A 200,340-nucleotide genomic window follows, 5' to 3' on the forward strand; every position below is an offset into this window, starting at 1 on the left:
TCGGTGGGATGCCTGCTTCGGTGGGATGCCTGCTTCGGTGGGATGCCTGCTTCGGTGGGATGCCTGCTTCGGTGGGATGCCTGCTTCGGTGGGATGCCTGCTTCGGTGGGATGCCTGCTTCGGTGGGATGCCTGCTTCGGTGGGGTTGCAGCGTCGGTACGCTGCCTCGCAGGCTGGCCGCCCGGCACTGGATTCAGGCGCGGCGGCCGGGAGGGGACCTTCGTTACTCGCCGTCTATCGCTGGCGGTTTATGCGCATAAACGTGGCGCCAGGATAGCGCGTTGGGTCGACGCACGTAGGGCAAATGGCACACCTCGATGCTGCATACCCAGCGAGGGTGTACCACTCACAACCTACGATCAGAAGCACCGGCCCTCCCGGCACGATCGCGCGCCATGCTTTCCGCGGAGAGTTTATGCGCACAAACTCTCCGGCTCTCAGCCGAGGCTACCCCATCGAACGCTAGGGCAGTGCATGCGACACGCGCGGTAGCTCGCGACTCACACCGACGTCACCGCACGCAATGCCACCGAGTCGCTCACCGACTTCTCAGGCATCTGCTACACCATCCGATCAAGTCATCTGCCATCGTCGCTTCGTTTATGCGCATAAACCGATAGCCCAAATGGCCAATGCGTAGTTGTTGAACGACAATTTCATTGAAATCCAAATATCGTCCTGTAGAATTCCAACGACCAAAATAGGAGTGAAAATTGGCCGCGGAAATCATTGCAGTCACTCAACAAAAAGGTGGCGTCGGCAAAAGCACGATTGCCATGCACCTCGGTGCCGCGTTCCATGAAAAAGGGAAGCGCGTCCTCGTCATCGACGCCGACCGTCAAAACACGCTGGTTCACTGGTCGAGCGCATCCGGCGACAGCGACACCGGCATTCCGTTTCCGGTCGTCAACCTGGCCGAAGCCGATGGCCAGATCCATCGCGAGATCAAGAAGTTCATCAACGACTACGACATCATCGTCGTGGACTGCCCGCCGTCGATCACCGAGAAGGTATCGGGCGTGGTCCTGCTCGCCGCATCGATTGCCGTGATCCCGACGTCGTCGTCGCCGGCCGATTACTGGTCGAGCGTCGGGCTGGTCAAACTGATCCAGCAAGCGCAGGTCATGAACGAAGACCTCCGCGCCGTCTTCCTGCTGAACAAGACCGAAGAGAAGCGCATGCTGACCCGCGAGCTCAAGCGTGCGCTCGAAGAGCTCGGCTTCCCGTTGCTGAAAACGCAGATCCCGACCCGGGAGGCGTACAAGCAGGCGATGGCGCTCGGTCAGACCGTACTGCAGATGAACGATCGCGGCGGCAAGCTGGCCGCCGCCGAAATTCGCGCATGCGCCGACGAAATCGTCGCCATGCTGCCCTGACTTTATGCGCACAAAGGAGTCACATGAAACCCTCCCAATTTGCCAAAGGATTCCAAGCGCGCCCGGATATCACGACGAGCGAGAAGCGCACGGCGCTTGATCGACTCAATGCGATCGACGGCATCGTCAAGTCCGAGACCCCCACTCCGGTGCCGACCAAATCCGCGAAGAAAGACATCGCGCCGTCGCCTGCTACCGAACTCACGCTCGACCCGTCGATCGATGAATCGGCGCAATATCGCGCGTGGCGTCTCGAGAACCGCTATGCGCCGGGGCAGGTGATCGAGCTGCCGCTGAAGGCGATCAAGCATAGCCCGTTCAATCCGCGGCACTTCTATCTGAAGTCGTCGATTGCCGAACTCGCCGTCAACCTCGCCAAGCAAGGGCAGCAGCAGGCGATCCACGTGATTCCGGACTACGAGAACCCGGGCACGTATTTCGTCAGCGACGGCGGCCGCCGCGTGCGGGCACTGAAGGAAGCGAACAAGGAATCGGTCAAGGCGATCGTGATCGACGTGCCGATCGGCATCCAGAGCTACAAGCTCGGCTACGATCTCAACGTCCAGCGCGATTCACAAACGGTGTTCGACAACGCCGTCGTGTGGCGCCGCTTCCTCGACGACAAGCATTTCCAGAGCCAGAAGGAGCTCTCCGAGCACCTCGGCCTCGACGAATCGACGGTGGCCGTCGCGCTGTCGATCGGCAAGCTGCCGGAAGCGATCATGCAGGAAATGGTCGCGCGCCCCGATCGCTTCGGTTCGAACATGGCGTATCAGGTCGGCCGCTATCACAATGCGCGCGGCACCGAGGCGACGCTGCGGCTGATCAACAAGATCGTGTCCGACGATCTCAGCACGCGCCAGGTGTCGGACATCGTCAAGGGCCGCGTCGCGGCGCAGGAAACGCCGAAGACCGCGGGCCGTCAGCGCTATGCGCAGCGTCTCGAGATCAAGCTCGGCGGCAAGTCGGTCGGCGACCTGAAGTCGTATGGTGAAGATCGCATCGAATTGCGCCTGCGCGGTCTCCCGAAGGACAAGCGCGACGCGATCCTCGAGCAGCTCGAGCGGATGCTGTTGTCGGAGTGATGGAAACGGCCGGCAGGGCCTGGTAAGGACGCCGGGCCCGCCAATCGAGGGCGGGGCCGGCGGCGGCCCATCAGCGGGCCTGAGCGGGCCTCAGGCGGCCCGCGACTGATTCAGCGTGAACGACAGCAGGTCGCCGTCCGTCGGCTCGCCCCAGGTCCTCTGGGCCAGCCAGTCGAAAAAGGCCGTCTCGGCCAGCTTGGAATCGAGGCCGCGCTTGCGCCAGTCATCGCGCAGATGCGTGCCCATCGTCGGCAGCGCCTCCGATTCGAACGACTCGCGCGCCACTTCGCGCTCCGCATCGCCCTGCTCTTCGTACAGCACCTTCGCTTCCTTGCGGCGGAACGCCGCGAACTCGCTCAGCAGGCGTGCCTTCAGATCGTCCGGCTGGGCCGCTGCAATCTTCGGGGACGGCGTGCCGGCAGGCAGCGCGTCGACCGACTCGACCGGCGGCGCATACCCCTTCTTCAGCGCATCCTTGAACAACGCCGGCGCGCTGCGCACCGGCGGCAGCGTCGTGCTGCGCATCCGCTGCTCGGTCATCTGCAGCGCCGCACGAATGCGGTTCTCCTCGCTATCCGCGTAGAGCGTCTGCGCTTCCTTCAACGGGATCCCGAGCTTCACCATCCGGTCGACCAGAGTGCTGTCGAACACGTTCGGGTGTTCGTCGAGCGCGAGCATCGGCTGCTTGCGTTCGGTCACGCGGAACTGGATCTCCGCGACCCGGCGCCCTTCACGATGCTCGATCAGCTCGACGAAGATGTTGGTGACCGCGTTGACTTCCGCGATCGCGGGACGCAGATAGTCACGCTTGAAGTACTTGTACTCGCGCTTCGCCTCGTCGCCGGCTTCCGTGTCGGGCGTGCCCGACAGGATCGGCCGCCACCATTCCCACGGCTCGCGCATCGTCAGGTGGCTTGGGTTCGTCAGGTAGCGCACGCAGATTTCGTACAGCGCGAGACCGGCGCTGCTGCGCAGCTGGCTCTGGAACTGCAGGCTCAGGCGCGCGTACTGGACAGGATCGAGCAGCTTCTTCTTGATCTTCGGCGCGAACGAGAATTCGACCCACACGCGGCGGGTCGCCGGATCCTCGAGAATTTCCGCGTCGGCAATCAGCGTCGAGATCCCCCACTTTCGGCCCGGCTTCTGGCTCGACGTCCCCGTGCTCCATTCGACCTGCACCGACACCATGCGGCGCAGGTGTTCCTTCACCAGCGCGGTGTCGTTCGAATCGAAAGCGGAGTTGGCGACGATGTCCGACAGCAGCGCGCGATACGTATCGCCCGAATCGTCGGCCTGCTGCGCCACGGCCAGCAGGACATTGAACAGCTTGCGAGTGAGGAGCGTGATCTTGCCGCTCTTCGGCTGAATTGCGATCGCCTCGACGGCCTTCCGCAATTCGGCTGAACTGGCACTCACCACATCCACATCGGTTTTCTTGGCGCGCTTCGTCGTGGCCATACGTCGGGTCGGAGGAGAAGTTTTCCGGAAGGATAGCGCCTGCGGTGAAGTGCGTCCAGAACGACATGCTCACCATAGCGGGTGAAGTGCGCGTGCAAAACGGCACTCACCCCAGACGCTCCCGAAAACCCTCACCGCTCCGGATTTGCAGCGTTCCGGACTCGTCCAGACGTGCTGCGGGATGCGCCGATTCACAGAATTTCGCCTGTGCACGACACGTGCGGAATGAGCTCCCGTATCGGCTCACCTTTCGATTTGTCGTAATTTTACGACTGCGCTGCCGTGCGTTCGGCACAGGGTTGCGATCCCACGTCGATGCGCCTCCCGATCACCCTCCATCGGCCTGTATGCATGTACAGGCGTGACTTGCCGGGAAATCGGAATCGGATCCGACATCTCGAAAGACGCCTGCGAAACCGGCCCGCGCGACCCGATCAGGCGTGCTTTGCCGGCCCGGGCGCGCATTGTACAGCGCACAAACCGTATCGGGTCCCGAAAATACTCACCTCGAGCACAGTGACTTCATTCGTCCGGATCTCGGCGAATGCCCGACACGCGGGGGATTCCCTACCAAGGCCTCCCGAAAACGCTCACCTTACCTAAAAATCGCTGTGCCGCCCCAGGCAGGGAAACGACTCCCGAAAAACCTCACCGTAACCGCCTCGGTATCAAAAATCCCAATGCCTTCCGATACTTATGCACAGAAGGCATTTGGCTGTGCGCCGCCGACATCCCCCGAAAAACCTCACCTTTCGATGGAAATCCTTCATACGACAACCTCATGTCGGGCCCCGAAAAATCTCACCTGTGCCAAAAAGTGGCACAGCAAAAACGAGATTTCTTCCAGTCCTGGCGGGCTTTTCGACGAATTCAGCCGTTCACAGGTCCCGAAAAGCCTCACCTTTGACCATTTTTCGGGCAAATTCCATTCCCGAAAAGTCTCACCTGTAGCCGGCATCACAGCCTGTAATCGGGGCCCCGAAAAATCTCACCTCAAGGGGATACGGGCAGGAAAACCCGGATTTCCCTCCCGAAAAACCTCACCTTTACGGCTTCACAGGCCCCTACGGGCGCTTTTGCTGTGCAAAATGGCGTTCGTTTCCCGGAAATCCTCACACCAAACGCCCGTGGAGTCCCGTGAAACCTCACCTTTCAGAAAAACTGCCTAAAAGATGGGCAGAATCGGGGCACGAAGAAGGTCCCGCAAATTCTCACCTATGTCTGCACAGGCAGAAAACTGTGCAGTGAGGCACAGCGCGGGTTCTGTGGCTGTGAGGCCCCGAAAAACCTCACCTTTGGTAAATCTCGTGTTTCACTGTGATCCCGAATCCGCTCACGACCTTTCCCGCAACGGCTCACGCAGCTCCCTGAACCCCATCACGTCAGCTCCCGCAGAAGATCACCTTGGCTCCCGTAAAACTTCACCTTGTCGGCCGGAAAGCCTTGCAGCATAAGGCTGTGCCGTGGCGTTAACGTTTTTAACTAAGGGTTCAAGGGTGTTTACTTCTAATACTCTCAAGACATCGGCTGACGAGTTTTCCACAGACACCCCAACCCCTGACCACCGACTGGCAATCGGATGCGCTGTCATGTGAAACAAATGCCAAAATTCGAGGTCTGCAGGAAAATGCTTACGAGACAAGGACTTGGCTATCTTTCTTCGCTTTGTTTCACGGAATCCTGGACCACAGTCGACCGGATTGGCTCACAGACCAGATTTCTGTGCAAAGCGATGTAAATTCACAACGGCAAGCCGAAATAAGTATCGATAGATACGTATTTCGTTATGATTGCCACATTTCAATGTCTGTGAGCACAGCGATGACCCTGGACGAAATACGCCAAGCCATTCGGGACGAACTGGAATCGCTGCGGGCGAACGGTGCACGACGGCAGGAACTGTCGCTGCACGCCTGCAAGCGGTTGTTCTTCGATCTCGGCATCCGGCCGTCGGCTGCCAATGTCCGCGATCTCACCCAGACCGGGAGCGCCAGCGATATCCCGAAAGACATCGACCATTTCTGGGAGCGCATCCGTTCCGCCTCCAAAATCAGGCTCGACGGTGCCGCAATTCCCAAAGCCGTCGAGGAAAAGGCAGGTGCGTTGCTCGGCGCACTCTATGAAGAAGCGTTGAAAGCCGCACGGGACAGTCTCGATGCAGATCGCGAGCAGGTTCGCGCCGGCATTGCCGACGCCGAACAGCGGTTGCGCGACGCAACCGTCCGCCAGGAGACGCTCGAAGGCGCGCTCGCACGTAGCGAAGCGAAAAACGAGCAGTTGCAGGCTCGCGTGACCGAACTCGAGGTCCAGCTCGCGTCGCAAACGACGCATGGTTCGGCCAGTGAAGCGACGTTGCTCACCACAGTCGCCCGACTCGAGAAGGAACTGGCGGCCGCCGCCGGCCGCGTCGAAGCCGAGCAGACGCAAAATGCGGCGCTGCGCGATCGCATCGATGCGCTGCAGGCCGAACTGCAGCAGCGCACCGAGCACTACGCGCAGCAAATCAAGGACGCAGTGGCCGAAGCCGAACGCCGCGTGAAGCCGATGCTGGTCGAGCTGGATTCGTTGCGCAGCATGGCGTCGACCTACCAGAGCGGTTTGCGCGACGTTCAACGCAAGGAATTCGATTTCCTGCAGCAACTGAGTTCGGCCAAGGCACGTGCCGACCGGCTCGAAGAACAGTTGCGCAGCCAGAGTGATGAACTGGAACGTGCGACGCGCGATGTGAGTTCGTTGCGCGCGAGCCGCGGCATGAGTCCGGAAATCGCCGCGCTGATCCGTCGCCTGGCCGATGCCGGGCAACTGGATGCGGAGGCGTTTGCCGCGATCGGCACCTCGCTGGATCAGGAGATTCCGGTGCCGGCTCATTGTCCGCGTTGCGGCGGTGAGCCGGAGCTGTCACACGGCGAAGAAGGTTTCGAAGTGGCCTGCCCCGAGTGCGAGCATGCTTCGGGCGCATGGCCGTCCCGATTCGAAGCGGCCGCGCGATTCGCGCATACGTGACGCCCGCATTGGCCGCGCGGCACAGGTGAGACGATCCGGGGAGCTTGAGGTGAGGTTTTTCGGGAGCTGTGAAACGGTGAGGCTACGCCACACAAGGCTGCTCACGGATCGCTTCGCGTGAGCAGCCCATTCGTGATCAGTGAGTTTCGTCGCTGTCGGACACGTCACCGTTGCTGTCGGCGAGACCGTCACGCCAGTTCTTCCATGCACGATGCAGGCGGTTCGACGAGATCGGCCGCATGAAGCCCAGCCATTTGCCGACCCGTTCGGGCGGCACGTCGTGTTCGAACAGTTCAGCCGCATAGGTATTGCGCAGCGTTTGCGGGCTCGCGCGCGCGGTGCGCGACGACGTGAGGCCGGCGGATTCGACGATCGCGTCGATCGCGCGCAGCATCGTCGCCTTGTGCATCGGCCGCCCGGCATGGGATGCCGGGAACACGAGCTCGCCCGGAATCTCCTGGCGCTTGCGCTCGGTGAGCCACGCTTCCAGCAGCGCGATCGCGAACGATGCCAGGTGGGTTTCGCGTGCGAAATCCGGATGCGTCGACTCGATCCGCAGTGACGTTCCACTCGTATTGATGCAACTAATCGTAAGTGCACGCGCTTCGCCGGTTTTGATGCCGGCACCGAGAAAGGCGGCAACGAGTGCGCGGTCGCGCCGCTCTTTCCAGTATGCGGAACCGGACACGCCGATCGGCGAGAACAGGTACGCGAGCAACGTCGCGCGCTCGGCCGGCGTGAGGAAACCGGTCGGTTCGTTGTCGCGCGCCTTGCGCCAGTTCGCTTCGCCATCCTGAGCAATGAACCGGGCCGGGTTGGTCGACGCGTATTCGGTGCGCCGGATGTGGTCGAGCACGCGCTCGATCAGCCGCAAATAGCGCATTCGCTGGGTTTTCCGGATCGGCAGTTCGCCGACGAAATTCGCGATGGTTGCCGTATCGACCGTTGCCAGATTCTTCTGGTGCGCGCGCATCCACGTGAGAAACGCGCCCCATTGCGCCCGATAGACATCGGCTGACGAACGGCGATAGTCCTGCATCGCGAGCCACGCATCGAATGCGGCTTCTGGCGAGACGATCCAGTCGGATGCGCCGCGGTCGAACAGATCTGTTTCTTCCGGGCGTGCGGGGGTGTCGGGAGAGGCGGGAAGAGACATGTGATTTATTCCGTTAGTTGCGTGTATGGTAGCCCTTTCCGCAACGTCTCGGGCAGCAAGAGGCAGGACAAGGCCGCCATACACGGCGGCCCGGGCTGGAACTCAGTCGCCCCATGCCTTGGCCGGGCGATGAACGCGCGCGGGCGGCATCGTGTCGTTCGACGCGGTTGACGCTGCTTCATAGGCGAGAACCGCGAACGAAAAGACGGCGGGCAGCGCATTCGAGCGCCCGAAGTCGATCGGATCGTCCGTTTCGGGAAACGTCATGTCCAACTGTCGCTCGAACAATTGACGCATGCCGGCCTCATGCCGGCTGGCAAAGCCGAGATCGGCAAGCGCCTCGGCCTCGATGGCGTGCAGCAGCCGCCACGTCAGCGGGACGCGCTGGTGGATGTAGCGCCCGGCGATATGCCGGACGATCAGCTCGAGGTCGTGCGCGGCAGCCTTGAAGCTGAGCGCGGCCAAATCTTGTTCTTCTGTCATTGCAGGCTCCTGTCGACCGGGCTGGCGCCTCGGTGCGCCGGCTCCGGCCCATGCATGGCGGAATGTCCGTATACTGTACAAACATACAGTACTTTCCGCAACTGGCCTGCAACAGGTCCTTTGGCCGTTTGGCCAGCTATGCGCGCCGTCAGCGATGGATCACGATCAGCAATGCCCGCGCTTCGGTCTTGCCGGGGTTGCGGATTGCGTGCGGCTCGTCGGCCGGGTAGCGCGCGGTGTCGCCCACCTTCAGGCGCCGGCTGGCCGCCGCGGCTTCGATTTCCATCGCGCCCTGCAGCACGGTGAGGTGCTCGCGCGTGCCGGGTTCGTGGGCGTTCGATACCAGTGCACCGCCGCCCGGCAGCGTCAGCTCGTACCACTCGAACTTGCCGGCGAGGTCGATCGGGCCCCACACACGCAACTGGTAGCGGCCGTCGTGGCCGGCGAGTGTCGGGATGTCGTGCGGGCCGTCTACGCGGATCGTCTCGGGCGCCTTCGGCTGCGAGAACAGCTCGTCGAGCGTGATGCCGAGCGCGTTCGTCAGCCGCCACGCCACGGCGATCGTCGGGTTGGCCTTGTCGCGTTCGATCTCGGAGAGCATCGATTTCGATACGCCGGCCGCGCGCGACAGGTCGTCGAGCGTCAGCTTGCGTTCGTTGCGCAGCCGCTGGATCTGCTCGCCGACACGCGGCGGCGTTGCGGCCGGCGGTTGCGGGGCGGCGCTGGCGGGCGTGCGCCGCGAACCGGAGGAACTTGCCATTTGGATTCCGTTCGCTTAGAGTTGTTCGATATTTCGAATTCTAGTTCGGAATATCGGATAAATGCGGTCAACCGAACGACCGACTATAACAGTAGCAGGCCATTGCGCCGCCGCCACGAGCGGCGCGTTGCGGAATGCGAAACCCTGTCAGGAGCTTTGCGATGCGTGATGCCTTTCTCGCCCAGGTGCGCGGGACGCTGGACCAGATCCGCGCGGACGGTTTTTACAAGACCGAGCGCGAGATCGCGAGTCCGCAGGCGGCGGACGTGCGGCTCGCCGGTGGTGCCGGCGTGCTCAATTTCTGCGCGAACAACTATCTGGGTCTGGCGAACGATTCGCGCCTGATCGACGCGGCGAAGGCCGGCCTCGACCAGGACGGCTTCGGCATGGCATCGGTACGCTTCATCTGCGGCACGCAAACCGTGCACAAGCAACTGGAAAGCGCGCTGGCCGCGTTTCTCGGCACCGAGGACAGCATCCTCTATTCGAGCTGCTTCGACGCGAACGGCGGGCTGTTCGAGACGCTGCTCGACGAGAACGACGCGGTGATCAGCGACGAGCTGAACCACGCGAGCATCATCGACGGCGTTCGCCTCTGCAAGGCGAAGCGTTTCCGCTACAAGAACAACGACCTGGCCGACCTCGAGGCGAAGCTCAAGGAAGCCGACGCGGCGGGCGCGCGCCACAAGCTGATCGCGACCGACGGCGTGTTCTCGATGGACGGCATCATCGCCGATCTCAAAGGCATCTGCGATCTCGCCGATCGTTACGGCGCGATCGTGATGGTCGACGATTCACACGCGGTCGGCTTCATCGGCACGCATGGCCGCGGCACGCCCGAGCACTGCGGCGTGGAAGGCCGCGTCGACATCATCACGGGCACCCTCGGCAAGGCGCTCGGCGGTGCATCGGGCGGCTATGTCGCCGCGCGTCGCGAGGTCATCGAACTCCTGCGCCAGCGCTCGCGCCCGTACCTGTTCTCGAACACGCTCACGCCGAGCATCGCCGCGGCATCGCTGAAGGTGCTGGAGCTGCTCGGCAGCGACGAAGGCGCAAAGCTGCGCGAGCGCGTGCGCGAAAACGGCGCGCGGTTCCGCCAGCAGATGACCGAAGCCGGCTTCACGCTCGTGCCCGGCGCGCATCCGATCATCCCGGTGATGCTCGGCGACGCGCAGCTCGCGACGAACATGGCCGACAAGCTGCTCGACGAAGGGGTCTACGTGATCGGCTTCTCGTTCCCCGTCGTGCCGCGCGGCCGCGCGCGCATCCGCACGCAGATGAGCGCCGCGCATACGCCCGAGCAGATCGACCGGACGGTCGCCGCGTTTGTGCGCGTCGGCAAGTCGCTCGGCATCATCTGACGGAGGCGCGATCATGAAAGCACTGGCAAAGCTCGAGCGCGGCCCCGGCCTCACGCTCACGCGCGTGAAGCGCCCCGAAGTCGGCCACAACGACGTGCTGATCAAGATCCGCCGCACGGCGATCTGCGGCACCGACATCCATATCTGGAAGTGGGACGACTGGGCGCAGAAGACGATTCCCGTGCCGATGCACGTCGGTCACGAATATGTCGGCGAGATCGTCGAGATGGGGCAAGAAGTGCGCGGCTTCGCGATCGGCGATCGCGTGTCCGGCGAAGGCCACATCACGTGCGGTTTCTGCCGCAACTGTCGCGCGGGGCGCCGGCATCTGTGCCGCAACACCGTCGGCGTCGGCGTGAACCGCGAAGGCGCGTTCGCCGAGTATCTGGCGATTCCCGCGTTCAACGCATTCAAGATTCCGCCGGAGATTTCCGACGATCTCGCATCGATCTTCGATCCGTTCGGCAACGCGACGCACACGGCGCTGTCGTTCAACCTTGTCGGCGAAGACGTGCTGATCACCGGCGCGGGCCCGATCGGCATCATGGCCGTCGCGATCGCGAAGCACGTCGGCGCGCGCAACGTCGTCATCACCGACATCAACGACTACCGGCTCGAACTCGCGCGCAAGATGGGCGCGACGCGTGCGGTCAACGTCGCGCGCGAGTCGCTGCGCGACGTGATGTCCGACCTGCACATGACCGAAGGCTTCGACGTCGGCCTCGAAATGTCGGGCGTACCGAGCGCCTTCACGAGCATGCTCGAGGCGATGAACCACGGCGGCAAGGTCGCGCTGCTCGGCATTCCGCCGGCGCAGACGGCGATCGACTGGAACCAGGTGATCTTCAAGGGGCTCGAGATCAAGGGCATCTACGGTCGCGAGATGTTCGAGACCTGGTACAAGATGGTCGCGATGCTGCAGAGCGGCCTCGACCTGTCGCCGATCATCACGCACCGCTTTGCGGCTGACGATTACGAGAAAGGCTTCGCCGCGATGTTGTCGGGTGAAAGCGGGAAGGTGATTCTCGACTGGACGGCCTGAGTGCCGAGAAGGGGCGGTGCGGCGTGTTTGCCGCCTGCCCCGTTTCTGTTTTACGTCTGCGTGTGCGAGTCGAAACACGCGAAGCCGCGCTCAAGGTGAGATTATTCGGGAGCTGTGTTTGCGCGCCGAATCGCGACACCGTCGCACATCGGTGACCTGCAATCGCACGTTTACTTCACCTATCGGCAGTCGTCCCGCTGCGCGCCATCACGCCGTTCGGCACTTGCTTCCCCTCTTCCTGGCACTTCCCTTCTGGCTTGCCGAGGGATCGTTCGCTACGCACGCCATGCGATGCCATGCCGAACCGCACCATCAACCGTGAGCCTTCACGTGTCGTTGCGACTCACTGATGCGCAAAGCGATCGACATCGATGGATATCGACCGGTGCGCAGGCCGCTACTTGATCCGCTCACCCTTCGCCCCTCGCGGGTCGAGCTGAAGACTCAACATGACGAGCCAGCGCTTCGGGCATTGCGGCGCGATGTCGGCCGGATCGCCGTGCGCGCCGGGAACGGTGACGAACCCGTGTTGCGCCGCGTATTGATAGGCGCGCAACGCGTCCGCCTGCAGCCAGAAACTGACGAGCGCGCACGTGACGAAGCGGAACAGCAGCACCGTCGCGGCATCCGGCGCGAAGCCGGCCATCACCAGCAGGCTTTCGAACGCGAACGCCAGCACTTGCGCGACCGCGATCGTGAGAATCGTCAGCTTCAACACACCGCGCAGCCGCCGCGCCGCGCGCACCCGTGCCTGCCGGACGTCGAGCCCGGTGTGATCGTCGCCGCCGTCGCGCTTCGGCATATCGTGTTTCATGACGCTGCCCCGACGTGCCGCGTGACGTCGAACTGCGCCGTATCGCCGGCAACGATGCGACCGCTCCCGACGCTGACGGATTTGCACAGGATCGTGCTGTCGTAGTTGTGTCCCGGAAAGCGCATCACGTCGACCGGTTGAAACCCTTCGCGTCGATAGAAATCGATGAGCCGGACGGCCGCATACGGCGCGTCGAGCGCGAGGTGCGTCGCGCCGCGCGCGGCGGCCCGCCGTTGCGCGAACGCGAGCAGCGAACGGCCGATGCCGCGATCCTGCCAGACGGGATCGACGGCCAGTTGGCCGAGCGTTGCAACGTGCCGGCTGCGATACGGATCGCAGCGGGAATCGGGATCGTGCGAACGCATCGTCATCGTCGCGACCAGGTGCGCGTTGCCGAGCGCGACGAAGCACTCGCCGGTGAGCACGCATTCGCGCGTCGCCGAGGCCGGCTGATCGACGCCCGGGCAGTTGAAGCCCAGTGCGCCAAGCGGTGCGAACGCGCGATGCAGCAGCGCGGTCAACGCGTCGTACGAATCGCTGCGCGGGTCGAAGCGCCGCACGACGACGCGGCCGTCGAGCCGCTTCGCATAAGCCGCATAGGCGCGCGCGGGGCGCGCGGATTCCGGTCGCTGCATGATGTCCTTTCGCCCAGACAGGGTGACCGAAGTGTAGTGAGCGTCGCGCGTCCGCTTCAAGAAAAAATGTCGTAAACGCGGCGGGCCACGTCACGCGGCCAAGTCTCGATTCAGCCCTCTCGCCGACAGGGCTTTTTCATGCGGGTGTTGACGACGGAGAACGATCGTTCTACTGTAAACCCATGAACACACCTCACGACTCCTCCGCCGAACCGGGCGTTCGCGACCGGCTGCTCGATGCAGCCGAAGCGCTGATCTATTCGGGCGGTATCCATGCAACCGGCGTCGACGCGATCGTCAAGCGATCCGGCGCGGCCAGAAAGAGCTTTTATTCGCATTTCGAATCGAAGGAGGCGCTGGTCGTGGCCGCGCTCGAACGCCGCGACGAGCGCTGGATGCGCTGGTTCGTCGATGCCACGCTGGCGCGCGGCAAGGCGCCGCGCGCGCAACTGCTCGGCATGTTCGACGTGTTGCGCGACTGGTTCGGGCAGCCCGACTTTCACGGCTGCGCGTTCCTGAACGCATCGGGCGAGATTCCCGACGCGGACGACCCCGTGCGCGTCGTCGCACGCGAGCACAAGGCACGCCTGCTGGCATTCGTACGCGAGCGGTTCGATGCGTATGCCGACGAAACCGGCATCGAGCGACGCGGGCTCGCGCGTCTGGCGCGCCAATGGCTGGTGCTGATCGACGGTGCCATCGGCGTGGCACTCGTAACCGGCGATGCAAACGCTGCGCGCGACGCGCGCGCAACGGCCGAACTGCTGCTCGACGCGGTGTCCCGCTAGTCGAAGCAGCGAATCCGAACCGGCCGCGATTGTCCGCGGCCAGAACCTGAACAGGAGCAACCCATGTCCGCCTCCCCCGAAGTCCGTCCGCCCGTTCCGCCCTTCACGCTCGAAACGGCGCGCCAGAAGGTGCGCGCCGCCGAGGACGGATGGAACACGCGCGACCCGCAACGCGTGTCGCTCGCCTATACGCCGCAAAGCCGATGGCGCAATCGTGCGGAATTCGTGATCGGCCGCGACGAGATCGTCGGGCTGCTGCAGCGCAAGTGGACGCGCGAGCTCGACTACCGGTTGATCAAGGAGCTGTGGGCGTTCGACGGCAATCGCATCGCGGTGCGCTTTGCATACGAATGGCATGACGACGCCGGCAACTGGTTCCGTTCGTACGGTAACGAAAACTGGGAGTTCGACGAGAACGGCCTGATGGCGCATCGTCACGCGAGCATCAACGACTTGCCGATTCGCGAGCAGGATCGTCTCTATCACTGGCCGCTCGGCCGACGTCCGGACGATCATCCCGGGTTGTCCGATCTCGGGCTGTGACGCGCACGTCGGCTCGATTCGACGGATCGACGAACGCATCACCGGGATGCAACGGTGAGGAAATTCGGGACCTGGTGCGCTGAGGGTGAGATTTTTCGGGAGGAGGTGAAATGTCGCGTCGGACTGTGCGCAGTGAGCGGTTCGACGCGGCATCGCATCGGGCAAGGCCGAGCGCCGCACCCGTTGGCCTCTCGTGATGCACGTGTTTGCACGCAACGGTGTGCTTCACCGCGTGATGCATCTCACCGATCGCTCAGCACCGGCAGTGGATTGACGATCGGTGTGCACGCGCGCGATGTGCAACTCACCGATCGGGTCGACGTCGACGACGGATAGCGAGCGCCGGGCGCGTTGCGGAGCGGTGTTGCTCACCACTCGACTTCACCGTGCAGGCGACGGTACGCGCACGAGTGCGCAAATGCGTTGCGTGTTGCTCACCGCACTTCGCTCACAGCTCGCCGAGTCGCGCAGTCACTACCCGGCGCGTGCGAACGCGCCGGGCATGATCGTCAGCCCGCGATCCGCGCGGCGATCGCCTCACCTACTTCCTGCGTCCCCGCATTGCCGCCGAGATCGCGCGAATGCGGCCCCGTGCGCAGCACGTCCTCGATCGCGGCGACGATCGCGTCGTGCGCTTCGCGTTCGGGGCCGGCGCCGTTGCCGAGGAAGTCGAGCATCAACGCTGCCGACCAGATCATCGCGACCGGGTTCGCGATGAATTGCCCCGCGATGTCGGGCGCGGAGCCGTGCACGGGTTCGAACAGCGACGGAAACTTGCGGTCGGGGTTCAGGTTCGCCGACGGCGCGATGCCGATCGTGCCCGTACAGGCCGGCCCGAGATCCGACAGGATGTCGCCGAACAGGTTCGACGCGACGACGACGTCGAAGCGGTCAGGCTGCAGCACGAAGCGCGCGCACAGGATGTCGATGTGCTGCTTGTCGACGGCGATGTCGGGATAGCGCTCGGCCATCTCGGCCGTGCGCGCGTCCCACCACGGCATGCTGATCGCGATGCCGTTGCTCTTCGTCGCGACGGTGAGGCGCTTCGCGCGCCGCTGGGCGAGGTCGAACGCGAATTTCAGCACGCGCTCGGTGCCGTGACGCGTGAAGATCGACTGCTGCATCACGATCTCGCGTTCGGTGCCTTCGAACATCGTGCCGCCGACCGACGAATATTCGCCCTCGGTGTTCTCGCGCACGATCATGAAGTCGATGTCGCCCGCGCGGCGGCCGGCGAGCGGTGACGGCACGCCGTCGAACAGGCGTGCGGGCCGCAGGTTGATGTACTGGTCGAACTCGCGGCGGAATTTCAGCAGCGAGCCCCACAGCGAAATGTGATCGGGCACCGTCGCCGGCCAGCCGACCGCGCCGAACAGGATCGCGTCCATGCCCGACAGTTGCGCCTTCCAGTCGTCCGGCATCATCTTGCCGTGCTGCGCGTAGTAGTCACAGCTCGCCCAGTCGATCTGGACGAAGTCGAAGCGGACGCCGAAGCGCGCGGTCACGGCGTCGAGTGCGCGCAGGCCCTCGGGCATCACTTCGCGGCCGATGCCGTCGCCGGGAATCACGGCAATCTTGTAAGTCCTGTCGGTCATGCAAATCTCCTTGGCTGGGCGGCCGGCTGCCTGGGGCGGTAGCGGCGCGTTACATCATTCTATTTATTTCCATTCAGATTAAAATCGTGCGAAAGGTTAATCGACTTTCCACGAATCGTGAACAAATCGCCGAATCTGGACGACCTGCGCGTGTTCAGCCTGGTCGTCCGCCTGACCAGCTTCAGCGCGGCCGCCGAGCAGCTCGCGGTATCGCCCGCCTATGTCAGCAAGCGCATCGCGTTGCTCGAGGCGCAGCTCGGCACGCGCCTGCTGCATCGCTCGACGCGCCGCGTGACGGTGACGGAAGCCGGGGAACGCGTGTACGCGCGCGCCGAGAAGATCCTCGACGACGTCGATCATCTCGTCGAGGACGTGTCGACCACGCGCACGGTGCCGCGCGGCACGCTGCGCATTTCGAGCAGCTTCGGCTTCGGGCGGCACGTCGTCGCGCCGGCGCTGCTCGACTTCACCGCGCGCTTTCCGCAGCTGAACGTGCGGCTCGATCTGTTCGACCGGCTCGTCGACGTTGCGGGCGAAGGCTACGACCTCGACGTGCGCATCGGCGACGAGATCGCCGATCACCTGATCGCGCGCCGCCTCGCCGCGAACTATCGCGTGCTGTGTGCAGCGCCCGACTATCTCGCACGACGCGGCACGCCGCGTTCGCTCGCGGATCTCGCGTCGCACGACTGTCTGGCCATCAAGGAGCGCGATCACCCGTTCGGCGTGTGGCGGCTCAACGTGCGCGGCGAAACGGCAACGGTGAAGGTCGGCGGCGCGCTGTCGACGAACCATGGCGAAGTGGCGGTGCAGTGGGCACTGGCCGGCCGCGGCATCGTGTTGCGTTCGATCTGGGAAGCCGCGCCGCTGATCGAACGCGGCGCACTGTGTCGCGTGCTGCCCGACGCAATCCAGCCCGCGAACATCTGGGCTGTGTATCCGGAGCGCGTTGCGGCGTCGGCGAAAGTGCGCGTGTGCGTGGACTTTCTGGTGGAGACGCTGGCCGGCTTGAATGCCGTCGCGGGTGACGAAACGGCCTGAAACCGGCTAAAGGTGAGCTTTTACGGGGGCATGTGCGGAGCATCGGCAGCCACTTGTTTCCGGCTCGCAATCGCGTCGCGAGCCGGTAGCGTCCACCTTGCACCGACGCATTGGCGGCCGCAATGTGCAGGGCCGGCCGACGATGATGCCCGCACGCGGCTTACGCCGCCTGCGCCACGCTTGCCGCGCCGAGCATCAGGTCGAGATTCTGCACGGCCGCGCCGGATGCCCCTTTGCCGAGATTGTCGAATACGGCGGACAGCAGCACCTGGCCGTGATCCGCATTGACGAACACGCCGAGCCGCAGGTCATTGGTGCCGTTCAGTGCTTGCGGATCGAGATGCGTGATCGCGTGTGTTTCCGCGAGCGGCGTGACGTCGACGTGACGCGTGCCGGCGTAATGGTGCGCAAGACACGCATGCAACTGCTCACCGGTGACGCCGGCAGGCAGCAGGCGCAACTCGATCGGCACGGTGAGCACGATGCCTTGCCGATAGGCACCGTAGGCCGGCACGAACATCGGACGATTCGTCAGACCGGCATGCAGCTGGATCTCCGGCACATGCTTGTGCGCGAGTGCGAGGCCGTAGACCTGTAGCGGTTTCGCGTGCGAAGCATCGTTCGACTCGAATGCGTCGACGGCGGCCCGTCCGCCGCCCGAGTACCCGGAGACGGCATGGATGCTCACCGGGTAGTCGCGCGGCAGCAGGCCGGCCTGTTGCAGCGGTCGCAGCAGCGCGATCGCGCCGGTCGGATAGCAGCCCGGATTGGTGACGCGCCGTGCGTGCGCAATCGTCTGTGCGTGCCCGCTCGCCATCTCGGGAAAGCCGTAGACCCAATCCGGCTGCGTGCGATGGGCCGAACTCGCGTCGATCACGCGCACCGCCGGATTGCGGATGAAGCCGACCGCCTCGCGCGCGGCCGCGTCGGGCAGGCACAGGATCGCGATGTCGACTGCGTTGATCGCTTCGGCGCGCCGCACGGGATCCTTGCGCTCGGCATCCGGCAGCGTGACGAGCTGCAGGTCGGTGCGCCCGCGCAGGCGTTCGTGGATCAGCAATCCGGTCGTGCCTTGATCGCCGTCGATGTAGACAGTGGGCTGGCTCATGAGGGTCGCGTTCCTTCGGTTCGGTCGTCGGGAAAGCCGTATCGTCCGCCGAACACCTAGAATAGGAAAAGTTGAATTTGCTGACTGCGAGATTCAGTTTTCTTGAACGAGAGGTGAAGGATGCGAGAGATCAGCCTGGACCGCCTGCGCACGCTGGTCGCGATCGCGGACCACGGGTCCTTTGTCGCGGCGGCGCAATGGCTGCATCTCGCGCCGCCAACCGTCAGTCTTCACATTGCCGAACTGGAAAGCCGCATCGGCGCGCCGTTGCTGTCCCGCACGCGTGGCAACGTGCGGCCGTCGCCCATCGGCGAAGTGCTGGTGGAACGGGCGCGCCGCCTGCTGGCCGAGGTCGAATCCACGCTGGACGATGTGCAGCGGCAGGTGCAGGGGCTGTCCGGGCGCGTACGCCTTGGCGCATCGACCGGGGCGATCGCCCACCTGTTGCCGCAGGCGGTGGCCCGGTTGCGCGACGCGCATCCGGATATCGATGTGCAGATCGCGGTGCTCACGTCGCACGACACGCTGGCGCGCATTGCGCAGGGCACGCTCGATGTCGGACTGGTGGCGCTGCCGCAGACGGCGGTCGCGGGGCTGTCGATTCGCGCGTGGCGGCGCGATCCGGTGATGGCGTTTCTGCCGGCGGACTGGCCGCTTCCGGCGCGCGTGACGCCCGGCTACCTGGCCGCCCGCCCGCTGATTCTCAACGATGCGACCACGCGCCTGTCGCGGCTCACGACGGAATGGTTCGCGCTCGGCGGCCACCGGCCGGAGCCGCGGATCGAACTCAACTACAACGATGCGATCAAGAGCCTGGTCGCGGCGGGTTACGGCGCGACGCTGTTGCCCCATGAAGCGGGCGCCCCGCTACCCGATGCACGCATCGTCATGCGGGCGTTGCGCCCGGCGCTGTGGCGTGAACTGGGTATCGCGCATCGGGCGGGGCCGGTCGAGCGGGCGACCCAGCACGTGCTCGATGCGTTGTGGGCGCTGAAGGCGCGCTAGCGCGCGCACGACGGGACAGCCTGCGCGGCGGTTCGTGCCGGGCGCACGTGCGCATTCGCCGAGCGTCGTGTCAGAGCCGGTTGTCCTTCGCGAGCGTCAGCACGCGCGCCCAGCGCTGCGCATCGCGCTTGTCCGTCATCGGCAGCTTCCATTCGCTGCGCACGGCGTCGCGCACGCGCACGACGAGATGCCAGCGGCCGCCGATCGGTGCGGCCTGGCAGCCGTCGAGCTGCGACAGCGTATAGCGGCCGTCCGCGCCGTCGTGCGACAGCCACAGCAGCCCCTGCGTCGCGGACACCCGCAGCTCGCCCCACGCGCGATGCACGACGTGGGTCCAGCCTTCTTCCTTCGTATTCGGTGCGATGTCGCGGCGCCGCTTGATCCACCAGGCGACGAGCGCGATCAGGATCGCGGCGGCGAGCACGGCGGCCGCGATCGCAACCGGCTGGCCGAACTGCGCGGCGATGACGTGAAACAGGTGAACCGCGCCCCATCCGAGAGCGATGAGCGCGAAGAGTGCGATGAAGATCGGCATGGCGAATCGGAGAAGAGGACGGACCGGCGCATGCATCGCGCCGATCCGTCGCACACGGCATTACCGCTTGCGGTGAATGTCGTGCGTCACGAAGCCCGCGTCGTTGTTGGGCAGCGCGAGGCCGTCCTTGACTGCGAGCGTCTTGCGAATGTCGTCGAGACCCGCGGACCAGTGGTCACGCATCGTCGACAGACCGAACTGATAGTCCTTGTAGTGATGCTCGTACGCCTTCTGCTGGTAGATCAGGTGCTGGATGTTGTACTTCTTGCTGCACGACATCGCATCGGCCTCGATGCACCACGGATCCGCCTTGCGCTGCTCTTCCGGCACCTGGTCGAGCACGTGGCGCAGCACGTTGCGGTAGCGCTGTTCGCGCTGCAGCGTGTCGGTGACGAAACGCGTGCGGCTCGAATACTGCACGTCCTTCGTGCGTTCCGCGACGTCGGCCATCGTGCGCGGCAGCGGCCCGCGTGCGCTCCACAGATCGACCTGGAACGCGAGCGTGTCGCGGCGCGGCCGGGCGCGGAGCACTTCCATCAGCGGCGTATTCGACACCACGCCACCGTCCCAGTAGTACTCGCCGTCGATCTCGACCGGCGGGAACGCGGGCGGCAGCGCGCCGGAGGCCATGAAGTGCTCGGGCGCGAGACGGATGCGCGAGTTGTCGAAGTACACGAAGTTGCCGGTACCGACGTTGACCGCGCCGACCGACACGCGCGTTTCGCCCGAATTGATCCGGTCGAAATCGCACAGCTTCAGCAGCGTCGCGCGCAGTTGCGACGTGTCGTACCAGCTGATCTTCTCCGGATGATCCGACACGCCCGGCAGCGGCGGCGGGAAGCGCGGCACGAAGAAGCCCTGCTGGCCCTGCATCATCGCGCTCGCGGCCTGCGACGCGGTGAAGAAGGTGCGGACCTGATCGATGCTGTTGAACAGCGCGAACTCGAATGCGGCCGGAATCGTCGGGAAGAACGCCGGCTTGCAGATCGTTTCCCAGAACTCGCGCAGCCGCTCGACACGATGCTCGGGCGCATTGCCCGCGATCAGCGCGGTGTTGAGCGCGCCGATCGAGATGCCCGCGATCCAGTCGAGCGGGATGCCCGCCTCGTGCAGCCCTTCGAACACGCCGGCCTGGTACGCGCCGAGCGCGCCGCCGCCTTGCAGCACGAGCGCGATCGTCTCGTACGGCAGCGTGCGCGCGGCGGCCGGTGCGCCGGCCTCGTGATGCAGGTCCGCCGCATCGCCGGCCTGCTTTTCGGTGCGGGCGTGCGGCTTCATTGCATGAACCAGCCGTGGCTGACGATGAACGACTGGCCCGTGAGCGCGGCGCTCGGGAACGCCGACAGGAACAGCACCGTCTGCGCGACGTCCTGAACGGTCGTGAACACGCCGTCGACCGTATTGCCGAGCATCACCTTCTTCACCACCTCCTCTTCGCTGATCCCGAGCTCCTTCGCCTGCTCCGGAATCTGCTTGTCGACCAGCGGCGTGCGCACGAAGCCCGGACACACGACGTGCGAGCGCACGTTGTGCTTCGCGCCTTCCTTCGCCAGCACGCGGGCCAGGCCGAGCAGGCCGTGCTTGGCCGTCACGTACGCCGACTTCAGCGGCGACGCTTCGTGCGAGTGCACCGAACCCATGTAGATCACGACACCGCCGCGATCGTCCTTGTACATGTGCTTCAGCGCGGCCTTGGTCGTGAGGAACGCGCCGTCGACGTGGATCGCCTGCATCTTCTTCCAGTCGGCGAACGAATAGTTCTCGATCGGGTTGACGATCTGGATGCCCGCGTTCGACACGAGGATGTCGACCGAGCCGAACGTTTCGGCCACCTTGTCGATACCGCTGTTCACGGCTTCCTCGTTCGTCACGTCCATCGCGACGCCGATCGCCTTGCCGCCCGCCTTGACGATTTCGTCGGCGACCGCGTTCGCGCCGTCCTGGTTCAGGTCGGCGATCGCGACGGCCGCGCCCGCTTTCGCGAGCTCGAGTGCGATTTCCTTGCCGATGCCGCTCGCGGCGCCCGTGACGACTGCGGTCTTGCCATTCAGGTTGCTCATGTTCGAATTCCCGTGGTGAAAGGATTGACAGGGAGAAAGGACTGCGGACGTGTTACTGAGCCAGGTAATCGTAGACGACTTCGCCGAGGCCCAGTGTCAAATCCGCGACGATGTGGCGGGCTTCGACGATTTCGAGCACGGGCAGGTCGGCCACCGGCGCGAGCGCGTGCGGTGCCAGCTCGAGCGATGCGGGGCCCGTCCACGCGCCCTTCATCTTGATGTCCTGCATGTAGTAGCGCACCAGTTCGCAGACGCGCGCGGTGCCGTCGACGTGCGGAATGATCTTCAGCAGGAAATTGGGGCCGGCGAGACGCCTGGTCTGCTCGTCGATGTCGAGCTCCTTGTGCTTGTAGCCCATCGTGCCGGTGGCGACGCGCACCTTGCCGTAGTCGAGCGTGCCGAGGAGGTGGTCGGTGTTCACGTGCAGCGTGGGCGACGCGAGCTTCTTCGGGAAGCCCCACAGTTCGCGGCCGCCGGCGATCGGCGGGTGGTCGTCGAGATACATCGCGAGCGTATAGCCGCCCGGCTGGCCGTTGTATTCGACGGGAATCACCTGACCGCTTTCAGTGTAGTCGCCGAAGCCGGTCGAATCGGCCATGCGGATGAATTCGTAATGCACGAGCGGCTCGGTGACCTGCAGCGGCTCGGGGACGATTTCGCGGAGACGGTCCGGATCGGTGCGATACGTGATGATCAGGAACTCACGATCGACGAAACGGTAAGGGCCCATCGGGAAGGCGGGGCTGGTCAACGGCATCGCAAACGCTTTCGATCGGACATCGCTGGGTTTCATGCGGACTCCTTGTTGTTGATCGCTTCGTGGATGAGTGCTCGTAAGCTCGTAATCCTATGCCTGTGCGTTACCGTTGTGCGATGCCGCATATGGAATTAATTGTTGCCGATTTCGCAGCATTCGCCGAGTAAATATTGAGATGAATGACGTAAACGGTCTGGACGGCACCCGGCGTCCCGATGTTTGCACGCGTCGATGACGCCACGATGTGAAAAAGGTGAGTCTTTACGGGATGCCAGGTGAGCCTTTCCGGGAGACGGTCGCGCGCGAATGTGACAAATGTGTGAACTTGTGTTGCAGTGCAGGCTCTAAGCGCGTTCGCGGTAGCGGGCTTCGTCGCGCGCGGCCGTCTTATTAAGCATCGCTTAAGCGGGTGCGCCTTAGCATCGTTCGTAGCAGGCCGGGCAACCGGCCGATTTTTTACGCCCCACGCAACCGGATTCATGCAGACCCTCAATCTCACCCTCTTTTCCGCCATCAACGCCGGGGTCTCGCCCCAGCCGGGCGTGGCCCGCCTCGCCATCTTCGCCGCCGACTGGCTCGTCTATGCGTTGCCCGCGATGCTGTTGCTGACCTGGATCTTCGGTGCGCGCCCGACGCGGCGCCAGGCGATCGAAGCCGGCGTCGGCGTGTGCGTGGCGCTCGCGCTCGCGCAGGTCATCGGACATTTCTGGTTCTCGCCGCGCCCGTTCATGGCGGGCGTCGGCACACAACTGATTCCGCACGCGCCGGACAGCTCGTTTCCGAGCGATCACATGACGTTCGCGTGGAGCATGGCGGTCGGGTTGATGCTCGGCGGCACGACCCGGTTCACCGGGTTCGTGATGGTCGCGATGGCCGCGGCGATTGCATGGGGACGTATCTATGCGGGCGTGCACTGGCCGTTCGACATGGCAGGCGGCGTGCTGGTCGGCACGGCCGGCGCGCTGGCCGCGCACCTGTATGGGCAACGCGTGATCGCGCTGCTCGAGCGGCTCGGCGATTCGGTGCATGCCGCCGTGATGGGCCGCCGGCACGCGCCGTAAGTAGCAGGAGATCGGGCAGGACGCCGTCAGCCGGGTGTCTTGGCCGATTCGGCCGAGGCGGACGGGCCAGCGCCCGCATCGTGCAGATCAGCGGTATCGGCCGGGTGTTGCGCGGCATCGAGGTCGAGTGCGCTTTCCTTCAGGATCGCGCACATCGCGACGAACAGCGCGAGTATCACCGCGGCAAGGCCGCAATAGCCGACGATCTTCAGGTTGCGAAGGAACGGCGACGCGTGGCTTTCTTTTGTCATGACCGGGCGCTCCTGGGCGGGCTGCGGCGGCTGTCGCCCGACAGCGGCGTCGCACCCACAGATATATACCAGTCGCGATCGCGGTGCCAAGCCCGCTGGTGCGCCGACGCCACGATTGTGTCATCGGCCGGCCAACCTCAAGCGGATACCCGTTTTCCGGGCACCCGCATCCATCAGTCTTCCAGCGTTTCGTGCACGGCCGCCGCGCCGCGCTTCCAGTAGGCCGCCGCACGGATGCGCGACTTGTCGACGCCGCGCTCGCCGGTCAGGTGCTGGCGGACCGCGCGCATCGACAGCGCTTCGCCCGCCGCCCACACATAGCCGTCGCCGGACGGCGGCAGCGGCAGGTCGCGCACGGCATTCAGCAACACGTCGCCGTCCGCCGCGTCGGCTTCGGCGCGGAAGCGCCAGATTTCATGCACGTCGGCACGCGTGTCGAACGCGATCTGCGCGGTGCGATCCGCGACTTCCATCACGACGGCTACGCGCGCGCCGGCCGGCAATTCCTCGAGACGCCGTGCGACCGCCGGCAGCGCCGTATCGTCGCCGATCAGCAGGTGCCAGTCGAAACCGGTCGGGACGACGAACGAACCGCGCGGGCCGCCGATGCCGAGCCATTGGCCGACACGCGCCTGGGCGGCCCACTGCGACGCGGGGCCCGGGTGGTTCAGCACGAATTCCAGATCGAGTTCGCCGGCGGCGCGGTCGAAACGGCGCGGCGTGAAGTCGCGCGCGACCGGCTTCGGTTCGCCTTCCGGAAACTCGGGACCGTTCGCGCCGAGCGTCGGCAGCACGGGCCGTTCAGCGCCGGGCGGCGGGAAAAATACCTTCACGTGATCGTCGAACGACGCGGATTCGAAATCCGCGAGATCGGGGCCGCCGAGCGTGACACGCAGCAGGTGCGGCGTGACGGTGTGCACGCGCAGGACCTGCAGCAAGCGGAACTTGAGGGTGTGGCGCACGCGGGTCACGGTGCGGTCGGATGTGTTCTGCATCAATCCGTTCTCCTTAGGGTTTGACGGGGCGGCGCGGATTACGCACCGCTGCCGCCTTCGATTTCAGCCGTCGCGCGGCGCATGATGGCGGCGATACGGCGCTGTTCGTCGGCGTCGGCGGCGCTCTTGTGCAGCAGCGCCCGCTTGAGTGCGAGACGCGCCTCGACGAACTCCGGCAGCCAGCCGGCTTGCGCTTCGTCCGGCGTTTCGTTGCCCGCCGCTTCCCCGGCGAACGCGCGGCGCATGAATTCCATCTTGCGGGCGAGGTGCGTGAGGCGCGCGAACAGCGTGTCGACGCGTTCGCGTTGCGCGTCGAGATGCGCGCGGCCGGCGTCGGTCAGCGCATACCGCTTGCGGTTGCCTTCCGCCTGCGACGCGACGAAGCCGACTTCTTCGAGATACGTGAGCGCCGGATACACCATGCCGGGGCTCGGGCTGTAGAAGCCGTTCGAACGCGTGTCGAGCGCCTTGATCAGCTCGTAGCCGTGGCTCGGCTGCTCGGCGACCAGCGCGAGCAGCAGCAGCTGCAGATCGTCGGAGCTGAACTGGCGGCCGCGCGGCATGCCGTCGTCGCCGAAATCGCCAAAGCCGCCGCGCCCGCCACGGCCACCGAACGGGCCGCCACCGAACGGATCGTGGCCGCGACGATGGCGGCCGATCGCATACCAGAGACCGGCGAATCCGTCAGGGCGGGCATGCGCACCATGACCGTCGCATCGGGCATGGCCGCGGGAAGGGTTGTGTCGCATGTTCGAGTCCTATATGTCGGAAAACATATCTAAAGATATATATCGAAAGATAGGCCGTCAAGGGGATTTATTGGGGCTGGATAGTGGGCGAGGGTGGAGCTGGCAGCGTGCGGCGGGGACTGCCGTCGATGCGCTTCATGTGATGCGTAGCGCGAGCCGGCCACGACGATCGGACGGTCGATGCATTGCCAGCTTCTGCAGCCTGCGCCAGGCGTTGATCGTGAGGCAGCGGCGTGCAGGCATGTATCCGCGTGTCGATGACATCGCGAGAAAATGGCCGTGACACGCCTGAACTTCGCGGTAATTCATGTAATGCAATCTACTAAAACACCGGCAAACATTATTTAATTAGCTTGAATTGTTTTAATTTATTTTCTTTTGATCAAACAAAAATTCCGCGCCGGCAAAGGTATTTAAATGCACCCCGTCATTCAATGTGGTGTTTCCGCTTGATGCAAGCCTGTCATGGGTTGCGAGGCAGTGAAGATTTTCGACCCTTTATATTTGAAGTGAGGAATTCGTCGAAAATGTAAAGCATTGCAATATTAAAGCGGGATTTGAGTATTTCGATTGCGGCGCATGATTTTGTTTGGCAGGATTTTCATCAAGTTGCTCGGTTTTAAAACAACAAAACAACAAACCATTCAATCGGTCGCAATAATACACGCCGGACGAGCAACGATCCGAAAGGAAGCTGACGAAGAAACTGGTAACGAGGCGGCGAATGGTCGACACCGTTCGCGATCATTGAATCAATCGCTTTCCCGGGCGTCGACGCGTCACTCGAGCGATCCGGGCGAATCCGATACGGGGCGGCCATGGCGATACTCAAGAACGATTCTTCCGGGCAAGCGTGCCTGCTCCGCGCATATCACGTGTTCGGCCGCGATGCCGCGCGCTGCGATACGGTCATCCGCGACGCGTCGGTGTCCCGGGTCCATGCCCATATCCGCTGGGTCGGCGGCCGATGGGAGCTCCATGATCACAGCAGCAACGGCACGTCGGTGTCGGGCGTGCCATTGCGCGACGGCGAGCACGCGGTGCTGCAGCGAGGCGACGTGATCCGGTTCGGCAGGGCGGGTGTCGCGCCCTGGCGCGTCGAGTCGATCGACGATCCGGCCGATACGCTATGGCCGGTACGGGGCGCCGTGCACCCGATCGTCCTCACGCCGCGCCAGATCCTGGCTGCCCACGCCGCGCAGCCGGTCACGATCGTCCGGTCGCCGGCCGGCGATTGGCTGTGCGACGACACGTTGCCGCCGCGCGCGCTTCATGACGGCGATGAAGTGTCGACGGGCGACGTCACATGGCGCGTGGCGCTCGTGCGCCACGGCTCGACGATGACGCTGCGCGCGCCGGCCGATCCGGCCGTGCCGGCCCGATTGCTAGAATTCTTCGTCAGCCGGGACGAAGAGCATGCGCGTGCGCTGCTGCATGTTCGCGGCGGCGTGGTCGATCTCGGCGAGCGCGCGCATCACTACAGCCTCGTCACGCTCGCCCGCGCACGTTCGGCCGACATGCAGGCCGGCTACGACGCCGCCACGCAAGGCTGGATCGAACTCGACCGGCTGGCGCGCATGCTCGGTATCGATACGTCCCATCTCAACGTGCAGATTCATCGCGCCCGGAGCCAGTTCGCGGCGCTGCCGGGGCTGGACGCGAGTCAGCTGGTCGAGCGGCGGCGCGGCAGCGTCCGCTTCGGCGATTTCCCGTTCCGCGTCATGCGCGGCGAGCGCCTCGAATGCCAGTCGGTGCCGGGCGTCGAGCCGCGCATCGGCATGCATCGTCCGGCGCCGGATCCGGTCGTCCATTGCTCGTGAACGCGAAACGACAGCCCGGGTTGCCGACCGCGGCACGCGCACGCGTCGTGTCTCACGCGCATGAATCGCAGCAGGCCGTCGCGCCTTTCGCGGTGCTGGCCGGCAAGCGGCATTACCGGCTCGGCGCGTTGCTCGGCGAAGGCGGCAGCGGCGTGGTGTTTCGCGCGACTTGCGGCGAGACGGGGCAAGACGTCGCGCTCAAGCTGATGCGGGACGATGTCGCGTGGACCGAAGCCGAGCGCGCCCGCCAGCGCATGCGCTTCCGGCGCGAGACGAGCCTGTCCGAGGCGCTGCGGCACCCGAACATCGTGGCGCTGCTGGACCAGGGGGAAGCGCCCGACGGGCGGCCGTTCGCCGTATTCGAGCGCGTGCAGGGCCGGACGCTGCATGACTGGCTTGCAATGCAGGGGCCGCTGTCTGCCGTCGACACCGGACGGCTGATGACGGAGGTGCTCGATGCGCTCGCGGCTGCACATCGCCGCGGCATCGTGCACCGGGATCTGAAGCCGCAAAACATCGTGATCGAGATGGCCGACGACGGGCCGCACGCGAAGCTCCTCGATTTCGGGATCGGCGCGCTGTTGCCCGGCGCGACCGAGATCGCGCCCCAGGCCGCGACGCTCGCGGCCGGGGTGCTCGGCTCGCCGTCATACTGCGCGCCCGAGCAACTGCGCAACGAACCGCCGACGCCCGGAAGCGACCTGTATGCGTGGGGCCTCGTCGTGATCGAATGCCTGACGGGCGAAGTCGTGATGCAGGGCGCCAGCGTGGCCGACATTCTTTATCAGCAACTCAGCCCGGTGGATGTCGCGCTTCCTCCGGCGATCGCGTCGCATCCGCTCGGCTCGGTGCTGAGGCACGCGTTGGGCAAGCATCCGGCACTGCGTGCCGCCTCGGCCGACGAACTCGCGGCGCGGTTTCGCGCGCTCAATTTCGCCTCGCTCGTCGGCCCGTTCGATGCCGGCCGCGCAAGCCGGCGCACGCGGCCGCACCCGTTCGCGCCATGCAGCGACGCGGTCGCAACGGCTGGCGAATACCGGCAGGTCACCACGCTGTGCTGTTGCGTGACGATCGCCGGAGACGGCTGGCAACGCCATGCGGGAACCGATCACGGCGCCCTGCTCGACCGCTACGAGGCGCAGTGGCTGACGAAGTGCGCGGATATCGCCGTCGGCTATGGCGCGCAGGTCGACGAGCGGCTCGGCGACACGCTGCTGTTCCATTTCGGCCTGCAAGGCGATATCGATCGGCCCGCGCGCCGCGCGGCACGTGCGGCACTCGACATGGTGCGGGTGGCCGGGGGCGCGCGGTTGCCGGTGCCGGCCGAAGCCGGCTGTACGGACAGCGGCGAAGGCTGGCGCGTCGAATTGGCCGCCGCGATTCACGTCGGGCAGGTTCTCGCGCATGCGGCGCAGGGGGCGGGCGGATCGACGCCGGCCGCCGCGTCGCGGCTGTTGCGGCTGGCCGGGCCCGGGCAGATCCTGATCAGCGACGATGCGCGGCTCGCGCTCGAACGGCATGCCGACTTCCGGCCGACCGGGTTGCGGCTGGCGCGGGCGGGCCTCGCGCCGCAGCCGGTGCATGAACTGCTCGGCGAGCGTCGGGCCGATACGCCGTTCGATTCGCTCGACGGCGGCATGCGGGCACCGATGATCGGCCGTACGCGCGAACTCGATGCGCTGCTGCGCGCGTGGCAGGAGACGCTTGCACGGCATCGTCGTGTAACGCACGGTGTGCCGCCGCGGCTCGTCGTCGGCGACGCGGGAATCGGCAAGTCGCGCCTCGTACACGGGCTGTGCGAGACCGTGCGGGCACAGGGCCACGCGTTCGCGCATTGCGGATGCCAGCCGGAGCGGGAGAATCATGCGCTGTTTCCGATCCTGCGGTTCATCGGCGCGCATTGGCAACTCGACGGCGACAGTCCGGCCGACATCACGCACGCGGCGACGGACGCAATGCTCGCGGCGCTCGACTGCGATCGTGCGGCGGCCCGTGTCGCGCTTGCGACCTGGCTGGGGCTGCCCTGCGATGCGAAGGCGGCGAGGCGGCCGAGCGCGGGCGAACAGGACGCGCTGTTCGATGTGCTCGCGCAATTGATCGTGTCGCTCGGCAATGGCGCGCCGGTGTTGCTCGTCGTCGAGGATGTCCAGTGGATCGACCGCGCGACCGAGGATTTTCTGGCGTACCTGCAGCGCTCGCCGCGCGCGCCGGTGCTCATCGTGCTCACGTCGCGACCCGCCAGGCTCGCGCGCTGGCGTGGCGCGACCGAGCGCCTGGTATTGCGCCGCCTGCCGCGCGACGATGCGCGGCGCTTGATGTCTGCGCACCTGGGCCAGGGCGCGCTCGATCCGGCCTGGATCGATCCGCTCGTCCATCGTACGGCGGGCATTCCGCTGTTCATCGAGGCGGTCGCGCGCGAACTGACGATGTGCGGGGCGGACGGCTCGCTCGCGGGGCTGCGGACGATGGACCCGTGCCCGCTTCCGGTCAGTCTCGGCGGAATGCTCGGTCGCGCGTTCGACCGGATCGACGATGCGCGCGATACCGCGCAGCTCGCCGCGACGATCGGGCTCGAGGTGGATGCGCAACTGCTGGCCGCGGCATCGCCGCATGATCGCGTCACGCTCGACGCGCACCTGCAGCTGCTGCTCGAAGAGCGGATCATGTATGCGCAACATCGGCGCGATCGCGTGTTCTATTCGTTCCGCCATGCATTGATTCGCGACGCGGCGTACGCGTCGATGCCGCCGGCCGTGCGGTGCGCCAACCATGCGCGAGTCAGCCAGGCGCTGGCCGCGCACGCCGATCGCGGCGCGGACGCGCATGCGAACGGCGCCGACGAACACGCCACGCGCTTGTGCATCTGAATCCTGCACTCGATGCACGGATGTCCCAGCGGTGCCGCCACCCGCGTCCTACAGTGGGCCAGATAGGCCGATACGGCTTTCAGCGCCGGGTCGGCTTTCGACAATCTGGAGACAACCCCATGACAGCCGAGTACACCCTTCAACACCGGATCGCGGGCGACGCGTGTGACGCCGCGCAGGGCGAGTGGTTCGAGAAATTCGAACCGTGCACCGGGCACCTGCTTGCGCGCGTGGCGGCCGGCACCGGCGCCGACGTCGACCGGGCCGTGCGCGCGGCCCGCGCGGAATTCGACGGCGGACACTGGCGTCGGTTGCCCGGCGCGGCGCGGGCGAAGCTGCTGAACCGGCTGGCTGACCTGCTCGAGCATGACGCGGAACGCTTCGTCGAGTTGCTGGCGCGTGAACAGGGGCGCCCCGCGATGGAAGTGCGCATGATGGACCTGCCGATGTCGATCGACACACTGCGCTACTTCGCCGGATGGGCGGACAAGCTTGAAGGCCGCCAGATTCCGACCGGCGGCTTCATGGGGCGCCCGACCGTCAACTACACGGTACGCGAAGCAGTCGGCGTCGCCGGCCTGATCGTGCCGTGGAATGCGCCGCTGATGATCGCGTGCTGGAAGCTGGCGCCCGCGCTCGCGGCCGGCTGCACGGTCGTGATCAAGCCGTCGGAGGACGCGCCGCTCGCGGTCGGGGCGCTGGTGGACCTGGCGGTGCAGGCTGGTTTTCCGCCAGGTGTCGTGAATCTCGTGCACGGCATCGGTGCGTCGGTCGGGGCCGCGCTGGTCAATCACCCGGGCGTCGACAAGATCAGCTTCACCGGCAGCACCGAGGTCGGCCGCACGATCGCGCGCGAAGCCGGCGCGCAGTTCAAGCGTCTGACGCTGGAACTCGGCGGCAAGGCGCCGCAGATCATCTTCGACGACGCGAATCTCGAGCAGGCGATCGCCGGCGTCGCGATGGGGCTGTTCGTCAACCAGGGGCAGACGTGCGCGGCCGGCACGCGCGTGCTGGTGCAGCGCCGTCACTACGACGACGTCGTCGGCGCGCTCGCGCATGCGGCGCGGTCGGTCAGGGTCGGCACGCCGTTCGATCCGGCGACGCAGATGGGCGCGCTGATCAGCGCCCGCCATGCCGACCGCGTGAAGACGCATATCGCCGTGGCGCTTCACGACGGCGCGACGATGGTCGCGGGCGACGAGCCGGTGCCGTCGCAAGGCTTCTTCGTGCGGCCGACGGTGTTCGCGAATGTCGATCCGGCGATGCGCATCGCGCGCGACGAAGTGTTCGGGCCGGTCGGCACGATCATGCCGTTCGATACGGAAGACGAGGCCGTGGCGCTGGCGAACGACACCGTCTACGCGTTGTCCGCCACGCTGTGGACCCGCGATCTCGCGACCGCGCACCGTACTGCCGCCCGTCTGCGGGTCGGCGCGGTCGCGGTGAACGCGTGGAGCCCGCTCGACGCACGGCTGCCGTGGGGCGGCTTCAAGGAGAGCGGCGTCGGGCGCGACCTGTCGCAGAGCGGGCTCGATGCGTATTTGGAGGAGAAGGTCGTCACGATCGCGATGTAACCGTGCACGTGCCGGCTCGGAGACACAACAACAAGATCGCGGGCATTGCTCGCCCGCCTATCCCATTCGACAGACACATGACTACTCAAGACCTGACCTTCGATTACGTCGTCATCGGCGCGGGTTCCGCCGGTTGCGTCGTGGCCGCGCGGTTGATCCAGCAGAACGCCGGTTCGGTGCTGCTGCTGGAAGCCGGCACGCGCGACGACAATCCGTTTCACCGGATTCCGGGCGGCGTGATGCAGGTGTTCCAGAAGAAATCATGGCCCTACATGACCGACCCCCAACCGAACGCGAACGGCCGCAGCATGATCATCGCGCAGGGCAAGGTGTTGGGCGGCGGCAGTTCGGTCAACGGGATGATTTACATCCGCGGGCAGCGTGACGACTACGACGACTGGGCGACGCAGTGGGGCTGCTCGGACTGGCGCTACGACGACGTGCTGCCGTATTTCACGAAGGCGGAAGCGAACGAAAGCCTGGGGCCGGCGTATCACGGCCAGACGGGCCCGTTGCCGGTCAGCGAGAACCGTTATCGCCATCCGTTGACGGCTGCGTTCATCCGGGCCGGGCAGGAGATGGGGCTGCGCTACGTCAACGATTTCAACGGCGAAGTGCAGCAGGGCATCGGCTATTACCAGACGACGACGCGCAACGGCGAACGCGCAAGCACCGCGCAGACCTATCTGGCGTCGGTGCGCGACGACGCGAAGCTGAAGGTGGTGACCGGCGCGCTCGTGCACCGGATCCGGACCGATGCGGGGCGTGCGGTCGCGGTCGAATTCAGCGAAGGCGGCCATGCGCCCGTGTCAGTACGCGTGCGCAACGAGGTCGTCGTGAGCGCGGGGGCGATCGGGAGTCCGAAGGTGCTGATGCTGTCCGGCATCGGGCCGGCGGAGCATCTCGCTGCGCTCGGGATCGATCCGGTTGTCGCATTGCCGGTTGGCCAGAATTTCCACGATCATCTGCACATGTCGGTGCAGGCGTCGATTCGCACGCCTGCGAGCCTCTACGGCGAGAACACGGGACTCCGGGCGATGCGCCATTTCCTGCAATGGAAGTGCTTCAGGAGCGGGCTGCTGACCAGCAACATCCTCGAAGGCGGCGCATTCATCGACACGCAGGGCACCGGGCGGCCGGACGTTCAGTTCCATTTCCTGCCGCTGCTCGACAACTTCGACAACACGCCGGGAGAGACGCCGCCGGCGAGCGAGCACGGCATGTCGGTCAAGGTCGGCCATCTGCAACCGAAATCGCGCGGGCGGGTGGCGTTGCGCAGCAAGGATCCGTCGGACCTGCCGAGGATCGATGCGAACTTCCTGAGCGACCCGGCCGACCTCGATGGCCAGATCCGGGCCGTTCAGGCCGGGCTCAGGATCCTGTCCGCGAAGGCGCTGCAGGCGCACGTGAAGGAAATCGTCGCGCCGGCCCGGATCGATCCGGACGATCTGACGGCGATCGAGCGATTCGTGCGGCAGGACATCAAGACCGTCTATCACCCGGCCGGCACCTGCAGGATGGGTACGGACCCGCGGACGTCGGTGGTCGACCAGAAGACGTTGCGCGTGCACGGCTTCGCCAATCTGCGCGTGATCGATTGCTCGATCTGCCCGCAGGTGCCGAGCGGCAACACCAACGCGCCGGCAATCATGATCGGCGAACGCGGCGCTGATCTGCTGCTTGGTCGGTGAAAGAGGCGGCGCAGGGCTGACCTGCGCTGACTTCGCGTCGGGCGATGCCGACGCGGTTTCGTTCGCATCAGAGCGGAAACACGGCCTTGAGCCAGAACGCCGCGCCTTCCGGGCGGTTTCGCACATCGGTTTCCATCTGGTATTTGGCGGTCACGAACCAGCCCTTCCCGCTGTCGTACTTGATCGACGGGCCGATCGCGAACGCACGGCCGCGATTGCCGGCGATGGTTTGCCCGGCCTGTGAATCGTCCGTCATCTGCCGGTAGACGTAGCCGCCCGCGCCGATCGTCAGGCCGTTGCCGAAACCCCAGCCCGCCGAATAGTCGACGATGAATTCCTGGCCGGACTGGTAGTCCGTCGCGTGGTTGCGCTGATTGAAGGTCCACATCAGCTTGGCATCGAACACCGGCCCGGTGCGGCCGCCGTACGACACGCCGGCGATCGGCTGGATCGCCCAGACGTTCCGGCCGATGTTGGCCAGGTCGCTTTTGTCGTACCGGCCAGTCGGCGCGAAGACATCGACGGCGAGCAGCGTGTGAAGCGTCGGCGTGACGTGCCAGCCGAGCGCCGGCCCGAACGTCATGTCGCCGGCGCCGATCCGCCGCTGCGATTGCCCGCCCGCGTGCACGTCGAGCGTGACGAGCGGAAGCAGCGCGTGCATGGCCAACGATGCGCCTGCAAATGTGTAAGGCGTGACCCATACGATCCGCGGCGTCACCGAATACGCGGTGATGCTGAAATCCGGCGGCGCGACGTTGCGGCCGTCGTTGTCGTGCAGCTCCCCGGCGTGGTAGCGCTCCGCGTAGATCAGGGCATAGAGCCCCGGCGGCGGCAGTGCGCAGCACAGGTAGCCTTCCGCCCCGGTCGGGTAGACGGAGCCGCCGCCTTCGGTTGCGTGAGCGCCGTGCGCGACGACGAGCGCGGACAGCATCACGGAAAGGGAAAGTCGTTTCATCGGTTGTCTCCTCCTGCGGCGCACGAGCGGCCGCCGTTTGTCTTCGGGCGGCTTGCGTGACGGCATGGGCCACGCACGTGAAGCCCGGCCGGAAGCCGTCTTTCCGCCCGTCAGCAGGGTGCCGCGCCAGTTTTTCGCTCGCATGTGTTTGCGTGCAGAGCCGTCAGGAGTGCGGTGCATCTAGGGGAAATCTTTACAGCGTCAGGTAGCGCTCCGGCCACGCATGGGAGTTATGCGAATGTTCTTTCGCATCGATGCGCCGTACGCTACGAGCCGATCCCCTCTCATCGATGCTGGCCGGGCGCGTGTCGTCGCACATGACCGGAAGTCGGGCGAGTTGATCGTCGCGCCCGCTGCACGCGCACGAAGGCAGCCACGCAACGGACGTACTTGAAAGCCGGATTTTTCTGGAGGCGAACGTCATGATCGATTCGGAAGCGCGTCCGCCGCTGCAGGCGGGCGGCGTGTCGTGCTGGTCGGAGCAGATCCGGCATCGGTTCTTCCCGCTGGAGCTGAACGCCGGCGCGTCCGGCGAATTCGACGCGAGCGTCGACGTGTTCGATCATGCGCGCTGCCGCGTGGCGCGCATTGCGGCCAGCGCGCATAGCGCCTCCATCGGTCGCACCGCCTGCAAGACGCTGAAGCACCGCTACGTCAAGGTGATCTGGCAACTGAGCGGCGTGGCGAGACTCGAGCAGGGTGCCAGCGAAGTGATCGTGCCGCCCGGGCATTTCACGCTGTACGAGGCGAGCAGCCCGTACTGGATTCAAAACGACGCACACGGAGAATTCGTCACGATGCTGTGCGAAGTGCCCGACCACGACGCGCTGCTGGGGTTGGCCCGGCACGCGATCGGCCGCGCGATGCCGACGACGGGCGGCGCGGCCGTGGCGCTCGCGAGCCTGCAGGCGATGATCGCCGAGGGCCGGCGCATGAATCCGCGCAGCCGCTTCGGCGTGCTGGAACTGGTGGCGACGTTGCTCGCCGAGACCATCGATTTCACGGACGGCACGGCGCCCGCTTCGCGACGCAAGATCCGCGAGACGTTGCTGCGCGATGCGCAGCAATACATCCATCGGCATCTGGACGACGGCGAACTGTCGCCCGATCGCATTGCCGCGGCATTGAAGGTGTGCCGCCGCACGCTTTACCAGGCATTCGAATCGATCGGCGAGCGGCCGCAGGCGATGATCCAGCGCCTGCGGCTCGAGAAGTGCCATGAAGTGCTGTCGCAAACCGGTGCCGACGGGGCGAGCATTACGCGCCTCGCGCTGCAGTCGGGGTTTTCCGATCCGGCGTATTTCGCGCGCCTGTTTCGCCGGCGCTTCGGGGTCACGCCGTCGCAGTGTCGGGATGCGGCGATGCGGGACGGGGGCGGTGCGGGATCGTCGGGTTAGTCGCGGCGTGCATTCGTTGCGATTCGTACCGACTCGATCGGAGGATGACCGGCAGCGTGTGACGACGAACGCGGCCGCGCGGGCCGGCACCGCGCCTGCGTCGTCAGGCGATCCGTACGTGGGTCCGCCGCCAGAATCCGCCGAGGCTGCAGCCTAGAACCGCGTGCTGAACCCGATCCTCGCGATCGACTGCAGCGCGCCGCTCGACGCGCCGTTTGCATCCATCACGCCGTTGATCTGCGCGCTGCTGCCGTGGTTCGCGCGCTGATGCACGCCCGCCACGTACACCATCGTGCGTTTCGACAGCCAGTACTGGACGGCGGCCAGGAACTGGTGCGCGTGCGCGTTGTCGAGCGTGTCGTTGCCCTTCATGTACGTGTAGCTCGCGCCGATCACCCACGCCGGTGAAGGTCGCCACGCGGCGCCGGCTTCCGCCGACCATGCGCCCGCGCCGTTCCGCGCGTTGCGTACGGTCGTGAAGAGCGCTTTCCCCGTGACCGTGCCGAGCGTGTAGTGCACGCCCGCGCCCCAGTTGCGCACGCTGGTCGGCAGCAGCTCGTCCGTCGCGCCGTACTTCTGGTTCGTATAGGCCGCGCCCGCGCCGAACGGGCCGTTGTCGTAGCTCGCGCCGACGCTGACCGTGTTGTTCGCGCCGACCGACCCCGCGACGTTCCCGAAACCGTACAGCGCGCCGAAGGTCAGGCCCGACAACGACGGGCTCGTGTACTTGACCGAATTCGCGACGCGATTGCTGCCCGCGACACGATCCCAGTCGAAGGCGCCGGTCGGGTTGTTCGGGAGTGCGAGCTTGTCGAACGGCCCGTTGCGAAAGCCGTACAGGCCGACGAGATCCTGTGCGATCTCGTTGCCGCTCGCGGCCAGCGCGTCGACCATGAACTCGTACTGGTTGCCGAGCGTCAGCGTGCCGTACCGGTCGTTCTGCAGCCCGACGTAGGCCGTGCGTGCGAACAGCCCGCCGCCGATGATCGAGCCGTTGCCGAGCGAATACTGGTTGACGAGCCGGAAGATCGCGCGCGTGCCCGCGTCGAGATCCTCCTTGCCTTCGAAACCGAGCAGGTTCGGGAAAAAGATGTTGTCGTCGAACTTCGCGGCGCCGCGGCCGCCTTGATTGCTGACGTAGCTGATGCCGGCATCCATCAGCCCGAACATCGTCACGCTGCTTTGCGCGAACGACACGGTGGGAATGGCGCATGCCGCGAGCGCCAGAACGGTCTTTTTCGTCATCTCCAATGTGCGCCTCACATATTCCGATCGAGTCGGATATTTTTTGATGGGATTACTGATTGATATGAACAAAGTTGAGCCGGACGAATCCCGGCTCAGTGCCAACTAAAGGAAATCGGCGTGTGACGGGCATCGGCAGCAATCGCGGGCGTGCCGATGCCCGCTCGGTAGCGCGCTAGACCGTCGAATACCCGCCGTCGACCGGCACGACCGCGCCGGTCACGAACGACGCGCTGGGCGAGCACAGGAACAGGATCACGCTCGCGACTTCGTCGGCCGTGCCCCAGCGCCCGAGCGGCGTGCGTTCGAGGATGCGTCGCGACGCCTGCATGTCGGCCATCAGGCCACTGCTGAGCGGCGTATCGATCCAGCCGGGTGCGACCGCGTTCACGCGAATGCCGCGATCGGCCCACGCCTGCGCGAGCGAGCGCGTGAGCTGCGCGATGCCGCCTTTGCTTGCGCTGTACGCGGGCCGGTCCTTGCTGCCGAAGTACGTGTACATCGACGCCACATTGACGATGCTGCCGCCGTGTGCCGACAGCGCCGGCCGCGCGGCGTCGGAGGCACGCATCACCGACGTCAGGTTCACGTTCAGCACGAGTTCGAACTGGTCCATCCGGTATTCGTCCGCGTGCCGGCTGATGCCGACGCCGTTGACGAGCACGTCGAGCCGCGGCAGCGCCGCGATCGTGCGCGTCAGCGCATCGCTGTCGGTCACGTCGAGTTCCACGCAGCGAACGCCCGCATGCACGGGCGCATGCGGGCCGGCCGCATTGAGCCCGAGCGCGACGACCGACGCGCCGGCCTCCGCGAACCGCATCGCCGTGCGCGCACCGATGCCCGACGTGCCGCCCGTCACGACGACGGACCGGCCCTCAAACGCCCACTGACGACTCATGCTCGACGCTCCCGATGGCGTGTGCGCGACCGGCCGACCGTTGCGCGGGTGAAACGAGGATCTTGATTTGCGCGCGGTCGGCGAGCAACGCGTCGAAGCCGTCGACGACGGCGTCTTCGAGCGACACGGTGCGCGTGACGATCGACGTGAGGTCGAGCGAGCCCGACGCGACGATGCGCAGCAGGTCTTCGTACGCATGCCGGTAGCCGACGCTCGCCGTGAAGGTCAGCTCGTCGTTGACCGCGCGAAACGCGTCGAAGCCCGCATGCGGCATCAGGCCGACCATCACGACGCGGCCGCCCTTGCGCAGTGCCTGCATCGCCGATTCGAACGTGGCCGGCAGCCCGGCCGCTTCGAAACTCGCATCGACGCCGAGCCCGCCCGTGGTCGCGCGGATCGCCTCCTGCAGCGCGGATGCACCGAGTGCGCGTGCGTCGAACGTATGCGTCGCGCCGAAGCGCGCGGCCGCCGCGAGCCGTTCGGGCGAGACGTCGACGGCCACGATCGTGGTCGCCCCCTGCAGTTTCGCGAGCATGATCAGCAGCAGGCCGATCGGGCCGAGGCCGAACACCGCACAGGTCTCGCCGAGCCGCAGTTCGCCACGCCGCAATGCGTGCAGCGCGACGGCCGCCGGCTCCATCACCGCGGCCTGTTCGAGACTCACGCCGTCAGGCAGGCGATGCAGCATGTATGCCGGCACGACCGCGAAGTCGGCCATGCCGCCGTCGCCCATCAACCCGGCGAAGCCCATCGACACGCACAGGTTGTACGACCCCGCGCGGCAATACGCGCACTGGCTGCAGCGATACTCGGGCTCGACCGCGACGCGATCGCCCGCGCGCAGCGCCGTCACGCCGTCGCCGACCTCGACGACGGTGCCGCAGAACTCGTGGCCGAGCGTCAGCGGCGCGGTGCGGCGCGACAGCGAATGTGGCGTGTCGACCGGAATCGCGTGCGGGCCGTCCGCATATTCGTGCAGGTCGCTGCCGCAGATCCCGCAGTACGCGACCGCGATGCGCACGTCATCGGGGCCGACGCGCGGCGTGTCGATTTCCACGAGACGGACGTCGCGCGGGCCATGCCATTGAAGTGCCCGCATGTCAGCGACCTCCGAGGTTTTGTGGATCGAGATGGCTCGCGGCCGAGCCGGCGAGTGCGCGCTTGCGCAGCACGGCGGGCGCGGTCTCGACGAGGCCAAACGACAGCACGCACGCGAGGATCGCGCCGGCAGCCGACGTCCACATCGCGAACTGCAGGCCGTACGTGTCCGCCGCGAAGCCGGCGACGGTCGGTGCAACGAAGCCGCCGATCAGCTCGCCCGCGCCCATGATCAGGCCGAGCGCGCTGGCGATCGCGCGCGGCGGCACCGTTTCGGCCGGGATCGTCGCCATGAACAGAGTGAAGCAGCCGAGGCCCGTGTACGTGGCGAACACGAGCGCGCCGAGCGCCCACAGCGAGCCGGCATGGATCATCACGACCGGGCACGCGGCCGCGATCAGCGCGAACGCGATCATCGTCGGCTTGCGACCGATCCGGTCGGAGATCGCCGGCACCGCGAAGCCCCAGAACACCCACGCGGCGCCGAGGCAAGTCATCACGACACCCATGTCGGATGGCGACAGATGGCGGCTTTCCACGAGGAACACCGGCGCGAACGAGATGATCACGACGAACCACGTGAGAAAGAAGCCGCTGATCAGCACGCAGAGCAGGATGTTGCGCTCCTTCAGCAGCGCCCATCGGCTGACTGCCGCGCCGCTCGCGACCGGTGCGCCGGCGGGTTCGGCCTGCGCGTGCCGCACGCCGCCGGGGGGCGCTTCGCGCACCCAGCGCCAGATACAGAACGCGATCAGGAAGCCCGGAATGCACGACACGTAGAACGCCTCGCGCCAGCCGTACGTGGTCGCGATGCCGATGACCACCGGCGGGCCGATCATCGCGCCGAGCAGGCCGGCGGCGGAGCCTTGCAGCAGGCCCATGTTCAGCCCGCGGCGGCTCGGCGTCGAGCTTTCGACCATCAGCGATTGCGACAGCGGCAGCACGGGGCCTTCGGCGATGCCCATCAGCGCGCGGAACGCGATCAGGCTCGCGAAGCCGCCGACGAGCCCCGACAGCGCCGAGCACACGGAAAAGCCGAGCACGGCCGCGACCAGCAGCGGCTTGCGCGTGCCGCGGGCGTCGGACCACGCGCCGGTCGCGGCGCCGGACAATGCCCACGTGAGCGCGAGCGCGGACGACACCATGCCGAGCTGCGTGTTCGTCAGGTGCAGCTCGGCCGACATGAACGGGAACAGGAACGACAGCGCGAGGCGGTCGAAGAACACGAAGCCGAACGTCATGAACAGGATCAGCAGCAACCTGTTCTCGTACGTCCAGGTGGATCGGGAGGCGGACGGGGATGTCATGGTGAGCCTCGCCGCGCGTCAGCGGAACAGCTTCTCGATCGCTTGCGCGCCGAGGCCGACCTGCTCGTAATGCGCCTTGCACATCGCGATGTACGAATGCACGTCGAAGTAGCCGTCGGGGTTGCCTGCTTCGTCGAGCCAGATCAGCGGCCCCTTGACGATGAAGAACGCGCGCATCGGCTCGGGGTGATCGAACGCGACGAGCGTGTGGCCCTCGCCCGGCGTCTCGTACACGAAATCGCCGCGCGTCGCGGTCCATTCGTGCTCCAGATAACCCCACTTTCCCGACAGCGTGTAAGCGAACACCTCGTGCGGGTGATAGTGCCGGTTCACGAGCCCGGCTTCCTTCGCCATCAGGATGTCGCACCATTTGTTCTGCGACGGCGAGATCCACAGCGGCCGCGACGAAACCGTTTCGGTGAACGGAACGTAATAGCGCTCGTCGTCGGTGGCCGCGTTCGCGATGTACGCTTCGGGCAGCGCATCGGGCTTGAACGGATTGGCAATCGGCGGGATGTTTTGCCAGAATTCGGCTACGGCTTTGTCGACCACGGTTTGTCTCCTTGGGTATCGGTTGTCGTGGGCTCGACTTTAGCCAGCCGGTGCGCGCCGCTCTTGACTGGGCTGGACGCATTGCTTGACCGCGCCGGACATTGCATCGCACCAAAATCCAGGCGAACCATCCCCCAATCCGTGCCGCTCCGCACGACAGGCGCCCGCAGGAGGCGACGTGACGAATTCGACCGTTTTTTCCCGCACGCGAGGCTCGACGGCCGACGTGCCGGCGCGCGACAGGATGGCGTACTGGGATGCGTTCAATGCGGCGACGCTGGTCGGGCTGCGCTGCTCGTCGCTGTCGCCGGCCGGGCTCGAGGTCGAGAAGACCGACATCGCGCTGCCGGGCCTCGGCATCGCGGACATCAGCGGCCAGGATCACGTGATCGAGCGCAGTCCCGCGCTGGTGCGCCAGTTGCCGAAGGAGTCGCTGTTCGCGTGCCAGATCCTGAGCGGGCGCGCGTATTTCATCCAGCGGGACCGCTGCCTGCTCGCGGACGCCGGCGATGTCGTCGTCTACGACACGCGCGTGCCCTATCTGTTCGGATTCCTGACGCCGATGCGGCAGCTGCTGATCGATATTCCGATCACGACGTTCGACGACCGGCTCGACGCGGAACTGGCGGCGCTGCCGCTGCGGATCGCACCGAAGCCGGGCGCGGGCGCGATGCTCGGCGCGACGTTGCGCGCGAGCGTCGAGCGCTTCATGAAGGATCCGGTCGAGCGTGACGCCGTACAGTTCGCCGAGCGCACGCGCACGCTGATCGCGGAACTCATCGATGCGGAGGTGAACGGTGCGGGCGCTTCACGCGCGTCACTGTCGTATCTGCTGACCGCGAAGCAGTACATCTCGACGCATCTGGGCGACCCCGAACTTGGGCCGCAGGCCGTCGCCGATGCGGTCGGGCTGTCGCTACGGCATCTGAGCCGGCTCTTCGCGGCCGAAGGCGAGTCGATCACGCAGCACATCTGGTCGGAGCGGCTGTCGCATGCGTATCGCGAGCTGACCGATGCGCGGCTGCGCAAGACGAGTGTCGGCGAAATCGCGTTCCGCTGGGGCTTTTCGAGCCAGGCTCATTTCAGCCGTGCGATTCGCGAGCGCTATGGCGCGTCGCCGATGGCGCTGCGCGAGGCGGCGCGGACGGACGGGGCTGATTCCGGTAGGTGATGCAGATGGAGCCGTGGCGCGTATCTCACGCGCCGCTTTTTTGTCGTGAACGAAAGCGCCCGCGCGCCGTGTTGCGTTACTCCGCCAGTATGAACTGGGCACAGCGCTCCGCGATCATGATCGTCGGTGCGTTCGTATTGCCGGACACGATGCGCGGCATCACGTACGCATCGCAGATTGTGCGGCGGGCCGCCCGGCCCCGCGCCATTGTATCCACCCGCCGCTCACGAATGACCCGCCCCGCCGAATGCTGTAACCAGAGCGCGCGCATGGCACCGGCCGGTCGCGGAACCGCGCAGACTGCGCGGTCCGATCGACCGGCTCGCTGCCACCCACTTCAACCCGCGCTCGCCTCGTCGATCCGGCGAATGTCATCCTGATCGAGCTGAACCCGGATCGCTTCGCCGAGCGATGCCAGCTGCGCCAGCGACGTCGCGCTGGCGATCGGCGAAGTGATCGTCGGCCGCGCGATCTGCCATGCAAGCGCGATCGCGGCCGGCTGCGTGCCGTGCTTCTCGGCTACCGCATCGAGTGCCGCAAGAATACGCAGCCCGCGCTCATTGAGATACCCGGCGACGCGATCGCCGCGCACGCTCTTCTTCAGGTCGGCCTCGCTGCGGTACTTCCCCGACAGGAACCCGCTCGCGAGCGCGTAGTAGTTGACGACACCGAGCTTCAGGTCGCGCACGACCGGTTCGAGATCGCGTTCGTAATCGGCGCGGTCGAGCAGGTTGTACTCGGGCTGGATGACCTGGTACGCGGGCAGCCCGTCGCGCTTGCTGATGTCGGCCGCTTCGCGCAGCCGTGCGCCGCTGTAGTTCGATGCGCCGATGATCCGCACCTTGCCCGCGTCGATCAGCGTTTGATAGGCGCCGAGCGTTTCTTCGAGCGGGGCCGTATCGGCGAGGTCGCGATGCGAGAAATACAGGTCGATGTAGTCGGTCTGCAGGCGGCGCAGCGAATCGTCGGCGGCTTTCAGGATGTTGTCGCGGGTCAGCCCCGCGCGCGCGGCCAGCAGCCCGACCTTGGTCGCGATCACGACCTGCTCGCGCTTGCCGGACCGCTTGAGCCACTTGCCGATGATCGTTTCCGATTCGCCGCCGTGGTTGCCGGGTACCCAGGCCGAATAGACGTCGGCCGTGTCGATGAAGTTGATGCCGGTGTCGGCGAGCGCGTCGAGCAGCGCAAACGACGTGTTCTCGTCGACGGTCCAGCCGAAGACGTTGCCGCCGAACGCGAGCGGCGAAACCTGGATGTTCGACGTGCCGAGGGTGCGTAGTGCCATGTTTCTCTCCGGGTGTTGCGAGGTGAGGGGATTGGACTGCGGGAGATGAAGCCGGTCGCGTTGAGACGGCCGAGCGCAGCATGAGGTTCCGCCCACCGTGCGCAAAACGGCGTGTCCCAAGGCCGTGTGTCGGGATGCCGGATCAAGCGACGTCATCGTGGATACATCATCCGTTCGAACGCCGCCCGGTATGCGGCAAGATATTGTATTTATTACCGATTTTATGGTGCGATGAGAATAAATTGCCGGGCGGGTCGGCGTTGTCGCCGGTCGGTGTCTACGATATCCTTTCATCCCAAAATTATGGGAGGCAGCAGGCCGCTGCCATACGAACGAAAAAACATTCTGAGGCGGTCATGGCTGACCTTGCGGCATTCATTCGAACTCCGTTTTTCCTGCAAGACAAGCGCCTGCTCACGCTGTCTTTCCCTCACGACGACGCACCCTCGGTCACCGACTCGTACGGCAGGCATCGTCCGGCGCGGCTGGTCGTCGAACGGCTCGTCGCGCATGAGGGGCTCGGGATCGACTTCACGTTCGAACTGACGCTGTTGTCCGGCGAGGCGGGCGTCACGCTTGCCGACATGCTGGGCAAGCTGCTCGCGGTGTCGATGGTGCGCCCCGATGGCGGCCTGCGTCATTTCACCGGCTATTGCACGGAGTTTTCGCTCGTCCGCAACGACGATTCGGTCGCGCAATATCGTGCCGTGCTGCGCCCGTGGAGCCACTTCCTGCGGACGCGCGTGAACAACCGCCTGTTCCTCGGGCAGTCGCTTCAGCAGCAGATCGGCGCGCTACTCGCCGATTACCAGGGGCTCGCGCCGTCCTGGGAATGGCGCGTGCGCGGCGACGATCCGGCTCGCACGATGAACGTTCAGGGTGGCGGCCTCGGCGAAAGCGACTGGAACTACATCGTTCGTCATCTGGAAGCCGTCGGCTACCTGTACTGGTGGGAGCACGACGAGAAGGGGCTGAAGTTGATCGTCGGTGACGACAGCACGGTGCAGTGTCCGGCGATCGACGGCCGCTCGCCGGAGATCCGCTTCCAGACGCATGACGGCCCGATGGCCGCGGACGCCATTTCGCAATGGTCAGCGGTACGGTCGCTGTCCGCGGGCAGTTACAGCGCGACGGCGTTCGACTTCAAGGCGCCGCATGCCGCCCATGCGCAGATTCCGACGCTTCACCCGCCGGGTGTCGCGCCGCAGGTCGAGCACCACGAATACGTCGGGCACTATGGTTTCGTGAAGGACGCGCGCTCCGGCGATGCGCTGGCGCGTGTGCGCATGGAAGAGATCGAGGCGGCGGCATCGCGTTTCGACGGGGCCGGCAATCATCACGGCATCCTGCCCGGGCGCTGGTTCCAGCTGTCCGATCACTTCAGCGTGGCGTCGGGCAGCCCGGAGGATCACCGCTACCTGATTCTCGAAGCCCGGCACGAAGCGGCGAACAATTACCTGCAGGCCGACGGCAAGCCGGAGTATCGCAACCGCTTCGTCGCAGGCCTGCGGCACACGCCGTGGCGCCCGGGCCGCGGCTTCAACAGCGAACCCGTGCGCGTGCTGGCACCGCAAACCGCGACCATCGCGGGCGCGAAGGGCGCCGGCAGCGTCGACGTCGACGAGTACGGTCGGGTCTGCATCGTGTACCACTGGGATCGTGCGGCGCAGACCAGCGCCCGGATTCGCGTAGCAGCCGGCTGGGCCGGCGGCGAGAAGGGCATGATCGCGCATCCCCGCGTGGGCAGCGAGGTGATCGTGATGTGCCTCGACGGCAATCCCGACCGGCCGATCGTGGCGGGCACTACATACAACGCGGAACGGATGCCGCCGTGGGCGCTTCCAGACCAGCAGGTGCTGACGGGGCTGCGCAGCCGCGAGTTGTCGGGCGACAGCGGCAATGCTGCGGGCGGACGTTCGAATCACGTGCTGCTCGACGACACGCCGCAACAGCTCCAGCTCAAGCTGCGCAGCGACACCGACGCGAGCGAACTGACGCTGGGGCACAACGTCCGCATCGACAAGACGCAGGGGCGCACCGATCAGCGCGCGCGTGGTTTCGAATTGCGGACCGACGCGCATGGCGCGGTGCGGGCCGCCAAGGGCCTGCTGGTGACCAGCGAGGCGCGTTACGACGCGCGGGCCCATGCGACCGACCTCGACGAGACTGCCGCGCGCCTCGAGAAGGCACACGATCTGCACGAATCGCTGTCGGGTGCCGCGCATGACGTGAAGGCGCAGGCGTCCGGCGACCAGGATGCCGTCCACCAGGCGCTCAGGACGCAGAACGACGGCCTCAGAGGTAGCGGCGGGAATCCGCAGCAGGGCGAGTTTCCGGAGTTCGCGCAGCCGTTCCTGGCGCTTGCCAGCCCGGCCGGCATCCTGGCCACGACGACGGGGTCGACCCATGTCGCGAGCGACCAGCACGTCGCGCTGACGAGCGGCGCCCATACGAGCGTCGCCGCGGGCAAGAGCATGCTGGTCAGTGCGCAGGAGGCAGTGCGCGTCGCCGCATTCGAGAAAGGCATCCGGCTCGTGGCCGCCGCCGCGGACATCGACATCCAGGCGCTGAAGGACAGCGTCAACGTGCTGGCCAAGCTGGACGTGAAGGTGGATGCGAACCGCATCACCATCACCGCAAAGGAAGAAGTCCTGATCAATGGCGGGACCAGCTATACGCGCTGGAACGGCAGCGGCATCGTCCATGGGACCAAGGGCGAATGGACGGCGCATGCCGCGTCGCACACGTTCATCGGGCCGGACAGCCTGCCGGTGCCCGCACAGGCGTTCCCGGGAACGGCATGCGCACCGTGCATGGTCAATGCGGCGTCGATGGCGTCGCCATTCGCGGCCAAGGCTTGAGGCAGGGCAACGCATGACGAACGAGTTGAAGGCCGCGCAGGCGGTCGAGGTGCTTCAGGCCGCATTGTCCTCGCAGGACGGGCTGCGAGCTTACGTCCTGGTCGACGGTGCATTGCTGAATGCATTGCCGGATGAAGAAAAGGCGTCGTGGCCGGCGTTTGTCGGGGCATCGCTGCTCGACAATGCCGACGACGAAGCGAGGATCGTCGGGCCGCTGCTGTTCGAATGGCAGCCCGCCGATGACAGGGCCGATGCGGTGGGCGAGACCGGTCCGCGTCACATTCCGTGGCAGGCGGCGAGCGTGCTGGTTTCGCCACTGACGCTCGCGCAACTGGCTGCGCATCTCGCACCGATGGTGGATGTTCAGCTCGAGCAGATGGAGAGCGCGATGCTGATGCGCTTCTTCGATCCGCGCGTGCTCCCGTTCTGGCTCGAGATTCTGCCCGCGGCGCATCGCGCGCATCTGGCGCAAGGCGTGCGGCACTGGATTCATCTGGATACCGAACTGCAGATCCGGACGGCGGAAATCGCCGCTCCTGCCAACGTCAGGCAGGCTGCCGAGTTTCCGCTGCAGTTGTCCCAGGCACAGGAGGACGACTTGCTGGCTGCCTGTTATCCGTACACGATGATCGAGCGGCTGCGCGCCGAGAAGCCCGCGCTGCTGGCGTCGTTGCCGGCTGCGCAGCACTACGGTTTCGTGCGCGATCAGCTTGCGCGGTGCCGGGCGCATGGCACGGAAAGCGCGGTGTCGCTGCTGATCTACTGCGAACTGGCGCTACGGTACGGCCCGCGCTTTGACGAGCATCCGGCGATGGCTGCCGTGTTCGACGCGGTGGCGCAAGGGCAGGATTTTCCGCAGGCGCTGGGGCTTGTTCCGGCCGAGGGCTGGCAGCAGATGCGGGAAGCGGCGGGTTAGCGGCGCAGGCGCGGTGCGTTGCTTTTATCGGGTTGGTTGGATGGACGTAATCGGCCCCGGAATGAAATCGATTGGGAAAGAAGGATGTTCAACATGAACCGCTGCTGGATCACCGTGCTGTCCGTGATGGTTTTTTCCACGGCCGCATGCAGCAAGACCACGGGCGATGCCGAAAAGGAAAGCCTGGCACCCGGCGACGCGAACAAGTGGAATGACCCGAACTACGACGTCATTACGGCGGGGTCTTTCAACTATACGGACTACGATATTTACGGCGTCTACCTCCTGCCGCCCGACAAGAACAGCCTCGACGATGCGGCAAGCGCAGATGGGGCGAGTGCCACGCCGCGGAACGCGACACGCTGGACAGGCGGCGGCGGGCAAAGACCGAGCCTCGCATGGGATCTTCGCTGGACAACCCCCCGCAAGTTCAAGGTGTGGTGGGAGCGGGTAGTCGACAAGCGCGCACTGGAAGCGTCGTCTCCGGATTACGACGAATATACGCATCGCGAAACCCGACCCGGGATGGCATGGTGTGAAGGCGAGATCACGATCACGCGTCCTCCCGTCAAGGGCAAAAGCGGCGGTATCGTGTTGCACTTCTTCCCCGATGGCCATGTGGAAGGCGACATGAATTTCCAGGTCGATGGCCCGGATCCGAAGGTGGCGCTTTCAATGCGCGACGAGCAGCGCAAGCTGGCCGGCCGTGCCTGCCTGAAGGAAATTTCCAATCCGTTCTATGGGCGCAAGAAGCCGACCCAATGGAATTGATGTCGGACGCATTGCCGGAACAGGAGCGAAACCGCCATGAGCAATCCCCCCATCATCAGACGCATCTCGGATCTCACGCCGGCCGAGGATGCTATCCGAAGTGCCCAGCGCGAGATTCTCGATCCGCTGCTGATCGAGCAATGCAAGGAGTGCCCGAAACCCGTGTGGTTCACGGCCTTCTTCGACGGAACGGGCAACAACTTCGACCTGGACGGCCGTGGATTGAAGGACGTCAGACTGACCAAATACAGCAATATCGCGAAGCTCTGGCAGTTTGCACACGCCAAAGACAACGCGTTTCCCCGGACTGTCGCGCGTTATGTCGAAGGTGTCGGCACGCCGTGCAGCAAAGTGGGGGATAGCGGAAAAGGTCTCGACAATGCGCTCGGTATGGCTGCCGCGAGAAAAGGCGAGTTGCGTATCCGATGGATGCTCGACGAGCTCGACAAGCACGTGACCAACCACATGCCGGCGGTGAGTCAGATCAACCTGGCGGTATTCGGCTTCTCTCGCGGCGCGACGGAAGCACGCGCCTTCGTTCGCATGCTGACCGAACAACTCGCCGAGAATATCGGCGGGCGGCTCTGGTGGAACAAGAAGAACATGAAGGGGCATCGCCCCGAATTGGTTGTCTACTTCCTTGGAATTCTTGATACGGTGTCGTCGACGGGCTTTGGCGGCAGCCGCCTCGAGAGTGCGGCACCCATCCTCGTCATGCCTTTGCTCGGACCGTTCGGACCGTACGCCGGCGGTTACCTGGCCTACATCGACAAGGGAGGTCACGCTGAGTGGGCGAACGATATCCGCATACCAGGCTATGTCCGACAGTGCGTTCACTACGTGGCTTCGCAGGAGGTCCGGGAAAAATTCCCCAGTGACTCGGTGCGGGAAGATCAGAAGATTCCGGCGAACTGCTGCGAAGTGTACTACCCGGGCATGCACTCGGACGTAGGCGGCGGTTACGAGCGCAATTACCAGGAAGGTCGAACCAACGAGCTGGCCAACGTCGCGCTGAACAATCTCTATATCGAGGCCTGGAAAGCCGGCGTCCCGTTCCGGTCACCGCAGGAGGTGATGGCGGACGCCGGGCAGCTGTTCGAGATTTCCAAGGACCTTGAGGCTGCTTGGAATGTCTATATGGGCCAGGGAGGTGTCAAAAGCGCGGGCGTGGCACCGAACAGCGACAGGCTCGAGGCGCAGATCATCTGGCACATGAACCGCTATTACCAGTGGCGGGCCAGCAGAAGCCGACGGTTGAAGGACGGACGTCTGAAACCGCCGGGTGGCGTGGACGATCATATGGCCATTACCGATCGCGAGTGGGATTACGATACGGATTGCCTGCGTCATGCGAACGGTGGATATCTGACCGTATCTGTTTCGGAGCAGGAAAAAGCCATCGATGCGGCTGTTCGGGTCACGGGCAACTGGCTGGGGGGGATCGATCCGGCAGCGCGCGCGATCTTCGACAAGTTCTTCGATCACTACGTGCACGACTCGATTGCCGGTTTCAAGAAGCAGATGGAAGACGGATACGTTGGCCCTGCCGAGATGAGCCGCTGGACGGTCAACCGACAGTACTTCATGGGTAAGCGTGGCAACAGGTTTCTTTACTGGCGCTACGCCGGCGACAAGGCCGAGCATGCCGCTGCGCAATTGGCCAGGACCGATCCGGCCAAGCAGCAGGAGCCGACGGCGGCCAACGAGCCTCAGCTGGCCAGCAACCAGCCCGCGACGGCCGGCGGCAATACGCTGCCCGATGCGACGTCGAACGCCTGACGCCGCACGCGACACCGCTCGCAACAGCGAGCGGACAACCCGACGTCGCGGCGGATCGGATCTGCCGCGACCCTTCCCTCCTTACCGCAACTGCACCGCCGCGAGAAACAGCACCATGCTGCCGATCGCGCCATCCAGCACGCGCCACGCCGTCGCCTTGCGGAACCACGGCGCCAGCAGCCGCGCGCCGTAGCCGAGCCCGAGGAACCACACGACGCTGACCGACATCGCGCCGATCGCGAACGCGAGCCGCGCGCCTTCCGGCTCGCGTGCGCCGGCCGTGCCGATCAGCAGGAACGTGTCGAGATACACGTGCGGGTTGAGCCACGTGAACGCGAGCGTCATCAGCACGATCGCGAGGCCGCTCTGCGGCGGCGGCGCGACCGCGTCGCCGCGCACGTCGAGCGTTTCGTGGCCGGGCTTGAACGCGCGGCGCAACGCATTGATGCCGAACCACGCGAGATACGCGAGGCCGACGTACAGCACCGCATGGACGAAGGTCGGATAGCGTTCGACGAGCACCGACGCGCCGCCGACGCCCGCGCCGATCAGGATCATGTCGGACAGTGCGCACAGCAGCACGATCTTGCCGACGTGCGAGCGCATGATGCCCTGCCGCAGCACGAATGCGTTCTGCGCGCCGATGGTGACGATGAGTGAGCCGCAGAGTGCGGCGCCGTGGGAAAAAGCGAGCCAGTTCATGATGGGTGACAGCAGTGGAAGCAGTAGACGGATGAATCGGGTAGCGCTAGTCTGCGGTCAGCCTGAAAATAAGAGAAGCTAAATCACCTAATGCCGATTAAGGAAATCTAATGCTCGACTACGCGTTGCTCGATGCCCTCGCGGCCGTGATCCGGCACGGCTCGTTCGAGCGGGCGGCCAAGGAGCTGAACGTCACGGCGTCGGCCGTGTCGCAGCGCGTGAAACTGCTGGAGGAGCGGGTCGGCAGCGTGCTCGTCAAGCGCGGGCAGCCATGCGTCGCGACGACGTCGGGTGCGCTGCTGTGCCGGCATACCGAGCGCGTGCAACTGCTCGAGGCCGAGCTGGGCGGCCGGATGCCCGCACTGCCGGGCCAGATCGCGAGCACGTGGCCGACGTTGCGCGTGGCCGTCAACGACGACAGCGTCGCGACGTGGTTCATCGACGCGGTCGGGCCGTTCTGCACGGAGCGCGAAACGTTGCTCGACCTCGTGATCGACGACCAGGATTACACCGCGTCGCGCATTCGCGACGGCAGCGTGCAGGGCGCGGTGACCGCGCAGGCCGAGCCGATCCAGGGGTGCCGCTCGGAGCGGCTCGGGCGCATCCGCTATCGCGCGGTGTGCTCGCCGGCGTTTTACGAGCGCTACTTCGACGCGGGCATCACGCGCGATGCGCTGCGCCGCGCGCCGTGCGTGATGTTCAATCCGAAGGACGGGCTGCAGGCGCGTTTCATCCGGCGCGTGACACGCGCGGATCTCGATCCGCCGCAGCACTGGATACCGCACGTCGCGGGCTACCTGCGTGCGTGCGAAACGGGATTGGGATGGGGGATGTGTCCGGACCGGATGGTCGACCGCCAACTGGCGGCGGGTGAACTGGTCGACATGTCGCGCGGGCGAACGATCGACATCGACCTTTACTGGCAGAGCTGGCGTTTGTCGATCGGCTGGCTCGACGATTTCAGCGCGGCGCTGAAGGCGCGCGCCGCGCTGTTTCTCGATTGATCGATCGCGTGACGCAGGCGGCGCGAGAGGTGCGCGCCGTGCGGCATCACATCAAACGTGATGCAGGCCGTCGAAATCGACGATCTGGACGTGGCGGCCCTGCATTTCGATCAGGCCGCGCTTCTGGAATTTCGACAGCGTGCGGCTGACCGTTTCGAGCGTCATGCCGAGGTAGCTGCCGATGTCTTCGCGCGTCATCCGCAGGTTGAATTCCGACGGCGAGTACCCGCGCTTCAGGTAGCGCGACGAGACGTCGAGCAGGAACGCGGCGACACGCTCTTCCGCGTTCAGCGAACCGAGCAGCATCGTTTGCGACGTTTCGCGCACGATCTGTTCGCTCATCAGCTTGTGCATGCGCAACTGCATCGAACCGGCTTCCGAGCACAGCGCCTTGAGCGCGCTGTACGGAATCACGCAGACGGAGCTGTCTTCCAGCGCGACCGCGGTGCGCGGATGCGTGTCGTCGCAGATGCCGTCGAGGCCGAGCGCTTCGCCGGCGAGATGCAGGCCGGTGACCTGCTCGCGGCCGTCGTGGCGCGTCGCGACGGTTTTGAGCGAACCCGAGCGCACGGCGTACAGGTTGTCGAATGCGTCGCCTTCGCGGAATAGCGCTTCGCCGCGCTTGACGGGGCGCGCCGCGCAGATGACCGACTCGAGGCGGCTGAGCGCTTCGGGCGCCAGGCCCTGCGGCATGCACAGGTGCCGCATGGCGCACGTCGAGCAGTGCGCGGCCTGGCGAGGCGCCCAGCTACCGGCATGAGGCGTGGCGGCGGGACGTGTGGCGACGGGCGTCAGCATGATCGTTTACTCCGGCGTTGAATCGACGGAATCATTGTCCCACCGCAACTTGCCGCTGTCGGGTGACAAAACGTCGCGACTGCCCGCGCATGCCGAACGCTGCTTACGCGGCCGTTTCGTCGATGTTGGCGGCCGCCGGAATCAGCAGCACGGGCAGCGTCGCGTGGCGCACGCACTGCTCGGCGATGCTGCCGAGCACGAGACGGCGGAACCCGCGGCGGCCGTGCGTGCCGAGCACGAGCAGATCGGCATCGAACGCTTTCGCGCCGTCGAGGATCAGCGACGACACGTCGTTGAGCGACGTTGCTTCGCCCAGCTTCGTCTCGCCTTTCACGCCCGCTGCCTGCATCAGCGCGGTGAAATCCTTCGCGAGTGCGTTGCCCTGCGCGACGAGCTGATCGCGCAGCACGGACGGATCGTAGCCGGGCACGTTGTAGTAGATCGCGGCGTTCTCGACGACGTAGAACGGTTGCAGCTCGGCACCGTGCGATTTCGCGAGCGCCAGCGCGGCATCGAACGCATGGCGGGACGTGTCGCTGCCGTCGACGGCAACCAGAATACGCTTGTACATAGTGTCTCCGAGTGGCGGGTTGAAACGAAGTCGGCCGGATGGCCTATCGGGCTGGGCAATGCGCAATGCTGCGAGGCAGAGTAAACCAACGGCCGTGGCTTTGCAGTGAGGTGCCGTTCGCGCCGCGCGGCGGCGCCGCTTCCGTTTTCGCGGCGCAGGCCAGGCACCTACGCATGCTGCGACACGTGTTGCGTGTCGTGCGACGGGGTGGCCGCTGTTGTCTGCATCGTCGGCGGGAAGGCATGCGCGCGCATCGGCGTCGCGTGTGGCGCACGCACGCATCGACACGACACGACACGACACAACAGGACGGTCACGCGGATGTATCGCCCGCATCGCCATTCAATCGCAACCGCGCGGTTTCGACATGACCTCGATCAACGCATGTGCGTCAGTGCAATTCAGGGCGTGCATGGCGCCGCCCGCGCCCCTGCGCGGAATCATTCGTTCGTGCATCGTGCATTGTGCGGTTGCCGGTGCACGATCGGCGCACGGTCGCGTACGCCGATCCCCAGCCATCGGCTAGTTGGCCGATACCGGGTCGCAAACGAACGATCGATTCAAACGCCGCGCCGGCTATCTCGGCACGGGCGTCAGCTCGAAGACGCGCTCCGGCCGACGCTGGTGGCCGGGCCAGTACGTGCTGCCGTACATCCGGTGGACGGGGCCGAACAGCGCGTCGCTCAGGGGCGGCGGCGCGTCGAAGCCCTTCTCGATCACCATGTAGCCGGCACGCAGCGCGAACGCCGGATGATTGCCGCCGGGGCGGCTGTCGAAACCGGCGAAGCCGTCGCCGGCTTCCGGCATCGCGTTGACGAGCGACGCGTTGCTGCGCGTGATTTCGTCGGGCGAGATCGGCCCGCCGCCGGCAAGGCGCGCCGCCTCGCGGTTCTTGCCATCGGTGTCGACCGTGCTGTCGTGCGTGTCGTCGTTGTCGAGCTCGATGCTGCGCGGACGCGAACGCTCGGTTTGACTGGATGATTCCATCGCGGCTCTCCTCGCGGCGAAGCGTTCCGGATCGAAGCAAATCCCGTTCCGGGCATGACGGGAAAAGGCGCGCGGGCGATCGCCGCGGTCGCGCGACGCGCACTGATTTGTCGTGATTTATTTCAGCTAGAAGACGCGTTTTCTACAGAGTATGATTCTTTTCCTGCGAAGCGGCGACAGGGGATTCAGTCGCGCCGCCTCTGCCCGCGCCGGGGGGCCGCAGCACCCTTAAAGACGGGTAGTGAACAACAAAGCAAGGGACTAGAGGTGGCGGATTCATGCAAGCGACTACTGCCTTCACGCACCGCGGTTATCTGTTGAACTGCGCGCCCGCGCGCGCCAGCGACGGGTCGTTCAAACCCTACGTCGTGATCTCCCGATCGAGCGACGGGGAACTCGTTGCGAACCGATTTTTCCCGATCGAACTCCAGTTCAACGACGAAGGCGACGCGATCGCGCACGCGCGCGACTGGGCCGTGCGATGGATCGACGCGAGCAGCATCACGATCTGACGCCGTCGCGATCCCGTGCCATCGGCCGTCCGGCCGAGCCCCGGCGGGCCGCTCCCGGACAAAAAACGCGGTAATCTTGCGGAACCCGTCACTTTATTAGCGGCCGTGCGACCGAGCGCGGCCGCCTGCATTGGCATATGTCGACATCACCCGCCCGTCAGTGGGGCCTTGAAGAAATCGTCGCCGGCTTGCGCGAGTCGCGCGAGGAACTCCATCGCACGCGCCATCCGCGCGGCATTCGCGAACTGCCGTCGCGCGATGCAATCTGCAAGATTGTGACCGGCCTGCGCGCGTCGATGTTTCCGACGCATTACGGCGCAGCGGATCTGACCGACGAAAGCGTCGACTTCTACGTCGGCCACACGCTCGAGAGCACGCTGCGCATTCTGTCCGAACAGATCCGCCGTGCGTTGCCGTTCCTGCCCGAGCATGCCGATACGCCGTTCGCCGAGCTCGACGAACGCGCGTTCGAAATCGCGCGCGAATTCGGCCGGCAGTTGCCGGCGGTCCGTGCGCTGCTCGTCAGCGATATCCAGGCGGCCTATGCAGGCGATCCGGCCGCGCAGCACATCACCGAGATCCTGCTGTGCTACCCCGGCGTGCTGGCGATGATGCATCACCGGCTCGCGCATGCGCTGCACCAGCTGGGCGTGCCGCTGCTGGCGCGGTTCATCAATGAAATCGCCCACTCGGCGACCGGCATCGACATCCATCCGGGCGCGCAGATCGGCCCGAGCTTCTTCATCGACCACGGCACGGGCGTCGTGATCGGCGAGACGGCGATCATCGGCGAGCGTGTGCGCGTGTACCAGGCCGTCACGCTCGGCGCGAAGAGCTTCCCCGCCGATGGTGACGGTGCGCTGGTCAAGGGCAATGCGCGGCACCCGATCGTCGAGGACGACGTGGTGATCTACGCGGGCGCGACGATTCTCGGCCGCGTGACGATCGGGCGCGGCTCGGTGATCGGCGGCAACGTGTGGCTCACGCACAGCGTGCCGCCCGGCACGAGCGTCGCGCAGGGCAAGGTGCGAGAAGGCGGGAGCGCCGACAAGCCGTAACGCGGCGCGCGGCCGACGGCCGCCGACGCGCGCACCGGTCAGTGCTTGCCGTCGGGCGCGCGGTGCTTGTACAGCACGTCCTGGTCGACGCGGATCAGGTTCTGCCCCGCATCGACGACGAAATCCACGCCGTTGTACGCGTTGCCCGTCAGCATCAGGATCGCGCTCGCGACGTCGTCGGGGCCCGCGATGCGCGCGAGCGGCGTCGAGGCGCGGCTCGCGTGTTCGAAGTCGGCCTGCGTCTGGTCGTCGCTCGGCAGCATCAGCCCGGGGAACACCGCATTCACGCGCAGCACCGGCGCGGACGACAGCGCGAGCATCTGCGTGAGGTTGCCGAGCGCGGCCTTCGCGACCGTATAGCTGAAATGGTCGCGGTGAAAGTTTTCCTTGATCTTCTGGTCGACCACGTTCACGACGACACCCTGCGCGCCGGCCGCGCGGGCCCGTTCGTAGAACGCGCGCGTGAGCAGGATCGGCGCGCGGCAGTTGACGGCCCACGCCTGATCGAACGCCGCGAGGTCGAAGCTCGGGAAATGGTCCTGCCAGAACACCGACGCGTTGTTGACGAGCACGTCGAGGCGCCCGAAGCGCGCATACACCTGGTCGATCAGCGCGGCGATCTGCGCGGCATCCGACAGGTCGGCCTGCAGCGCGACCGAATCGTGTCCGCGCTCGGCGATCGCACGGGCCGCCGCCTGCGCGGCATCGGCCGAACGGTCGTAATGTACCGCGGTGCGATAGCCGTGCGCGGCGAAATACTCGGCGAACGCGCGCCCGGCCCGGCGCGCGGCGCCGGTCACGAGCACGACGGGCGCGTGCGCCGCTTGCTTCGTCTGCTCCATTACGTATTCGTCAGATTCACGGAAGAAGGATTCGCGACGATCGACAGGAATTCGCGCCGTGTCGACGGATCGGTGCGGAACGTACCGAGCATGCGCGACGTGACCATCTCGACGCCCGGCTTGTGCACGCCGCGTGTGGAAATGCACTGGTGCGCGGCCTCGAGGATCACGCCGACGCCCTTCGGCTGCAGCACGTCGAACAGCGTGTCGGCGATCTGCACGGTCATCTTTTCCTGGATCTGCAGGCGCTTCGCGAAGGCGTCGACGAGGCGCGCGAGCTTCGAGATGCCGACCACGCGATGATTCGGCAGATACGCGACGTGCGCGCGGCCGATGATCGGCACCATGTGGTGCTCGCAGTAGCTCTCGAAGCGGATGTCCTTCAGCACGATCATTTCGTCGTAGCCGTCGACTTCGCTGAACGTGCGCGCGAGGATGTCGCGCGGCTCCAGCGCATAGCCGGCGAAGAACTGCTCATAGGCGCGCACGACCCGCGCGGGCGTGTCGATCAGGCCTTCGCGCGCGGGATCGTCGCCGGCCCAGCGCAACAGCACGCGAACGGCGTCTTCCGCTTCTTCGCGGCTCGGTCGGGATGCGGCCGGCTCGGGCCGCGCGGACTTCTTTTTAGCCATCTATCTGCTCCATCGAATGCCGCCGCCGGGGCGGCGCGGAATCCGGGCATTGTTTCATGCTTTCGCGGGGCGTGTGTGCGGCCTGGGGCCGGGCACTCACTTCGGCCATTCGTCCTGCTCGTCGTTGAACAGCGACGCGACGACGCCGCGCAGCCACGCGGTGCGCGGATCGTTGTGATACTTGCGATGCCAGTGCTGCTTCAGGTCGAAGCGCGGCAGCGCGAGCGGCGGCTCGACGGGCACGATGAACGCGTGCTCGGCCGCGTACGCATAGCCGATCGCATGCGGCACCGTCGCGATCAGGTCGGTGCGGCTCAGGATGAACGGCAGGCTCATGAAGTGCGGCGTCTCGAGTACCGCACGGCGCTGCATGCGCTGCTTCGCGAGATATTTCTCGAGCACTTCCTGGCTGCGGCCTTCGGCGCGCACCACCGCGTGCCCGCACGTGAGGAACTGCTCGACCGTGAACGGCGGCGCCTGCTCGAACGGATGGCCGCGCCGCATCAGGCACACGAACCGGTGCGTGAACAAACGCTGCTGGAAGAAGTTGTTGCCGTCGAGATCCGGGAAGTAGCCCACCGCCAGATCGATCGAACCGGCTTCGAGCCCACGCCCGACTTCGTCGTGCGCGAGCGAGACCGAGCGCAGGTTCGCGTGCGGCGCGCGCGTCGCGAACGCCTGCAGCAGCTTCGGCAGGAACACGATCTCGCCGACGTCCGACAGCGCGATCGAGAACGTATGCGTGCTCGCGGCCGGGTCGAAGTCGTGCGGCGCGACGAGGCCGCGCTCGATCTGCGCGAGCGCGTCGCGGGCGGCCGGCAGCAGCGCGAGCGCGCGCGGCGTCGGCTCCATCCCGCGCGACGTGCGCACGAACAGCGGATCGCCGAAGTACTCGCGCAGGCGGCCGAGCGCCGTGCTCACGCGCGGCTGGCTGACACCGAGCAGATCGCCCGCGCGGCTCACGTTGCGCGTGTCGTCGAGCGCGACGAGGTAGGGAATGAGGTTCAGATCGAGCGCATCCATCGCCGGGCCAGTATCGTCAAAACGTATACAACATATCTCCTGAATCGCGTTGCCGCATAGTCGGGAAAGCGCTCAAATGTGTTCAACGATTCGAATTAATGTTCAGGAGACGAACAATGCGCACCCAAGTCGCGATCATCGGCGCCGGCCCGTCCGGCCTTCTGCTGTCCCATCTGCTGCGCCTGCAAGGCGTCGATTCCATCCTCGTCGAAGCGCGTTCGCGCGAATACTGCGAGAACCGCATCCGCGCCGGCGTGCTGGAGCAGGGCACGGTCGACACGCTGAACGAAGCCGGCCTCGGCGACCGGATGCGCCGCGAAGGGCTCGAACACCACGGCATCGAGCTGCTGTTCTCGGGGCAGCGCCACCGCATCGACCTGTCCGAGCTGACCGGCGGGCGCGCGATCACCGTCTACAGCCAGCACGAAGTGGTGCGCGACCTGATCGCGGCCGGCGTCGAGCATGGCCACGCAATGCACTTCGAAGTAAGCGACGTCGCGCTGCACGACGTCGAGGGCGAGCACCCGTTCGTCACGTTCAAGCACTCCGACGGCCGCGAAGACCGCATCGACTGCGACTACATCGCCGGCTGCGACGGCTTCCACGGCATCGCGCGCCAGACGATTCCGGCCGAGCGGCTGAACACGTTCGAGCGCGTCTATCCGTTCGCGTGGCTCGGCATCCTCGCCGACGCGGCGCCGTCGCTCGACGAGCTCGTCTACGCGCATCACGACAATGGTTTCGCGCTGTTCTCGATGCGTTCGCCCACGGTCACGCGCCTGTACCTGCAGTGCAAGCCCGACGAAGACCTCACCGAATGGTCCGACACGCGGATCTGGGACGAATTGCACACGCGCTTCTCGAACGACACGGGCTGGACGCCGACCGAGGGCCGGATCACGCAGAAGAGCGTGACGCCGATGCGCAGCTTCGTGTCCGAGACGATGCAGCACGGTCGCCTGTTCCTTGCCGGTGACGCCGCGCACATCGTGCCGCCGACCGGCGCGAAGGGGATGAACCTGGCGGTGGCCGACGTCCGCGCGCTGTCCCGCGCGCTCGGTGCGCGCTACCGCCACGGCGACGCGACGCTGCTCGACACGTATTCCGCGACCTGCCTCGAGCGCGTGTGGCGCGCCGAGCACTTCTCGTACTTCATGACGAACATGCTGCATTCGTCGCCGGAAGACTCGCCGTTCGTCAATCGCCTGAAGTTTGCCGAGCTGAAATACGTGACGCGCTCGCAGGCCGCCGCGCAGGCGCTCGCCGAAAACTACGTCGGCTTGCCGTTTGACGACGCAGCGACCCCCGAGGCAACCCGCCTTGACAATGCGCTGTGCACGACTCTATGATCGGCCCATCGTTCGCTAATCGAATCTCGGTTCGAATAGCGAACAAAACCGGGATCGACATCGGCCCCGGCGCGGCACGCGGCACGCGCGTGTCCCCTCGACAGGCCGCGCATCGAGCCGCGGGTTCGTATCAGGAAGAGACATGGTCAACAAGATTTTCGAATCGCTTCAGTCGGCGGTGGCCGACATCCACGACGGCGCGACAATCATGATCGGCGGCTTCGGCACGGCAGGCATGCCGTCCGAGCTGATCGACGCGCTGATCGAACAGGGCGCGCGCGACCTGACGATCGTCAACAACAACGCGGGCAACGGCGAGACGGGCCTCGCGGCGCTGCTGAAGGCGAAGCAGGTGCGCAAGATCATCTGCTCGTTCCCGCGCCAGAGCGATTCGCAGATCTTCGACGGGCTGTACCGCGCTGGCGAGATCGAGCTGGAGCTCGTACCGCAGGGCAACCTCGCGGAGCGCATCCGCGCGGCGGGCGCCGGGATCGGCGGCTTCTTCACGCCGACCGGCTACGGCACCAAGCTCGCGGAAGGCAAGGAAACGCGCGTGATCGACGGCAAGCCGTATGTGTTCGAGACGCCGATCCACGCCGATTTCGCGCTCGTGAAGGCGTACAAGGGCGATCGCTGGGGCAATCTCGTGTATCGCAAGACGGCACGCAACTTCGGGCCGATCATGGCCAGCGCCGCGAAGGTGGCGATCGTGCAGGTGTCGGAAGTCGTGCCGCTCGGCGCGCTGAACCCGGAACACATCGTGACGCCGGGCATTTTCGTCCAGCGCATCGTCGAGGTGCCGCAGGCCGCGCACGCGGCCGAGCTGGCCGCCGAACACGCCACGTCCCAAGCCGCCTGAGGAGACCCGACATGAAACGACTGACCCGCGATGAAATGGCCAAGCGCGTCGCCCAGGACATCCCCGAAGGCGCGTACGTGAACCTCGGCATCGGCGTGCCGACGCTGGTGGCGAACCACCTCGACCCGAGCAAGGAAATCTTCCTGCACAGCGAGAACGGGCTGCTCGGCATGGGCCCCGCGCCCGCGGCCGGCGAGGAAGACGACGAACTGATCAATGCCGGCAAGCAGCACGTGACGCTGCTCACCGGCGGTGCGTATTTCCACCACGCGGATTCGTTCGCGATGATGCGCGGCGGCCACCTCGACTACTGCGTGCTCGGCGCGTTCCAGGTGTCGGCGAACGGCGACCTCGCGAACTGGCACACGGGCGCGCCCGATGCGATTCCGGCGGTCGGTGGCGCGATGGACCTCGCGATCGGCGCGAAGCAGGTGTTCGTAATGATGGAGCACCTGACGAAGCAGGGCGAGAGCAAGATCGTCGCGCAATGCTCGTATCCGGTCACCGGCGTGCAGTGCGTGAGCCGCATCTATACGGATCTCGCCGTGCTCGACGTGACGGCCGACGGCCTCGCGGTGAGCGAGATCTTCACCGACCTGTCGTTCGACGAACTGCAGAAGCTGACCGGCGTGCCGCTGATCGACGCGACGCAAAAGGCCGCTGCCTGAACCCCGAGCGTGCCGGCGCGTGCGCTTGCGCGCAGGCCGGCACGCTTGGGTGGACAATAGGCGCACGCCGTTTCCCCAATCTGATGCCATGCTCGAAGACAGCGCCCGCCTCACCTCCCTCATCTGCGGCACCGAGCCGCTCAACCGGATCTGGTCGCCCCGCGCGACGATCCAGCGGATGCTCGACGTCGAGGCCGCGCTCGCGCGTGCGCTCGCCGCGCAGCAGGTGATTCCCGCCGCCGCGGTCGCACCGATCGAACGCGCGTGCGATGCGAGCCGGCTCGACGCCGACGCGCTCGCGCACGGTGCGGCGCTCGGCGGCAATCTCGCGATTCCGCTCGTCAAGCAGCTCACCGCGCAGGTGAAGGCCGACGACCCCGAGGCCGCGAAGTTCGTGCACTGGGGCGCGACGAGCCAGGACATCATCGATACCGCCACCGTGCTGCAGTTGCGCGACACGCTCGACGTGCTCGAACCGATGCTCGACGACGCATGCGCATCGCTCGCGGCGCTCGCGCGCACGCATCGCGCGACGCCGATGATCGGCCGCACGTGGCTGCAGCAGGCGCTGCCGATCACGCTCGGCCTGAAATTCGCGCAATGGCTCGATGCGCTGCTGCGCCATCGCGCGCGCTTCGCCGAATTGCGCGAGCGTGCGCTGGTGCTGCAGTTCGGCGGCGCGGCCGGCACGCTCGCGAGCCTGCGCGAGCACGCGGCCGGCGTCACGGCCGCGCTGGCGGCCGACCTGAAGCTCGCGGCGCCGGCCGTGCCGTGGCACACGCAGCGCGACCGCATCGCGGAAGCCGCGTCCTGCTTCGGGATGCTGACGGGCACGCTCGGCAAGATCGCGCGCGACGTGTCGCTGCAGATGCAGACCGAAGTCGGCGAGCTCGGCGAGCCCGTTGCCGCCGGCAAGGGCGGTTCGTCGACGATGCCGCACAAGCGCAACCCGGTCGGCTGCGCAGCGGTGCTGACGGCTGCCGTGCGTGCGCCGAACCTCGTCGCGACGGTGTTCGCGGGGATGGTGCAGGAGCACGAGCGCGCGCTCGGCGGCTGGCAGGCCGAATGGGATGCCTTGCCCGATCTCGCGCGCCTGACCGGCGGCGCGCTGGCGCAGATCGCGCAGATCGTCGCGGGCCTCGACGTGAACACCGAACGCCTGGCCGCGAACCTCGACCTGACGCGCGGGCTGATCCTCGGCGAAGCGGTGATGCTCGCGCTCGGCGACAAGATCGGCCGGCTCGACGCGCATCACGTCGTCGAACACGCGTCGAAGGAAGCCGTGCGCACGGGCGCGACGCTGTTCGACGTGCTCGCCGCCGATGCGACCGTGTCGGCCCACCTGTCGCGCGACGCGCTCGCGCGGCTGCTCGATCCCGCTCATTACGTCGGCGAGGCGCAGGCCTACGTCGACGCCGTGCTCGCGCTGCATGCGGGCGCGCAATCACCAGGAGAACATTGATGCCTTTCGCCACTGTCAACGGCGTGAAACTGCATTACCGGATCGACCGTGCGGCGCGCGACGACGCGCCGTGGCTCGTCTTCTCGAACTCGCTCGGCGCCGACCTGCAGATGTGGGCGCCGCAGATCCGCCCGCTCACGCAGCACTTCAACATCCTGCGCTACGACACGCGCGGCCACGGCCATTCCGGCGCGCCGGCCGGTTCGTACACGATCGAGCAGCTCGCCGGCGACGTGATCGGCCTGCTCGACCACGTCGGCATCGCCCGCGCGCATTTCTGCGGGATCTCGATGGGCGGGCTGACGGGGGCAGCGCTGGTCGCACGCTTCCCGTCGCGCATCGTTCGCGCGGTGCTGTCGAACACCGCCGCGAAGATCGGCTCGCCGGAAGTGTGGGCGCCGCGGGCACAGAAGGCGCGTGCCGAAGGGATGGCCGCGCTCGCCGATGCCGTGCTGCCGCGCTGGTTCACCGACGTGTTCGTCGAACGCGAGCCGCGCCTGTTCGATGCGATCCGCGACACCTTCGTGCATACCGACAAGGACGGCTATGCAGCGAACTGCGACGCGCTGAACGCGGCCGACCTGCGCGAAGAGGTGAAAGGCATCGCGCTGCCGGTGCTCGTCGTGACCGGCGCGAAGGACATGTCGACGCCGCCCGACCAGGGCCGCGCGCTGGCCGCCGCGATTCCGGGTGCGCAGCACGTTGAATTCGACGCCGCGCATATTTCGAACATCGAGTGCACCGACGGCTTCAACCGTGCGCTGCTCGATTTCCTGACCGCGTGAGGCACCGGCGATGGATGACCAGGAACGTTATGAAGCAGGGATGAAGGTGCGCCGCGCGGTGCTTGGCGACCCGCACGTCGACCGTTCGCTCGAGAACCGCACCGAGGTGACCGACGAGTTCCAGAACCTGATCACGCGCTATGCGTGGGGCGAGATCTGGACGCGCGACGGCCTGCCGCGCCATACGCGCAGCCTGCTGACCATCGCGATGATGGTGGCGCTGAACCGCGGCGAGGAACTGGCGCTGCACCTGCGGGCAGCGCGCAACAACGGCGTGACGCGTGACGAGATCAAGGAAGTGCTGCTGCAGACCGCGATCTATTGCGGGGTGCCGGCGGCGAATTCCGCGTTCCATCTCGCGGACAAGATCTTCAAGGAACAGGATGCGGCCGGTTAAGTACCGGGTGTAGTCCGATGTTGAGTCGAGGCCCGCGGATGGTTCGCGGGCCTCGGCGATGAATGAACGTGCCGGCAGAGCATCGGCGCGCGGCGCACCGGATGGCCGGTGCGCGAATAAAGGCAAGACGTGGTTCCGAGGCCGCGTCGCTTGTATATATCAGGAGACTCGCGATGAATCGCACACCCGTGGTCGATGTCCAGACCTTCATCAACGAGCAGCCGTTCGGCGGTTTTCAATGGCTCGTATTCCTCATGTGTTTCGTGATCGTGCTGCTCGACGGCTTCGATACGGCTGCGATCGGCTTCATCGCGCCGTCGCTGCTCGGCGAATGGAACCTCACCAAACCCGATCTCGCACCGGTGCTGAGCGCCGCGCTGTTCGGTCTCGCGTGCGGCGCGCTCGTGTCGGGCCCGCTGTCCGACAAGCTCGGGCGCCGCTCGCTGCTGCTCGGCTCGGTATTCCTGTTCGGCGTCGCATGCCTGATGTCCGCCTTCTCGACGACGATCGGGCACCTGACGATCCTGCGTTTCATCACCGGCGTCGGGCTCGGCGCGGCGATGCCGAACGCGGTCACGATGATGGGCGAGTTCTGCCCGGACAAGCGCCGCGCGACCGTGATCAACCTGATGTTCTGCGGCTTCCCGCTTGGCGCCGCGTTCGGCGGTTTCCTCGCCGCATGGATGATTCCGCATTTCGGCTGGCGCAGCGTGCTGATCCTCGGCGGCGTGACGCCGCTGCTGCTCGGCGTGCTGTTGCTGCTGAAGATGCCGGAATCGGTGCGCTTCATGGTCGCCAACCACCACGCCGTCGACAAGGTTCGCGCGACGCTCGCGCGCATCTCGCGCGATGCGCAGAACGCCGGCTCGTTCGCGCTGACCGAAGCCGCGCCGCAGACGGGCAGCAAGGGCCTCGGCGTCGTGCTGTCGCGCTCGTACATCGTCGGCTCGGTGATGCTGTGGCTCGCGTACTTCATGGGGCTCGTGATCTTCTACGCGTCGATCAACTGGATGCCGATCCTGCTGAAGGATGCCGGCCTGACGCCGAAGAGCGCGACGCTGATCTCCGCGCTGTTCCCGCTCGGCGGCGTCGGCGCGGTGCTGTGCGGCGTGCTGATGGACCGCTTCAACGCGAACCGCGTGATCGCGGTGTGCTACGCGCTGACGGCGGTGAGCGTTTATGCGATCGGGCAGGCGGCCGGCAACGTCGGGCTGCTCGTGCTGGTCGTGTTCGTGGCCGGTGTGCTGATGAATACCGCGCAATCGTCGATGCCGGCGCTCGCCGCCGCGTTCTATCCGACCGAGGGGCGCGGCACGGGTGTCGCGTGGATGCTCGGCGTCGGCCGCTTCGGCGGGATTGCAGGATCGTTCCTCGTCGCCGAGCTGACGCGCCGGCATTTCTCGTTCGCGGGCGTGTTCGCGACGATCGCCGTCGCGGGCTTGCTCGCGTGCGTCGCGCTGCTGATCAAGCAGATGGCGCGGCCGCATGGCGTGACGCAGCCGGCAGGCAAGATCGAATCGCTCGGGCATTGAGCGAAGCGCGGGCCGGTGCGATGCGCCGGCCCCCTGATACGGTGGCCGGCGGGCCGCCGGCTATTCCTCCGTGTCGTGTTCCCTCACGAAGTTGCGCAGATACGCGCGCAGCGCGGCCTCCCGGCCGCGATGATCGGCGAGGTTCGCGGCGCCCATGTCTTTCTCTTCACCGAACATCGTCGGCGGCGCGCTGTAGATACCGATCTCGATGTCCTCGCGCAGCACGCGAATCTCGTGCGTGAGCGGGTGATACTCGGCGATCCAGTGCATCCCTTCGATGTGTTCGCCCGCCCTCAGCAATGGCTTCATCGGCACTCTCCCGGCAGCAGCGGCGCAACCGGCGAAACGGCTGCGCGCGCCCGTAACAAAAGGGTACGCCTGCATCGGGCGAATCTCAACGGGTGCGCGGTGAGCACTCACTACGCCAGCAGGTGCGCGACCAGCGGATACAGCGACAGGATCAGCAGCACGGCCATCGTCATGTTGAACATGCGCAGCGCGCGGGGGTTCGACAGGAAGCGGCGCAGGCCGAGGCCGAAAGCGGCCCACAGGCAGATGCAAGGGAAGCCGATCAGGATGAACACGACGGCCATCCAGGCGGCGTTCATCCCGTAGTCGGCGGACAGGCGGACCGTCGTCGCGGCGGTCAGCACCATCATCCAGGCCTTCGGGTTGATCCACTGGAACGCGGCGGCTTCGATGAACGTCATCGGACGCGGCTTGCCGCCGTGCGCCTTCACTTCGCCCGACGTGCCGATGCGCCACGCGAGGTAGAGCAGGTACGTGACGCTCGCGACTTCGAGGATCGTGTACAGCAGCGGCAGGCGCTTGAACGCTTCGCCGAGGCCGAAGCCGACGCAGAGCATCAGGATCGCGACGCCGATGCTGATGCCGAACAGGTGCGGCATGGTGCGGCGGAAACCGAAATTGACGCCGGATGCGAGCAGCATCGTGTTGTTCGGGCCTGGCGTGATCGACGTGACGAGCGCGAACAGCATGCCGGCGGGCAACGCGCTGAGGGTGAGGAATTCCATCGCGGATTCTCCGTTCGGTTCTGGACTGGGATGGAGATCAGTTTAGCGACGGTTTTCTGTACAGTACCGGTACAGTTGGGTTGACGAATACCGGTACGGGGATGGGTGGGGTTGCGGGCTTGTGTTGGCACCCTTATCACTCACTCGCCAAAAATTGCTGTTGACTGGCAATTAGTGCGGCGCTGCACGCCGTCTTCATATCGTTCAGCGCGACAGGTCGGTAAGCGCCTTAGTCGTAGTACGCGTCGTCGTAGCGATGCTTGTTGCGACGCATCCTGCGCATGTTGTCGCGGTCCCGTGCGTCGTCGCGCTCCCGTGCGTTGCGGCCGAGGTTGCCCCCCAGCGCCGCGCCGCCGCCACCGCCGAGCGCCGCGCCGAGGAGCCCGCCGTTGCGGCCGCCCATCGCATGGCCGGCCGCGGTGCCCGCGCCGCCGCCGAGTGCGCCGCCAATGATTGCGCCGTCGCGCTCGTCGCGGTTCGCCGCGATCGCGCCGCCGGCGCCACCACCGATCGCGCCACCCACCACCGCGCCGGTGCGGCCGCCCAGTGCGTCGCCGACGGTTGCGCCGGCGACACCGCCCAGCGCACCGCCGAGCGCGTTGTCCCAGTTGTCCGCCGCGGCTGGCAGTGAAATCACCGCGGCCGCGGTGACGATGAATGCGGAGGCGATCTTCTTCAACATGCGAATGCTCTTCCTTGTGCTCAATCTGAAGTCCGGTTTCTTGCGTTGCTGCCGATTCGTTTCAATGAACCATTTCAACGAAAGGCCGGCGAAAGATAGCACTCCGATCAAAAGAAGGGTCGCCATTGTCGTAACAGATTGTGTGCACCTGGAAAGCTAGCCCGACATCGCAATTTTCTTAACCGGGCTCCACTATTTTTCCATCAAACCGCACAAAAATGTCCATCGAAGCCAGGCTCTTGCGGCAAGTCGTTCTCCGACCGAACGCTTGGAAACCCACCTTTTCACCAATCCCATGCGCGACGCCGACAGCTATCTCAAACACATCACAAGCACATCGGCATCGACGTCGTGAACGCATCCACCAGAAACTCGCCGTCCGCCAGTCGACGGTGACGAAATAAATCGCGCTGCGCGGATTCGACCATCACCGGCACGCCGCATGCATACACCTGGTGGTCCGACAGATCGTGCAGATCCTCGATCACCGCGCGATGGTCGAAGCCGGTGCGGCCCGTCCGCCGTCCGGGGATGGATCCTGTTTATGGGAATCGCGCTGACCGGTCTGCTTGCATTCCGCAGGCAGCGGCCGAAATAGCGTGAACTACCCGCGCCGCTGAACCCGCGCCTTCGCACACTTGAACCACAGCCGCATCGCGCCGACCCCACCCGCGACCGTCATCCGCGGCAACAGGAACCGATCGTCGTTCACATCGGCGCAGCCGCGCCGGGTCGTCGTCGCGTTGCGGTAACCCGCGGCGGCGACCTGATCGCGCACGCGCGGGTCCAGGTCGCCGTACGGGTAGCAGAACGACTCGACCGTCTGGCCGCTCAACGCCTCGAGCCGCTGCTTCGATTCGACGATCTGAACCTCCGACACATGCGCCGGCACGTGCGACAGCGCGACGTGATCGAGCGTATGCGAGCCGATTTCATGGCCGTGATCGCGCCAAGCGAGCATGTCCGCGTGCGTCATCAGCGGCGAGCGTGCGGTATCGGCGGCCGCATCCCAGTCGTTCTCGCCGCCGAACCGGCCGGCGACGAAGTAGCAGGTCGCAGTGAAGCCGAGCGCGTCGAGCACGGGCATCGCATGCGTCCGCACGTTGAGAAAGCCGTCGTCGAACGTAATGCCGAATACCTTCCCGCTGCGCTCGCCGCGCAGGTACGGCTGCAGTTCGCGCACGCTCAGGCCACGGTAGCCGAGCCGCCTGAACAGCGTCATCTGACGGCGGAACGCATCGGGCGCGACGCTCAGGCTGCGCAGCCGGTCGGGCGGTGGCGGCGGCGTGCGGACCTGGTGATACATCAGGATCGGGTAGCGCGTGGCGGGCAGCAGCATGAGCGGGTCGCGGGAACGGGGAATTACGCGGCCTTGCGGAAAATCCGCAGGGTCTTGAAGTCGCCGATTTCGACGAAATCGGCATTCGCCGCCCATTGCTCGATGATCGGCTCGGCCTTCCGGTACGCCGACGAGCCCTTGTAGAACAACAGGTGGCCGTCGCGCGCGGTGTGTCGTGCGAACAGGTCGAGCACTTCGGCGTCGGTCTTCGCGCCGTAGCGGCTGTTCGACTCGTCGCGGAATTCGCACAGATGGAACAGCGTGACGACGTCGAAGGCCGGCAGCAGGTCCGAATTGCTCGTATAGATGTCGCCGAAATAGGCCAGATAGGTCTTGCTCACCTCCGGTTGCCGCGTGACGAGATCGACGTACGACTTGTATTCCTTCGGCGACGCCGTCACGCCGAAGACGGTGTTGTTCAGGTGCGGCCGCGCGCATTCCACGCCGACATGATGATGGCCGCCGGTGCCGAAGTGATAGATGCGGATGCCGTTGAGGCGCGCGGTTTCCAGCCATTCGACGAAGTGCACGTCACACGGGCACTCCTGCGTGCGCAGGTCCCAGTACTTCTTCCAGATATTCATTGCCATTAAACGGACCTCATGGATGTCACCCGACGATACGGGTTGTGGCGAATCGATTTCTGATAGACGGACAACGTCGCGTCGATGAATCGTTCGAACGAGAATTCACGCTTGCCCTTCAGCCGCGCACTGCGCCCCATCGCGCGCACGCACCCGGGCTCGCGCACGATCGAGCGCAGGATTTCCCCGATCGCTTCAGGCTCGCGCGGCGGGACGACCCAGCCGTCCACGCCCGGCTCGACGTTCTCGGGCAGCCCGCCCACGCGGGTCACGATCGCGGGGCAGCCGAGCGTCATCGCTTCGCGGCACGCATACGACAGGCTCTCGTGGTACGACAGCACGAACGACACGTCGATGATCGAGAACGGTGTCCGCACGTCGTCGAGCCGGCCGGTGAAAACGGTGCGCGCGGCCATGCGGTGGTGTGCGATCTGTTCGCGTTGCTCGGCGGTCGGCTCCGCGCCGACCAGCAGCACGCGAAACCGCTCGCGCTCGTGTTCGGGCAGGCGGCCCAGTGCCGCGATCAGGTCCATCCAGCCTTTCTCCGGCGCGGTGCCGGCGCTGCTGCCCAGCACGATCGCGTCCGCGGCGGACGGCCCGAACAGCGCGATCTTGCGGCGACGGATTTCGTCGCTGGCCAGTCGTTCGGCGGCCTGCCGGCGCACGCCGTGCTTGACGACGGTGACGTTCCCATACGGCGACCGGAGCGCGAGCATGCCCGCGACATAGTCGCTGACCGCGATGGTGTGGTCGGTGGCGAGGCGTGCGCGCAGCACGTTGCCGAAGCTGTCGGCGCGGTAGGTGTTGTGCTTGGTGAGCACGACTGCGGGCCGATACCGGCAGCCGAGCAGCGCGAGCATCACCTGCCGGTGATCGGCGGAGCCGTTCACATGGATGACGTCGAAGCGCTCGGCTGCGATCCGCTGGCGCAGCCGGAGGATTTCCTGGCACAGCCGGTTCCAGCGCGGTTTGAATTCCATGTCGAAGATGGCCACGTCGGGACTGTCCTTCAACAGTCGCGACAGGCGGCTGCCCTCCGGTGACGCGACGGTCACGCGATGATGCCGGCTCATCGCGGCGGCGAGATCACGGACGTAGGTGTCCTGGCCGCCGCCGTAGTCGCCGTGGAAGTTGGTATACAGAATGTTCATCACGATGCCGCCTTTCCCCGATCATTCATTGGGCAGGACTGCTGAGAAAATGAGCGTGTCCGCTTGTTGAGAGCAATGACTCGAACCTGGTCCCGCGTGGTCGATGCGGGATCGCGCATCGACGCCCGGGCGGGGCGTCACCGCGAATCGTTTCCAAATATTACAGAAGCATTACGTACCGTAGTGTCAAGGTCTGCGCATCTTTGTGAACATGTGTCGCGATCGTTCACCGTGTCGTCACGCGGTGCGATGCCGCCGGGGAGGCGGGGAGTCCGGCGATAGGGTTCCTGTCGCCGGTGCGTGGAGCGTGGCGAGCCCGGTGCGACCGGTGAAGCGGCCCGATTACCCTCGTTGGCGGGGCAGGAAGCGGGCTGGATCGCGACAAAACCCGACTTTTCGACGGCATCCGGACGCAGATCAACCCCCTCGACTTTCAGATTCGAAAGCCGGACGGCCATTTGCGTTAGAATGCCCCCCCTTGTCCGCCATGGCGACTGCCAAAGGCGGACTCGTCGCACCCAGAGAGACGTGGGTTTCGATTCGTAGCCGGGCGCGGAAGATGTGCCAGCCGTTAGCAACATACGCTTTGTGATTTGGATTACTAATGAAGAAGAAGCACAACATCACCAAGTACATCGTTGTCGCGATGATTCTTGGAATCGCAGTGGGTTACGCCTGTCATAGCGCGTTTCCCGACCCGAACATGGCGAAGGAGGTCGCCGGCTACGTATCGTTGCTGTCCGACATATTCCTGCGCCTGATCAAGATGATCATCGCGCCGCTGGTATTCGCGACGCTGACCGTCGGCATTGCGCAGATGGGCGACGGCAGTGCCGTGGGCCGCGTCGGCGTCAAGGCGTTCGGCTGGTTTTTCATCGCGTCGTTCACGTCGTTGCTGCTCGGCCTGCTGACCGCAACGATCCTGCAACCGGGCAGCCATTTGAGCCTGCCGCTGCCGGCGTCCGATGCGTCCCTCGGGCTGAAGACGGGCGCCTTCACGCTGAAGGACTTCGTGGTCCACCTGGTGCCGAAGTCGATCGCGGAAGCGATGGCGAACAACGAAATCCTGCAGATCGTCGTGTTCTCGATCTTCTTCGGCACCGCGCTGTCGGCGCTCGGCGAGTCGGGCAAGCGCCTGACCGGCGTGATCGACGATCTCGCGCAGGTGATGCTGAAGGTGACGGGCGCGGTGATGTGGTTCGCGCCGGTCGCGGTGTTCGCGGCGCTGGCGTCGACGATCACCACCCAGGGACTCGGCATCCTGCTCACGTTCGCGAAGTTCATGGCGAGCTTCTATCTGGCCCTGGCGCTGCTGTGGGGCGTGCTGACGCTCGCCGGCGTGACGTTCCTCGGCAAGCGTGCGTTCACGCTGATCCGGCTGATCCGCGAGCCGTTCCTGCTGTCGTTCGCGACGGCGAGCTCCGAAGCCGCGTATCCGAAGCTGCTGGACGCGCTCGACCGTTTCGGCGTGAACCGCAAGATCTCGAGCTTCGTGCTGCCGATCGGCTATTCGTTCAACCTCGACGGCTCGATGATGTACTGCACGTTCGCGGTACTGTTCATCGCGCAGGTGTACGGCATTCATCTGCCGCTGGGCACGCAGATCACGATGCTGCTGATGCTGATGGTCACGTCGAAGGGGATGGCGGGCGTGCCGCGCGCGTCGCTGGTCGTGATCGCGGCGACGCTCAACCAGTTCAACCTGCCCGAAGCCGGGTTGCTGCTGATCATGGGCGTCGACATGTTCCTCGACATGGGGCGCTCGGCCACCAACGCGGTCGGCAACTCGATCGCGGCGGCCGTGGTCGCGAAATGGGAAGGGCAGCTCGACGACCCGCGCGACGACAACGATCCGGGCAACGGCCGTGCGATGAAGGTGAAGGTGCCGGAGACCTCGGCATCGGCATGATGTGCAGCAGTGCGGCAGCGCAGCGATAGGGGTGCGCTGCCTGCTTTCCGGTAGTGGATAATCGCCGGCCTGGATTCGAAATGGATCCAGGCCGGCGATTTGTTTTGGGGAGATGATTCCGTCTTGAATGCGGTCGTTTTCCCTTATTCCCGGATTACCCGATTGATACCTGGCGCTCGACGTTTCAATCCGTCGTCGTTGAACACACGGCGATATTCCCGCAGGCACGCGCAAGCCTGATTTTCCCGATCCCCGATTCGACGTGTAAGTGATCATTCACTGTCGCGCTGTCGTGCGCGCCTTCAGCACGCTTGGGTGGCAGCGGCAATGCCGTCAAAGCCGATTCCTTGAAAAGCGCAATGACGCGAGCGATTCGCAATTTTTTTCGATTTATATAACGCTATTCTCGCGCTGCGCATTATCGAACGCATGCTGCACGTAATGCCGACTGCGCCGGATGATTCAGGGGAAGTATTTACGCATTACGGTTTTCGAGCCATCCGGCCGGCCCTTCATGTGAATGTTCGCACCATTCAGGAGAGCATCCGTCATGGTCGCCAGACGACGCTTTAAGGCTGCGCTTCTCGCCGCAGCGATCGCCGCGATGACCCCCGCCGTTCACGCAGGCAACACCACCGACTGGCTGGCGAATACGTACGGCACGCTCGCGGCCCACGTCGGCAACGTCGCGCGCGCGATGTGGGTCGCGCCCGAAGGCGTGATCTATACGGCGTCGATGTGGGACGAGGACGAGGGCGGTGTCGCGATCTACCAGAACGGCAAGAGCATCGGCTCGATCGGCACGCACTCGGAGTTCCAGGGCAGCGCGATCACCGGTAACGCGACGTCGCTGTTCGTCGCGCTGCAGCCCGGCAAGACATACGGCAGCGGCGCAGTGGGGCGCTACAACCGCGCGACGAAGTATCGCGACCTTGTCATCCAGGTCAGCGCGGCGACCAACCAGCCGCGCATCGACGTCGTCACCGGGCTCGCGACGGCCGGCTCGCTGCTCTATGCAAGCGATTTCTACGGCAATCGCGTGCGCGTATTCACCACCGACGGCGTCTGGCAGCGGGACATCAGCGTATCGGCGCCCGGCGCGCTCGCGGTGGATGGCGCGGGCAACGTGTGGGTCGCGCAGAAGAGCACGGGCGCGATCGCCGGCTTCAGCCCGGCCGGTGCGTTGCTGAACACGATCCGGATGCCGGCCGGGTCGCAGCCGTCGGCGCTGGTTTTCGATGCGGCGGCCGGCCAGTTGCTGGTGGGCGACGAGGGCCCCGACCAGAACATCAAGCGCTATACGGTGTCGGGACGGCCCGCGCTGGCCGGCACGTTCGGCGTGCGCGGCGGCTTTCTCGACACGACCACGGGCATCAAGGGGCAGGTCGGCGCGCAGCGCTTCACGCGCATCGCCGGGCTCGGCAAGGACACCGGCGGCAATCTCTATGTGCTCAACAATCCGTGGGGCGGTAGCTGGGATCTCGGCCGCAACGGCGCGACCGACATTCACGCGTACAGCAGCACCGGCAGCCTGCGGTGGACGCTGCAGTCGCTGAACTTCGAAGGGATCGCCGCGCCGGACCCGGTCACGGACGGCGCGCTGTTCTACGGCGGTACGCATGTGTACAGCGGCGGCGCGGGCGGCACGTTCGTCGCGAACACGGTTGACCCGTTCACGTATCCGGCCGATCCACGCATCAACATGAGCGATACCCAGCGCGACGAGCATTTCGGGTTGCTCACGTCGGTGGGCGCGAACCGGATTCTCGTCGCGGCGGGCCAGAACCCGCCGATCTTCTACTTCTTCCACTTCAACGCGGCGAACGGCTATATCGCGATCCCGGACGGCTCGATCCCGGGCCCCGCGTTCAACACCACGCGGCGCGTGACGAGCGGCTTCAGCATCGACAGCAAGGGCGGCGTGTGGGCCGGCCTCGACAAGACCGGCGCGATTACCCACTACCCGCTGACGGGCTTCGACGCGAGCGGCAAGCCCTCGTGGGGGGCGGGCGTCGCGACCCGCGTGCCCGACAGCATCCAGCCGCTCACGCGCATCGTCTATCTCGCGGACAGCGACACGATGGTGCTCGCGCAGGGCGCCATCGGGAGCAACGACTGGACGTCGATCGGCACGCGCATCGAGGTGTATCACGGCTGGAGCGCGGGCAACACGACGAAGCCCGACCCGGTGATCACGCTGCCGCACAGCGGCGCGAAATCGATCGACGCGGTGGGCAACCATCTGTTCGTCGGCTACTGGTTCAGCAGCAGCGGGCCGCTGTGGCCGAACGTCGACGCGTTCAACCTCACCACCGGCAAGCTCGACACCACGCTGGTCAACGCGAGCCCCGCGACCGTGGATACCAGCAGCGCGATCGATGCGATGTACAGCATCCGCGCATACCGCCGATCGAACGGCGAGTACGTGGTGATGAAGAACAACGTGAAAGGGAACAGCATCACCGTGTATCGCTGGACGCCCTGACTTTGATGAGGCATGCGCGGCCGCCTCGACCTCGGTCGGCGGCCGGGCTCGCGACGCCATGGTGTGATTCATCGCGGTTTCGCGGGATTTCCATGCCGCTTCCACAGAATTTCCACATCCCGCGTTCGTAATGGCCGGCGTGCGCAACGCGCGCCTCACCGCCCGCCGGGCGGCTGTCCTGAACCTCCCGACACGGAAAACCCGATAAGGGCACAATGACAGCGGCGTCGGCGGCACTGCGTGTGCGCACGACGATGAACCGAATCGACTGACGGGTTGCACCGGCGCATTGCCGCGCCGGTGAATTTGCGTGGCAACCCCTGCCGCGTTTTTTGAGCCGAAGTGACGAAAAGATGAAGACGAAAACCACCCCGAACCGCCTGTTGCTGATCGCCGTGCTGGCCGGCGCGCTGAGCGGGACTGCCCACGCAGAGACGGCGCCGGCCGTCGCGACCGTCGCGACGGTCAACGGTACGCCGATCACCCAGGCCGACGTCGATACGCTGCTGCGCGCGTCCGGGCAACCGGACTCGCCGCAGATCCGCCAGGCGATCAAGAATCAGCTGATCACGCGCGTGCTGGTTCAGCAGGCTGCCGAGAAGGCGAACTATGCCGACAAGCCCGAGGTCAAGGCGGCGGTGCAGCAGGCGAAAACGAACGCCGAAGTGCAGCTTTACCTGCGCGACAACGTGAAGCCCGAGCCGGTAACCGAAGAACAGGTCAAGGCGCGCTACGACGAACTCGTGGCCGCGCTCGGCAAGAACGAGTACAAGCCGCGCCTGATCATCGTCCAGGATCCGGTGACGGCCGCGACGGTGCTCAGTGAGCTGAAGGCGGGCAAGTCGTTCGAAGGGCTGGCGCGTCAGTACAGCATGGCGCCGAGCCGCGATGCCGGCGGCGAGCTGCCGTGGGTGAGCTTCCACACGCCGGCGACGGAAGGCAAGACGTCCGGCTTGCCGCTGCCGGTCGCGCAGGCGCTCGAGAAACTGAAGGTCGGCGCCGCGACGAACGATTCGATTCCGGTCGACGGCGTGCGGGCGATCGTGAAGCTGGATGCGAAGCGGCCGACGCAGGTGCCGGGCTTCGCGACCGCGAAGCCGGGGCTTCAGCAGCAATTGCAGGCGGCTGCGGTGGAGAAGGCGAGTGCGCAGATGATCGGCAACCTGCTGAAGGACGCGAAGATCACGCAGTAATGCAGTAATGCAGTAATGCAGTAATGCAGTAATGCAGTAATGCAGTCACGCGGCGGCGTCGAAACGCCGGACGTCACGCGCGCCAGATCATGCTCGCGCTCGTGTCGGATTCCGACTCGCTGCGGAAGCCGAGCCGTTCGTAGAGCCGCCGCGCCGGGTTGCCGTGCAGCACGCTGAGCGACACCGGCACGTGCGCGCGTGCCGCGTCGTTCAGCAATGCGTTCAGCACGACTTCACCGACGCCCCGGCCCTGGTGCGCGGGGAGGATCTGGATCTGGTGTACGTGCCACGCGTCGGGGGCACGTGTCACCTTCAGCAAGCCGATGGCTTCATCGCCTTCGCAGACGATCATCGCATCGTCGAAATGCGCGCGGATGCGCCGGTCGTGCGCGTCGTCGTCGGTCGGCATGCCGGCGCGTTGCAGGTGCTCCGTCATCGTGAGCTTGCGAAGCGTCAGCAGGAACGGCAGGTCGGCGGCAGACGCCGGGCGCAGTCGGATTGCGTGTGTCATCGGGCGGACTCGTTCGTTCGGGAAGGCGGGATCGTCGACGGCAAGGTCGATCCCCGCAGCGCATCATTCCCGATGACGGGCAGCGGGTCAAAGGGCGCAGCGCCCATCCGGCACACCTCCGTGGCCGATCATGCGGCGCGCCGGCCGGACACCTTCCGCGCATCCGCGAGATTGGCGATCAGCGTGTCGACCACGACGCGTTTCAGGCTCGCGAGCGCGGAAGGCGCATCGCCTCCACCCGCATGGAGGCACACGTCCACTGAAGGCAGCGGCGGCAGGCCGTCGCGCTCGCCAAGCTGCCGCAACGTCTGCGGCACACCCACCATCGTTCTCGCCGTAATCCCCAGCCCGCCCGCGATGCCGGCCCACAGGCTTTGCAGGCTGCCGGTCGTGTAAGCGAGCCGCCACGGGATCCCGGCCTTGTCGAGCGCATCGGTACCAGCCTTGCGGAACAGGCATGGCGGCTTGTACAGCGCAAGATCCAGCGGCATGCCGGCGCGTGGACGCACATCGACGCCCTGCGGCCCGATCCACGCCATCGACAGCGTGACCAGGTGTTCGGCGTCGGCACGATGCCCGCGGCCCATCGCGAGTACGACGTCGAGTTCGCCGCCGTCGAGCCGGTCGAGCAGCGCGCCGTTGCCGTCGACGACGATGTCGACGCGCACGCCCGGGTGCGTGCGCTTGAACTGGCCGAGCGCGACGGGCAGCCACGATTCGGCGAAGTCGCCCGGTAGCCCGAATCGCACGGCCCCCTCGATCGCCGCGCCGCGGATCGCGCCCACCGCCTCGTCGTTCAGCTCGAGAATGCGGCGCGCATAGGACAGCATCAGTTCGCCGGCCTCGGTCGGTACGAGGCCGCGCCCCTGGCGGCGAAACAGCGGCTGGCCGATCTGCGTTTCGAGCTTGCGCATCTGCTGGCTGACCGCCGACTGCGAGCGGCCGATCCGGTCGGCGGCGCGGTTGAGGCTGCCGAGCCGATCCGCAGCGATCAGCGTGCGCAGCGCATCCATGTCGAGATTCGGGAGCGTCATGATTCGGTTTTTCTTATAAGTTGATGTCGAATTACCGTATTTATTGCACGTTCCCGTCGCTACCATCAAGTGAACCGGTCGTTCCGGTTCACGGGAATGCGCGCGATACGCCGCTGCGGATGCCCGTGAGGTTGCTTCCCTTTTTTCTCACGAGGACCGTGAATGAACATCCGCTCGATATTCCGCCAAGGCTTTCCCGGCATGCTGTTGGCCGCATCGATGATTCCCGGCGACGCATCGGCCGCGCCGTCGCTCGCGGGGACATGGACGCTGGTCGCGGCGGACGTACAACATCCCGACGGCACGGTTGGCCGCGACTATGGCGCCGATCCGAAGGGGCTGCTGCTGATCGACGTGCACGGAAACTATTCGCTGCAGATCTTCAAGTCGGAGCGCCCGCGCTTCGCGTCGAACGACAAGGCGACCGGCACGCCGGACGAATTCCGTGACGCCGTGCTCGGGTCGAGCACTCACTACGGCACGCTGACCGTCGATCCCGCGAAACACAAGCTCGCGTTTCACATCGTCAATTCGTCGTACCCGAACTGGATCGGGCAAACACAGACGCGAAGCTATCAATTGAAGGACGGCGAGCTGAGCTACCGCGTGCCGCCGCGTGCGAACGGCGACATACCGATCTCGGTGTGGCGGCGAGTGGATTGAGGCGGGCGGGCGTCAAAGCCCCGGCGGCTGAATCTGCAGGCCGGCCGGGCGATGTTCGAGCACATTCGTGACTTCGTATTCGGTTTTTGCGCCGTCCGAGGTTTGCCACTGCTGCATGCGGACATTGCACACGAGCACGTCTCCCTTGCTGAAACTGATCTGGCTGTTGTTCACGCGCGACAGGAAGCCGGTGTCTGTGATCGCTGCGTGAATCGTCGACGTGCCGTCGTATAGCCGCCACTTGTTGTCGTCCTTGAATGCGAGCGACACGATCGAGAACGCCATCTTGCAATTCTCGTCGAGGATGAGCGAGTCGGCCGGTTCGGGCGCGTGAAACCATGCGATCTCGCTCCGGTCGACCGTTTCGACGATTTCCGTATCGGTGCCGACCGCAAACACCACGATGCCTTCGCGCGCGAGCGGGGCAAGCACGTGCTCGGTGGCGCGGCGAACGCCGACGTCGCGCAGCAGCGTGAGGACGGGCAGGTCGATTTCGAGGGTGTCGCCTTCGACATGCAGGATGGCGGTGTGGTCCTGCATCTGCACCTGCAGGATCTCGCGCCCGCGCAGCCATTTGAGGACGGCGAAGAGCCCTTTTCCCGCCTTCGGTGCGGCGATGCCGAGCGCGGTCAGGATCGTGACCGCATTGGCGAGCGCCGTGCCTTCGTTGCCGCTCAGCAGGTCGCGCATGCGGCCGAGCAATGACGTCGCGAGCGTGACGTCGATGCCGAAACTGCCGGTCTTGAAGCTGCCGCGCACGTTCACCTGCGGCCGCACCTGATCCCCGCACAGCGCGCGGGTCGAAGCGTCGAGCAGATCCCCGATGGCAAGCAGCGCGGGCGCGAGTTCGCGCACGTCCCTTTCCGACGATTCGAGCGCGGGCCCGTCGTAGGTGGCGCGAAAGCGGCTCATGGTGCGGAGGGGGCCGGGATCGGCCGGGCCGGTACGGTGTTCATGGCATAGGGTCATGTGGAAAGTGGGCGGATGACGTGGACGATACTGGAAGCAGATGCTTTCGAATATCTTTCATGCTAGATGCGATCCACCGGCCGCGGACGATTTTGGCCGTCCGGCCAAGACGACGTTCTGACGTGCCGCAGCCGAACCCGGCACACACCGAACTTTTCTGATCCTGGCCCGGTCACAACCGCCAGCGCGCGGGCGCGCCGGCGCCCCGCACGTGGTTCCGGCCCCGGTATTCCCCGGCCCGCCCCGCCCGCATATCATTCGCACATCGCGCGCTTGCCGACCGCAGGCGCAGCACACAGGGATTCTCGATGGACACCAAACGATCGCGGCCGGGCCTCGTCGCCGCGCTGCTCTGGGCGGCGCTGTATCTCGCGACCGGCTACATCTCGCACCAGTTCAACGGCCCCGTCCGGCTGACGGGCTACATCTGGCTGCCGGCCGGCGTGACGGTCGGCGCGTTCATGCTGCGGCCGATGCGCGAATGGCTGACGCTGGCCGGCGCATTCCTGGTCGGGCAGCTCGCGCTGAGCGCCATCGAACAGGCCAGCCTGGTCAACGCGGTGCTGTTCACGGTCGACGAGGTCGGTGCGGCCGCGCTCGCGGTGTGGCTCGTCCAGCGCGTGCGCTTCTCGCTCGAAGGGCTGTATTTCCTGCGCTCGGTAATCCTCGCCGGCCTGATCGCGGGCGTGGTCGGCGCGATCGGCGGCGCGGCCTGGTACACGGCGGTCAAGGGCGCGCCGTTCTTCGACGTGTGGTCGGTGTGGGCCGCGTCCGATTTCGTCGGCGTGCTGCTGGTCACGCCGGTGCTCGCGTCATGGTCGCGCTTTCGCGCGCATCGCTCGGGCGATCACGAGCGCTTCGACCTCGTGCTCGGCATGGTCTCGTTCGTGCTGGTCGTGGGCGTCGCACTCGTGATCTTCGACGGCGACACGTCGCAGAAATTCGGCACCGGCGCGGGCTTCGCGCTGACGTATATCCCGTTGTTCCTCACCGTCGCGGTGACGCTGCTGCTCGGCGGCCGGGCGGGCTCGTCGTCGGTGCTGGTGCTCGCGCTGATCGTGATCGAGCAGACCGCGCAGGGCGACGGCCCGTTCGCGTCGTTTCACGAGCATTACGGCAGTGCATTGCTCGAAGCGCAGCTTTATCTGGCGGTCGCGTCGCTGCTGGTGCTGACGGCGAGCACGCTGAAGACGACGCGCGAACGCGTACATGAGCATGCGGCAGTCCTGCAGAACAACATGGAGCTCGCGCTCGCGAGCGCCGGCCAGATCGCGTACGTGCTCGACCCGGAATCGGGGCGGATCGAGTGGAGCGGCGACGTCGAGCGCGTGTTCGGCGTGGGCGTGGATGCATCGCAGATCGCGAGCGTGCCGCTCGTGCTCGAACGCGTGCAGCCGGGCGACCGCGATGCGCTGCGCGACTACTGGGATGCGGAGATCGCGGGCGAGGATCGCGCGTCGCTGTCGCTGCGCATCGTGCAGCGCGACGGCGGCACGCAGACGATCACCGACCATGGCGCTCCGCTGCTCGATTCGAATGTCGACGTGACGGTGGTGGCGGGTGTCTGGCAACTCGAACGCGTGTGGCCGACGGCGGACGAATGAGCGGACGCACGTCATGACGGGCCGCACGGGCGTCCTGCTGATCCACGGGCTCGGCGGCACGCAATACGATCTCGGTTCGCTGCACAAGGCGATGCGGCGCGCGGGCGCCGACACGCACATGATCACGCTGCCGGGGCACGGCACGCGCCCCGAGGATCTGGTCGGCGTGCGCGCGGAGGCGTGGCTCGACGCGGTGACCGAACAGTATCGTGCGCTGGAAAACGAGTACGACACGCTGCATGTCGCGGGCATGTGCATGGGCGCGCTGGTCGCGCTGCTGCTGTGCCACCGCGTGCAGCATGCGCGCGGCCGGCTCGCGTTGCTGGCCACGCCGGTGTTCATCGACGGATGGTCGACGCCGTGGTACCGCGCGCTGCGGCACGTGCTGTACCGCGTGCCGGGTGTGGCCGAGCGGATGCGTGTGGAGGAAGGCGAGCCGTTCGGCATCAAGAACGCGACGATCCGCGCGATCGTGAAGAAGAAGTTCGAGCGCGAGGACAGTTTCCACTACGCATGGGTGCCGCTCGCATGCGTGCGGCAGGTCGACCGGATGCGCGACTGGGCGCTCGAGGCCGCGGCCGGCACGCCGTGCCCGACGCTCGTGCTGCATGCGCGCGAGGACGAACTGACGAGCCTGCGCTCGGCCGATTTCCTGCTGGAAAAGATGCCCGACGCGCGGGGGATCGTGCTCGAGAACAGCTATCACATGATCTGCGCGGACAACGATCGCGACGACGTCGCGCGCCACGTGCTCGACTTCTTCGGGTTCGATCCGGTGCATGCGGTGAGCCCGGCGATGGCGCGCCGGATGGGACGGCTGGAATCCTGACGGCGACCTGCCCGGCCCGGGATGCGCGAGATCCGCTGCCCCCGGTACGCATCGGGTCTTGCATGCGTACCGGGGCGTGGCGAATTCATGCCGTTTCCGTTTCCGTCGCGCGTCGCGCCAGCAGAGTCGATGCGGCCAACTGGGCGCGTACCGCATCGATGGCTGCGTCGCTCGGCGCAATGCCTTCGAGGTAGATGAAATCGACCGTCGACAGGCCGATGACGGACAGCACCTGCTTCAGGTACGGGGTCAGGAAATCGGGCTGCCGCGCCGCCGCGCCGGTGCAGATGCCGCCCGAGCGTACCAGCACGAGCACGGGTCGATCGGCGAGCAGGCCGAACTTGCCTTCCGGCGTGGCCGTGAACGTGCGGCCGATACGCAGCACGAAATCGATCCACAACTTCAGCGCGGCAGGTATCGTGAAGTTGTGCATCGGTGTGCTGATCAACACGCCGTCGCTGTGTTCCACTTCCGCGATCAGTTGTTCGGAGTACGCCAGCACGGGATCGGCATCCGGCTGCCTCGCGACCACGGCATGCGCATAGTCGGCCGATAGCGAAGGCAATCCGGGTTGACCGAGGCTGCGCGACACGACCCGCGCATCGGGGCGGGCCGCCCGCCATTGCGCGACGGCTTCGTGCGCAAGGCGTGCGCCCAGCGAATGACTGCCATGCGGACTGGCATCGACAAAAAGAAGGTTGTTCATCAGAGCGCCCGTAGTGACTGACTGAAATGCACGCCGCGGGACAGCAGCCCCTGGCGGAAATAGAAACGCTGCGCGAGCGCGTTGGAGAGCCCGGTATCGAGTACCAGGTGCCGGCAGCCGTGTTGCCGCGCGTCGTCGCGCACCGCGTCGAGCAGCCGCTCGCCCAGCCGTTGACTGCGCGCGTGTTCGGTTGCGACCAGGTCGTCGACATAGACGAAGCGCCCGTACAGCGTGTTTTCGAGGTGACGGTATCCCGCCAGCGCGACGACCGCGCCGTCCGGGCTGCCGTGCCGTGCGGTCAGCAGCACATAGCCTTGTTCGGCCTGGCGGCGCATCTGTCGCACGAACGCATCGGCATCGGTCAGGTGCGGGCGTAGTTCACGCATCACGTCGAACGTCGACCGGTAATCCGCGTCCGTCACGGCGCGTTTCAAATGGATCTCTGGCATCACGATTGCTCCACGGTAACGTCGTTACTGTACGAATCGGATGGCGTATCCTGAAGGTCCAAAAAGTGACTATTTGACTGGGACATGAAATTCGACGATCTGATGCCGGACCGTCATCTCGACATGCCGGTCTATCGGCAACTGGTCCGGCGCTTCCGCGAGGCGATCGAGACGGGCAAGCTGGCGCCGGGCAAGCGCGTGCCGTCGGTACGGAGCCTGGCCAGCGAACTCAATCTGGCACGCGGCACCGTCGAAGCGGCCTATCAGATCCTCATCGGCGAAGGGTACCTGGTCGCACACGGGCCGGCCGGCACCGTCGTGTCGCCCCAGCTGCCGGATGGGCGGCAGCCGCGTGCCGCGGCGCCCCGGCCGGACGAACCGCCGCGCGGCGATTCGACGGCGAGCGGGCCGAAGCCGTTCCAGATGGGCATTCCCGCGCTCGATGCGTTTCCGCGCATGCCGTGGATACGGCTCACCGGCCGTCATGTGCGGGCGATGGCGACCCCGTCGCTGGACTACGCGCCGCCGCAAGGGCACGATGGGCTCAGGCGTGCGCTGTCCGCGTACCTCGGCGTGTCGCGCGGCATCGACTGTTCGGCCGGGCAGATCTTCATCACCGCGGGGTATCGCGGCGCGCTGGACCTGATCTGCCGGACCTTGCTGCGTCCCGGCGACGCCGGCTGGTTCGAGGATCCCGGGTATATCCACGCACGCCGCCTGCTCGAGCACGCGGGGATGCGGCTCGTGTCCGTGCCGGTCGACGACGACGGCCTGCGCGTGGAAGCGGGGCTGCGCCGGGCGGCCGATGCGCGTTTTGCCGTGGTGACGCCGACCCATCAAAGCCCGCTCGGTGTCGCGCTGTCGCTGCCGAGACGTCTTGCCTTGCTCGACTGGGCCCGGCAGCAACGGGCTTGGATCGTCGAGGACGATTACGACAGCGAGTTCCGTTACCACGGCCGCCCGTTGCCCGCGCTCAAGAGCCTGGATCGCTACCAGCGCGTGCTTTACACAGGATCGTTCAGCAAGGTGCTGTATCCGGGCTTGCGGCTGGGGTATCTCGTTGTTCCCGACGAGCAGGTCGCGGCCTTTCGCGACACCGCCGGCTGGCTCGGCGGTAGCGGCCAGATGCTGATGCAATCGGTCGTCGCTGATTTCATGGAGCAAGGGCATTTCGCGCGTCATCTGAAGAAGATGCGGGCGCTTTATGCCACCCGCCGCGCGTGGCTGATCGATGCGTTGGGTAAGGTCTTCGGTGATGCGCTGCACGTTCCGCCCCGCGCGGGCGGCCTGCACGTGGTGGCCTATTGGCGCACGGCGGTCGACGATCGCGCCGTCGCACGCATGGCCGACCTGCAGGGCTTTTCCGTTCAGCCGCTGAACAACTGGAGCCCGGGCGGCCGGATGCCGCCCGGCATGTTGCTCGGGTTCACGAACCTGACGTCGGCGCAGCAGGCGTTGACGTTGGTTCGACGCTTGTATCGGCTCGTTCGTGTGTGAACCGGGCGTGGTGGATGACGAACCCGCGGGGCGCCGGAGTACGTGCGGCTGGCGCCACGATTTTGCGATTGTGTGACAGAGTTACCGCGACTGTTCTACGCATGGTCGATAACACCCCGTGATGTCGTCGTCCGAGTTCGTGCCTCATGGGTGGCTGGCACCATGCTTTCCGCCTTTCGACCGAGCTGACTTAACTGGCCTGGTTCGCATCATCGGCGGCGGCTCTCGGCCACAAGCGGTCTTCCAACAGTTGGGGCTAGAACGTTGACACCAGGGCTCCACGGACGCATGCTCCAACGCAATCGCCCGCGATGTTCCGGTGAGAACCATCCGCGTTGCGATGCGACTGATCCTGCGAATCGGGAGTGGCAATGGCAAAAAGTCGGAAGCGGGTCTCCCAACGACGCACTGCGATACACGCGGGATTATGGGTGCCGCTTTATTTTGCGCTCGCACCTTGGGCGTCGCTCGCATCCCCTTGGCAAGACCTCGAAGTACTGGGAAAGAGGTTTCGCATTGAAATCGACAAGGCGTACCAGAAGGTCCCCAAAAGCGGCTCGACCCAAGAGATAGATAAAGCCGGGGACATTACTTGGCTCGCAGTGCGCTACATTCCGCTCGGAAGTTCATTTGACGACGCCGAAGTTATTCTTCGCGCCGCCGGATTTGCAGTCGGAGCACGGCCGGGACCAAACCAGCCGGGGAATCTACCGCATAGATATGATGTTGTTGCGCGGATAGAGCAGTACCGTACAAGCTTACTTTTCTCGCGCACCGACGTGTCCGTACTTCTTTCGCCCAAAGCTCCCGGCGATTTTCAAGATGGTGTTTCGGCGGTTTTCGCATCGTTTACGACGAGTTATTTGTAGCGAAATTGCGATGCCGCTACCCCGCCTCCGGTCGCCGTGCGATCCGCGCACGGGTGGCGGGCGACGCAAGACACGTAGCCACCGCTTCGTAGCCCGGCGCACCGGGGTACGGTGCGACGCGTGCCGGAGGGCTATGGTTCGCGGGACACAGAATGATCGCTTCGTCGGGGCCGACGGCCGACAGGTCCAGGATCGCCGACGAGCGGGTCAGCATGAACAGCGGCCGCATGCCGTCGGCTCTGGCGCGGTGGCGAAGGCACGCAATCAGCGCCGCCTGCGTCGGCTGGTCGAGATCCTGCTCGATCATGTCCACGACGAAAGCGCCAGCGCCGTCCGCCTCGAGGCCTACGAGCAGCACGGTCAGCGCCGCAGACGCCGTGGCGCCTTCATCCGCAAGCCATGCCGCCGTGCGTTCGACGCGCGCCTTCAGCGCCGGATCGGCGCGCAACGCGGCGAAGGCAGCCGCGCCGCCGTCTTCCAGCCGGTCCAGCCCGATGAATGCGGCGCCGGGCAACGCGTCGGCGAGCCGATGCGCGAGACGGGTCTTGCCGCTGCCCAGCGAACCGATGATGTAGTTCAACGGACGGATATCGCGAAATTCGAACCATTCACCGTCCCACGGCCAAGGGAGGTTGAACGCAACGCCCGCGGCGGCCGGAGCGAGCAGGCGCGTCAGTTCGCCGTCGTCGGGCATGCGGCCGGGGGCAAGATCGGCGCGGATCGCGCGAACCTTGTCGACCTTGCCGACCAGATCCTGAATGTCGCGCCCGAGCGCCGCCTCATGCGTCGCCAGGGCGTCGCTCAGGCTGCGGGCGTCGCCGCCCAGCACGTTCGCGACCTGGGCCAGGCTCAAGCCGAGCGCGCGAAGCGCCGCGACTTCGGCCGCACGCGCCAGATCGTCCGGGCCGTAGGCGCGGTATCCGGCCACCGTTCGCCCGGGCGTGACCAGTCCTTGCCGCTCGTACAGCCGCAGCGCCTTGGCCGATACGCCAAGCCGCATCGCGGCTTCCGATGCGCTCAGGCCGCGCGTGACATCGCTCATGGGTCACCTTCGGGTCGTCGATTCGTTGCGCCCAGCATAAAGGCGATCCCAAGGGCCGGGTCAAGCGCGTTCGCGTGTTGACGTGAATCGACGAAGACGCCGGCCGCGCCGCGCGTCAGTCAGTCGGCCGCCGCGAATTCGTCGCGCAGCGCGTGATACAGCCGCCGATACCGCGCCAGCCGCCCCGCCAGCAGATCGACCATGGCGGCATCGGGCGCGACCGTCTCCGTGACGGGCGGCGCGACGCAGACTTCCGCGAGCGTGTCATCGGTCGCGGCCAGGCGCGCCAGCCGCGCCGCGCCGAGTGCCGCACCGACCGCGCCGTCCGCGTGGCGTTGCATCCCGAGCCCGGTCGCATTCGCACACAGCCGCGCCCAGAACGCACTCTTCGACCCGCCGCCGATGAACGACACCGCGTCGAGCGTCGTGCCGGCCGCACGCAGCGCGTCGTAGCCGTCGGCCATCGCGAACGCGACGCCTTCCATCACCGCGTACGCGAGGTCGTATGCATCGTGCTCGTTGGACAGCCCGAAGAACACGCCGCGTGCGTGTGCGTCGTTGTGCGGCGTGCGCTCGCCACCGAGATACGGCAGGAACAGCGGCGCACGCGCCGGCTCTGCACGTTCGGCGCGCGCGGCCAACTCGCCGGCGGTGGTGCCGTGCGCGCGGGCGAGCCAGTCGAGGCTCGCGGCGGCCGACAGGATCACGCTCATCTGGTGCCAGCGCCCTTCGATGCAGTGGCAGAACGCGTGCACGGCCGCATCCGGGTTCGGCGCGAAGCGGTCGTTGCCGGCGAACAGCACGCCCGACGTGCCGAGCGACAGGAAGCCGCTGCCGGCGCCCGTCACGCCCATGCCGATCGCGGAGGCCGCGTTGTCGCCGGCGCCGCCGGCGATCGTCACGGGCCCCGCGATGCCCCATTCGCGCCGAAGCGCGTCGCGCAGCTGTGCGGCCGGTGCGTTGCCCTCGACGAGGCGCGGCATCTGCACGCGCGTCAGCTCGGTCGCGGCGAGCATCCGGTCGGACCAGTCGCGGCGCGCGCAGTCGAGCCACAGCGTGCCCGACGCGTCGGACATCTCGGACACGAATTCGCCGGACAGGCGCCAGATCAGGTAGTCCTTCGGCAGCAGCACCTTGTGCACCGCGCGGAACACGGCGGGCTCGTATTTCGCGAGCCACAGCAGCTTCGGCGCGGTGAAGCCGGGCATCGCCATGTTGCCGGTGATCGCGCGCGATTCCGGCACCAGCGCCTCGAGCTCGACGCACTCGGTGCCGGCGCGCGTGTCGTTCCACAGGATCGCGGGGCGCAGCACCTGGTCCGCGCGATCGATCAGCGTCGCGCCGTGCATCTGCCCCGAGAGCGCGATGCCGCGCAGCGCGGCGAAGCCGGCCGGGTGTGCGGCGCGCACCGCCGCGATCGCGTCGAGCATCGCGTGCCACCACGCCTGCGGGCGCTGTTCCGACCAGTGCGGATGCGGGCGGCTGATCGACAGCGCGGCCGAGCCGGTCGCGAGCGGGGCCGAACGGGAATCGGTGAGGAGTACCTTGACCTCGGACGTGCCGAGATCGATGCCGAGAAAAGTCACGTGTGAAGCATCCTGTCTGGGGCGCGCGGCGGCGTGCGTCGCGGGGGCGGCGCGTCATCGCGGCCGTGCGGTTCGTTGAGCCGGTGCAGCGCGCGGAACCTCGACGGCGGCACCTGCTTCATCGCGAGAAACTGGCGGTTGAAATTCGACAGGTTGTTGAAGCCAACCCGGTAGCAGATGTCGGTCACCGTCAGGTCGGAAAACATCAGCAGCTCGCAGGCCTCGTTGATGCGCAGCCGGTTCAGGTAGCGCACGAACGACGAGCCGGTATGGCGGCGGAAAAACCGCGTGAAGGTGCTGACGCTCATCCCGGCGAACGCGGCGACGTCGGTCTCGCGCAGCATGCCGGGCAGGTTCTGCTGCAGGTACGACAGCACCTGGTTGATGGTCGACGACATGTAGTGCTGCGCGTCGCTGCGGTAGCCGGGGCCGGCGAGCACACGCCGCTCGCGGCACGACGACAGCCGGTCGAACAGCGACATCAGGATCTCGACGCGCCGGCAGCCGTGCGCGTTCGCGAGTTCGAGCATCAGCGGCGCGACGTCGCGGCCGACGCGGTCGGGAAACTGCACGCCGCGCGCCGCATCGTCGATCAGGTCGATCACCGGCTGCAGCTCGCTGAACGCGCCGACCATCTTCTCGATCGCATCGCGCGAGAACTGCAGCACGACGTCGCGCGACGGCACGCGTTCGCCGTCGGGGAGTTCGCTGACCCAGTTGTGCGGCAGGTTCGGCCCGGTGACGATCAGGTTGCCCGGGCCGAAATCGCCGATGTGATCGCCGACGAACATCTTGCCGTGCGACGACTGGATCAGATGAATCTCGTACTCGGGATGAAAGTGCCACTTCGCGACCGAGTGCGGATAGTCGTGGATCCACGCGCGGAACGATTCGTCGCGGTGGGTGGGAACGATCTCGAGATCCGGGTTCATCGTGTGCTCCGTCGGGGGCGTGCCGGCGTGCTACGAACGGGACATCGACCAGCCCGTCGCGGCGGGCGGCGTGGTGCGCGTCGCGGCCGCCGGCGGCGCCGCGTGCGCGGTCGGGTTCGCGTCCGGCAGCGTGACGTTGCGCTCGGTACCGGCGTCGAACAGATGCAGGGCTTCTTCGTCGAAGCGGAACGCTACCACGGCCCCCGGCGCCGGGGCCATCGGGGCCGGCACGAGGGCCGCGCACGGCTGGCCGTGCCAGTCCAGCGTGACGAGTGCCTCGGCGCCGAGCAGCTCGACGAGCTCGACCGTGCCGGTCAGCGCGAGCGTGCCCGGGGTCGGATCCGGTTCGGTGACGAGCCGCAGGTGGTTCGGCCGGATCGCGGCCTTCACCTGCTGACCGTCGTGCAGCGGGGCGAAGCGTGGCGACGCGAGCGGCCAGCGCGCGCCGTTGCAGTCGAGCAGCACGTTCGCGCCGAGGCGCTCGATCGTGCCCGCCGCGAAGTTCATCGCCGGCGTGCCGACGAAGCCGGCGGCGAACACCGTGTGCGGCTGCCCGTACAGCTCGGCCGGCGTGCCGATCTGCTCGATGTGGCCGCCGCGCATCAGCACGACGCGATCGGCGAGCGTCATCGCCTCCAGTTGGTCGTGCGTGACGTACAGCGTGGTCGTCTTCAGCCGACGATGCAGCCGCTTGATGTCGCCGCGCAACTGCGTGCGCAGCTTCGCGTCGAGGTTCGACAACGGCTCGTCGAACAGGAACACGGCGGGCGTCTTGATCATCGCGCGCGCGATCGCCGCGCGCTGCTGCTGGCCGCCCGACATCGCGCGCGGGCGGCGGTCGAGCAGCGCGTCGAGGCTCAGGATGCGCGCGACGTCGCGCACGCGGCGGTCGATCTCGTCGGCCGGCACCTTCAGGCGCCGCAGGCCGAACGCGATGTTGTCGTACACCGTCATGTGCGGGTACAGCGCGTAGTTCTGGAACACCATCGCGACATTGCGCTCGCGCGACGGCAGGTCGTTGACGACCGCGTCGCCGATCACGAGCTCGCCGCCGGTGATCGCCTCGAGGCCCGCGATCATCCGCAGCATCGTCGACTTGCCGCAGCCGGACGGGCCGAGCAGCACGATGAATTCGCCGTCGGCGATCTCGAGGTCGAGCGGGTGCAGCACGGCGGGGCCGCCGTCGTAGTGCTTCGACAAAGCCTTGCAGGTGATCTGGGCCATGGTTTAGGGCGTGTCCACGCTAATAACGGGCTTGCGCTGGCCACCAGAAGGGCCGAGCGCGAGGATTGCGACGAAGCGAATACTCGACGTATTCGCGAGGAGCATGACGCGGCGCTCGGCCCTTCTGGTGGCCAGCCCCACGAATGCATTTTTCAAACAGGGGAACGTGCCTTTCCGCCCACATTGCGGCGTCGTGCGTCGCTTGTTTGGCACGGCCAAACGGCGCTCCTTACTCCTTGCACTGCGGGCGGAAAGGCACGTTCGCAAGCCCGTTATTAGCGTGAACACGCCCTAATCCATTTCGATCTGAATCTTGACGTCGCGCGGGTGGCCGCTCGCCGCTTCCTCGAACGCGCGCACGCCTTCGGAAAACGGGAACGTGCGCGAGATGAACGGCTTCACGTCGATCGCACCGGACGCGATCAGCGCGAGCGCGCGCGGAAAGATGTTCGCGTAGCGGAACACCGATTCGATGCGGCCTTCCTTCGCCTGCAGCGCGACCACGTCGAGCGGCACCGGGGCGACCGGCATCCCGATCAGCACCGCGCAGCCGCCCGGGCACATCAGGTCGACGAGGTTCGCATACGCGTTCGCGCTGCCGCTGGCCTCGAACACGACGTCCGCGCCCCAGCCGTCCGTTGCCTGGGCCACCACGTCGGCGAGCGACTGTGTGCGCACGTCGACGGTCGTGACGGCACGGTTGTCGGCGAACAGCGCGAGCTTGTCGGGCACGACGTCGGCGAGGATCACGCGCGCGGCGCCGCCGGCGAGCGCGGCGAGCGCCGTCATCGCGCCGATCGTGCCGGCGCCGATCACGACCGCGAGGTCGCCCGGCTTCATCGCCGCCTTCTTCGCGGCCTGCAGGCCGATCGACAGCGGCTCGACGATCGCGCCTTCGGCGAACGACACGGTGTCGGGCAGCCGGTACGTGAACGCGGCCGGATGCACGACGTACGGCGTCAGGCAGCCGTGGATGGGCGGCGTCGCCCAGAAGCGCACGTCGGGGTCGAGGTTGTAGAGCCCGCGCAGCGTCGCGGGCGAATCGAGGCGCGGCACGCCGGGCTCCATGCACACGCGGTCGCCGACGCGCAGGTGCGTGACGCCGGCGCCGGTCTCGACGACGGTGCCGGACGCCTCGTGGCCGAGCACCATCGGCGCGTCGACGCGAAACGGGCCGATCCCGCCGTGCACGTAGTAATGCACGTCGCTGCCGCACACGCCGACCGTATGCACCTTGATCCGGACGTCGCCAGGGCCGACCGCCTGCGGCAGGTCGATGTCGCGCAGCGCGAGTTCGCGCGTGCGTTCGAGTACGAGTGCTTTCAACACATCCTCCTTATTTTCCCTTGACCATCGAATTGAGCAGGCGGCTCAGCATGCCGACGAACACGAGCGGCGGCAGCGCGAGCAGCACCGTCGACGCATTGATCACGCCCCACGGCACTTCCTGGCCGAGCGACGTGAACGCGGACGCGACCACCGGCAGCGTCGCGCTGCGCGACGACGTCAGCGCGAGCGCGATCATCAGTTCGTTCCACACCAGCACGAAGCTGAACACGATGCCGCCGAGCAGCGTGCTCGCGCACACCGGCAGCGCGATATGCCAGAACACCGCGTACGGGCCGTAGCCGTCGAGCGCGGCGGCTTCCTCGATCTCGCGCGGCAGCCGGCGGAACACGGGGATCGACAGCCACGTGATGGTCGACAGCGTGACGAGCAGGTACGTGACGATCATCGACAGCTTCGTGTCGTACAGCCCGAGATCGACCCAGATCGCGATCAGCGGCAGCGCGACCGCGACGGGCGGCAGGAAGCGCAGCGACAGCAGGAAGAACTGGATGTCGCGCTTGCCGCGTATCGGGTAGCGCGCGATCGCATACGCGGCCGGCACGCCGAGCACCGCGCCGATCAGCACGGCCGCGCCGACGATCGCGATGCTGTTGCCGAGGCCGATCAGCACCTCGGGGCTCGACAGCACCTGCTCGTAGTTCGCGAGCGTCGGCGTGAAGATGAAGCGCGGCACGGGCGTGACGATGTCGAGCAGGTGCTTGAGCGAATTGAGCACGGCCCAGAACAGCGGGAACGCGGCGACGAGCAGGATCGCGCCGGCGATCGCGACAGTCGTTGCGGTCGAAACGGTCGCGGCGGTGCCGCGGCGGGCCATCAGTCGTCCCATTTGTTGACCCTCTTCCAGATGAGCGTGAAGACGAGCGTGGTCGCGACCATCATCAGCACGGCCATGCCCGACGCATAGGACACCTTGCCGGCGAGGCCGATGCCCTGCTGGTACGCGTACAGGTCGAGCGTTTCGGTCGCGATGCCGGGGCCGCCCTTGGTCATCACGTAGATCAGGTCGAACGAGCGCAGCGATTCGACCATCTTGATGAACACGAGGCTCACGAGCGGCGCCTTCAGCATCGGCAACGTGATGTACGCATGCACCTGCCACGTCGTCGCGTAGTCGAGCCGCGCGGCTTCGAGCGGCTCGGGCGGCAGCGTCTCCAGCAGCTTCAGGATCACGACCGCGAAGAACAGCCCCCATTGCCACACGTCGACCAGCGCGACCGCGTACAGCGCGAGATGCGGATCGGCGAGGAACGCGGTGTTCTCGATCCCGAGCATGCCGAGCAGCCAGCTCAGGATGCCGGTGAGCGGCGCGTACATGAACTTCCAGATGAACGCGGCCGATACGCGCGGCAGCAGCACCGGCATGATCAGCACCAGCGACGCGAGGCGGCGCCAGCGGCCGTGCACGCGCTCGAACAGGAACACGGCCAGCGCGACCCCGACCAGCACCGCGCCGGCCACCGTGACGACTTCCCACAGCACCGACACCTCGATCGCGTTCAGGAAGCGCCGGTCGGACGCGAGCCGGATGAAGTTGCGCAGGCCGACGTATTCGCTGTCCGGATAGCGCAGCACGCGGTTGCGCAGCGCGAGATTGATCGCGGCGACCGTCGGGACGAGGCTCAGGACCGCGAGCAGCGCGAGCGTCGGCGCGAGGAACACCCACGGCAGGCTCGTGCGGTCGCGGCGTGCGCGGCCGCGCCGGGCGGACGGTGCGGAAGGCGGGGCAGGGGCCGGACGGACGCCGAGCGCGCGTCCGTCGGCGCCGTCATTTGCGAGCGCCATGTTCGAGCGCGTCCTTCGCGTACTGGTCCGCGTCGTCGAGCGTGCCGCGCACGTCCGTCTGCGTGCCGGTGAACACCTGCTCGAGCGCGATGCCGAGGTTGTCGCCGATATCCGGCCACTGCGGCGTGCGCCAGATCGTCACCTGCGTGACCGGGTTGGTGTCGTTCAGCCCGGCCTGGATCTGCGGCGCGACGTGTTGCTTGAAGTACGGGCTGGCGATCGTGCTCGACCGGTTGTAGTCGCTGAACACGCCGTTGCGCAGCCGCGCCTGCTCCTGGTCCTTGCTGGTCGCCCACGCGATGAAGCGGCCGGCGGCCATCCGCGTGCAGTCGTCCTTCGCGCCGACCGCCGAGATCGCGAAGCCGTGGCCGTAGGCGGCCGACGGCAGAGGGGCGGGCGGGCGCGTGTAGCCGACCTTGCCGGCCACGCTCGACTTGCTCGCATCCTCCATCCAGTCCGCGAACGGCGTCGATTCGATCATGAACGCGACCTTGCCCGAGCGGAACGCTTCGAGCGCGTTGCTCCAGTCGTAGGTTGCCGCGCCCGGCGGCGCGTACTTGAACAGGTCGCCGTAGAGCTGCGTGGCCTTCACGGCGGCCGGCGAATTGAACGCGGGCTGGCCGCCCTTGTCGGTCCAGGCGCCGCCCATTCCGAGCATGAACGGCGACCAGCGCCACACGTTCATCCCCGAGCCGCGCTGGCCGCGCGCGACCCAGCCGTACAGCTTCGGCGGCGCGTTGAGCTTCTTGATCGCGGCGACGAGCTCGTCGAGCGTCTTCGGCACCGGGATGTGCGCGGCGTCGAGCAGGTCGCGGCGGTAGAACAGGAAGTCGCCGCCGCCGATCAGCGGCGCGAAGTACGCGACGCCGTTGTAGCTCGCGACCGCGCGGCGGCCGGGCAGGAAGTCGTCGTAGTCGTATTCCTTCGGGTAGTACTTGAGGAGCGGGACGATCCAGTTGGCCGACGCGAATTCGGCGACGTTCGCCTCGTCGACGTAGTAGATCTGATACGAGCCCGCGCCGGTCGACGCGTCGAGCCGCGATTTCGCGCGGCGGTCGTTTTCGCCGAAATAGCTGATCTCGACCTTGGTGCCGCTCTTCTTCTCGTAGTCGGCCAGCGATTTCTCCATCACCGACAGGCCGAGGCTCTTCTGCGCGAGCACCCGAAGGGTCGGCACCTTGCAGACCTGCGCGGCCGCGACGCCCGGCAGACAGGCGCCGAGCAGCAAGCCGGCTGCGACGATTCGCATCTTGTTCACCCGTGTCTCCTTGATTCTGCTTGTTCGAATGCCGTCGATGACGGCAGGAACAATGGTGTGACGGGGGCGATGCGGGCACCACATCAAAAGAAAACGTCAACCGATACTTTTTGCTCAAGGTTGGTCGTGCGATGCACAAAATGTGGTGGTGGGGGGTGGGCCGGCTGGCGGCGCGGCGCAGGCAGCGTCGCGCCTTCGCCGATGCCGAGCAGCAGCCGCGCGGCGAACAGCAGCCCGAGGCTGTGCACGAGCCCGGTGGTGAAGGTGGAGACGACCCAGATCAGCCCGCAGCCGATCAGCGTGATGCGGGCGCCGAACCGGTCGGCGATCCAGCCGCCGCCGATCTGGCAGATTGCATACGAATACGCGAACGCGGAGAATGCGACGCCGAGTTCGGTATTCGACAGGCCGAGTTCGGCCTTGATCGCGCCGGCCGCGGTCGCAGATTGACGCGGTCGACGTAGAGGATGAACGAAAGCGCGCACAGCAGCCACAGCGTGTGGCGCCGTTGACGGTGGTCGTTGGGCATGTGTCTCACTCCATTCTCGTGCGCGGCGTGACAATGACACCGCGTTCACTGGCCGGGCCAGCATCGCGCGGCGGCGGAGACACTGTCTAATGAATCTTTGGGATCAATCGATAACCCCAGGTATTCATTCCCGTTTCAGCGGCATCAGCCGCATCAGCCGTACCCGACGCAACGGAGCACCACAGGTGAAGAATTGACCGACGACGAAGAACTTTCACTCCGCCGCGAGAGCCGCTTCTGGGACCTGCCGCCGGTGAAATGGTGGATCCGCGGGCATGGCCGCGACGGCTATTCGTTCCGTCTGCTGCTGTGGCCGCCGGTGATCGTGTTCGTGCTCGAATTCGTCTGCGTGCTGTTCGACGCGCTGTACACCGCCATCGGCATCAGCGCCGTCGCGACGCTGTTCCTCGGCTTCGCCGGATACCACGGCGCGCGGCGCGAATGGCTGGTGCCCGCCGCGACCACGCGCGCGCTCGTGAAGGCGCGCATGAAGAAGGCGGCCGAACGGTTCTCGTCGCTCGGCGTGGGCGCGACCGTGCTCGCGATCTTCGTCGCGGCGACCTCGCTGTCGCTCGTGCTGTCGGGTCAGCCGGTGCTGGACACCGCCTGGAAGGACGCGGTGTCGATCTTCATCGCGCTGGTGTTCCTGCCGGTGTACGTGTCCGGCGCGGTGCGCAAGCTGGCGATCGCGCGGATCGAGGAACTGGAGGCGCTGCGCAACGCGACCCTCGGCACCCGCCTGAAATTCGACCGGGCCGGTGCGGTGCGCGCGGTCGTCGTGCAGGGCGCGGCGGGGAACGGAACCGTGTCCGTGCGGGAGTACACGGTGCTCGGGTTCAGCCCGCCACTCGAACAGGTCGGGCGCGAACCGGGCGCGTGACGGTTGAAGCGGACATAAAGGTGCAGTAAAGGCGGCGTCTCAAGCCGGAAAGCGCGCGTGGTCCGGCGCCGGCACGAGGTTGTCGGGCCACTGCACTTCGAACCGCGTGCCGCCCGCGCCGGTCGGCACGCAGACGGCTTCGCCGTGATGCGCATGGGCGATCGCCGCGACGACGGCGAGCCCGAGGCCGCTGCCGCCGGGCTGCGACTCGTTGGCGCGCCGAAACGCCTTGAACACGTGCGGCGCGAAATCGGCCGGGATGCCGGGGCCGTCGTCCTCGACGCGCAGCCGGCACATCCCTGCCTCGATGCACGTCTGGATCCGGATCGTGCCGGGCACCGCGTGGCGGCGCGCGTTTTCCAGCAGCGCGAGCAGCGCCTGACGAATCCGCACCGGGTCGCAGCGCATGCGCCGCGGGTCGAGATCGAGCACCGGATGCTGGCCGGCGGCCTGCAGCGCATGGGCGAACACGTCGACCACGGCGCGCACGTCGGCGGCAAGGTCGACGTCGCGGATCTCGATGCTCAAGTGGCCACCATCCGCGAGGCTCACCACGCGCAGATCCTCGATCAGCCGCGACAGCCCATCGACCTGCGTGAGCAGGCTGCGGAACTGCGCTTCGTCGGGCTTGAACACGCCCTCGGCGAGCCCCTGCAGGCGCCCGCGCAGCACCGTGACGGGCGTGCGCAGCTCGTGCGCGATCGCGGCATTCCAGATCGCCTGTTCGTTGGTCACGCGTTGCAGTTCGTCGGCGAGCGCGTTGAAGTGGTCGGCGAGCAGTGCGGCTTCATGCAGCGAGCGGTCGCCTGCGACCGCTCGCGCGTCGAGATCGCCGCGCGCGACGCGGCGGATACTGTCAGTAACCGAATTGAGCGGCACGAGGATGCGGCGCGCGAGATTGACGGCGACCGCGACCGACAGTGCGAGGCCGACCGACGTGGTCGCGATCAGCCACAGCCATTCCGGCGCGCTCGGCAGCAGGTTCTTCGTGTTGAAATGCGCGGGCCAGTAGTTGAACGCGACGTAGTAGAAGAGGGTGGCGGTGAGCACCATCAGCAGCGTCACGCCGAACACCATCCCGGCCATCGTCAGCGCGATCTGCCGGCTCAGGCCGTCGAGCTTCACGTCAACTCCAGAGCTTGTAGCCGACGCCGCGCACGCTGACCGGCACGCCTTGCACGCCGAGGTCGTCCAGCTTCTTGCGCAGCTTGCTGACGTGGCTGTCCACCGTGCGTTCCAGCGCGTCGCCTTCCGGCAGGCAGGTGGCCATCAGCTCGGCGCGGCTGAACACACGCCGCGGCGCGCGCGCGAGCTGCGCGAGCAGCTTGAACTCGGTGAGCGTCAGCACGAGCGTGTGCCGTTCGCTGCCCACTTCGAGCGTGGCTTCGTGGCGTTCGAGATCGATCTCGAACGGCGCGACCCGCAGCACGCGCTGCTCTTCCTGGCGGGAGCCGGCCATCGAACGGCGCAGCACCGCCTGCGCACGCGCGACGACTTCGGCGGGATTGAACGGCTTCACCACGTAGTCGTCGGCGCCGATGCGCAGGCCGGTGAGCTTGTCGATGTCTTGGTCGAGCGCGGTCAGCATGATCACGGGCGTGTCGCCGCGATGACGGATTTCGGCGAGCACCTTCCAGCCGTCGACGTGCGGCATCTGCACGTCGAGCAGCACGAGGTCGGGCTTGAGCTGCAGGTGCAGTTCCAGCGCGCGGCGGCCGTCGGCCGCGTGCACGGTGCGCAGGCCGCCGCGCGCGAGATACGCGGTCAGGATCTCGGCGATCTCGGGTTCGTCTTCGGCGATGAGGACGAGCGCCTGGGCGTCCTGGCCGGCGCTGGAAGGGGGCGGGAGATCAGGCAGGGCCATTCGTGTGAGTCCATCGGGGGTTCCATCGAGTCGCCATACTACCGCATGGGAAACGCCGTCGAGCAGAGGGCGGGCGGCGGTGCGCGGCGGCGCGGGACGGCGTGTTGGCGAACGATGTGACGACGATGGCCCGGTTCGACGGGGCCGGGCCGCGCCCGCGGTCGGCCGGCACCGCGGGCGGGACGCCAGTCTGCAACGTGAAGGGGCGCGACGCGCGGCGCGCCCGCGGTGCCGACCGGCCGCGGGGCGGGCCGTGTCAGTGGCCGACTTCCTTCAGCAGCGCGGCGGCCGCGAGCTTGCCGATCCCGTTCGACGCGAGCGGGCTGTCGCCCGTGATCAGCTTGCGGTCCTGATGGCAGCGGCCGGTCATGTCCTTGTTGAGCACCTTCGCGCCGAGCTTGTCCAGGCTTTGCGCGACGAGCCACGGCAGCGGGCCCGGCATGTAGCCGATCTCGAGATTCGGGCCGGTGTCGAGCGCATCCGGGAACACGCACATCTCGTAGCCCTTGAACGGGTAGTTCTGCGGATCTTCGTCCACGGCAGCCGACAACAGGCTTGCGGGCCCGTGGCACAGCGTGATGATGTGCCGGTCGTAGTCGAGCGCCCAGTTCAGCGCGCGCTTCACGTCCTTGCTGTACGGAATGGCGGCGAGCACGCCATGACCACCCGGGATGAACACGGCGATGTACGGCGATTCCGGCCCGAGGTTGGCGTCGAGCACGTCGGACAGCTTCAGCGGCGTCTTGAGCTTCGGCAGGTACTTCCGGTACGTGCCCTGCACCGCCTCGTCGTCGCCCGGCATCGCCCAGAGTTCGAGTTTCGCGGGGTTACCCGACAGCGTCGCGATGTCGATTTCGAAACCGGCCTGGTCCATGTGATGCATCGGCAGCAGCATTTCGACCGGATGATTGCCGGTCGAGAACATCTTGCCGTTCGTCATCAGGATGTAGCGCTCGTCGGTCGCGATCATCAGCACCTTCCACTTGCCGCCCGTGTACGGATTCGGGTAATCCGCGCCGGTGAAATCGGTCTTCGACGACGTGTACTGCGACAGCGAATACGGGGACGGAAAGTACGCGTTGTTTTCGGCCGGATCGGGCGTGGGCGTTCTGTCCATCTGCGGCTGTTCGGAAGTCATGGCTGCTCCTTTCTCGGGGGATGGAGTGAGGATTCGGCATGCAAAACGGCACACAACGCGTGCATTGCACATGCACGGTTGCGAATCGGCGGCGTGGGCCTCCGTTCATGCCCGGGGCGAGGGGATGCGCGTCCCGAACAACGGGTTGCGCGCCGTCATGAATCGTACCTCGGCACCCGGCGCGCCACGCCCCCCCCGATCAGGTGGGTCGTGACACCGCACCGTGCACCGTGCGCACCTCGTCGTGGATACGCCCGGCACGTGACGGGCGGATGTCCGCCGGGCCGGCGCGCCACCGCCGACTCCCCCTGACAGGGGGGGGCGCCGAAGCCGGCGCGTCGGGTATCGTGGCCCCACTCGCGAAGACCGGCCCCGGCGGATGCACAGGCCGTGCCGCCCGCGGGCGCGCAGCTTTGCCCGGCCGGCATCGTGCCTGACCGGTCGCTTATGGAGCCCTTCATGAATCCGTCACAGCCGCATTTGCACGATGCCCCGGCCTCGTCCGCGCATGCGTATCCGCTGCTGATCAAGCAGCTGCTTCACACGCCGCTCGCGACGCGGCCCGAGCAGGAGATCGTGTACGGCGACCAGGTCCGGCACGATTACTGGACGTTCCGGCATCGCATCGGGCAACTCGCGAGCGGGCTGACGTCGCTCGGCGTCGGCGCGGGCGATACGGTCGCCGTGATGGACTGGGACAGCCACCGCTACCTGGAGTGTTATTACGCGATCCCGATGATGGGCGCGGTGCTGATGACTGCGAACGTCAGGCTGTCGCCCGACCAGCTGCTGTATACGCTGAACCATTGCGGCGCGCGTGTCGTGCTGGTGCATCGCGATTTCCTGCCGCTGCTGGACGGCATCCGCGACCGGCTCGTGGCGGCGGAGCGCTTCGTGCTGATCGCGGACGGCGCCGAGACCGGGCTGGCCGACGGTTTCGCCGACGAATACGAACGGCTGGTCGCGGCCAGCTCGCCCGATTTCGTGTTCGGTGATTTCGACGAGAACACCCGCGCGACGACGTTCTATACGACCGGCACGACCGGGCTGCCGAAAGGCGTCGCGTTCAGCCACCGCCAGCTCGTGCTGCACACGCTGGCGGGGATGGCCGCGCTGTCGAGCGCACGCGAGCACGGGCGCCTGCATCGCGACGATGTCTACATGCCGATCACGCCGATGTTCCACGTGCACGCGTGGGGGTTGCCCTACATCGCGACCACGCTCGGGCTCAAGCAGGTCTATCCGGGGCGCTACTCGCCCGACGGCCTGCTGGCGCTGATCGCGCGCGAGTCGGTGACGTTCTCGCACTGCGTGCCGACCCTGCTCGGCATGATCCTCGACTGCCCCGCATCGGCATCGGTCGATCTCTCGTCGTGGAAGGTGGTGGTCGGCGGCTCGCCGCTGCCGGAAGGGCTCGCGCGGGCGGCGCTCGCGCGCGGCATCGACGTGTACACCGGTTACGGGATGTCGGAAACCTGCCCGCTGATGACGATCGCCCAGGTCGATGCGCCGCCCGGGGCCGACGGTACGGCCGACGATACGCTCGCGCGCCGGACCAGGGCGGGGCTGCCGCTGCCGCTCGTCGACCTGCGCATCGTCGACGCGCAGTTTCGCGACGTGCCGCATGACGGCCGCGCGGCCGGCGAGGTGGTCGTGCGCATGCCGTGGGCGACGGCCGGCTATCTCGGCGACGCGCCGGCAACGGCGTCGTTGTGGGCCGGCGGCTATCTCCATACGAACGACATCGGCGTGATCGATCCGGCCGGCCGGCTGCAGATCACCGACCGGATCAAGGACGTGATCAAGACGGGCGGCGAATGGGTGTCGTCGCTGGAGCTCGAGGACATCCTGTCGCGCCATCCCGCCGTGCGCGAATCGGCCGTGATCGGCGTGAAGGACGCGCGCTGGGGCGAGCGGCCGCTCGCGCTCGTCGTGCTGGCCGACGACCAGGTGGGGCGCGTCAGTCCGGCCGAGTTGCAGGCGCACGTGAAGCAGGTCGCCGATCGCGGGCTGATTTCGCGGTACGCGGTGCCGGAGCGGCTGCTGATCGTCGACGCGATCGAGAAGACGAGCGTCGGGAAGATCAACAAGCGGGCGCTGCGGGAGCGCTACCAGCCCGCGTGACGGCGCGGCCCGCCAAGCGCCGGCCCGCCGGCCGTGCCGGCTCATCCGAGCGTCGTCTTGCCGAGATCCTCGAAGAGCCGGACGTTGTCCCAGTAGGCGGCCAGCCGCGTGATGCGGCCGTCGGCATCGAACTCGAACACGAACGCGTGCCGCAGCGTGAACGACCGGCCGCGATTCCGGATACCGAGGAAGTCCCGCGCCTGCGTGCCGCGGATCGTGACCTCGGCGGTGGCGTGGCGGCCCGCATCATCCGCATGAATGGCGTCGATCCCGTTCGACAGGTCCGGGAAAGCATCGAGCAGCGTGCCCCAGGTCATCCTGCCGTGCGTGGCCGCCGGCGCAGCCGCGCCGGCCGGCACGTAGTCGAGCACGGCGGCGGGGGAAAAGAGCGCGAGCATGCCTTCGATGTCATGCTGGCGATACCGGTCGAAAAAGGCGGCGACGACGTCGCGACGGTTCATGCGGACTCCTCGTGGAACGGCTGGGCGACGGTCCCGACGCGCGGCGCGAGCCGGCTGTGCAGGACACCTTCCGGTCAGGATGGAGTGACTTTCCCGGCGCGGTAGCCCCCCGAATGGGGGGCTGAACAGCACCGTCCCGATCGAGAACAATGCGAGTCCTTCCGTTCGACCGGCGCACGCCGCGGTACGGATATCACCTACTTTTGACGGCCGTCGCCGTGTCGCTATGCTGTTCCGGCGCGGGGCGGCGCCGCGCCGCGCACCGGGCCGCACGGCGGTCCGGCCTTCCAGGCGGACGCACGCGCGCAGCGCAAGGAGAACAGGAACAGCATGACGTCCAGCGACAGCAGACAAGCAGCAGGGCCTGCGGACGCCGACGGGATCGAAGTGCTGGTGCGCACCAAGCTCGCACCGGCATCGGCCCGTGGAATCGTGTCGCGCATCGCGCGGTTCGGCCGGCTTGCGCGCGGCCTCGATCGCCGGCTGACGCTCGTGTGCGCGCCGGCCGGGTACGGCAAGACGACCGTGCTGGCGGAGTGGCGCCATGCACTCGTGGCGACGAACGTGAAGGTCGCCTGGGTGAGCCTCGACCAGGACGACGACAACGCGTCGATCTTCTCGTCGTACGTGGTGGCGGCGATCGTCGACGCGACGGGCGGTGTCGGCGGCCGCGCGCAGCGGCTGCTGCGCGACCGCGCGCTGATTCCGCTGAAGATCGTGTTCGACGAACTGCTCAACGAGCTGGAGGGGGCGGGCATCGAGCTGGTCCTGATGCTCGACGACTACGACCGCCTCGCGTCGCCCGTCATCCACGACGCGATGTTCGAGCTGCTGCGCTATGCGCCATCGAACCTGCACGTGGTGCTGTCGTGCCGCTCGGCGCCCGCGTTGCCGCTCAGCTATTTCGAATCGCGCGACGAGCTCGTCCGGGTCGACGAAGAGGATCTGCGCTTCGACGAAGCGGAGACGCGCGCGTTCTTCGAGCGCGTCGCCGGCAAACCGCTCAATGCGGAAAACGTCGGGCGGCTGCGCGCGGCCACCGAAGGCTGGGTGTCGGGCCTGCAACTCGCGGCGCTCGCGTTGCGCGACGACACCGATGCGGCGCGCGTCGCCGAGCAGGTCAGCCATGCGCGCGCCGGCATTGCCGCGTACCTGAACGAGAACGTGATGACGCAGGTGCCGGATGCGATCCGTCACTTCCTGCTCTGCACGGCCGTGCTGGACCGCATGACGCCCGCGCTGTGCGATGCGCTGACGGGCCGCGACGATGCCGTCGCGTGCCTGGAGTGGCTGAGCGCGCACAACCTGTTCATCCGCTCGGTCGACGGCGGCCGCCGGAGCTACCGCTATCACGCGCTGTTCCTGCAATACCTGCGCGAGGAGCTGGCGTTGCGCCGGCCGGACGAGGTCGCCGCGCTGCATCGCCGCGCGAGTGCGTGGTACGCGGCCGAACGGCAATGGCCGGATGCGGTCAGGCATGCGCTCGCCGCCGGCGATTTCGACGCGGCCGCCGGTTGGGTCGAGGCGTGCGCGATGAAGCTGATCGCCGCGAGCGACGTCCGCACCGTGCTCGACTGGGTATCGCGCCTGCCGGAGCCGGCGCTGGCGGGCCGCCTGCGGTTGCGGATCGCCCACGTGTGGGCGCTGGCGCTGTCGATGCAGATGGTCGACGCGCGCCGCGCGCTGGAGGCGATCGAAGCCGATATCGACGCACGGCGGCTCGGCACGGACGCGATTACCGCGACCGAGCTGCTTGGCGTTCGCTCGCTCATCGCGGGGCTGTCGGACCGGAGCATCGAGTCGCTCGCGCTCGGCGAGCGCGTGCTGGCGGCCGGCCCGCCGGCTGGCTCGTGGGTCGAGCAGATCGGGCAGACGACGCTGATCTTCGGGCTCGGCTACGCGGGCCGCCTCGACGACGCGCTCGACCTGCGCGCACGCGCGGAAAGCGCGGCGTCGGGCCACGAGCCGCTGTTTGCGCATGTGTACCGGCAGAACATGTCCGGCCTCGCCGAATTCGTCGCGGGCCGCCTGCACGATGCGTCGAAGACGTTCGAGACGGCGCTGCGCGGCGCGGAGCGCTCGGCGGGGCGGCTGTCGGCGGCGACCGCGCTGTCGGCCGGCTACCTGTCCGCGATCTATTACGAATGGAACGACTGGCCGAAGGTGCGCGAAGCGCAGCGCGACCGTTTCGACATCGCGATGCAGGCGTGTTCGCTCGGGCCGCTGCTGCGGTTCATGCAGACGGCCGCGGTGCTGCAGTTCCGGTCGGGCAACGAGGCCCGCGCGCACGAGATGCTCGACGAGGCCGACCACATCGCCTGCAGCCGGCAATGGCTGCGGCTGCGCGTCGCCTGCATGGCGACCGGCGTGCGGCTGCATGTGAGCGCGGGGAAGCTGACGCAGGCCCATCGTGTCGGGCGGGCGCTGGCGGCGCTGGTGTCGGCTGAACCGCCGGAAGTCGCGTCGAGCTTCGTCGAGACGTGGCAGATGGCGCAGTCCGCGCGGGCGCGGCTGCTGCTTGCCGATGCCCGCGCGGAAGAAGCCGCCCGGGTCATGGCAACGGTGCACGACGTGCTGGCCGCGCGCGGCTTCGACTGGTTCGCCGCGCAGGCCGCCGTGCTGCGTGCGGTCGCGCTCGAACAGGCCGGGCAGGAAGACGACGCACTGGCCGTGCTGGCCCCGGCGCTCGAATACGGGCAAGGCAACGGGCTCGTGCGCACGTTCGTCGACGAAGGCGCCGTGGCCGAACGCCTGACGGCGCGCGTGCTGAAACGGGCCGACCGGTTTCCGGCGGTCGGCACGTGGTATCTGCGCGAACTCGCGCGCGCGTTCGAGGCGGACCGGGCGTCGAATGACGCGCCGGCCGCGCGGCCCGGCACGGCCGGCAACCTGAGCGCGCGTGAAGTCGAGATCCTCGATTACGTCGCGCGTGGCCTGTCGAACAAGGAGATCGCCCGCGCGCTGCGCGTTGCGCCGGAGACGATCAAGTGGCACCTGAAGAACATCTTCGAGAAGCTCAACGTCACGTCGCGCATTCAGGCCGTGCGCAGCGGGCTGGCACTCGATGCGTCGTCCCGCACGCGCGTCGGCGACGAATAGGCGGTGGTGGGCGGCGTGCCGGCGTTGCCCCGGTGCGACGGGCTCATCGATGCGCGTCGAACGCGGCCACGATCTCGTCGATCGTCGCTCGGATACGCGCGGTGTGGCGCAGGTCGCGATGCGTGACGAGCCAGACTTCGTACGGCGCTTCCCGCGTCTGCTCGGGCCAGATGCGGGCGAGGCCGTCGCGTTCGCCCATGTGCACCGGCACTTCGCCGATGCCGAGTCCCGAACGTAGCGCAGCGCGCATCATCAGGCTCGAATTCATCCGCCCGACGATACGCCCGGCAGCGATCGGCTCGCCGGCGATCGCCGGCTTGCGGCTCGCGTCGACATACGGCTGGTAGACGACCAGGTCATGCCCCGCGAACGCGCTGCCGCGCGCGGGCTCGCCGTGCCGTTGCAGATAGTCGTGCGAAGCGAACAGGCCCATGTCCCAGCAGGCGAGGCGGCGCGCGACGAGATCGGGGTTGTCGGGCCGCACGGTGCGCACCGCGATGTCGGCCTCCCGTTTCGCCAGGTTCAGGACTTGAGTCGCCGTGTTCAGCGACACGCATACGTCGGGATGCTTCGCATGCAGCCGCGCGATCGACGGCATCACGAATTCGAGCGCGAGCGCATCGGTCGTCGTGATCTTGACCTCGCCGGCGAGCCGCCGGTCGACGCCCTGCGTCAGCCGGACGAGCTCGTGCGCATGCTGTTCCATCGCCTCGGCGGCGCGCAGCGCCAGCTCGCCGACCGGCGTGGTCAGGTAGCCCTTCGACGAGCGCAGGAACAGCGTGGCGCCGAGCATGTGCTCGAGTTGCGCGAGCCGGCGCCCGACCGTCGCCTGGTCGACCCCGAGCGTTTGCGCCGCGCGGCGCAACGTGCGTTCGCGATGAATCGCGAGGAACACGCGTGCGTCGTCCCAGTTCATCGCTTGTGCTGACTGATGCATTTTTGCATTCCTCGTTCGGCAATTCACTGCGTGCCCGCGCGCGGCACCGTCCCTAGACTGTCTTCACACCCATTGCGATGCCGCGATTCGGGGAGGTTCCGCGAATCGGCCGCGCATCGACGAACGTTGAGGATCATATCGTGAGTGATGACGTGAAAACCCTGCCCGCCCGCATGACGGCGATCGAAATCGTGCGTCCCGGCGGCCCCGACGTGCTCGTGCCGACCATGCGTCCCGTGCCGTCGCCGGGCCACGACGAAGTGCTGATCCGCATTCATGCGGCCGGCGTGAACGGCCCCGACGTATTCCAGCGCAAGGGGCTGTACGATCCGCCGCCCGGCGCGTCCGACATTCCCGGCCTCGAGGTCGCCGGTGAAGTCATCGCGGTCGGCCGCGACGTCACGCGCTTCGCGATCGGCGACGAAGTCTGCGCGCTGATTCCGGGCGGCGGCTACGCGGAATACGCGGTGGCGAACGAGAGCAATACGCTCGCGATTCCCGACGGCCTCGACATGACGGAAGCGGCCGCGATGCCCGAAACCTTCATGACGGTCTGGCTGAACCTGTTCCAGCGCGGCCGGTTCGCCGCCGGCGACAGCGTGCTGATTCACGGCGGCGCGTCGGGCATCGGCACGACCGCGACGATGCTGGCGAAGGCGTTCGGCGCGTCGACCCTCATCACGACGGTGGGCTCGGACGCGCAGCGCGACGCGAGCCTGCGGCTCGGCGCGGATCTCGCGATCGAGTACCGCAACGAGGATTTCGTCGATGCGGTCAAGCGCTTCACCGACGGCAAGGGTGTGGACGTGATCGTCGACATCATCGCCGGCGACTACGTCGCGCGCAATTTCGCGGCGGCCGCGATGAACGGCCGCATCGTCCAGATCGGCGTGATCAATGGGCCCGCGAAGGAGCTCGACCTGTTCCCGATGCTCACCAAGCGTCTCACGCACATCGGCTCGACGCTGCGCTCGCGTACCTATGCGGAGAAGGCGCAGCTCATCCGCGAGCTGGAGGAAGCCGTGTGGCCGCTGATCCGGCAGGGCACGGTGAAGCCGCAGGTCTACCAGACCTTCGATCTGCGCGACGCGAGCGCGGCGCACGCGCTGATGGATTCCGGCCGCCACATCGGCAAGATCGTGCTGCGCACGCCGGCTTTCGCCGCAGACGGCAAGCATTCCACATGATCGGCCCGCGCTTCAGCCCCCCGGACGGGGGGCTGAAGGCTGCGCGGCGAATGGCGACAATCGGTACCACTGAACATGACGGCGCGCGACGCGATCGATGGCCCAGCGGCACGTCGACGCTTCGCGTGCCGCGGTTCGAAACCGAGGCTGCGTCGCGCGGCCGGGCGCGGGACGGCCCGGTCGTGCGCGCGTGGCGAATGGCGCGCCGGCCGCGATGGACGATGAATCTAAATGGACATGCTTGAAAACATGCGGACGTTCGTGCGTGTCGTGCAGGCCGGCAGCTTCACCGCCGTCGCGAGGCAGGGCGACATGGCCACCGCGCAGGTGTCGCGGGCCGTCGCCAGCCTGGAGGACTACGCGCAGATCCGGCTGCTGAACCGGACGACCCGCAAGATCGCGCTCACCGACAGCGGGCGGCGCTATTTCGAGCGCCTGCTGGCGATCCTCGGCGATGTCGACCAGGCGAACGCCGAAGCGCGCAATGCACTGGTCCGCCCGTACGGGCGGCTGCGCGTGCATACGATGCCGGGGCTCGGGCAGAGCCACGTGACCGCGTCGGCCGTCGCGTATCAGGCGATCTTTCCCGAAGTGTCCGTCGAAATGACGTATTCGCAGCGGCTGCCGAATCTCGTCGAAGAGGGGTACGACGTGTCGGTCGTCACCGCGTCGAGCCTGCCCGATTCCGGCTACATCGCGCACTCGTGCGGGCGGAGCTACAGCGTGCTGGTCGCGTCGTCCGCCTATCTCGCGCGGCATGGCACGCCGCACAACCCGGCGGAACTGGTGGACCATACGTGCCTGCGCCTCGATACGCCTGCCGACGCGAATGGCGAATGGCAGTTGCACGGCGGCGACGGCGGCGTTGCGACGCATGCCGTGCTCGCCGCGCCGTTCCACGCGAATGCGCCGGAAGCGCTGTCGATCGCGCTGCGTGCGGGGCTGGGCATCGGCTCGCTCGCGATCTACTCGGTCATCGACGATCTGCGCAGCGGACGGCTCGTCCGCGTGCTGCCCGATTACCGGCTGACGATGCTCGACGTCTACGCGATGTTCGCGTCCCGCCGCTTCGTGGACGCGAAGATCCGCACCTTTCTCGAGCACCTGCGCGCGACGCTGTCGCCCGCGCTGGCGGCCGACGAACACGCACTCGAATCGATCGCCGCGCCGCGCGGCCGTACGCGAAGCCGTGCGATGTCCGGCGCGGCGGCCTGACCGCTTTCCCCCGCCGTTTCCCCCCGCAGTTATCCATCGTTCCTTGAGGAGATTTTTCGATGAAGATCCGTCTTGCCGTCATTGCAGGTTGTGTTGCGCTGTCGCCGATCCTGGGCCATGCGCAGTCGGGCGCACCCAACGCGGACGTGTCCGGCCCGCAACGGGTCACCACGTCGGCGGCCGCGTCCGCCGTTGCGTCGCCGTCACCCGCGGCGGCGGCGCGGTCCGCGAAGAAGACCGATCGCGCGGCCGATCGCGCATTCGCGAAGAAGGTCCGCCAGGCGATCACGAAGGCGCCCGGCATCGGCGGCGCGCAGGTCACCGTGTTTGCGAAGGCGAAGACGGGCGACGTGACGCTGGCCGGGCAGATCACGGACCCGTCGCAGGATCAGGTCGCGGTGGATGCGGCCCGCCAGGTGCCGGGTGTCGCGTCCGTGAAAAGCCGGTTGCAGTTGCGTCTGGAAGGCTCGCAGTAACGGCCATGGGCCCCCGGGCGGCGACGTCCGGGGTATTCGCGCGTCATGCCCATGAATCGACTGCCGGCCCTCCCGGTGCGGGTATGCGCACGTTCCGGCCGGGCCGGCAGCGATTGTTTCAAACGGGCCTCTGCCTGCCCGGCTGGCGCGCTGCTGCGTCAGATCTGGCCCATCAGCACCAGTATCACGACGATGACGACGACCAGCCCGACGGTGCTCGAGGGCCAATAGCCCCAACTTCGGCTGTGGGGCCATGCAGGAAATGCACCGATGAGTAGGAGAATCAGAATGATGATAAGGATCGTACCGAGCATCGCACTCCTCCTGGAACGGATTGGACTTCGCGGTTCTCCCGCCGAGTGCGAGGCGAGCAATGCGTGTGCCGCGACGGCCCGTGCCGAGCAGCGGCAAGGCCCGCAGTGGGGCGGATTCACGAAATGAATACCCCCGGATTCAGAAAATAAAGTTTAAAAATGCGTCCCCGCCCCCTATGCTGAATCCTTCTGATCTGGCGGGCATGCGATGGCTGAACTTTTTCTGGTACGGCACGGGCAGGCGTCCTTCGGTACGGACGACTACGACCGGTTGTCCGCGTCGGGCGAGCAGCAGGGCGTCTGGCTCGGCGAATACTTCGCGCAGCAAGCGCTCACATTCGACCGCGTGATCTGCGGCACGCTGAACCGCCACGCGCAGACGGTCGACGCGATCCTGCGCGGGATGGGCCGCGAAGGCGCGCCGGTCGACCGCCACCCGGGCCTGAACGAATACGACTTCCACGGGCTGTTCGCGGCCGCCGCGCACGACTACCCCGACATCGCCCGCCTCGCGGCCGGCTCGATGAAGGAGCATTTCCGCGCGCTCCGGCAGGTGCTGCAGCTCTGGTCGGAAGACAAGCTCGGCGAGTCGGCCCCCGAGACCTGGGCGCACTTCCAGCAGCGCGTGGCCGAGGCCCGCGCGGCGATCCGCCACGCCGGCGGCCAGCGCGTGCTGGCGGTGAGCTCCGGCGGCCCGATCGCGGTCACCGTGCAGCAGGTGCTGGCCGCGCCGCCGTCGAGCGCGATCGCGCTGAACCTGCAGATCCGCAACAGCAGTCTTTCGCAGTTTTTCTTCAACGCCGATGCGTTCCACCTCGCGTCGTTCAACGGCATCCCGCATCTGGAGGATCCCGAACGACACGCGCTGCGAACCTACGGCTGACCCACGAACGATCGCGACGATGACGAACCCTACCCAGCAACTCGACGTAGCCCGCCTCACGCGCTATCTGGAAGCGCACGTGCCGGGCTTCGAAGGCCCGGTCGACACGGAGAAGTTTGCCGGCGGCCAGTCGAATCCGACTTTCCTGCTGCACGCGAAGAGCGGCCGCTACGTGCTGCGCCGCCAGCCGCCGGGCGAACTGCTGAAGTCCGCGCACGCGGTCGACCGCGAATTCCGCGTGCTCACCGCGCTGTCGGGCACCGCGGTGCCGGTCGCGCATCCGTATCACCTCTGCGAAGACCGCGACGTGATCGGCAGCCTGTTCTACGTGATGAGCTACGAGGACGGCCGGATCTTCTGGGATCCCGCATTGCCGGAGCTGCCGAAGGCCGATCGCGCGGCCTGCTACGACGCGTTGCTGCAGACGATGGCCGCGTTGCACGACGTCGATGTCGAGGCAGTGGGCCTCGCCGACTACGGCCGCCCGGGCAATTACTTCGAGCGCCAGATCGGCGTGTGGACGAAGCAATACCGCGCGGCGGAAACCGAACGCCTCGATGCGATGGAAACGCTGATCGACTGGCTGCCGAAGGCGTGCCCGGAGGACACGGGCCGGCCGACGCTGGTGCATGGCGATTTCCGGATCGACAACCTGATGTTCGCGCGCGACAGCTACCGCGTGCAGGCCGTGCTCGACTGGGAACTGTCGACGCTCGGCAATCCGCTCGCCGATCTCGCGTATCTCTGCATGTGCCTGCGGCTGCCGTCGGGCGGGCAGGTGCGCGGGCTCGCGGGCCAGGATCGCGCCGAACTCGGCGTGCCGGACGAAGCGGCGATCGTCGCGCGCTATTGCGAACTGCGCGGCATCGAGCCGATCCGCGACTGGCACTTCTACCTCGCGTTCAGTTTCTTCCGGCTCGCGTCGATCGCGCAGGGCGTGAAGGCGCGCGCGCTGCAGGGCAATGCGTCGAGCGAGCAGGCGCTGCGCGTCGGCGCGATGGCCGGGCGGCTCGCCGAGCTGGCCGTCGGCGTGATCGACGCGCATCGCTGATGCCGTCGCGCAGGACAACATATCAATGGAGGAGCACAGCAACATGGCAACGAATCTGTTCGACCTGACGGGCAAGATCGCCCTGGTGACGGGCGCGAGCCGCGGCATCGGCGAGGAAATCGCGAAACTGCTCGCGGAGCAGGGCGCGCACGTGATCGTGTCGAGCCGCAAGCTCGCCGACTGCCAGACCGTGGCCGACGAGATCGTCGCGGCAGGCGGCCGCGCCGAGGCGCTGGCCTGCCACGTCGGGCGGCTCGAGGACATCGCCGCGACGTTCGAGCACATCCGCGGCAAGCACGGCCGCCTCGACATCCTCGTGAACAACGCGGCCGCGAACCCGTATTTCGGGCACATCCTCGATACCGACCTCGCCGCGTACGAGAAGACGGTCGACGTGAACATCCGCGGCTACTTCTTCATGTCGGTCGAGGCCGGCAAGCTGATGAAGACGCACGGCGGCGGCGCGATCGTCAACACGGCGTCGGTGAACGCGCTGCAGCCGGGCGACCGGCAGGGCATCTACTCGATCACGAAGGCCGCGGTCGTCAACATGACGAAGGCGTTCGCGAAGGAATGCGGGCCGCTCGGCATCCGCGTGAACGCGTTGCTGCCGGGTCTCACGAAGACGAAGTTCGCGGGCGCGCTGTTCGCCGACAAGGACATCTACGAGACGTGGATGGGGAAGATCCCGCTGCGCCGCCATGCGGAGCCGCGCGAAATGGCCGGCACCGTGCTGTATCTCGTGTCGGACGCGGCGAGCTACACGAACGGCGAATGCATCGTCGTCGACGGCGGCCTGACGATCTGAGCGCGCGATGAAGATCGACAGCTATGCCGGGCAAGCCGTGATGATCACCGGCGCCGCGAGCGGCTTCGGCGCGTTGCTCGCGAGCGAGCTGGCCGCGATGGGCGCGCGCGTCGCGCTCGGCGACCTGAACGCCGACGCGCTCGAACGCGTGGCCGCGCCGCTGCGCGCGGCCGGCGCCGACGTGATCGCGCAACGCTGCGACGTGCGCGTCGAGGCGGAGGTGGCCGCGCTGGTGCACGCGGCCGCCGAGCGTTTCGGCCGGCTCGACGTCGGCATCAACAACGCGGGCATCGCACCGCCGATGAAGGCGCTGATCGACACCGACGAAGCCGATCTCGACCTGAGCTTCGCGGTGAACGCGAAGGGCGTGTTCTTCGGGATGAAACACCAGATCCGCCAGATGCTCGCGCAGCGCGCCGGCGTGATCCTGAACGTCGCGTCGATGGCCGGGCTCGGCGGCGCGCCGAAGCTGGCGGCCTACGCGGCGTCCAAGCATGCGGTGGTCGGGCTCACGAAGACGGCGGCCATCGAATACGCGCGCCACGGCATCCGCGTGAATGCGGTATGCCCGTTCTACAGCACGACGCCGATGGTCACCGACAGCGATCTCGGCGATCGCCAGGATTTTCTCGCGCAGGGCTCGCCGATGAAGCGGCTCGGCCGGCCCGAGGAAATCGTCGCGACGATGCTGACGCTGTGCGCGAAGGAAAACACTTATCTGACCGGGCAGGCCGTCGCCGTCGACGGCGGTGTCTCGGCCTTCTGACCGAACCGGACGAACGGAATCGAGGAGTCGATCATGGATTTTGGCTACACCCCGAAAGTGGAAGAACTGCGCAGCCGCGTGCGCGCGTTCATGGACGCGCACATCGTGCCGCGCATTCGCCAGTGGAACGAGGAAGTGCATGCGGGCCAGTATCCCGTGTCGTTCATGGAGGAACTGAAGGCGCGCGCGAAGGCGGAAGGGCTGTGGAACCTGTTCCTGCCGCACCTGAAGGACGACGAGCCCGGCATGGGCCTGACGAACCTCGAATACGCGCTGCTCGCCGAGATCATGGGGCGGGTGGCCTGGGCGTCGGAAGTGTTCAACTGCAGCGCGCCGGACACCGGCAACATGGAACTGCTGCACATGTTCGCGACGCCCGAGCAGCGCGAGCAGTGGCTGAAGCCGCTGCTGCGCGGCGAGATCCGCTCGGCGTTCGCGATGACGGAGCCCGACGTGGCGTCGTCGGATGCGACGAACATCACGACGCGCATCGAGCGCGTGGGCGACGAGTACGTGATCAACGGCCGCAAGTGGTTCATCACGAACGCCGCGCATCCGAACTGCAAGATCCTCATCGTGATGGGCAAGACCGATCCCGAGGCCGCGTCGCACCAGCAGCAGAGCATGATCCTCGTGCCGCGCGACACGCCGGGCGTGACGATCGTGCGCAACATCACGGTGGTCAATCACTACGCGCCGGAAGGGCACTGCGAGATCACGTTCGACAACGTGCGCGTGCCGGCGCGCAACCTGCTCGGCGAGGAAGGCAGCGGCTTCGCGCTCGCGCAGGCCCGCCTCGGGCCGGGCCGCATCCACCACTGCATGCGCTCGATCGGCGCGGCCGAGCTTGCGCTGGAGCTGATGGTCGACCGCGCGCAATCGCGCGTCGCGTTCGGCAAGCCGTTGAACAAGCACGGCACGGTCGGCGAATGGATCGCACGCTCGCGCATCGAGATCGAGCAGGCGCGTTTGCTCGTGCTGAAGGCCGCGTGGATGATCGACAAGGTCGGTGCGAAGGCCGCCCGCAAGGAAATCTCGATGATCAAGGCGCTGGTGCCGACCGTCTATACGGACGTGTGCGACCGCGCGATGCAGGTGTTCGGCGCGGCGGGGTTGAGCCCCGATACGCCGCTCGCCGACCACTGGACCTGGGGCCGCGCGCTGCGCTTCGCCGACGGCCCGGACGAGGTGCACCTGCAGGCGATCGCGCGGATGGAAATCAAGGACGGCGAGCCGGGTTCGACGGCCGCGTACCTGACGCCGCCGCTGCGCGGCTGAGCATCGCGCCACGATGCGCAGGGCCGTGGACGAACGAGAGGCGCACGCCGTAAGATGCCGGCAAGGAGATCCGGCGATGCGCCTTTCGAAGATTGACCTGAACCTGTTCGTCGTATTCGACGCGATCTACACCAAGCGCAACCTGACGCGCGCGGCCGAGGTGCTGAACATCACGCAGCCGGCCGTCAGCAACGCGCTGGCGCGGCTGCGCAAGACCCTGAACGATCCGCTGTTCGTCAGCACGCCGGCCGGGATGATGCCCACGCCGCTGGCCGAGAACATCGTCGGCCGCGTGCGCGAGGCGATGCAGCTGCTCGATTCGAGCGCGCACGAAGGCGACGTGTTCGATCCGGCGTCGTCGACGCGCGTGTTCCGGATGAGCATGAGCGACCTGACCGAGGCGCTGCTGCTGCCCGCGCTCGGCGAACTGCTGCAGACGCATGCGCCCGGCATGCACGTGCGCAGCTATACGATGGACCGCCGCGAAGTCGCGACCGCGCTCGCGAACGGCTCCGTCGACCTCGCGATCGACGCGCCGCTGATCGGCGATCCGCACCTGCACCAGGCGCTGCTCGTGCGCGACCGCTATGCGTGCATGATCCGCGACGATCATCCATTCAAGGGCGACACGCTCACCATGGACGACTACCTTGCGATGGGGCACATCCACGTGTCGAGCCGCCGCAAGGGCAGCGGGCACGTCGACGCGGAGCTGACGCGGCTCGGGCTGCGCCGCACGATCCAGATGCGCGTGCAGCACTACATGGTCGCGCCGCTGATCGCGATGCGCGGCGATCTCGCGCTGACGGCGCCGCTGCGCCTGCTGCAGCGCTATCCGGCGCGGATTCTCGAACTGCCGTTCGAGATGCCGGGCCTCGAATACTTCTGCTACTGGCATCGCAGCGCCGATCAGGACCAGGGCAGCCGGTGGCTGCGTGAGCAACTGGTGATGCTGATGGGCGGGATCGGCGACGCGCAGTGATGCGTGTGCGGTAGCCCTTGGCAACTTCGGCGTGAGCCGACTGCACATCGAGTGGCCTTCTCGACGACGCGGATGCAAGCCGCCCCGCGATAACCGCGCATCAACGACGCGCTTGCGCGGCCGCTTCGACCGCGTCGCGAAATCGCTGCAGCGCGGGCAGGCCGGCCATCGTCGCGAGATGGATCAGCGCGATCTCCCCCACCGGCATGACGGGAAAACCGACGACCTTGCGGATCACGCCCATGCGCGCGTAGTGCAGCACGGCAGATTGGGGCGCGACGGTCAATGCGCCGAGCGCGTCGGCCATCTGCAGGTTCGTGTGAAACGACATCGATTCGACGAGTGGGCGCGGCGGCATCAGGCCGTGATCGACGAACAGCGCGTCGAAGGCGCGGCGCGTGTCGGTGCCGGCATGCGGGATGATCCAGGCTTCGCGCTGCAACTGCTCCGTCGAGATGCGTCGCGCATCGGCGAACGGATGCGCGAGCGGGCACGCGATCGCCAGCGGTTCTTCGTACACGGGCAGGATCGTCACATCGAGTCCGTCGAGCTTCGATAACGCTTCCGCGTCGGGGCGACTGATGATGCAGTCGATCCGCCCGGCGGACAGCGCGTCCAGCAGCCCCGAGACGTTCGATTCCATGACCGTGAGCCGGGGCGCCGGAACGTCCCGTGTCAGGTGCCGCATGATCTGCGGCAACAGCGCGACGCTGACCACGGGCAGCATGCCGATGCGCAGCAGCGGCCGGCCTTCGTCGTTGCCGTCGCCGGCCAGCGCGACGTCGAATTGCGCGAGTGCGATCCGCAGGCGCTGCAGGACGGCTTCGCCGTCGGCGGTCAGCCGTCCGCCGCGCGCGCCGCGCGTCACGAGCATCGTGCCGAACACCGCTTCCATCTCCTGCAGCATTTTCGTGATCGCCGGCTGGGACAGGTGCAGCGTGCGGGCCGCCGCGGCGAGCGAGCCGCCGTCCGCGACCAGCTCAAGCATGCGCAAGTGCCGCAGCCGCAGGAAATTGCCCGCATTGCGTCGCCCGGAAATCAGGTCGGGATTCATGTTTTCGGAAGGCTGGTTCATGAATCTTCAATTTTCATGAAAGCGCAACCTGCCCACAATAGCGACTCGACCTAATGGAGAGAGACATGCGCAAGGGGTTGGGGCAAGCAGGGGACCGGCAACGGCAGCCGGCCGGGTCGCCGAGCCGTCGGGCGGCAGCGAAAGGGGCGAAAGGGGCGACGGGAGCGCGGACATGACGGCATTCAAACCGCTCACCGGGATTCGCGTGCTGGATTTCACGCACGTCATCGCGGGCCCGCTGGCGACGTTCCATCTGGCACAACTCGGCGCCGAGGTCGTCAAGGTTGAGAACCGCAACGGCGGCGACGTGATGCGCCGCGGCAATGGCCGGATGGGCTTCGTTGCGCTGAACGCCGGCAAGCGCTCCATCGAACTGGACCTGAGCGACGCAGGCGACCGCGACCAGGCGCTCGAACTCGCACGCGAAGCCGACGTGCTGGTCGACAGCCTGCGACCGGGCGTGCTCGATCGCTTCGGTCTGGGCGATGGCCCGCTGCGCGCGCTGAATCCCGGGCTCGTGTATTGCGCGATCAGCGGCTGGGGCAACGCCGGCGCGTGGCGGAACCGGCCCGCCTACGACCACGTCGTCCAGGCGGCGACGGGCATGACGTTGATGGCCGGCCGCGAAGGCGAGCCGCCGGTCAAGACGGGCTTTCCGGTGGTCGATGCCGGCACGGGGCTCGTTGCCGCGATGGCGATCCTGGCCGCACTGCGCGAGCGGGATACAACCGGTCTCGGGCGCTATCTCGACGTGTCGATGACCGGCGCCGCGTTGCAGTTGATGTATCCGTTCGCCTGCCAGGCGCTCACGGGCCGCGTGGCGCCGCCACGGGTCGGCAACCAGGGCTACTCGGGCAGTCCGGCGGCGGATCTGTTCGCCACCCGGGACGGCTGGGTCGCGCTCGGCGCCAACACGCCCCGGCAACTGGCTGCCGCGCTCGGCATACTCGGGCGCGCCGACATCGCACGCGATCCCCGCTATTTCGATCCGCCGCTCGATGCCGGCGGGCCGGCCGCGTTCCTGCGCGCCAGCGACCCGGCGGCGTTGCGCACCGCACTGGCCACCGCGATCCGGGAATGGCGCGCGGCCGATCTCGAGGAAGCGTGCGCCGGCGTCGGCGTTGCCTGCGCGAAGGTGCGCACGATCGTCGAGTTCGTCGACGACGCGATGAACCACGACGCGCTCGAATCCGTCATGTTGTCCGACGGCGACTGCAGCGTGCTGTCGCCGGGCCTGGGCTACCGCGTGCACGCGTCGCGTCCTGACGGAGGGGCATCGGCATGAGCACCGGAACGGAATGCTCGACGGACGGCGGCGGCATGGCCGCGCGCAGTGAGGCGGACCGGGTGTACGCGCGCATCACGAGGCGTCTCGTGCCGCTGTTGTTCCTGTGTTACCTGGCCGCGTTCGTCAATCGCAACAATATCGGCCTCGCGAAGCTGCAGATGCAGGGGGCGCTCGGATTCACCGACGCGGTATACGGCGTCGCGGCTTCGGCGTTCTTCGTCGGCATCCTGATGTTCGAGCTGCCGAGCAACCTGATGCTGCGGCGGGTCGGCGTACGTCGCACCCTGCTGCGGATCATGGTGCTGTGGGGCGTGGTCGCGGTCGCGACGATGTTCGTCAGGACGCCTGCCCAGTTCTACACGCTGCGCTTCCTGCTCGGCGCGTTCGAGGCGGGATTCTTCCCCGGCGTCGTGGTGTATCTCACGTTCTGGTTTCCAGCCGAGCGCCGCGCGAAGGTCATTGCGCTGTTCATGACGGCCGCCGCCGCGGCCGGGCTCGTGACCGGGCCGGTATCGGGCTGGGTATTGAACTCGATGGGTGGCGTGGCGGGCCTCGGCGGCTGGCAATGGCTGATGCTGCTGGAGGGCGTGCCGAGCGTCGTGCTCGGCGTGATCGCGTACCGGGTGCTGCCCGAAGGCCCCGAACAGGCCCGCTGGCTGTCGCCTGCCGAGCGCCGCATCGTGCAGCAGGCGCTCGGCGCGCCCGAGGGCCGGCATGCCGCCCGTCATCCGTTGCGCGCCGCGCTGCGGGAGCCGTGCGTCTATCTGCTGGGCTTCACGACGTTCTCGCTCGGGTGCGCGACCAACCTGCTGATTTTCTGGCTGCCGTCCATCATCGAGGCGACCGGCGTCACGAACCTGCAGCACGTCGGCCTGGTTGTCGTGATCCCGAACCTGACCGGCACGATCGCGATGGTCTGGTACGGCCGTCGTTCGGACCGGCGCCGCGAGCGTCACGTGCATTTCATCGTCGCGGTCGGCGCGGGCATTGCCGGACTGTGCACGATGGCCGTCTCGCACGGTGCGCTGCCCGGCGTCATGGCCGGCGCCATCGTCGCGACCTGCGGCATCGCGTCCGCCTACCCGGTGCTCTGGGCGATCGCGACGCGCCTGTTGCCGCGCGACGCCGCGGCCGCCGGCGTCGCGCTGATCTCGAGCATGGGCGCGGCATCCGGCGTGAGTTCCGCGTTGTTCGGCGCGATCCGCGTGCGGGCAGGCAGCCTCGACCCGGCGCTCTATCTCGTCGCGCTCGCGCTCGTTGCCGTGGTGCTGCTGTTCGCCTGCGTCATCCGTCCCAAGGCCGTCGAAGCGGCACTCATCAATCAGGAACTACGCTCATGAATCAGACCTTCACGGACCCGAAGCCGGTGCTGGGGCCGGCCCCCTTCTTCGACCAAGCCGAATTGCTCGACGAGTCGACGCTGCAGCCCGAGATCGTCTCGGATGACGTGCGCGAGAGCCGGCATCGTGCCGGGCGCCGGGTTCGCGTCATCGAGCTGACCTTCACCAGCCAGCAATGGCATGGGCTCGTCTGGCGGCATCCCGCCCGCATCTACGTGCCCGACGGTTACGACGGCGACGGCGCGGCCGGCATCATCGGCACGGAACGCCAGGCCTTCGAGCCCGGGGAATGGGCGCGGCGCGTCATTCCCGGCTCGACGCTCGATACCGAGGGCGAATACGCGGAAGGCACCGCGCTCGACTTCGGGATGCCGGTCATGATCTTCGCGAACCCGGCCGATTGCCCGTTCGGACTCGATGAATCGGATTTCACCGGCTATGCGCTGAAGAAGATGCTGGAGACCGGTGACCTGACCTGGAACGGGTACTACCCGATCGCCAAGGCGTATCTGCGCGCCATCACGCTGCTGCATTCGCTCGCGGGTATCGGGACGAAGCGGGCCGTCCTGCTCGGCCATTCGAAACGCGGGGTCGGCGTGGCCATTGCGTCGGGCGCGGACCCGGACCGGGTGGCGGGCGTGATGGTGTGCGGCTACCACGGCGGAAACAACCTGTATCACCTTGCGACCAAGTTCGCCGAGTTCGGGCCGCACGTCGCCGGGCCGTCGGAGTCACGTGCCGGGCCTGGCTTCCAGGGGGCGGAGACGATGCTGCGTGCACTCAACAATCCGGTCGGCTTTCAGATGCTGATGCATTTCGATCCGTATCTGTGGCGTGACCGGATCAAGGCTGCGTACCTCGTCGCGCTCGGCACGAACGACGAGTTCTTCGCGCTCGGCGCGCCCAACAGCATGATGACCGACATGGCGGGCGACAAGGCCTATCTCGCCATCGACAACGTGCGTCATTCGTGGGTCTCCACGAAGCATCTGGCGGCGTGGCGGATGTGGCTCGCCCGCACCTTCGCCGGCCGTCGCGTTCCCGGCACGCCGGTGGTCCGGCATGAGATTGCCGGTGACAGGCTGGACGTGGCCGCGCGCGTCGAGCCGGAGCAGGTGTCGGGTGTCAGGCTGTTCCACGCGTTTCACCCCGTCTCGCAGGACTGGCGCAGCGCCACGTGGCAATCGACGCCGATGGCGGCGCACGACGGCGAGTGGCACGCCGCGCTGAACCTGCGGGCGGGCTACAACCTCGCGTGGTACGTCGAGGTCGAGCACGACGGCGCGGGCGGGCCGGGATACGTCAGCTCGCTCGTGCAGAACGTCGGGCAGCTGCCTCGGTAATTCAGGAAGGCGGGGATCGGCGGACGCGAACGCGCGGAACGCCGTTCCCGGCAGTAACCGGTAGCAACCCGCGGTGGCTGTCGGTGAATCATTTCGGTATGCGAATGATGAAGTGAAGCGGTGACGAACGCATAAAGCCAGGCACTGGCAGGAGGAGACGGATGAGGACATTCGCATGGGTGGCATTGCTCGGCGCATTGCCGGGCATCGGCATGGCGCAGTCGAGCGTGACCCTCTACGGGCAGATCGGCGGCGGGATTCGATGGACCAACGGCATGCAAGGCGGGAGCGCCGTGGGGTACAACAACAACCTGATCGCGGGCAACGATTTCGGCATCCGGGGAAGGGAGGACCTGGGCGGCGGGTTCAAGGCGCTGTTCGTGCTCGATGGCTCGTTCAGCAGCGGCACCGGCGCACTGAAGACGTCCGGCACGCTGTTTTCGCAGGCGGCGTACGTGGGCGTGACGGGCGGCTTCGGGCGCCTGACGTTCGGGCGCCAGTTCAACGCGGCGACCGACTTCGGGATCGTCGTGGATCCGGCGGGCGGGCGCGGCCAGTCGCTTGCCATCGAGCCCGGCGTGCTGTGGAGCGGCAATCCGTTCACGCTCGATTCCCGCTTCAACAACACGATCAAGTACATCGGCGAACTGGGCGGCCTGCGCGTTGCGGCGAGCTATTCGCCCGGCGGCGTCGCCGGCAATACGCGTGCGGGAACCAATTTTTCCGCTGCGGCGATGTACCAATACCAGACGGTGCTCGGCGGCGCGTCCTACGCGAAGACGTACAGCGCCGACGCGACACAGTACGAGCAGACCTGGATGGCGGGCGGGACCTGGCAGATCGGTGCCGGCCGGCTCTATGCGAGCTACTCGGCCCTCGACGTGTCGAGCGCGAACGCGAACCGGCCGCATCGCCGCGACAAGATTCCCGCGCTGGGTGTCGTGTATCAGGCCACGCCGTTCCTGCAGTTCACGGCCGGCATGTACGACGACATCGGCAGCAATCTCGGCAATCGGCGCGATGCGGACGGGCACAAGCTTACGACGTATGCGGTCGTCGAATACTTCCTGTCGAAGCGCACCGAGATCTATGCGGAGTTCGATCGAAACGGCTTCTCCGGTGCGTACCGCACCGATCCGACCAATATCGCGGCCATCGGCTTGCGGTCGGGCGGCAGCGGGATGACGGGGGCATCGATTGGCCTGATGACGAAGTTCTGAGCGTCGGTCGCCGTCATTTTTCGTATGTGAAGGGAGACTCAATGAAAGCATTGCAACGTGGATGGGGCGCGATCGTCGTGGCACTCGGCATCGTGGCCGTCGCCGGTGCCGCGCGAGCGGCATCGGATCCGGCATCGACAACCGTTGCCAGCGGGGTATCGGCGGACAAGGCGAGCCGAGCCGGCGACCGGCGCCTGGCGCGTCGTGTCAGCGCCGCACTCGCTCGCACGCGCGGGCTGAATGCGACGCGCATCGTGGCGCGTGTCCGGAGCGGCGTCGTGACGCTGCGCGGTGGCGTGAGCGACGGCCAGCAGGCCGCGATGGCCGTGGAGGCGGCCCGGCAAGTCGATGGGGTGACGCAGGTGACGAACCAGCTTCGCCTGGGTGAGCAGATGCCGTGATCGGTGCGGGCCGCTCCGATGCAGAACGATCGGACGTGCCCCCGCATCCGGCAGGTACGCCGGCCGAGGCGTGCGTGTGCCGCTACCGGGATGGCGTACCGCCGAGTGTCCGCGCCAACACCTTCGCCACGTTCAGCCTCGCATTGCGCGTGGCGATCGTCATCGAATCGATTCGACGCGCGTCCGGTTTCGCGCGTGCGGGTGCGACGGCTCGTCATCGACAGTTGCGGCGACGCATTCCATCGGTAGAATCAGCACTTCCCGAACGGAGTGCCTCGCATGGACTCTCACGCCCCGAATCGAGGCGCACTGGCGCCTCTCGCCTACCACGAAGCCGTGGCGGACTATTTGTACCGGCACGAGCCGGACGTCTGGCGCTGGACCGGCGAGCGCACGACCCATGCAGAACAGCTCGAATCGCTGCGAGCGTCGTTGCTGCGTGAAACCTACCGGATCGATGCGGACGCCCACGGCGATGTCCATGCCGCGCTGGCGCTGGCGATGGAGCGACTGGGGATCGTCGGTGTGCCGGCCACGCTCTACCAATCGCCGGGTACCCAGATGAATGCGTCGCTCGTTTTCGTACCGGGCGAGATTCACATCCTGTTGCAGGGGGCCGTGCTCGAGCGCCTGTCGTCTCTCGAGCTGCTGGCGATCCTCGGGCACGAGCTCGCGCACTATCTGCTGTGGTCGCTCGACGGTGGGAGGTTCCTGACGGCAGACCGGATCCTCAACGACGCGGTGGCCGCACCCGGCGGAGCCGACAGTCACCGCGAGACGTTCCGGCGTTACGCGTTGCACACCGAACTCTTCGCCGATCGCGGGGGCGCAATGGCGGCCGGCGCGGTCGCACCGGCCGTTTCGACACTCGTGAAGGTGCAGACGGGCATCAGTACGGTCGATGCCGCCGCATATTTGCGCCAGGCCGCCGAAGTCGAATCGAACGAATCCGGCGCCAGTGCCGCGTTGAGCCATCCCGAGACCTTCATCCGTGCACGTGCGCTTGCCTTGTGGTGGGACGGCGAGGCCAGCCTCGACGACTGGATCGACGCGCGTCTGCACGGTCCGCTTTCGCTGGAGCGGCTCGATTTGCCAGGCCAGGCGCGTCTGCAGGCACTGACGCGCGGGTTCGTTGCGCACTATCTCGACGGCGCGTCGCTGGCGAGCGATGCCGTGCTGGCCCAGGTTCGCATGCTGTTTCCGGATTGGCGTGACGACGAACCCGTTGCCGGCCCGGACGCGTTCGAGGCGGTGGGCGCCGACGACAGCGTGCGCGGCTACCTGAATGCGCTGATGATGGATCTTGCGCTGGCGGACCCCGATCAGCGGGACGTTGCGTTGCTGCGTGCCGGGCAGGTTGCCCGGGCGCTCGGCAGCCTGGATGCATTGCAACTCAACCTTCGGCGCGACGCGGGCCTCGGCAAGCGCGAACTCGAACGCTACAAGCGGCAACTGGCCGAGGAGAAGGACGCATGACCGACAGGATCGCCGACGGTGCGCCGCGCACGCTGCGCACGCTGATTGCCGCGCAGGCCGGCGCGGCCTTGCCGACCGATGATGTGCTCGTCCTGGTGCTGCCGCTGTTCGGGCAGGTTGCCGAACTGCATGCGCGGGATAAGGTGGCGGCGCTCGATGCCGACAGCATCGTGATCGACGAAGCGGGTCGGCTGGCGCTGCGACGCCCCGAAGGCGACATGCCGCAGATGGATGTCGGCGCCGTGCATCGCGTGCAGCCGCATCCGGCATCGGGCCTGAACATCGTCGGCGCGCTGCGGCTGGACTCCGCGCCCGACGGCCAGCACAGCCAGACCGATCTCGCGTTGCAGCTCGATGCGGCGGCGCCGATCGAGCGTCCGGTCTTTTTGCCCGGCTACGCGAGCTGGGAACGATCGATCGGTCATCACGACGAGATCACCGACGTGTTCGCGCTGGGGATGGTACTGGCAAGCCTCGCATGCGGGCTGAACTTCGAAACCGGGAGCGACCTGCAAGCGTTCGTTGCGCATCGGCGCAATCTGTTCGTGCTGCACGAGCGGCTGCATCCGATCGTTGCGGCGGTGATCGTCGAGATGACGGAGGTGAACCGCCATGACCGTGCGACTGACGTGGCGGCCCTGGCGATGCGGCTGCGCACCTGGCGCGAGCAGCCGCTCGGCCTGGACGTCGAGCGTGCGCTGGCGGGGGCGACGGGCGCGGCATCGCGCCGTGGCGCCGTGCTGACGCACCTGCGTGACCGGCTGTTCGATCTGTCGCGTCGCAACCGGCTGCTGCATTTCCGTCCGACCGCGGCGACCGTCAACCTGACCGTTGCCAGCGTGCCGCTGATGCTGCAGATCGAAAGCGTGCGTCCGGAGCACATCTGCACGTGGGGTGGGCCGTTCGCGGCCGACCTCGTGGCCGGCAAGGCCGTGCCGTTGCAGCAATGGCTGCGGTTCGACGATCAGCCCTACCTGCCGGCGTCGCTCGACCGGCTGATCGCCGATACGCGCCGCGAACGTGCCGAGTTCGGCTTCAGCAACCTGCGTCTCGTGGTCGCGTTCCTGCGCTGGCACAACCTGAAGGAGACTCCCGACGAGCGCATCGTGTCGCCGCTGCTCTGGTTGCCGGTCGAACTGGTCAAGCGCAAGGGCGTGCGCGATCAGTACGTGATCCAGTGCACCGGCGGTGACGCCGAATTCAATCCGGTGTTGCGGCACCACCTGAGCCAGCTCTACGACATCCGGCTGCCCGAAACGGTCGATCTGGGCAAGATCACGCTGGCCGAGATTCATGCGGACATCCTGGCGCAGATCCGGCGTTCCGAGCCGTCGGTCGAGCTTCGGCTCGTCGACAGGGCGTCGATTCGCATGGTGCGCCAGAAGGCGCTGCAGCGCATGCAGCAATACCGGCGACGCAAGCCCGCCGCGCGGGCCGGCGATGCGCGCAGCAGCCGGCTGCCGTCGTTCAGCTACGCGCAGGACGACTACCGCCCGCTCGGCCGTGCGCTGTTCGAGGAATGGGTGCGGCCGAGCGAACTGCCGCAGCGTTTCGAGGCCGGCGCCGCGCCGGGCGCCAGCCTGCGTCGACCGCAGATGGCCGACGCGGCGGGCGAGGCCGTCGACGAGCGGCAGGGTTACGTGCTGCAGGAGTCGGAGGGGCATCGCTACGCGTGGGATCTCGACCTGACGCAGGTAACGCTGGCCAACTTCAACTACAGGAAGATGTCGCTGGTACGCGACTACGCGCAACTGCTCGAGGAGACCAGCGCGAATCCGGCGTTCGACCGCGTGTTCTCGATCGAGCCGCGCGAGGTGGAAACGTCCGCTGCCACCCCGCTGCCGGCAGGCGAGCAGTGGAACGTGGTGGCGTCCGATGCAACCCAGAATGCGTCGGTGAGCCTGGCCCGCGGCCAGCGCAGCTTCATCATTCAAGGCCCGCCCGGCACCGGCAAGTCGCAGACCATCACCAACCTCATCGCGGATTACGCGGGGCGCGGCAAGCGTGTGCTGTTCGTATGTGAAAAGCGCGCGGCGCTGGACGTGGTGTTCCACCGGCTCAAGCAGAGCGGGCTGGACGCGCTGTGTTGCCTGATCCATGACTCGCAGACCGACAAGAAGGCGTTCATCGCCGATCTGAAGACCTGCTACGAGCGCTGGATCGCCCAATCGCACGACAGCGAAGCGCTGCACGCACGGCGCGCGACACTGATCGATGCGCTCGACGTGCAGCAGCAACGCATCGATGCGTTTGAAGCCGTGATGGCGGAGACGCCCGACGCGTTGGGCGCCAGCGTACGTACCTTGCTGCGCCGGCTGGCTGCGCTGCCGGTTGCGCCGGACGTGGGGTTCGCGTTGCGGGAGCGCCTGCCGGCGCTTGCGGTCTGGGATCAGCACGGAGAGCTGACCCAGCGTGTACATCGTGCGATGCGCGAGCGGTTCGGCGCCAACAGTCTGGCTTCGCAACCCTTCGCGCGGCTGTCGGCGGCGCTGCTGGCCGACGAACGCGCATTCGGACGGGCCGAGCAGCTGTGCCGGGACGCCGAGGCGCTGTTCGACCTGCTCGATCCGGTGCTCGACCACGCGGTGGCGTCGATCGGGCATGACACGGCACTGCCGCGTGCATGCGCGATCGCCGCCGACAGCCAGTGGCTGATCGATACGGGTCTCGCCGCGCATCTCGACGTGCTCGAGCCGGCCTCGTCCGCGCAGGCGGCATTGCGGGAAGTTCGCGACGCGCTGTCCGCGCACGCGGCAGCGCTGACTGCCGCGCGCGCCGCCACGGTGCACTGGCGAGACAAGCTGTCGCCGGGCGATACCGCGTCCGCGCTGGCGCTCGCGCGCCGGTTCGAGACGTCGGCGATGCGTTGGCTGCAGCCGGCATGGTGGCGGTTGCGCGGCGAGCTCCGGCGTCGCTACGATTTCGGGCAGCATGCGGTGCATCCCGGTTACGTCAAGGTACTGGAGCAGCTTGCCGCCGAGCAGGCGGCGGCGGCCGCGCTCGACGTAGCCGATGTCGAATGCCGCAAGCGCTACGGCGTGAGCGAGATGGGTGCGTTCCTGCACGCGCTGGCCGAACTGGAAACCCGCCTGGATTCGGACGGCGATCTGCGCGACCGGATCGCGCATCTGCGTCAGGCCGTCGATCCGCTTGCCGCGGCGCGTCTCGATGCCGGTGCACGCGAGGCGCTCGACAAGCTGGCGCGCCGCGTCCGCGAAAACCTGGTCATGGACGACGACGTGTCGTTGGCCGACATTGCCGAAGCGCTACGCGACCTTCGGGAGGGGCTGGACGACCTGCCTGACTTGCTGCCGCTGCTGCGCGCCGTGCATGCGGCCGCTCCCGCGTATGCGGCGACGCTTCAGTCCATCGATCTCGCGCCCGGGGAGATGGAGGCACTGATTGCCGACGAGGCGTTGCGCAGGCTGGAGCGCGAGAATCCGGTGCTCGCGCGATTCGGCGGCGCGGCGCTGGCCCAGGCTGCGCGCGCTGCCGCCCGGATCCACCACGAACTGCTGGCCGTGAACGCCCAAGTGGTGAGCGCGACGTTGCATCGGCAGTTTGCCGAGCACGTGCGCCAGTCTTCGCTGTCGGCCACGCAACTCGATGCCGACGGCAAGACCTTCAAGAAGCGCTACGCGACCGGCCGGCGCGAGCTCGAACACGAATTCGGCAAGAGCATGCGACACCGCTCGATCCGCGATCTCGCCGACGACGAAACGGGCATGGTCGTCAATGATCTGAAACCGGTCTGGCTGATGAGTCCGCTATCCGTATCGGATACGTTGCCGCTGTCGCCCGATCTGTTCGACGTGGTGATCTTCGATGAGGCCAGCCAGATTCCCACCGAGGAATCCGTGCCCGCGCTCAGCCGTGCCCGGCAGGTCGTGGTGGTCGGCGACGAGATGCAGTTGCCGCCCACGAGCTTTTTCACGGCTGCGGGCACGGAGGGCGAGGACGAGATCGTGATCGAGGAGGAAGGCGAGCGCATCGCCATCAATCTCGACTCCGACAGCCTGTTGAATCAGGCGGCGCGCAATCTGCCCGCGACGCTTCTGGCGTGGCACTACCGCAGCCGGCACGAAGCGTTGATCAGTTTTTCCAATGCGGCGTTCTACGACGGTCGTCTCGTGACGATCCCCGATCGAATGCTCGAGCGAGCCGACGACGAAGTGAAGCCGGTGCGATCGAGCCAGGACGACGCCGGCATAGCGGGTACCGATGCGCTGCTCGCGCGGCCGATCAGTTTCCACCGGCTCGACGACGGCGTGTACGTCGAGCGCAGCAACGCACCCGAAGCACGTTACATTGCGTCGGTCGTGCGGGAGATGCTGCGCCGGGAGACGGGCCTGAGCCTCGGGATCGTCGCGTTTTCCGAGGCACAGCAGCGCGCGATCGAAACCGCGCTGGAGGCGCTGGCGGCCGAGGATGCCGATTTCGCCGCGCGACTGGAGCGCGAATACGTGCGCGAGGACGACGACCAGTTCAACGGCCTGTTCGTCAAGAACCTGGAAAACGTCCAGGGCGACGAGCGCGATGTGATCATCCTCAGTATCTGCTACGCGCCGGGTCCCGACGGCAAGATGCTGATGAATTTCGGGCCGATCAACCAGCGCGGCGGCGAGAAGCGGCTCAACGTCATCTTCAGCCGCGCAAGGCACCGGATGGCCGTCGTCTCGACCATCCAGGCCGACGCGATTACCAACGTGCACAACGACGGCGCGGCCGCCCTGCGCGCGTTTCTGCAATTTGCGCAGGCCAGCGCCACAGGCCAGTTCGACCGTGCGCAGGCCGTGCTCGGTGCGCTGAATCAAGGTGCGCGCGATGCCTTCACGCGACGGACGTCGTCCGACGCCATTCGTGACGCACTGGCCGAAGCGTTGCGCGCGCGCGGCCATCGGGTCGACGTCGATGTCGGCCGTTCGCAATTCCGCTGCGACCTGGCGATCGTCGGTGCGTCGAAGCAGGACTATGCGCTGGCCATCCTGCTCGACAACCCGGCCAATGCCGTGGCCGATACGGCGGAACGCTACGTATTCCGGCCCGGCATTCTGCGCGGCTTCGGCTGGCGCGTGCTCGACATCCCCGGGAAAGACTGGCTGGATGACTCGGCCGCGGTGCTGGCACGCATCGAGGCGATGCTCGCGGATGGCGAAGATCGTGCGCTCGACCAGGAAATCGAATTGCCGATGTCATCCGTTCAGACGTCGGCACATGGCTCGACGGCTGCGGAGCAGGCGACCGTGGCGGAGGCCGGCGTGACGACGGAATGGGTGCGATCGCTGCGGTTCGAGCAAGGCACCTCCAGCAAGTTCTGGCGCGCCAGCGTGCGAGGCACCGAGCTGAACGTGACCTACGGCCGTATCGGGACGAACGGGCAAGCCAACCTGAAGCAATTCGCAACTGTCGAACGGGCGCGACGCGAGATGGACAAGCTGGTGGCGGAGAAGCTGCGCAAGGGCTATGTCGAAGATCCGGCCGCGTGACGGCCGATGCCCTCTCTCGGCCCATGCCCCGTCCACCGCTTGAACGCGCGCCGGAAGTTGTGCGCGTCGCTGAAGCCGACTTCGTGCGCGACGTCCTCGATCGACAGCCGCGGGTTGCTCAGCAGCGTGAATGCGCGCTTGCGGCGGATCGTGTCGATCACCGTCTGATACGACACGCCCTGGTCGGCGAGCCGCCGCCGGAGTGTGCGCTCGCTCATGCACAGCTGCGCGGCGATCGCCGCGAGCGACGGCGCATGCCGCAGGTCGCGCCGCATGATCCGTTCGATCGATTCGAGAAATTCGGTGCCTTCGGGTTCGGGCGGCAGCGCGTCCTGCAGGAATTCGAGCGCCTGGCGATGCGCGAGCGGATCGTGGGTCGCGATCGGGCGGTTGCCGAGCGCCGCGTCGCATGAGAACAGGTTCTGCTCCTGTTCGAACCGCACCGGGCACGGGAACACGCGCGCATATTGTTCCGCATAGGCCGGCGGCGGGTAGCTGAGATCGACGCCCTTCGGCTGGAACGCGGGGCCGACGAGCGAGCGCCCGATCTTCATGAAGCTGCCGAACGCTTCCTCGACGAGGAACGCCTCGATGTCGGGTTCGAGGAAGACGTTGGTCGCGCGGATCGACAGCGTGCGTGCATCCGACGTCACGTCGAAGCGCAACAGCGGCCCCGTGTGGCGCTGCAGGTCCATCCCGACCGTGATCGCGTCCTTCAGCGTCGGGCTCGTCAGCATCGCATAGCCGACCAGGCCGATCGACGCGATCGTCTCGCTCGTGCCGAGTTCGAGGCCGAGCGCCCGCCCCGGCGCCATCTCGAGCGCGCGGCGGATCATCGTGCTCGCCTGGCGCAAGGAAATCCGGCACGACGGATTCGACAGGTCCGCGACGTCGAAGCCGAGCCCGAGGCACAGCCGCGTGGGGTCGATGCCCAGTTCCTTGCTTGTCTCCGCGAGGCACCGCAACAGATGGACCGGCAGATTCGCCGTCGTATAACGGTCGGGTTCGTCCATGGATGCTCCGTATTTTTTTCCATGGATTGTACTCGTCCCGCCCGGCCGGAAACCCGGTGCCGGCCCGGCCGCGAATGCCCACATCCGGCGCGGCCCCGCGTCAGAAGTAGTGGCGCAGGCCGACCGTCGCGCCGAGCTGCGTGGTGCTCGTGCTCGGCGACTGTCCATTGATGCCGACCAGCTGCGCGCCGACCAGGCCGCCGCGATAGATCGCGTAGTCGACTTCCGCATAGAGCATGCTGCGCTTCGACAGGCTGTAGCCGGCGATCACCTGGAACTGGCGCGCGCGGCCGTCGAAGTCCGGCGTGTAGCCCGACTGCGTGGTCCACCACGCGTTGACGGCGGCCGTGAACGCCGGCGTGAACCGGTAGGTCAGCCCCGCGAGCGCCATCTTGCGGCGCCGGAACCCGCCGGGCGTCGACGGATCGACCACCTGTGCGGGCGAGATGATGCCGAGCGCGGCGAGATCGGTCGGGCTGAACGGGCCGTTCTCGAACGACGTGAAGTCGTTGTCGCGCGCGTTCTCGATGTAGCCGGCGTTGACGGTCATGTTGCCGAGCGTCACCGAGCCGCCACCGCCGTAGATGTCGAATTTCGCGTGCGTGACGTCGTCCCAGCTGCGCATGAACGACGCGCCGACCGTGAACGGCCCCTTGTCCGGCGCATACGCGATCGCCGCACCGGCCTGGCCGCCCAGCACGCCGCCGCCCGCATGGCCGCCCGGCGCGTACTGCGCGAGCAGGTACAGGCTGCCGAGCTGCGCGCCGTACTGGATCATGTTGCTGGTGCGCGAGCCCGCGAGCATCGTCTGCTCGGGCTTGAACAGGTTGAAGTACGGATCCTGCGGGCCGGCCCACAGGTTCGAGCCGTAGGTCAGCGACACCATCTCGAACGGCACGTTGTACTGGCGGCCGAGCGCGAGCTGGCCGAGTGACGTCGACGTCAGCCCCACGTACGCGACCTCGAAGAAGTTCGGCGCGCCGGCCGGCACGATCGCGCCGCTGTTCGGGCCGAAGTGGCTTTCCACGTTGAACTGCGCGGACAGCCCGCCGCCGAGATCCTCCTGCCCCTTGAGGCCCCAGTAGCTCTCCGTCAGGCCGCCGCCGTCCGCCATCGAGATCTTGCGGCCCGTCGACACCGGCGCGCCGTCGGCGCCGTAGGACACGCCGTGAGTTTCGTAGCGGATGCCCGCATCGATCACGCCGTACAGCGTCACGTTGCTTTGCGCGTGCGCACCGGTACTGGCCAGGACCATCATCGCGCAGCACGCGGCGCGAACGTTATCGTGACGATTCATTGTTCTGGACTCCGCATCGAGCAGGGGGTGGCGGCGCGTACCGCCGGAAACGACTGTAGAAAGCCAAATTTGCGCGGACCAAGGCCGCGGTGGCCATTCTCGTGGTGCGTCGCGGCCACGGCATGACGCACTGCGGTCACGGCGACGGCGCCGCGTGCGCCACCGTGCCGGGCGCCGCGCGGCGCAGCGCAAGCCGCACGAATGGGGCAGCGGCCAGCACCGCCACGCACAGCACGTGGGCGACGCGTGTGCCGCCGAAGCGGCCGAGCAGCGCGCCCGACAGCGCGGTGCCGATGCCGGCCGCGAAGAACGTGACGACGAGCGTGCGTGCGACCAGCGAGCCGTCCGGGTCGACGTCGGACAGCATCCCGGTGAGGAACGGCACGATCACGAAGAACGCGCTGTTCAGCACGAACTGGCTCAGGAAGTACGCGCTGCCGCCGCGCGCGCGGAAGAACCATTCGATCGACGCGATCATCGCGAGCTGCGCGGCCCAGATCAGCGCGAGGCGGTGCTTGTGGCTGGCCGGATGCGACGGAATCGCCGCGCCGACGAAGCCGAGCAGCGACGACACCGACAGCAGCACGCCGATCGTCGTTGGCGACAGCCCGGCACGCTCGCCGACGAAGCCGGCGATCGCCCATTGCGATGCCTGCACGCCGTAGACGAGCGCGGTCACGACCCAGATCGCGATCACCGGCCGCCACGGCAGCGTGCCGGCCCGCGCGAGGCTCTGCGCGGGGGCGCTCGCGAATGCGTCGATGCCGCGGATCGCGGGCGCCAGCACGGCGACGACGGCCGCCAGCAGCGCGAACACCCCGCGCTCGAGCCAGCCGGCCGGCAACGCGGAGATCAGCACGAGGATGCCGCCGTTGATGACGCCCGCGAGCAGGTTGATCTGCCCCCACAGGCGGTCGGTCGACGCGCGCTGCGACACGCCGGACGCGACGACGACGAACAGCATCCCTTCGAACAGCCCTGTCATCCCGCGCGCGAGCGCCGCGGACACGATCCCGGGCGCGACCGCGCTGAGCGCCTGCCCGGCGAGCGTGCCGATGAGGCCGGCCAGCGTGAACGGCCGCGCGGCGCGCGCGATCCGGTGCGACAGCAGCGCGCAGCTGATCGCGATGCCGAGGATCTCGGCGCTCACGAGCGCGGTCGCGGTGCCTTCGTCGAGCCGGAAGCGCGTCATCACGGCCGCGACGAGGAACGGCGACAGGATCAGGCCGTTGGTGGCCGCGGCGAACGCGAACGCGAGACGAACGACGGCGCCGGTCGACGGATCGGGGCGCGACTGTGCGGCGGCATGCAGGGTGGCGGTGTTCACGAGGCCTCCTGGTTGGATCGCGGCCGATCATGTGCGATGCCGGCCGTTTCGTGCATCGGGTGTGTCCCTCGGCGGGCCGGCATGGCGCGGACGGCTGAGGCTGCGTTTGTACTTGCACTTGCGCGTTGCGGCAGGCCGAACAGCGTGCGCAGGTACGGCGTCAGGAAGCGGCCGTGCGGGTCCATCCGTTCGCGCAATGCGAGGAAATCGTCCCAGTGCGGGTAGCACGCCGCCAGCTCGGCGGCCTTCATCGCATGCACCTTGCCCCAGTGCGGCCGCCCGCCGTGATTGCGGCAGATCGCCTGCACGCCCGAGAAGTACGCGTCGAACGGCATTCCGCGGTACTGGTGCACCGAGATGCGTACGCTGTCGCGGCCGTAGTCGGGGCTCAGCCAGATGTCGTCGCCGCGCACCCAGCGGTATTCGAGCGGGAACATCAGCGGGAAGCTGCGGCGCGCGATGAACGCGCGGATCTCGCGCAGCGCATCGGCGCCGCGTTCGGCCGGCACCGACCACTCCATTTCGTTGAAGCGCACGCGGCGCACCGTCGACAGCATCGCGTAGCTCGCATCCACGTGCCGGCCAGCCGACACCGTCGATGCGCAGAGCCGGCTCAGCGCCGGGCACAGCGACGGCACGTGCCGGCCGAGCCCGCACAGCGCGCCGAACACCGTGTTCTCGAGGAACGACTCGGATGCACGGCTCGCCCAGTGCACCGCGTCGGCTGGCTCGTCGGTCATGTCCCATGCCTTGGTCAGCACGGTGTCCGTATGCGGGAACCAGTAGAACTCGAACGAGCGATGCGTTGCGATCAGCGCGTCCGCTTGCGCGAGGCAGTCGTCGAGATTCATCCCGCCGCGCTCGAGGCGCAGCTTGAACGCGGGCACGAGGCGCAGGCCGATCTCCGTCAGCACGCCGAGCGCGCCGAGCCCGATCCGGCCGCCGGCGAACAGGTCGGGATGCGTGTCGGCGCTCGCGCGGATCTCGCTGCCGTCCGCGCACATGAAGGTCAGGCTGTCGATCTGCGTCGCCAGGTTGCCGAGCGTGATGCCGGTGCCGTGCGTGCCGGTGCTGGTCGCGCCGGCGATCGACTGCACGTTGATGTCGCCGAGGTTCTCCATCGCGAGGCCGTGCGCGGCGAGCGCCGGGCCCAGTGCCCACAGCCGCGTGCCGGCCTGCACGCGCGCGACGCGCCGGTCGCGGTCGACGTCGATCACGCCCTGCATCGCGTCGAGCGACAGGATCACGTCGTCGGTCTGCACGAGCGGCGAGAACGAGTGACCGGCGCCGGCCGCGCGCACGGTGGCGCCGGCGGCCGCCGCGTCGCGCAGCACGGCCGCGAGCCCGGCGAGCGACGCAGGCGTCGACACGGTTGCATCAGGACTGCAGACATATCCCGACCAGTTGCGCCACATGGCATTGTCTCCGTGGTTGTCGTTTGAATGGATTGAACGGGTTGACCGGTTTGAGCGGTTTGAACGACGGGCCGCGCGGCCCGCTAGAAAAAGCTCTTGCCTTCGCCGCGATAGGTGGGCGCCTCGCCGACCACGCGGCCGCCGCGAATCAGCAGCAGCGTGTTGAAGCGCTCGCACAGTTCGCCGGCCTTCGCGTGGCGGAACAGGATCGGATCGCCGATCGCCGGTGCGACGCCGCGCGGCACGCGCACGGGCGTCTGCACTTCGCCCGCGCCTTCGTTGTCGATCAGCGTGCAGCCGGCCGGCAGCCACGGCCGCGGCAGGCGGCTCTTGCCGGCCGGGCCCGATGCGACATAGCCGCCGCCCGAGCAGGTCACGATGCCCGGCTGTGGGATCCGCACGACCGGCAGCGCGAAGCCGGCGGCCGGCTGCGCATGAAACGCCGCGTAGTGATCGAACAGCGCCGGCGCGTAGAGGCCGGAGCCGGCCGCGAGCTCGGTGACCGACGCGTCGCCGAGCGTGCTCTCGATGCTGCCGGTGCCGCCGCCGTTCACGAAGCGCAGCGCGTGGCCGGCCGCCGCGAGCGCCTGCACGGCCGCGTGGCGGCGCGCGTTGATCTCGCGCGCCGAGCGGCGCTTCAGGTGCCGCACCAGCGCGTTGCGCGCGCCGCTGCCCGGCTCCGTGTCGGCCACGCCGGCGATCTGTCCTTCGTAGCCCATCAGTCCGTCGAGCCGCACGTGCTGTCGCTCGCCGATGCGGTTCGCGAGCGCGAGTGCGCCGGCCGCGTCGCGCACCGGCGAGCGGTACATGCCGAAGTACAGGCCCGGATACGCGGACGACATGTCGAGATCGATCGCGAGCGGGATCGTCACGCGTTCGTCGTGAGCGATGCGATCGATCGCGTCGACCTGCGCGGTGTCGTCGACCATCAGCGTGATCGAGCGGCCGCGCCTGAGCTGGGTGGCCACCGCGCGCAGGTCGTCGGGCTCGACGGTCGGATACGCGACGACGATGTCGTCGAAGCCGCCGTCGGCGAGCCACGCGGCTTCCGCGGCCGAGTAGCACAGCAGCCCCTGCATGAACGGGCCGGCGGCGAGCACCGCGCCGATCAGTTCGCGCGAGCGCACCGACTTCGTCGCGAGCCGGATCGGCAGGCCGCGTGCGCGGCGCTTCAGGTCGGCAAGGTTCGCGTCGAGGCAGTCGAGGTCGACGAATGCGGCGGGTAGCCGGCGGCCCGCGAGCGCGGCGCGATAGGTCGGATAGTCGTGGACGGCGGCGGGTGCGCGATGCGGAAGGTCTGCACGGCTCATGGAACGGGCTCGGCTGGGTGGGGTGGGCGTCGCGCCGACCGTTCGGCGCGTGTCGGAAACCAGCATAGGGCCGGCCAAAATGACGACCAAGCGCTCAGCGGGTCGTTCGACGGGTCTTATCCGGCCATCCGTATCGGTCACGCCGATGTGTGACAACGGCGCGCCGTGCGGCTGGATCGCCGCTTGCTTGGTGTCGCGGCGCACACGGTACGTGTCGGCCCGAACCGCCGCCGGACGGGCGTGATGCGCGACATCGCGCGCCTGGCCGAACGATCAGGAAATGCGTTTCAAACGTCTGGCGGGACGTGGCCGCCGCGAGCAGGTTTAGTGCCTGCGTTCTAGTGCCGCTTTTGACTGCCTGCCGGATTCGACCTAGAACCTACTCGCGGATGCACCGGCGAAGAACGGCATGACGTGACGAGGAGGCGACGTGAAGAAGAACTGGCGGCACACGGGCGCGATCGCGGCGATCGGCGTGGTCGTCGTTGCAGTCTGGCGATATGAAGCGGCGACGCCGGCGCAAGCCGCGTCGTCCGACGCAACGACCACGACGGCGAGCGCGCAGCGTGGCGCAGCCGATACGTTCGGCACCGGCGCCGCGACGCCCGGCCCCGAGGAGCGGCGGCTCGACGTCGACGCGCTGCGCCGCAGCCTCGCGGGGCGCCCCGACGCGGATGCCGAAGTGAAGCGCATCGTCGCGTTCGCGCGCTTTCGCGACGAGGTTGCCGCGTATGGGGATCGCCGCAACAGCATGCCGCACGCCGAGCGCGCCGCGCTCGCGCACCGGATTCTCGACGAACTCCCCGACCATGTCGCGCGCAACGAGATCGTACCCGTGCAGGCCGAGGCACTGAGCGCGGCGCTGCTCACCGATACCGAAGCCGATCCCGCGACGCGCGGCGCGGCGATCCGGTCGATGCGCGCGCAATGGGACACCTATGCGCAGCAGACGGTCGGCCCGTCGCCGGCGCAGGACCCGCGCTATCTCTCGTACGAACAGCAGAGCCGCGACGTCGTCCGGCAGGTTCAGGCGAGCGTTCCCGATCCCGACCAGCAACAAGCCGCAATCGCGCAGCGCCTGCAGGCATTGCGGGTCCAGCTGTTCGACGGTGCTTCATCGTCCGGCGTGCACTGAGCGCCGAATCCGCGACGCCGAGGCGAAGCCCCGACGGCCGCGTCATGTCCATCGACAAGGAGGGGAGATGTCCACAGCACGAAGCCTGCTGCGCGCGGCCGTTGCCATGCTGCTCGGTTGCGCGGCACTGAACGGTCACGCCGCCGATACGACGATGCCGGATCCGGCGATTCCGTATTATTCGTGGTACGAAGTGACGTTGCCGGAGAGCACCGGTGCATCGTGCGGCAACGGCACGCCGATGCGCTTCTACGTCAATCGCGCGCAGTCGGACAACCTGCTGTACATGATGGAGCCGGGCGGCGCGTGCTGGGACTACGGCACCTGCACGCAGACGTCGACCGGCGCCGAGGCCGGCCTCGGCGGCTTCAACCCGGACGGCATTCCGCACAACTACATGAACGGCACCGCGAATCAGAGCCTGTTGTCGTCGTTCCTGTCGCCGCTGCTTACGCGGATGGATCTCGCGCATATTCTCGTCGGCGAACCGAAGGTCGAGACCCAGCAGTGGACACAGGTTTTCGTGCCCTATTGCACCGGAGATATCCACATGGGCAGCGCGGTGCGCAACTACACGTCGCCGAGCGGCGACTGGCGATTGCAGCACTACAGCGGGCTGAAGAACATCCAGGCCGTCGCGCAGTGGCTGACGTCGCACGGCTTCGGCAAGCCGAACCGGCTGCTCGTGTACGGGATGAGCGCGGGCGGCTACGGCACGCTCGCGAACTACGCGACGCTGCGCAACACGCTGCAGCCGCAGGCGCATAGTTCGCTGCTCGACGACGCCGGTACGGTCTTCAACACGCCGTTCGACGCGGACGCGGCCACGCATCCGTCGGTCGGCCTGTACGATCGCGTGCGCACCGAGTGGGGGATGACGGGCCCCGACGGGATGATCACCGTGAACAGCCGGCTGACCAACCATTTCGATCCGGGCAACATGGGGAGCGCGTATGCGGCGCTGTCGGCGACATTTCCGCACGACCGCTTCGGCTTCTCGAGCTACCAGCGCGACAAGATCATCGCCGCGTATCACTATCGCGCGTTCGTGCCGGCCGTGATCGCGGCGCCCGACGACGCGACGAAGGATTCACTGTCGCTCGCGATGTTCGGGCGGGAGCTGGACGGGTTGAAGCAGACGCTGAACCCGTTGCCGAACTTCGGCTACTTCATGCCGTGGGCGCGCAACGACTTCATCGCCAACCACCAGGTGACGGCGGTCAGCTTCACCGGGTCGGGGATCCACGAGCACGGCATCGACGCGGATATCGGCACCTTCGTCGACAACCTGCTGAACCAGCAGGACCCGGCCGATACGCCGGTGATGAAGGCGTTCCGCACGCAGCAGGGGTCGGATTTCACGTTCTCGACGTTTCTGGCGTGGATCGACAGCATCTTCAACCTGACCGGCGAAGCGGGGCCGATCTCGGGGCACCGGGCGTGACGTGAAGCGGCGGTTCGCCCGAGCGGGCGAGCGCGGCGCAGCGCGGCGGCCGGATGTCGTGGCCGCACGCCTGCGTCGATGCGTGGCCGTGCGGAGGAGCGGCGTTACGTTACGGCTTCACCACCGCAACCGCCGGCGCGCCTGAATCCGTGCCGGGCACACCGTTCGACCCGTAGGCCGCTTCGGCGCTCTTGCGCTCGGCCAGCTGCTTGGCGGCCAGGCGTTCCTGCGCGGCGACGATGTCACCCGGATAGTTGTCGCCATCGGCGGCGATCGGCTCGTAGCCGACCGATTCGAGGTCGAACAATTCCTGGCGAACCTGCGCCCGCGTGAGCGTCGAGTGCGACGACTGCGCGTACGACACGGCCGGTGCGGCGAGGAGGGCGGTGGCGGTAGCGGCGACGGTGGCGATGGTGACGATGATGGATTTCACGGTTTCCTCAGACGGTTTCGTTGCGGTTCGGCGCGATGGCGGCTGGCTGAACCGACGAGACAAGTTTAGGAACCCGGATCGGCCGGATAAATGCCGATTCCTGTCCAACTGTGTTCCTGAATCCGTGACAGTGGGGGAAATACGGCGTCCTTGGTGCCCGGTTCCGGGTGGGTTGATTCGCGTGGAATGCCGATCGATGCGGGGCACGCCGCCGTTGCGTCAGACCGGCTACGCACGCGATGCTCGGCGGGCAGGCGCATGCCTGCCCGGCACGGCTAGTCGTCGAAACGCGGAAAGGCCCGCTGGCGCTTCATGTCCTTCAGCCATTCCTTGACGTTCGCCGGATCGTCGAATTCGCGCAGCGTCAGGTTCAGGTCGTGGATGCTGCGCTGCGTGCCGGCGATGTCGCGCGTGAGCATGCGCATGATGGTATCGGGCGCGACCTTGACCGACGGCGCGATCCCGTAAGTCCGCCGGAAACCGGTCTCGACGTCCTGGATCTCCTGGTCCAGCTCGCGAAGCTGATCTTCGAGGATGCCGTTGTAGCGCGCGAGCCGATCCTCGCCGAGGCCGTTGATCGCGTGCCGGTCGATCTGTTCGATCTCCAGTTGCAGCTCCAGCAGTTGCAGGAGCTTGCCGTTCGCGTAAGCGTGGTTGACCCGCTGCATCAGCACGGTCTTGCGTTCCTGTTCCTGGGGATCGGTTTCGCGATCGGGGTGCAGCGCGCTCGCCAGCTTCCGGTAGACCTCGCGGATCGACCGGCTCGCTTCGGCCTGCTCGGCTTCGCGCTTCGCCAGCGCGGCCGATTGGCGGGGCGCTTTCTTGCGCTTGGCGCGCTGTGCCTCGCGTGCCGCGTGCTGGGCCATGTCCCGCTCGAACTGCGCGTCCAGTTCGGCCTGCATGCGCGCCATGAGTTCTTCGGGCGACAGCGCGTCGAGATCGTCTTCCTTCGTCACGCCGGGCGTCGATTCCGGCTTCGGCTCCGGTTCCGGCTCGGCTGCTGCGTTGCTGGCGTGATCGGCGGCGCCGTGCCGGGCATGGATGGCCTTCAGCTGCGCGTCGTCGCTGAAGTCGAGCAAGTCGCGCGCCATGCTGGCGATCATCCCGGACAGGGTGTGCTGTTCCGCCTTGCTCAATCCTTTCTGCAGATACGCGTCGTCGAGCTGATTGAGCAACCGGATCCGCAGCGCGGTGGACGCCTGTTCGAGCGGCAACAGCTCATCGACGAATTTCTTCTGGAAGGCCGGCATCGCGGCTTCCCACGCGCCGAGCCGCTCGCGCCGCTTCTCGATCTGCTGGACGAGCGTATTGAATGCTTTCTGGGCGTTCGACAGGCTGGCTGCCTCGTGGTCGGGCGCGATGGCGACCGCTGTTCCGCGACGTGCGGTCATGATGAATCTCCTTCGGCTGCGGCAGGACGCGCAGCAGCGCGGTATTTTAACCGGCCCGCCGTGTCTCCCTTGCCCGATCTGGCGCGGCTACTCGAGGAACAACTGCCCCTGCCCGGAGATCACGCGCTCGAAGTCGTCGCGCAGGAACGGCAGGATCGCGTCGGCCACCGGCTGCAACTGGCGGCTCAGGTAGAACGCATAGTCGATCGGCGAGCGCATCGTTTCGAGCGGCTCGGGGCCGGCCGTCGTCATCACGTAGCTGATCCAGCCGCCGCGCTGATACTGCAGCGGCCGCCCCTGTTCCTGGTTGAACGCGTCGGCGATCCGCGCCGCGCGCACGTGCGGCGGCACGTTGCGCTCGTACTCGCGCAGCGGCCGGCGCACGCGCTTGCGGTAGACGAGCTGGTCGTCGAATTCGCCGGCCAGCGTGCGCCGCACGGTGTCGCGGATGAAATCCTGGTACGGCTCGCGGCTGAACACGCGCCGGTACAACTCGCGCTGGAACTGCTGCGCGAGCGGCGTCCAGTCGGTGCGCACCGTTTCGAGCCCTTTGAAGACGAGGTCCTCGCCGCCGTCGGCCGCTGCCGCGAGCCCCGCATAGCGCTTCTTGCTGCCTTCTTCCGCGCCGCGCACGGTCGGCATCAGGAAGCGGCGATAGTGCCGCTCGTATTGCAGCTCCAGCGCGCTCTCGAGCCCGAAGTGGTCGCGCAGGTGCGCCTGCCACCAGCGGTTCACGTGCTCGACGAGTGCGCGGCCCTTGGTGCCGGCTTCGTCGTCGTCGTGCGCGCGGCCCAGCCACACGAACGTCGAATCGGTGTCTCCATAGATCACTTCGTAACCCTGCGCTTCGATCAGCTCGCGCGTGCGGTGCATGATCTCGTGCCCGCGCATCGTGATCGACGACGCGAGGCGCGGGTCGAAGAAGCGGCAGCCCGTCGAGCCGAGCACGCCGTAGAACGAATTCATGATGATCTTCAGCGCCTGCGACAGCGGCGCGTTGCGCTGCCGCTTCGCGTCGTCGCGGCCTTCCCATACGCGGCGCACGATATCGGGCAGGCAGTGCGCGGTACGCGAGAAACGTGCGCCGAGAAAGCCGGGCACCGATGCGTCGTCGCCGGGATGCGCGAGCCCTTCGATCAGCCCGACCGGATCGATCAGGAACGTGCGGATGATCGACGGATAGAGGCTTTTGTAGTCGAACACGAGCACCGAGTCGTACAGCCCGGGGCGCGAATCCATCACGAAGCCGCCGGGGCTGTTCTGCCCCGTCACGTCGCCGAGGTTCGGCGCGACATAGCCGAGCCGGTGCATGCGCGGTAGGTACAGATGCGTGAAGGCCGCGACCGACCCGCCGGTGCGATCGGCCGCGAGGCCCGTCACGCTCGCGCGTTCGAGCGCGAAGGACAGCAGGTCGGCCTTGTCGAAGATGCGCGTGACGAGTTCGCAGTCCTTCAGGTTGTAGCGCGCCAGCGCCGGCTTGTCGTGATCGAAGCGGCGCTGGATCTCGTCCATCCGCTGGTACGGGTTGTCGATCGACTTGCCTTCGCCGAGCAGCGCCTGCGACACGTATTCGAGGCTGAACGACGGGAACGTCCACGTCGCGGATTTCAGCATGTCGATGCCGTCGAGGATCAGCCGGCCGGCCGCGCCCGCGAAGAAGTGATCGGGCTGCTGGCCGTGCGCGCGCCAGTCGAGTACGCTGCCGCCGCGGCCGAGTTTCAGCGGGATCCCGTATTGCTCCGAATGGGCATGCAGGATGCGCAGGTCGAACTGCACGAGGTTCCAGCCGATCACCGCATCGGGGTCGTGTTCGTCGAACCATTCGTTGAGCCGCGCGAGCATCGCGGGCCGGTTGTCGCAGTAGTCGAGGCGGAAGTCGATGGCGTTTGCTGCGTCACCGTCGCCGCCGTTCGGCGGGCCGAGCATGTAGACCTGGCGTTGCCCGCAGCCTTCGAGCGCGATCGAGTACAGCTCGCCGTGCACGCTGGTTTCGATGTCGAGCGAAACGCAGCGCAGCGCCGGGCGATAGCCGGTCGCGGCTTTCAGCTCGGTGCCGGCAAGCGTGCCGTCGGGGCCGGGTTGCCCGCGAAACTGCACGCACGCCGTGATGAAGCGCTCCATCGCGTAGCGGTCGGGCGGCTGCACGTCGGCTTCGTAGACGTCGACGCCCTCTGCCGCGAGGCGCTTCTGCAGCCCGGACAGATGGCGATAGCGCTTGCAATAGAGGCCGACGACCGGGCGCTGCCGGAAGTCGCGCAGCGCGAGCGGGCGCAACTCGGCCTCGCGCTCGCCGGCCAGCGCGCGTTCGGCGAGCGCCTGCTGTTCGGCCGGAATGAACGCGACGGCTTCCTGCGGGCGCAACCGTACGCGGCGCGGACCGTGTTCGGTTGCCAGCCAGAACTCGATCTCGATGCCGGATGCGGTGTCCCGCCAGTGGCGGGTGAGGATGAAACCCTGCTCGAACGCCGTCAAAACGCTTGCTCGTGGTGGATGCCCAGGCGGCGGATTTTAGCGCTTGGGCGGGGGAACCGCAGGCGCCGGCCGCGAGAGCGTCACGACGTCACCGCATCACGACGGCCGCATCAGTACCCGCATGCCCGGCGCGATGGACCGCGTCACGTCGCCGAACCCGACGAGGTCGACGCGCGCGGACGCTTGCCGGTCGGCCGGGGACAACCGGCTGCGGGGCTGGACGACGATCTCGCGCATCTTGTCCGGGATGCCGTCGAAGACATCCTTGGTCGTCTTTTCCCAGTTCTTCGCCATCTGCAGCCACGAATGCAGGTACCGGATCCGCGCGACCCCTTTCAGCAAATTGCCGATCTCCGGATGGTTCGGGTCGTAAGACGATCGGAAGAACTGCCCGAGTTCGGTCGCGATCCTGTCGAACCGCAGCGATTCGGCCACGCAGAACACGACAAGCGATTGCGCGAGGAAGCGGTCGTCGGGCCTGAGCATGCGCTTGTCGCCGCCCTGTATGCGCAGCAGGCCGCGAATCGCGCTGTCGAGCGAGAAGCCGCGCTCCGCATCCTCGCCGCTGGTGGCGGTTGCTTCGAACGGCATCCTGTCGAGGTTGTGCGAGTAATTCTCGAACGGATGGCCGCCAATCAGCTCGACGTACAGGTCGCGCGTGCGCATGTTCAAGACGAGCGGCGGGCTGACGGTGCTGGGGAGCACGCTGACCGTGAAGGAGGGCGGCAACGCGTTCGAGCAGATCCGGTAGAACGTGTTGTCGTAGCGGATCAGGTTGGTGTCTTCCGTGACTGCGTTGCGAATGGCGGCGATCTGGGTATCCCAGGTACGCCCGACGCGCAGGATGAAATTCATGGCGATGTCTCCTGATGGCGGACCGAAAGCCCGCACGGCCGGATCGGAAATTGGTGGCGGGTACGTGTGGCGTCCCGTCGTCTCTCTCGGTTGCTCTTCTTGAGGTGCTGCCTGTGCTCACACCGATGGGGAAAGTTGTTCGGTCACCTTTTCTGCGAGGAGCCGGCAACGGACGTGAGGCGAACGATCATAACAGGGCGTATGGGGCGGGGATCGCAGTTGGCGGGCGTCGTGTGGGTAGGAACGTCAAGCGGAAAGATGCGGCGTCGCATTGCGCGGAAGTCGTCGCCAGGCGTCACTGGGCTGCCGGGATACGGTGCGAATGGGTTGTGCGGAGCAGCAGGGTGAAATTACTAAAGCCATTCATGTGGATGAATTAATAATTACAGTTTTCAATTATTTGAATTCCACCCGATTGACGTCACAGAATCGTCATTCGTAGAATCGTCAGTCAAGAACAACATAATTCTGAGAGAGGCGCTATGGATGCGCACGGCGTGATCGGGGCGATTACGGGAGGGCTGGCCCAGCAGGAGCGGCTTCTCAAACTTGATACTCCGCTTGGCAGCAATGTTCTGATCCCCCATCGGGTATATGGGCAGTCCCGTATCGGTCGAGATTACCTGTTCATGATCGACTGCGTGTCGACGTCGAACGATGTCCAGCTCAAGACACTGATTTCGCAGCCGATCACGCTGTGGATCCAGCAGACCGACAAGACCTATTTTCCGCACCACGGCTACGTTCATACCGCGAGAAAACTCGGCGTAGACGGTGGCCTCGCGTGCTACCAGCTCAGTTTCTCGTCGTGGCTGCATTTTCTGAAGTTCCGCCGCGACCAGCGTCACTGGCAAGACAAAAGCGTCGACGCGATCATTACCGATGTATTCAACGATCATCCGCAGGCACGCGGGATGTATCGCTTTGAACTGTCGCAACCGCTGCCTTCGCGCTCGTACTGCCGTCAGGACGAAACCGACTGGAATTTCATTCACCGGCTGCTCGAATCCGAGGGCCTGTACGGCATCTGGAAACAGGCGCAGGACGGCAAATCCCATACGCTGGTGATTACCGATCGTCTTCAGACGCTCGAGCCGCTTGCGCCGGCAACGGTCGAATTTTCCCGCGCGGGCGTTCATGGCGAAGTGGACGCGTTGACGCAGTGGGCCGGAACGCGGACGCTGCAGTCTGTCCTGCTGTCGACGCGAACGTTCGACTACAAGAATCCGGCCACGCCAGCCAATCCGAAAGCGACGTCGGTTCCAACAATGGCCAATCAGGGCGATCTCCCTTCGCAGGCCGAAGTGTATGAATATACGGGCGGCTATACGTACCCCGAGCAGGAGCGTGGCGACCATCTCAGCAAGATCCGCATGGAGGAATGGGAGTCGCAGGCCAAGCGCTACGACGGTGTCGGCGGGGTGCGCCGCATCGATGCGGGGCGGCGCTTCACGCTGACCGGGCATCCCGAGCATGATCAGGACGCGGCGGACCATCGGGAATTCGCGGTGATCGAGGTCGAGTGGATCATCGTCAACAACGTGCCTCTTTCGGGGCACGAAGCAAATTACCCGCATAGCCTCTATCAGGCAGTGAAGCAGGCCGAAGCGGACGACACGGACAAGTTGTTCGCTGTGTCGCATGCCGATGGCTCGACGGGTTTCTATCGCGTTGCCATCGAAGCGCAGCGCACGTCGGTTCCGTATCACAGCCCCCTCGAACACAAAAAGCCCGAAGCGAAACTCGAATCGGCCATCGTTGCCGGTCCGAAGGGGGCGCAGGCGTATACCGACGACCTGAACCGGATCAAGGTGCTGTTCATCTGGGACCGGCACAACCAAGGCGACGAGCGTGCTTCATGCTGGGTGCGTGTCGCGCAATCCGATACCGGCGACGGGTACGGCGGCGTTCACATGCCGCGCGCGGGAGAGGAATTGCTGATTGGTCATATCGGGAACGACATCGATCGTCCGATTGCGCTACACCGGGTGTACAACGGGAGCGCGAAGCCACGATGGCATTCGAATGCCCTGCTGTCGGGTTACCGGTCTCAGGAGTTCTCGGGGAGCGGTTACAACCAGATGGTGATGGACGATTCGACGGGCCAGAGCCGCGTGCACCTGTACAGCAGCAGTACGAACGCAGCGTTGCACCTGGGCTACCTGATCGACCAGACCGACAACACGCGTGGCAGTTACCTGGGCAAAGGCTTCGATCTGAGTTCGGACGCCTACGGTGCGCTGCGGGCAGGGCGAGGGCTGTTCGTCACGACGCACCCGGTCGCCAGTCAGCCGCTCGATACGACGTTGGCGACGCGTCAATTGAACGGCTCGGCGAATATCCTCGATGGCCTGTCGCAGGCAAGCGAAACGTCGAAGGCGGAAAGCCTGAAGGAGGGCCACGACACCTTCAAGGCCTTTGCGGATGCGGCGCAGCACAACGAGTCGGGTGCGACGGTCGGTGGTGGTGTGACGGCCGGTGGAGGGACGGGCGACGCCGGCGCGTTCAAGCAGCCGGTGATCCTGGTTGCCGCGCCTGCGGGTATCGGTCTGTCGACGCAGAAGTCGACGCACGTTGCAGCCGATCAGCACGTCAATATCGTCAGCGGGCAAAGCACGCACATTGCGACCGGCAAGTCGCTCGTCGCCAGCATTACGGAGAAACTGAGCCTGTTCGTGCAGAACGCCGGGATGAAGCTGTTCGCGGCGAAGGGGAAGATCGAGGTTCAGACCCACGCTGACAATGTCGAAGTGACGGCGCAGAAGTCGCTGTTGCTGGCGTCTGTGACCGAGAAGGTCCAGGCATCGGCACAGCAGGAAATCCTGCTGACGTCGGGCGGTGCGTACATCAGGCTCAAAGGCGGCGACATCGAGATTCATGCGCCGGGCAAGATCGACGTCAAGGGGGCGCAGCATGCGTTCAGCGGCCCGACGAGCATGGATGTGACCAATCCGGCGTTCAAGGATCTGCCGACGCGACGGCTGATGCTGAATACGATGGCGTCGCCGTCCGCGACCAGTGTCGTTCCGGTGGGCATGCCGTACAAGCTTTACGCAGACGGGGCGCTGGTCAAGCAGGGCGTGTTCGACAAGACGGGGCAGTTGCCGATCGATCACCAGGTCACCACGCAGAAGTACACGCTGGAGATGGCGAATGGCGTGAAGCACGAGATTCCGGTGCCGGGGGAGTATCGGGATGCGGTGAATGGGAAACTCGCCAATCAGGGGTTTCAGTTCCTCGAGAGTTCGCCTGACGACGAAGTCGCTCCTGATCGGGCCGTCCACCGACAACAGTACAACGATCTGCTCAACCCTTCTTCGGACGCATAGCTCATGGCAATGCAGAACAATACCTTCACTACGCCGCTGGCTCTGAATCACACGTCGAACGCGACGGCGACGCTGCCATGGTTTCTGCAATTTACCGAATACGCGGCGAAGCAAGCGACATTCAGGCCCTTGGTAAACGGTAAAGAAGCATTTGAGACGCTCTATGATGTGCTCATGAAAGCACAGCACACCATCGACATCATTTGCTGGGGGTTTCAGCCGTCCATGTATTTCAAGCGCGACGGTAGCTCACTTCGGATCGGAGAGTTGCTTGAGCAGAAGGGGCAGAAAGGCGTCAAGATCCGATTGCTGTGTTGGCGGGACCCGTTGTACCTCACCGAATTGGGTGAGAACAACATGCCGGGCTACGACGTGGTGACCGGGCTGAAGCAACATATATCTGACGACACCTATCGTCGGAGCACGATGTTGTCCCGTGACTATCAAACTGATGAAGAAAGAAAATTCGACGCGGAATGGTATTGGCGGGCTGACTTGAATAACGTAACAAGCGTTTCACTGGTGTCGCCCGTGACGCCCCTGAAGCCCATGGCGAAACTGGCCTACGAAAAAGCGCGTGCACTGTACTACAAAGACCACGCGCTAAAGAATGTCGACTTCGCCACTCGGGGTTTCAGTCCCGCCAATCGGGCGGAGATTGCATGGCGTACTTTCTGGCATGGGAAAGACAAGGACCGTGACCTCGAAACCAAGGCGATGAACAGCGTTGGCATGGGTGCCGGAATTCCGACACACCACCAAAAGATGGTGCTTGTTGACTATGAGGACCCGGAGAACGCCGTCGGCTTTGTGATGGGGCATAACATGCTCGATCAGTACTGGGATACGGATGATCACAGTTACAAGCCAAAGACGCCTTCGACCGGGCGAAATGGTCCAAGTCCGTGGCAAGACATCTCCAGCTATGTGACTGGTCCGGTATTGCAGTATCTGAATGCGAACTTCTGCCAGGCATGGGACGATGCCACCGGCCAGGGCCTTGGCAAGGCACGGGAGGGTCTTAAGGATCGCCTCAAGGTTCGATACGCTCCGGGCGGTGATACGCCGATGATGGCCCAGATCGCGCGCACGCAGTCCCAGAAGGGGCGACGCGACATCGAGAAGCTTTATCTGCAAGCGGTGAACAACGCAACGCAGCACATCTTTATCCAGAATCAATATTTTCGATGGCCGCCGCTTGCGGATGCAATCAAGGCGGTCGCTGCCAAGCACGTCCATTGGGGGCGCAACGTCACCAAGGATGGCCCACTGTATCTGTTTGCCATCACGAATTCGGGTGAAGAGGCAGTCGGAACCGGGACCGTCAATACTTACCGCATGCTGAACGCGTTGGGGAAGGCGCAGAGCATTCCGGGTGTCGCGGCGTTGGAGCAAGAGGACGCTCGCCAGTCCGATTTGAAGAATCAGATGGCGTCGGTTGTGGATCAGCAGTCGCAGGCAAACCAGGCGTTGCTTGGGGCGTTCGAAGTGCAAGGCATCGTCGACTCGCCGGACTCGGCAAAGCGGGTTGCCGATGCAAAGGCGAGAGTCGAACAATTGAAACAGCAACGGGAATCGATTGCATCGCAAATGAAGAGTGCGCCGCAACCTGTTCTCAACCAGGAATACGAGGGCCTCAAGGTTCATGTCTGTACGCTCGTGGCTCCGGATTCCCCGCCGGGCAACTGGGTGCCCGTCTATGTTCATGCAAAATTGATGACGATCGACGACGTGTTTACGACTCTTGGTTCGGCGAACATCAACACACGTAGCATGGAAGCGGATAGCGAACTCAATATCTGTCACGAGAATGGTGACGTGACCAAGAGACTACGCAAGCAGTTGTGGAGCCTGCACACAAACAAGGAGGGAATGCAGGATGCTCCGGCTGAGGCTTTTACCACATGGACTGATATTCTTAAGAAGAATGCGGATCGCCAGAATGGTGGCGTTAAATCTCCATACGCTTCAATCGTTCGTTTCATGCGCATGTCAAACGAACGCTCCTACAAAGATTGAAAAATGAGAAAGTCGCTCTCAATTTATGCGGTTGTGTTGCTGGCGTGTGCCTGCACCCCAAAGGAAGACTCAGTGGAATCGAATCTACCCGATATGTCGGCCGTACGGGCCAATCTTTCATTCACGTGCGTCCATGAGGCCGAACACCTTGCACCGCTTGATCCGAAGGCAGATCAGTTGTTTCAGTATGGACGGTATTTACAGAAACTTGATGGTCCAAAGGATTTCAATGAGATCGTTCGATACTATCGAATTGCTGCAGCGTATGGCCACTATAAGGCTAATTCCAATGCGCAGAAATTGATTTCTCAAGGGATGGCCAATTCCCCGGATGGAGCAAAGGAAACTGTTGAGCTTGCAAAAAAATTAGTCAATGATGGCGTTCCTGGTGGCTATTACGACATCGGGCACTACCTTGAAATAGGCTATGGGTTAAAGCAAGACACCGAGATGGCCTTGCGGTATTTCAGGAAGGCGGCCGACTTGGGAAATCCTGAGGCCCAAACCTACGTCGCTGAGCAACTTGCGCCACACGATCGGGCTCCCGATATTGCTAGGCAGATGCGACAGTGCGCTACTGATCAAGGCTATGGCGAGGCTGCCGGGGTGCTCGGAATTAATCTTCAGGAGCAAGCAAATTATCAAATGGCGGTGAAAATATTTCAGTCAGGAGTGCGGGCCGGGGATGTAACCTCTGCCTCGTATTTAAAAAATGGATTTGTTTCTTCGTCGCCCAAAGACGAACTCTATTACTTGGGCCTCTCGGTGGATACCGAGCGATCAAAGCGCTACGAAGCTATCTGGAAATTCCTGACCGATCATGAAACCAGGAACCCCAAGGTTCTCGATATCGACAAGATCGTTCCATTGCCACCCGCGAAGCTGCCACCTTGGGACGGCACATTCCAATGGCAAAAGGAGCAAGACGCAGCTACGCGGCCTCAGAAGCCTTCGGATGAGTTCATCAACGAGATGGCGAAGGCCAAGCACCTCGATCCCGCGACCGGGTTGCCGCTTCCGGGATCGGCAGACAAGACGTCACAGGTCGAGCAACCGGAAAATGTCGCATCCCGCCTGCCGTTGGGTGCAGTGGCGCGCACCGGCCAACCTTGTCCGGAAGACGGCGTGTGGTGCGCGAAACTCGGTAGCGGTCAGGTCGGAGATACGCAGCGCCGGTTTCTGAAGGGAGACGCATTGCCGTCCGTCGTCGTGCATGAACCGAGAAAGCTGGCGATACTCGACAGCATGATGGGTACGCGCCAGCACGTCGAACAGGTTTCGTGGGAACTTGTGGCTTACCTTGATCAGGTTTGATCGACTCATCCCACAATGCTGCGTGGCCGCAATTGCTAGCTCGATTGCGGCCACGCGAAACAGGCTCGATCAACCATGCGCAGAACGCGTATCGTCCTCCTGATTTCGTGTCTGCTGGCAGCTTGCTCGAAGAGCGAAAATGCCCCGAGTCCGTTACCTGATGTGAGCGCGGTACGTCTGAATCTGGCCTTCGCCTGCGTCCACGAGGTCGATCATCTGCCCCCTCTCGATCCGGAGGCGGATAAATTATTTCAATACGCCCGGTATCTTGAGAAAGAAGAAGCGCAGAAAGGTCTCAACGACGTCGCTCGCTACTACCGGATTGCAGCAGCGCTCGGGCATTACAAGGCCAATCACAATCTACAAATTCTTATTTCGTCCGGGGCAGCGTCGTCACCTGACGCCGAGAAGGAGAGTGTCGAGCTTGCCGAGCAGTTGATCACGGCGGGTGTCGCTAGCGGATATTACGATATTGGCCACTACCTGCTGAACGGCTATGGCCTCCAGCGCGATGAAACTGCCGCGCGCCGGTATATTCGTAAAGCGGCTGATCTGGGCAGCGCCGATGCTCAATATTACGTTGCGAACTTGCTTGATCCGGCCGACGCTGCGCCCGACATCGCTCTTCAGATGTTTCAATGTGCAGCGGAGCAGGGTCATGCCGAGGCGGCGAACTACCTTGGCGTGAGTCTTCAGACCGACAAGAAATTCAGTGATGCTGCCAAAGCATTTCAAATGAGCGTCGCGGCAGGCAGCAGTCAATCGGCGCTCTTGCTCGAGAGCGCGTTTGATGTAAATGGTGGGAACGACCCGGTAAGCAATCTTGACGTTCACGTTGATCCTGAGCGTGTTCACCGATACAACGTCATCGGAAAATTTCTTCGAGCCAATGACGGCCGTAACCCCAAGGTCCCCGACTTAGACAAGATCGTTCCGTTGCCGCCTGCAAAGCTCCCGGCGTGGGACGGCACATTCCAGTGGCAAAAGAATCAAGACGCCGCCACACCGCCCCCGAAACCCTCGGGCGAACTCATCAACGAATTGGCAAAAGCCAAGCATCGCGACCCCGCGACGGGACTACCGCTTCCCGGCAGCCCGACATCGCACGGCTGATTACCTCATCGACCCCGGAGTCCACATGAATTCACCCACTCGGCCCGCCTCATTACCCGGCGCCGCCGCACTCATCGCAGCGTTCATCATCACGCTGCTGTTTCTATCCGGCCTCTACGCGCAGTGGACGAGGTTCTCGTTGGACACGCGGATGCTGGCGTTGCAACTGGCCAGTTTCATCCAGAACCTGGTATTTCGAACCGGCCTGGTTTATCTGATTGTCCGATGGCACGGGGAGCATCGCGATCAGCTTGCGTTTCGTCGCCCCGCGAGGCTGCTCGCGAGCTATGCGTTATGCCTGCTGGTCTGGCAGATCGCACAGATATTCATCGTCCAGGTGGTGCTGCTGAGTCTGGTCAGAAATGGCACCCATCTGACGGTCATCTTGAACCTCATCGCGCCGGTGAGCGCCGCCCTTTATGCGCTCGTAGCCTGGTTTGCGTGGCGGCTCGTCACGCGCATGTTTCGCAACGATGCGTTACCCGAGGCGCCACGAGGTCGCGCAGCGCGGCCCATTGCCGGCCTCGCGGCGTGGCTGTTCGCCTGCGTATGTCTGCTCTTGATGACGACGACGGTGCCGATGTTGCTCGACTATTTTGACGATGACCTCGCGCGCATGATGTTCGGCTACGTTGGCGCGGTTGCCGTTCCCGCGGCATTGGTCTTTGCGGGAGCGCGACTCGGCCTGCCACGCGATCTCGTGCGACTGCACGGCTGGCGTTTGCTGGGCGCGTCGCTCGCGGCGATGGCATCCACCTCGGTGGTGTTCTATTTGGCGGTGCAGTTGCTTGGCGGCATGCTGGGGACGGGCGTGCTGTCCGGAATGATGGCGATCGTTGTTCTTGGCTGTGCCTTTGTGGCTTGTTGGGTGTGGTTCCGCGTGTTCTACGCGTCCGTGAGCCGCGACACGGTTGACACCCCGCAGGGCATGCCGTCGCCGTAGCTTCAGGTTGTCGCGCGCGAGTCGTCTGAGGGGCCGGATCGAATCGGAACCATGACAAACTGAATCGCACCGGTTCCTTCCTGCCGGGTCGCCGCGCAGGTGTGCGCGACGGCGGCAGCGCGTATAGTGAGGCTAGCCTTGTCGCCGGTTCCATGGAACAGTCCTCGCATTCAGGCGTGACATCGTCCGGGCGTTGGGGCGTGCGGGGGCATCGATGCCCCGGGTCGGCAGGTGGATGTGTCGTCGACTTTGAAGCAGGCAGTGCCCTGGGTTGCACGAACCGGATCCGGACGAAACGGCGCCCCCATGAAAATCGATCGCAGCTCCATTCCCTGCTACCTCATCCTTCGTGCCGGCTGGCCTCCCTATGTATTGAATGCGGACCGCCTGGTGCTCCGCCGCGAAGCGAGCCCGATGTTGCGCGCGTTCGCACGCGCGCGCGGCGGGTTCGCGCATGTCGATGACGTCGCGTGGAACGTCTTCTCCGCCGCCGAGGGCCTTTCGGTGGCCGAGCGTCGTGAGACCGGGTTCTTTGCGCTGATCAATGGAACCGAGACAGAGCATCAACTGGGTTTGCTGGCCACCCTCTGATGTCGCCGCCGGGATGGCCGTGGTCGACGAATGCGCCTCCCGTCGAAGCATCGATCAGTGACGCCCGGACGGCGGCGGCGCATTCCGCCCGTCCGCCGAAAGCGCTTGACACACTCTGTGATGACACGTACTGTCGGTTGGTGAAGTATTCAAGAAGCGCGATTGCTGCTCATCACCGACCGTAGCCTGCGGTATTCGTTGTCCTCCCCCTCCTTGATTCTTTTCTCGAACCCGTCAGGGTGCGCTACGCACGTTCATTTTCAGGAGATCTAACATGGATACCGGTACCGTCAAGTGGTTCAACGATGGCAAGGGCTTCGGCTTCATCACGCCCGACAAGGGCGGCGACGATCTGTTCGCGCACTTCTCCGAGATTCGCGGCGACGGCTTCAAGACCCTCGCCGAAGGCCAGAAAGTCAGCTACGAAACGAAGAACGGCCCCAAAGGCCTGCAGGCATCGAACATCACCCCGCTGTAATCGCCCAGAGCCGTCCGCCTCGTTCACGGCGCGGCGCGCAATCGCCGCATCTTGCGCTACGTGCCGCCGTCGCGGGCGCCACGTGTGCCGATGCTGGCCCGGCAGGGCCAGCCGTTGCGCATCGGGATGTCGAGCCCGCGTGCACATCTGTGCGCCAGCCGCTTTCGCAGCGTGTACACGATCGGACGAGCAGCGCTCATCGGATCGTGCACACCGCGCAGCAGGAGAATCGCATGACCCGAAGTCAGTCACGCAGCAACAAGGCGCCGCCGCGCGTCAAGCCGGCCGTGGTGCTGCCCAAGCTCGGCACGGCACTGAACTGGGTGCCGCCGAAGTCGGCCCTGGATACGCAATCGCGTCCGAAGAAGCGCACGCCGGCTCCGTAATAGCGATCCGGATCATTCCGTCAGTCGAGAGGCGGCCACCGGCTGCTTCGCCAGGAGAGCGATTCTGGCGACGCCGGCCCGATCGTGACCGTCTTCGTCGGGACAAGGCGACGCGCTCCGCGCGACACCTTGCAACCCGACATCGTGCACCTGCGGCGCGTCCATGGGTTTTGTGCGTCATCCGGAATAAGTTGGACGGTCGGCAAATGATGCGCGTATGATGGGTTCATCCGGTCGACCCTGGTAAGCCGGTCGCTCGCTCCTCCCTCTACCCGTTTGCTGCATCGCCCCACCTCCGCGCTGCAACGTTGTCCCTTTCACCTCACTGGCCCGCCCCGCAACGGGGATACTGGCCGGCCCTGTTCGCCCGTGCGATTCGTCGCGGCCGGACGCAGGAGCTTGTCATGAGCATGCATATTTACCGTGGATTCGAGATCTATCCACTGATTTACCCTCACGCGCCGGCGCTGGATGGCAGCCCGCACAACTACGATGCCGGCTTCGATGCGGCAGTCAAGATTTGCCTGCACGGCGATACGCTGACGCACAGCCAGACTTTCAGGTTGCGCGACAACGCCCCGTTCGGCAGTGCCGGCGATGCACGTCGTGCTTCGCTGCGCTACGCGGAAAACATCATCGACGACAATCGCGACAAACAAGGCTTCTTTTCCGGCAAGCCTTGAGGCAAACCGCCAAGGCAACGCGATGTGTTGTCAATTCGGAGGACGAAATGATCATCGATGAGCTGCTCGGCCTGATCAGGCGGCATGAGGTCATCAGGACCGACGCCATCCTGCCCACCGGAATCGGCGATTCAGCGCGGTGCCATCAGCAGGAACTGCAAATGTTCGTGGCGGTACGCGCGTTGTCGATCGGAGCCGGATATTCGGAGTTCGAGTCCGACGAGATCGCGAGTGCCGTCATGACACGACTCGGCTAGTGTGCCGTTCAACCATTCGAAAACAGGATCACCATGACAACCGTTACGCTGAAGGTCAACGAACCGATCGATGTCGCGCTGCGACGATTTCGGCGCGATATCGAGAAAACCGGGCTGATTCGGGAGTTGCGCAGTCGCACGGGCTATGAAAAGCCCACGACGGAACGCAAGCGGAAAAAAGCGAGCGCCGTGGCCAGACAGCGCTTGCGCGCGAAGCGCATGTTGCCGCCGCGCAAAATGTACTAGGAGGGCATCATGTACACCCTGCCGGCCGAGGCGCCCCCGTTTTTCCCGCTGACCAAATGCCAGGTCGATCTCGATCGGCAGAAGGACATGGTGACGCTGCTGCCGAGCTTCTATGCGTTCGGATGCGAGTACACCAGCCGCGGTTTTCTGATCGGACGCGACGATGCGTTCAAGTTGATTGCCGCGCTAGAGAAGGCGCTCAGCGTCCAGGGATGAGCTGACGACGACACGCTCGCGAGCATCGACAACCCAAGGGCGAACCATGCGTGTCACGACGAAGTACGTGGATCTGCTCTATTTCCTCGTTGTATTGCAACTCGTGACGCAACGGAAGACGCACGAGTGGTTGTCGTCGTTTCAACTCGTCGAATCGCTGCAAGGCTGGCTGGTTATCCATCGTGCGAAATGCGATTGGCGCGATCGTGTCTGGATAGGCCATGCTTCGCTTCAGATCGCGAAGGCGGCCCGCCCGGTCGACGACGCTGAATCGACGAAGACGGGCGCGCCACGGGATGCGCTGGCAGACCGGTCGAGTTTGCGGATGAAGTGCATCCGCTACCTTCGGGAGCATGTCTGAGCGTGGTCGCGCTCGCACGGGCGGCACGCGGGTGCCGGTCGGCGTCGAGCTGGCGTCGGTCATGCGGAATCGTGCATGCGGCCACGCCGCTACACCGCCACCCACGCAAAATCCTCCTTCAAATGCTCCAGCCGCTGCGGCCGCTGATACAGATACCCCTGCGCATACTGAATCCCGACCGCATGCAGCGCGCGATGCTGCGCTTCTGTTTCCACGCCTTCAGCGATGATCTTCAGGTCGTAGTGATGCGCCACGGACGCGATCCCCTCGATCAACCCGGCACTGCCGCCGTTCAGTTGCGAGACGAACTGGCGATCGATCTTCACGTAGTCGAACGGAAAGCGTGACAGCAAGTCGAGATTGCTGTGATGCGTGCCGAAATCGTCGATCGCGAACTTCGCGCCTTTCGCTCGCAGCGCATGGAACATCGCGGTGGTGCGCGCATTCTTCTCGAGCAGGATGCGCTCGGTGACTTCGAGCACCAGCGTAAAGCCCGGCGGCAGCGCGCGGATCGCCTCCTCGACGACGGACACGAACCGTGTGCGCTCGAGATCCTTCGGCGCGATGTTGATGGCGATGCGCAGCGGCGCGCAAGGCGTCAGCGCGGACAGTTCCGCCACGGCTGTCCGCAGCACGAATTCGGTCACTTTCGGCAGCACCGCGCTCGATTCGACCTGCGGGATGAACACGGCCGGGCTGATGGCCCCCCACTTGGGGTGCTGCCAGCGCAACAGCGCCTCGACGCCGACGGTCCTGCGCGTCTCGACATCGACGATCGGCTGGTACACGACGTGGAGCTCGTCGCGCCTGAGTGCGTTTCGCACGGCCTTCAGCAGCAGCCGGCGCGGCGCCATCGCGAGCAGGTAGGCCGCCATCACGAGGCCGTCCGCCAGCAGCACGATCGTGATGCCGATCAGCCGATAGTGCTGCCGGACCTGCGACGCATAGTGCGCGGATGCGGCAACCCGCACCGTGAACGGCCAGCGGGGGGACACGATCGTGCTTCCGCCTGCTGGTTCGGTGGCCGACTCCGGCGTGAATTTCCCGTGCTGGTCGAGATGGCCCGAACCCGCGATCGACAGCGTCGCGGTTTCCGTCCCGTAGCGGGCGCCGTGCGCGAGCGCGTCGGCCACGTAGTCGCCTTCGATCAGGTAGAGCACACCCGCGCCGGGTGCAGTCGCGTAAAACACGGGCAGCACCGGGATGCCTTGCTGGAACGGCGTCTGGCGCAGCAGCGTGACGAGCGTCGAGCCCGGTTCCGGCTCGTGGGTATACGCGCCGAGCGGCAGGTCGATCGCCCCCAGCGCCGACGAACACATGACGCGGCCCTCGTGCACCAGCGCGACGGCGCGCAGATAGCGCAGGCGCGTGCCTATCTCGGCGAGCGTCCGGAATACCGCCGGGCATGGCCGCCCGACGAGCGCGGTCAGTTCGTCCACATGCCGCAGGCGCGCGCCGTCCAGGATGCGGTCCACCGAGGCCACGATGTCGCTCGCGATGACGCGTTCATGCTCGGTGACGGTATCGCGCGCGTAGCGGTCGGCAAGTGCGATCGCGAATGCCGGCACGAGCACGCAAACGATTACGGCGGCGAAAAAGGCGACCCGCGGCCATGCGCCGCTACGCTGGAAAACGGCCTTCGAGCCTGGCGTGAACGCTGACATTCCCGCGGTCGCCTTGGGTGTTGTGTGTATGGAGAGGCGAGTCGAACCGGTCGATACACCCGGCGCATGCGTCATGCCGGGTTCGGGCCATGCGCGGTGCGTGCCGGTATCGCAATGCGATCGATGCTACGGTCGCGACGGGCATCTGCGGCAGACCCGGCGCAATCGGCCAATCATTCCGGTGACTTGCCTGGATAAACATGGGCATGCAGCACATGTATATAGACGTAGCACACCGAAAAAAACCCCCGGCCGCATGGTCTTGCGGCCGGGACAAAAAACACCGTCTCTTGGCACGAGGATGGTGCGCGGCAAGTATAAGATGTGATGAGAGATTGCGAAATATTGTTATTCAACTATTGGTGTAGTTTTGTCATTGTGTCTCGACAGGAAACATTCTTTCGGGATGCTGTCTTCGTCGACTTGCCGACGGCCTGCGACCGGTCGCCGCGCGATACGGTCGCACGTCTCGCCGGAGCTTCGGGATGGAAGAAAATACCGCGCGCACGGTCATCGTGACCGATGGCGCAGCCGCTGCCGACGGCGGTTCGCTGTGGATCCGGATTGCCGTGAACGGGAACGCCAGCAACTACTCGCTCAACCGCTCGCTCGCTGCGCGCGGCACGCCGCGCTACAACACCATCAGCGGTGAACATGGCCCGCTTTCGAAAGGTGAACGAAAGGAACTGCTCGCGCTGCTGCGCAGCATTGCCGATCCCGCGATGTGGGCCGGCATGGTCGGCACGTTCGTGCAGGTGCTGCAGACGTCCGGAGAGGAGTGAACGATACGGCGCCGGCGCGCTTCAGAAATCGTTGCGCATCTTGCGCAGCAGGTCACCGCCCGACTGGTGCGTGTCCACCGCGGTGAGCACATCGGTCAGGAACCACGGCAGGTTCAGTTGCGTATTGGCATCGCTGACGCATACGCGGATCGGCGGGGCTTTTGACGGCGAGCGCGCGTCGGGCGTGGCGTCGCGGGACGGCACGCAGTTTTTCGCGTGCACTTGAACGAGCGCCGGCTCGGCGCTGCCGGACGGCGCACCGGCGGCGGCCGGCAAGCTGGCGGCGGCCAGCAGGGTCAGGACAGCGACAGCAGCAACGGGTTTCATGGGATTCTCCGGCGATGCTCGTTCGACCGCGCGGGCGGACGCGAGTTCGTCGGCGGCACGCTAGCGCGCCGTGCTCAGCCTCGCGCGACGTTCGCGGCCCGTGCCGGTTGACGGCTGCGCCACTGCTGCGGCGATTCGCCGGTCCAGCGCCGGAAGGCGCGCGTAAAGGCGCTGTGTTCCGAATAGCCGAGCAACCAGGCGACTTCCGCGAGCGTCAGCCGCGGGTCGTTCAGATGGTCGATCGCGAGCCGCCGCCGCGTGTCCTCGCGCAGGATCCGGAAGTTGAGCCCGAGTTCGGCGAGGCGTCGATGCAGCGTGCGCGACGACACATGCAGGTCCGCGGCGATCTGTTCGAGGCTCGCTTCGCCCAGCGTCAGCAGGCGCGCGACGGCTTCCCGCACCGACTGTTCGAGATCGTCCGTCTGCCGCAGCTCGGCAAGCAGCGCGCTCGCCTGGCGTTCCATCATCTGCCGCAGCGCGTCATCCGGCTGGCGCAGCGGCTGCATGAGCAGGTGCAGCGGGAACGCGAGGCGGTTCACCGGCTGGCCGAATCGCACCGGGCAGCCGAAATAGTCGATGTACGGTCGTTCGTCGCCGGGCGACAGATGCACGAAGCAGACCTCGTCGGGCCCGTGGTGCGTGCCGGTGATGTTGCGTGCGAACTGGACGATGGCCGTCAGCGCCACTTCGTCGACGAGCGGGCCGAGCGGTTCGGGCGCATCGTGCCATTCGATCGCGACCGACGTCGCCTCGACCCGCACCTCCATGCGCGCGACATTCGCGATCAGGTGTTCGTACTGCTGCCAGCGCGCGAGTGCGGCGCCGGCATCGCGGCACGCATGCAGCGCATAGCCAAGCGCACCGAGATGGGCGGGCGTGATTCGCTGGCCGACGTGCAGGCCGAGCAGCGGATCGTCGAGCGCGCGCACCGCGCATTCGAGCAGGCGCCGCCAGTGAGCGCTCGCATACAGCGTGAGCCCGCGATCGTCCTCGGGCGGGCGCGCCTCGCCGAGCACGCGCGCGGCATCCTTGCCTTGCTCGGACAGATAGTCGAACAGCAGCCGCACGTAGGTGCTCGAGTAGTAGACGCGCTGCGTCGATAACGGGGAGGCGGCGGGCATGGCGGAAAGTGTCAAGTAATCGTCGGCAAGTGTCAACGCGGGACGACCCGCGCACGACCATACTGCCGGTCAGTTCTTGATCGAGGCCGCGAACATGCCGACCGAGTTGATGACGTGGCTCCATGCGTTCATGGGTAGCGACGTGGACTGGAAGCAGGTGCTGCTGATCGGCATGACGCCGGTCTTCCTGATCGCGTTCGCGATCGAATACGCGGTGATGACGGGGCGCGGCCGCCGCGAGCCGTTTCGCTGGAAGGAGATCGTCGCGAACCTGTCGCTCGGCGCCGGCTATCAGGTGGCCGAGACCGTGATGGGACTCCTGTTCACGGGCGCGATCTTCGCGTGGGCCTATCGGCACCGGCTGTTCGACGTGCCGGTGAACGGCTTCACGATCGTGCCGATCTTCGTCGTCGTGGAGTTCTGCTACTACTGGTTTCATCGCACGTCGCATCGCGTGCGCTGGTTCTGGGCCGCGCACGTGCCGCATCACAGCGGCGAAGTGATGAACTTCACGACCGCGATGCGGCAATCGCTGCTGAACGCGTTCGTCGGCGTGTTCGTGTTCTACCTGCCGCCGGTGTGGCTCGGCATCCCGCCGGCCGTCGTGCTGTTCCTGCTCGCGGTCGATCTCGCGTACCAGTACTTCGTGCATACCGAAGCGATCGGGCGGCTGCCGCGCGGGTTCGAGTACGTGTTCGACACGCCGTCGAACCATCGCGCGCATCACGGCCGCAATCCGCGTTATATCGACAGGAACTACGGCGGCGTGCTGATCATCTTCGATCGCCTGTTCGGCACGTATGTCGAGGAAACGGAGCCGGTCGACTACGGGATCACGCAGCAGATTCGTTCGACCAACTTCCTGGTGCTCAACCTGCACGAATTCGTCGACATGTGGCGCGACGTGCTCGCACCCGGGCCCGTCCTGCAGCGGCTGAAACACCTGTGGATGCCGCCCGAATGGGAGCGGCCGGGGCATCGGCCGATCCATACGTGGAGTATCGAGCGCAAGGGCGAGGAGGAGGAGGCGACAACCTCGCGTGCGATGCCCGACGAGGATGCGTCGGCGCCAGGGCGCAAGATCGTACAAGCCACCGGTACGCGATCCGGCTAACCTGCGTGCTTTCCTCGGCGAAAGGCGCGGCGGGCAATGACGAAGAAAGTATTCTGGGACGATCCCTACCGGACGACGCTGGATACCGTCGTCAGCCACGTCGACGGCGATCGCGTGCGGGTGGATGCCACCATCTTCTTTGCGTTTTCCGGTGGGCAGGAAAGCGACGCGGGGTCGCTGGGCGGCTATCCGGTCATCCAGGCCGACAAGCAGGGCCTCGACATCGTCTATACGTTGCCGCACGATCATGCGCTGAGTGTCGGCGATCGCGTGACCTGGCGCATCGACTGGACGCGGCGGTACCGGCTGATGCGTCTGCACTTCGCGGCCGAAATGGTGCTGCAGCTGGTCTATCGGCTCAGGCCCGGCATCGAGCGCATCGGTGCGCATATCGGGCCGGACAAGGCGCGCATCGATTTCGCGAGCGACACGAGCGTGGCGCCGCTGTTTCCCGAGATCGAATCGGCCGCGGCCGACCTGTCGAAGCGCGACCTGCGCATCGTGACCGATTTCAGCGATGTCGATGCGCAACGGCGGTTCTGGCGTGTCGACGGCTTCGCGACGATGGCGTGCGGCGGCACGCATCCGGCGTCGACCGGCGAGATCGGCATGCTGACGCTCAAGCGCAGGAATACCGGGAAAGGCCAGGAGCGGATCGAGGTGATGCTGGTCGAGCCGGAGAGCGCCGGTGGGTAGCGGGGCGAGCGGGCTGCGTGACACACGCTGCCCGCGTCACTTCACTGATACCCGTAACACTGCTTCAACCCCGCGTAGTCATAGAAGTGGCTGCCCGGCGCGATCTTCGCGCCGTCGCACGCGGCCTGGAAATCCGTTTCGCGCTCGTTGTACAGCATCTTCACGATGAGTCGCGAGCCGTTGCGATAGACATCCCACTGCATGTTCGCGGCCATCGGCGACACCTGATCACCGCGCCACGGATTGCTCGCGTACGTGTACGTCTGCGCCTGCGGCGTCGGCACGAACACGTTCTTCAGGTTCATGATCGACGCGAACGGAATCACGATCTCCGCGTGCGTGAAGCGCAGCTTCGCGGCGCGGGTCAGGTCGCCGCGCGCGATCGCATCGACTTCGCCGAAGAAATCGTCCTGCAGCACCTTCGCCATCCGGTACGTGACGGGGTTTGCTTCCTGGATGCCGGGGCCCTTCTGGTAGTAGTCCTCGGCATCCTGCAGATACGCGAGATACTGCGCCTGCTCCGCGCCGATGTACTTTTCCATCGTGACGCCGCCGGTTTCCGCGGTCATCGCGGGCGCGACCTGCAGCAGGTTGTACAGCACGTTTACCGCATCGACGGCCGTCGCGATCTTCGTCTTGCCGTCGCCCTTCAGCGTGTTGGTGAACTTGCCGTCCGCCGACGTGAATGCATAGGTGCCCGTGTTCGCGAACGTGTAGCCGTCGGTGCCGAGCTTCGCGATGAAGGCCTGCGACACGAGCGCGGACAGCACCGTCTGCGCGACGTCGGCCGCCTGCGGCGCGGCCTTGATCGCGTTGAGCTTCGCGGCCACCGTCGTGTCGCTCGCATAGGCCTGGTATGCCTGGCTCGCCTGGTAGGTCGCGTAGTACGGATTGCTCGTATCGGTCACGAGATCGGTGGCCGGCTTCAACGAATGGAAATACAGCAGGAAGCGGTTGGTGCCGGCCGGCGGCGCGACCGGCGCGTTCGCGGGATAGCCGGACGGCGCGGCGGGCAGCGTGATCCGCCGTGGCCAACGCCGGCTGCGCGGCCACGAGCGACGCGGAGAAATACGTCGAGCTGTCGACCGCGCGATCCTGGCCCGAGTTGACGACGACGACCTGCCGGTTGCCGGCCGCGAACAAGGTGGGCAACCGCTGCGCGAGCCGCGCGGCGAGTTGCTGGTGTTCGCGGATGCCGGTTTGCGTGAGATTGCCGTACCCGGGCGTCGAGATACCCGCCACGCCATAGCCGAGCAGCGCATTGGCCTTCATCATCGCGACCGTGTCGGCCTTGAGCTGCGCGCCGAGCGCGGTCAGTGCGCCGTCGGCCTCGGCCTTGACCAGCATCGCGTAGATCGCGCCGTCGTACTTGAAGCCCGACAATCCACGCGAGCCGTGGCGCGCGACGAGTTCCGTATAGACGGGCGCGTAGCCGGCGGGCGGCGCTTCGTACGTCGCGGCGTCCTGCTGCGGACGGTACGGCGTCTTAGTCTGGTAGTAAGTCGCGGGTGTCGGCTTGGGCTGAGGCTGTGGTTGCGGTGCAGGCGTCGAACCGCTGTTGTCGGCAGCGGCCGCGGGTGGTGTCGAGTCGTCCCCGCCGCAGGCAGCGAGTAGCAGGCAGGTAATCGCGAGGGCGGTGGCGGTGCGGATCGGGCGTGTCATCGTGGCGGGCAACGGGCGGGACGATGCAGGTTCGCGTCGTCCCGTCTCCGGGAGTGATCGGTCAAGCCCGGAAGTGTTGCAAGCGACTTTGACAGCAGAATGTCAGGATTCGGCCGGGCAATCGTCGGATTGCCGCCGGATCGAGGAAGGCCGGCCACTGCCGGCCCGTGTGCCGGTGTTCAGTGCAGGCCGGCCGATGCGATCGAGCGCACGGTGTCGGTGATGTTCACGCAGCGCGACAGGCCGAAATGCTCGGCTTCGCGGCGCTCCGGTTCGCTGCTCGCAATTGCCACCGCGCGTTCGGGCGGCACGCCGAGCGCCTGCAGCGCGACGTCGAACGGGTGCTGACTTGATCCGGAGTCCTGCTGATTGGCGTCCGTGACGACGACCGAGAAGCGGTCGAGGTTCGCGCGGCCGAACTGGCCTTCGAACATGTCGCTGAGCCGTGCGGCCGGCAGCGTCGTGACGAGACCGAGTCGATATCCTTCTTCCGATGCTCGGTCGAGCCACTGGATGATCGCGTCGCGTTGATGGCGCGATTCATGCGAATCCGGTGTTGCTTCGATTTGCGCGAATGCTGCGTCGAGACGGGTGACGATGGCTTCGATAACCACGGTGATTCCTCTTCAGAGACGTGATGATCCGTTCGCCGACGGGAATGCCACACACCTTAGCGTCGATCCGGAAATCGCGACCAATTAATATTTATATCCGACCCATATGATTCGACTAATGAATGGGACGTCGCGCCAATGTGGGCGTGGGATGCATGTCGCACGGCCTGTTTCGCGCGAATCGCATCGTATCGACGGCCTTCGATGTGATGCACCAGATTCGCGCACGCAATGAATGCACCGTGCAAGTGCAAATGAAAAAACGGCATATCGAGCGATGCACGCCCGACATGCCGTCTTGCGATGCTGCGTGTGAATCGACGTGATCAGTGCAGCTTGATCGACGGCTGGTTGCGGCTTTGCAGCCAGTGGCTCAGCGACTGGAACAGCGCACGCTTCACGCCGACCACGCTGAACAGATGCTTGCGATACAGGAACTTGTACAGTCCGATCGCAGCCAGCCCGTCGACGATCAGCGAACGCGAGCGCACGCTGATGTCGGCCTGGTACACGGCGCCCGCATGCCCGAGCGACACGACGGTGCCCGCATCGCGGAACGTGAAGCCCGCCACCGGCTTGCCGGCGACGCGCCGCGCGAACGCGTTGACCAGGTACACGGCCTGTTGATAAGCGACCTGCGCGCGCGGCGGCAGGAAGCCGTTCGCGCCGCCCGTCGGGCACGCGGCGCAGTCGCCGAACGCATACACGTGCGGGTCGTCCGGCGTCTGCAGCGTGTCGGTCACGATCACCTGGTTCGAACGGTTGAGCGCGATGTCGCCGATCTGCCGCAGGAACGCGGGGCCCGCCACGCCGGCCGCCCAGATCGTGATGTCGCTCGCGAGCCGCTCGCCGGTCGAGGTCGTCACGGCATCCGCGCCGACTTCCGCCACGCGGGTATCGGTCAGCACGTCGACGTTCAGCGCGCGAAGCTGCGCGTGCATCTTGCCGGACAGCCGCTCGTCGAGCGCCGGCAGGATGCGCGGGCCGCCTTCGATCAGCCGGATGTGCACGTCGCGCGCGGACACCAGCGCCTTGAAGCGGTACGTCGTCAGTTGCTGGATCGCATCGCGCAATGCCGCTGCCAGCTCGACGCCCGTCGCGCCCGCACCGATCACGTTGATGCAGATCGGCGCCGCGCGCCGCGCGGGCTGCTGCTCGGCCAGGTGATTCGCCTTTGTGCACGCCGCGAGGAACTTCCGGCGGAAGTCCTCGGCCTGGTCGAGGTTTTCGAGTGGCAGCGCGTGGCGCGCCGCGCCCGGCACGTTGAAGAAGTTCGTCACGCTGCCGACGGCGAGCACGAGATCGTCATAGTCGAGCTCGCGCTGCGGCAGGATTTCCGTGCCGTCCGCGTCCTGCACGGCCGCGATCGTCGCCGTGCGGGCCGCGCGGTCGACCTGCTGCAGCGCGCCCTGCACGAAGCGGAACCCGTGGCGCTTCGCTTGCGCCGCGTATTCGATCGTGTGCGAGGCCGGGTCGCGATGGCCCGATGCGGCTTCGTGCAGCAGCGGCTTCCAGAAGTGCGTCGGATAGCGGTCGACGAGCACGACTTCGGCTTGTCCGCGGCGTCCGATCGTATCGCCGAGACGCGTGGCGAGGTGCAGGCCGCCGGCGCCGCCGCCGACGATCACGATGCGCGGCAGGCGCGGGGCGCGGTCCGTTGCAAGGTTGGGCGTGGTGTTGTCCATGTAGGGCTCCCGCTTTAATGACGATTCGGATGACATTGCTCAAGAACCGACGATATAGTTTCGAACCTACTCGAACAATTTAATGTTTATAAGCGACTCATATGTATTCACTTATAGGAAAGACCGCGACGTTCCGGCAGCTGAAGGCGCTGGACATGATTGCGCGGCTCGGCAGCGTGTCGCGGGCGGCCGAGGAACTGAACCTGACGCAGCCGGCCGTGTCGCTGCAGGTTCGCCTGCTCGAGGAGGCGGTGGGCGCCGCGTTGCTGCAGCGGGTGGGGCGCGGCGTGCAGCTGACCGCGGCCGGCGAGATCGTGTCGCGCTATGCGCGCGAGATCCTGCATCTGTGGAGCGAGGCCGGCGACGAAGTGGCCGCGCTGACGGGCGATCTAGGCGGCACGCTCCGGATCGGCGCGATCACGACGGCCGAGTACCTGATTCCGCCGCTGCTCGTGAAATTCACCGCGACGCGTCCGCATGTGAAGACTTATTTCAAGGTGGGCAATCGCGACGACATCATCCGCATGCTCGCCACGCATGAAATCGATCTCGCGGTGATGGGCAGCGCACCGAAGGAACTGCGCACGCATGCGGTCGAGTTCGCGAAGCATCCGATGGTGTTCGTCGCGGCGCCTGGCCATCCGCTGATGCAGCGCAAGCGCGTCGCGCTGAAGGATCTCGAATCCGCGCACCTGCTCGTGCGCGAACGCGGCGCGGGTACCCGCTCGACGGTCGAGAGCCTGTTCAAGAACGCGGGTTACCGGTTCCATGTGGGCTCCGAACTGTCGAGCAACGAGGCGATCAAGCAGATGGCCGAAGCGGGGCTCGGCGTGGCGTTCCTGTCGCTGCACGCGTGTGCACTCGAACTGCGCACCGGGCTGCTCGGGCAACTGCCGTTCCCCGGCAACCCGATCGAGCGCGAGTGGTATGTGGTGACGCTCGCCGACCGGCGCATTTCGCAGGTCACGGGGCTGTTCCGCGACTTCCTGATCAAGCAGGGCGCGCCGGTGATCGACGGCGCGACGGTGGCGCCGCACGAGCGGCGGCGCAAGTAGGCTGATGCGTTGACCGGCCGGTCAGACGAGCCCGAAGTCGTCGTTGCTGTCGGGGATGGATGCGAGCAGCCGTTCGAGCCGGGTCCAGCCGACGATGCGCAGGCACCAGGCGGCGATGGTGGCGAAGGCGGTGCGGTCGTTGCGGGGGCCGGATGAGGGGCGATTGGCGGCGGAAGGCGAGCGCGCGGTGAACGCGGCGCGCGGCGCAAGGCACTGATGGGGCATGACGGTCTCCGTAGGTGTCGGATGGGGCCATCGTAAGCGGCGCGGCGCCCGCCGGCGCACACGCAAGGATGGCCCTGAGCAGGAATGGATGATCTTTTTCTGCCCGACCGGTGCGGGCCGCCGGCAGGCCCGGCAGGCGGCCCGAAAACGCGTCACAATGCGCGTTCGACATCCCGATCCACTGGAGGAAGGCCATGAGCGATGCGATTCTCGCGGCGCCGACGGACAACGGCGTCCCGGTCAGCCTGCGCTCGAGCCGCGGGCTCGGCTGGCAGGGCTTCGGCGCGTCGCTGCTGGCCATCCGCGCGGGCACCTACCGGATTCCGGCGGCCGACCATCACCGGATCGGCGTGCATATCGGGTCGCCCGTTCGCGCGGATTGCGTGTGCGACGGCGAGCGCGTGTCGCGCATCCAGGCGCATGGCGACGTGGACGTGATTCCGGCCGGCCTGCCCGGCCAGTGGACCGACAGCGCCGACTGCCAGATCCTCCATATCGCGCTCAGCGACACCTTCGTGCGGCGGACCGTCGAGCAGCTCGAACTGAAGCCGTCGCAGGGGCAGATCCGCCGCCGGCTGCAGGTGCGTGACCCGCGCCTGCAGCACATCGCGTGGGCGATGGCCGCCGAACTCGAAGCGGAAGACGCGTCGGATCCGCTCTATGCGGAAAGCCTGTGCACGGCGCTCGTCGCGCGGCTGGTCGACGGCCAGCCGGCGTTCCGCGAGCGCCGCCGCACGCTCGCGCCGAAGGCGGCCGCGCGCGTGATCGACTACGTCGAAGCGAACCTGGAGCGGCGCATGACGCTGGCCGAACTCGCGGCGCTCGTGTCGATCAGCGTGCCGCATTTCAAGGTGCTGTTCCGCGAAACGCTCGGAATGCCGGTGCACCAGTACGTCGTGCGGCGCCGGGTCGAGCGAGCGAAGGCGTTGCTGCTCGAAGGCCGGCTCAGCATCAGCCAGATCGCGCTCGAGGCCGGGTTTGCGCATCAGAGCCACATGGCGAACTGGATGAATCGCGTGCTGGGGGCGACGCCGACCGAGATTGCGCGGTCGGGGGCAACGGGCGGGCTGCGGCTCGCGTATGACGGCGAAGGTGGCGGGCGTGACGCGTAGCGGAGCGATGGCGCGGCACCGGAGATGAGTCGTCGCGCCGGATCCCGGGGCAATTGTCCAATCGGCTCCTGGACTGTTTTCGCCTGCGCCCTCGGCTAGAGGCAGACCGTACGATTCGACGCGGAAGGCGAGGCAGCGGACGGCCCGCATGACAGCCGCCAGCCAATCCGCCATCCTTTCCTGCTGGTTTCATCCCTCCTTGCGCGCCGTTCCCTTCGCGCAAACCGACAATCACCGCACCTTCATCCCCTCAGGAGCGAATCGTGTTCGTGATCTTCGGTGCATCCGGCAACGTCGGCCAGTCGACCGTGACGGCCCTACGCAACGCCGGCCATCCCGTGCGCGCGGTATTGCGCGACGCACGCCATCGTGAACGTTTCGCGCAGCTCGGCTGCGACATCGTGATCGCCGAGCTGACGGACGCGAACGCGGTCGCAGCGGCAATCGACGGCGCGCGGGCCGTGCAGATCCTGTGCCCGGTGCCCGTGGCCGCCCCCGATCCGGCCGCGACGATGACACGGACGATGGACGTCGCGGCTGCCGCGCTCGCCGCCAACCCGCCGCCGGTGCTGCTCGCGCTGTCGGACTATGGTGCGGAGCGCGACGGCAATACGGGCATCACGCGGCTGTTTCATCACTTGGAAGAGCGGCTGAAGGCGATCCCGACGCACGTGACGCTGCTGCGTTCGGCCGAGCATTTGCAGAACTGGACGCGCATCCTGCCGGTCGCGCTCGGCACCGGCGTGCTGCCGAGCTTTCACCATCCGGTCGGCAAGGTGTTCCCGACGGTCTGGGCGCCCGACGTGGGCGTCGTCGCGGCGCGGTTGCTGCTCGATGCGCCGGAAGGCGGCAACGGTCCGCGTATCGTCAGTGTCGAAGGGCCGCGGCGGGTGAGCGTGACGGCGATCGCCGATACGCTTGGCGCGGCGGCCGGCCGGGCCATCGTCGCGCATGAACTGCCGCGCGAGACGTGGAATGCGACGCTGCTGCGCGCGGGCCTCAGCGAACGACATGCGCAGTTGATCGTCGATCTCTACGATGTGCACAACGCGGGGCAGATCGACGTCGAGGAGGGCGTGTCGGAGCGGCTTTACGGGACGACGACGCTGGCCGATGCACTCGCGCAACTGGTGCGCCAGCATGCGCGGTAACAGTGGCGGCGACCCGTGTTGCGCATCACGCCGATCGCCGCACCTTGTTCAGTACCGCATACGAAAGCGACCCGATCACGATCCCCCAGAACGCGGCGCCGAGCCCGAGCCACGTCATCCCGGACGCAGTCGCGAGGAACGTGATCAACGACGCCTCGCGGTGGTTCTCGTCCTCGAAGATCCCGTGCACGTTCGCGCCGATCGCGCCGATCAGCGCGAGCCCCGCGAGGATCGCGACGAACGCCTTCGGCAGCGCGAAAAACACCGTGACGATCGTGCCCGCGAAGAGCCCGCCGATCAGGTAGATCGCCCCGTTCGCGAGCCCGGCGATGTAGCGCCGGTCCGGGTCTTCGTGCGCGTCCTTGCCGGTGCAGAGCGCCGCCGTGATCGCCGCGACGACGATCGTGATCCCGCCGAAGCATGCAACCACGAGCGACATCACGCTGGTCGCGGTGATGATCGGCCGCGCGGGCGTGTGATAGCCGGACACGCGCAGGATCGTCATGCCCGGCAGGAACTGGCCGGTGAGGCTGACGACCACGAGCGGCAGCGCGAGGCTGAGCGTCGTGCCGAGCGTCCATTCGGGCGCGATGAAGATCGGGTGCGCGAGGCTCGCCGACACGTTGCCGAGATGCGTCATCCCGAGCAGCGTCGCGAGCGCGGCGCCCGTCAGCAGCACGAGCACGATGCTGTAACGCGGCAGCAGTCGCTTGAAGATCACGTAGGCGGCGATCATCCCGAACGCGAGCGCGGGTTGCTCCGACGCGGAGGCGAACGCATGGGTGCCGAACGGCAGCAGGATGCCGGCCATCATCCCGCACGCGATGCCGCGCGGAATGTGGCGCACGAGCCGGTCGAAATAGCCGGTCACGCCGATCAGCAGGATGATCAGCGCGGCCGTGATGTACGCGCCGACGGCCTGGTTGAGCGTCAGTTGCGGAAACAGGCCGACGAGCAGCGCGGTGCCGGGCGCCGACCACGCGGTGATGACCGGCACCTTCAGCTTCCAGCTCGCGAACAGGCCCGAAATGCCCGCGCCGATCGAGATCGCCCAGACCCACGACGACACCATCGCATTCGACGCATGGGCGGCCTGCGCGGCCTGGAAGAAGATCGCGAGCGGGCCCGCGTAGGAAATCAGTACCGCGAGAAAACCCGCGGTAATCGCGGAAACGGACCAGTCGTTGCCGATCGCGCGGATTGCGCCGGGCGGGGTGTTCGGTTGCATCGTCGTGGGGGCATGCGGCGCGCGGCCGGGAGCAGAGCCGGGGCGAATAATTGTTGGAAGCCCCGGACGAACCGCCATTCTGGGCATTGCCGACGCAATTGGCAATGCGCGGGCGGGAGCAGGAATGTTGGCTTTTCGTAAGGAATGCGCGTCGGGGCGGACGAATCGTCGGCTCCACCGCACGTCACGTGCTGATCTGCAGCACCTTGTCGACCACCGCCACCTTCACACCGCTGCCCGTCGACAACGACGCCGTGCCCTGATCGAACGGATGCACGGGCGTATCGGTCGGCGTCCACGCATGGCGCGCGAGCAGTTCGCGATACCCGCCGCGAATCACGAAGCCGCCGCATTTCCGCGCATACGCGTCGCGCCGCATCCGGTACGCACGCGGCAGGTCGTACCACGGCAGCTTCGGCAGGTCGTGATGGACGAGGTGATAGTTGTTGTTCAGGTACAGCAGTCGCATCGCGAAGCCGGCTTCATTGATCGCGATGCGCGCCTTCGGATGCGGCGCGGCACGGTGCTCGTACAGCGAGCGGATCATCGCGATCGACAGCGCGGGCCACGTGACCACGAGCAGGTAATACCACCACGGCACGCCGATCGCCCATTGCAGCCACGCGAGCAGCGCAACCACGCTGGCGATATGCATCGCCCACATCGGCAGATAGCGGAAGTCGCCGCGACGAAACGCGGCGAATGCATCGATGCACATCGCAAAGATGCTCAACGGCGGCCCGGCGATGAAGCGTCCGATGAAAGTCTTGCGGGCGACCGTCAGCACACGGCGCCAGCGCGGCAGCTGCGCCCAGCGTTCGCGTGTGACGTAGTTCGTTTCGGGATCGACGCCCGGTACGGTCAGGTCTTCGTCGCGGTGATGGTCGAGATGCGTGTCGCGATACAGCGTGTACGGATACCAGACCGTCAGCGGCGGATAACCGAGCAGCTTGTTCACGAGGGCGGAGCGTGTCGGGTGGCCGTGCAGCAGCTCGTGCTGCAGCGACAGGTGCCACGCGCCGAGCAGGATCAGCGGCAGCGTCGCGGCCGCGAGCGACAGCGTGCCGTCGCGCACGAGCAGCAGCACGGCGAGCCAGCCGCCGTAGATCGCGACGACCAGCAGCCAGGTCGGCCACTCGGTGCGGGCGGTGAAGCGGGTGTCGAGCGCGGCGATCGCACGCGCGTGGTCGACGTCGAAGTATTCGGCCATGGCGTTGAGGCGGATTGAACGGGCAGTGCGGGGAACGAGCGGTTGAACCGGTGCGCTCGGCCCGGGTGCGCAGGTGTCTCGCGGATCACGGTCGGCCTGTCCGTTATCACGTGCAATGGCGATGCTCGGGCAGGCATCAGGACGGTACCGGGATCGCACCGCGCGGCCAACCAATCGATTCGCATTTGCTTATCGCCGTGCGGCCGATAAGCTTCCGGCGCGCTGCGCGACGATCGGCCCCCGTTTTACCGTGATCGAACCGGGTTTCGCTGCGTGAGCGGCGGTGCGTAGAATGCCCGCATGAACCCATGGATCGCAGTACTGCCGATGTACAACGTGACGCCGCGCCACGATGCGCTGTGGCGCGCCCTGCTGCGCGACACGCTCGATGCGTTCGCGAACGCGGGCGGGCCTGCCGATGTCACGCTTCCCGACGAACCCTTCGCCGACCTGCACGCGCTGTGGCGGCGCGACGATCTGTTGCTGTCGCAGACCTGCGGCTACCCGTACCGGATGCTGGGCCTGCGCGATGTCGTGCGACTGATCGCAACCCCCGTGTTCGATGCGGATGGTTGCCACGGCGCGCACTACAGCAGTGTGCTGGTCGTGTCGGCACGCGCGCATGCGGGCGGCGCGACGACGCTCGCCGCATGCCGGGGGCTGCGGGCCGCATTCAACGGTAGCGATTCGCACAGCGGGATGAACGCGTTCCGGCATGCGGTGGCGCCGCATGCGCGCGACGGACGATTCTTCGGATCGGTTGCAGTGCTCGGCTCGCACCTGAACGTGCTGCGTGCGCTGGCTTCAGCGGAAGCCGATTGCGCGGCGATCGACTGCGTGACGTTCGCGTATGTGCGCGACGCGTTGCCCGATCTGCTCCAGGACATCCGGATCATCGGGATGACGGCCTCTGCGCCGGGATTACCGTTCATCGCGTCGCGAACACTCGAAGATACACAGGTCGCTGCTTTGCGAGATGCGCTCGACCGCGCGGTGGCGATCGATGTGGAGCGGGCGCGCGTGCTGCGGCTGAAAGGATTCGAACGGCTGTCGCCGGATGACTATGAGGCGATTGCGCGGTTCGAGCAGGAGGCTGCTGCGCACGAGTATCCGGCGCTCGCGTAGCAGGCAGGCGATACGGGCGGCTTGACGGAGCGGCGGCCGATTGCCGAAAGAGGGGCGACGACCGCAGGTTGCCCGGGGCGATGCAAGGTCAGGGACAGATTCAGGTTCGGCTCAGGCGCCACGGCGCGGCGTTGCCGCCGCGACGCCTCCACGTTACCGCTTATTCTTCGTCCATCAACCGGACCTTGACCCGCTTGCCCTTGATCTTCCCGGCATTGAGCTTGCGCAGCGCGTCGCGCGCCACCCCGCGCTCGAGCGCGACATAGGTCGAGAACTCGGTCACGTTGATCTTGCCGATCTGCTTGCCGTCGAACCCGGCGTCGCCGGTCAGCGCGCCGAGCACGTCGCCCGGGCGGATCTTGTCCTTGCGCCCGCCGAGGATCTGCAGCGTTTCCATCGGCGGCGTCAGCACGCCGTCGTCGGCCGGCGTCAGTTCCGCGAGCGGATGCCATTCGACGTCGCGCTTCTGCGCCTGCTCGATCGCACCGACGCGGCCCATCTCGTCCATGCTCGCGAGGCTCAGCGCCCAGCCGTCCTGATCCGCGCGGCCCGTGCGGCCGATGCGGTGCACGTGCACTTCGGGGTCGGGCGTCACGTCGACGTTGATCACCGCCTCGAGCTGCGCGATGTCGAGCCCGCGCGCGGCGACGTCGGTGGCCACCAGCACCGAGCAGCTGCGGTTCGCGAACTGGATCAGCACCTGGTCGCGTTCGCGCTGGTCGAGCTCGCCGTGCAGCGCGAGCGCGTGGAAGCCCTGCGCGTGCAGCACGTCGAGCAGGTCGCGGCACTGCTGCTTCGTGTTGCAGAACGCGATCGTGCTCACCGGCCGGTAGTGGTTCAGCAACTGACCCACCGCATGCAGCCGCTCGTCTTCCGTCACTTCGTAGAAGCGCTGGCGGATCTTGCTGTTGTCGTGGCGCTCTTCGAGCTTGATTTCCTTCGGGTTGCGCAGGAACTGCTGGCTCAGCTTCGCGATGCCGTCCGGATAGGTCGCGGAGAACAGCAGCGTCTGGCGCGTGGTCGGGCACATCCGGGCGACCTTCGCGATGTCGTCGAAGAAGCCCATGTCGAGCATCCGGTCGGCTTCGTCGAGCACCAGCGTGTTCAGCGCGTCGAGCTTCAGGTTGCCGCGATCGAGGTGATCCATGATGCGGCCCGGCGTGCCGACGACGATGTGCGCGCCGTGCTCGAGGCTCTGCGCCTGCGGGCGCATCGGCGTGCCGCCGCACAGCGTCAGCACCTTCACGTTCTCTTCGGCGCGCGCGAGGCGGCGCACTTCCTGCGCGACCTGGTCGGCGAGCTCCCGCGTCGGGCACAGGATCATCGCCTGCACGTCGAAGCGGCGCGCATCGAGGCGCGCCAGCAGCGCGAGCGAGAACGCGGCGGTCTTGCCGCTGCCCGTCTTCGCCTGCGCGATCAGGTCCTGGCCGGCCAGCGCGACCGGCAGGCTCGCGGCCTGGATCGGCGTCATGTCGACATAGCCGAGCTGCGCGAGGTTGGCGAGCGTGGCGGGCGTCAACGACAGCGCGCTGAACGGCGTGGCGGTCGGCTGGGTCATTCCAGGTCTCCGAGGTAGGGGCGGCCTTCCATCTGCTCGTAGACGACCTTGCCTTCGTCGTCCTCGAAGCGTTCGAGGTAGTTGCGCGCGCCGCACAGCGGGCAGCGGAACAGCAGCCCCTGGCCTTCGTCCTTGATGACGACGTCGGACTGCTCCCACGGCGTGCCGCAGCTCTGGTTTCGGCAGGTAAACACGGTCTTTCTCCAGCTGAATTCGGTTGATGGCGCGCCCGGGCGGGCGCGGCAACGGCGGGCGGCGCTCGCGCGGCTTGGGCGCGGGCCGCACCGGGCGTCGCTTGGATTGCGTCGATGCGGATGATGGATCGGGCGGCGACAGGGTCGCGCGTGCCGCAATTCTAGCGGAAGCGGGCGGCCGGCCGGGCGGTTTCGCCCGCGACCCGCCAAGAAAAACGGCCGCCCCGGAGGGCGGCCGTGTCAGGCGGCGCAATGGCGTCGCGCGGCGCTCGGCGCGTTACAGCGCCATGTCGGTCGCCGCCTTCGCCGGGCGGGCCGGCGCGGTGCCGGTGGCCTGCGACGGCGTGCTGAGGTCGATCTTCGGCGGCGGCGACAGCTGCAGCACGTCGCTGGTGGTCGTCCATTCCTCGACGACCTTCGCCGGGCTGTCGTTCAGCTTCGTGCCGTAGCTCGGCACGATCTGGCGGATCTTCTGCTGCCACTCGGGCGTCGCGACCTTGTCCTTGAACACCTTCTTCATCAGGTTCAGCATGATCGGCGCGGCCGTCGACGCGCCCGGCGATGCGCCGAGCAGGCCCGCGATGCTGCCGTCCTGCGACGCGACGATCTCGGTGCCGAGCTTCAGTACGCCACCCTTGACCGGGTCGCGCTTGATGATCTGCACGCGCTGGCCGGCTTGCCACAGGCGCCAGTCTTCCTTCTTCGCGTTCGGGAAGTATTCCTTCAGCGCGTTGAAGCGGTCGTCGTCGGACAGCATCAGCTGGCCGGCGAGGTACTGGACCAGCGGGAATTCGTCCACGCCCACGCGCATCATCGGTGCGACGTTGTGCAGGTTGGTGCTCTTCGCGAGGTCGAAGTACGAACCGTTCTTCAGGAACTTGGTCGAGAACGTCGCGAACGGCCCGAACAGGATGATCTTCTTGCCGTCGATGATGCGCGTGTCGAGGTGCGGCACCGACATCGGCGGCGAGCCGACCGACGCCTTGCCGTACGCCTTCGCCAAGTGCTGCTTCACGACTTCGGGGTTGTCCGTCACGAGGAACGAGCCGCCGACCGGGAACGCGCCGTAGTCCTTCGCCTCGGGGATGCCCGATGCCTGCAGCAGGTGCAGCGCACCGCCGCCCGCGCCGATGAACACGAACTTCGCGTCGACCGACTGCGCCGGTTCATCCGAGTGCAGCTTGACCCAGCTCACGTGCCACGTGCCGTCGGCATTACGCGAGATCTCGCGCACTTCGCTCGACAGCGACAGCGTGAAGTTCGGCTGCGTCTTCAGGTAGCCGACGAACTGGCGCGTGATCTCGCCGAAGTTCACGTCGGTGCCGATCGGCGTCCACGTCGCCGCGACCTTCTGGTTGCGGTCGCGGCCTTCCATCATCAGCGGCACCCACTGCTTGATCTGGTCGTAGTCTTCCGAATACTGCATGCCGCGGAACAGCGGGCTCGCCTGCAGCGCTTCGTAGCGCTTCTTCAGGAAGCGGACGTTGTCGTCGCCCCACACGAAGCTCATGTGCGGCGTCGAGTTGATGAACGAGTGCGGGTTCTTCAGCACGCCCTGCTTGACCTGCCACGCCCAGAACTGGCGCGAGATCTGGAACGACTCGTTGATCTCGATCGCCTTCGAGATGTCGATCTTGCCGTCCGCCTTCTCCGGCGTGTAGTTCAGCTCGGCGAGCGCCGAGTGGCCGGTGCCGGCGTTGTTCCAGCCGTTCGAGCTTTCCAGTGCGACGCCGTCGAGGCGCTCGACCATCGTCATCGACCAGTCAGGTTGAAGCTCGTGCAGCCAGACGCCGAGCGTCGAGCTCATGATGCCGCCGCCCACCAGCAGGACGTCGACCTTCTTCGTGTCGGCGGCATGCGCGGACGATGTCGCGACGCACAGCGCGAGCGCCGACAGTATTACCCGTAACGTTTTGATCACAGCAGATCCCTTTTTCAACTTGAATGCATCGGTTTGCCAAGCCGCCCGGCGCGGGTATCGATCGCGGTGAAACACGGATCCGGAGATCCGGACACGCGAATCCGGAATTCCGGATCGACGCCGCACGCCGTTGCATTTGCGCACGCGAAGCCGTCGGGAAGGACACCTTCGGATCGGCTGCCTGCGGGCAGGCAAGCGCCTGCGTCACAGTGGCGCACAACGCGCCCGGGCCCTTGCGGCAAGCCCGAGCGGAAGATGCTTCAGGCTGCGTGGCAAGAGGCCGCACGCGACGCGTTTTGCGGAGGCGGGGTGGCAAGGGGCGCGTAATGTAACCGAACTCGTTTGCTGTGTCACAAACGAAAAATCCCGTTGTTTTTGTGGGGTTTTTTGTGTGTCCGGGTTTCCGGAATGACGGTCGCGGGAAGCGGGAAAGCTGGGGATGACTGCGCGGGATCGGGGGTGTCGGGCGCGGCGTTGCACCGCGTCCCGATCACGTCATGCCATGTTGCGTCACTTCGCGAAGTTGTTCCGGCAGAACTGCTCGTACGCCAGCGCCGAATTCGCGAAGCCCTTCTGCTTCGCGAGTTCCCACGGGCGCTCGCATTGCTGCGTTTGTTCGCACCACGAATAGCCGGTCGACGGGATGCAGCCGTGCGGATCGCGATCGCTGCCGGGCATCGGCGGCGCGGGCGGCGCGGCAGCCTCGGGCGGGGCCGACGCGGCGGCCGGCACGGTGGATTGCGCCGCACAGGCGCTCAACGCGAGCGCGCAGGCCATGGCGGCGGCCAGCGAAGCAGACGGAAGAAGACGTTTCATCAGGTAGCGCTCCATGGGATGACGATCGACAACGGATGCCCGGGTACGGGCGCGGAACGGCATGAACGGTCAGTCGCCCGGCACCGGCACGCGCGACGAGAACTTCACTTCACGCAACGCAAGGCTCGACTGGATCGACGACACCCCCGCCTGCTTGCGCAGCACATGCTCGACGAATTCCGCGTACGCGTCGAGATCGGCCGCGACGACCTGCAGGATGTAGTCGGCCGCGCCGGTGATCTTGTGGCAGGACGTCACTTCGTCGTGACGCCGCATCACGTCCTCGAAGTGATCCGAATCCTGGCCGGAATGCATGTTGAACGTCACCTGCACGAACGCGAACACGTTCATGCCGAGCGCGCGCCGGTCGAGGTTCGCCTGGTAGCCGGTGATCACGCCTTCGTCCTCGAGCCGCTTGCGGCGCCGCCAGCACGGCGTGACGCTCAGCGACAGCTTCTCGCCGAGCGTCGCGTTCGACAGCGCGCCGTCGTCCTGCAGCAGGCGCAGCATGGCGCGGTCGACGCCATCCAGTTCGGCCGAAGCGCGATTTTTGCTCATTTCCGGGAATCCGTAGGCGGTTTTCTCAAAATTGTACGAAAGGGGCGGGTCGAAAGCAAAGCTATTGCCGGTGGCCGTCAATAAACTGTTGCCACCCTCACTGCAATGGTCAACCATGCTCACGATCTACAGCAGCGATCACCACCTGCATCGCGGCGTCGAACTGAAGGACGGCGCGATCACCGATTCGTTCGAAAACCCCCTTCGCGCCGAAACGGTGCTTGCGCAGGTGCGCGCCGCCGGCCTCGGCGACGTGATCGCGCCGAAGCCGTTCGACCGCGCCCACTACGCGGCCGCGCACAGCGCGCGCTACGTCGATTTCCTCGCTGGCGCATGGGACGAGTGGGCCGCGACGGGCCGCACCTGCCAGGCGCTGCCGCTCGTGTGGCCGGTGCGCGCGATGCCGGCGGCCTCGACACCGCCCGCGTTCATCGACGGCAAGCTCGGCTTCTACGCGATGGACGCGGGTGCGCCGATCAACGCCGGCACGTGGGATGCCGTGAGCGCGAGCGCGAACTCGGCGCTCACCGGCGCCGACCTGCTGTCGAGCGGCGCGGCGCGCGCGGCGTTCGCGCTGTGCCGCCCGCCCGGCCATCACGCGGGCCGCGAGTACATGGGCGGTTATTGCTACCTGAACAACGCGGCGATCGCGACGCAGCACTGTGTCGCACAGGGCGCCGCGCGCGTCGCGGTGCTCGACGTCGATTTCCATCACGGCAACGGCACGCAGGACATCTTCTACGACCGCGCGGATGTGCTGTTCGCGTCGATCCACGGCGAGCCGCCCGTGTCGTACCCGTACTTCTCCGGCTACGCGGACGAGCGCGGCATCGGCGCGGGCGAAGGGTTCAACCTGAACCTGCCGCTGCCGAAGGGCACGTTGTGGGACACCTACTCGGCGGCGCTCGACCACGCGGCCGCCGCGATCGCCGCGCATGCGCCCGACGCGCTCGTCGTGTCGCTCGGCGTCGATACCTTCGAGCACGACCCGATCAGCCATTTCCGGCTGCGTTCGCCCGACTACCTGCGCATCGGCGCGGCGCTCGCGCGCCTGAACGTGCCGACGCTGTTCGTGATGGAAGGCGGCTACATGGTCGACGAGATCGGCGTCAATGCGGTCAACGTGCTGCTGGGATTCGAAGGGCGCGCGTAACGCGGCGCCGCAGCCGTGCCGCCGACAGGGATGGGGCCCGCAGTGCGGGACGCGCTGCATCACTGACCGAAACCGATTCGTCATCCGAACCACAACACGTCCCGCATCGAACGGGGCCCACAAGACTGACCAGGAGACAGATATGCTTCGACATTCCATGACGACATTCGCGGCAGCGGCGGCGCTCACGTGCGCGCTGTCCGCACATGCGGACGAAATCGTGCGCATCGGCCACGTCGCACCGCTGACCGGCGCGATCGCGCACCTCGGCAAGGACAGCGAGAACGGCGCGCGCCTCGCGGTCGAGGAAATCAATGCGAAGGGCCTGACGATCGGCGGCAAGCAGGTCACGCTGCAACTCGACGCGCAGGACGACGCGGGCGATCCGCGCACCGCGACGCAGGTCGCGCAGCGGCTCGTCGACGACAAGGTCATCGGCGTCGTCGGCCATCACAACTCGGGCACGTCGATTCCGGCATCGCGCGTCTATCGCGACGGCGGCGTCGTGCAGATCTCGCAGGCCGCGACCAATCCGACCTACACGCAGCAGGGCTTCAAGACGACCTATCGCGTGGTGGCGACCGACGCGCAGCAGGGGCCGGCGCTCGCGATGTATGCGGCGAAGAACCTGGGCATCAAGACGGTGGCCGTGGTCGACGATTCAACCGCGTACGGCCAGGGCCTCGCGACCGAGTTCGAGAAGGCCGCGAAGGCCGCCGGGATGAAGGTCGTGTCGCGCGACGCGACCAACGACAAGGCGATCGACTTCCGCGCGATCCTCACGAAGATCAAGGGCGCGAACCCCGACGCGATCATGTACGGCGGCATGGATGCGACGGGCGGGCCGCTCGCGAAGCAGGCGCGCCAGCTCGGCATGCGCGCGAAGCTCCTCGCCGGCGACGGCGTGTGCTCGACCGACCTGCCGAAGCTCGCGGGCCCCGCGTCCGACAACGTCGTGTGCTCCGAGGCCGGTATCGCGCTCGAGAAGATGCCGGGCGGCGCGGCGTTCGCGAAGCGCTACGAAGCGCGTTACCACCAGCCGATGCAGGTGTATGCGCCGTTCTCGTACGACGCCGTGTACATCATCGTCGACGCGATGAAGCGCGCGAACTCGACCGATCCGGCGAAGGTGCTGGCCGCGATGCCGGCGACCGACTACAAGGGCGTGATCGGCGAGACGAGTTTCACGCCGCAGGGCGACCTGAAGCACGGCGCGATCTCGGTGTTCACGTACAGGAGCGGCAAGAAGGCGCTGCTCGATATCGTGAAGATGTGATGGGGCGGTGACGTTGCGTTGACGTCGCGAAGGCCGCGAAGCAGGCGGTGCTTCGCGGCCTTCGCCGTTTACAGCGCGTGCGTTTGCGCGCGGTCGGTGCGACGCTCCGCGTCATGCACGATGTGCAGCTCGCGCGTGCGGATCGGCAGCGCGCAGTTCGCGTCCGCGAGTGCCTTGCGAGCCTGCCGCGCCAGACGCCAGCGCATGTCCCAGAACTTGTCGGTGTGCGTCCACACGCGAACGTTCGCGATCGCGGTGCTGTCGTCGAAGCGCATCACCATCACGTTCGGCTCGGGATCCTGTAGCACGTCGGGGTCGGCGAGCGCCAGCTTGCGCAGCGCGTCGAGCGCGCGATCGATATCGTCATGCACCGACACTTCCACTTCGAGATCGAGACGGCGCGTCGGGTTGCGCGTGTAGTTGCGGATCGAACTGCCCCACAGCGCGCTGTTCGGCACGTATTCGCAGATGCCGTCCGGCTTCGTCAGCCGCGTCATGAAGAGCCCGACCTCGTCGACGGTGCCCGCGACGCCCGTGCCGCCGTCGATATAGTCGCCCACCTTGAACGGCCGCAGCAGCAGAAGCATGATGCCGGCCGCGATGTTCTGCATCGTGCCCTGCAGCGCGAGCCCGATAGCGAGGCCGGCCGCGCCGAGCACCGCCACGATGCTCGCGGTTTCGATGCCGAGCTGCGACAGTGCGCCGACGATCGCGACGATGCGGATGCCCCACACGGCGACGTCGCAGAGGATCGGCCGCAGCGTGTCGTCGACGCGCTCCTTGTTCGAGAGCAGGCGATTCAGCCAGTTGCCGATGCGTTTCGACAGCCACCAGCCGGCGACGAGCAGCGCCAGGCCGGCGCACAACTTGAGGGAGAGGGTGGACAGCGCGTTCCACAGGAACGTCCAGCGTTCCGGATGTAGTTGATCGAGAAACATTAACGGGTTTCCGGGTTGAAGAAACATGCGTGACGCGTGGCGTGCCCGCCGTGGTCGGGCAGGCTTGCGCTCACGCGCCGGGCAGCGTTCGACTGTACGCGGCACACAATGGTTCGCCCGAACGGGTGGGGTCGAATGCCGCATGACCGTGCCGCCGGGCCGCGAAATCGCGGTTTCGTTTTTGTACTAAGCGGCTTTTCCATCAAATGAGACTAGTCCTATTCAGCAGCGTCGAGCGCGCCGCTACACTCGTTTTCACGTTGCCGGGTCGCGACGATCGTTCCTCCGCGATACCCGGTTCTTTCCCGATTTTTTACTGACAGACAGCGAGTGACGACGTCATGCGGTTAGACCTGCGTTTCCGTCTCGCACGCGAACAAGGTCAACCCGCACGGCGCGGCGTTCAGGGTTTCCCGATGCGCCGCGCGTTGCTGCGCGGTGTCATCGCGGCGGCCTGTGTGGCCGGCGCACCGGGTGCGGTGGCAGATGCGTCGCACGACGCCGCGCCGTTCTCGCCCGTGACGGCCGACCTTGTCGACGTGCCTTTTTTCAATGCCGCGCGCACGACATGGGGCGGCTTGCACGCATCGACGGCCGCGCCGCTCGACGTTGCCTACACGTCGCATGCGTTGGCCGCGCCGACGGCCGGCGAACGCGACGACCCCGTGGCGCGCTTCGGTGCCTGCGTGGCTTACCGCGTGCTGTGCGACGCGGCGCGCGGGGCGGTCGAACGCGCGTACGCGTCGAGGTTCGATTACGGTCTTGCGTCGGCGTTGCCCGCGACGGGCGAGCCCGCCGCGTTCGAACGGCGTCCCGTCGATCTTGCCGCCGCCGAGCCGTTCATGTTCGCGCAAGCCGAGCGCGGCGCGCGGGCCGGCGCGATCGTCGGCAGCCTGCAGGCGTCGCTGGCGCGCGCGGATCTGCCGGCCGGCGTTGCCGCGCAGATCACCCGCATGCTCGCCGGTCGCATCGACCTGAAACAGCACGGTGCGCTTGGCGACACGTTCCGCGTCGCCTACGAACCGGACAGCGAGGGCAAACTGCCGGGCGGCGTGCGCGTGACGGCGCTCGAGCTTCGCTTGCACGGCCAGCACGTCGCGGCCGTGTGGTTTGCGCCCGATGCCGGCTCGCCGGGCGCCTATTACGACCTCGACGGCATGCCCGTCGCCGGCGCGCGGTTTGCGATGCCGGTCAGCGCAAACCGGATCAGCTCGCATTTCGGGACGCGCGTGCATCCGGTCACCGGCGCACGTCACGTGCATTCCGGCGTCGATCTCGCGGCGCCGGCCGGGCGCGCGGTTCATGCGTCGGAGCGCGGCGTCGTCTCGTTCATCGGCACCGAGCCGCGCGGCTACGGCAAGTACGTGGTGATTCGTCATGACGGCGGTTACGCGTCGTACTACGCGCACCTGTCGGCATTCGAGCCGGCACTGCGAACCGGCATGCGGGTTGCGCGCGGCCAGCGTGTCGGCGCGGTCGGCAGCACGGGTACGGCCACGGGGCCGCATCTGCACTTCGAGGTCCGGCGGCATGCCCGTCTCGTCGACCCGGTCGCGCTGGTGCAGGCGGGCACGGCAGCGAAGCTGAAGGGCGAACGGCGCGTCGCGTTCAATCGCGTGGTAGTCGATGCACGCACGCGGCTGGCGTCGGCTGGGTGGTCGCAGCCGGTGGCGATGGCGGAGCCTGCCGGATCGCGGGCCGGTTGATGGTTGGCGCGGTGCCGCCGGCCGCGACGAGCCACGCCGCGGCCGATCAAGGCAAATCGCCTACGCAGCCGGCTCGACAGGCAGCCAGATTTCCAGCACGCCGGCGCCCGTCACCGGATCGTAGTCCGCGCTGTAGCGCTCGAACTCGGGCGCGTCGACCGCCTTGAATCCCGACGTCGGCAGCCAGCCGTTCCAGATGCTGTAGAACGTCTGGTGCAGCGTGGAGATATGCCCGACGTGTTCGAAGACCGCATACCGCTGCGGTTCGAGTGCGATCCAGCGAAAGGGTGCGGGCAACCGGTCGCGGCTCGTCACTTCCACGCCCGCGATGTATTCGAAGCTGCCATCCGCATCGGGGTTGCAGCATACGCCGTAGGTCACATCGTCGACCTGGCCGGGTAGGGTACCGATGTATGGGATGAACGCTTGCCACAGCGCCGGAATGCCTTCGTTGGTTTCGAAGGTGTACCGGTCGCTCATGCCGGCGATCAGCCGCTTGCCGGTGGTTTCGAAGCGTGACGGTACGACGTCGATGATCTTCAGTTCTTTCATGCGAAGCGGCTCCACAAGAGACAACCCGTCAAGCGTGCGCCGAGCCCGCACGTCTTCGGGCGTGATGCCGAAGCAATCGCGGAACGCGCGCGTGAACGCCTCATGGGAGCCATAACCGGCATCGAGCGCCACCTGCAGGATGTCCGGCGCGCCTTGGGCCAGTGCGCGTGCCGCACGCGTCAGTCGCCTCGACCGCACATAGCGCATCACCGGCCAGCCGGTGTTCATCGAGAACAGGCGCGAGAAGCCGAAGCGCGTCATGTCGCAATTGGCGGAAATCCTGTCGAGCGTCAGTTCGTGGTCCAGTTTGGTTTCGATAAACCAGAGTGCTTGTCCTACCGGATTCATGGTTTTCCAATGAGCGTGTCGGGCGGACTATATGGTATCGGCGGCGGGGGCGTTTGATCGTTCTTGCAGGGGCGGGGCGGGGCGCGGGCGGGCAGGGGCGTCCACGCGGATCGCCACGCCGCGCGGCGTGGCGATGGGAGGCGAGCTTATGCGGCTCAGCCCAGTGGCCAGTTCAGGATCGCGATCCCGTCGTTGTAGTCACCGTCCGTCCCGTCTTCCGATCCGACCAGACCGAAGTAGGTCTTCTTGAAGATGTCGACCTGGCGTGAGCCGATCTTCGACGGCTTGCCGTTCGCCGTCACGACCACGCGCACCTTCCCCTTGCCGGAGTTCACGATCTGCGTGTTCAGGTTCGCGTCCTGCGTGCCGGCGCCCTGGAACGTCGCGGCCGGTTTCGGGTTGTCGTCGACGAAGACCTCGATCGTCTGCTGCGCCGACGAATTGACCAGCGCGGTCACGCCGAACGCGATGTTCGGCGGCAGGTTGAAGACGCCGTCGCGTTCGCCGCCGCCGGTCGTCGTGGGATCCGGCTGCGTGGGTTGCGGCTGCGGCGTCGCTTTCGAGAAGTAGTTGACCACCGCGCCGACGCCGAACTTCGCCGCCGCGCCGGGCAGCACGCCGGGCGCGCCGGCCCACGTCACCGTGCAGGCGACCACCTGACCGGCCGCATCGGCCTTCACCTTGTTCTGCCAGCTGCCGACGTCGAAGCTGTACGGGATCGTCGCGATATCGACGAACACGTCGTATTGCGGCAGCTTTTCCACGAGCTGCGCGGTCATGAACTGGCGCATGCGGTCGAGCACCGCCTGGTCGCCGTTCGCCTGGACGGCGGTGGCATCGTTGCCGGCGAGTTGCAGCAGGGCGTACAGATCGTCATGGGTAAACGGTTGTGACATGTCGTCCTCGTCTCGATGAAAGGTCTCGCGTTGCGCGGCCGGTGAATGGATTTCGCCGTTGCCGCGCACGGAGTACAGCAGTGGAACTGCGACTGACTGCTCGAATGAATCGGTTCGCAATGTGGAGTTGGCCCCGTCGCCATTGGGGATTCGACCACGGCGCGCACGCCCTGCCGCGCCGTGAATCGTCGTGCTCAGCCCAGCGGCCAGTTCAGGAACACGATGCCGTCGTTGTAGTCGTCGTCGGCGCCGTCTTCCGAGCCGACGATCCCGAAGTACGACTTCTTGAAAATGTCGACCTGCCGCGAGCCGAGCCGCGACGGCTTGCCGTTCGCCATCACGATCACGCGCACGCGCCCCTTGCCGGAGTCGAGCACCTTGGTGCCGAGGTTCTGGTCCTGCACGCCGGCACCCTTGAACGTGACGGCCGGTTTCGGGTTGTCGTCGATGTAGATGTCGATCGTCTGGTCGTTCGCGGCATTCGTGAGCGCGGTGACGCCGAACTTGATGTTCGGCGGCAGGTTGAACGTGCCGTCGCGCTCGCCGCCGCCGCCGATCGTGCCGCTACCCGTGCTACCCGAGCCGCCCGCGCTGCCCGGGGTGCCACCCGCGCCAGCTTCACCGCCGCCGCTTCCACTGCCGGACGACGACGATTGCGCGGCCGTATCGCCGATCGCGGACAGGCTCGCGTACGAATCGATATGCATCGCGCTGCCGCGCACGCTTTTCCACTGGCCCTTCACGAACGTGACGCCGGTGCCGACGTCGATCGTCGCGACGAGCGTGAACGGCATGCGCCCGGTGGCCTCGGGCACTTTCGACGAATAGGTGAAGCAGCCGTCCGCGACGACGCCTTTGTCGGTCGAGATCGCGAAATAGATGCCGGGGAAATTGTTGCCGGTCGCGTACGGCGTCGGCACGTTGAGGATGACCTGCAGTTTCCCGTCTCGAATCTCTGCCTTGGCGATGTCGATGTACAGGCCCGGGATGTCGACGTAGGTTTCCGAGGTCGCCACGGGGGCGCTGACGATCGAAGCCGAAAGGAGGGGCATGGATGTCTCCGTTGGTAGGGCGGGTTTCGATGCAAAAAGGGGGCGGTGCCGCTGAAGGCGGCGCATAACCGCCGGCCGGCCCGGAGACGGCCGGCGGGGGTGGGACGTCAGATGCGCGCGGGTGCGCGTCAGGTCAGCCGATCGGCCACTGGAGCACGACGATGCCGTCGTTGTAGTCGCTGTCGTGGCCGTCTTCCGACACGACGATCCCGAAGTTGACCGTGTACGGCGAGCCGTCCGATTTCTTGCCGTTGATCGGCGCGAGGCGCGCGTCGGTGGCCGACGGCTTGCCGTTCACCGACACTTCGAAGCGGATCTTGCCGTTGCCGGAATTCAGCGTCGCTTCGCGCGTGCCGTCGCGCGTCGTCAGCTTGTGATACGCGGCGGGTTCCTTGCTGTCGCCGATAAACAGCTTGATGTGCTGCTGCTCGGCGGCATTCGCGAAGAAAATCGCGCGAAAATCGGTATTCGGCGGAATCGAAAACTCGCCGGCGCGATTGGATGACGTTTGAGAATCGGCCATGCTTTCCTCCTGAGGAATGATGGATAAGGCTTACAGCTATGTCGCGCAAACGTTTGCCGTTTGAAATGCGACGTACCGAGCATGCCGAAAAATAAATAAAAAAATAATCGACGGGGAATGGCCATTGTTCAGAAAATCGAAAATGGCGGCTAATCGATTTAATGAACTGCGTTTAATCGAAGGTGTTTCGATATATTCGAGAAACTATATCGACGGGCGTATCAATTTCCTGAACGATGCGCGGTTGCGCAGGCGGAGCGGGCGGGGAGGGAGGCGGGGGCAATCGGGCTTCGGCGCGGACGCTCGGTGTTCGCATATGGCAGCGTTGGTTTCAACATCAGCATCTCGGTCGTGGCCGCGCCCACCGGCCACCACCGAACGCCCACACCGAAACCCGATTGTTTGCTACAGGAGGGGGTGCGGCAACCGGCGAAGTACGTAGACCAACTCACTCCGAACGTGAACAGGGGCCTCACCGGCGCCGCACCCATGAAGCATATCGACGGGGCGGCGCGCCGCCTATCGGACAGGACTGATTCTGAGCGAACAAATTCCGCGCCATGTGCGCCTAGCCCGTTGACAGCCCCCATCCCCCTGTGATCTGATTTCGGCCATGCAAGCCGCCCAGCCCCTCTTCTCGCTACGACTACTAGCCCGTTTCTCCGGGCTGGGTCTGCGGCTGCGCGCTTTCCATCTGCTTCTTTCCTGAAGCGCCAGATTTCCCCCGCATCATCGACCTGGCCCCGGTTGTCGACCGGCGCCTGAGTTCGTCCTTCTTCCGAATCGCTCCGCTCCGTCCCGGTCGCACAACCGCCAAGGCTGTCGCTCGCCGTACCGCTTTGCCGTTGTGCCGTTTGCTTGCCGCTTTCACCCGCTTTCACCCGTTTCTACCGCTGCGCGCGCAGCCTGCCACCCCGACGGATGGCCAGCGCGCCGCGGGTTCCCGACCCACCGACCGAGGACCGAACATCATGATGCTGAAGAACCCCGCGACGAAGTACCGACCGTTCACGCCCGTCAACCTGCCGAACCGCATGTGGCCGACGCGCACGATCACGCAAGCGCCGATCTGGATGAGCACCGACCTGCGCGACGGCAACCAGTCGCTGTTCGAGCCGATGGACGCCGCGCGCAAGATGCGGATGTTCAAGATGCTGGTCGCGATCGGTTTCAAGGAGATCGAGGTTGCGTTCCCGTCGGCGTCCGAGACCGACTTCAACTTCGTGCGCGAGCTGATCGAAGGCGGCCACATTCCCGACGACGTGACGATCGAGGTGCTCACGCAGGCGCGCGACGACCTGATCGAGCGCACCTTCGACTCGCTGCGCGGCGCGAAGCGCGCGATCGTGCACCTGTACAACGCGACCGCGCCGGAATTCCGCAAGATCGTGTTCGGCCTCGACCGCGACGGCGTGAAGACGCTCGCGGTGAACGCCGCGCGCACGATCAAGCGCTTCGCCGACGCCGCGACCGACACGCACTTCACGCTGCAATACAGCCCGGAAACCTTCACGGCGACCGAGCTCGATTTCGCGAAGGAAGTGTGCGACGCCGTGTTCGACGTGTGGCAGCCGACGCCGGCGCACAAGGCGATCGTGAACCTGCCGGCCACCGTCGAAGTCGGCACGCCGAACTTCTACGCGGACCAGATCGAATGGATGCACCGCAACCTCGCGCGCCGCGACGCGCTGATCGTGTCCGTGCATCCGCACAACGACCGCGGCACCGCGGTGGCGGCGGCCGAACTCGCGGTGATGGCCGGCGCGGACCGGATCGAGGGCTGCCTGTTCGGCAACGGCGAGCGCACCGGTAACGTCGATCTCGTCACGCTCGCGCTGAACCTGTACACGCAGGGCGTCGACCCGGGCCTCGACTTCTCGCAGATCAACGAAGTCGCGCGCACGTCCGAGGAATGCACGCAGTTGCCGGTCCACCCGCGCCATCCGTATGTCGGCGACCTCGTGTTCACCGCGTTCTCCGGCTCGCACCAGGACGCGATCAAGAAGGGCTTCGCGGTACAGCGTGCCGACGCTGTATGGGAAGTCCCGTATCTGCCGATCGATCCGAACGACCTCGGCCGCACGTACGACTCGATCATTCGCGTGAACAGCCAATCGGGCAAGGGCGGCATCGCGTATCTGCTCGAACAGGGCTACGGCGTCGCGCTGCCGCGCCGTATGCAGGTCGATTTCAGCGCGGCCGTGCAGCGCCTGACCGACGAGAGCGGGCACGAGGTGACGAGCGCGCAGATCTGGTCGCTGTTCCAGCAGGAATATGTCGAAAGCGATGCGCCGCTGCGTTACGTCGGCCATGAGCTGACCGAGCGCGACGGCCGCGAGTCGATCGTGCTGACCGCCGACGTGCACGGCGAGCGCCGCGTGCTGCGGGGTGAAGGCAACGGCCCGCTCGATGCGCTGATGCATGCGTTGCGTACGCCGCTGCGGATCCAGCACTACGAGGAGCGTGCGTTGTCGCAAGGCGCCGATGCGAAGGCGATCGCGATCGCGGAACTGGCCGGCACCGGCGTGCGCGGCAGCGCGTTCGGCGTCGGCATCGACGCGAACCTGACGACAGCGTCGATCCGCGCGGTGATCAGCGGCATCAACCGCGCGTATGCGCGCGCGGACGAAGCGGTGCAGGCGATGTTTTTTGGCGTGCAGCCTGCGGTGAAGGCGGTCGCGTAAGCGGGGGCCTTGGCGGCCGCGCCGGGGGTGACCGGCGCGGCTGCATCGTCGTCCGTGCGGTTGCTGCCACACGATCCTGCGCGCGCGGCACGCAGTTCCGCCTTCTTGAAATCCACCTGCGCGCGGGTCTTCGCGTCGCGATGCTTGCGCGACGGATACACCCGAAACCTCTTCCGCCCGGTCATGGAATCACGATACGGTTCGCGATGGCGCGGTATCCGGCAGCGGTGTTCGTGTTGAAGGGGAAGAGGAAAGCGTGACGGGGACGGATGGACGATATTGAGGCCTGACATACCTGACAGGCGATGACTTCTCGTAATGGGCGTATCGTGCATGCGCGCGCGAGGCTGTTCTCCCGCGCCTATCACCATGAGGAGTGCGGCATGTCGAAGGATGATTCCCTGAGGGGACAGATCAAGGAACAGGCCCAGGCAGCGGATCGCCACAATCTGGCGCGGCCGGCTGCAAACGGCGCGCTGTGGGCGCGCGGCCTCACGACGCAACGGGTCGCTGACCTGTTCAGAACCCTGCAGGGGTTGCCGGGGCACTGGATGCAGCTGCAGAACGAGGTCAACGCCGGGAATCGCTATTTTTACGGCGTGCAGAACGGCAGTGTGACGACCGACGAAGGGAAGGCGCTGATCCGCTGGATCGCCCAGGCGGTCGTGAGCGCCGCCGGAGAGGCGCAGTTCGACTTCCCGTTGCAGCAACTGCGTTTCACCGCCGACATGGGCTGGCTCAAGCTCCAGCGTGTGCAAGGGCGTGTGATGGTGTTTTCGCAGCCTTGACGACGAAGACGCGTGTGCCGGCACGTCGCTAGACGGCGACCGGCTCCCACGACAGCAATGGCGCAAGCGTGCGCGCCTGCGGGATCCGGGCGATCGTATCGAGCGCGGCTGCCTCCAACTGGCGGCGCTGGGCGATGTCGCGGACCAGTTCGACACAGGTATCGACCAGCGCGTCATAAGGCGCTGCGCGGAATCCGGCCACATAGTCGGGATCGATCGCCGTCGTCGGCGATACCTCGCCGACAATCGCCTTGCCGTTCGTCATCAGATAGAACGCGCGTACGACTTCGAAGATGTGTGACGCGTAGTGATGCAGGTTCAGCACGACCTTCGCACGCGCGATGTACGTATCGCGTTCAGCGCCATAGATGCCGCCGCTGACGATCCCGACCTTGAGCCCGCGTGCCTGCAATGCGTCGAGCACCGCCGCGCGGCGCGGACCGATCGTCCCGTAGAACAGCACGTCGATATCCTGCCCGACGTCGTTCGGAATGCGGCGCAGCTTCGGATGAAAACCCACCTTCAGATAACGGGCGTGCCCGATGCCGAGCGCCTTCAGCTTCGCGAGATTGCGTTCGCTGTAATCCCAGGTTTCGTAGCGCGACGCCCAACGATAGATGTTCTCGTTCCACGGCTGCTCGTCGACGTGAATCTGCTCGGTGTTGACGATGATCGTGTCGTCCGGCACGTGGTCGGTCAGGCCCGGATCGGCGAGATGGCAGCCGATCAGGATGTTCCTCGCGTCCGACATCATGTTGTTCTCGTGGCAATGCACGACGTGGCCGAGATCCTCGAGTCCGTATGCGATGACTTCGGTGAGTTCCGTGAACGCGCCGGTGTGTGCATAACCGGGCGGGCGAACGAGGCAGATGTTGTAGTCCATGACGCGTCCCGTTCCGGTCAGTGGGCGCGATCGCGAAGATCGGCGACGACTTCATCGAGCACGGGATCCCAGTCGGCGAACGTCTTCTGCCGATACAGCGACGCGGTCGGATAAAACGGGCTGTCGCGTCGGTCGCGCTGCCAGACCCAATGCGGATTGGCATCGAGCAATATCCATGTGCGCTGGCCGAGCGCGCCGCTCAGGTGCGCAACCGACGTGCAGACCGTGATCACGAGATCGAGCGCGCCGACGAACGCCGACGTGTCGTCGAGCGTCTTCCACTCGCGGGTCATGTCGGTCACGTTGAAGCCGGCCGCGCACGCTGCCTCGACGTCGTGTTGTGCGCCGAGCTGCAGCGAATAGAACGCGACGTCGTCCTGCATGCCGGTGAACGCATCGGCATAACGTTCGAGGCCGACGCGACGGAAGCGGTTGCGCGCATGCGTGAGGCTGCCTGTCCATGCGAGGCCAACCTTCATCCGCTTCTCGCTGGAGAGCGCGTGACGCCATGCATTGGTGGCCGCAGCGTCTGCATGAAGGTATGGCGCCGATGCCGCGAGCGCGTCGCCGTCGAGGCCGAGCATCCACGGAACGCTCATCAGCGGCAGTTCGTAATCGTGTTCGGGCAGGCGGTCGACGCGCGTAGCGGTGTCGAACAGGTCGACGTGATGACGCAGGCTTCGCTCGATCAGTGCGCCTGCCTGCGGAAACGTATTCCACGCGATGCGTCCGCCTTCGCGATGCACGCGCTCGGCGAGCAGCGGGACGTAACGGCAGAACTGCAGCAGGTCGCCGATGCCTTGTTCACCCCACAACAAAAGCGTTTTGCCCGCGAGCGGTTCGCCGCGCCAGCGCGGGCGAGGAAAGGCCGGCAGGCCGCCGCTGAGTTCTGACGAGCCTTTCCAGCGTGCCTCGTAAAGCGGCCAGCCTGCTTCGAAATCGCCACGCGCGAGCGTCAGCAGGGACAGATTGTGGCGATACGACGCATTGTCAGGCGCGAGCGCGACGGCGCGTTGCGCGTGGTGTTCCGCTTCGTCCCAGCGCTGCGCTTCCTTCATCACGAGCGAGATGTTGTTTGCGGCGAGCGGATCGTTCGATGCGAGCGCCGCGGCGCGCGTGGCCGCGCGTTGGGCGCCGTCCAGATCGAATCGGCTCATCCGCGTGACGATCGCGTTCGTCCACGCGCGGGGATCGTCAGCGTTGTCGTCGAGTGCGCCTTCGATCAGCGCATGTTCGATATCGGGATCACCGTCCGACATCCGGATCGCGACCGCGAGATTGTTCTTCAGCGAAGGCCATGCGGGCGCCAGGCCGAGTGCGTGGCGGTATGGCGCGATCGCTTCGTCGTGACGGCCCGCCATCTGAAGCGCGTAGCCGCAATTGAATGCCGCGGCGGCCGACATCGGGCGAAGCCGCCAGTGCAATGCAGCGAGTTCGACCGGCCGCTCGATATCGCCACGGTCGATCATCGTCTGCGTCGCCGTGACGATCGCGTCGTCGTTGGTATCGGGCGACGCGTCAGCGTTGAGCAGGTCGAGCGTCATCGCGTCGTCGAGCGTGTCACGCAGCTGCGGGAGGGGTGCGAGGGCGGGCATGTCGTGCGGGGTGATCTGCATCTGAAGTCGCTCCGTAAAGCCGCCGCGCAGCGAGGCGTGGATCGGCGGCATCGTCAATCGGGGCGGCCGCCGACGGTTCGCTTGGCGAAAACCGGGGCCGGGTGGCGTGTGGGCTGTCGTTCCGATGTCGGCGGACACCCGTTGCCGTGTCGGAATCCACTTTATGCAGTCGTCCCCGACAACTAAATCGGACAAGTCCTAAATGGATTGGATATTTGGAACATATCGTCCTAAATAATCCTGTTTGCCACCCGGGACGGACCTTGGGGCGGATTCGGTGGAGCACAAGCGTGGCGCTGTAGGCCCAGTCCGATTTATGCGAGACAGCCGCATCACGTAAGACCCGTCCGATGGAGATCGGTATCGCACACCTTTTTAATACAACCTGTTCCTGCTGGCACCGTTCGGCATCCATACGACAAGGAGTATTGAAAATGAGCGACGCAGATCATCTGGTGAAGGGCGCGGTGCTGGGCATGATTGCCAGTGCAGCGGCGGTCGCGGCGATTCATTTCGTCGTCGAGGTCGGCACGCGCTGGAACGCGAGCGGCCTGAACGTGACCCTGGTGACCGCGCTGGCGATGGCGCTGTTGCTGCTTGTGCCGCCGCTCGTCGCCGCATGGCGCAACCGGGCCGACGTAGTCGATCCGTTTTTCGAACCGGCGGCGGTGAAGCCGTTGCTGCAAGGGCGGACCGTCGGCATCGTGCTGGGTATCGTGTTCGGTATCTCCGTCGTGACGGGGTGGCAATGATGAACATGCCCGTTACCGACCGACCGGGGGCCGTCGATACCGCGACCATGCCCGCGACCGAACCTGCTCCCGCAGCGCACCCGCTTTCCGTACGCGGTACGCTGCGCGTCATCTCGCTGAATGACGCACGCGGCCGCCGTGACACGTTTCGCGCGAACAACCCCGACCTTGATTTCGCATTCATCGACGCAGTGGACGGGGGCGCGCTGTTGGATGACGACATTGCGGCGAGCGGGCTGTTCGCCCCCGGCCTGCCGTACACGCGTGGGGCAATCGGCGTGGCGATGACGACGCATCGGCTGTGGACAGAGATTGCATCCGGCGACGCGCTCGTGACGATCGCCGAGGACGACGCAATCTTCCGTCCCGATTTCAACGACGTGCTCATGCAGTTCCTGCGCGCGCAGCCTGATCGTCTCGACTTCATCGCATGGGGCTACAACTTCGATTCGATCTTGCGTGGCACGCTTTTCAACGATCGCACGCCGGTGACGATGCAGTTCGACGCGGCGGCGCTCACGCGTGCCGTCGACGATTTTCGTATCGACCGCGGTCCCGCGTTGATGATGAACCTGCTCGAGTTCTACGGGATCTGCGCGTACACGATCTCGCCGGCCGGTGCGCGGTTCCTGCTCGATCGCTGCTTTCCGTTGCAGCCGGAGACGCTGTTTTCGCACGGGCTTGGCCGTCCGATCGCGAACTATGGCATCGACGTCGCGATGAACAAGTTCTACGGCGCGATGCGCAGCGTGGCTGCCTTTCCGCCGCTCGCCGTGACGATGAATGTGCGCGAGACGTCGACGATCCAGCAGGGGTGAACATGAACGCATGCATGCGCCCGACGATCATGGATTCGACGCAGAATCGGACCAGGCTGATTGTGCGGTGGACTGCCGTGCTCCGACAATGGAGCCATCGAGTGGTCGATTGGAGTCCGCCCGATACCCCGTGTACGAAGCCTGGCTTCGTTGGACGCGCTGCCCGGCCCCGGGCAGCGTATTTTTCGCCGGACGAGCGCTCGTCTCGACCGCGCGGTGCGTGCCGGACGGACACGCGTGAATGCCCTGCGGCGGTCGGTGGGCTCGGCCGCTCTTCGGCCGATGAGGTCGCAAGTTGGGAGAACGCTGCCAGATGCGAGCGCAGGGCATTCACGCGTGTCTGCTGGTGGGCCGCTGTGTGCTTGCCGCGAGTCGGCGTCCCTCGCCCGTGTTTGCCTCTCGTCGCTGCGCGGTACCTGGCCGACCGGCCTGTGCCCGTCCCGTTTCGTTGTGCGTCTGTCCATGCGAATGCCGATGGCGATGCCGCAGTTTCCCTCCTCGCCGCGGTGACGTGCGGCATTCCTACCTCTCGATGAAGGACCTTCCGATGAAACATCACTTTCCAGTCATTTACACGCTGATCGCGCTCGCTTGTGCCTGCGGTGCACCGATCGCCCGCGCCGCCGGCACGAAAACGGAAACGCCGCTGCCGCCCAGTGTCGAAGCCGTCGTAAACAACGTACCGATTCCGCATGTTGATATCGACGAGCGGGTCAAGGCGTCGGGCCAGCCCGATTCGCCCATGCTGCGCGAGCAAATCAAGCGCGACCTGATCGTTCAGCAACTGGTCGAACAGGCGGCCGACAAGGCCAACTACGGCAGCCGTCCCGAAGCGGTGAAGGCTGCGATGCGGGCCCGCACGGTGGCCGCGTCGGAGTTGTTCCTGCGCGAGCAGGCTCGCCCGCAACCGGTGACCGACGCGCAGGTGAAGGCGCGCTATGACCAGATCATCGCGAATGCCGGCCAGTTCGAATACCGCGCCGAAGTGGTGGCAGTGGCCGATGCGGCGACCGCGGCGGCGGCGATGGCCGAGCTGAAGAAGGGCGTGCCGTTTGAAGCGATGGCGAAGCAGTACAACACGGCACCTAACGCCGGCGTTGCCCAATGGGCCGAACTGCGCACGCCGATCGTCGAAGGCAAGACGGGCGGGATGGATGTGCCGCTCGCGCAGGTGATCACGTCGATGAAGCCGGGCACGGTCACGGGCCCGTTCGCGGTCGGGAAGGCCTTTGCGATCGTGAAACTCGACGAGAAGCGGCCGACCGTTGCACCGAGCTTCGAGGCGGCGAGGAACGTGCTGCGCCAGCAACTCGAAACGCAGGCGCAGCAGCGCGCGATGGCCGCGCTGGTGGAGAAGCTCGGCTCGCAGGCAACGATCCAGCAGTAAGCGCGAACCCGGATACCCCGGGGATTCGACCGAATCATCGCGCCAGCCGCTGCCGTTATCCACGGCAGCGGCATTTTTATGCGAGTGCCGAACGAAGAATCAGCCTGGTCTGATAGGTTGTGACGGTTGTTGACGCTAAATTGAACGGGTGTGGTACCGGAGGGGCTTTGGCGGCGGCCGCCGGGCCCGGTCGTAGCCTTGCTATTCGTGTGATAGCACTACTCCTAACGCTGCCTTATGCGAGCGCCGAAGATATTCCGGTTACCACACGCCTCCCTTCGCGATGTTTCGCCGGCAGTCAGGCGGCGACCGTGATGCCGGCCGACCGAGAGCGTCGCGCAGGCTGCACGACGATTTCGACATGCTGGCCCAGCGATACCAATGCGTGCATCAGCCGTTCGAGCGAAATGTTCTGCAGCTTGTAACGGCGCACCGGGGATACTTTCGGCATGCGTCATGCCGGTGATCGCCGCTGCCTCGATTTGGCTCAGGCCGCGTCGGTCGATCAGTTCGTTGAATTTGAGCGCGAGCGCCGCTTTGGCCGACAGTTCCGCGCCCTCGTCGAAACCCAGGTTCAATAGCACGTTGTGGGTGCCTTGGGGACAGTCATTGCGATTCATCATCGATCTCCCGCTCGCCCGTGACGGACAAACACTGCTTTCAACCGTTTCGTGATCAGTTCGACGTCTGGCTTCGGTGTCGCAATACCGGACGTCGATTTCTTCTGGAACGCGTGGAGGACATGGACCGAATCGCTTACGCACACGGCGTAGACCGCCCGGAAAGTATCGCGGCGATGATCTTCTCGTCGCTCATATACCCCGGAAACCAATCCCTTCCAGGGCTTGGCCGAGTCAGGCGTGCTGCCCAGCTGGACGATGAACAATGCCACGCCCATGTCTTTCTGTACGTCGGCAGGGAACGTTTTGAATTCCTTCTTCGACGAACCTTCCCAGTACAGAAGTTTTCGTTTCCGATTTACATTTATATCCGTTCGGATATAAATGACACGTGCCGGAATCCGCGCGATTGTGTCGCGGAAATCCGGCAACTTAGAAAAAACCCCGGAATTTGTGCGCCCGTTGATTCATCGGGCAGCGTTAGGGCTATCGTTTCGAACTCGTGGCCCAGAGGCGCTTATCTATCGGAGTCGAAAGCGCCCCTTGCCAATGTTCAGCCGACTTCACCGACCGTCAGACCGAAACCGTGATACCCGACGGCCCCGATTCCCCCACTGGCCGCACCACGATTTCCACATGCTGGCCGAGCGAGGCGAGCGTCACCATCAGCGTTTCCAGCGAAACGTTCCGAAGCCTGTCGCGCTGCTCGGGGGTGACCACCGGCCGGGTCATCTCGGCCAGCGCGGCAGCCTCTTCCGCGCTCAGGCCGCGCGACGCGATCAGCGCATTGACCTTCAGCACGAGCGCGGACTTGGCCGCCAGTTCCCCGACATCGTAGAAGTCGAAATCGGCCGGGACGTCGTCGGGGTATTGATTCGGGGCGTCGTGGTTCATGGTGCTTCTCCTGCCATCACCGATTCCAGTTGCCGTCCCGTTGCGGGATCGTCATCGGGGCGTTCGTGCCTGACGCAATGATCGCCGCCCGCATCATCGATCGGGGTAATCACCAGCCGCTTGTGCGATACCTCGATCTGCAAGCGTTGCTCGGGATCGAAACCTGCCGCCTCGATCCATCGGCCGGACAATTTCGTCCACAGATACATCACAGGCGGTGCCATGTCGGTCAGCCTGACGTGCGGGACGAGGCGGCCAGAGTGAGAGGACGATTGCGGGGAAAAAAAGCAATCGCGGAAATACGTCGGTGCGTTATGATTCGCGCCAGCCATGGTCAACTCCTTAGTTGAGTTGGTTGTGGTCAGCGGCCCGCAGGTGTTGTTCTCACCGGCGGGCCGCGCTCGTTTACGCAGCAGATTTCGATCGCCATTCCGTTGCATGATTGGCATGTCGAAATGACTGAACATCCGAAGCGAAAACGTGCAACCACTCTACCGAGATCGACTGCTGTCTGATATCGGTCTTGTACGGTTTTATCGACGTTGGCCATTCGGCCGATGCCTTGTATCCTTGATGGTCAACGATTTCAGGGCAGTTGCGCTGGCGCACCGCTTCGTCACTTCATCGCAGATATGTCAGAAATAGTGTCGACCGGTTGTTGCGACTCGCCAGCCGCACGTCGCACGAGGATCTCTTTCGCGTCGTGCCGATAGCGTTCGAACTCACGCGCGAACGCCGCGGCGTCGCCCGCCAGCGCCAACGCTTCCATCGATGCACAAGCCGCGGATATCTCGTGCTCGCCGATCATCGCGAACGCCCCACGCATGCTGTGAATCTCCGTGCGGGCCGCTTTCAAGTCCCCATCCTGGAGCGCGCGTGCGATTGCGCCATTCGACCGGTATGCGGTGTCGGAAAGCACCTTGTGCAGATCATGGGGCAGCGGCCCGTGCCGGCGCGACGGCGGCGGCGAATGAGCCGCCTGCGACGGCCCGGTGTGCTTCGTGATCGCCTGCTCGAGCGATTTCAACGACGTCGGCTTCGCGACGATCTCGTCGATCCCCGCTTCCCGCGCCAGACGCAATTCGTCGGGCTCGGCATGTGCCGTCACGGCGAGAATCGGCCGTGCACGGCCCCGCTCACGCAACACCCGCGCAAACGCATAGCCATCGAGCCCCGGCATGTTGAGATCGGTCATCACGAGCGCATAGTCGTGTCGATCGACGAGGTCGAGCGCTTCCGCGACGCTCGACGCGACATCGGCCGGATAGCCTAGAACGTCGAGCTGGTCGTGGATTAGCGAACGGTTCACCGGGTTGTCGTCGACGAACAGCACGCGGGCGTTCGGCGCGTCTGCTCCTGCATCCGCGCGTGCCGCACCCGGCCGGTGATCGAGCGGCAGCGGCAGCGTAATGACGAACGTCGAGCCGACGCCCGGCACGCTGTCCACCGCAATGTTGCCGCCCATCGATTCGACGAGCTTGTGGCTCAACGCGAGCCCGATGCCCGTGCCGCCGAAACGTCGTGCGATCGATTTGTCGGCCTGCGCGAAGGGTTCGAATACGTGCGCGAGCTGGTCGGTCGTCATCCCGATTCCGGAATCGCTCACCCGGATCGTCACGGGCGTCGCAGCGACCGCTGATGCCGATACGGACAGTGCCACCGTGCCGCGATCCGTGAACTTGATCGCGTTGCTGACCAGGTTCACGACGATCTGCCGCACGCGCATCGGATCGCCGACATAGGCATGCGCGACGGCCGGGTCGATCTCCATGCGTAGCGCGACGCCCTTGGCGGCGGCCATCGGCTCGAACAGGTCGGCAATGTCGCGCATCAGTTCGTCGATGCGGAAGCTCGTGGCTTCGAGCGTCATCCGGTCGGCCTCGATCTTGGTCATGTCGAGCACGTTGTTCAACATGTCGAGCAGCATTCGCGCAGCCGACGTGACCGCATGCAGGCGCGGCTTCTGCCGGCTCGGATCGGGCGCCTTGTCGAGCAGTTCAAGATTGCCGAGCATGGCGTTGAGCGGTGTACGGATTTCATGCGTGATGGTCGCGAGAAACGTCGATTTCGCACGATTCGCGCTGCCGAGCGCACGCTCGGTGTCGGCGCGCGTCGTCATGTCGGAGAAGCTGCACAGTAGCGTGTTGCGCCCCTTGTAGCGCGTGCGGACGAAATTGACGCCGAGGTCGCGGCTGCGCCCGTCGGCGAGCATCACCGGCAATTCGACGTCGAGCTGCACGGGCGCACCGGCCGCGCGCTCGCGGTAGCACGCCAGCAGGCGCTCGGGCAGCGACGGGGCGCTTGTCTCGTTCTCGTACAGCTCCATCATCCGGTTGCGCATCAGTACCTCGCGCGTATCGAGCGAGACGAGACCGATGCCGAACGGCGCGGTCGAGATGATCGCGCGGCTCATCTGTTCGCTTTCGAATACGCGGCGCGAACGGCGGAACAGCGGTGCGAACATCGTCAGGTCGAAGACGACCACGAGTGCCCACAGCACGGCCAGCATCGACGCGGCCGTGCCGAACTCGCGGAGCATTGCCGGCCAGATCGCGTGCGCGATCGTGCGCCACGAATACGCGTAGACGATCGCAAAGCCGGTATCGGAAAGCCGGTCGCTGACTGTGAATATCCCGTCGTGATAGCTCGTGAAAAAACGGTCGAATCCGCGTTTCCAGTCGCCGTTTGCGAGCGCGCGGCGCATCAGGGCCGCGCCGTCGGTCGACGCGCCGGTCCGGTCCGCGCTCAACAGGAGCCGGCCATCGTCACCCACGAGCATGGCGACCGAATCGTCCGGCGCCTGCGCGAGACGGTCGGCGATCACGTCGACGTCGAGATCGCTGACGAACGTCATGAAGTGGCGCGGACCGTCGAATGCCGGCTCGACGAGACGGAACACCTTCCGGTCGGTCAACGGATCGACCGCCGGCGTCTGCCATGCGATCCGGCGCGTGATGCGCCAGTGACGGGCGATCGCGGGATTGCTCCAGTCCGCCGCGTCGAGCGCGAGGCGATCGGCCAGGGCATGCGTGTCGGGCACGCCGATCCGGGCAAGCAGGTCGTGGTATGGCGTCGATGGCGGCGGCGTGATCGCGATCACGCGGTGATCGGGGCTGTATGCGAAACCGCTCTCCGGGAGCCCGGTCTGTCGTTCGGCGGCCGCCATGGAGATCGTCAGCCGTTCCATCAGCTGCACGTAGCGATCGCTCGCGCCGCTGGTGGCCGCGTCAGGCGTTGCGGCGACGAAGATCTCGCTGAGACCGGGCATCGGCGCCAGCACGACGTGCCCGTCGCGGCGAAGCGCGTCGGCCGGGCCCTGCGCGTGCGGCGGATGTCCGCTCCACAGCAGTTCGGCATTGATGACCGCGCGGCGCATCGACGCCTGTTTCGCGTCGATTTCGAACTGGACGAGCGCCTTGTGCGTCGCGAACAGCTCGTGACGCTTCGCGATGTAGTCGCGTGCCGATCCCGCAAGCAGGATGCCCGTCGCGGACAGCATCACGAGCGACAGAAGGATGGCGCCACCGTACAGCGTGAAGCGGTGATAGCGGTTCAGCAGGCTCAGGTCGCGCGGCTCGTGGTCGGTCGACGCGAACGGTGCGCTGGCGTCCGTTGGGGATGCGAAGAGATGTCGGATAGGCATGGGACGAACACCGGTGAATCAATGCACAAATCGGGAGTCGCGAGTGGTCGCGCGGCTAAGGCCGCGACGTAGCCAGGGCGCGACCGTATCCGGAAGTCGGGGCACGCGTCTGGAGAACGCGACACAGGCTAGGGATCGAGAGAATTATCGGGATAGCGCGATGGCGAGTATGTAGGGCAGTCCGAAATGAACGATCGCGATAACTAGGACTAGTCCGATTAGAAGGGTAGTTTGTGCGCCGCGCTTTATACGGCTGCCGTGGCGTGCATGTCAAACGGAATTGAGTGGGAGAGGGGCGTTGCCAGGTGTCGTCGTGCCTGTCTGAATGTAAAGCAAGGTCATATTAGGACCAGGCCTACAAAATGAACGTCGACCTGTCCTGGCGTCTGATTAACGGATTGACAGCGAAAAAATATATTGCCTCGGGTGGACGTGGATCGTCCTTCAAACCTTTTCTCACTCTGAGGCAATTGACATGAACAAGTCGTATCGGACCGTCTGGAATGCATCGACGGGCACGTGGACTGCGGCGGCCGAGACGGCGCGCGCAAGCAAGAAATCAAAGAGCAACTCGACGATGCGGTCGTCGGTGACGGCCGCGGTCGCTGTGATGGCGGGGGTAGGTGGTGTCGCCATGTCGGCCGATGTGAGCGCGCAAACGCTGCCGACGGGTAACGGCGGTCTGGCGCTGTGCGGGCCGAGCAGCGGCTTGGCCTACGGTCCTGGTGGTTCGGTAGGTGTCGGGTCTTGCAATCTGACGACGAGTCCTTACGCACCTGGTCACGAAATGGCGTTCCAGCTGACCAATAACGCGGCGGCGAACGGGGGGACCACGGGTTCTGCTTCGGACAAACAGTACTGGGCGAATATCGTCGGAACGAAGGACGGCAATATTTTCGTCAACGGCGGTTCGGGGATCCATTTCTCCGGGGCGGCGGATTTCGACAGCAACGTGAGCATGACGAACAACCGGATCACCAACCTGGCCGCGGGTACGGCCGGCACGGATGCGGTCAACGTCAGCCAGCTGAACGCGGCGATTGCGAACGTTTCGACGACCAACCCGTACTTCAAGGTTGATACGGCCTCCGGCGCCGACGCTGCGCAAGCGGGCGTCGGCGCATTTGCCGCCGGCGCGAACGCGCAGGGTGTTGGCCAGAACGCTGCTGCGATCGGCAACAATGCTTCGGCAAGCGGCATGAATGCGACGGCAATCGGCATTTCCACGTCGGCTACAGGCGCCGCGAGTACGGCGCTTGGCATGAGCGCCAAGGCGACGCAAAGCCACGCGACTGCATTGGGCGTCGGCGCCAGCGCGGTGGGTGTGAATTCGATTGCGCTCGGCGTGAACGGAACCGCGTCCGGCATGGGCTCGGTCGCAATCGGTGAAGTCGCCAGGGCGTCCGCAGACGGGGCCGTGGCACTGGGGACCGGCTCCGTCGCCGATCGTGCCAACAGTGTTTCCGTCGGTGCGGCGAACGCGCAACGCCAGATCGTCAACGTGGCTGCTGGTACGCAGGACTCCGATGCGGTCAACCTCGGGCAGCTGAATGCAGCAGTCGCGAATGTTTCGACGAGTGGTAACCGGTTCATTAACATTGCGACGGGCAGTTATGCAGCTGACGCTCCTGCAGTGGCCGCAGGCAGTGCGACCGCGATTGGCGCGAATGCGAGCGCAACGGGCATTTCGGGCGTAGCGTTGGGCGGGAACTCGGTGGCAAGCGGAAGCAGCACGGTGGCACTCGGTACGCTGGCCAACGCGACGGCGACGGATGCTACCGCGGTTGGCGTATCCGCACGTGCAACGGGAAATGCCGCGACGGCGATGGGCCGGAGCGCACAGGCGACCGGCAATAATTCGACCGCGCTTGGGAATGCAACCAGCGCCGTTGGGGCTGGGAGCATCGCGCTCGGCAATGGCTCCGTCGCGAATCGCGGGAACGCTCTGTCGATTGGCAACGTGGGCGCAGAGCGTCAGATCATCAATGTGGCTGCCGGTACGGCGGCGACCGATGCGGTGAACGTGAGCCAACTGACGGGCGTGACGGCAGCGCTCGGCGGCGGTGCCGCGATTGGCACGAACGGTAGCGTGACGCAGCCGACGTACTCGGTGGATGGCAAGGACTATCACAACGTGGGTGATGCGCTCGACGCGCTGGCATCGAGCGGGATCGGCAATCCGAACGCAGTGATATACGACGACGCAACGAAGGGTTCTGTGACGCTGGGCGGCACGGGTGCAACGACGCCTGTTGCATTGTCGAACGTGAAGGCAGGCACTGCCGATACGGACGCGGTGAACGTGTCGCAACTGAAGGACTCGGGCCTGATCGGCGACGACGGCAAGGCGATTGCCGCAGTGACGTACGACCGCAACGCGGACGGTACGCCGAACCTGGGTTCGGTGACGCTGGGTGGTGAGGGTTCGACGACGCCGGTCGCGCTGAAGAACGTGGCGGACGCGAAGGACGATCACGATGCACTGAACCTCGGCCAGCTGAAGAACGCAGGCCTGGTGGGTGAAGATGCCAACGGCGATCTGACGTCGGCGGCGGTGACGTACGACACGAATGCGGACGGCACGATCAACCACGACAAGGCGACGCTGGCTGGCACGGACGGCACGACGCTGT

The 200,340-nt window shown here is 66.1% G+C and carries 177 protein-coding genes and 5 pseudogenes; 88 read left to right on the plus strand and 94 right to left on the minus strand.

Features of this window, described 5'->3' with window-relative positions; translation table 11 throughout:
- The first annotated feature begins 713 nt into the window (after nt 1-713).
- Nucleotides 714-1,376: a ParA family partition ATPase gene (gene parA, locus LGM89_RS34345; protein WP_011353621.1), complete on the plus strand. Its 663-nt coding sequence runs from the start codon at nt 714-716 to the stop codon at nt 1,374-1,376.
- 23 nt (nt 1,377-1,399) lie between these two features.
- Nucleotides 1,400-2,461 carry a ParB/RepB/Spo0J family partition protein gene (locus LGM89_RS34350; protein ID WP_089495920.1) on the plus strand — a complete coding sequence of 354 codons (1,062 nt, stop codon included), beginning with the start codon at nt 1,400-1,402 and terminating at the stop codon, nt 2,459-2,461.
- 90 nt (nt 2,462-2,551) lie between these two features.
- Here LGM89_RS34350 and LGM89_RS34355 read toward each other — a convergent pair whose 3' ends face one another.
- Nucleotides 2,552-3,919 (minus strand): replication initiation protein, encoded by a 1,368-nt coding sequence (locus tag LGM89_RS34355; protein WP_011353619.1) that lies wholly within the window; start codon nt 3,917-3,919, stop codon nt 2,552-2,554.
- Between the two features lie 1,821 nt (nt 3,920-5,740).
- Between LGM89_RS34355 and LGM89_RS34360 the strand changes: the two genes are divergently transcribed.
- Nucleotides 5,741-6,922, plus strand: a complete 1,182-nt coding sequence (locus LGM89_RS34360) for a DNA-binding protein (RefSeq protein WP_226275417.1) — start codon at nt 5,741-5,743, stop codon at nt 6,920-6,922.
- Nucleotides 6,923-7,058: 136 nt separating this feature from the next.
- Here the strand turns inward: LGM89_RS34360 and LGM89_RS34365 are convergent, their stop codons facing one another.
- From LGM89_RS34365 to LGM89_RS34375, 3 genes are all read right to left on the minus strand, one after another.
- Nucleotides 7,059-8,078, minus strand: coding sequence for a tyrosine-type recombinase/integrase (locus LGM89_RS34365; protein WP_226275418.1), 1,020 nt, complete (start codon nt 8,076-8,078; stop codon nt 7,059-7,061).
- A gap of 102 nt (nt 8,079-8,180) precedes the next feature.
- Nucleotides 8,181-8,561, minus strand: a complete 381-nt coding sequence (locus LGM89_RS34370; protein ID WP_089495917.1) for a DUF2471 family protein — start codon at nt 8,559-8,561, stop codon at nt 8,181-8,183.
- Nucleotides 8,562-8,709: 148 nt separating this feature from the next.
- The gene (locus LGM89_RS34375; protein ID WP_089443717.1) at nt 8,710-9,321 is read right to left on the minus strand and encodes a helix-turn-helix domain-containing protein; all 612 of its coding nucleotides are present in this window, start codon (nt 9,319-9,321) and stop codon (nt 8,710-8,712) included.
- 161 nt (nt 9,322-9,482) lie between these two features.
- On the opposite strand from LGM89_RS34375, the gene LGM89_RS34380 reads away from it, so the two are divergent.
- A complete protein-coding gene (locus LGM89_RS34380) occupies nt 9,483-10,682 on the plus strand; it encodes a glycine C-acetyltransferase (RefSeq protein WP_089495916.1) in 1,200 nt (399 codons plus the stop codon).
- Between the two features lie 13 nt (nt 10,683-10,695).
- Nucleotides 10,696-11,724: an L-threonine 3-dehydrogenase gene (tdh, locus tag LGM89_RS34385; protein WP_011356765.1), complete on the plus strand. Its 1,029-nt coding sequence runs from the start codon at nt 10,696-10,698 to the stop codon at nt 11,722-11,724.
- Nucleotides 11,725-12,121: 397 nt separating this feature from the next.
- Here the strand turns inward: tdh and LGM89_RS34390 are convergent, their stop codons facing one another.
- On the minus strand, nt 12,122-12,538 hold the full coding sequence (locus tag LGM89_RS34390) for a hypothetical protein (RefSeq protein ID WP_226275419.1): 417 nt from the start codon (nt 12,536-12,538) through the stop codon (nt 12,122-12,124).
- Entirely contained in the window at nt 12,535-13,173 is a 639-nt protein-coding gene (locus LGM89_RS34395; protein WP_226275420.1) for a GNAT family N-acetyltransferase, read from the minus strand. The genes LGM89_RS34390 and LGM89_RS34395 overlap by 4 nt, the downstream gene beginning before the upstream one ends.
- 182 nt (nt 13,174-13,355) lie before the next feature.
- Here LGM89_RS34395 and LGM89_RS34400 point away from each other — a divergent pair, with 182 nt between their 5' ends.
- Complete coding sequence (locus LGM89_RS34400; RefSeq protein WP_089495913.1) at nt 13,356-13,961, plus strand: TetR/AcrR family transcriptional regulator; 606 nt, start codon at nt 13,356-13,358, stop codon at nt 13,959-13,961.
- A gap of 63 nt (nt 13,962-14,024) precedes the next feature.
- A complete protein-coding gene (locus LGM89_RS34405) occupies nt 14,025-14,504 on the plus strand; it encodes a DUF1348 family protein (protein WP_226275421.1) in 480 nt (159 codons plus the stop codon).
- Nucleotides 14,505-15,013: 509 nt separating this feature from the next.
- Here LGM89_RS34405 and LGM89_RS34410 read toward each other — a convergent pair.
- Nucleotides 15,014-16,099 (minus strand): tartrate dehydrogenase, encoded by a 1,086-nt coding sequence (locus LGM89_RS34410; RefSeq protein ID WP_089475959.1) that lies wholly within the window; start codon nt 16,097-16,099, stop codon nt 15,014-15,016.
- A gap of 117 nt (nt 16,100-16,216) precedes the next feature.
- Between LGM89_RS34410 and LGM89_RS34415 the strand changes: the two genes are divergently transcribed.
- Nucleotides 16,217-17,140 (plus strand): LysR substrate-binding domain-containing protein, encoded by a 924-nt coding sequence (locus tag LGM89_RS34415; protein WP_089495912.1) that lies wholly within the window; start codon nt 16,217-16,219, stop codon nt 17,138-17,140.
- Between the two features lie 160 nt (nt 17,141-17,300).
- On the opposite strand, the gene argC is transcribed toward LGM89_RS34415, so the two are convergent.
- Nucleotides 17,301-18,248, minus strand: a complete 948-nt coding sequence (argC, locus tag LGM89_RS34420) for an N-acetyl-gamma-glutamyl-phosphate reductase (protein WP_226275422.1) — start codon at nt 18,246-18,248, stop codon at nt 17,301-17,303.
- Nucleotides 18,249-18,368: 120 nt separating this feature from the next.
- On the opposite strand from argC, the gene LGM89_RS34425 reads away from it, so the two are divergent.
- On the plus strand, nt 18,369-19,253 hold the full coding sequence (locus LGM89_RS34425) for a LysR family transcriptional regulator (RefSeq protein WP_089443708.1): 885 nt from the start codon (nt 18,369-18,371) through the stop codon (nt 19,251-19,253).
- Nucleotides 19,254-19,323: 70 nt separating this feature from the next.
- Here the strand turns inward: LGM89_RS34425 and LGM89_RS34430 are convergent, their stop codons facing one another.
- From LGM89_RS34430 to LGM89_RS34445, 4 genes are read right to left on the minus strand one after another with little or no spacing between them, the layout of a single operon-like run.
- A complete protein-coding gene (locus tag LGM89_RS34430; protein ID WP_039344585.1) occupies nt 19,324-19,788 on the minus strand; it encodes a hypothetical protein in 465 nt (154 codons plus the stop codon).
- Between the two features lie 60 nt (nt 19,789-19,848).
- Complete coding sequence (locus LGM89_RS34435; protein WP_226275423.1) at nt 19,849-21,066, minus strand: patatin-like phospholipase family protein; 1,218 nt, start codon at nt 21,064-21,066, stop codon at nt 19,849-19,851.
- Nucleotides 21,063-21,848 carry a 3-hydroxybutyrate dehydrogenase gene (locus LGM89_RS34440; RefSeq protein WP_039344578.1) on the minus strand — a complete coding sequence of 262 codons (786 nt, stop codon included), beginning with the start codon at nt 21,846-21,848 and terminating at the stop codon, nt 21,063-21,065. The genes LGM89_RS34435 and LGM89_RS34440 overlap by 4 nt, the downstream gene beginning before the upstream one ends.
- 52 nt (nt 21,849-21,900) lie before the next feature.
- A complete protein-coding gene (locus LGM89_RS34445) occupies nt 21,901-22,641 on the minus strand; it encodes an acetoacetate decarboxylase (RefSeq protein ID WP_039344575.1) in 741 nt (246 codons plus the stop codon).
- A gap of 443 nt (nt 22,642-23,084) precedes the next feature.
- Here LGM89_RS34445 and LGM89_RS34450 point away from each other — a divergent pair, with 443 nt between their 5' ends.
- Nucleotides 23,085-23,666: an undecaprenyl-diphosphatase gene (locus LGM89_RS34450; protein ID WP_089498069.1), complete on the plus strand. Its 582-nt coding sequence runs from the start codon at nt 23,085-23,087 to the stop codon at nt 23,664-23,666.
- 26 nt (nt 23,667-23,692) lie between these two features.
- Here the strand turns inward: LGM89_RS34450 and LGM89_RS34455 are convergent, their stop codons facing one another.
- The 3 genes from LGM89_RS34455 to LGM89_RS34465 all read right to left on the minus strand — a co-directional run bounded on the left by LGM89_RS34455 (nt 23,693) and on the right by LGM89_RS34465 (nt 25,661).
- Nucleotides 23,693-23,917 (minus strand): hypothetical protein, encoded by a 225-nt coding sequence (locus LGM89_RS34455; RefSeq protein ID WP_226275425.1) that lies wholly within the window; start codon nt 23,915-23,917, stop codon nt 23,693-23,695.
- Between the two features lie 173 nt (nt 23,918-24,090).
- Nucleotides 24,091-24,912 (minus strand): siderophore-interacting protein, encoded by an 822-nt coding sequence (locus LGM89_RS34460; protein ID WP_089498067.1) that lies wholly within the window; start codon nt 24,910-24,912, stop codon nt 24,091-24,093.
- Nucleotides 24,913-24,950: 38 nt separating this feature from the next.
- The gene (locus LGM89_RS34465) at nt 24,951-25,661 is read right to left on the minus strand and encodes a PadR family transcriptional regulator (RefSeq protein WP_089498066.1); all 711 of its coding nucleotides are present in this window, start codon (nt 25,659-25,661) and stop codon (nt 24,951-24,953) included.
- An 818-nt stretch (nt 25,662-26,479) separates the two neighbouring features.
- Between LGM89_RS34465 and LGM89_RS34470 the strand changes: the two genes are divergently transcribed.
- The 4 genes and pseudogenes from LGM89_RS34470 (at nt 26,480) to LGM89_RS34485 (ending at nt 33,613) form a co-directional block, all read left to right on the plus strand.
- Nucleotides 26,480-27,481: an FHA domain-containing protein gene (locus tag LGM89_RS34470; RefSeq protein ID WP_226275428.1), complete on the plus strand. Its 1,002-nt coding sequence runs from the start codon at nt 26,480-26,482 to the stop codon at nt 27,479-27,481.
- Nucleotides 27,482-27,501: 20 nt separating this feature from the next.
- Nucleotides 27,502-30,336: pseudogene (locus LGM89_RS34475) on the plus strand (TOMM system kinase/cyclase fusion protein); the annotation flags it as partial.
- Nucleotides 30,337-30,467: 131 nt separating this feature from the next.
- Nucleotides 30,468-31,922 carry an aldehyde dehydrogenase family protein gene (locus LGM89_RS34480; protein WP_226275432.1) on the plus strand — a complete coding sequence of 485 codons (1,455 nt, stop codon included), beginning with the start codon at nt 30,468-30,470 and terminating at the stop codon, nt 31,920-31,922.
- A 77-nt stretch (nt 31,923-31,999) separates the two neighbouring features.
- Nucleotides 32,000-33,613, plus strand: coding sequence for a GMC family oxidoreductase (locus LGM89_RS34485; protein ID WP_226275434.1), 1,614 nt, complete (start codon nt 32,000-32,002; stop codon nt 33,611-33,613).
- A 67-nt stretch (nt 33,614-33,680) separates the two neighbouring features.
- Here LGM89_RS34485 and LGM89_RS34490 read toward each other — a convergent pair whose 3' ends face one another.
- On the minus strand, nt 33,681-34,568 hold the full coding sequence (locus tag LGM89_RS34490; protein WP_226275436.1) for a transporter: 888 nt from the start codon (nt 34,566-34,568) through the stop codon (nt 33,681-33,683).
- A 193-nt stretch (nt 34,569-34,761) separates the two neighbouring features.
- Nucleotides 34,762-34,992, minus strand: coding sequence for a hypothetical protein (locus LGM89_RS34495; RefSeq protein ID WP_226275438.1), 231 nt, complete (start codon nt 34,990-34,992; stop codon nt 34,762-34,764).
- Between LGM89_RS34495 and LGM89_RS34500 the strand changes: the two genes are divergently transcribed.
- Entirely contained in the window at nt 34,991-35,965 is a 975-nt protein-coding gene (locus LGM89_RS34500) for a helix-turn-helix domain-containing protein (protein WP_226275440.1), read from the plus strand. The two genes, LGM89_RS34495 and LGM89_RS34500, sit on opposite strands and share 2 nt — an antisense overlap.
- Before the next feature lie 153 nt (nt 35,966-36,118).
- Here the strand turns inward: LGM89_RS34500 and LGM89_RS34505 are convergent, their stop codons facing one another.
- The 5 genes from LGM89_RS34505 to LGM89_RS34525 form a co-directional block, all read right to left on the minus strand.
- Nucleotides 36,119-37,210, minus strand: coding sequence for a porin (locus LGM89_RS34505; RefSeq protein ID WP_226275442.1), 1,092 nt, complete (start codon nt 37,208-37,210; stop codon nt 36,119-36,121).
- A 175-nt stretch (nt 37,211-37,385) separates the two neighbouring features.
- Nucleotides 37,386-38,108 carry an SDR family NAD(P)-dependent oxidoreductase gene (locus tag LGM89_RS34510; protein ID WP_226275444.1) on the minus strand — a complete coding sequence of 241 codons (723 nt, stop codon included), beginning with the start codon at nt 38,106-38,108 and terminating at the stop codon, nt 37,386-37,388.
- Complete coding sequence (locus LGM89_RS34515) at nt 38,086-39,207, minus strand: 2,3-butanediol dehydrogenase (RefSeq protein ID WP_226275446.1); 1,122 nt, start codon at nt 39,205-39,207, stop codon at nt 38,086-38,088. Before LGM89_RS34515 ends, LGM89_RS34510 begins: the two co-directional genes overlap by 23 nt.
- Before the next feature lies 1 nt (nt 39,208).
- Nucleotides 39,209-40,513 (minus strand): MFS transporter, encoded by a 1,305-nt coding sequence (locus LGM89_RS34520; RefSeq protein ID WP_226275448.1) that lies wholly within the window; start codon nt 40,511-40,513, stop codon nt 39,209-39,211.
- Nucleotides 40,514-40,531: 18 nt separating this feature from the next.
- Nucleotides 40,532-41,065 carry a 2,4'-dihydroxyacetophenone dioxygenase family protein gene (locus LGM89_RS34525; protein ID WP_226207404.1) on the minus strand — a complete coding sequence of 178 codons (534 nt, stop codon included), beginning with the start codon at nt 41,063-41,065 and terminating at the stop codon, nt 40,532-40,534.
- Between the two features lie 178 nt (nt 41,066-41,243).
- On the opposite strand from LGM89_RS34525, the gene LGM89_RS34530 reads away from it, so the two are divergent.
- Nucleotides 41,244-42,236, plus strand: coding sequence for a helix-turn-helix domain-containing protein (locus LGM89_RS34530; protein WP_226275450.1), 993 nt, complete (start codon nt 41,244-41,246; stop codon nt 42,234-42,236).
- 76 nt (nt 42,237-42,312) lie between these two features.
- Here the strand turns inward: LGM89_RS34530 and LGM89_RS34535 are convergent, their stop codons facing one another.
- Together LGM89_RS34535 and LGM89_RS34540 are read right to left on the minus strand one after the other, a co-directional pair.
- Complete coding sequence (locus tag LGM89_RS34535) at nt 42,313-42,507, minus strand: hypothetical protein (RefSeq protein WP_226275558.1); 195 nt, start codon at nt 42,505-42,507, stop codon at nt 42,313-42,315.
- Nucleotides 42,508-42,573: 66 nt separating this feature from the next.
- Nucleotides 42,574-43,521, minus strand: coding sequence for an aldo/keto reductase (locus LGM89_RS34540; RefSeq protein WP_226275451.1), 948 nt, complete (start codon nt 43,519-43,521; stop codon nt 42,574-42,576).
- A gap of 356 nt (nt 43,522-43,877) precedes the next feature.
- Here LGM89_RS34540 and LGM89_RS34545 point away from each other — a divergent pair, with 356 nt between their 5' ends.
- From LGM89_RS34545 to LGM89_RS34560, 4 genes are all read left to right on the plus strand, one after another.
- Nucleotides 43,878-46,382 carry a type VI secretion system Vgr family protein gene (locus LGM89_RS34545; protein WP_413227496.1) on the plus strand — a complete coding sequence of 835 codons (2,505 nt, stop codon included), beginning with the start codon at nt 43,878-43,880 and terminating at the stop codon, nt 46,380-46,382.
- 13 nt (nt 46,383-46,395) lie between these two features.
- Nucleotides 46,396-47,298, plus strand: a complete 903-nt coding sequence (locus LGM89_RS34550) for a DUF4123 domain-containing protein (protein WP_319001526.1) — start codon at nt 46,396-46,398, stop codon at nt 47,296-47,298.
- Nucleotides 47,299-47,382: 84 nt separating this feature from the next.
- Entirely contained in the window at nt 47,383-48,069 is a 687-nt protein-coding gene (locus LGM89_RS34555; RefSeq protein WP_226207408.1) for a DUF3304 domain-containing protein, read from the plus strand.
- A gap of 36 nt (nt 48,070-48,105) precedes the next feature.
- A complete protein-coding gene (locus tag LGM89_RS34560; protein WP_226207409.1) occupies nt 48,106-49,848 on the plus strand; it encodes a T6SS phospholipase effector Tle1-like catalytic domain-containing protein in 1,743 nt (580 codons plus the stop codon).
- Nucleotides 49,849-49,929: 81 nt separating this feature from the next.
- Here the strand turns inward: LGM89_RS34560 and LGM89_RS34565 are convergent, their stop codons facing one another.
- Nucleotides 49,930-50,550 (minus strand): LysE/ArgO family amino acid transporter, encoded by a 621-nt coding sequence (locus tag LGM89_RS34565; protein ID WP_039344524.1) that lies wholly within the window; start codon nt 50,548-50,550, stop codon nt 49,930-49,932.
- A gap of 110 nt (nt 50,551-50,660) precedes the next feature.
- Here LGM89_RS34565 and LGM89_RS34570 point away from each other — a divergent pair, with 110 nt between their 5' ends.
- Nucleotides 50,661-51,554, plus strand: a complete 894-nt coding sequence (locus LGM89_RS34570; protein WP_174976023.1) for a LysR family transcriptional regulator ArgP — start codon at nt 50,661-50,663, stop codon at nt 51,552-51,554.
- 51 nt (nt 51,555-51,605) lie between these two features.
- Here the strand turns inward: LGM89_RS34570 and fnr are convergent, their stop codons facing one another.
- The 3 genes from fnr to LGM89_RS34585 form a co-directional block, all read right to left on the minus strand.
- Entirely contained in the window at nt 51,606-52,352 is a 747-nt protein-coding gene (fnr, locus tag LGM89_RS34575) for a fumarate/nitrate reduction transcriptional regulator Fnr (protein ID WP_059523493.1), read from the minus strand.
- A gap of 103 nt (nt 52,353-52,455) precedes the next feature.
- The gene (locus LGM89_RS34580; protein ID WP_226275454.1) at nt 52,456-52,923 is read right to left on the minus strand and encodes a universal stress protein; all 468 of its coding nucleotides are present in this window, start codon (nt 52,921-52,923) and stop codon (nt 52,456-52,458) included.
- Between the two features lie 576 nt (nt 52,924-53,499).
- Nucleotides 53,500-53,910 (minus strand): DUF3005 domain-containing protein, encoded by a 411-nt coding sequence (locus tag LGM89_RS34585; RefSeq protein ID WP_226275455.1) that lies wholly within the window; start codon nt 53,908-53,910, stop codon nt 53,500-53,502.
- A 278-nt stretch (nt 53,911-54,188) separates the two neighbouring features.
- Between LGM89_RS34585 and LGM89_RS34590 the strand changes: the two genes are divergently transcribed.
- A complete protein-coding gene (locus LGM89_RS34590) occupies nt 54,189-54,422 on the plus strand; it encodes a hypothetical protein (RefSeq protein ID WP_011356723.1) in 234 nt (77 codons plus the stop codon).
- A gap of 137 nt (nt 54,423-54,559) precedes the next feature.
- Nucleotides 54,560-55,480, plus strand: a complete 921-nt coding sequence (gene epsC, locus LGM89_RS34595) for a serine O-acetyltransferase EpsC (RefSeq protein ID WP_226275456.1) — start codon at nt 54,560-54,562, stop codon at nt 55,478-55,480.
- Between the two features lie 38 nt (nt 55,481-55,518).
- On the opposite strand, the gene LGM89_RS34600 is transcribed toward epsC, so the two are convergent.
- From LGM89_RS34600 to LGM89_RS34610, 3 genes are all read right to left on the minus strand, one after another.
- Entirely contained in the window at nt 55,519-56,322 is an 804-nt protein-coding gene (locus LGM89_RS34600) for an SDR family oxidoreductase (RefSeq protein ID WP_226275457.1), read from the minus strand.
- On the minus strand, nt 56,322-56,954 hold the full coding sequence (gene folE / locus LGM89_RS34605; RefSeq protein WP_021157584.1) for a GTP cyclohydrolase I FolE: 633 nt from the start codon (nt 56,952-56,954) through the stop codon (nt 56,322-56,324). The genes LGM89_RS34600 and folE overlap by 1 nt, the downstream gene beginning before the upstream one ends.
- Nucleotides 56,955-57,050: 96 nt before the next feature.
- Nucleotides 57,051-57,977 carry a LysR family transcriptional regulator gene (locus LGM89_RS34610; RefSeq protein WP_069250399.1) on the minus strand — a complete coding sequence of 309 codons (927 nt, stop codon included), beginning with the start codon at nt 57,975-57,977 and terminating at the stop codon, nt 57,051-57,053.
- A 116-nt stretch (nt 57,978-58,093) separates the two neighbouring features.
- Here LGM89_RS34610 and pobA point away from each other — a divergent pair, with 116 nt between their 5' ends.
- The 7 genes from pobA (at nt 58,094) to LGM89_RS34645 (ending at nt 65,029) form a co-directional block, all read left to right on the plus strand.
- On the plus strand, nt 58,094-59,326 hold the full coding sequence (pobA, locus tag LGM89_RS34615; RefSeq protein ID WP_226275458.1) for a 4-hydroxybenzoate 3-monooxygenase: 1,233 nt from the start codon (nt 58,094-58,096) through the stop codon (nt 59,324-59,326).
- 142 nt (nt 59,327-59,468) lie between these two features.
- Complete coding sequence (locus LGM89_RS34620) at nt 59,469-60,185, plus strand: 3-oxoacid CoA-transferase subunit A (protein ID WP_039344485.1); 717 nt, start codon at nt 59,469-59,471, stop codon at nt 60,183-60,185.
- Between the two features lie 11 nt (nt 60,186-60,196).
- Entirely contained in the window at nt 60,197-60,853 is a 657-nt protein-coding gene (locus LGM89_RS34625) for a CoA transferase subunit B (RefSeq protein ID WP_089457255.1), read from the plus strand.
- Nucleotides 60,854-60,941: 88 nt separating this feature from the next.
- Nucleotides 60,942-62,315 (plus strand): 3-carboxy-cis,cis-muconate cycloisomerase, encoded by a 1,374-nt coding sequence (locus LGM89_RS34630; protein ID WP_226275459.1) that lies wholly within the window; start codon nt 60,942-60,944, stop codon nt 62,313-62,315.
- Entirely contained in the window at nt 62,315-63,100 is a 786-nt protein-coding gene (gene pcaD, locus LGM89_RS34635) for a 3-oxoadipate enol-lactonase (RefSeq protein WP_226275461.1), read from the plus strand. The genes LGM89_RS34630 and pcaD overlap by 1 nt, the downstream gene beginning before the upstream one ends.
- A 10-nt stretch (nt 63,101-63,110) precedes the next feature.
- Nucleotides 63,111-63,497, plus strand: coding sequence for a 4-carboxymuconolactone decarboxylase (gene pcaC, locus LGM89_RS34640; protein ID WP_226275463.1), 387 nt, complete (start codon nt 63,111-63,113; stop codon nt 63,495-63,497).
- Nucleotides 63,498-63,670: 173 nt separating this feature from the next.
- The gene (locus LGM89_RS34645; protein ID WP_226275466.1) at nt 63,671-65,029 is read left to right on the plus strand and encodes an MFS transporter; all 1,359 of its coding nucleotides are present in this window, start codon (nt 63,671-63,673) and stop codon (nt 65,027-65,029) included.
- A gap of 60 nt (nt 65,030-65,089) precedes the next feature.
- On the opposite strand, the gene LGM89_RS34650 is transcribed toward LGM89_RS34645, so the two are convergent.
- The 7 genes and pseudogenes from LGM89_RS34650 to LGM89_RS34680 form a co-directional block, all read right to left on the minus strand.
- Entirely contained in the window at nt 65,090-65,338 is a 249-nt protein-coding gene (locus LGM89_RS34650; protein WP_226275468.1) for a hypothetical protein, read from the minus strand.
- Nucleotides 65,339-65,448: 110 nt separating this feature from the next.
- On the minus strand, nt 65,449-66,063 hold the full coding sequence (locus LGM89_RS34655; protein ID WP_089457258.1) for a LysE family translocator: 615 nt from the start codon (nt 66,061-66,063) through the stop codon (nt 65,449-65,451).
- 229 nt (nt 66,064-66,292) lie between these two features.
- Nucleotides 66,293-66,745, minus strand: coding sequence for a glycine zipper domain-containing protein (locus LGM89_RS34660; protein WP_226207540.1), 453 nt, complete (start codon nt 66,743-66,745; stop codon nt 66,293-66,295).
- Between the two features lie 326 nt (nt 66,746-67,071).
- Nucleotides 67,072-67,263: pseudogene (locus LGM89_RS34665) on the minus strand (CDP-6-deoxy-delta-3,4-glucoseen reductase); the annotation flags it as partial.
- An 86-nt stretch (nt 67,264-67,349) separates the two neighbouring features.
- Nucleotides 67,350-68,084 (minus strand): polysaccharide deacetylase family protein, encoded by a 735-nt coding sequence (locus tag LGM89_RS34670; RefSeq protein WP_089498037.1) that lies wholly within the window; start codon nt 68,082-68,084, stop codon nt 67,350-67,352.
- Nucleotides 68,085-68,107: 23 nt separating this feature from the next.
- On the minus strand, nt 68,108-68,674 hold the full coding sequence (locus tag LGM89_RS34675) for a hypothetical protein (RefSeq protein WP_226207417.1): 567 nt from the start codon (nt 68,672-68,674) through the stop codon (nt 68,108-68,110).
- Nucleotides 68,674-69,819, minus strand: a complete 1,146-nt coding sequence (locus tag LGM89_RS34680) for a glycosyltransferase (RefSeq protein WP_089498036.1) — start codon at nt 69,817-69,819, stop codon at nt 68,674-68,676. The genes LGM89_RS34675 and LGM89_RS34680 overlap by 1 nt, the downstream gene beginning before the upstream one ends.
- 604 nt (nt 69,820-70,423) lie before the next feature.
- Between LGM89_RS34680 and LGM89_RS34685 the strand changes: the two genes are divergently transcribed.
- The 3 genes from LGM89_RS34685 to LGM89_RS34695 all read left to right on the plus strand — a co-directional run bounded on the left by LGM89_RS34685 (nt 70,424) and on the right by LGM89_RS34695 (nt 75,406).
- Complete coding sequence (locus LGM89_RS34685; protein ID WP_226275469.1) at nt 70,424-71,728, plus strand: dicarboxylate/amino acid:cation symporter; 1,305 nt, start codon at nt 70,424-70,426, stop codon at nt 71,726-71,728.
- Nucleotides 71,729-72,278: 550 nt separating this feature from the next.
- Complete coding sequence (locus tag LGM89_RS34690) at nt 72,279-74,213, plus strand: SMP-30/gluconolactonase/LRE family protein (RefSeq protein ID WP_226275471.1); 1,935 nt, start codon at nt 72,279-72,281, stop codon at nt 74,211-74,213.
- 353 nt (nt 74,214-74,566) lie between these two features.
- A complete protein-coding gene (locus LGM89_RS34695; protein WP_226275473.1) occupies nt 74,567-75,406 on the plus strand; it encodes a peptidyl-prolyl cis-trans isomerase in 840 nt (279 codons plus the stop codon).
- Nucleotides 75,407-75,479: 73 nt separating this feature from the next.
- On the opposite strand, the gene LGM89_RS34700 is transcribed toward LGM89_RS34695, so the two are convergent.
- Both LGM89_RS34700 and LGM89_RS34705 read right to left on the minus strand, forming a co-directional pair.
- Nucleotides 75,480-75,917 carry a GNAT family N-acetyltransferase gene (locus LGM89_RS34700; RefSeq protein WP_226275475.1) on the minus strand — a complete coding sequence of 146 codons (438 nt, stop codon included), beginning with the start codon at nt 75,915-75,917 and terminating at the stop codon, nt 75,480-75,482.
- 128 nt (nt 75,918-76,045) lie between these two features.
- Entirely contained in the window at nt 76,046-76,951 is a 906-nt protein-coding gene (locus tag LGM89_RS34705; RefSeq protein WP_226275477.1) for a LysR substrate-binding domain-containing protein, read from the minus strand.
- A gap of 162 nt (nt 76,952-77,113) precedes the next feature.
- On the opposite strand from LGM89_RS34705, the gene LGM89_RS34710 reads away from it, so the two are divergent.
- The gene (locus tag LGM89_RS34710) at nt 77,114-77,614 is read left to right on the plus strand and encodes a lipocalin-like domain-containing protein (protein ID WP_089473844.1); all 501 of its coding nucleotides are present in this window, start codon (nt 77,114-77,116) and stop codon (nt 77,612-77,614) included.
- A 12-nt stretch (nt 77,615-77,626) separates the two neighbouring features.
- Here the strand turns inward: LGM89_RS34710 and LGM89_RS34715 are convergent, their stop codons facing one another.
- Complete coding sequence (locus tag LGM89_RS34715) at nt 77,627-78,583, minus strand: hypothetical protein (RefSeq protein ID WP_319001528.1); 957 nt, start codon at nt 78,581-78,583, stop codon at nt 77,627-77,629.
- Nucleotides 78,584-78,891: 308 nt separating this feature from the next.
- Here LGM89_RS34715 and LGM89_RS34720 point away from each other — a divergent pair, with 308 nt between their 5' ends.
- Nucleotides 78,892-80,187 carry an MASE1 domain-containing protein gene (locus tag LGM89_RS34720; RefSeq protein ID WP_226275481.1) on the plus strand — a complete coding sequence of 432 codons (1,296 nt, stop codon included), beginning with the start codon at nt 78,892-78,894 and terminating at the stop codon, nt 80,185-80,187.
- Between the two features lie 13 nt (nt 80,188-80,200).
- On the plus strand, nt 80,201-81,016 hold the full coding sequence (locus LGM89_RS34725) for an alpha/beta hydrolase (RefSeq protein ID WP_226275482.1): 816 nt from the start codon (nt 80,201-80,203) through the stop codon (nt 81,014-81,016).
- Nucleotides 81,017-81,101: 85 nt separating this feature from the next.
- On the opposite strand, the gene LGM89_RS34730 is transcribed toward LGM89_RS34725, so the two are convergent.
- Nucleotides 81,102-81,722: an FMN-dependent NADH-azoreductase gene (locus LGM89_RS34730; protein WP_089498027.1), complete on the minus strand. Its 621-nt coding sequence runs from the start codon at nt 81,720-81,722 to the stop codon at nt 81,102-81,104.
- The gene (locus LGM89_RS34735) at nt 81,722-82,171 is read right to left on the minus strand and encodes a GNAT family N-acetyltransferase (RefSeq protein ID WP_089498026.1); all 450 of its coding nucleotides are present in this window, start codon (nt 82,169-82,171) and stop codon (nt 81,722-81,724) included. Before LGM89_RS34735 ends, LGM89_RS34730 begins: the two co-directional genes overlap by 1 nt.
- A gap of 84 nt (nt 82,172-82,255) precedes the next feature.
- Between LGM89_RS34735 and LGM89_RS34740 the strand changes: the two genes are divergently transcribed.
- Both LGM89_RS34740 and LGM89_RS34745 read left to right on the plus strand, forming a co-directional pair.
- A complete protein-coding gene (locus LGM89_RS34740; RefSeq protein WP_226275483.1) occupies nt 82,256-83,668 on the plus strand; it encodes a PLP-dependent aminotransferase family protein in 1,413 nt (470 codons plus the stop codon).
- A gap of 431 nt (nt 83,669-84,099) precedes the next feature.
- A complete protein-coding gene (locus LGM89_RS34745; RefSeq protein WP_143329857.1) occupies nt 84,100-84,537 on the plus strand; it encodes a hypothetical protein in 438 nt (145 codons plus the stop codon).
- Nucleotides 84,538-84,553: 16 nt separating this feature from the next.
- Here LGM89_RS34745 and LGM89_RS34750 read toward each other — a convergent pair whose 3' ends face one another.
- The 9 genes and pseudogenes from LGM89_RS34750 to LGM89_RS34790 form a co-directional block, all read right to left on the minus strand.
- Entirely contained in the window at nt 84,554-85,579 is a 1,026-nt protein-coding gene (locus LGM89_RS34750; protein WP_226275484.1) for a MerR family transcriptional regulator, read from the minus strand.
- Between the two features lie 119 nt (nt 85,580-85,698).
- The gene (gene xylB, locus LGM89_RS34755) at nt 85,699-87,165 is read right to left on the minus strand and encodes a xylulokinase (protein WP_226275485.1); all 1,467 of its coding nucleotides are present in this window, start codon (nt 87,163-87,165) and stop codon (nt 85,699-85,701) included.
- Nucleotides 87,162-88,097 carry an AraC family transcriptional regulator gene (locus tag LGM89_RS34760; protein ID WP_089498020.1) on the minus strand — a complete coding sequence of 312 codons (936 nt, stop codon included), beginning with the start codon at nt 88,095-88,097 and terminating at the stop codon, nt 87,162-87,164. The genes xylB and LGM89_RS34760 overlap by 4 nt, the downstream gene beginning before the upstream one ends.
- Nucleotides 88,098-88,127: 30 nt before the next feature.
- Nucleotides 88,128-89,321: an ABC transporter ATP-binding protein gene (locus tag LGM89_RS34765; protein WP_226275486.1), complete on the minus strand. Its 1,194-nt coding sequence runs from the start codon at nt 89,319-89,321 to the stop codon at nt 88,128-88,130.
- A gap of 291 nt (nt 89,322-89,612) precedes the next feature.
- On the minus strand, nt 89,613-90,647 hold the full coding sequence (locus LGM89_RS34770; protein WP_226275487.1) for an NAD(P)-dependent alcohol dehydrogenase: 1,035 nt from the start codon (nt 90,645-90,647) through the stop codon (nt 89,613-89,615).
- 10 nt (nt 90,648-90,657) lie between these two features.
- Nucleotides 90,658-91,497 (minus strand): carbohydrate ABC transporter permease, encoded by an 840-nt coding sequence (locus LGM89_RS34775; protein ID WP_089428633.1) that lies wholly within the window; start codon nt 91,495-91,497, stop codon nt 90,658-90,660.
- Nucleotides 91,485-92,453, minus strand: coding sequence for a carbohydrate ABC transporter permease (locus LGM89_RS34780; protein WP_226207433.1), 969 nt, complete (start codon nt 92,451-92,453; stop codon nt 91,485-91,487). The genes LGM89_RS34775 and LGM89_RS34780 overlap by 13 nt, the downstream gene beginning before the upstream one ends.
- Nucleotides 92,437-93,702 (minus strand): ABC transporter substrate-binding protein, encoded by a 1,266-nt coding sequence (locus LGM89_RS34785; RefSeq protein WP_264172757.1) that lies wholly within the window; start codon nt 93,700-93,702, stop codon nt 92,437-92,439. The genes LGM89_RS34780 and LGM89_RS34785 overlap by 17 nt, the downstream gene beginning before the upstream one ends.
- A 164-nt stretch (nt 93,703-93,866) precedes the next feature.
- Nucleotides 93,867-94,240, minus strand: a pseudogene (locus LGM89_RS34790) (MFS transporter); the annotation flags it as partial.
- A gap of 193 nt (nt 94,241-94,433) precedes the next feature.
- On the opposite strand from LGM89_RS34790, the gene LGM89_RS34795 reads away from it, so the two are divergent.
- Complete coding sequence (locus LGM89_RS34795) at nt 94,434-95,120, plus strand: hypothetical protein (protein WP_226207434.1); 687 nt, start codon at nt 94,434-94,436, stop codon at nt 95,118-95,120.
- Nucleotides 95,121-95,159: 39 nt separating this feature from the next.
- Here the strand turns inward: LGM89_RS34795 and LGM89_RS34800 are convergent, their stop codons facing one another.
- The 3 genes from LGM89_RS34800 to hchA form a co-directional block, all read right to left on the minus strand.
- Nucleotides 95,160-96,245 carry an ATP-binding protein gene (locus LGM89_RS34800; RefSeq protein ID WP_226275489.1) on the minus strand — a complete coding sequence of 362 codons (1,086 nt, stop codon included), beginning with the start codon at nt 96,243-96,245 and terminating at the stop codon, nt 95,160-95,162.
- 1 nt (nt 96,246) lies between these two features.
- On the minus strand, nt 96,247-96,984 hold the full coding sequence (locus LGM89_RS34805) for a response regulator (protein WP_089446841.1): 738 nt from the start codon (nt 96,982-96,984) through the stop codon (nt 96,247-96,249).
- 256 nt (nt 96,985-97,240) lie between these two features.
- Nucleotides 97,241-98,122 carry a glyoxalase III HchA gene (gene hchA / locus LGM89_RS34810; RefSeq protein ID WP_089498013.1) on the minus strand — a complete coding sequence of 294 codons (882 nt, stop codon included), beginning with the start codon at nt 98,120-98,122 and terminating at the stop codon, nt 97,241-97,243.
- Between the two features lie 447 nt (nt 98,123-98,569).
- Here hchA and LGM89_RS34815 point away from each other — a divergent pair, with 447 nt between their 5' ends.
- A complete protein-coding gene (locus tag LGM89_RS34815; protein WP_413227493.1) occupies nt 98,570-100,246 on the plus strand; it encodes a fatty acid--CoA ligase in 1,677 nt (558 codons plus the stop codon).
- A gap of 41 nt (nt 100,247-100,287) precedes the next feature.
- Here the strand turns inward: LGM89_RS34815 and LGM89_RS34820 are convergent, their stop codons facing one another.
- Nucleotides 100,288-100,707: a nuclear transport factor 2 family protein gene (locus LGM89_RS34820; RefSeq protein ID WP_226275491.1), complete on the minus strand. Its 420-nt coding sequence runs from the start codon at nt 100,705-100,707 to the stop codon at nt 100,288-100,290.
- 330 nt (nt 100,708-101,037) lie between these two features.
- On the opposite strand from LGM89_RS34820, the gene LGM89_RS34825 reads away from it, so the two are divergent.
- On the plus strand, nt 101,038-103,806 hold the full coding sequence (locus tag LGM89_RS34825) for a LuxR C-terminal-related transcriptional regulator (protein WP_089498010.1): 2,769 nt from the start codon (nt 101,038-101,040) through the stop codon (nt 103,804-103,806).
- A 43-nt stretch (nt 103,807-103,849) separates the two neighbouring features.
- Here the strand turns inward: LGM89_RS34825 and LGM89_RS34830 are convergent, their stop codons facing one another.
- Nucleotides 103,850-104,743, minus strand: a complete 894-nt coding sequence (locus LGM89_RS34830; RefSeq protein ID WP_226275493.1) for a LysR family transcriptional regulator — start codon at nt 104,741-104,743, stop codon at nt 103,850-103,852.
- Nucleotides 104,744-104,916: 173 nt separating this feature from the next.
- Here LGM89_RS34830 and LGM89_RS34835 point away from each other — a divergent pair, with 173 nt between their 5' ends.
- The 3 genes from LGM89_RS34835 to LGM89_RS34845 all read left to right on the plus strand — a co-directional run bounded on the left by LGM89_RS34835 (nt 104,917) and on the right by LGM89_RS34845 (nt 107,621).
- On the plus strand, nt 104,917-105,930 hold the full coding sequence (locus LGM89_RS34835; protein ID WP_226275557.1) for an NAD(P)H-quinone oxidoreductase: 1,014 nt from the start codon (nt 104,917-104,919) through the stop codon (nt 105,928-105,930).
- A 231-nt stretch (nt 105,931-106,161) separates the two neighbouring features.
- On the plus strand, nt 106,162-107,145 hold the full coding sequence (locus LGM89_RS34840) for a LysR family transcriptional regulator (RefSeq protein WP_226275495.1): 984 nt from the start codon (nt 106,162-106,164) through the stop codon (nt 107,143-107,145).
- 59 nt (nt 107,146-107,204) lie between these two features.
- Nucleotides 107,205-107,621: a BON domain-containing protein gene (locus tag LGM89_RS34845; RefSeq protein ID WP_226275497.1), complete on the plus strand. Its 417-nt coding sequence runs from the start codon at nt 107,205-107,207 to the stop codon at nt 107,619-107,621.
- Between the two features lie 158 nt (nt 107,622-107,779).
- On the opposite strand, the gene LGM89_RS34850 is transcribed toward LGM89_RS34845, so the two are convergent.
- On the minus strand, nt 107,780-107,935 hold the full coding sequence (locus LGM89_RS34850; RefSeq protein WP_089428615.1) for a DUF3309 family protein: 156 nt from the start codon (nt 107,933-107,935) through the stop codon (nt 107,780-107,782).
- Between the two features lie 208 nt (nt 107,936-108,143).
- Here LGM89_RS34850 and LGM89_RS34855 point away from each other — a divergent pair, with 208 nt between their 5' ends.
- The 6 genes from LGM89_RS34855 (at nt 108,144) to LGM89_RS34880 (ending at nt 113,703) form a co-directional block, all read left to right on the plus strand.
- Nucleotides 108,144-108,818, plus strand: coding sequence for a histidine phosphatase family protein (locus LGM89_RS34855; protein ID WP_226275499.1), 675 nt, complete (start codon nt 108,144-108,146; stop codon nt 108,816-108,818).
- Between the two features lie 19 nt (nt 108,819-108,837).
- Entirely contained in the window at nt 108,838-109,869 is a 1,032-nt protein-coding gene (locus LGM89_RS34860) for a phosphotransferase (RefSeq protein ID WP_089457324.1), read from the plus strand.
- Nucleotides 109,870-109,912: 43 nt separating this feature from the next.
- Nucleotides 109,913-110,677, plus strand: a complete 765-nt coding sequence (locus LGM89_RS34865) for an SDR family oxidoreductase (protein ID WP_089475586.1) — start codon at nt 109,913-109,915, stop codon at nt 110,675-110,677.
- Between the two features lie 7 nt (nt 110,678-110,684).
- Nucleotides 110,685-111,443, plus strand: a complete 759-nt coding sequence (locus LGM89_RS34870) for an SDR family NAD(P)-dependent oxidoreductase (protein ID WP_226275501.1) — start codon at nt 110,685-110,687, stop codon at nt 111,441-111,443.
- A 33-nt stretch (nt 111,444-111,476) separates the two neighbouring features.
- Complete coding sequence (locus LGM89_RS34875; protein WP_226275503.1) at nt 111,477-112,721, plus strand: acyl-CoA dehydrogenase family protein; 1,245 nt, start codon at nt 111,477-111,479, stop codon at nt 112,719-112,721.
- A gap of 76 nt (nt 112,722-112,797) precedes the next feature.
- On the plus strand, nt 112,798-113,703 hold the full coding sequence (locus LGM89_RS34880) for a LysR family transcriptional regulator (RefSeq protein WP_089498004.1): 906 nt from the start codon (nt 112,798-112,800) through the stop codon (nt 113,701-113,703).
- Between the two features lie 100 nt (nt 113,704-113,803).
- On the opposite strand, the gene LGM89_RS34885 is transcribed toward LGM89_RS34880, so the two are convergent.
- The gene (locus LGM89_RS34885; RefSeq protein WP_089498003.1) at nt 113,804-114,778 is read right to left on the minus strand and encodes a LysR substrate-binding domain-containing protein; all 975 of its coding nucleotides are present in this window, start codon (nt 114,776-114,778) and stop codon (nt 113,804-113,806) included.
- A gap of 172 nt (nt 114,779-114,950) precedes the next feature.
- On the opposite strand from LGM89_RS34885, the gene LGM89_RS34890 reads away from it, so the two are divergent.
- The 7 genes from LGM89_RS34890 (at nt 114,951) to LGM89_RS34920 (ending at nt 127,332) form a co-directional block, all read left to right on the plus strand.
- Nucleotides 114,951-116,063 (plus strand): CaiB/BaiF CoA transferase family protein, encoded by a 1,113-nt coding sequence (locus LGM89_RS34890; protein WP_089498002.1) that lies wholly within the window; start codon nt 114,951-114,953, stop codon nt 116,061-116,063.
- Nucleotides 116,060-117,406 (plus strand): MFS transporter, encoded by a 1,347-nt coding sequence (locus tag LGM89_RS34895; protein ID WP_226275504.1) that lies wholly within the window; start codon nt 116,060-116,062, stop codon nt 117,404-117,406. Before LGM89_RS34890 ends, LGM89_RS34895 begins: the two co-directional genes overlap by 4 nt.
- Nucleotides 117,403-118,749, plus strand: a complete 1,347-nt coding sequence (locus LGM89_RS34900) for a PhoPQ-activated protein PqaA family protein (protein WP_226275506.1) — start codon at nt 117,403-117,405, stop codon at nt 118,747-118,749. The genes LGM89_RS34895 and LGM89_RS34900 overlap by 4 nt, the downstream gene beginning before the upstream one ends.
- A 161-nt stretch (nt 118,750-118,910) precedes the next feature.
- Nucleotides 118,911-119,969: a porin gene (locus LGM89_RS34905; protein ID WP_226275508.1), complete on the plus strand. Its 1,059-nt coding sequence runs from the start codon at nt 118,911-118,913 to the stop codon at nt 119,967-119,969.
- A 41-nt stretch (nt 119,970-120,010) separates the two neighbouring features.
- Nucleotides 120,011-120,370, plus strand: a complete 360-nt coding sequence (locus LGM89_RS34910) for a BON domain-containing protein (protein ID WP_226275510.1) — start codon at nt 120,011-120,013, stop codon at nt 120,368-120,370.
- 279 nt (nt 120,371-120,649) lie between these two features.
- Entirely contained in the window at nt 120,650-121,846 is a 1,197-nt protein-coding gene (locus LGM89_RS34915; RefSeq protein ID WP_226275512.1) for a hydrolase, read from the plus strand.
- Nucleotides 121,843-127,332: an AAA domain-containing protein gene (locus LGM89_RS34920; RefSeq protein ID WP_226275513.1), complete on the plus strand. Its 5,490-nt coding sequence runs from the start codon at nt 121,843-121,845 to the stop codon at nt 127,330-127,332. The genes LGM89_RS34915 and LGM89_RS34920 overlap by 4 nt, the downstream gene beginning before the upstream one ends.
- On the opposite strand, the gene LGM89_RS34925 is transcribed toward LGM89_RS34920, so the two are convergent.
- From LGM89_RS34925 to LGM89_RS34945, 5 genes are all read right to left on the minus strand, one after another.
- The gene (locus tag LGM89_RS34925) at nt 127,308-128,345 is read right to left on the minus strand and encodes an AraC family transcriptional regulator (protein WP_226207447.1); all 1,038 of its coding nucleotides are present in this window, start codon (nt 128,343-128,345) and stop codon (nt 127,308-127,310) included. The genes LGM89_RS34920 and LGM89_RS34925 overlap by 25 nt on opposite strands.
- A 100-nt stretch (nt 128,346-128,445) precedes the next feature.
- Nucleotides 128,446-129,642, minus strand: a complete 1,197-nt coding sequence (locus LGM89_RS34930; RefSeq protein WP_226275514.1) for a porin — start codon at nt 129,640-129,642, stop codon at nt 128,446-128,448.
- Nucleotides 129,643-129,778: 136 nt separating this feature from the next.
- Nucleotides 129,779-130,969: an MFS transporter gene (locus LGM89_RS34935; protein WP_226275515.1), complete on the minus strand. Its 1,191-nt coding sequence runs from the start codon at nt 130,967-130,969 to the stop codon at nt 129,779-129,781.
- Nucleotides 130,966-132,384, minus strand: a complete 1,419-nt coding sequence (locus LGM89_RS34940) for a D-arabinono-1,4-lactone oxidase (protein WP_226275516.1) — start codon at nt 132,382-132,384, stop codon at nt 130,966-130,968. Before LGM89_RS34940 ends, LGM89_RS34935 begins: the two co-directional genes overlap by 4 nt.
- Before the next feature lie 83 nt (nt 132,385-132,467).
- Complete coding sequence (locus LGM89_RS34945; RefSeq protein ID WP_226275517.1) at nt 132,468-133,694, minus strand: amino acid deaminase/aldolase; 1,227 nt, start codon at nt 133,692-133,694, stop codon at nt 132,468-132,470.
- 430 nt (nt 133,695-134,124) lie between these two features.
- Between LGM89_RS34945 and plcR the strand changes: the two genes are divergently transcribed.
- Both plcR and LGM89_RS34955 read left to right on the plus strand, forming a co-directional pair.
- Nucleotides 134,125-134,829 (plus strand): phospholipase C accessory protein PlcR, encoded by a 705-nt coding sequence (gene plcR / locus LGM89_RS34950; protein ID WP_226275518.1) that lies wholly within the window; start codon nt 134,125-134,127, stop codon nt 134,827-134,829.
- 67 nt (nt 134,830-134,896) lie between these two features.
- Nucleotides 134,897-136,273: a pectinacetylesterase family protein gene (locus LGM89_RS34955; protein WP_226275519.1), complete on the plus strand. Its 1,377-nt coding sequence runs from the start codon at nt 134,897-134,899 to the stop codon at nt 136,271-136,273.
- Nucleotides 136,274-136,382: 109 nt separating this feature from the next.
- Here the strand turns inward: LGM89_RS34955 and LGM89_RS34960 are convergent, their stop codons facing one another.
- The 4 genes from LGM89_RS34960 to LGM89_RS34975 form a co-directional block, all read right to left on the minus strand.
- On the minus strand, nt 136,383-136,706 hold the full coding sequence (locus tag LGM89_RS34960; RefSeq protein WP_226275520.1) for a DUF4148 domain-containing protein: 324 nt from the start codon (nt 136,704-136,706) through the stop codon (nt 136,383-136,385).
- Nucleotides 136,707-136,981: 275 nt separating this feature from the next.
- Nucleotides 136,982-138,097, minus strand: a complete 1,116-nt coding sequence (locus LGM89_RS34965; RefSeq protein WP_226275521.1) for a J domain-containing protein — start codon at nt 138,095-138,097, stop codon at nt 136,982-136,984.
- A gap of 87 nt (nt 138,098-138,184) precedes the next feature.
- Nucleotides 138,185-140,569 (minus strand): DNA polymerase II, encoded by a 2,385-nt coding sequence (locus LGM89_RS34970; protein ID WP_226275522.1) that lies wholly within the window; start codon nt 140,567-140,569, stop codon nt 138,185-138,187.
- A gap of 96 nt (nt 140,570-140,665) precedes the next feature.
- The gene (locus tag LGM89_RS34975; RefSeq protein WP_226275524.1) at nt 140,666-141,424 is read right to left on the minus strand and encodes a hypothetical protein; all 759 of its coding nucleotides are present in this window, start codon (nt 141,422-141,424) and stop codon (nt 140,666-140,668) included.
- A 482-nt stretch (nt 141,425-141,906) separates the two neighbouring features.
- Between LGM89_RS34975 and LGM89_RS34980 the strand changes: the two genes are divergently transcribed.
- The 13 genes from LGM89_RS34980 to LGM89_RS35040 all read left to right on the plus strand — a co-directional run bounded on the left by LGM89_RS34980 (nt 141,907) and on the right by LGM89_RS35040 (nt 153,360).
- The gene (locus tag LGM89_RS34980) at nt 141,907-144,753 is read left to right on the plus strand and encodes a type VI secretion system Vgr family protein (RefSeq protein ID WP_226275526.1); all 2,847 of its coding nucleotides are present in this window, start codon (nt 141,907-141,909) and stop codon (nt 144,751-144,753) included.
- A 3-nt stretch (nt 144,754-144,756) separates the two neighbouring features.
- A complete protein-coding gene (locus LGM89_RS34985; protein ID WP_089497984.1) occupies nt 144,757-146,772 on the plus strand; it encodes a phospholipase D-like domain-containing protein in 2,016 nt (671 codons plus the stop codon).
- Nucleotides 146,773-146,775: 3 nt separating this feature from the next.
- Complete coding sequence (locus LGM89_RS34990) at nt 146,776-148,086, plus strand: sel1 repeat family protein (protein ID WP_179254935.1); 1,311 nt, start codon at nt 146,776-146,778, stop codon at nt 148,084-148,086.
- A 75-nt stretch (nt 148,087-148,161) separates the two neighbouring features.
- Nucleotides 148,162-149,199, plus strand: a complete 1,038-nt coding sequence (locus LGM89_RS34995; RefSeq protein ID WP_319001529.1) for a sel1 repeat family protein — start codon at nt 148,162-148,164, stop codon at nt 149,197-149,199.
- Nucleotides 149,200-149,224: 25 nt separating this feature from the next.
- Complete coding sequence (locus tag LGM89_RS35000) at nt 149,225-150,142, plus strand: hypothetical protein (RefSeq protein ID WP_226275528.1); 918 nt, start codon at nt 149,225-149,227, stop codon at nt 150,140-150,142.
- A gap of 306 nt (nt 150,143-150,448) precedes the next feature.
- A complete protein-coding gene (locus tag LGM89_RS35005; protein ID WP_089497979.1) occupies nt 150,449-150,733 on the plus strand; it encodes a hypothetical protein in 285 nt (94 codons plus the stop codon).
- Nucleotides 150,734-151,007: 274 nt separating this feature from the next.
- A complete protein-coding gene (locus LGM89_RS35010) occupies nt 151,008-151,211 on the plus strand; it encodes a cold-shock protein (RefSeq protein ID WP_089457341.1) in 204 nt (67 codons plus the stop codon).
- Nucleotides 151,212-151,444: 233 nt separating this feature from the next.
- A complete protein-coding gene (locus LGM89_RS35015; protein ID WP_179254934.1) occupies nt 151,445-151,597 on the plus strand; it encodes a hypothetical protein in 153 nt (50 codons plus the stop codon).
- A gap of 404 nt (nt 151,598-152,001) precedes the next feature.
- Entirely contained in the window at nt 152,002-152,280 is a 279-nt protein-coding gene (locus LGM89_RS35020; protein WP_226275529.1) for a hypothetical protein, read from the plus strand.
- A 47-nt stretch (nt 152,281-152,327) separates the two neighbouring features.
- Nucleotides 152,328-152,537, plus strand: coding sequence for a hypothetical protein (locus LGM89_RS35025; RefSeq protein WP_089443608.1), 210 nt, complete (start codon nt 152,328-152,330; stop codon nt 152,535-152,537).
- Nucleotides 152,538-152,570: 33 nt separating this feature from the next.
- A complete protein-coding gene (gene rpsU / locus LGM89_RS35030; RefSeq protein ID WP_006754722.1) occupies nt 152,571-152,783 on the plus strand; it encodes a 30S ribosomal protein S21 in 213 nt (70 codons plus the stop codon).
- A 9-nt stretch (nt 152,784-152,792) separates the two neighbouring features.
- On the plus strand, nt 152,793-152,999 hold the full coding sequence (locus LGM89_RS35035) for a hypothetical protein (RefSeq protein WP_089497976.1): 207 nt from the start codon (nt 152,793-152,795) through the stop codon (nt 152,997-152,999).
- A 67-nt stretch (nt 153,000-153,066) separates the two neighbouring features.
- Nucleotides 153,067-153,360: a hypothetical protein gene (locus tag LGM89_RS35040; protein ID WP_226275530.1), complete on the plus strand. Its 294-nt coding sequence runs from the start codon at nt 153,067-153,069 to the stop codon at nt 153,358-153,360.
- A gap of 89 nt (nt 153,361-153,449) precedes the next feature.
- Here LGM89_RS35040 and LGM89_RS35045 read toward each other — a convergent pair whose 3' ends face one another.
- Nucleotides 153,450-155,024, minus strand: coding sequence for an EAL domain-containing protein (locus LGM89_RS35045; RefSeq protein ID WP_226275531.1), 1,575 nt, complete (start codon nt 155,022-155,024; stop codon nt 153,450-153,452).
- A gap of 485 nt (nt 155,025-155,509) precedes the next feature.
- On the opposite strand from LGM89_RS35045, the gene LGM89_RS35050 reads away from it, so the two are divergent.
- The gene (locus tag LGM89_RS35050) at nt 155,510-155,806 is read left to right on the plus strand and encodes a hypothetical protein (RefSeq protein ID WP_226207464.1); all 297 of its coding nucleotides are present in this window, start codon (nt 155,510-155,512) and stop codon (nt 155,804-155,806) included.
- Nucleotides 155,807-155,827: 21 nt separating this feature from the next.
- On the opposite strand, the gene LGM89_RS35055 is transcribed toward LGM89_RS35050, so the two are convergent.
- Together LGM89_RS35055 and LGM89_RS35060 are read right to left on the minus strand one after the other, a co-directional pair.
- The gene (locus LGM89_RS35055; RefSeq protein WP_226275532.1) at nt 155,828-156,133 is read right to left on the minus strand and encodes a hypothetical protein; all 306 of its coding nucleotides are present in this window, start codon (nt 156,131-156,133) and stop codon (nt 155,828-155,830) included.
- A 74-nt stretch (nt 156,134-156,207) separates the two neighbouring features.
- Nucleotides 156,208-157,254 carry an AraC family transcriptional regulator gene (locus LGM89_RS35060; RefSeq protein ID WP_226275533.1) on the minus strand — a complete coding sequence of 349 codons (1,047 nt, stop codon included), beginning with the start codon at nt 157,252-157,254 and terminating at the stop codon, nt 156,208-156,210.
- Nucleotides 157,255-157,348: 94 nt separating this feature from the next.
- Between LGM89_RS35060 and LGM89_RS35065 the strand changes: the two genes are divergently transcribed.
- Together LGM89_RS35065 and LGM89_RS35070 are read left to right on the plus strand one after the other, a co-directional pair.
- Nucleotides 157,349-158,368, plus strand: coding sequence for a sterol desaturase family protein (locus LGM89_RS35065; protein WP_226275534.1), 1,020 nt, complete (start codon nt 157,349-157,351; stop codon nt 158,366-158,368).
- A gap of 36 nt (nt 158,369-158,404) precedes the next feature.
- Nucleotides 158,405-159,064 (plus strand): alanyl-tRNA editing protein, encoded by a 660-nt coding sequence (locus LGM89_RS35070; protein WP_226275535.1) that lies wholly within the window; start codon nt 158,405-158,407, stop codon nt 159,062-159,064.
- 41 nt (nt 159,065-159,105) lie between these two features.
- Here the strand turns inward: LGM89_RS35070 and LGM89_RS35075 are convergent.
- From LGM89_RS35075 to LGM89_RS35085, 3 genes and pseudogenes are all read right to left on the minus strand, one after another.
- Nucleotides 159,106-160,726 (minus strand): annotated as a pseudogene (locus tag LGM89_RS35075) (histidine-type phosphatase).
- 179 nt (nt 160,727-160,905) lie between these two features.
- The gene (locus LGM89_RS35080) at nt 160,906-161,340 is read right to left on the minus strand and encodes a phosphatase (protein WP_089497968.1); all 435 of its coding nucleotides are present in this window, start codon (nt 161,338-161,340) and stop codon (nt 160,906-160,908) included.
- Between the two features lie 326 nt (nt 161,341-161,666).
- Nucleotides 161,667-163,025, minus strand: coding sequence for an NAD(P)/FAD-dependent oxidoreductase (locus LGM89_RS35085; protein ID WP_226275536.1), 1,359 nt, complete (start codon nt 163,023-163,025; stop codon nt 161,667-161,669).
- A 101-nt stretch (nt 163,026-163,126) separates the two neighbouring features.
- On the opposite strand from LGM89_RS35085, the gene LGM89_RS35090 reads away from it, so the two are divergent.
- Nucleotides 163,127-164,080, plus strand: a complete 954-nt coding sequence (locus LGM89_RS35090; RefSeq protein ID WP_046548935.1) for a LysR family transcriptional regulator — start codon at nt 163,127-163,129, stop codon at nt 164,078-164,080.
- A 21-nt stretch (nt 164,081-164,101) separates the two neighbouring features.
- Here LGM89_RS35090 and LGM89_RS35095 read toward each other — a convergent pair whose 3' ends face one another.
- Nucleotides 164,102-164,305 carry a hypothetical protein gene (locus LGM89_RS35095; RefSeq protein ID WP_226207470.1) on the minus strand — a complete coding sequence of 68 codons (204 nt, stop codon included), beginning with the start codon at nt 164,303-164,305 and terminating at the stop codon, nt 164,102-164,104.
- A gap of 194 nt (nt 164,306-164,499) precedes the next feature.
- Between LGM89_RS35095 and LGM89_RS35100 the strand changes: the two genes are divergently transcribed.
- Together LGM89_RS35100 and LGM89_RS35105 are read left to right on the plus strand one after the other, a co-directional pair.
- Entirely contained in the window at nt 164,500-165,417 is a 918-nt protein-coding gene (locus tag LGM89_RS35100) for an AraC family transcriptional regulator (RefSeq protein WP_089443599.1), read from the plus strand.
- A 263-nt stretch (nt 165,418-165,680) separates the two neighbouring features.
- Nucleotides 165,681-166,568, plus strand: a complete 888-nt coding sequence (locus LGM89_RS35105; protein WP_226275537.1) for an NAD(P)H-binding protein — start codon at nt 165,681-165,683, stop codon at nt 166,566-166,568.
- Between the two features lie 25 nt (nt 166,569-166,593).
- Here LGM89_RS35105 and LGM89_RS35110 read toward each other — a convergent pair whose 3' ends face one another.
- Nucleotides 166,594-167,796, minus strand: a complete 1,203-nt coding sequence (locus LGM89_RS35110) for a benzoate/H(+) symporter BenE family transporter (RefSeq protein ID WP_226275539.1) — start codon at nt 167,794-167,796, stop codon at nt 166,594-166,596.
- A gap of 184 nt (nt 167,797-167,980) precedes the next feature.
- The gene (locus LGM89_RS35115) at nt 167,981-169,006 is read right to left on the minus strand and encodes a fatty acid desaturase (RefSeq protein ID WP_226275541.1); all 1,026 of its coding nucleotides are present in this window, start codon (nt 169,004-169,006) and stop codon (nt 167,981-167,983) included.
- Between the two features lie 300 nt (nt 169,007-169,306).
- Here LGM89_RS35115 and LGM89_RS35120 point away from each other — a divergent pair, with 300 nt between their 5' ends.
- Complete coding sequence (locus tag LGM89_RS35120; RefSeq protein ID WP_226275542.1) at nt 169,307-170,131, plus strand: phosphate/phosphite/phosphonate ABC transporter substrate-binding protein; 825 nt, start codon at nt 169,307-169,309, stop codon at nt 170,129-170,131.
- 160 nt (nt 170,132-170,291) lie between these two features.
- On the opposite strand, the gene dbpA is transcribed toward LGM89_RS35120, so the two are convergent.
- The 5 genes from dbpA to LGM89_RS35145 form a co-directional block, all read right to left on the minus strand.
- Nucleotides 170,292-171,689: an ATP-dependent RNA helicase DbpA gene (gene dbpA / locus LGM89_RS35125; RefSeq protein ID WP_039344267.1), complete on the minus strand. Its 1,398-nt coding sequence runs from the start codon at nt 171,687-171,689 to the stop codon at nt 170,292-170,294.
- Entirely contained in the window at nt 171,686-171,883 is a 198-nt protein-coding gene (locus LGM89_RS35130; RefSeq protein WP_011356541.1) for a hypothetical protein, read from the minus strand. The genes dbpA and LGM89_RS35130 overlap by 4 nt, the downstream gene beginning before the upstream one ends.
- A gap of 277 nt (nt 171,884-172,160) precedes the next feature.
- The gene (mqo, locus tag LGM89_RS35135; protein WP_413227495.1) at nt 172,161-173,804 is read right to left on the minus strand and encodes a malate dehydrogenase (quinone); all 1,644 of its coding nucleotides are present in this window, start codon (nt 173,802-173,804) and stop codon (nt 172,161-172,163) included.
- A gap of 510 nt (nt 173,805-174,314) precedes the next feature.
- Nucleotides 174,315-174,620, minus strand: a complete 306-nt coding sequence (locus LGM89_RS35140) for a hypothetical protein (RefSeq protein ID WP_226275546.1) — start codon at nt 174,618-174,620, stop codon at nt 174,315-174,317.
- Nucleotides 174,621-174,689: 69 nt separating this feature from the next.
- Nucleotides 174,690-175,178, minus strand: coding sequence for an Lrp/AsnC family transcriptional regulator (locus LGM89_RS35145; RefSeq protein ID WP_089428572.1), 489 nt, complete (start codon nt 175,176-175,178; stop codon nt 174,690-174,692).
- A 115-nt stretch (nt 175,179-175,293) separates the two neighbouring features.
- Between LGM89_RS35145 and LGM89_RS35150 the strand changes: the two genes are divergently transcribed.
- Nucleotides 175,294-176,331, plus strand: a complete 1,038-nt coding sequence (locus LGM89_RS35150) for a histone deacetylase family protein (protein WP_226275548.1) — start codon at nt 175,294-175,296, stop codon at nt 176,329-176,331.
- A 142-nt stretch (nt 176,332-176,473) separates the two neighbouring features.
- Nucleotides 176,474-177,607: a branched-chain amino acid ABC transporter substrate-binding protein gene (locus tag LGM89_RS35155; protein WP_089497958.1), complete on the plus strand. Its 1,134-nt coding sequence runs from the start codon at nt 176,474-176,476 to the stop codon at nt 177,605-177,607.
- A gap of 68 nt (nt 177,608-177,675) precedes the next feature.
- Here the strand turns inward: LGM89_RS35155 and LGM89_RS35160 are convergent, their stop codons facing one another.
- Entirely contained in the window at nt 177,676-178,545 is an 870-nt protein-coding gene (locus tag LGM89_RS35160) for a mechanosensitive ion channel family protein (RefSeq protein WP_089497957.1), read from the minus strand.
- 341 nt (nt 178,546-178,886) lie between these two features.
- On the opposite strand from LGM89_RS35160, the gene LGM89_RS35165 reads away from it, so the two are divergent.
- On the plus strand, nt 178,887-180,251 hold the full coding sequence (locus tag LGM89_RS35165; RefSeq protein WP_226275550.1) for a M23 family metallopeptidase: 1,365 nt from the start codon (nt 178,887-178,889) through the stop codon (nt 180,249-180,251).
- Between the two features lie 60 nt (nt 180,252-180,311).
- Here LGM89_RS35165 and LGM89_RS35170 read toward each other — a convergent pair whose 3' ends face one another.
- The 4 genes from LGM89_RS35170 to LGM89_RS35185 form a co-directional block, all read right to left on the minus strand.
- Entirely contained in the window at nt 180,312-181,151 is an 840-nt protein-coding gene (locus LGM89_RS35170; RefSeq protein WP_089497955.1) for an AraC family transcriptional regulator, read from the minus strand.
- A 155-nt stretch (nt 181,152-181,306) separates the two neighbouring features.
- Nucleotides 181,307-182,047 carry a fucose-binding lectin II gene (locus LGM89_RS35175; protein WP_226207479.1) on the minus strand — a complete coding sequence of 247 codons (741 nt, stop codon included), beginning with the start codon at nt 182,045-182,047 and terminating at the stop codon, nt 181,307-181,309.
- Between the two features lie 194 nt (nt 182,048-182,241).
- Entirely contained in the window at nt 182,242-183,099 is an 858-nt protein-coding gene (locus LGM89_RS35180; protein WP_226275551.1) for a fucose-binding lectin II, read from the minus strand.
- A 133-nt stretch (nt 183,100-183,232) separates the two neighbouring features.
- The gene (locus tag LGM89_RS35185; RefSeq protein WP_043178912.1) at nt 183,233-183,622 is read right to left on the minus strand and encodes a fucose-binding lectin II; all 390 of its coding nucleotides are present in this window, start codon (nt 183,620-183,622) and stop codon (nt 183,233-183,235) included.
- 974 nt (nt 183,623-184,596) lie between these two features.
- On the opposite strand from LGM89_RS35185, the gene leuA reads away from it, so the two are divergent.
- Nucleotides 184,597-186,306 (plus strand): 2-isopropylmalate synthase, encoded by a 1,710-nt coding sequence (gene leuA / locus LGM89_RS35190; protein WP_179254951.1) that lies wholly within the window; start codon nt 184,597-184,599, stop codon nt 186,304-186,306.
- Nucleotides 186,307-186,689: 383 nt separating this feature from the next.
- Nucleotides 186,690-187,094 carry a hypothetical protein gene (locus tag LGM89_RS35195; RefSeq protein ID WP_011356516.1) on the plus strand — a complete coding sequence of 135 codons (405 nt, stop codon included), beginning with the start codon at nt 186,690-186,692 and terminating at the stop codon, nt 187,092-187,094.
- Between the two features lie 28 nt (nt 187,095-187,122).
- On the opposite strand, the gene LGM89_RS35200 is transcribed toward LGM89_RS35195, so the two are convergent.
- Together LGM89_RS35200 and LGM89_RS35205 are read right to left on the minus strand one after the other, a co-directional pair.
- Nucleotides 187,123-187,977: a hypothetical protein gene (locus LGM89_RS35200; RefSeq protein ID WP_226275552.1), complete on the minus strand. Its 855-nt coding sequence runs from the start codon at nt 187,975-187,977 to the stop codon at nt 187,123-187,125.
- Nucleotides 187,978-187,994: 17 nt separating this feature from the next.
- Nucleotides 187,995-189,593: a tetratricopeptide repeat protein gene (locus LGM89_RS35205; protein ID WP_226275553.1), complete on the minus strand. Its 1,599-nt coding sequence runs from the start codon at nt 189,591-189,593 to the stop codon at nt 187,995-187,997.
- Between the two features lie 434 nt (nt 189,594-190,027).
- Here LGM89_RS35205 and LGM89_RS35210 point away from each other — a divergent pair, with 434 nt between their 5' ends.
- From LGM89_RS35210 to LGM89_RS35220, 3 genes are all read left to right on the plus strand, one after another.
- The gene (locus LGM89_RS35210; protein WP_089497949.1) at nt 190,028-190,345 is read left to right on the plus strand and encodes a hypothetical protein; all 318 of its coding nucleotides are present in this window, start codon (nt 190,028-190,030) and stop codon (nt 190,343-190,345) included.
- 47 nt (nt 190,346-190,392) lie between these two features.
- Nucleotides 190,393-191,163: a glycosyltransferase family 25 protein gene (locus LGM89_RS35215; RefSeq protein WP_226275554.1), complete on the plus strand. Its 771-nt coding sequence runs from the start codon at nt 190,393-190,395 to the stop codon at nt 191,161-191,163.
- Between the two features lie 547 nt (nt 191,164-191,710).
- Complete coding sequence (locus tag LGM89_RS35220) at nt 191,711-192,550, plus strand: peptidylprolyl isomerase (RefSeq protein WP_089497947.1); 840 nt, start codon at nt 191,711-191,713, stop codon at nt 192,548-192,550.
- Between the two features lie 298 nt (nt 192,551-192,848).
- Here LGM89_RS35220 and LGM89_RS35225 read toward each other — a convergent pair.
- The 5 genes and pseudogenes from LGM89_RS35225 to LGM89_RS35245 all read right to left on the minus strand — a co-directional run bounded on the left by LGM89_RS35225 (nt 192,849) and on the right by LGM89_RS35245 (nt 197,707).
- Nucleotides 192,849-193,170, minus strand: a pseudogene (locus LGM89_RS35225) (helix-turn-helix domain-containing protein).
- Nucleotides 193,170-193,538: a type II toxin-antitoxin system RelE/ParE family toxin gene (locus LGM89_RS35230; protein WP_089498206.1), complete on the minus strand. Its 369-nt coding sequence runs from the start codon at nt 193,536-193,538 to the stop codon at nt 193,170-193,172. The pseudogene LGM89_RS35225 and the gene LGM89_RS35230 overlap by 1 nt, the downstream one beginning before the upstream one ends.
- A gap of 205 nt (nt 193,539-193,743) precedes the next feature.
- Nucleotides 193,744-194,064: an XRE family transcriptional regulator gene (locus LGM89_RS35235; RefSeq protein WP_089497946.1), complete on the minus strand. Its 321-nt coding sequence runs from the start codon at nt 194,062-194,064 to the stop codon at nt 193,744-193,746.
- Nucleotides 194,061-194,531 carry a SymE family type I addiction module toxin gene (locus LGM89_RS35240; protein WP_226275555.1) on the minus strand — a complete coding sequence of 157 codons (471 nt, stop codon included), beginning with the start codon at nt 194,529-194,531 and terminating at the stop codon, nt 194,061-194,063. Before LGM89_RS35240 ends, LGM89_RS35235 begins: the two co-directional genes overlap by 4 nt.
- 149 nt (nt 194,532-194,680) lie before the next feature.
- Complete coding sequence (locus LGM89_RS35245; protein WP_226275556.1) at nt 194,681-197,707, minus strand: sensor histidine kinase; 3,027 nt, start codon at nt 197,705-197,707, stop codon at nt 194,681-194,683.
- A gap of 475 nt (nt 197,708-198,182) precedes the next feature.
- Here LGM89_RS35245 and LGM89_RS35250 point away from each other — a divergent pair.
- Nucleotides 198,183-200,340, plus strand: a 2,158-nt coding sequence (locus LGM89_RS35250; protein WP_264172754.1) for an ESPR-type extended signal peptide-containing protein, incomplete at its 3' end; no start/stop codon positions are given.

It is taken from the genome of Burkholderia sp. AU31624 (genome assembly GCF_020420065.1).
Taxonomy (GTDB): domain Bacteria; phylum Pseudomonadota; class Gammaproteobacteria; order Burkholderiales; family Burkholderiaceae; genus Burkholderia.

What these genes read in the sequence shown, in the direction of transcription:
- LGM89_RS34505 (WP_226275442.1), bottom strand. Translation starts at nt 37,210, where the DNA reads ATGACGAAAAAGACCGTTCTGGCGCTCGCGGCATGCGCCATTCCCACC.
- LGM89_RS34645 (WP_226275466.1), top strand. Translation starts at nt 63,671, where the DNA reads ATGAATCGCACACCCGTGGTCGATGTCCAGACCTTCATCAACGAGCAG.
- LGM89_RS34490 (WP_226275436.1), bottom strand. Translation starts at nt 34,568, where the DNA reads ATGAAACGACTTTCCCTTTCCGTGATGCTGTCCGCGCTCGTCGTCGCG.
- leuA (WP_179254951.1), top strand. Translation starts at nt 184,597, where the DNA reads ATGCTGAAGAACCCCGCGACGAAGTACCGACCGTTCACGCCCGTCAAC.
- pcaC (WP_226275463.1), top strand. Translation starts at nt 63,111, where the DNA reads ATGGATGACCAGGAACGTTATGAAGCAGGGATGAAGGTGCGCCGCGCG.
- LGM89_RS34630 (WP_226275459.1), top strand. Translation starts at nt 60,942, where the DNA reads ATGCTCGAAGACAGCGCCCGCCTCACCTCCCTCATCTGCGGCACCGAG.
- LGM89_RS34815 (WP_413227493.1), top strand. Translation starts at nt 98,570, where the DNA reads ATGGAGCCCTTCATGAATCCGTCACAGCCGCATTTGCACGATGCCCCG.
- LGM89_RS34880 (WP_089498004.1), top strand. Translation starts at nt 112,798, where the DNA reads ATGCGCCTTTCGAAGATTGACCTGAACCTGTTCGTCGTATTCGACGCG.
- rpsU (WP_006754722.1), top strand. Translation starts at nt 152,571, where the DNA reads ATGACAACCGTTACGCTGAAGGTCAACGAACCGATCGATGTCGCGCTG.
- LGM89_RS34710 (WP_089473844.1), top strand. Translation starts at nt 77,114, where the DNA reads ATGAACATCCGCTCGATATTCCGCCAAGGCTTTCCCGGCATGCTGTTG.
- LGM89_RS34985 (WP_089497984.1), top strand. Translation starts at nt 144,757, where the DNA reads ATGGCAATGCAGAACAATACCTTCACTACGCCGCTGGCTCTGAATCAC.
- LGM89_RS34655 (WP_089457258.1), bottom strand. Translation starts at nt 66,063, where the DNA reads ATGGAATTCCTCACCCTCAGCGCGTTGCCCGCCGGCATGCTGTTCGCG.
- LGM89_RS34535 (WP_226275558.1), bottom strand. Translation starts at nt 42,507, where the DNA reads ATGCGCGCGCTCTGGTTACAGCATTCGGCGGGGCGGGTCATTCGTGAG.
- LGM89_RS34775 (WP_089428633.1), bottom strand. Translation starts at nt 91,497, where the DNA reads ATGGGACGACTGATGGCCCGCCGCGGCACCGCCGCGACCGTTTCGACC.
- LGM89_RS34585 (WP_226275455.1), bottom strand. Translation starts at nt 53,910, where the DNA reads ATGGAATCATCCAGTCAAACCGAGCGTTCGCGTCCGCGCAGCATCGAG.
- LGM89_RS35210 (WP_089497949.1), top strand. Translation starts at nt 190,028, where the DNA reads ATGAGCGACGCAGATCATCTGGTGAAGGGCGCGGTGCTGGGCATGATT.
- LGM89_RS35050 (WP_226207464.1), top strand. Translation starts at nt 155,510, where the DNA reads ATGGAAGAAAATACCGCGCGCACGGTCATCGTGACCGATGGCGCAGCC.
- LGM89_RS34685 (WP_226275469.1), top strand. Translation starts at nt 70,424, where the DNA reads ATGAAGAAGAAGCACAACATCACCAAGTACATCGTTGTCGCGATGATT.
- LGM89_RS34700 (WP_226275475.1), bottom strand. Translation starts at nt 75,917, where the DNA reads ATGACACACGCAATCCGACTGCGCCCGGCGTCTGCCGCCGACCTGCCG.
- LGM89_RS35185 (WP_043178912.1), bottom strand. Translation starts at nt 183,622, where the DNA reads ATGGCCGATTCTCAAACGTCATCCAATCGCGCCGGCGAGTTTTCGATT.
- LGM89_RS35170 (WP_089497955.1), bottom strand. Translation starts at nt 181,151, where the DNA reads ATGAATCCGGTAGGACAAGCACTCTGGTTTATCGAAACCAAACTGGAC.
- LGM89_RS35115 (WP_226275541.1), bottom strand. Translation starts at nt 169,006, where the DNA reads ATGGCCGAATACTTCGACGTCGACCACGCGCGTGCGATCGCCGCGCTC.
- LGM89_RS34740 (WP_226275483.1), top strand. Translation starts at nt 82,256, where the DNA reads ATGAAATTCGACGATCTGATGCCGGACCGTCATCTCGACATGCCGGTC.
- LGM89_RS34485 (WP_226275434.1), top strand. Translation starts at nt 32,000, where the DNA reads ATGACTACTCAAGACCTGACCTTCGATTACGTCGTCATCGGCGCGGGT.
- LGM89_RS34840 (WP_226275495.1), top strand. Translation starts at nt 106,162, where the DNA reads ATGGACATGCTTGAAAACATGCGGACGTTCGTGCGTGTCGTGCAGGCC.
- LGM89_RS34495 (WP_226275438.1), bottom strand. Translation starts at nt 34,992, where the DNA reads ATGACGTTCGCCTCCAGAAAAATCCGGCTTTCAAGTACGTCCGTTGCG.
- LGM89_RS34995 (WP_319001529.1), top strand. Translation starts at nt 148,162, where the DNA reads ATGCGCAGAACGCGTATCGTCCTCCTGATTTCGTGTCTGCTGGCAGCT.
- LGM89_RS34715 (WP_319001528.1), bottom strand. Translation starts at nt 78,583, where the DNA reads ATGACCCTATGCCATGAACACCGTACCGGCCCGGCCGATCCCGGCCCC.
- LGM89_RS34465 (WP_089498066.1), bottom strand. Translation starts at nt 25,661, where the DNA reads ATGCGACACAACCCTTCCCGCGGCCATGCCCGATGCGACGGTCATGGT.
- LGM89_RS35165 (WP_226275550.1), top strand. Translation starts at nt 178,887, where the DNA reads ATGCGGTTAGACCTGCGTTTCCGTCTCGCACGCGAACAAGGTCAACCC.
- LGM89_RS34355 (WP_011353619.1), bottom strand. Translation starts at nt 3,919, where the DNA reads ATGGCCACGACGAAGCGCGCCAAGAAAACCGATGTGGATGTGGTGAGT.
- LGM89_RS34780 (WP_226207433.1), bottom strand. Translation starts at nt 92,453, where the DNA reads ATGGCGCTCGCAAATGACGGCGCCGACGGACGCGCGCTCGGCGTCCGT.
- LGM89_RS34785 (WP_264172757.1), bottom strand. Translation starts at nt 93,702, where the DNA reads ATGCGAATCGTCGCAGCCGGCTTGCTGCTCGGCGCCTGTCTGCCGGGC.
- LGM89_RS34540 (WP_226275451.1), bottom strand. Translation starts at nt 43,521, where the DNA reads ATGGCACTACGCACCCTCGGCACGTCGAACATCCAGGTTTCGCCGCTC.
- LGM89_RS34705 (WP_226275477.1), bottom strand. Translation starts at nt 76,951, where the DNA reads ATGACGCTCCCGAATCTCGACATGGATGCGCTGCGCACGCTGATCGCT.
- LGM89_RS35045 (WP_226275531.1), bottom strand. Translation starts at nt 155,024, where the DNA reads ATGTCAGCGTTCACGCCAGGCTCGAAGGCCGTTTTCCAGCGTAGCGGC.
- LGM89_RS34450 (WP_089498069.1), top strand. Translation starts at nt 23,085, where the DNA reads ATGCAGACCCTCAATCTCACCCTCTTTTCCGCCATCAACGCCGGGGTC.
- tdh (WP_011356765.1), top strand. Translation starts at nt 10,696, where the DNA reads ATGAAAGCACTGGCAAAGCTCGAGCGCGGCCCCGGCCTCACGCTCACG.
- LGM89_RS35085 (WP_226275536.1), bottom strand. Translation starts at nt 163,025, where the DNA reads ATGGACAACACCACGCCCAACCTTGCAACGGACCGCGCCCCGCGCCTG.
- LGM89_RS34885 (WP_089498003.1), bottom strand. Translation starts at nt 114,778, where the DNA reads ATGAACCAGCCTTCCGAAAACATGAATCCCGACCTGATTTCCGGGCGA.
- LGM89_RS35060 (WP_226275533.1), bottom strand. Translation starts at nt 157,254, where the DNA reads ATGCCCGCCGCCTCCCCGTTATCGACGCAGCGCGTCTACTACTCGAGC.
- LGM89_RS34520 (WP_226275448.1), bottom strand. Translation starts at nt 40,513, where the DNA reads ATGACATCCCCGTCCGCCTCCCGATCCACCTGGACGTACGAGAACAGG.
- LGM89_RS34440 (WP_039344578.1), bottom strand. Translation starts at nt 21,848, where the DNA reads ATGAGCAACCTGAATGGCAAGACCGCAGTCGTCACGGGCGCCGCGAGC.
- LGM89_RS34350 (WP_089495920.1), top strand. Translation starts at nt 1,400, where the DNA reads ATGAAACCCTCCCAATTTGCCAAAGGATTCCAAGCGCGCCCGGATATC.
- LGM89_RS34925 (WP_226207447.1), bottom strand. Translation starts at nt 128,345, where the DNA reads ATGGACGAACCCGACCGTTATACGACGGCGAATCTGCCGGTCCATCTG.
- LGM89_RS34900 (WP_226275506.1), top strand. Translation starts at nt 117,403, where the DNA reads ATGAATCAGACCTTCACGGACCCGAAGCCGGTGCTGGGGCCGGCCCCC.
- LGM89_RS34725 (WP_226275482.1), top strand. Translation starts at nt 80,201, where the DNA reads ATGACGGGCCGCACGGGCGTCCTGCTGATCCACGGGCTCGGCGGCACG.
- LGM89_RS34565 (WP_039344524.1), bottom strand. Translation starts at nt 50,550, where the DNA reads ATGAACTGGCTCGCTTTTTCCCACGGCGCCGCACTCTGCGGCTCACTC.
- LGM89_RS35065 (WP_226275534.1), top strand. Translation starts at nt 157,349, where the DNA reads ATGCCGACCGAGTTGATGACGTGGCTCCATGCGTTCATGGGTAGCGAC.
- LGM89_RS34395 (WP_226275420.1), bottom strand. Translation starts at nt 13,173, where the DNA reads ATGCAGCGACCGGAATCCGCGCGCCCCGCGCGCGCCTATGCGGCTTAT.
- LGM89_RS34955 (WP_226275519.1), top strand. Translation starts at nt 134,897, where the DNA reads ATGTCCACAGCACGAAGCCTGCTGCGCGCGGCCGTTGCCATGCTGCTC.
- LGM89_RS34680 (WP_089498036.1), bottom strand. Translation starts at nt 69,819, where the DNA reads ATGAACATTCTGTATACCAACTTCCACGGCGACTACGGCGGCGGCCAG.
- LGM89_RS34730 (WP_089498027.1), bottom strand. Translation starts at nt 81,722, where the DNA reads ATGAACAACCTTCTTTTTGTCGATGCCAGTCCGCATGGCAGTCATTCG.
- LGM89_RS35140 (WP_226275546.1), bottom strand. Translation starts at nt 174,620, where the DNA reads ATGAAACGTCTTCTTCCGTCTGCTTCGCTGGCCGCCGCCATGGCCTGC.
- LGM89_RS35120 (WP_226275542.1), top strand. Translation starts at nt 169,307, where the DNA reads ATGAACCCATGGATCGCAGTACTGCCGATGTACAACGTGACGCCGCGC.
- LGM89_RS34370 (WP_089495917.1), bottom strand. Translation starts at nt 8,561, where the DNA reads ATGACAGAAGAACAAGATTTGGCCGCGCTCAGCTTCAAGGCTGCCGCG.
- LGM89_RS35035 (WP_089497976.1), top strand. Translation starts at nt 152,793, where the DNA reads ATGTACACCCTGCCGGCCGAGGCGCCCCCGTTTTTCCCGCTGACCAAA.
- LGM89_RS34445 (WP_039344575.1), bottom strand. Translation starts at nt 22,641, where the DNA reads ATGAAACCCAGCGATGTCCGATCGAAAGCGTTTGCGATGCCGTTGACC.
- LGM89_RS34365 (WP_226275418.1), bottom strand. Translation starts at nt 8,078, where the DNA reads ATGTCTCTTCCCGCCTCTCCCGACACCCCCGCACGCCCGGAAGAAACA.
- LGM89_RS34570 (WP_174976023.1), top strand. Translation starts at nt 50,661, where the DNA reads ATGCTCGACTACGCGTTGCTCGATGCCCTCGCGGCCGTGATCCGGCAC.
- LGM89_RS35180 (WP_226275551.1), bottom strand. Translation starts at nt 183,099, where the DNA reads ATGCCCCTCCTTTCGGCTTCGATCGTCAGCGCCCCCGTGGCGACCTCG.
- LGM89_RS34695 (WP_226275473.1), top strand. Translation starts at nt 74,567, where the DNA reads ATGAAGACGAAAACCACCCCGAACCGCCTGTTGCTGATCGCCGTGCTG.
- LGM89_RS35200 (WP_226275552.1), bottom strand. Translation starts at nt 187,977, where the DNA reads ATGGACTACAACATCTGCCTCGTTCGCCCGCCCGGTTATGCACACACC.
- LGM89_RS34380 (WP_089495916.1), top strand. Translation starts at nt 9,483, where the DNA reads ATGCGTGATGCCTTTCTCGCCCAGGTGCGCGGGACGCTGGACCAGATC.
- LGM89_RS34835 (WP_226275557.1), top strand. Translation starts at nt 104,917, where the DNA reads ATGACGGCGATCGAAATCGTGCGTCCCGGCGGCCCCGACGTGCTCGTG.
- LGM89_RS35240 (WP_226275555.1), bottom strand. Translation starts at nt 194,531, where the DNA reads ATGTTCAGTCATTTCGACATGCCAATCATGCAACGGAATGGCGATCGA.
- LGM89_RS34980 (WP_226275526.1), top strand. Translation starts at nt 141,907, where the DNA reads ATGGATGCGCACGGCGTGATCGGGGCGATTACGGGAGGGCTGGCCCAG.
- LGM89_RS34905 (WP_226275508.1), top strand. Translation starts at nt 118,911, where the DNA reads ATGAGGACATTCGCATGGGTGGCATTGCTCGGCGCATTGCCGGGCATC.
- LGM89_RS35220 (WP_089497947.1), top strand. Translation starts at nt 191,711, where the DNA reads ATGAAACATCACTTTCCAGTCATTTACACGCTGATCGCGCTCGCTTGT.
- LGM89_RS34850 (WP_089428615.1), bottom strand. Translation starts at nt 107,935, where the DNA reads ATGCTCGGTACGATCCTTATCATCATTCTGATTCTCCTACTCATCGGT.
- LGM89_RS35025 (WP_089443608.1), top strand. Translation starts at nt 152,328, where the DNA reads ATGATCATCGATGAGCTGCTCGGCCTGATCAGGCGGCATGAGGTCATC.
- LGM89_RS34820 (WP_226275491.1), bottom strand. Translation starts at nt 100,707, where the DNA reads ATGAACCGTCGCGACGTCGTCGCCGCCTTTTTCGACCGGTATCGCCAG.
- LGM89_RS34410 (WP_089475959.1), bottom strand. Translation starts at nt 16,099, where the DNA reads ATGACCGACAGGACTTACAAGATTGCCGTGATTCCCGGCGACGGCATC.
- pcaD (WP_226275461.1), top strand. Translation starts at nt 62,315, where the DNA reads ATGCCTTTCGCCACTGTCAACGGCGTGAAACTGCATTACCGGATCGAC.
- LGM89_RS34690 (WP_226275471.1), top strand. Translation starts at nt 72,279, where the DNA reads ATGGTCGCCAGACGACGCTTTAAGGCTGCGCTTCTCGCCGCAGCGATC.
- epsC (WP_226275456.1), top strand. Translation starts at nt 54,560, where the DNA reads ATGTCGACATCACCCGCCCGTCAGTGGGGCCTTGAAGAAATCGTCGCC.
- LGM89_RS34375 (WP_089443717.1), bottom strand. Translation starts at nt 9,321, where the DNA reads ATGGCAAGTTCCTCCGGTTCGCGGCGCACGCCCGCCAGCGCCGCCCCG.
- LGM89_RS34890 (WP_089498002.1), top strand. Translation starts at nt 114,951, where the DNA reads ATGACGGCATTCAAACCGCTCACCGGGATTCGCGTGCTGGATTTCACG.
- LGM89_RS34870 (WP_226275501.1), top strand. Translation starts at nt 110,685, where the DNA reads ATGAAGATCGACAGCTATGCCGGGCAAGCCGTGATGATCACCGGCGCC.
- LGM89_RS34765 (WP_226275486.1), bottom strand. Translation starts at nt 89,321, where the DNA reads ATGGCCCAGATCACCTGCAAGGCTTTGTCGAAGCACTACGACGGCGGC.
- pobA (WP_226275458.1), top strand. Translation starts at nt 58,094, where the DNA reads ATGCGCACCCAAGTCGCGATCATCGGCGCCGGCCCGTCCGGCCTTCTG.
- LGM89_RS35000 (WP_226275528.1), top strand. Translation starts at nt 149,225, where the DNA reads ATGAATTCACCCACTCGGCCCGCCTCATTACCCGGCGCCGCCGCACTC.
- LGM89_RS34650 (WP_226275468.1), bottom strand. Translation starts at nt 65,338, where the DNA reads ATGAAGCCATTGCTGAGGGCGGGCGAACACATCGAAGGGATGCACTGG.
- LGM89_RS34975 (WP_226275524.1), bottom strand. Translation starts at nt 141,424, where the DNA reads ATGAATTTCATCCTGCGCGTCGGGCGTACCTGGGATACCCAGATCGCC.
- LGM89_RS34610 (WP_069250399.1), bottom strand. Translation starts at nt 57,977, where the DNA reads ATGGATGCGCTCGATCTGAACCTCATTCCCTACCTCGTCGCGCTCGAC.
- LGM89_RS34515 (WP_226275446.1), bottom strand. Translation starts at nt 39,207, where the DNA reads ATGCGGGCACTTCAATGGCATGGCCCGCGCGACGTCCGTCTCGTGGAA.
- LGM89_RS35145 (WP_089428572.1), bottom strand. Translation starts at nt 175,178, where the DNA reads ATGAGCAAAAATCGCGCTTCGGCCGAACTGGATGGCGTCGACCGCGCC.
- LGM89_RS34600 (WP_226275457.1), bottom strand. Translation starts at nt 56,322, where the DNA reads ATGGAGCAGACGAAGCAAGCGGCGCACGCGCCCGTCGTGCTCGTGACC.
- LGM89_RS34735 (WP_089498026.1), bottom strand. Translation starts at nt 82,171, where the DNA reads ATGCCAGAGATCCATTTGAAACGCGCCGTGACGGACGCGGATTACCGG.
- LGM89_RS35015 (WP_179254934.1), top strand. Translation starts at nt 151,445, where the DNA reads ATGACCCGAAGTCAGTCACGCAGCAACAAGGCGCCGCCGCGCGTCAAG.
- LGM89_RS34455 (WP_226275425.1), bottom strand. Translation starts at nt 23,917, where the DNA reads ATGACAAAAGAAAGCCACGCGTCGCCGTTCCTTCGCAACCTGAAGATC.
- LGM89_RS35160 (WP_089497957.1), bottom strand. Translation starts at nt 178,545, where the DNA reads ATGTTTCTCGATCAACTACATCCGGAACGCTGGACGTTCCTGTGGAAC.
- LGM89_RS34360 (WP_226275417.1), top strand. Translation starts at nt 5,741, where the DNA reads ATGACCCTGGACGAAATACGCCAAGCCATTCGGGACGAACTGGAATCG.
- LGM89_RS34830 (WP_226275493.1), bottom strand. Translation starts at nt 104,743, where the DNA reads ATGCATCAGTCAGCACAAGCGATGAACTGGGACGACGCACGCGTGTTC.
- LGM89_RS34555 (WP_226207408.1), top strand. Translation starts at nt 47,383, where the DNA reads ATGTTCAACATGAACCGCTGCTGGATCACCGTGCTGTCCGTGATGGTT.
- LGM89_RS34855 (WP_226275499.1), top strand. Translation starts at nt 108,144, where the DNA reads ATGGCTGAACTTTTTCTGGTACGGCACGGGCAGGCGTCCTTCGGTACG.
- LGM89_RS35175 (WP_226207479.1), bottom strand. Translation starts at nt 182,047, where the DNA reads ATGTCACAACCGTTTACCCATGACGATCTGTACGCCCTGCTGCAACTC.
- fnr (WP_059523493.1), bottom strand. Translation starts at nt 52,352, where the DNA reads ATGCTGACGCCCGTCGCCACACGTCCCGCCGCCACGCCTCATGCCGGT.
- LGM89_RS35195 (WP_011356516.1), top strand. Translation starts at nt 186,690, where the DNA reads ATGTCGAAGGATGATTCCCTGAGGGGACAGATCAAGGAACAGGCCCAG.
- LGM89_RS34435 (WP_226275423.1), bottom strand. Translation starts at nt 21,066, where the DNA reads ATGAAGCCGCACGCCCGCACCGAAAAGCAGGCCGGCGATGCGGCGGAC.
- folE (WP_021157584.1), bottom strand. Translation starts at nt 56,954, where the DNA reads ATGGCTAAAAAGAAGTCCGCGCGGCCCGAGCCGGCCGCATCCCGACCG.
- LGM89_RS34940 (WP_226275516.1), bottom strand. Translation starts at nt 132,384, where the DNA reads ATGTGGCGCAACTGGTCGGGATATGTCTGCAGTCCTGATGCAACCGTG.
- dbpA (WP_039344267.1), bottom strand. Translation starts at nt 171,689, where the DNA reads ATGACCCAGCCGACCGCCACGCCGTTCAGCGCGCTGTCGTTGACGCCC.
- LGM89_RS35150 (WP_226275548.1), top strand. Translation starts at nt 175,294, where the DNA reads ATGCTCACGATCTACAGCAGCGATCACCACCTGCATCGCGGCGTCGAA.
- LGM89_RS34930 (WP_226275514.1), bottom strand. Translation starts at nt 129,642, where the DNA reads ATGAATCGTCACGATAACGTTCGCGCCGCGTGCTGCGCGATGATGGTC.
- LGM89_RS35205 (WP_226275553.1), bottom strand. Translation starts at nt 189,593, where the DNA reads ATGCAGATCACCCCGCACGACATGCCCGCCCTCGCACCCCTCCCGCAG.
- LGM89_RS35110 (WP_226275539.1), bottom strand. Translation starts at nt 167,796, where the DNA reads ATGCAACCGAACACCCCGCCCGGCGCAATCCGCGCGATCGGCAACGAC.
- LGM89_RS34990 (WP_179254935.1), top strand. Translation starts at nt 146,776, where the DNA reads ATGAGAAAGTCGCTCTCAATTTATGCGGTTGTGTTGCTGGCGTGTGCC.
- LGM89_RS34805 (WP_089446841.1), bottom strand. Translation starts at nt 96,984, where the DNA reads ATGGCCCTGCCTGATCTCCCGCCCCCTTCCAGCGCCGGCCAGGACGCC.
- LGM89_RS34945 (WP_226275517.1), bottom strand. Translation starts at nt 133,694, where the DNA reads ATGAGCCGTGCAGACCTTCCGCATCGCGCACCCGCCGCCGTCCACGAC.
- LGM89_RS35235 (WP_089497946.1), bottom strand. Translation starts at nt 194,064, where the DNA reads ATGAACCACGACGCCCCGAATCAATACCCCGACGACGTCCCGGCCGAT.
- LGM89_RS35090 (WP_046548935.1), top strand. Translation starts at nt 163,127, where the DNA reads ATGTATTCACTTATAGGAAAGACCGCGACGTTCCGGCAGCTGAAGGCG.
- LGM89_RS34915 (WP_226275512.1), top strand. Translation starts at nt 120,650, where the DNA reads ATGGACTCTCACGCCCCGAATCGAGGCGCACTGGCGCCTCTCGCCTAC.
- LGM89_RS34750 (WP_226275484.1), bottom strand. Translation starts at nt 85,579, where the DNA reads ATGAGCGATGTCACGCGCGGCCTGAGCGCATCGGAAGCCGCGATGCGG.
- LGM89_RS34670 (WP_089498037.1), bottom strand. Translation starts at nt 68,084, where the DNA reads ATGCTGCTGCCCGCCACGCGCTACCCGATCCTGATGTATCACCAGGTC.
- hchA (WP_089498013.1), bottom strand. Translation starts at nt 98,122, where the DNA reads ATGACTTCCGAACAGCCGCAGATGGACAGAACGCCCACGCCCGATCCG.
- LGM89_RS34580 (WP_226275454.1), bottom strand. Translation starts at nt 52,923, where the DNA reads ATGTACAAGCGTATTCTGGTTGCCGTCGACGGCAGCGACACGTCCCGC.
- LGM89_RS34425 (WP_089443708.1), top strand. Translation starts at nt 18,369, where the DNA reads ATGCGAGAGATCAGCCTGGACCGCCTGCGCACGCTGGTCGCGATCGCG.
- LGM89_RS34760 (WP_089498020.1), bottom strand. Translation starts at nt 88,097, where the DNA reads ATGAACCCGGATCTCGAGATCGTTCCCACCCACCGCGACGAATCGTTC.
- LGM89_RS34400 (WP_089495913.1), top strand. Translation starts at nt 13,356, where the DNA reads ATGAACACACCTCACGACTCCTCCGCCGAACCGGGCGTTCGCGACCGG.
- LGM89_RS34675 (WP_226207417.1), bottom strand. Translation starts at nt 68,674, where the DNA reads ATGGCAATGAATATCTGGAAGAAGTACTGGGACCTGCGCACGCAGGAG.
- LGM89_RS34480 (WP_226275432.1), top strand. Translation starts at nt 30,468, where the DNA reads ATGACAGCCGAGTACACCCTTCAACACCGGATCGCGGGCGACGCGTGT.
- LGM89_RS34500 (WP_226275440.1), top strand. Translation starts at nt 34,991, where the DNA reads ATGATCGATTCGGAAGCGCGTCCGCCGCTGCAGGCGGGCGGCGTGTCG.
- LGM89_RS34965 (WP_226275521.1), bottom strand. Translation starts at nt 138,097, where the DNA reads ATGACCGCACGTCGCGGAACAGCGGTCGCCATCGCGCCCGACCACGAG.
- argC (WP_226275422.1), bottom strand. Translation starts at nt 18,248, where the DNA reads ATGAGCCAGCCCACTGTCTACATCGACGGCGATCAAGGCACGACCGGA.
- LGM89_RS35055 (WP_226275532.1), bottom strand. Translation starts at nt 156,133, where the DNA reads ATGAAACCCGTTGCTGCTGTCGCTGTCCTGACCCTGCTGGCCGCCGCC.
- LGM89_RS34660 (WP_226207540.1), bottom strand. Translation starts at nt 66,745, where the DNA reads ATGTTGAAGAAGATCGCCTCCGCATTCATCGTCACCGCGGCCGCGGTG.
- LGM89_RS34875 (WP_226275503.1), top strand. Translation starts at nt 111,477, where the DNA reads ATGGATTTTGGCTACACCCCGAAAGTGGAAGAACTGCGCAGCCGCGTG.
- LGM89_RS34510 (WP_226275444.1), bottom strand. Translation starts at nt 38,108, where the DNA reads ATGAGTCGTCAGTGGGCGTTTGAGGGCCGGTCCGTCGTCGTGACGGGC.
- LGM89_RS34560 (WP_226207409.1), top strand. Translation starts at nt 48,106, where the DNA reads ATGAGCAATCCCCCCATCATCAGACGCATCTCGGATCTCACGCCGGCC.
- LGM89_RS34470 (WP_226275428.1), top strand. Translation starts at nt 26,480, where the DNA reads ATGGCGATACTCAAGAACGATTCTTCCGGGCAAGCGTGCCTGCTCCGC.
- LGM89_RS35005 (WP_089497979.1), top strand. Translation starts at nt 150,449, where the DNA reads ATGAAAATCGATCGCAGCTCCATTCCCTGCTACCTCATCCTTCGTGCC.
- LGM89_RS34910 (WP_226275510.1), top strand. Translation starts at nt 120,011, where the DNA reads ATGAAAGCATTGCAACGTGGATGGGGCGCGATCGTCGTGGCACTCGGC.
- LGM89_RS35095 (WP_226207470.1), bottom strand. Translation starts at nt 164,305, where the DNA reads ATGCCCCATCAGTGCCTTGCGCCGCGCGCCGCGTTCACCGCGCGCTCG.
- LGM89_RS35020 (WP_226275529.1), top strand. Translation starts at nt 152,002, where the DNA reads ATGAGCATGCATATTTACCGTGGATTCGAGATCTATCCACTGATTTAC.
- LGM89_RS34860 (WP_089457324.1), top strand. Translation starts at nt 108,838, where the DNA reads ATGACGAACCCTACCCAGCAACTCGACGTAGCCCGCCTCACGCGCTAT.
- LGM89_RS35215 (WP_226275554.1), top strand. Translation starts at nt 190,393, where the DNA reads ATGCCCGCGACCGAACCTGCTCCCGCAGCGCACCCGCTTTCCGTACGC.
- LGM89_RS34460 (WP_089498067.1), bottom strand. Translation starts at nt 24,912, where the DNA reads ATGCAGAACACATCCGACCGCACCGTGACCCGCGTGCGCCACACCCTC.
- LGM89_RS35070 (WP_226275535.1), top strand. Translation starts at nt 158,405, where the DNA reads ATGACGAAGAAAGTATTCTGGGACGATCCCTACCGGACGACGCTGGAT.
- LGM89_RS34720 (WP_226275481.1), top strand. Translation starts at nt 78,892, where the DNA reads ATGGACACCAAACGATCGCGGCCGGGCCTCGTCGCCGCGCTGCTCTGG.
- LGM89_RS35155 (WP_089497958.1), top strand. Translation starts at nt 176,474, where the DNA reads ATGCTTCGACATTCCATGACGACATTCGCGGCAGCGGCGGCGCTCACG.
- LGM89_RS34550 (WP_319001526.1), top strand. Translation starts at nt 46,396, where the DNA reads ATGACGAACGAGTTGAAGGCCGCGCAGGCGGTCGAGGTGCTTCAGGCC.
- LGM89_RS34430 (WP_039344585.1), bottom strand. Translation starts at nt 19,788, where the DNA reads ATGCCGATCTTCATCGCACTCTTCGCGCTCATCGCTCTCGGATGGGGC.
- LGM89_RS34825 (WP_089498010.1), top strand. Translation starts at nt 101,038, where the DNA reads ATGACGTCCAGCGACAGCAGACAAGCAGCAGGGCCTGCGGACGCCGAC.
- LGM89_RS34620 (WP_039344485.1), top strand. Translation starts at nt 59,469, where the DNA reads ATGGTCAACAAGATTTTCGAATCGCTTCAGTCGGCGGTGGCCGACATC.
- LGM89_RS34405 (WP_226275421.1), top strand. Translation starts at nt 14,025, where the DNA reads ATGTCCGCCTCCCCCGAAGTCCGTCCGCCCGTTCCGCCCTTCACGCTC.
- LGM89_RS35100 (WP_089443599.1), top strand. Translation starts at nt 164,500, where the DNA reads ATGAGCGATGCGATTCTCGCGGCGCCGACGGACAACGGCGTCCCGGTC.
- LGM89_RS34895 (WP_226275504.1), top strand. Translation starts at nt 116,060, where the DNA reads ATGAGCACCGGAACGGAATGCTCGACGGACGGCGGCGGCATGGCCGCG.
- LGM89_RS35245 (WP_226275556.1), bottom strand. Translation starts at nt 197,707, where the DNA reads ATGCCTATCCGACATCTCTTCGCATCCCCAACGGACGCCAGCGCACCG.
- LGM89_RS34920 (WP_226275513.1), top strand. Translation starts at nt 121,843, where the DNA reads ATGACCGACAGGATCGCCGACGGTGCGCCGCGCACGCTGCGCACGCTG.
- LGM89_RS34865 (WP_089475586.1), top strand. Translation starts at nt 109,913, where the DNA reads ATGGCAACGAATCTGTTCGACCTGACGGGCAAGATCGCCCTGGTGACG.
- LGM89_RS34625 (WP_089457255.1), top strand. Translation starts at nt 60,197, where the DNA reads ATGAAACGACTGACCCGCGATGAAATGGCCAAGCGCGTCGCCCAGGAC.
- LGM89_RS34390 (WP_226275419.1), bottom strand. Translation starts at nt 12,538, where the DNA reads ATGAAACACGATATGCCGAAGCGCGACGGCGGCGACGATCACACCGGG.
- LGM89_RS34590 (WP_011356723.1), top strand. Translation starts at nt 54,189, where the DNA reads ATGCAAGCGACTACTGCCTTCACGCACCGCGGTTATCTGTTGAACTGC.
- LGM89_RS35010 (WP_089457341.1), top strand. Translation starts at nt 151,008, where the DNA reads ATGGATACCGGTACCGTCAAGTGGTTCAACGATGGCAAGGGCTTCGGC.
- LGM89_RS34545 (WP_413227496.1), top strand. Translation starts at nt 43,878, where the DNA reads ATGGCTGACCTTGCGGCATTCATTCGAACTCCGTTTTTCCTGCAAGAC.
- LGM89_RS34845 (WP_226275497.1), top strand. Translation starts at nt 107,205, where the DNA reads ATGAAGATCCGTCTTGCCGTCATTGCAGGTTGTGTTGCGCTGTCGCCG.